At 57.9% G+C, this 228,197-nt stretch carries 210 protein-coding genes, 3 tRNA genes, 4 pseudogenes and 2 riboswitches (1 of these 219 running past the window's edge); of the genes and pseudogenes, 89 read left to right on the top strand and 128 right to left on the bottom strand.

The genetic code is table 11. The features are described 5' to 3' along the window. The 4 genes in view from fliP to fliF are tightly spaced (each overlapping or abutting the next) and all read right to left on the bottom strand, a layout consistent with a single transcriptional unit that may run on beyond the window. Positions 1-477: the 5' portion of a flagellar type III secretion system pore protein FliP gene (fliP, locus tag ACR0LH_RS10930; RefSeq protein WP_480720973.1), read on the bottom strand. It extends 255 nt beyond the left edge of the window; 477 of the gene's 732 nt are visible here — the first part of the coding sequence; it begins with the start codon at positions 475-477; its stop codon lies beyond the left edge, outside the window. Beyond that, positions 477-764 carry a FliM/FliN family flagellar motor switch protein gene (locus tag ACR0LH_RS10925; protein ID WP_480720972.1) on the bottom strand — a complete coding sequence of 96 codons (288 nt, stop codon included), beginning with the start codon at positions 762-764 and terminating at the stop codon, positions 477-479. The genes fliP and ACR0LH_RS10925 overlap by 1 nt, the downstream gene beginning before the upstream one ends. Beyond that, positions 757-1,353, bottom strand: a complete 597-nt coding sequence (locus ACR0LH_RS10920; protein WP_170564072.1) for an ABC transporter ATP-binding protein — start codon at positions 1,351-1,353, stop codon at positions 757-759. The genes ACR0LH_RS10925 and ACR0LH_RS10920 overlap by 8 nt, the downstream gene beginning before the upstream one ends. Then, positions 1,353-2,942 (bottom strand): flagellar basal-body MS-ring/collar protein FliF, encoded by a 1,590-nt coding sequence (gene fliF / locus ACR0LH_RS10915; protein WP_480720970.1) that lies wholly within the window; start codon positions 2,940-2,942, stop codon positions 1,353-1,355. The genes ACR0LH_RS10920 and fliF overlap by 1 nt, the downstream gene beginning before the upstream one ends. A gap of 119 nt (positions 2,943-3,061) precedes the next feature. Between fliF and ACR0LH_RS10910 the strand changes: the two genes are divergently transcribed. From ACR0LH_RS10910 to ACR0LH_RS10890, 5 genes are read left to right on the top strand one after another with little or no spacing between them, the layout of a single operon-like run. Next, entirely contained in the window at positions 3,062-3,559 is a 498-nt protein-coding gene (locus tag ACR0LH_RS10910) for a flagellar basal body-associated FliL family protein (RefSeq protein ID WP_480720969.1), read from the top strand. Between the two features lie 9 nt (positions 3,560-3,568). Further along, positions 3,569-4,033: a hypothetical protein gene (locus ACR0LH_RS10905; protein ID WP_480720968.1), complete on the top strand. Its 465-nt coding sequence runs from the start codon at positions 3,569-3,571 to the stop codon at positions 4,031-4,033. Further along, positions 4,030-4,602, top strand: coding sequence for a MotE family protein (locus ACR0LH_RS10900; protein ID WP_480720967.1), 573 nt, complete (start codon positions 4,030-4,032; stop codon positions 4,600-4,602). Before ACR0LH_RS10905 ends, ACR0LH_RS10900 begins: the two co-directional genes overlap by 4 nt. 46 nt (positions 4,603-4,648) lie before the next feature. Next, complete coding sequence (motA, locus tag ACR0LH_RS10895) at positions 4,649-5,518, top strand: flagellar motor stator protein MotA (protein ID WP_170558335.1); 870 nt, start codon at positions 4,649-4,651, stop codon at positions 5,516-5,518. Beyond that, positions 5,515-7,425, top strand: a complete 1,911-nt coding sequence (locus ACR0LH_RS10890) for a hypothetical protein (protein WP_480720965.1) — start codon at positions 5,515-5,517, stop codon at positions 7,423-7,425. Before motA ends, ACR0LH_RS10890 begins: the two co-directional genes overlap by 4 nt. A 301-nt stretch (positions 7,426-7,726) precedes the next feature. Here ACR0LH_RS10890 and ACR0LH_RS10885 read toward each other — a convergent pair whose 3' ends face one another. From ACR0LH_RS10885 to betB, 3 genes are all read right to left on the bottom strand, one after another. After that, positions 7,727-9,079, bottom strand: a complete 1,353-nt coding sequence (locus ACR0LH_RS10885; protein WP_480720963.1) for an MmgE/PrpD family protein — start codon at positions 9,077-9,079, stop codon at positions 7,727-7,729. Next, on the bottom strand, positions 9,076-11,520 hold the full coding sequence (locus ACR0LH_RS10880; RefSeq protein WP_480720962.1) for a GcvT family protein: 2,445 nt from the start codon (positions 11,518-11,520) through the stop codon (positions 9,076-9,078). Before ACR0LH_RS10880 ends, ACR0LH_RS10885 begins: the two co-directional genes overlap by 4 nt. Before the next feature lie 120 nt (positions 11,521-11,640). Next, a complete protein-coding gene (betB, locus tag ACR0LH_RS10875) occupies positions 11,641-13,095 on the bottom strand; it encodes a betaine-aldehyde dehydrogenase (RefSeq protein WP_480720961.1) in 1,455 nt (484 codons plus the stop codon). 162 nt (positions 13,096-13,257) lie between these two features. Between betB and ACR0LH_RS10870 the strand changes: the two genes are divergently transcribed. Next, positions 13,258-13,587 carry a hypothetical protein gene (locus tag ACR0LH_RS10870; protein WP_170387789.1) on the top strand — a complete coding sequence of 110 codons (330 nt, stop codon included), beginning with the start codon at positions 13,258-13,260 and terminating at the stop codon, positions 13,585-13,587. A gap of 4 nt (positions 13,588-13,591) precedes the next feature. Here the strand turns inward: ACR0LH_RS10870 and ACR0LH_RS10865 are convergent, their stop codons facing one another. Both ACR0LH_RS10865 and trhO read right to left on the bottom strand, forming a co-directional pair. Beyond that, positions 13,592-14,095, bottom strand: coding sequence for a potassium channel family protein (locus ACR0LH_RS10865; RefSeq protein WP_170777355.1), 504 nt, complete (start codon positions 14,093-14,095; stop codon positions 13,592-13,594). Positions 14,096-14,170: 75 nt separating this feature from the next. Continuing rightward, positions 14,171-15,076 carry an oxygen-dependent tRNA uridine(34) hydroxylase TrhO gene (gene trhO, locus ACR0LH_RS10860; protein WP_480720959.1) on the bottom strand — a complete coding sequence of 302 codons (906 nt, stop codon included), beginning with the start codon at positions 15,074-15,076 and terminating at the stop codon, positions 14,171-14,173. A 96-nt stretch (positions 15,077-15,172) separates the two neighbouring features. Between trhO and pncA the strand changes: the two genes are divergently transcribed. Then, complete coding sequence (gene pncA, locus ACR0LH_RS10855) at positions 15,173-15,766, top strand: bifunctional nicotinamidase/pyrazinamidase (protein WP_480720958.1); 594 nt, start codon at positions 15,173-15,175, stop codon at positions 15,764-15,766. On the opposite strand, the gene ACR0LH_RS10850 is transcribed toward pncA, so the two are convergent. Next, positions 15,763-16,296, bottom strand: coding sequence for a hypothetical protein (locus ACR0LH_RS10850; RefSeq protein ID WP_480720957.1), 534 nt, complete (start codon positions 16,294-16,296; stop codon positions 15,763-15,765). The two genes, pncA and ACR0LH_RS10850, sit on opposite strands and share 4 nt — an antisense overlap. A gap of 163 nt (positions 16,297-16,459) precedes the next feature. Between ACR0LH_RS10850 and pncB the strand changes: the two genes are divergently transcribed. Beyond that, positions 16,460-17,752, top strand: coding sequence for a nicotinate phosphoribosyltransferase (gene pncB, locus ACR0LH_RS10845; protein ID WP_170387799.1), 1,293 nt, complete (start codon positions 16,460-16,462; stop codon positions 17,750-17,752). A 3-nt stretch (positions 17,753-17,755) separates the two neighbouring features. Here the strand turns inward: pncB and ACR0LH_RS10840 are convergent, their stop codons facing one another. From ACR0LH_RS10840 to ACR0LH_RS10815, 6 genes are read right to left on the bottom strand one after another with little or no spacing between them, the layout of a single operon-like run. Then, positions 17,756-19,207 (bottom strand): aldehyde dehydrogenase family protein, encoded by a 1,452-nt coding sequence (locus ACR0LH_RS10840; RefSeq protein WP_480720955.1) that lies wholly within the window; start codon positions 19,205-19,207, stop codon positions 17,756-17,758. Between the two features lie 33 nt (positions 19,208-19,240). Continuing rightward, positions 19,241-20,839, bottom strand: coding sequence for an ABC transporter ATP-binding protein (locus ACR0LH_RS10835; RefSeq protein WP_480720953.1), 1,599 nt, complete (start codon positions 20,837-20,839; stop codon positions 19,241-19,243). Then, positions 20,836-21,651 (bottom strand): ABC transporter permease, encoded by an 816-nt coding sequence (locus tag ACR0LH_RS10830; protein ID WP_480720951.1) that lies wholly within the window; start codon positions 21,649-21,651, stop codon positions 20,836-20,838. The genes ACR0LH_RS10835 and ACR0LH_RS10830 overlap by 4 nt, the downstream gene beginning before the upstream one ends. Continuing rightward, positions 21,648-22,595: an ABC transporter permease gene (locus ACR0LH_RS10825; protein WP_480720950.1), complete on the bottom strand. Its 948-nt coding sequence runs from the start codon at positions 22,593-22,595 to the stop codon at positions 21,648-21,650. The genes ACR0LH_RS10830 and ACR0LH_RS10825 overlap by 4 nt, the downstream gene beginning before the upstream one ends. 40 nt (positions 22,596-22,635) lie before the next feature. Continuing rightward, complete coding sequence (locus ACR0LH_RS10820) at positions 22,636-23,706, bottom strand: ligand-gated ion channel (protein ID WP_480720948.1); 1,071 nt, start codon at positions 23,704-23,706, stop codon at positions 22,636-22,638. Between the two features lie 59 nt (positions 23,707-23,765). After that, the gene (locus tag ACR0LH_RS10815) at positions 23,766-25,253 is read right to left on the bottom strand and encodes an ABC transporter substrate-binding protein (RefSeq protein WP_480720946.1); all 1,488 of its coding nucleotides are present in this window, start codon (positions 25,251-25,253) and stop codon (positions 23,766-23,768) included. A gap of 171 nt (positions 25,254-25,424) precedes the next feature. On the opposite strand from ACR0LH_RS10815, the gene panB reads away from it, so the two are divergent. The 3 genes from panB to glpK are packed head-to-tail and all read left to right on the top strand — an operon-like array spanning position 25,425 to position 28,648. After that, positions 25,425-26,264, top strand: coding sequence for a 3-methyl-2-oxobutanoate hydroxymethyltransferase (panB, locus tag ACR0LH_RS10810; protein WP_480720945.1), 840 nt, complete (start codon positions 25,425-25,427; stop codon positions 26,262-26,264). Further along, entirely contained in the window at positions 26,261-27,136 is an 876-nt protein-coding gene (panC, locus tag ACR0LH_RS10805; protein ID WP_480720943.1) for a pantoate--beta-alanine ligase, read from the top strand. Before panB ends, panC begins: the two co-directional genes overlap by 4 nt. Before the next feature lie 33 nt (positions 27,137-27,169). Then, positions 27,170-28,648: a glycerol kinase GlpK gene (gene glpK / locus ACR0LH_RS10800; protein WP_480720942.1), complete on the top strand. Its 1,479-nt coding sequence runs from the start codon at positions 27,170-27,172 to the stop codon at positions 28,646-28,648. Between the two features lie 13 nt (positions 28,649-28,661). Here glpK and smpB read toward each other — a convergent pair whose 3' ends face one another. The 10 genes from smpB to ACR0LH_RS10750 form a co-directional block, all read right to left on the bottom strand. After that, positions 28,662-29,138, bottom strand: coding sequence for an SsrA-binding protein SmpB (gene smpB, locus ACR0LH_RS10795; protein WP_480720940.1), 477 nt, complete (start codon positions 29,136-29,138; stop codon positions 28,662-28,664). Positions 29,139-29,276: 138 nt separating this feature from the next. Further along, positions 29,277-29,819: an isopentenyl-diphosphate Delta-isomerase gene (idi, locus tag ACR0LH_RS10790; protein WP_170387821.1), complete on the bottom strand. Its 543-nt coding sequence runs from the start codon at positions 29,817-29,819 to the stop codon at positions 29,277-29,279. Positions 29,820-30,027: 208 nt separating this feature from the next. After that, entirely contained in the window at positions 30,028-30,441 is a 414-nt protein-coding gene (locus tag ACR0LH_RS10785; protein WP_170483496.1) for a cytochrome c family protein, read from the bottom strand. 99 nt (positions 30,442-30,540) lie between these two features. After that, on the bottom strand, positions 30,541-31,572 hold the full coding sequence (locus tag ACR0LH_RS10780; protein ID WP_480720939.1) for a P1 family peptidase: 1,032 nt from the start codon (positions 31,570-31,572) through the stop codon (positions 30,541-30,543). An 81-nt stretch (positions 31,573-31,653) separates the two neighbouring features. After that, positions 31,654-32,400: an SDR family oxidoreductase gene (locus ACR0LH_RS10775; RefSeq protein ID WP_480720938.1), complete on the bottom strand. Its 747-nt coding sequence runs from the start codon at positions 32,398-32,400 to the stop codon at positions 31,654-31,656. 60 nt (positions 32,401-32,460) lie between these two features. Next, the gene (gene arfB / locus ACR0LH_RS10770) at positions 32,461-32,880 is read right to left on the bottom strand and encodes an alternative ribosome rescue aminoacyl-tRNA hydrolase ArfB (RefSeq protein ID WP_480720936.1); all 420 of its coding nucleotides are present in this window, start codon (positions 32,878-32,880) and stop codon (positions 32,461-32,463) included. Between the two features lie 261 nt (positions 32,881-33,141). Beyond that, complete coding sequence (locus tag ACR0LH_RS10765; protein ID WP_170564134.1) at positions 33,142-33,786, bottom strand: queuosine precursor transporter; 645 nt, start codon at positions 33,784-33,786, stop codon at positions 33,142-33,144. A 91-nt stretch (positions 33,787-33,877) separates the two neighbouring features. Continuing rightward, on the bottom strand, positions 33,878-34,762 hold the full coding sequence (locus ACR0LH_RS10760) for an esterase-like activity of phytase family protein (protein ID WP_480720934.1): 885 nt from the start codon (positions 34,760-34,762) through the stop codon (positions 33,878-33,880). Next, complete coding sequence (gene mepA / locus ACR0LH_RS10755; protein WP_170387836.1) at positions 34,735-35,598, bottom strand: penicillin-insensitive murein endopeptidase; 864 nt, start codon at positions 35,596-35,598, stop codon at positions 34,735-34,737. The genes ACR0LH_RS10760 and mepA overlap by 28 nt, the downstream gene beginning before the upstream one ends. Next, positions 35,595-36,962, bottom strand: a complete 1,368-nt coding sequence (locus tag ACR0LH_RS10750; protein WP_480720933.1) for an MFS transporter — start codon at positions 36,960-36,962, stop codon at positions 35,595-35,597. The genes mepA and ACR0LH_RS10750 overlap by 4 nt, the downstream gene beginning before the upstream one ends. Positions 36,963-37,092: 130 nt before the next feature. Here ACR0LH_RS10750 and ACR0LH_RS10745 point away from each other — a divergent pair, with 130 nt between their 5' ends. The 3 genes from ACR0LH_RS10745 to yaaA all read left to right on the top strand — a co-directional run bounded on the left by ACR0LH_RS10745 (position 37,093) and on the right by yaaA (position 40,301). Then, a complete protein-coding gene (locus ACR0LH_RS10745; protein ID WP_170387840.1) occupies positions 37,093-37,380 on the top strand; it encodes a YggT family protein in 288 nt (95 codons plus the stop codon). A 77-nt stretch (positions 37,381-37,457) separates the two neighbouring features. Further along, positions 37,458-39,497: a DNA helicase RecQ gene (recQ, locus tag ACR0LH_RS10740; protein WP_480720932.1), complete on the top strand. Its 2,040-nt coding sequence runs from the start codon at positions 37,458-37,460 to the stop codon at positions 39,495-39,497. A 33-nt stretch (positions 39,498-39,530) separates the two neighbouring features. Then, positions 39,531-40,301, top strand: coding sequence for a peroxide stress protein YaaA (gene yaaA, locus ACR0LH_RS10735; RefSeq protein ID WP_480720930.1), 771 nt, complete (start codon positions 39,531-39,533; stop codon positions 40,299-40,301). On the opposite strand, the gene ACR0LH_RS10730 is transcribed toward yaaA, so the two are convergent. The 6 genes from ACR0LH_RS10730 to ACR0LH_RS10705 form a co-directional block, all read right to left on the bottom strand. Further along, a complete protein-coding gene (locus tag ACR0LH_RS10730) occupies positions 40,292-40,753 on the bottom strand; it encodes a VOC family protein (protein WP_480720929.1) in 462 nt (153 codons plus the stop codon). The two genes, yaaA and ACR0LH_RS10730, sit on opposite strands and share 10 nt — an antisense overlap. 18 nt (positions 40,754-40,771) lie before the next feature. Continuing rightward, the gene (locus ACR0LH_RS10725; protein WP_480720928.1) at positions 40,772-42,979 is read right to left on the bottom strand and encodes a response regulator; all 2,208 of its coding nucleotides are present in this window, start codon (positions 42,977-42,979) and stop codon (positions 40,772-40,774) included. Positions 42,980-43,077: 98 nt separating this feature from the next. Further along, the gene (locus ACR0LH_RS10720) at positions 43,078-45,120 is read right to left on the bottom strand and encodes a hypothetical protein (protein WP_480720927.1); all 2,043 of its coding nucleotides are present in this window, start codon (positions 45,118-45,120) and stop codon (positions 43,078-43,080) included. After that, on the bottom strand, positions 45,117-47,879 hold the full coding sequence (locus ACR0LH_RS10715; RefSeq protein WP_480720926.1) for a DUF4159 domain-containing protein: 2,763 nt from the start codon (positions 47,877-47,879) through the stop codon (positions 45,117-45,119). The genes ACR0LH_RS10720 and ACR0LH_RS10715 overlap by 4 nt, the downstream gene beginning before the upstream one ends. Next, positions 47,876-48,751 (bottom strand): DUF58 domain-containing protein, encoded by an 876-nt coding sequence (locus tag ACR0LH_RS10710; RefSeq protein WP_170483471.1) that lies wholly within the window; start codon positions 48,749-48,751, stop codon positions 47,876-47,878. The genes ACR0LH_RS10715 and ACR0LH_RS10710 overlap by 4 nt, the downstream gene beginning before the upstream one ends. Beyond that, positions 48,748-49,755 carry an AAA family ATPase gene (locus ACR0LH_RS10705; RefSeq protein ID WP_170387857.1) on the bottom strand — a complete coding sequence of 336 codons (1,008 nt, stop codon included), beginning with the start codon at positions 49,753-49,755 and terminating at the stop codon, positions 48,748-48,750. The genes ACR0LH_RS10710 and ACR0LH_RS10705 overlap by 4 nt, the downstream gene beginning before the upstream one ends. 64 nt (positions 49,756-49,819) lie before the next feature. Between ACR0LH_RS10705 and ACR0LH_RS10700 the strand changes: the two genes are divergently transcribed. Continuing rightward, positions 49,820-50,398: a DUF1285 domain-containing protein gene (locus ACR0LH_RS10700; RefSeq protein ID WP_480720924.1), complete on the top strand. Its 579-nt coding sequence runs from the start codon at positions 49,820-49,822 to the stop codon at positions 50,396-50,398. Here the strand turns inward: ACR0LH_RS10700 and ACR0LH_RS10695 are convergent. Beyond that, a complete protein-coding gene (locus ACR0LH_RS10695; RefSeq protein ID WP_480720923.1) occupies positions 50,395-51,330 on the bottom strand; it encodes a DMT family transporter in 936 nt (311 codons plus the stop codon). The genes ACR0LH_RS10700 and ACR0LH_RS10695 overlap by 4 nt on opposite strands. A gap of 179 nt (positions 51,331-51,509) precedes the next feature. Between ACR0LH_RS10695 and ACR0LH_RS10690 the strand changes: the two genes are divergently transcribed. Then, complete coding sequence (locus ACR0LH_RS10690) at positions 51,510-52,265, top strand: hydroxypyruvate isomerase family protein (RefSeq protein ID WP_480720922.1); 756 nt, start codon at positions 51,510-51,512, stop codon at positions 52,263-52,265. A 62-nt stretch (positions 52,266-52,327) separates the two neighbouring features. Then, positions 52,328-52,558, top strand: a complete 231-nt coding sequence (locus tag ACR0LH_RS10685) for a DUF2798 domain-containing protein (protein WP_170387865.1) — start codon at positions 52,328-52,330, stop codon at positions 52,556-52,558. 51 nt (positions 52,559-52,609) lie between these two features. On the opposite strand, the gene polA is transcribed toward ACR0LH_RS10685, so the two are convergent. From polA to ACR0LH_RS10665, 4 genes are all read right to left on the bottom strand, one after another. Further along, positions 52,610-55,405, bottom strand: coding sequence for a DNA polymerase I (gene polA, locus ACR0LH_RS10680; RefSeq protein ID WP_480720921.1), 2,796 nt, complete (start codon positions 55,403-55,405; stop codon positions 52,610-52,612). Positions 55,406-55,482: 77 nt separating this feature from the next. Further along, positions 55,483-56,166: a YrbL family protein gene (locus tag ACR0LH_RS10675; protein WP_480720920.1), complete on the bottom strand. Its 684-nt coding sequence runs from the start codon at positions 56,164-56,166 to the stop codon at positions 55,483-55,485. Between the two features lie 93 nt (positions 56,167-56,259). Next, entirely contained in the window at positions 56,260-56,430 is a 171-nt protein-coding gene (locus ACR0LH_RS10670; RefSeq protein ID WP_170412992.1) for a zinc-finger domain-containing protein, read from the bottom strand. A gap of 153 nt (positions 56,431-56,583) precedes the next feature. Then, positions 56,584-57,048 carry a DUF1203 domain-containing protein gene (locus ACR0LH_RS10665; RefSeq protein WP_480720919.1) on the bottom strand — a complete coding sequence of 155 codons (465 nt, stop codon included), beginning with the start codon at positions 57,046-57,048 and terminating at the stop codon, positions 56,584-56,586. A 110-nt stretch (positions 57,049-57,158) separates the two neighbouring features. Here ACR0LH_RS10665 and ACR0LH_RS10660 point away from each other — a divergent pair, with 110 nt between their 5' ends. The 3 genes from ACR0LH_RS10660 (at position 57,159) to ACR0LH_RS10650 (ending at position 61,633) form a co-directional block, all read left to right on the top strand. Next, a complete protein-coding gene (locus ACR0LH_RS10660) occupies positions 57,159-60,077 on the top strand; it encodes an error-prone DNA polymerase (protein ID WP_480720918.1) in 2,919 nt (972 codons plus the stop codon). A gap of 47 nt (positions 60,078-60,124) precedes the next feature. Further along, entirely contained in the window at positions 60,125-60,538 is a 414-nt protein-coding gene (locus ACR0LH_RS10655) for a group III truncated hemoglobin (RefSeq protein ID WP_170777324.1), read from the top strand. Positions 60,539-60,694: 156 nt separating this feature from the next. Further along, positions 60,695-61,633: a DMT family transporter gene (locus tag ACR0LH_RS10650; protein WP_170388003.1), complete on the top strand. Its 939-nt coding sequence runs from the start codon at positions 60,695-60,697 to the stop codon at positions 61,631-61,633. A 10-nt stretch (positions 61,634-61,643) separates the two neighbouring features. On the opposite strand, the gene ACR0LH_RS10645 is transcribed toward ACR0LH_RS10650, so the two are convergent. Together ACR0LH_RS10645 and ACR0LH_RS10640 are read right to left on the bottom strand one after the other, a co-directional pair. Beyond that, the gene (locus ACR0LH_RS10645) at positions 61,644-61,823 is read right to left on the bottom strand and encodes an OST-HTH/LOTUS domain-containing protein (protein WP_480720917.1); all 180 of its coding nucleotides are present in this window, start codon (positions 61,821-61,823) and stop codon (positions 61,644-61,646) included. A gap of 94 nt (positions 61,824-61,917) precedes the next feature. After that, positions 61,918-63,030 (bottom strand): S-(hydroxymethyl)glutathione dehydrogenase/class III alcohol dehydrogenase, encoded by a 1,113-nt coding sequence (locus ACR0LH_RS10640; protein ID WP_170412324.1) that lies wholly within the window; start codon positions 63,028-63,030, stop codon positions 61,918-61,920. Between the two features lie 130 nt (positions 63,031-63,160). On the opposite strand from ACR0LH_RS10640, the gene ACR0LH_RS10635 reads away from it, so the two are divergent. Both ACR0LH_RS10635 and ACR0LH_RS10630 read left to right on the top strand, forming a co-directional pair. Continuing rightward, positions 63,161-63,448 (top strand): I78 family peptidase inhibitor, encoded by a 288-nt coding sequence (locus ACR0LH_RS10635; protein WP_480720915.1) that lies wholly within the window; start codon positions 63,161-63,163, stop codon positions 63,446-63,448. 61 nt (positions 63,449-63,509) lie between these two features. After that, positions 63,510-65,162 carry a DUF6504 family protein gene (locus ACR0LH_RS10630; RefSeq protein ID WP_480720914.1) on the top strand — a complete coding sequence of 551 codons (1,653 nt, stop codon included), beginning with the start codon at positions 63,510-63,512 and terminating at the stop codon, positions 65,160-65,162. Between the two features lie 3 nt (positions 65,163-65,165). Here the strand turns inward: ACR0LH_RS10630 and ACR0LH_RS10625 are convergent, their stop codons facing one another. After that, entirely contained in the window at positions 65,166-65,891 is a 726-nt protein-coding gene (locus ACR0LH_RS10625; protein WP_480720913.1) for an SDR family NAD(P)-dependent oxidoreductase, read from the bottom strand. Between the two features lie 191 nt (positions 65,892-66,082). On the opposite strand from ACR0LH_RS10625, the gene ACR0LH_RS10620 reads away from it, so the two are divergent. The 5 genes from ACR0LH_RS10620 to ACR0LH_RS10600 are packed head-to-tail and all read left to right on the top strand — an operon-like array spanning position 66,083 to position 70,289. Then, positions 66,083-67,417, top strand: a complete 1,335-nt coding sequence (locus ACR0LH_RS10620) for an NAD(P)/FAD-dependent oxidoreductase (protein WP_480720911.1) — start codon at positions 66,083-66,085, stop codon at positions 67,415-67,417. Beyond that, complete coding sequence (locus ACR0LH_RS10615) at positions 67,368-67,913, top strand: hypothetical protein (protein WP_480720910.1); 546 nt, start codon at positions 67,368-67,370, stop codon at positions 67,911-67,913. Before ACR0LH_RS10620 ends, ACR0LH_RS10615 begins: the two co-directional genes overlap by 50 nt. Then, entirely contained in the window at positions 67,913-69,136 is a 1,224-nt protein-coding gene (locus ACR0LH_RS10610) for an MFS transporter (RefSeq protein ID WP_480720909.1), read from the top strand. The genes ACR0LH_RS10615 and ACR0LH_RS10610 overlap by 1 nt, the downstream gene beginning before the upstream one ends. Further along, positions 69,133-69,750 (top strand): DUF3833 domain-containing protein, encoded by a 618-nt coding sequence (locus ACR0LH_RS10605; RefSeq protein WP_480720908.1) that lies wholly within the window; start codon positions 69,133-69,135, stop codon positions 69,748-69,750. Before ACR0LH_RS10610 ends, ACR0LH_RS10605 begins: the two co-directional genes overlap by 4 nt. After that, positions 69,747-70,289: a DUF3833 domain-containing protein gene (locus ACR0LH_RS10600; protein WP_480720906.1), complete on the top strand. Its 543-nt coding sequence runs from the start codon at positions 69,747-69,749 to the stop codon at positions 70,287-70,289. Before ACR0LH_RS10605 ends, ACR0LH_RS10600 begins: the two co-directional genes overlap by 4 nt. A gap of 64 nt (positions 70,290-70,353) precedes the next feature. Here ACR0LH_RS10600 and ACR0LH_RS10595 read toward each other — a convergent pair whose 3' ends face one another. From ACR0LH_RS10595 to ACR0LH_RS10545, 11 genes are all read right to left on the bottom strand, one after another. Beyond that, positions 70,354-71,397, bottom strand: coding sequence for a porin (locus tag ACR0LH_RS10595; protein ID WP_480720905.1), 1,044 nt, complete (start codon positions 71,395-71,397; stop codon positions 70,354-70,356). 415 nt (positions 71,398-71,812) lie between these two features. Then, the gene (locus ACR0LH_RS10590) at positions 71,813-72,925 is read right to left on the bottom strand and encodes an energy transducer TonB family protein (protein WP_480720904.1); all 1,113 of its coding nucleotides are present in this window, start codon (positions 72,923-72,925) and stop codon (positions 71,813-71,815) included. Further along, positions 72,922-73,299, bottom strand: a complete 378-nt coding sequence (locus ACR0LH_RS10585) for an ExbD/TolR family protein (protein WP_170387901.1) — start codon at positions 73,297-73,299, stop codon at positions 72,922-72,924. The genes ACR0LH_RS10590 and ACR0LH_RS10585 overlap by 4 nt, the downstream gene beginning before the upstream one ends. After that, positions 73,296-73,622, bottom strand: a complete 327-nt coding sequence (locus ACR0LH_RS10580) for a biopolymer transporter ExbD (protein WP_170551041.1) — start codon at positions 73,620-73,622, stop codon at positions 73,296-73,298. The genes ACR0LH_RS10585 and ACR0LH_RS10580 overlap by 4 nt, the downstream gene beginning before the upstream one ends. 31 nt (positions 73,623-73,653) lie before the next feature. Next, positions 73,654-74,319: a MotA/TolQ/ExbB proton channel family protein gene (locus tag ACR0LH_RS10575; protein WP_170387905.1), complete on the bottom strand. Its 666-nt coding sequence runs from the start codon at positions 74,317-74,319 to the stop codon at positions 73,654-73,656. Next, positions 74,316-74,747 carry a hypothetical protein gene (locus ACR0LH_RS10570; RefSeq protein WP_480720901.1) on the bottom strand — a complete coding sequence of 144 codons (432 nt, stop codon included), beginning with the start codon at positions 74,745-74,747 and terminating at the stop codon, positions 74,316-74,318. The genes ACR0LH_RS10575 and ACR0LH_RS10570 overlap by 4 nt, the downstream gene beginning before the upstream one ends. Before the next feature lie 229 nt (positions 74,748-74,976). Next, on the bottom strand, positions 74,977-77,604 hold the full coding sequence (locus tag ACR0LH_RS10565; RefSeq protein ID WP_480720900.1) for a glycoside hydrolase family 9 protein: 2,628 nt from the start codon (positions 77,602-77,604) through the stop codon (positions 74,977-74,979). Positions 77,605-77,645: 41 nt separating this feature from the next. Further along, the gene (locus ACR0LH_RS10560; RefSeq protein ID WP_480720899.1) at positions 77,646-78,581 is read right to left on the bottom strand and encodes a glycosyltransferase family 2 protein; all 936 of its coding nucleotides are present in this window, start codon (positions 78,579-78,581) and stop codon (positions 77,646-77,648) included. A gap of 2 nt (positions 78,582-78,583) precedes the next feature. Continuing rightward, positions 78,584-79,549, bottom strand: a complete 966-nt coding sequence (locus ACR0LH_RS10555) for a glycosyltransferase family 2 protein (RefSeq protein WP_480720898.1) — start codon at positions 79,547-79,549, stop codon at positions 78,584-78,586. An 85-nt stretch (positions 79,550-79,634) separates the two neighbouring features. Then, complete coding sequence (locus ACR0LH_RS10550; protein WP_480720896.1) at positions 79,635-80,516, bottom strand: sulfotransferase family protein; 882 nt, start codon at positions 80,514-80,516, stop codon at positions 79,635-79,637. 85 nt (positions 80,517-80,601) lie between these two features. Next, positions 80,602-81,399 carry a WecB/TagA/CpsF family glycosyltransferase gene (locus ACR0LH_RS10545; protein WP_170696917.1) on the bottom strand — a complete coding sequence of 266 codons (798 nt, stop codon included), beginning with the start codon at positions 81,397-81,399 and terminating at the stop codon, positions 80,602-80,604. A 259-nt stretch (positions 81,400-81,658) separates the two neighbouring features. Here ACR0LH_RS10545 and ACR0LH_RS10540 point away from each other — a divergent pair, with 259 nt between their 5' ends. Then, positions 81,659-83,884, top strand: a complete 2,226-nt coding sequence (locus ACR0LH_RS10540) for a GumC family protein (protein WP_480720894.1) — start codon at positions 81,659-81,661, stop codon at positions 83,882-83,884. A gap of 49 nt (positions 83,885-83,933) precedes the next feature. On the opposite strand, the gene ACR0LH_RS10535 is transcribed toward ACR0LH_RS10540, so the two are convergent. After that, a complete protein-coding gene (locus ACR0LH_RS10535) occupies positions 83,934-84,332 on the bottom strand; it encodes a GtrA family protein (protein ID WP_480720893.1) in 399 nt (132 codons plus the stop codon). 221 nt (positions 84,333-84,553) lie between these two features. On the opposite strand from ACR0LH_RS10535, the gene ACR0LH_RS10530 reads away from it, so the two are divergent. Next, a complete protein-coding gene (locus ACR0LH_RS10530) occupies positions 84,554-85,540 on the top strand; it encodes a glycosyltransferase family 2 protein (protein ID WP_480720892.1) in 987 nt (328 codons plus the stop codon). Positions 85,541-85,642: 102 nt separating this feature from the next. Here the strand turns inward: ACR0LH_RS10530 and ACR0LH_RS10525 are convergent, their stop codons facing one another. The 4 genes from ACR0LH_RS10525 to ACR0LH_RS10510 form a co-directional block, all read right to left on the bottom strand. Beyond that, positions 85,643-86,950 (bottom strand): polysaccharide biosynthesis/export family protein, encoded by a 1,308-nt coding sequence (locus tag ACR0LH_RS10525; RefSeq protein WP_480720891.1) that lies wholly within the window; start codon positions 86,948-86,950, stop codon positions 85,643-85,645. Between the two features lie 41 nt (positions 86,951-86,991). Then, positions 86,992-87,696, bottom strand: coding sequence for a sugar transferase (locus ACR0LH_RS10520; protein ID WP_170696925.1), 705 nt, complete (start codon positions 87,694-87,696; stop codon positions 86,992-86,994). Positions 87,697-88,070: 374 nt separating this feature from the next. Next, on the bottom strand, positions 88,071-88,283 hold the full coding sequence (locus ACR0LH_RS10515) for a hypothetical protein (protein ID WP_170483397.1): 213 nt from the start codon (positions 88,281-88,283) through the stop codon (positions 88,071-88,073). 310 nt (positions 88,284-88,593) lie between these two features. Beyond that, the gene (locus tag ACR0LH_RS10510; protein WP_480720890.1) at positions 88,594-89,997 is read right to left on the bottom strand and encodes an oligosaccharide flippase family protein; all 1,404 of its coding nucleotides are present in this window, start codon (positions 89,995-89,997) and stop codon (positions 88,594-88,596) included. 382 nt (positions 89,998-90,379) lie between these two features. Here ACR0LH_RS10510 and ACR0LH_RS10505 point away from each other — a divergent pair, with 382 nt between their 5' ends. The 3 genes from ACR0LH_RS10505 to ACR0LH_RS10495 all read left to right on the top strand — a co-directional run bounded on the left by ACR0LH_RS10505 (position 90,380) and on the right by ACR0LH_RS10495 (position 93,713). Further along, a complete protein-coding gene (locus ACR0LH_RS10505; RefSeq protein WP_480720889.1) occupies positions 90,380-91,666 on the top strand; it encodes an O-antigen ligase family protein in 1,287 nt (428 codons plus the stop codon). A 195-nt stretch (positions 91,667-91,861) separates the two neighbouring features. Continuing rightward, positions 91,862-92,776, top strand: coding sequence for a glucose-1-phosphate cytidylyltransferase (rfbF, locus tag ACR0LH_RS10500; RefSeq protein ID WP_480720887.1), 915 nt, complete (start codon positions 91,862-91,864; stop codon positions 92,774-92,776). Next, on the top strand, positions 92,703-93,713 hold the full coding sequence (locus ACR0LH_RS10495; RefSeq protein ID WP_480721166.1) for an NAD-dependent epimerase/dehydratase family protein: 1,011 nt from the start codon (positions 92,703-92,705) through the stop codon (positions 93,711-93,713). The genes rfbF and ACR0LH_RS10495 overlap by 74 nt, the downstream gene beginning before the upstream one ends. A gap of 15 nt (positions 93,714-93,728) precedes the next feature. On the opposite strand, the gene ACR0LH_RS10490 is transcribed toward ACR0LH_RS10495, so the two are convergent. The 3 genes from ACR0LH_RS10490 to rfbC are packed head-to-tail and all read right to left on the bottom strand — an operon-like array spanning position 93,729 to position 96,555. Continuing rightward, the gene (locus ACR0LH_RS10490) at positions 93,729-95,051 is read right to left on the bottom strand and encodes an NAD(P)-binding protein (RefSeq protein ID WP_170387934.1); all 1,323 of its coding nucleotides are present in this window, start codon (positions 95,049-95,051) and stop codon (positions 93,729-93,731) included. A 1-nt stretch (position 95,052) separates the two neighbouring features. Further along, on the bottom strand, positions 95,053-95,988 hold the full coding sequence (locus tag ACR0LH_RS10485; RefSeq protein WP_480720886.1) for an NAD-dependent epimerase/dehydratase family protein: 936 nt from the start codon (positions 95,986-95,988) through the stop codon (positions 95,053-95,055). A 36-nt stretch (positions 95,989-96,024) separates the two neighbouring features. After that, entirely contained in the window at positions 96,025-96,555 is a 531-nt protein-coding gene (gene rfbC / locus ACR0LH_RS10480; RefSeq protein WP_480720885.1) for a dTDP-4-dehydrorhamnose 3,5-epimerase, read from the bottom strand. A 379-nt stretch (positions 96,556-96,934) separates the two neighbouring features. Between rfbC and ACR0LH_RS10475 the strand changes: the two genes are divergently transcribed. Next, on the top strand, positions 96,935-98,041 hold the full coding sequence (locus tag ACR0LH_RS10475; protein ID WP_480720883.1) for a glycosyltransferase family protein: 1,107 nt from the start codon (positions 96,935-96,937) through the stop codon (positions 98,039-98,041). Between the two features lie 358 nt (positions 98,042-98,399). Here the strand turns inward: ACR0LH_RS10475 and ACR0LH_RS10470 are convergent, their stop codons facing one another. The 5 genes from ACR0LH_RS10470 to ACR0LH_RS10450 all read right to left on the bottom strand — a co-directional run bounded on the left by ACR0LH_RS10470 (position 98,400) and on the right by ACR0LH_RS10450 (position 102,465). Then, positions 98,400-99,266, bottom strand: coding sequence for a hypothetical protein (locus ACR0LH_RS10470; protein ID WP_480720882.1), 867 nt, complete (start codon positions 99,264-99,266; stop codon positions 98,400-98,402). 12 nt (positions 99,267-99,278) lie between these two features. Further along, the gene (locus tag ACR0LH_RS10465; RefSeq protein ID WP_480720880.1) at positions 99,279-100,376 is read right to left on the bottom strand and encodes a Gfo/Idh/MocA family protein; all 1,098 of its coding nucleotides are present in this window, start codon (positions 100,374-100,376) and stop codon (positions 99,279-99,281) included. A 748-nt stretch (positions 100,377-101,124) separates the two neighbouring features. Next, complete coding sequence (locus ACR0LH_RS10460; protein WP_480720879.1) at positions 101,125-101,814, bottom strand: sulfotransferase family 2 domain-containing protein; 690 nt, start codon at positions 101,812-101,814, stop codon at positions 101,125-101,127. Beyond that, a complete protein-coding gene (locus ACR0LH_RS10455) occupies positions 101,815-102,168 on the bottom strand; it encodes an Hsp20/alpha crystallin family protein (protein WP_480720877.1) in 354 nt (117 codons plus the stop codon). A gap of 221 nt (positions 102,169-102,389) precedes the next feature. Beyond that, positions 102,390-102,465: transfer RNA gene (locus ACR0LH_RS10450), tRNA-Lys, on the bottom strand. A 211-nt stretch (positions 102,466-102,676) separates the two neighbouring features. Between ACR0LH_RS10450 and dapF the strand changes: the two genes are divergently transcribed. Beyond that, on the top strand, positions 102,677-103,519 hold the full coding sequence (gene dapF, locus ACR0LH_RS10445; protein ID WP_480720876.1) for a diaminopimelate epimerase: 843 nt from the start codon (positions 102,677-102,679) through the stop codon (positions 103,517-103,519). Further along, the gene (gene mtaB, locus ACR0LH_RS10440) at positions 103,516-104,772 is read left to right on the top strand and encodes a tRNA (N(6)-L-threonylcarbamoyladenosine(37)-C(2))-methylthiotransferase MtaB (protein ID WP_480720875.1); all 1,257 of its coding nucleotides are present in this window, start codon (positions 103,516-103,518) and stop codon (positions 104,770-104,772) included. The genes dapF and mtaB overlap by 4 nt, the downstream gene beginning before the upstream one ends. A 140-nt stretch (positions 104,773-104,912) precedes the next feature. On the opposite strand, the gene ACR0LH_RS10435 is transcribed toward mtaB, so the two are convergent. The 3 genes from ACR0LH_RS10435 to petA are packed head-to-tail and all read right to left on the bottom strand — an operon-like array spanning position 104,913 to position 107,643. Then, positions 104,913-105,698, bottom strand: a complete 786-nt coding sequence (locus tag ACR0LH_RS10435; RefSeq protein WP_170696953.1) for a cytochrome c1 — start codon at positions 105,696-105,698, stop codon at positions 104,913-104,915. A gap of 17 nt (positions 105,699-105,715) precedes the next feature. Continuing rightward, positions 105,716-107,047: a cytochrome b gene (gene petB, locus ACR0LH_RS10430; protein WP_170387948.1), complete on the bottom strand. Its 1,332-nt coding sequence runs from the start codon at positions 107,045-107,047 to the stop codon at positions 105,716-105,718. Between the two features lie 11 nt (positions 107,048-107,058). After that, positions 107,059-107,643, bottom strand: coding sequence for a ubiquinol-cytochrome c reductase iron-sulfur subunit (gene petA / locus ACR0LH_RS10425; protein ID WP_170387950.1), 585 nt, complete (start codon positions 107,641-107,643; stop codon positions 107,059-107,061). A gap of 147 nt (positions 107,644-107,790) precedes the next feature. On the opposite strand from petA, the gene ACR0LH_RS10420 reads away from it, so the two are divergent. Both ACR0LH_RS10420 and ACR0LH_RS10415 read left to right on the top strand, forming a co-directional pair. Next, a complete protein-coding gene (locus ACR0LH_RS10420; protein ID WP_480720873.1) occupies positions 107,791-108,075 on the top strand; it encodes a hypothetical protein in 285 nt (94 codons plus the stop codon). Between the two features lie 38 nt (positions 108,076-108,113). Further along, complete coding sequence (locus ACR0LH_RS10415) at positions 108,114-108,557, top strand: c-type cytochrome (RefSeq protein ID WP_480720872.1); 444 nt, start codon at positions 108,114-108,116, stop codon at positions 108,555-108,557. Positions 108,558-108,569: 12 nt separating this feature from the next. Here the strand turns inward: ACR0LH_RS10415 and ACR0LH_RS10410 are convergent, their stop codons facing one another. After that, a complete protein-coding gene (locus ACR0LH_RS10410; protein WP_480720870.1) occupies positions 108,570-109,184 on the bottom strand; it encodes an FMN-binding negative transcriptional regulator in 615 nt (204 codons plus the stop codon). A 55-nt stretch (positions 109,185-109,239) separates the two neighbouring features. Beyond that, positions 109,240-109,390: riboswitch (FMN riboswitch) on the top strand. A gap of 72 nt (positions 109,391-109,462) precedes the next feature. On the opposite strand from ACR0LH_RS10410, the gene ACR0LH_RS10405 reads away from it, so the two are divergent. From ACR0LH_RS10405 to cobO, 5 genes are all read left to right on the top strand, one after another. Then, complete coding sequence (locus ACR0LH_RS10405; RefSeq protein ID WP_480720869.1) at positions 109,463-109,903, top strand: 6,7-dimethyl-8-ribityllumazine synthase; 441 nt, start codon at positions 109,463-109,465, stop codon at positions 109,901-109,903. 142 nt (positions 109,904-110,045) lie between these two features. Further along, on the top strand, positions 110,046-111,146 hold the full coding sequence (gene aroC, locus ACR0LH_RS10400) for a chorismate synthase (protein ID WP_480720867.1): 1,101 nt from the start codon (positions 110,046-110,048) through the stop codon (positions 111,144-111,146). Further along, positions 111,130-111,804, top strand: coding sequence for an HD domain-containing protein (locus ACR0LH_RS10395; RefSeq protein ID WP_480720866.1), 675 nt, complete (start codon positions 111,130-111,132; stop codon positions 111,802-111,804). Before aroC ends, ACR0LH_RS10395 begins: the two co-directional genes overlap by 17 nt. Before the next feature lie 32 nt (positions 111,805-111,836). Next, entirely contained in the window at positions 111,837-112,772 is a 936-nt protein-coding gene (locus ACR0LH_RS10390) for a DMT family transporter (protein WP_170777279.1), read from the top strand. A 57-nt stretch (positions 112,773-112,829) separates the two neighbouring features. Then, complete coding sequence (gene cobO / locus ACR0LH_RS10385; RefSeq protein ID WP_480720865.1) at positions 112,830-113,429, top strand: cob(I)yrinic acid a,c-diamide adenosyltransferase; 600 nt, start codon at positions 112,830-112,832, stop codon at positions 113,427-113,429. A 174-nt stretch (positions 113,430-113,603) separates the two neighbouring features. Here cobO and ACR0LH_RS10380 read toward each other — a convergent pair whose 3' ends face one another. Then, complete coding sequence (locus ACR0LH_RS10380; protein WP_480720863.1) at positions 113,604-114,470, bottom strand: branched-chain amino acid aminotransferase; 867 nt, start codon at positions 114,468-114,470, stop codon at positions 113,604-113,606. A gap of 159 nt (positions 114,471-114,629) precedes the next feature. Here ACR0LH_RS10380 and ACR0LH_RS10375 point away from each other — a divergent pair, with 159 nt between their 5' ends. The 12 genes from ACR0LH_RS10375 to ACR0LH_RS10320 all read left to right on the top strand — a co-directional run bounded on the left by ACR0LH_RS10375 (position 114,630) and on the right by ACR0LH_RS10320 (position 124,481). Then, positions 114,630-115,142 carry a MarR family transcriptional regulator gene (locus ACR0LH_RS10375; RefSeq protein ID WP_170387970.1) on the top strand — a complete coding sequence of 171 codons (513 nt, stop codon included), beginning with the start codon at positions 114,630-114,632 and terminating at the stop codon, positions 115,140-115,142. Beyond that, positions 115,139-115,840: a response regulator gene (locus ACR0LH_RS10370; RefSeq protein WP_170387972.1), complete on the top strand. Its 702-nt coding sequence runs from the start codon at positions 115,139-115,141 to the stop codon at positions 115,838-115,840. The genes ACR0LH_RS10375 and ACR0LH_RS10370 overlap by 4 nt, the downstream gene beginning before the upstream one ends. Positions 115,841-115,909: 69 nt before the next feature. Further along, positions 115,910-116,836: a histone deacetylase family protein gene (locus tag ACR0LH_RS10365; protein WP_480720862.1), complete on the top strand. Its 927-nt coding sequence runs from the start codon at positions 115,910-115,912 to the stop codon at positions 116,834-116,836. Further along, a complete protein-coding gene (locus ACR0LH_RS10360) occupies positions 116,833-117,075 on the top strand; it encodes an exodeoxyribonuclease VII small subunit (protein WP_170387976.1) in 243 nt (80 codons plus the stop codon). Before ACR0LH_RS10365 ends, ACR0LH_RS10360 begins: the two co-directional genes overlap by 4 nt. Continuing rightward, complete coding sequence (locus ACR0LH_RS10355) at positions 117,076-117,942, top strand: polyprenyl synthetase family protein (protein WP_480720860.1); 867 nt, start codon at positions 117,076-117,078, stop codon at positions 117,940-117,942. 16 nt (positions 117,943-117,958) lie between these two features. Beyond that, complete coding sequence (dxs, locus tag ACR0LH_RS10350) at positions 117,959-119,887, top strand: 1-deoxy-D-xylulose-5-phosphate synthase (RefSeq protein WP_480720859.1); 1,929 nt, start codon at positions 117,959-117,961, stop codon at positions 119,885-119,887. A gap of 205 nt (positions 119,888-120,092) precedes the next feature. Continuing rightward, positions 120,093-121,289: a tyrosine-type recombinase/integrase gene (locus ACR0LH_RS10345; RefSeq protein WP_480720858.1), complete on the top strand. Its 1,197-nt coding sequence runs from the start codon at positions 120,093-120,095 to the stop codon at positions 121,287-121,289. Further along, entirely contained in the window at positions 121,286-121,693 is a 408-nt protein-coding gene (locus tag ACR0LH_RS10340; RefSeq protein WP_480720856.1) for a hypothetical protein, read from the top strand. Before ACR0LH_RS10345 ends, ACR0LH_RS10340 begins: the two co-directional genes overlap by 4 nt. Positions 121,694-121,765: 72 nt before the next feature. Beyond that, the gene (locus ACR0LH_RS10335; protein ID WP_480720855.1) at positions 121,766-121,972 is read left to right on the top strand and encodes a helix-turn-helix transcriptional regulator; all 207 of its coding nucleotides are present in this window, start codon (positions 121,766-121,768) and stop codon (positions 121,970-121,972) included. Positions 121,973-121,975: 3 nt separating this feature from the next. After that, positions 121,976-123,616 (top strand): YfjI family protein, encoded by a 1,641-nt coding sequence (locus ACR0LH_RS10330; RefSeq protein ID WP_480720853.1) that lies wholly within the window; start codon positions 121,976-121,978, stop codon positions 123,614-123,616. Next, positions 123,613-123,990, top strand: coding sequence for a hypothetical protein (locus tag ACR0LH_RS10325; protein ID WP_480720851.1), 378 nt, complete (start codon positions 123,613-123,615; stop codon positions 123,988-123,990). Before ACR0LH_RS10330 ends, ACR0LH_RS10325 begins: the two co-directional genes overlap by 4 nt. Continuing rightward, a complete protein-coding gene (locus tag ACR0LH_RS10320; RefSeq protein ID WP_480720849.1) occupies positions 123,978-124,481 on the top strand; it encodes a hypothetical protein in 504 nt (167 codons plus the stop codon). The genes ACR0LH_RS10325 and ACR0LH_RS10320 overlap by 13 nt, the downstream gene beginning before the upstream one ends. Before the next feature lie 277 nt (positions 124,482-124,758). Here the strand turns inward: ACR0LH_RS10320 and ACR0LH_RS10315 are convergent, their stop codons facing one another. Together ACR0LH_RS10315 and ACR0LH_RS10310 are read right to left on the bottom strand one after the other, a co-directional pair. Next, on the bottom strand, positions 124,759-125,529 hold the full coding sequence (locus ACR0LH_RS10315; protein ID WP_480720847.1) for a GNAT family protein: 771 nt from the start codon (positions 125,527-125,529) through the stop codon (positions 124,759-124,761). A gap of 8 nt (positions 125,530-125,537) precedes the next feature. Then, positions 125,538-126,387: pseudogene (locus tag ACR0LH_RS10310) on the bottom strand (IS3 family transposase); the annotation flags it as partial. Between the two features lie 180 nt (positions 126,388-126,567). Between ACR0LH_RS10310 and ACR0LH_RS10305 the strand changes: the two are divergent. Together ACR0LH_RS10305 and ACR0LH_RS10300 are read left to right on the top strand one after the other, a co-directional pair. Continuing rightward, positions 126,568-131,517, top strand: coding sequence for a glycosyltransferase (locus ACR0LH_RS10305; RefSeq protein ID WP_480720846.1), 4,950 nt, complete (start codon positions 126,568-126,570; stop codon positions 131,515-131,517). Positions 131,518-131,588: 71 nt separating this feature from the next. Beyond that, positions 131,589-131,998 (top strand): annotated as a pseudogene (locus ACR0LH_RS10300) (transposase); the annotation flags it as partial. 35 nt (positions 131,999-132,033) lie between these two features. On the opposite strand, the pseudogene ACR0LH_RS10295 reads toward ACR0LH_RS10300, so the two are convergent. Both ACR0LH_RS10295 and ACR0LH_RS10290 read right to left on the bottom strand, forming a co-directional pair. Continuing rightward, positions 132,034-133,159: pseudogene (locus ACR0LH_RS10295) on the bottom strand (IS3 family transposase). Positions 133,160-133,855: 696 nt separating this feature from the next. Beyond that, a tRNA-Thr gene (locus ACR0LH_RS10290) sits at positions 133,856-133,931 on the bottom strand. Positions 133,932-134,099: 168 nt separating this feature from the next. Here ACR0LH_RS10290 and ACR0LH_RS10285 point away from each other — a divergent pair. The 4 genes from ACR0LH_RS10285 to arsB are packed head-to-tail and all read left to right on the top strand — an operon-like array spanning position 134,100 to position 138,218. Next, complete coding sequence (locus tag ACR0LH_RS10285; protein ID WP_480720844.1) at positions 134,100-134,933, top strand: arsenate reductase/protein-tyrosine-phosphatase family protein; 834 nt, start codon at positions 134,100-134,102, stop codon at positions 134,931-134,933. After that, positions 134,930-135,928 carry an ArsJ-associated glyceraldehyde-3-phosphate dehydrogenase gene (locus ACR0LH_RS10280; protein WP_480720843.1) on the top strand — a complete coding sequence of 333 codons (999 nt, stop codon included), beginning with the start codon at positions 134,930-134,932 and terminating at the stop codon, positions 135,926-135,928. The genes ACR0LH_RS10285 and ACR0LH_RS10280 overlap by 4 nt, the downstream gene beginning before the upstream one ends. Further along, positions 135,925-137,190, top strand: a complete 1,266-nt coding sequence (arsJ, locus tag ACR0LH_RS10275; RefSeq protein WP_480720842.1) for an organoarsenical effux MFS transporter ArsJ — start codon at positions 135,925-135,927, stop codon at positions 137,188-137,190. The genes ACR0LH_RS10280 and arsJ overlap by 4 nt, the downstream gene beginning before the upstream one ends. After that, positions 137,187-138,218, top strand: coding sequence for an ACR3 family arsenite efflux transporter (arsB, locus tag ACR0LH_RS10270; protein ID WP_480720841.1), 1,032 nt, complete (start codon positions 137,187-137,189; stop codon positions 138,216-138,218). Before arsJ ends, arsB begins: the two co-directional genes overlap by 4 nt. A 6-nt stretch (positions 138,219-138,224) precedes the next feature. Here arsB and glf read toward each other — a convergent pair whose 3' ends face one another. From glf to ACR0LH_RS10255, 3 genes are read right to left on the bottom strand one after another with little or no spacing between them, the layout of a single operon-like run. Next, positions 138,225-139,382 (bottom strand): UDP-galactopyranose mutase, encoded by a 1,158-nt coding sequence (gene glf, locus ACR0LH_RS10265; RefSeq protein ID WP_480720840.1) that lies wholly within the window; start codon positions 139,380-139,382, stop codon positions 138,225-138,227. Next, the gene (locus tag ACR0LH_RS10260; protein WP_170804417.1) at positions 139,383-140,273 is read right to left on the bottom strand and encodes a hypothetical protein; all 891 of its coding nucleotides are present in this window, start codon (positions 140,271-140,273) and stop codon (positions 139,383-139,385) included. Further along, positions 140,270-141,070, bottom strand: coding sequence for a glycosyltransferase family 25 protein (locus tag ACR0LH_RS10255; protein ID WP_480720838.1), 801 nt, complete (start codon positions 141,068-141,070; stop codon positions 140,270-140,272). The genes ACR0LH_RS10260 and ACR0LH_RS10255 overlap by 4 nt, the downstream gene beginning before the upstream one ends. A 538-nt stretch (positions 141,071-141,608) precedes the next feature. Here ACR0LH_RS10255 and ACR0LH_RS10250 point away from each other — a divergent pair. Beyond that, positions 141,609-143,393: an ABC transporter ATP-binding protein gene (locus tag ACR0LH_RS10250; RefSeq protein WP_480720837.1), complete on the top strand. Its 1,785-nt coding sequence runs from the start codon at positions 141,609-141,611 to the stop codon at positions 143,391-143,393. A gap of 380 nt (positions 143,394-143,773) precedes the next feature. On the opposite strand, the gene ACR0LH_RS10245 is transcribed toward ACR0LH_RS10250, so the two are convergent. Both ACR0LH_RS10245 and ACR0LH_RS10240 read right to left on the bottom strand, forming a co-directional pair. Next, positions 143,774-145,078: an IS630 family transposase gene (locus tag ACR0LH_RS10245; protein ID WP_480720835.1), complete on the bottom strand. Its 1,305-nt coding sequence runs from the start codon at positions 145,076-145,078 to the stop codon at positions 143,774-143,776. 265 nt (positions 145,079-145,343) lie between these two features. After that, a tRNA-Arg gene (locus ACR0LH_RS10240) sits at positions 145,344-145,420 on the bottom strand. Positions 145,421-145,534: 114 nt separating this feature from the next. Between ACR0LH_RS10240 and ACR0LH_RS10235 the strand changes: the two genes are divergently transcribed. Continuing rightward, positions 145,535-146,560 (top strand): LacI family DNA-binding transcriptional regulator, encoded by a 1,026-nt coding sequence (locus ACR0LH_RS10235; protein ID WP_170387201.1) that lies wholly within the window; start codon positions 145,535-145,537, stop codon positions 146,558-146,560. 4 nt (positions 146,561-146,564) lie between these two features. Beyond that, entirely contained in the window at positions 146,565-147,776 is a 1,212-nt protein-coding gene (locus ACR0LH_RS10230; RefSeq protein WP_480720834.1) for a winged helix-turn-helix domain-containing protein, read from the top strand. A 3-nt stretch (positions 147,777-147,779) separates the two neighbouring features. On the opposite strand, the gene ACR0LH_RS10225 is transcribed toward ACR0LH_RS10230, so the two are convergent. Both ACR0LH_RS10225 and hpaR read right to left on the bottom strand, forming a co-directional pair. After that, complete coding sequence (locus tag ACR0LH_RS10225) at positions 147,780-148,478, bottom strand: fumarylacetoacetate hydrolase family protein (RefSeq protein ID WP_480720832.1); 699 nt, start codon at positions 148,476-148,478, stop codon at positions 147,780-147,782. A 488-nt stretch (positions 148,479-148,966) separates the two neighbouring features. Continuing rightward, entirely contained in the window at positions 148,967-149,413 is a 447-nt protein-coding gene (gene hpaR, locus ACR0LH_RS10220; RefSeq protein WP_480720831.1) for a homoprotocatechuate degradation operon regulator HpaR, read from the bottom strand. 207 nt (positions 149,414-149,620) lie between these two features. Between hpaR and ACR0LH_RS10215 the strand changes: the two genes are divergently transcribed. Both ACR0LH_RS10215 and ACR0LH_RS10210 read left to right on the top strand, forming a co-directional pair. Continuing rightward, positions 149,621-151,033 carry a pyridoxal phosphate-dependent decarboxylase family protein gene (locus ACR0LH_RS10215; RefSeq protein WP_480720830.1) on the top strand — a complete coding sequence of 471 codons (1,413 nt, stop codon included), beginning with the start codon at positions 149,621-149,623 and terminating at the stop codon, positions 151,031-151,033. Between the two features lie 10 nt (positions 151,034-151,043). Beyond that, entirely contained in the window at positions 151,044-151,814 is a 771-nt protein-coding gene (locus tag ACR0LH_RS10210; protein WP_480720828.1) for an HpcH/HpaI aldolase family protein, read from the top strand. Between the two features lie 4 nt (positions 151,815-151,818). Here the strand turns inward: ACR0LH_RS10210 and ACR0LH_RS10205 are convergent, their stop codons facing one another. Beyond that, entirely contained in the window at positions 151,819-152,961 is a 1,143-nt protein-coding gene (locus tag ACR0LH_RS10205) for a DUF3095 domain-containing protein (protein WP_480720827.1), read from the bottom strand. Positions 152,962-153,103: 142 nt separating this feature from the next. Here ACR0LH_RS10205 and ACR0LH_RS10200 point away from each other — a divergent pair, with 142 nt between their 5' ends. From ACR0LH_RS10200 to ACR0LH_RS10190, 3 genes are all read left to right on the top strand, one after another. Further along, positions 153,104-154,276: an MFS transporter gene (locus ACR0LH_RS10200; RefSeq protein ID WP_170564356.1), complete on the top strand. Its 1,173-nt coding sequence runs from the start codon at positions 153,104-153,106 to the stop codon at positions 154,274-154,276. A gap of 20 nt (positions 154,277-154,296) precedes the next feature. Beyond that, a complete protein-coding gene (locus ACR0LH_RS10195; RefSeq protein ID WP_480720826.1) occupies positions 154,297-155,331 on the top strand; it encodes a glycosyltransferase family 4 protein in 1,035 nt (344 codons plus the stop codon). Between the two features lie 111 nt (positions 155,332-155,442). Beyond that, complete coding sequence (locus ACR0LH_RS10190; RefSeq protein WP_170387108.1) at positions 155,443-156,465, top strand: aspartate-semialdehyde dehydrogenase; 1,023 nt, start codon at positions 155,443-155,445, stop codon at positions 156,463-156,465. A 90-nt stretch (positions 156,466-156,555) separates the two neighbouring features. On the opposite strand, the gene ACR0LH_RS10185 is transcribed toward ACR0LH_RS10190, so the two are convergent. From ACR0LH_RS10185 to ACR0LH_RS10155, 7 genes are all read right to left on the bottom strand, one after another. Further along, on the bottom strand, positions 156,556-157,602 hold the full coding sequence (locus ACR0LH_RS10185) for an ABC transporter ATP-binding protein (RefSeq protein WP_480720824.1): 1,047 nt from the start codon (positions 157,600-157,602) through the stop codon (positions 156,556-156,558). Then, on the bottom strand, positions 157,602-158,849 hold the full coding sequence (locus ACR0LH_RS10180; RefSeq protein ID WP_480720823.1) for an MGH1-like glycoside hydrolase domain-containing protein: 1,248 nt from the start codon (positions 158,847-158,849) through the stop codon (positions 157,602-157,604). Before ACR0LH_RS10180 ends, ACR0LH_RS10185 begins: the two co-directional genes overlap by 1 nt. Positions 158,850-158,854: 5 nt before the next feature. After that, positions 158,855-160,063 carry a carbohydrate ABC transporter permease gene (locus tag ACR0LH_RS10175; protein ID WP_480720822.1) on the bottom strand — a complete coding sequence of 403 codons (1,209 nt, stop codon included), beginning with the start codon at positions 160,061-160,063 and terminating at the stop codon, positions 158,855-158,857. Continuing rightward, on the bottom strand, positions 160,063-161,295 hold the full coding sequence (locus tag ACR0LH_RS10170) for a carbohydrate ABC transporter permease (RefSeq protein WP_480720820.1): 1,233 nt from the start codon (positions 161,293-161,295) through the stop codon (positions 160,063-160,065). Before ACR0LH_RS10170 ends, ACR0LH_RS10175 begins: the two co-directional genes overlap by 1 nt. 66 nt (positions 161,296-161,361) lie before the next feature. Further along, complete coding sequence (locus ACR0LH_RS10165; RefSeq protein ID WP_480720819.1) at positions 161,362-162,717, bottom strand: ABC transporter substrate-binding protein; 1,356 nt, start codon at positions 162,715-162,717, stop codon at positions 161,362-161,364. Continuing rightward, positions 162,714-163,868, bottom strand: a complete 1,155-nt coding sequence (locus ACR0LH_RS10160; protein ID WP_480720817.1) for a LacI family DNA-binding transcriptional regulator — start codon at positions 163,866-163,868, stop codon at positions 162,714-162,716. Before ACR0LH_RS10160 ends, ACR0LH_RS10165 begins: the two co-directional genes overlap by 4 nt. Before the next feature lie 254 nt (positions 163,869-164,122). Next, positions 164,123-164,596 carry a phosphoribosyl-AMP cyclohydrolase gene (locus tag ACR0LH_RS10155; protein WP_480720816.1) on the bottom strand — a complete coding sequence of 158 codons (474 nt, stop codon included), beginning with the start codon at positions 164,594-164,596 and terminating at the stop codon, positions 164,123-164,125. A gap of 270 nt (positions 164,597-164,866) precedes the next feature. On the opposite strand from ACR0LH_RS10155, the gene ACR0LH_RS10150 reads away from it, so the two are divergent. The 3 genes from ACR0LH_RS10150 to ACR0LH_RS10140 all read left to right on the top strand — a co-directional run bounded on the left by ACR0LH_RS10150 (position 164,867) and on the right by ACR0LH_RS10140 (position 167,431). Then, complete coding sequence (locus ACR0LH_RS10150) at positions 164,867-165,250, top strand: hypothetical protein (RefSeq protein WP_170483250.1); 384 nt, start codon at positions 164,867-164,869, stop codon at positions 165,248-165,250. A gap of 64 nt (positions 165,251-165,314) precedes the next feature. Beyond that, positions 165,315-166,697, top strand: a complete 1,383-nt coding sequence (locus ACR0LH_RS10145) for a leucyl aminopeptidase family protein (RefSeq protein ID WP_480720814.1) — start codon at positions 165,315-165,317, stop codon at positions 166,695-166,697. Beyond that, complete coding sequence (locus tag ACR0LH_RS10140; RefSeq protein ID WP_480720813.1) at positions 166,694-167,431, top strand: C40 family peptidase; 738 nt, start codon at positions 166,694-166,696, stop codon at positions 167,429-167,431. Before ACR0LH_RS10145 ends, ACR0LH_RS10140 begins: the two co-directional genes overlap by 4 nt. Here the strand turns inward: ACR0LH_RS10140 and ACR0LH_RS10135 are convergent. The 10 genes from ACR0LH_RS10135 to ACR0LH_RS10090 form a co-directional block, all read right to left on the bottom strand. Beyond that, positions 167,428-167,778: a DUF2794 domain-containing protein gene (locus ACR0LH_RS10135; RefSeq protein WP_480720812.1), complete on the bottom strand. Its 351-nt coding sequence runs from the start codon at positions 167,776-167,778 to the stop codon at positions 167,428-167,430. The two genes, ACR0LH_RS10140 and ACR0LH_RS10135, sit on opposite strands and share 4 nt — an antisense overlap. A 72-nt stretch (positions 167,779-167,850) precedes the next feature. Beyond that, positions 167,851-169,518, bottom strand: coding sequence for an ABC transporter permease (locus ACR0LH_RS10130; protein WP_480720811.1), 1,668 nt, complete (start codon positions 169,516-169,518; stop codon positions 167,851-167,853). Positions 169,519-169,638: 120 nt separating this feature from the next. Continuing rightward, positions 169,639-170,856, bottom strand: coding sequence for a phenylacetate--CoA ligase family protein (locus tag ACR0LH_RS10125; protein ID WP_480720810.1), 1,218 nt, complete (start codon positions 170,854-170,856; stop codon positions 169,639-169,641). Between the two features lie 19 nt (positions 170,857-170,875). Beyond that, on the bottom strand, positions 170,876-171,709 hold the full coding sequence (locus ACR0LH_RS10120; RefSeq protein ID WP_170387081.1) for an ABC transporter ATP-binding protein: 834 nt from the start codon (positions 171,707-171,709) through the stop codon (positions 170,876-170,878). A gap of 73 nt (positions 171,710-171,782) precedes the next feature. After that, on the bottom strand, positions 171,783-173,063 hold the full coding sequence (locus ACR0LH_RS10115) for an ABC transporter substrate-binding protein (protein WP_170387079.1): 1,281 nt from the start codon (positions 173,061-173,063) through the stop codon (positions 171,783-171,785). Between the two features lie 72 nt (positions 173,064-173,135). Beyond that, on the bottom strand, positions 173,136-174,212 hold the full coding sequence (locus tag ACR0LH_RS10110; protein ID WP_170412535.1) for a branched-chain amino acid ABC transporter permease: 1,077 nt from the start codon (positions 174,210-174,212) through the stop codon (positions 173,136-173,138). A gap of 3 nt (positions 174,213-174,215) precedes the next feature. After that, complete coding sequence (locus ACR0LH_RS10105) at positions 174,216-174,473, bottom strand: hypothetical protein (protein ID WP_170387075.1); 258 nt, start codon at positions 174,471-174,473, stop codon at positions 174,216-174,218. Between the two features lie 2 nt (positions 174,474-174,475). Next, a complete protein-coding gene (locus ACR0LH_RS10100) occupies positions 174,476-175,462 on the bottom strand; it encodes a branched-chain amino acid ABC transporter permease (RefSeq protein WP_480720808.1) in 987 nt (328 codons plus the stop codon). 29 nt (positions 175,463-175,491) lie between these two features. Continuing rightward, positions 175,492-176,310: an ABC transporter ATP-binding protein gene (locus tag ACR0LH_RS10095; protein ID WP_170387071.1), complete on the bottom strand. Its 819-nt coding sequence runs from the start codon at positions 176,308-176,310 to the stop codon at positions 175,492-175,494. A gap of 78 nt (positions 176,311-176,388) precedes the next feature. Further along, the gene (locus ACR0LH_RS10090) at positions 176,389-178,332 is read right to left on the bottom strand and encodes an AMP-binding protein (protein ID WP_480721164.1); all 1,944 of its coding nucleotides are present in this window, start codon (positions 178,330-178,332) and stop codon (positions 176,389-176,391) included. A 332-nt stretch (positions 178,333-178,664) separates the two neighbouring features. Here ACR0LH_RS10090 and ACR0LH_RS10085 point away from each other — a divergent pair, with 332 nt between their 5' ends. Next, positions 178,665-179,117 (top strand): hypothetical protein, encoded by a 453-nt coding sequence (locus ACR0LH_RS10085; protein WP_170777246.1) that lies wholly within the window; start codon positions 178,665-178,667, stop codon positions 179,115-179,117. 85 nt (positions 179,118-179,202) lie between these two features. Here ACR0LH_RS10085 and mutT read toward each other — a convergent pair whose 3' ends face one another. The 3 genes from mutT to ACR0LH_RS10070 are packed head-to-tail and all read right to left on the bottom strand — an operon-like array spanning position 179,203 to position 181,679. After that, positions 179,203-179,601 carry an 8-oxo-dGTP diphosphatase MutT gene (gene mutT / locus ACR0LH_RS10080; RefSeq protein ID WP_480720806.1) on the bottom strand — a complete coding sequence of 133 codons (399 nt, stop codon included), beginning with the start codon at positions 179,599-179,601 and terminating at the stop codon, positions 179,203-179,205. Further along, on the bottom strand, positions 179,598-180,824 hold the full coding sequence (gene argJ / locus ACR0LH_RS10075; RefSeq protein ID WP_480720805.1) for a bifunctional glutamate N-acetyltransferase/amino-acid acetyltransferase ArgJ: 1,227 nt from the start codon (positions 180,822-180,824) through the stop codon (positions 179,598-179,600). The genes mutT and argJ overlap by 4 nt, the downstream gene beginning before the upstream one ends. A gap of 6 nt (positions 180,825-180,830) precedes the next feature. Next, positions 180,831-181,679 (bottom strand): peptidylprolyl isomerase, encoded by an 849-nt coding sequence (locus tag ACR0LH_RS10070; RefSeq protein ID WP_170483227.1) that lies wholly within the window; start codon positions 181,677-181,679, stop codon positions 180,831-180,833. Between the two features lie 176 nt (positions 181,680-181,855). On the opposite strand from ACR0LH_RS10070, the gene secA reads away from it, so the two are divergent. From secA to ACR0LH_RS10055, 3 genes are all read left to right on the top strand, one after another. Beyond that, the gene (secA, locus tag ACR0LH_RS10065) at positions 181,856-184,573 is read left to right on the top strand and encodes a preprotein translocase subunit SecA (protein WP_480720804.1); all 2,718 of its coding nucleotides are present in this window, start codon (positions 181,856-181,858) and stop codon (positions 184,571-184,573) included. Positions 184,574-184,673: 100 nt separating this feature from the next. Then, positions 184,674-185,603, top strand: coding sequence for a hypothetical protein (locus ACR0LH_RS10060; RefSeq protein WP_480720803.1), 930 nt, complete (start codon positions 184,674-184,676; stop codon positions 185,601-185,603). A gap of 26 nt (positions 185,604-185,629) precedes the next feature. Continuing rightward, positions 185,630-187,186, top strand: a complete 1,557-nt coding sequence (locus ACR0LH_RS10055) for a phosphate ABC transporter substrate-binding/OmpA family protein (protein ID WP_480720802.1) — start codon at positions 185,630-185,632, stop codon at positions 187,184-187,186. 3 nt (positions 187,187-187,189) lie between these two features. Here the strand turns inward: ACR0LH_RS10055 and radC are convergent, their stop codons facing one another. From radC to dnaK, 13 genes are all read right to left on the bottom strand, one after another. Then, on the bottom strand, positions 187,190-187,945 hold the full coding sequence (gene radC, locus ACR0LH_RS10050; RefSeq protein WP_170387054.1) for a RadC family protein: 756 nt from the start codon (positions 187,943-187,945) through the stop codon (positions 187,190-187,192). Between the two features lie 36 nt (positions 187,946-187,981). Beyond that, entirely contained in the window at positions 187,982-188,716 is a 735-nt protein-coding gene (locus ACR0LH_RS10045; protein ID WP_480720801.1) for an ABC transporter permease, read from the bottom strand. After that, the gene (locus ACR0LH_RS10040) at positions 188,713-189,438 is read right to left on the bottom strand and encodes an ABC transporter ATP-binding protein (RefSeq protein WP_480720800.1); all 726 of its coding nucleotides are present in this window, start codon (positions 189,436-189,438) and stop codon (positions 188,713-188,715) included. Before ACR0LH_RS10040 ends, ACR0LH_RS10045 begins: the two co-directional genes overlap by 4 nt. After that, complete coding sequence (locus ACR0LH_RS10035; protein WP_480720799.1) at positions 189,435-190,109, bottom strand: TenA family protein; 675 nt, start codon at positions 190,107-190,109, stop codon at positions 189,435-189,437. The genes ACR0LH_RS10040 and ACR0LH_RS10035 overlap by 4 nt, the downstream gene beginning before the upstream one ends. Then, positions 190,106-191,041, bottom strand: coding sequence for an ABC transporter substrate-binding protein (locus ACR0LH_RS10030; RefSeq protein WP_170412570.1), 936 nt, complete (start codon positions 191,039-191,041; stop codon positions 190,106-190,108). Before ACR0LH_RS10030 ends, ACR0LH_RS10035 begins: the two co-directional genes overlap by 4 nt. A gap of 19 nt (positions 191,042-191,060) precedes the next feature. Next, on the bottom strand, positions 191,061-192,023 hold the full coding sequence (locus ACR0LH_RS10025; protein ID WP_480720797.1) for a ThiF family adenylyltransferase: 963 nt from the start codon (positions 192,021-192,023) through the stop codon (positions 191,061-191,063). Beyond that, entirely contained in the window at positions 192,020-192,616 is a 597-nt protein-coding gene (locus ACR0LH_RS10020; protein ID WP_480720796.1) for a thiamine phosphate synthase, read from the bottom strand. The genes ACR0LH_RS10025 and ACR0LH_RS10020 overlap by 4 nt, the downstream gene beginning before the upstream one ends. Beyond that, positions 192,613-193,377, bottom strand: a complete 765-nt coding sequence (locus ACR0LH_RS10015; RefSeq protein ID WP_170564424.1) for a thiazole synthase — start codon at positions 193,375-193,377, stop codon at positions 192,613-192,615. Before ACR0LH_RS10015 ends, ACR0LH_RS10020 begins: the two co-directional genes overlap by 4 nt. A gap of 2 nt (positions 193,378-193,379) precedes the next feature. Next, a complete protein-coding gene (gene thiS, locus ACR0LH_RS10010; protein WP_480720795.1) occupies positions 193,380-193,574 on the bottom strand; it encodes a sulfur carrier protein ThiS in 195 nt (64 codons plus the stop codon). Next, the gene (thiO, locus tag ACR0LH_RS10005; protein ID WP_480720794.1) at positions 193,558-194,535 is read right to left on the bottom strand and encodes a glycine oxidase ThiO; all 978 of its coding nucleotides are present in this window, start codon (positions 194,533-194,535) and stop codon (positions 193,558-193,560) included. The genes thiS and thiO overlap by 17 nt, the downstream gene beginning before the upstream one ends. Further along, complete coding sequence (gene thiD / locus ACR0LH_RS10000) at positions 194,532-195,335, bottom strand: bifunctional hydroxymethylpyrimidine kinase/phosphomethylpyrimidine kinase (protein ID WP_480720793.1); 804 nt, start codon at positions 195,333-195,335, stop codon at positions 194,532-194,534. The genes thiO and thiD overlap by 4 nt, the downstream gene beginning before the upstream one ends. A 47-nt stretch (positions 195,336-195,382) precedes the next feature. After that, positions 195,383-195,489: riboswitch (TPP riboswitch) on the bottom strand. 171 nt (positions 195,490-195,660) lie between these two features. Next, complete coding sequence (gene dnaJ / locus ACR0LH_RS09995; protein WP_170387030.1) at positions 195,661-196,809, bottom strand: molecular chaperone DnaJ; 1,149 nt, start codon at positions 196,807-196,809, stop codon at positions 195,661-195,663. A gap of 74 nt (positions 196,810-196,883) precedes the next feature. Further along, positions 196,884-198,791 (bottom strand): molecular chaperone DnaK, encoded by a 1,908-nt coding sequence (gene dnaK / locus ACR0LH_RS09990; RefSeq protein WP_170483200.1) that lies wholly within the window; start codon positions 198,789-198,791, stop codon positions 196,884-196,886. Between the two features lie 212 nt (positions 198,792-199,003). Between dnaK and ACR0LH_RS09985 the strand changes: the two genes are divergently transcribed. After that, a complete protein-coding gene (locus ACR0LH_RS09985) occupies positions 199,004-199,606 on the top strand; it encodes an alpha-ketoglutarate-dependent dioxygenase AlkB family protein (protein ID WP_480720791.1) in 603 nt (200 codons plus the stop codon). On the opposite strand, the gene ACR0LH_RS09980 is transcribed toward ACR0LH_RS09985, so the two are convergent. Continuing rightward, on the bottom strand, positions 199,603-200,424 hold the full coding sequence (locus tag ACR0LH_RS09980) for an ABC-2 transporter permease (RefSeq protein ID WP_170564445.1): 822 nt from the start codon (positions 200,422-200,424) through the stop codon (positions 199,603-199,605). The two genes, ACR0LH_RS09985 and ACR0LH_RS09980, sit on opposite strands and share 4 nt — an antisense overlap. Before the next feature lie 122 nt (positions 200,425-200,546). Between ACR0LH_RS09980 and cysQ the strand changes: the two genes are divergently transcribed. The 7 genes from cysQ to ACR0LH_RS09945 all read left to right on the top strand — a co-directional run bounded on the left by cysQ (position 200,547) and on the right by ACR0LH_RS09945 (position 208,531). After that, positions 200,547-201,344 (top strand): 3'(2'),5'-bisphosphate nucleotidase CysQ, encoded by a 798-nt coding sequence (gene cysQ / locus ACR0LH_RS09975; RefSeq protein ID WP_480720789.1) that lies wholly within the window; start codon positions 200,547-200,549, stop codon positions 201,342-201,344. Further along, positions 201,344-202,144, top strand: a complete 801-nt coding sequence (locus ACR0LH_RS09970; RefSeq protein WP_480720788.1) for a 3-deoxy-manno-octulosonate cytidylyltransferase — start codon at positions 201,344-201,346, stop codon at positions 202,142-202,144. Before cysQ ends, ACR0LH_RS09970 begins: the two co-directional genes overlap by 1 nt. A gap of 58 nt (positions 202,145-202,202) precedes the next feature. Continuing rightward, complete coding sequence (galE, locus tag ACR0LH_RS09965; RefSeq protein WP_480720787.1) at positions 202,203-203,186, top strand: UDP-glucose 4-epimerase GalE; 984 nt, start codon at positions 202,203-202,205, stop codon at positions 203,184-203,186. 7 nt (positions 203,187-203,193) lie between these two features. After that, entirely contained in the window at positions 203,194-204,228 is a 1,035-nt protein-coding gene (locus ACR0LH_RS09960) for a glycosyltransferase family 2 protein (RefSeq protein WP_480720786.1), read from the top strand. Between the two features lie 167 nt (positions 204,229-204,395). Next, entirely contained in the window at positions 204,396-205,382 is a 987-nt protein-coding gene (locus tag ACR0LH_RS09955) for a glycosyltransferase family 2 protein (protein ID WP_170483189.1), read from the top strand. Further along, positions 205,379-207,079, top strand: a complete 1,701-nt coding sequence (locus ACR0LH_RS09950) for a DUF5927 domain-containing protein (RefSeq protein WP_480720785.1) — start codon at positions 205,379-205,381, stop codon at positions 207,077-207,079. The genes ACR0LH_RS09955 and ACR0LH_RS09950 overlap by 4 nt, the downstream gene beginning before the upstream one ends. A 6-nt stretch (positions 207,080-207,085) precedes the next feature. After that, a complete protein-coding gene (locus tag ACR0LH_RS09945) occupies positions 207,086-208,531 on the top strand; it encodes a nodulation protein NodH (protein WP_480720784.1) in 1,446 nt (481 codons plus the stop codon). On the opposite strand, the gene ACR0LH_RS09940 is transcribed toward ACR0LH_RS09945, so the two are convergent. The 8 genes from ACR0LH_RS09940 to hslO all read right to left on the bottom strand — a co-directional run bounded on the left by ACR0LH_RS09940 (position 208,515) and on the right by hslO (position 217,806). Then, positions 208,515-209,033, bottom strand: a complete 519-nt coding sequence (locus ACR0LH_RS09940) for a L,D-transpeptidase family protein (protein WP_170387012.1) — start codon at positions 209,031-209,033, stop codon at positions 208,515-208,517. The genes ACR0LH_RS09945 and ACR0LH_RS09940 overlap by 17 nt on opposite strands. Before the next feature lie 60 nt (positions 209,034-209,093). Then, entirely contained in the window at positions 209,094-209,879 is a 786-nt protein-coding gene (locus ACR0LH_RS09935) for an ion transporter (protein WP_480720783.1), read from the bottom strand. A 15-nt stretch (positions 209,880-209,894) separates the two neighbouring features. After that, positions 209,895-211,124 carry a class I SAM-dependent RNA methyltransferase gene (locus tag ACR0LH_RS09930; protein WP_480720782.1) on the bottom strand — a complete coding sequence of 410 codons (1,230 nt, stop codon included), beginning with the start codon at positions 211,122-211,124 and terminating at the stop codon, positions 209,895-209,897. 105 nt (positions 211,125-211,229) lie between these two features. Further along, the gene (locus ACR0LH_RS09925) at positions 211,230-213,062 is read right to left on the bottom strand and encodes an ABC transporter ATP-binding protein (RefSeq protein WP_480720781.1); all 1,833 of its coding nucleotides are present in this window, start codon (positions 213,060-213,062) and stop codon (positions 211,230-211,232) included. Continuing rightward, positions 213,059-214,897, bottom strand: a complete 1,839-nt coding sequence (locus tag ACR0LH_RS09920) for an ABC transporter ATP-binding protein (protein WP_480720780.1) — start codon at positions 214,895-214,897, stop codon at positions 213,059-213,061. Before ACR0LH_RS09920 ends, ACR0LH_RS09925 begins: the two co-directional genes overlap by 4 nt. A gap of 191 nt (positions 214,898-215,088) precedes the next feature. Continuing rightward, on the bottom strand, positions 215,089-216,243 hold the full coding sequence (locus tag ACR0LH_RS09915) for a CCA tRNA nucleotidyltransferase (protein ID WP_480720779.1): 1,155 nt from the start codon (positions 216,241-216,243) through the stop codon (positions 215,089-215,091). Then, entirely contained in the window at positions 216,240-216,875 is a 636-nt protein-coding gene (locus ACR0LH_RS09910; protein WP_480720778.1) for a CoA pyrophosphatase, read from the bottom strand. Before ACR0LH_RS09910 ends, ACR0LH_RS09915 begins: the two co-directional genes overlap by 4 nt. Beyond that, on the bottom strand, positions 216,829-217,806 hold the full coding sequence (hslO, locus tag ACR0LH_RS09905) for an Hsp33 family molecular chaperone HslO (protein ID WP_480720777.1): 978 nt from the start codon (positions 217,804-217,806) through the stop codon (positions 216,829-216,831). Before hslO ends, ACR0LH_RS09910 begins: the two co-directional genes overlap by 47 nt. A 76-nt stretch (positions 217,807-217,882) precedes the next feature. Between hslO and ACR0LH_RS09900 the strand changes: the two genes are divergently transcribed. Beyond that, positions 217,883-218,326 carry an NUDIX hydrolase gene (locus ACR0LH_RS09900; RefSeq protein ID WP_170412657.1) on the top strand — a complete coding sequence of 148 codons (444 nt, stop codon included), beginning with the start codon at positions 217,883-217,885 and terminating at the stop codon, positions 218,324-218,326. Here ACR0LH_RS09900 and ACR0LH_RS09895 read toward each other — a convergent pair. Then, positions 218,323-219,618: pseudogene (locus ACR0LH_RS09895) on the bottom strand (PP2C family protein-serine/threonine phosphatase). The gene ACR0LH_RS09900 and the pseudogene ACR0LH_RS09895 overlap by 4 nt on opposite strands. 132 nt (positions 219,619-219,750) lie before the next feature. On the opposite strand from ACR0LH_RS09895, the gene ACR0LH_RS09890 reads away from it, so the two are divergent. Beyond that, the gene (locus tag ACR0LH_RS09890) at positions 219,751-220,080 is read left to right on the top strand and encodes an Hpt domain-containing protein (protein WP_480720775.1); all 330 of its coding nucleotides are present in this window, start codon (positions 219,751-219,753) and stop codon (positions 220,078-220,080) included. On the opposite strand, the gene ilvA is transcribed toward ACR0LH_RS09890, so the two are convergent. After that, positions 220,077-221,303, bottom strand: a complete 1,227-nt coding sequence (gene ilvA, locus ACR0LH_RS09885) for a threonine ammonia-lyase IlvA (protein ID WP_480720773.1) — start codon at positions 221,301-221,303, stop codon at positions 220,077-220,079. The two genes, ACR0LH_RS09890 and ilvA, sit on opposite strands and share 4 nt — an antisense overlap. Positions 221,304-221,362: 59 nt before the next feature. After that, positions 221,363-222,124, bottom strand: a complete 762-nt coding sequence (locus ACR0LH_RS09880; RefSeq protein WP_480720771.1) for a hypothetical protein — start codon at positions 222,122-222,124, stop codon at positions 221,363-221,365. A gap of 142 nt (positions 222,125-222,266) precedes the next feature. On the opposite strand from ACR0LH_RS09880, the gene ACR0LH_RS09875 reads away from it, so the two are divergent. The 4 genes from ACR0LH_RS09875 (at position 222,267) to msrA (ending at position 225,049) form a co-directional block, all read left to right on the top strand. Beyond that, a complete protein-coding gene (locus ACR0LH_RS09875) occupies positions 222,267-223,493 on the top strand; it encodes an argininosuccinate synthase (RefSeq protein WP_170386970.1) in 1,227 nt (408 codons plus the stop codon). After that, positions 223,490-223,930 carry a DUF1810 domain-containing protein gene (locus ACR0LH_RS09870; protein WP_480720770.1) on the top strand — a complete coding sequence of 147 codons (441 nt, stop codon included), beginning with the start codon at positions 223,490-223,492 and terminating at the stop codon, positions 223,928-223,930. The genes ACR0LH_RS09875 and ACR0LH_RS09870 overlap by 4 nt, the downstream gene beginning before the upstream one ends. Before the next feature lie 77 nt (positions 223,931-224,007). Further along, positions 224,008-224,289, top strand: coding sequence for an SCP2 sterol-binding domain-containing protein (locus ACR0LH_RS09865; protein ID WP_170412675.1), 282 nt, complete (start codon positions 224,008-224,010; stop codon positions 224,287-224,289). A gap of 88 nt (positions 224,290-224,377) precedes the next feature. Continuing rightward, on the top strand, positions 224,378-225,049 hold the full coding sequence (gene msrA, locus ACR0LH_RS09860; protein WP_480720768.1) for a peptide-methionine (S)-S-oxide reductase MsrA: 672 nt from the start codon (positions 224,378-224,380) through the stop codon (positions 225,047-225,049). Here the strand turns inward: msrA and ACR0LH_RS09855 are convergent. Both ACR0LH_RS09855 and ACR0LH_RS09850 read right to left on the bottom strand, forming a co-directional pair. Continuing rightward, a complete protein-coding gene (locus tag ACR0LH_RS09855; RefSeq protein WP_480720767.1) occupies positions 225,046-225,915 on the bottom strand; it encodes a ribokinase in 870 nt (289 codons plus the stop codon). The two genes, msrA and ACR0LH_RS09855, sit on opposite strands and share 4 nt — an antisense overlap. 3 nt (positions 225,916-225,918) lie before the next feature. Next, positions 225,919-228,174 (bottom strand): NADP-dependent malic enzyme, encoded by a 2,256-nt coding sequence (locus ACR0LH_RS09850; RefSeq protein WP_170564498.1) that lies wholly within the window; start codon positions 228,172-228,174, stop codon positions 225,919-225,921. Between the last annotated feature and the right edge of the window lie 23 nt (positions 228,175-228,197).

Here is a 228,197-nt window from a genome sequence, read left to right as displayed (position 1 = left end):
CAACACAGCGGTTTCGCCTTCGGGCCGCAAGGCTGCCATCGCGTGAAACGTATCCGGGTCCAGGCGCGCAGCCATAAAAACGCGAAACGGCTGAATGGCTCTTTCCAGCGCCAAATCCACTTCCAGAGTCTCCTCGACCATGGGCCGGATACCGATCGTCCATGCCTCGGTAAAGACCGGCTCCATGATGAAGTAAGTGAGAAACAAAGCTAGGCTGACGATCAGCATGTTAGGAGGCGATTGCTGAAGCCCGATGCCTTGCCGCAGGATCGCCAAAACAGTGATCAGGAATGGAAAGCACGTGATCATGATCGCCAGTCCCGGCGCAAGGCTCAGCACTGTGACCAACAGGATCAACTGAATGGTCCGTGCTGAAATCGAACCGCCTTCCCCCAGCGAAAGCGATACCTCCTGCGCCGCGGCCAGCGACGGGCACAACATTACCGTTAAAGCGATCAGCCCGGGCAACCAACGCATCAGCCGATTCCGTTTTGCAAATCCGCGATTTCAGTCAACCGCACGGCAAGTTGCCCTGCTTGATCGCCCTCCATTTCTTCAAGCAGACCCCGTGCCACAAGTTGATCCCCGACATAGAGGTCAACCGGATCCTCGATACGTTTGTCCAGGGTCAGCACGGCATTCTCGCCCATGCTCAACAGATCGCGGATCAGCGGTAGCGCGCGCCCGACCGAGACGGTGACCTCGATAGGGACATTTTCAAACGGGTTCGTTTTTTCGGGTCGCTGGGTCTGGGTATCACTCATTGGTCAATGCCTTTTTTGCCTCGAATACATAGGCGTCGAACGCCCCGGAAATGGCGGCAAGCAGATCGGTGCAATCCACCTCGCGCCTGTGCACTCCGACCTGCAACCTTGCCTGCCCTGCCTCCAGCGACGGGTCTTCAACGACTTGGGTGGACGGGGACAGCTCTGCCGGAACCATCTCGTCAACTTCCGCCACGCAGCCAACGGGCACAAATATCTGCATAGGCTGGCCAATGTGATCGCGCGCCATTTCGGTTAGTTGTTCAGTCAGTCGCGTTGCAAAACCTCGATCCAACGTTTCAGGCAGAACTACCTCAACAAGACTGTGGAACATGGGCTTCAGCGACATGGTCATCCTCGCCAAGGCTTCCTGGTAGGTGAACGACATATCTCCGAGCGCTTTGGCCAGGTCCGCCGAGACCTCTCCCTTGTCCTGTGCCTGCGCCTGTACCGCGTCTTCCCAACCGGCGCTGTAGCCTTGCTCGAATGCTGCAAGCCGCTGTTCCTCAAGCGCGTCTTCATCCAGAAGGAGCACTTTGGCTGTGCCGGCCTGTAGTGTAAAATCCTCAAGAAGGTGGGCAATCGACATCAGACGCGTTCCTCGCCTTCTTCGAGCCAACTACGCAGGATTTCTACGGTTTCCTCCTGCTTGTCGCCGATCATTGCGCGCAACCGTTCGACAGGATCAGCGCTCTGCTGCGTTGCAGGTACGGGAAGTTCTTCCTGTGCAGACTGTCCCGGAAGCGACGTGAAACGACCGGCTTCGTCCGTGGCAATCTCTCCGGTCAGAACGGTCTGGGGGTCAGAGGGCGCAGCCGCAGGCAACAAGGGTGGCGCCGCCTGAGGTTTTGTCAGGATCGGACGGATCACGAACAGCCCGAGAACCAAAGAGACAATGGCCAACACCGCCATCTGGATCAGCGACATCGCGTCAAAATGCATGTTCTGCCAGATCGAAGTCGACGCAAGCGTTCCCTGTGGTTCAACCGACGGCAGATCCATGGATTTCAACGTGATCACATCTCCACGTTCTGCGTCAAAACCGACCGCCGAAGCCACCAGTTCTTTCAGAGCTTCCATCTCAACCTCGGGCATCGGGACAAAGGTTTCGACACCGGCAGCGTCCGTTTCCCGCGACCCGTTCACCAGCACGGCCACCGTCAGTCGCCTGATCGCGCCCGGTGCATTGTGCACCTCAAACTCGGTCTCTGATACTTCGTAGTTCACACGTTCGCGCGTCTGGGTGGCGTTCGAGTTTGATTCGTCGCCCCCCGCTCCGTCCCCATCCGGCAGGTTCGATGCCACAGTGACATCGGCGGATTGGTTGCGCGCACTGTCCGAACGCTCTTCGACATCCGTGCTGATGGCAACACGACCATTGGGATCAAAACGCCGTTCGCGGATGGATTCCGTCTTGGTGACAGTATCCACGCTGACCTCTACCACGGCATTTCCGGCCCCGACCCGCGCTTCGACCAAACGTAGAACACGCTCTCGCATTTGACGCGACTTGTCGTCAGCCGTATCGGATGCAACCGCGTTCTCCTGCGCGCTGATCACTGATCCATTGGAATCGACAACTGTCACATTCTCGGGCGCAAGGCCGCTGACAGCCGACGAAACCAGAAACCGGATCGCCTTGGCCTGATCCGAGGTGATGTCCGCACCAGACGATACCAAATAGATCGACGCCGTCGGAGCAATGCTGCGCTGAAACGGGTTCGTCGATCCATTCGCAATATGCACCCGTGCCTGGCTGATATGAGGGCTGCCAACAATCGTCCGGGCGAGCTCGCCTTCTTTCGCGCGCCAATAGGCGGCATCGAACATCTGCGACGTGGTGCCGAAACCGCTGAGTGAATCCAGCAACTCATACCCTTGGTTTCCGTTCGCAGGCAGTCCCTCACTGGCAAGAGTCATGCGCAGCTCATCCCGTTGCGACCCCGGGACGTAAATTGAACCGCCGCGAATCTCGTAAGCCACTCCGCGCTGATCCAGCGAGCGGACAATGTCACCCGCAGCACCACTTTCCAGCCCTGCATATAGCAGAGTCATCGACGGCGCGGCGACCAGCCGCGACATCGCAAGCACCCCCAGAAACACCAGCACAACCGCACCGGCAACGATGATTTGTTTACGCCTGTCCAAACTAGCCCAGACAGTTCCGATCTGCTGCACGCTCACCTCCGACTCGCCGACATTCTGCCCGGCGCATCCCTTGTTTGGACGATTGCCCTTAACAATCGGTTAGTCCCTGCCGGGTTATGACAATTGCAGAACGGATGAATGAGGACGTCATGACCGACGCGACCGCAGAACAGGCAGAAGCCCCTAAGAAAACGGGGAAAAAGGGAATGATCATCGGGCTGATTCTGGCGGTGATTGGCGCAGCAGGCGGGTATTTTCTGACCACCTCAGGCGCGCTACCGATTAGGAGCGAAACCAGCGCGCAAAATGCCAAGGATAAAAGGGATGACACGCCTGAAAAGGCATTGCCCGACGTCGGATTCGTCGATCTTCCAACAGTGATTGTATCGGTGAGTACAGGTGATTCCCGCCACCTGAAATTTCACGCTCAGCTTGAGGTGAACTCCGAATATCTGGGCGACGTCGAAAAAGTGAAGCCGCGAATCATGGACGTCCTGAACGGATACCTGCGCGCGGTCGAAATCTCTGACCTCGAAGATTCGCTCGCGCTGATGCGCATCCGCGGGCACCTGCTGCGGCGCATCGGCATTGTCGTTGGAGAAGATCGCGTACGCGATGTTCTCGTGATGGAATTTGTACTGAACTAGGAGGCAAAGTTGGAATTGATCGCGGATATCTTGCTGGTTGCCGGAGCGTTGGGCGCGGGCCTCTATTGTTTCGTCCTGTCCCGGCGCCTCAAACGCTTTACTGACCTCGAAAAGGGCGTTGGCGGTGCGGTGGCTGTTTTATCGTCACAAGCAGACGAGCTGAAACAATCCCTGAATGCGGCACGCGAGGCGTCCGATCAATCGGGGGTCGCTCTGAAAGACCTGACAAATAGGGCAGAATCGGTCGCGCAACGATTGGAACTGATGATGGCGTCAATGCATGACGTCATACCCGAAGAAGAAGCCCCGGACGAGCCGGCCAGAGCCGAGGAATCCGCGCCGCCGGATGAAGTCATTCAGGAAGAATCCGAACCGAAGCAGGCAGTAAAGCCGGAAAGCGCCCAATCGGCCAAGCGGCCCGCCGGGTTGATGTTCATGAGGCATGGACGCAAGTCTGATGAGGCCGCAGCATGACGGGAAAGCCCACAAAGCGACCTAAAAGCGGTGTTCTTGCGGTGATCTCTTTGTTGATGATCGGTTCCGCTGTGATCCGCGTGGGTCTGGAAGCTGGTCCTGCGCTTGCCAAAAGCTCTGATTCTCTCACGTTAGAGCCTGAAATAGCGCAAAGCGACAAACCCGGTGCTCAGGAATTATTGACCCAGTTGCTACGCCGCGAAGAAGCATTGGCAATTCGCGAAGCCGCCGTGCTGGACAAGGAAAAAGCCCTGCAAATTGCGGATCAGGCAATCGAAGGCCGATTGGCTGCACTGCAAGAGGCCGAAGAGAGTTTGCGCGAGACGTTGGCCTATGCTGAGAAAGCGGCCGAGACCGACCTGACGCGCCTTACGGACGTCTATCAAAACATGAAGCCAAAAGACGCAGCGGCCCTGTTCGAGACGATGGATCCAGGGTTCGCGGCGGGTTTCCTATCTCGCATGCCGCCTGACGCCGCCGCTGGCGTGCTGGCCGGGCTCAGCCCCGAATCTGCTTACACAATCAGCGTCATCATGGCCAGTCGAAACGCAACCGCGCCTCAGGAATGACTGACGACGTCTATCAACCCCGCTTTTGCCTCTCTGGAGATCGCACATGATCGGATTAATCGGAATTGTCGTCATTTTTGCCATGGTTTTCGGCGGCTATCTGGCTGCGGGCGGCAAAATGGCCATCATTCTCAAATCACTCCCGTTTGAAATGATGATGATCGGGGGTGCGGCTGTCGGTGCTTTTCTGATCAGCAACGACATGAGCGCGGTCAAACACACCGCCAAAGACATTGGCAAAGTCTTCAAGGGCCCCAAATGGAAGCCCGAAGACTATCGTGATCTGCTGTGCCTCTTGTTTTCACTTATCCGCGTTGCCAAGGCCAACCCGGTCGAACTGGAACAGCATATCGAAGACCCCAAGGCGTCGTCACTGTTCTCGGCCTATCCAAAGATTCAATCGGACAAAGAAGCGGTCGACCTGATCTGCGACACGATGCGCTCAGCCTCAATGAACTACGACGACCCGCATCAGGTTGAGGAGGTGCTGGAGAAACGGATGGAGGCCAATTTCCATCACGCCATGCACTCAAGCCACGCGCTGCAGACGGTCGCAGATGGACTTCCGGCCCTGGGTATCGTGGCCGCTGTTCTAGGGGTGATCAAGACGATGGGATCCATTGACCAGCCCCCCGAGGTTCTGGGCAAACTGATTGGCGGAGCGTTGGTCGGAACGTTTCTTGGCGTCTTCCTGGCCTATGGGCTGGTCGGGCCATTTGCCGGAAAACTGAAGGCTGTGGTCGAAGAAGACAACCACTTCTACCAGTTGATCAAAGAGGTGCTGGTTGCAAACCTGCATAACCACAATCCGGCTATGTGCATCGAAGTCGGGCGTCAGAACACTCCAACACATAACCGCCCGGGATTTTCCGAACTTGAAGACGCGCTGAAAGAGCTGAAACAGGCTGCGGCATGAAAAAGTTGGGATTTCTTGTTGCTGGCTTTTTGGCGATCGCAAACTTGGCGACTGCGCGACCTGTGACCGTTAGAACCGGCGAGCACGACGGCTACACGCGGCTGGTCGTTCAAGTTCCAGCTGGTACTGACTGGACACTGGCGCAAACTAGGAACGGCGCGCGATTGAGCGTGGCGCTGGAAGACGTGACCTTTGATACGGGCTCTGTTTTTCAGCGCCTCACGCAAAACCGGCTGGCGGCCATATCGCAGAAAAGCCCCGGTGAGGCTTTGGAGATGCAGTTTGGCTGCGACTGTGTCGCGTCATCCTTTCTGTACAAAGACACGATGATCGTCGTCGATATCACCGCGGCTAAAATTCAACCGGCGATCAGCTCCGATATTCCTCCGCCCCTGCTGCCCAAGGCTGTACCAGCCCCAAATCCCCTGGACAGCACGCAGCCTTTGAAGGCGCTGTCATTACCCGTTGTGAACTTGAACGCACGGCTCCTTGAAAGTCTGCTTTCCACGCGGCTGCTGCAAGGCGCTGACCGGGATCTCGTAGACCTTGAACTCGCTCCGGTCGGTCCAAGGGCATCGATTGCCAAAGACGTACAGCAACCGGCGTTTGATCTGAACGCGAATATCAACGTGACCTCGATTGCGGACGAACTGAACGATCAGTTCGGCGCGCGTTTGATGCCCATTGAACGGCATCCAGCGTGTTTTACCAGTGCTGACCTTGGTTTCGGCAAATGGTCTGAGGCAGATCCGTTTCCGTTGCAGTTGGCCGAACTCCGCACCAAATTGTTTCAAGAGTTTGATCACCTCGATGCAGATTCGGCCCTAAAACTTGCAAAACTGTACGCGTTTCACGGGTTTGGCGCAGAATCGCTTCGGATGCTGGAGCTTTTGGGCAAGGTATCATCGCCCGAGACGACACGGATCGCCGCGATTGCGCAATATTTGGATCGCGGTGAAGTGTCTGAGGCCAACCCGTTTGCAGGCATGCAATTTTGCGACAGTGACGCGGCATTGTGGTCTGTGCTCACCGAAGGCGTCTTGGTCGAGGATGCAGCGCTCAACGACATCGAGCAGTCCTTTGCACGTTTGCCCCGCCACTTGCGACGTCACCTTGGCCCCGAACTGTCAGAGATTTTCGTGAAGGGCAAGGAACTGGAAGCCGCCCGGCGGGTAATGCGCGGTGTTGGCCGCGTCCAAACCAATCCCAGTGCAAGCGCATCGAACGCCAATGCCAAAATCGCGGCTTCTGACGGTGATGGACCGTTGGCAGAAACGCTGCTGACCGATGCTATTTCTGCACCCGGATCCACGTTGGAGGCTCCGGTCGCTCTGGTTCGCCTTGTCGACAAACGGTGGACGGACCGCGGTTCGGTTTCCGCCAAGGAGGTGGCTCTTGCCGCCTCATTCGCGGCCGAGTTGCGCGAGTCTCCACTTCAGCCAGTGCTTCAACGCACGCATGCTGTTGCCCTTGGGTTAAGCCAAGAATTTGATCAGGCTCTGGATTTTCTAGAGGAGATTCCGAAAGGGCCCGAACACGACGCGGGGCTAAACCAGATCACGCAGGTTCTGACGGAACGCGCCGACGATACAACTTTTTTACGGCGCGTTTTGACGATGTCAGCGGAACATAGAATTGCTCTGACGACCAGCACGGCCATAGCAGTGGCAGATCGATTGGTATCGCTTGGTTTTGCGCGCCCGGCGCATGTTTTGGCCAGCCGATCTCAAGACAAGGCTCGCGCTGCAGATCGGGCACGTTTGCGCGCGCATTCCGCCCTGCTGTCCCGCCGCCCGCATCAGGCTTTGCTAGAGTTGGCCGACGACTCGTCAGAGAAAGCAACGCAAATCAAGCTGCAGGCACTCCAGTCCGTCAATGACTACGCGACGGCCGGAAGTCTTTCCTAGGCGTTTGGCAACTACGACGAAGCCAACCGCTTCTTTTGGCTGGCCGATCTGCCCGATGAAGTCGACGCGGTGCAAGGTCCACGATTTGGCCGGATAAGCCAAACAACCCAAAATCTGTCAAGGCAACCTAATCGCGTGCCCGGCAAACCATTGGCTGACGCCAGAACCCTGCTGCAAGACAGCGCAGACACCCGGCAACAAATCGCGGAACTATTGGCAGCGGTTGTCAGATAGAACTCGCAGTTTTGCAGAATTCAGCCGTGTTAGAGACAAAAACTCAGTGTTTGAGCCTGCGTTTCGCCTATTGCTCGATGGGATCAAAAAGCCATTGCGCAAGGTCGGAATACCGGCTTTCTGGGTCGTTCCAGCCCAAGATGGCATCTCGAATCGCGTCCGCACGGGCGCGCCCGAGGACCGGCTCGGTGAACTCCGTGTACTTGCCGATCACCTCATCACGGTGGAAGGGTGCTTCGGGGCCGCCGCGCGCATGGATGTCACCAGATTCGAGTACTCGACCATCTGTGGTTTCGATCCTGACATCCGCCCATCTACCATTTGGAAAGCGCGCGGAATGACGTTCAGCACTGGATACTTGGATACGCCGCATGAAGTCGGCCACGTCAAGATCGGAAAAACCAGCCCCCGAAATATGTTCGACCCCGATCCGCCCGTAAATCGCCTGAACCGCAACGGCGAAGGGAAGGGAATACTGCGCCTGAGACGTCGTCTCCGGCATTCCAGCGTATAGGCACGCTGCTTCGTCAAAGCTGTTGATCTGTATTGACTGAATCTGATCGTGTGTCAGGCTGTTCGACGTCATGACCGCGCGAACCGCGTCAATCGCCGCATGTGCCCACCGGCAGATCGGGTAGGGTTTTACATATTGATGTTCGACCTGCCAGAACCTCCCCAGATCGGCCCAATGAGACGCCGCAGACTGAGCTTCGATCGTAATGGCCGGAGCGCCGGTAAATCCCTTTTCGGCAAGAACCGCAGCGGACAGGCCAACCAGCGCACCCCAGCCAGAGCCATCGTGTAGCATCGTCGGGTTCGCAATTTCCCGCATCATCTGACTGCGCGGGCCGTGATATTCGGCGATCCCCATCGCCTGTCGCAATTGTTCCGGCGTATGCCCTCGCAGGCGCGAGGCCATTGCCGCCACACCCAGCGCATTCCACGCACCCGATGTGTGATAGTCGCTGACCGACGCGTGCAACGACAACCCGGCGCGCCCGGCAACCTCGTACCCGGTGATCACGGCGGCCAGCGCCTCGGGCCCGGTCAGGTCGGGGCAATGCTCGGCCAAGGCAACTAGCGCAGGCAAGACGACAACACCGATATGCCCCTTGGTCGGGTTGTACCCGTCATGCCCGTCCAGATTGTCGGTCTGAGTCGCCATCGCATAGGCCGCCCCTGCCATGCTGACCCGTCGACCATCGAACATCAAGCGCGCGCTGTACGCTTCCTGCGTGCTGGCATACAGCAAAGACGCCGTTTCACGGGCGATCACCCCAGCCTCCATCGGACCAGAGGCGATCAGGATACCCATCGTGTCCAGCATCATCAGAGCGGCTGCGTCCATCGCGCTTTGCGGCATCTGATCCGCTGTCCGGCGTAGCGCAAAATCCGCGACTTGGTCGAACGTCCCTGTCATTTTACCGGGTCCATCACCGGTTGCTTCACATCCCGAAGGCGCTGACCAGACGGGTCAAAAGGCGGCTCGGACAAAAGCGTGGCTTTGTGCGGTTTTCCAAGGATGAAAATAGTCACCGTATCTCCGGGTTGGGCAACCTTGGGGTCGGCATAACCAATCGCCAGAGACTTCCCGACGCTGTAGCCATATGCGCCAGAGGTCACTCGCCCAACCGGTGTTCCATCCGGGGTGAATATCGGCTCACCGCCGGATGCATCGGCATTGGTTGCGTCCACTTCAAACATCGACAAAACCTCACGCGGGGCATTGTCTTTGACGGCCAGATACGCGTCCTTGTGCAAGAAATCCTCGTCCAGCTTGATCAGCCCGGCCAACCCAACTTCTTGCGGCCAATATTCCTGAGAATACTCCCGCCCCCAGGAACCATATCCCTTTTCAATCCGCAATGACCCCAACGCGCGACCGCCAACCGGACCCCCACCCAAGTCATGCGCGGCTTCCAAAAGCGCTGTATAGAGCCTGATCTGGTCTTCCTCGGCGCAATGAAGCTCCCACCCCAAGTCACCCGTAAAGCTGACGCGGATGGCCAGGCAGGGCACACCTGCAACCTCGATCCGTCGGGACCGCATAAAGCGGAACCCCTCGTTTGACAGGTCCGCATTCGTGAGGCGCTGCAACACGTGGCGCGAATTTGGCCCTGCCACGTTGAACCCTGCGATACGGTCTGTGGCGACGTCGAGCGTCGTACCTTCGGGCAACTCGACCATGTTGAAGAACCGCTGGTGATAGCGTTCGGCCATGCCCGAACCGATCATCATGTACTCATCCTCGGCGGTTTTGGTGATGGTGAAATCGCCCGCAACGCCCCCGCGGACCGAGATCAGAGGGGTCAGACAGGACCGCCCGATCTCGGTCGGCACGCGGTTGGCGACCAGACGATCCAGCCAATCATAAGCGCCGGGTCCCTTGATGACATAGTTGGCGAAGTTTGAGATGTCGATCACGCCCACATTGTCGCGCAGCATCCGCACCTCGCGGCCTACGGGTTCCCACCAGTTCTGGCGTGTAAACCCGTTGGTATCGGTCACTCCGGGTTGGTCGGCAAACCACAGCGGATGTTCCCACCCGCAGTTCAGGCCAAAGACGCAGCCCATATTTTTCTGCATCTCGTAAGCGGGGCGCACACGGGCGGGACGACCTGCGCTGCGTTCTTCGTTCGGGAAATGGATGGCGAAGCGGTGCGTATAGGCGTCTTGGACCCGCGCCTTGGTGAATTTCTTGTCGGCCCAGTCGCCAAATCGCGCCAGGTCCCACGCGAACATGTCGTATTTCGGCTCACCTTCGATCATCCATTGCGCCGACAGCAGGCCAAGACCACCAGATTGCGAGAATCCGGGGATGATCCCGGTGCAGCAGAAATAGTTCTGCAACTCGGGCACCGGCCCCCAGATCGCGTTGGAGTCGGGCGACCAGATCATCGGGCCGTTGATCACCCGTTTCACACCTGCGGTCGCGGCAACTGGCACACGTTCGGTGGCTCGAATGACGTTTTCCATGATTCGGTCCAGATCGTCGGGAAACAGATCATGGGCGAAATCCAGCGGTGTGCCGCTTTCGGCCCAGAACTTCATGTCTTTCTCATAGGCACCGATCAGCAGCCCGTTGCCTTCCTGCCGGAAATAATACTCACCATCCCGGTCGGCGATGGACGGCAGGCGACGGCCTAAGGCTGCGACCTCATCAATGGCTTCGGTGACGAAATACTGATGTTCGGTCGGTTGCAGAGGCAGCTCAATCCCGGCCAGCGCCGCAACTTCACGCCCCCAGAGACCGCCTGCATTGACCACCCAATGCGTGTGGATGTCCCCTTTCTCAGTTCGCACGATCCACGACCCATCCGGCTGCTGTTCAGTCCCTATTACGGGGCAAAACCGCTCAATCGTGGCCCCCATCGCGCGGGCACCGGCGGCGTAGGCATGCGTCACGCCCGAAGGATCGACATTGCCGCCATCGGGTTCAAACATGATGCAGCGAATGTCGTCGAACTGCGCCAGCGGGTGCAGTTCCATCGCCTGTTCGCGACTGATCTCATGGAAATTCAGACCGTAGAACTTCGCCTTGGCCTCTTGCAGACGCAGTTGGTGTTCGCGGTCCTCAGTCTGCGCCAGATAGAGCGATCCCGACTGGAAAACACCACAGCCCTGCCCGGTTTCCTTCTCCAGCTCTTTATACAGGTTCATCGTATAATGCTGGATACGGGTGATGTTGTTGTTGTCGTGCAGCCCGTGGATATTGGCCGCCGCGTGCCATGTAGACCCGCTGGTCAGTTCATCGCGTTCCAGCAGGACAACATCGGTCCAGCCGAGCTTGGCCAGATGATACAGGATCGAGCATCCGACCAGCCCCCCTCCGATCACAACGGCCTGAGCGTGGGTTTTCATGGGCTGACCTCCTGCTTGCGAACTTGGCGCTTGCAGGAAAGTCAGCCACAGGTCAGGGGCGGCTTATGCTCTGTTCCCGACGCGAAATGTCGAAAACAGAGTGTGAATGGCCGGTTTTGATCAGTAGGGCGCCTCGACATCGTTCATCGAGACATAGACGGTCTTCATCTCGCTGAAATGGTTGATCGCCAGTTTCGAGTTCTCGCGCCCGACGCCCGACATCTTGGAACCGCCGAACGGAGCTTCGACCGGGGCCAGGTTGTAGGTGTTGATATAGCAGGTACCCGCCGCGAAACCCGCCACGATACGATGGGCGCGGGTCAGGTCGTTGGTAAAGACGCCAGCGGCCAGGCCGAACTCGGTATCATTGGCGCGGGCCAAGACTTCTTCTTCGGAGTCGAAATCCAGAACGGACATGACGGGGCCAAAGATTTCCTCACGCGCGATGGTCATGTCGTCAGTGACATCGGCAAAAACGGTGGGCTGCATGTAAAAGCCGTCGCCCTCGATCCGCTCGCCGCCATAGACAAGACGCGCGCCCTCGGCTTTGCCTTTTTCGATATAGCCCAGCGCGATGTTCATCTGGTTTTCGCTAACCATAGGGCCGAAATTTACGCTCTCATCCAGCGGGTCGCCAATTTTCGCGGTGGCCAGACGTTCGGACAGGCGAGTGAGGAATTGTTCCTTGATGCCTTTCTGTACAAAGACGCGCGTGCCGTTGGAACAGACCTGTCCCGAGGAATAGAAGTTCCCCAAAATCGCGCCCGAAACGGCATTTTCGATATCGGCATCGTCAAACACGATCATGGGGGACTTGCCGCCCAGTTCCATCGTCACGTGTTTCATGTCCGCTGCGGCGGCGGCATAGACCTTGCGACCGGTGGGCACCGATCCGGTCAACGAGACCTTAGCCACGCGCGGGTCCGTCACCAGCGACGCGCCGACATCTCCGTACCCTTGCACGACGTTGTAGATGCCTTTTGGGGCACCGGCCTCGATCAGAATCTCGGCCACTTTCAATGCGGACAAAGGCGTGGTTTCCGACGGTTTGAATACCATCGCATTGCCGCAAGCTAAGGCAGGCGCGCCTTTCCAGCAGGCGATCTGGGTGGGATAGTTCCACGCGCCGATGCCAACACAGACGCCCAGCGCCTCGCGGATGGTATACACGAAGTCACCACCGCCCAGCGGGATATGCTCACCGGTCAGCGATCCGGCCAACCCGCCGAAATATTCCAGCGCATCGGCCCCGCTGGTGGCGTCGGCGACCAGCGTTTCCTGCAGAGGTTTTCCTGTGTCGTGCGTTTCAAGGAGGGACAGCGCGCGATTGCGTTCGCGCATGATGTCAGCGGCACGGCGTAGAACCCGGCCCCGCTCGGCTCCCGATAGCGCAGCCCATTCGTTTTGAGCCATTTTTGCACTGTTTAGAGCCTGTTCAACAACCTCTGGCGTGGCGGAATGCAGCCGGGCGATAATCTCTCCGGTTGCGGGAAAGATAACGTCGATGGGGGCACCATTGGTGTCTTCGACGTATTCACCATTGATAAAATGGCTCGCCTTAGGCTGGAATTTCATGACCGGGTCCTTTTCAGAAGTCTTTCCACCGGCTTTAACTTTTGTTGATTGATCAGTCAATAAACGTGAATACGGCAAACTCTCGCCGATGTGAATCGCTGTCCTCTTGAATAGAAAAGTTAATGTTCCATTTATGTTCTACATAGTCAGAGGAACATTCCGATGTCTTACGCCACGCAAAATACTGCTCTGAACGGCCCATCGAACGACTATCACCTGCTGCCTGTCACCGATCGGCAAATGCGCTATGCGCGCGCGATCGCTCAACAAACAGCATTGGAAATCCCCGTCGAAGCGCAACGGGATCGCCGGGCCATGTCGCAGTGGATTTCAGCACACAAACCGCATGATCCATCGCCCTTTGCCAATTATCCAACCGGCAAGCAGGTGGCCTATGCCGAGCGTATTGCCCGCGGCAAACGCAGGCAAATCCCGCAAGAGTGTTTTCGGGACAAGCATGCGATGTCGCTATGGATCGACCACAACAAATAGCGGATCAGTTGTCGCTGTGTGAACGGGCGTAAATCCCAACCGCTGCGGCCACAAACAGGCCCAACAGGATATAGCCGGTGATAGCCTCGGCCACGGCCAAACCGCGACACATTCCGGCAGGGTGCAAATCCCCGAACCCAACCGTCGTGAAGGTCACATAGGAGAAATACAAAACGTCAGTTGGGCCGCGCGCGCCTACGACGCACAGGTCGTAATAGCCGAACGATCCATAGACAGCCGCGAAAAGAAAGGGGACGACTTGAATAAAGGAGATCCCCATCAACAGCAGTTGCCGACGGGGTGATTTGACCTGAGTCATGTAGTACCAGGTCTGCGACACAAGCCAGATCGTCAGCAGCACGGTAGTAGCTGTGCCGATCTTGTCGCCTGCCGTGGTCTCGCTCAGCCGCGACAGCCCGTACCACGCGATGAAACTGGCGACCACCAATCCCAAGGCGGCGACCAAGGTTGATTTCCACTCTTCCAGAGTAGTCGGGTCGCGGTGCATGAAACCTCCGTCAATATGTGACACGGTCAATCATCGGGTCAGACGCGCATACCCGCAACCTGAAAAATCAGAGGTTTAGGTCGTACCCAGATGCTCGTGCCCGCGTTGACGCGCCAGACCGATCTGTTTCTGCCGCTCGCGAAAGCGCATCTTGTCAGCCTCGGACGTTTCATTGATGCACCGGTGGCAGGACACGCCATGCTCGTATTCCGGGCGCTTCATATCTTCGGGCAGGATGGGACGTCGGCAACCGTGACACAGATTATGTGGCCCCTCGACCAGCCCGTGTCCGACGGACACGCGGTTGTCGAACACGAAACACTCGCCTTGCCACGTGCTGTCTTCAGCGGGCATTTCCTCAAGATAACGCAGAATACCACCTTTCAGGTGATAGACATCCTCAACCCCCTGCCCCAGCAGGAAGTTGGTCGATTTCTCGCAGCGGATGCCGCCGGTGCAGAACATAGCGACGCGCTTGTTGTGGAAGCGGTCCTTGTTTTCCTCCCACCATGCCGGGAATTCGCGGAAACTGGCGGTTTCAGGGTCTATTGCGCCTTCAAACGTACCAATCGCAACCTCGTAATCGTTGCGCGTGTCGATCACCACCACATCGTCCGAGCGGATCAGGTCATTCCAATCCTCAGGCTCGACATAGTTGCCAACGCGGGCGCGCGGATCGACATCCGGCTGGCCCATGGTCACGATCTCTTTCTTCAGGCGCACCTTCATCTTGCCAAAGGGCGGATGATCGGCGGTGGCCTCTTTCCACTCAAGATCCGCGCATCCCGGCAACGCCTTGATATGCGCCAGCACCGCGTCGATTCCGGCGCGGGGGCCAGCGATGGTGCCATTGATCCCCTCTCGCGCCAGCAGCAGAGTGCCTTTGACAGCTTGCGCGCGGCAAAGCTCGAGCAATGGCTCGCGCAGGGCAGCGTGATCCGGGAATCGGGTGAAGTGATAGAGGGCAGCGATGGTATACATGCGCGCGGTCTAAACCTGCATTCAAAGAGTCGCAAGGGACCGGATTGACGCCCCCCTACTTGCCGCCTACCGATAGGACAACGCAAGGAGGCCGCAATGACCCACGCCCTGATCGTAATCGACGTCCAGAACGACTTTTGCCCCGGCGGTGCGCTGGCCGTGCCCGGCGGAGATCAGATCATCGCCCCCATCAACGCGATGATGGGTGATTTCGACGCGGTGATCCTGACACAGGACTGGCATCCGGCGGGACATTCGTCTTTTGCCAGCTCTCATACGGGTAAAAACCCCTTTGACGTGACCGAGATGACCTATGGCCCACAAGTGTTGTGGCCAGATCACTGCGTTCAAGGCACCGAAGGCGCCGCGTTTCATCCCGATCTACGCACCGATGGCGACTTGATCATCCGCAAGGGGTTTCGCAGCGCGATCGACAGCTACTCGGCCTTTTTCGAGAATGACCAGACCACACCAACGGGTCTTGACGGCTATCTGAATTCACGAGGGTTCACGAAACTGACGATGGTTGGATTGGCCACGGATTTCTGCGTCCATTTCTCGGCGGTCGACGCGGCTCGGCTTGGATATGACGTGCAAGTGCGCATGGACGCGTGCCGGGCGATTGATCTTGATGGATCACTGGGTGCAGCCGAAACCGCGATGCGCGACGCAGGCGTTACACTGATCTAGGGCGCTGACCCCGATTCAGCCAGGTACTTGAGGATTACGAAGATAACCACTGCCAACCCCAGCGCCAGCCCGATCCGGGCCGGAACCGTGCGACGTTCGGGCTTTTCCATAGAGCCACTGCGCGGCTTGGGCGTCCAGTCCGCGACTTGCCGACGCTGACCATTGCGCGGCCGCGCTGCTTTGACATCCTTTAGAAACTGCTTGAAATCGAACTCACCACAATATTCGCCTTTCACTCCCATCTCTCGGACATTGGCGAACAGGGCACGCAGAATTCTTTCGCGTTCGGCTTCGTCGCGAGGGCGATACAAACCGCTGGACAACTCGCTTCCGGTTGCGTCTAGGCCAAAGCCTGCATCCTGAAATATCTTGCGAATTTTAGGAGAGGTGGCGCGCAATGCATCAGCCGTTTTCACGTTGCGAAACATCGCACGCAAAACCGGTTTTTTCACAAAACCGTCACGGCCGGATTCTGCCCCCCCATCCCCCGGGTCGACTACAACGATGTCAAAATCGTACTCGAGAACCATTCACTATTTAAACCTCGTCTTCCCTTCCCACTTCTCACTAACAAGCGAAAAGATTTCACAATATGCTCGCTTTGTGACCTGACATTGTCATTGTCCCCAAACCAGCGACTCTTGCCATTCAACGCACCGATTGATCTAACAACGGAAATCGCAGGAGTTCCCCATGGTCGATATTGCGGCGCGCGTGTACAATCATAAATGGCAGATTGACCCGATTGTCCGGTCTTTAATCGACACAGATTTCTACAAACTGCTGATGTGCCAGTCAGTGTTTCGAAATAAGCCCCAAACGGATGTGGTGTTTTCGCTGATCAACCGGTCGAATCACATCCCCCTCGCCCAGCTTATCGACGAAGGCGAACTGCGGGAACAGTTGGATCACATCCGTTCGCTGAGCCTCAGCCGAGGCGAAAGCACATGGCTGCGCGGCAATATGTTCTACGGCAAACGGCAAATGTTCCGCTCGGATTTCATGGAGTGGTTCGAGAACCTGCGCCTGCCGCCCTACCATCTGGAACGCAAGGGTGACCAATACGAGCTGACCTTTGAAGGGAAGTGGCACGAGGTCATGCTGTGGGAAATCCCCGCATTGGCCGTTCTGATGGAGCTGCGGTCGCGCGCCGTGCTGAACGACATGCGCCGGTTCGAGCTTCAGGTGCTCTATGCCCGTGCGATGACCCGCGTTTGGGAGAAAATCGAACAACTTCGCGGGATTGAAGGATTAGGCATCGCCGATTTCGGAACGCGTCGCAGGCATTCCTTTCTGTGGCAGGACTGGTGCGTCCAGGCCATGATCGAAGGGCTGGGGCCTGCGTTCAGCGGCACGTCGAACTGCCTGATTGCCATGCGGCGCGAGGTTGAAGCCATCGGCACCAACGCGCACGAGCTGCCGATGGTTTACTCGGCGCTGGCTGATACCGATGAGGCACTGGCGCAGGCGCCGTATGATGTCCTCAGCGACTGGCATGACGAACATGACGGTAATCTTCGCATCATCCTGCCTGACACTTATGGCACACAGGGTTTTCTGGATCGCGCCCCTGATTGGCTGGCCGGTTGGACAGGTATCCGCGTGGACAGTGGCGATCCGGCCACCGGCGCGGAAACTGCAATCCAATGGTGGAAATCACGCGGCGAGGATCCAATGGAAAAGCGGGTGATCTTTTCTGACGGGCTGGACGTAGACAAGATCCGCGAGCTGCACGGCCAGTTTGCAGGACGCACCAAGGTGTCGTTTGGTTGGGGCACGCTCTTGACCAATGATTTCCGCGGACTGGTGCCCGATGACGCGCTGGCCCCGTTTTCACTGGTGTGTAAAGCTGTTTCAGCCAATGGCCGCCCAACGGTCAAACTGTCGGACAACCCGGAAAAAGCCATGGGTCCGGCTGAGGAAATCGACCGCTACAAACGCGTGTTCGGAGTGGGCGCGCAAGAGTCGATCGAGGTGATCGTTTAAGCTCTAACCATGGTAACTTGCCACTGTTTTGAGTTGTGAGAACCCAAACAGCGCCTCAAATCCCTTTTCGCGGCCATGCCCGGATTTTCCCACCCCGCCAAAGGGCAGTTCCACGCCACCACCGGCCCCATAATTGTTGACGAAAACCTGACCCGAGCGCAGACGTTTCGCCAATCGCATCTGGCGTGCACCGTCGCGGGTCCAGATGCTGGCCACTAGGCCATAGTCGGTTCCGTTGGCAATCCGCACGGCGTCTTCCTCGGACTCAAAGGGGATCAAGACCTGCACGGGGCCGAATATCTCGTCCCGGGCCAACGCATGATCAGGCGGAACGTCAGCAAACAGAGTAGGGCAGACATAAGCTCCATCAATCGGTGCGTGTTCAACAATGCGACCCTGCGCGGAGATTTTCAGGTCCGCGCCCTTGGCCAGAAACCCTTCGACGATGTCCTTTTGACGGGCTGAAATCAGGGGGCCGACGCGCAAATCCTCATTCGCTGGCCCAACGGTCAGATCGGCATAGGCGTCGGCCATGCGGGATTTGACCTGCTCATACACCCCACGCTGCACCAGAATCCGGGACGAGGCCGAACATGTTTGACCCGCGTTCTGAATTCCTGCGTTCACCAGAAACGGCAGGGCGGCGTCCAGATCAGCATCGTCAAACACCAGTTGCGGGGACTTCCCGCCCAGTTCCAGCGTCACTGGCACCACATTGCGGCCTGCCGCCTGTTGCACCAACGCACCTGTGGCGACCGACCCGGTAAACGAGATATGATGCACGCCCGGATGACCGGACAATGCAGCGCCAGCCTCGGCACCCAATCCGGGCACCACGTTCAACGCACCTGCTGGCAACCCGGCCTCTTGCGCCAGATGTGCGAAGGCAAGCGCGGTCAGACAGGCTTCTTCGGCAGGTTTCAGAACACACGCATTGCCCATCGCCAGCGCCGCCCCGACCGAGCGGCCAATGATCTGCATGGGGTAATTCCACGGCACGATGTGACCCGTCACCCCATGCGGCTCGCGCAAAGTATAGACGGTATAGCCTTCCAGATAAGGGATCGTCTCGCCCATGACCTTGTCGGCGGCACCGCCGTAAAACTCGCAATACCGCGCCAGCGCCACGGCATCGGCGCGGGCCTGTGTCAGCGGCTTGCCAACATCCATCGCCTCCAAAGCTGCCAAATCTTCGACTCGTTCCAGAACCAACTGACCCAGACGCGTCAGGATGCGGCCCCGCTCCAGCGCTGTTTTACGGCCCCAGTCGCCGTCCAGGGCCGAGTGCGCAGCCTGAACCGCCGCGTCGATATCTGCGGCCTCACCGCAAGCGATGCGGCAAATCTCAGTCCCGTCGGAAGGGTTGACCAAAGGCAGCGTGGACCCCGAGGCAGGATCGACCCATGCGCCACCGATCAGGCAATGGGTTGGGTTGAACCAGAGAGGATTGGGCATTTCGATCTCCTATTGCGGCTCTAACATGGGGGATTAAGCCACCTGGCTGCCAATATCTGGCAGGATGGGCGCGGCGTTGATCAGGGTTCGGGTATAGGGATGCTGCGGATCGGAAAAGACCTGCTCGGTCTCACCCTGCTCAACAATTTTACCGGCCTGCATCACCATAACGCGGTCGGTTATCGTTCTGACAACGCTAAGATCGTGGCTGATGAACAAATAGGTCAGGTCATACGCCGCGCAGAGCTCGACCAGAAGGTCGAGGATTTGCGCGCGTACGGACACGTCGAGCGCCGAAACCGCCTCGTCAAACAGGATCAACTCGGGCCGGATGATCAAGGCGCGGGCAATGGCAATGCGCTGCCGCTGACCGCCGGAAAATTCGTGGATGTACTTATCGGCATCTTTGGGGCTGAGGCCCACGGCACTTAGCATTTCGGCGATCAAGTCCTGACGCTCGGTCCCTTTGGGGGGAGTGTCCAATACGTGAAACGGCTCTGTGATCAACCGCGCGACCCGGTGACCGGGGTTGAAACTGCCGTAAGGGTCCTGGAACACCACCTGCATCTTTCGCCGAACGGCTGGGTTGGGCTTGTGGCCCGCAAAAACAGGTTCCCCGTCCAGTCGGATTTCCCCGGCCTGAACCTCCTCTAACCCCAAAATCGCCCGTGTTAGGGTCGATTTTCCGCAACCAGACTCGCCGACCAACCCCAAACGCTCGCCACTATTGAGGGTGAAACTGACCTGATCGACGGCGCGGTGATGACCGGGTGCATCGAACAAGCCTTTCCGGGGAAGGCGGTAGTCGCGGACGACCTGCGTAACCTCCAGCAACGGGCGCGGGCTTATCGTGTCGGGCAAGGAAACCTTGTGGCCAGACGCCTCGAACAGCATGCGCGTGTAAGGGTGCTGCATGTTGCGCAACAGGTTTTCCGTGGCCCCTTCTTCAACAACTTCGCCGTGACGCATAACGACGATCTTGTCGGCCAGATCCGCCACAACCGCCAGATCATGAGTGATCATCAGCAGACCCATGCCATACTCGCTGACCAACCCCCTGAGCAGATCGAGGATTTGCGCCTGCGTGGTGACATCCAACGCTGTCGTGGGCTCATCCGCGATCAGCAGCGTTGGGCGCAGTGCAATGGCCATGGCGATCACGACACGCTGGCGCTGTCCGCCCGACAACTCGTGCGGATAGCGGATCAGGGGGAACCGATCAGGCGGCAGGCCCACACGGGTCAGAACCTCCTCGGCGCGTTCGCGGGCTTGCGGGCGGGGCATCGCCTTGTGAATCAGGATTGTCTCCATCACCTGATCCCCGATGGTCTTGACCGGGTTCAACGCGGTCATCGGCTCTTGAAACACCATTCCGATTGAGGCACCGCGCAGGGCGCACATTTCCACCTCGGGGCGGGTCAGCAGGTCAAGAGCGTCCAGCCGGATCGCGCCCTGCGTTTGCGCCCCGTTTGGCAGCAGGTTCATGACGGACAGGGCCGTCATGGACTTGCCCGAGCCGCTTTCACCCGTGACGGCCACGATCTGACCCGGGTCGACGGACAGACTGACCTGTTTCAGGATTTCAACCCCGTGGATCGACAGGGACAGGTTCTTGATGTCCAGCAAGCTCATGCGCGCGCCACCCTTATCCGGGGATCCAGCCAATCACGCAGGCCATCCCCCAACAGGTTCAGGCCCAGCACGGTGACGATAATCGCAAACCCCGGAATCAGAGCCAAATGCGGGGCAAAACTGACCATTGTCTGTGCGTCGGCCAGCATCCGACCCCAACTGGGCGTTGGCGGTTGCGCCCCCAGACCGACATAAGACAGGCCCGCCTCGGCCAGAATCCCAAGCGAGAACTGAATGGTTCCCTGCACGATCAGCAAATTGGCGACATTGGGCAGGATGTGTTCGGCTGATATCCGGGCAGCGCCCTTGCCCGACACGCGCGCGGCGAGGATGAATTCGCGCTCCCACAGGGACAGCGCCGCGCCGCGAGTGATGCGGGCGAAGACGGGGATGTTGAAAATGCCAATCGCTATGATCGCGTTGACCGCTCCGGCTCCGAACACGGCGGTGATCAGGATCGCGATGACCAATGAGGGAAACGCAAATACCAAATCGTTGCCGCGCATGATTAGCTCATCCAGCCACGATCCTTTGCGCGCTGCTGCCGCCAGTCCCAGCGGCACACCTAGTGCCATGCCGATACCCACCGCGACCAAGGCCACTGCAATGGACGTTCGGGCTCCGACCATGATCATGGAAAACATGTCACGGCCAAAATGATCCGTTCCGAACCAGTGCTGCGCATTTGGCGGTTGCAGCTTGTCTGGGATGCTCAGCGCCGCATAGTCGTAAGGTGTCCAGATAAACGAGACCAACGCCGCCAGAACAACCAGCGACGACAAAGCCGCGCCAAGGATCAGGTTGCGGCTCATGTCCGGCTCCTCAGGCGGGGATCGACGGCGGCATAGGCCAGATCGACCAGAAAATTCACGGTGATGACTGCAAACACCAGCAGCATGACCACCGATTCCACCACGATCAGGTCCCGGGCAGAGATCGCCTGAAACACCAGCCGCCCGAGGCCCGGAAGGTAAAACACCTGTTCGATAATGATCGAACCGGCCAGAAGGAAAGAAAATTGCAGCCCGATTATCGTCAGCACCGGAATCAGCGCGTTGCGCACGCCATGCCTCCACAAGGCTTGCCTGCGCGATAACCCCTTGGCGCGCGCCGTCCGCATGAAATCCTCGCCCAGAATATCCAGCAGCGATGACCGCATCACCCGCGCCAGAATCGCCGCTTGCGGTAGGGCCAGCGCGATGGCGGGCAGGGTCAGGGAATGCAGGCCAATCCAGAACCCGGTGTCCCACCCTGCGAACCCTCCGGCGTTAAACCAGCGCAGGTTGATGGCGAAGATCAGCACCAGCATCATCGCGAACCAGAAATTGGGGACCGCGATGCCCAGTTGCGTCGCGCCCATCACGGTCAAATCCCCTGGCTTGCCCCGGCGCTCGGCGGCATAGATACCAGCGGGAAAGGCGATCAGGGTCGAAAGGGTCAGCGCGTATAACGCCAAGGGCAGCGACACCCACAACCGATCTGCGATCATCTGTGAAACCGGTGTGCGATATGTGTAGGAGGTTCCGAAATCCCCCACCAGCATCCCGCTAACCCAGCTAAAGTAACGCTGAAGCTTCGAGCCATCCAACCCGAGTTCTACACGCAGCGCGGCCAGCGTGTCCTCTTGCGCGTTGACGCCCAGCATAAAGGACGCGGGATCGCCGGGGGCAACCTCGATCACCGCAAAAATGACCACCGAGGCCACAGCCAGGCTGATCATCAGGGACATCAGACGTTTCAAAGCATAACGGAGCATTGAAGCCACGTTAGGGTCACATATGGCGCGGGTCCAGCACCTAAGGTATCAGAAGATAGGCAAAAACCGCGTAACCGACGATGGCCGCATAGCCCAGCGGGTAAATCCACTTGATCGCATAATTGTCCAGTTTGCGCGCACCGTTTTCCCGACCTGATACTTTCAGCTTTCGCAGAGCCACGTTGAACACGATCAAAGCCCCGGTCATCAGGAACATGCACTGCAGAACGAAATCCAGAAAAGTCAGGTATCCCAGCTTGGGCAGATCGGCCGAGATTGCCCAGTTAAAGGCCACAAACACCAAAAGGTTGCCTCCGGCGATTTCGATCCGCCTGCGGTATTCGTCCAGAAAGAACAGCGCCCAGCCGACCGTGATCAGCACCAGCATCGGCAGGAAAACACGGATCACATAATAGGTCAGGTGACGGTTGCCTTCAAAAACCAGCGCAATTTGATCACTTTCATGCCCTGACAGTCCCGGAACCGTCGATACTTCGACACGAGCATTTCCAAGAACCCACTCTTCCTCGCCCAGCATGTCGCCCAGGCCCGAGTGGTCCTCAAGTGGATAGTAGGACACGTAGTCCGAGGGAAAGATCGAGACGACTTCAAAGAAGAAATCCTGCGTGTCGAACGGGTATTTGCGAAAATCGAAATGCGGAGCCTGCAACGTCAGATTGGACTTCTCGACATAGACCACCCGACCGTCATACCGCAGCGAGGCGGCGGACTCGTGTATCCACTTGTTGGATTGCTGGTTGTGAATGACAAAGGCGGGCAGCACGGCCCCGATATTTGCCGCATGGTCGGCAAGGGCAGGTGGACTAAAAACCCTGATATCACGACCCAATGCCTGTTGATCAAAGGCCAGTGCGGGGTCGGTCCATTCCACCCGCAACACAACAACCGCACCGTAATTCTCGGCCTTCTGATCGACGCTGGTGATCTGGTCGATCCAGATGCCGATGCCAACCTGCAGAGGGTTTTCCGGCGTGCCCGCCAGCGCATCCAATCGCCCCCCAAGCGCGTTTTGCGCCTGAACCTGACCGACAGACGAAATGGTCAGAAACGCGGTCGCGACAAATAAGCAGAATATGCGAAATACCGTCATAGCAAGGCTTTTTCGGCAATTGCAGTTTACCGGGGCCGCCTATTGCGGCCCCGAAGCGATTACTCGGACCAACTGATCGCGGTCAGGTCAATGGCGGCCGTTGGCGCGTTTTCCCACAGACCCTGAACCCCGGCTTTGGCGACGCCGAGTTTGGCAAGCTGGAAAAGGTATCCGTTGACATAGTCATTTGAGATCAGGCGCTGAGCTTCACCCAACAGCTTTTTACGCGCATCCGGATCAGTGGTGCCGTTCAGAGTCTCCATCAATGTCTGGAAATCGACGCTGTCATACTGGAAATAGTAGTCAGGCCGCGCGTAGATACCGATGTCCATCGGCTCGGTATGGCTGACAATCGTCAGGCCAAAATCCTTACCCTTGAACACGGATTCCAGCCATTGCGCCCATTCCACGTTGATGATTTCCGCCTGTATTCCAACTTCGGCCAGTTGTGCGGCGATGATCTCTCCGCCACGGCGCGCGTAGGAAGGGGGCGGCAGGTGCAAAGTGGTTTCAAACCCGTCTGCATACCCAGCCTCAGCCAACAACTGTGCCGCCATCTTCGGGTCGTATGCCGAGTTGCCCGTCAGATCGACATAGGCCGGGTTGTGCGGAGCAAAATGAGTTCCAATCGGCGTTCCGTAGCCAAACATGGCTCCGTCGATAATGGCCTGCCGGTCAATCGCATGAGCCATTGCCTGCCGCACCAAAATGTCATCGAAGGGTGGCTGCTTGTTGTTGGTCGAAAGGATGGTCTCGCCTTCGGTTGATCCAACGAGCACCTGAAACCGCGGATCAGCCTCGAACTGAGGCAGATTTTCAGGCGCGGGGAAGTTGTCAAACACATCCACATCTTCAGCCATCATCGCAGCAAAGGCGGCGGTGGGGTCCGAAATGAATTTGAATGTGGCAGTCTCAAGCGCTGGTTGTTCGCCCCAATAATCCGGGTTGCGGTTCAGCGTGATGCTGTCGCCCTGAACCCATTCGCCAAAGGTAAATGCGCCAGTTCCGACAGGGTTGGTCTTGATATTATCGATACTCTCGGGGGCCACGATCACCGCGTCACCCCAAGCCAGATTGAACAGAAAGTTCCCGTTCGGAGCCGACAGCGTGACCTTAACGGTCAGGGGGTCCACGACCTCGACGCTTTCGATGCCGGCAAACAGGGCTTTTTGCGCGTTGGCGCTGTCTTCGGCGGTGGCGCGATCAAGGGTGAACTTGACGTCTTCGGCATCCATCGCCGTGCCATCATGGAACGTAACCCCGTCATGCAGCTTGAAGGTGTAAACCGTGCCGTCCTCAGAAATCTCCCAGCTTTCGGCCAGGCCGGGCACGACCGAGCCATCCCCCATGAACCGCGTCAGACCTTCAAATATATTCGTGTACACAACCGAATCGATAGCCTGCGCCGCGGCGCTGGTCGGGTCCAGATGCGGTGGTTCCAGTTGCATGGCGATGGTTATGTCGGACTTGGCCAAACCCTGCGTCGCGAACAGGCTGACGCCCACCGCTAGGGCCGAGGCGAAGGACCGAAACATCTGCTTTGTCATAGAAATAACTCCCCACTGAATATCTGCGGCCCCGTATTTTTCCGGGCCTTTCCAAGACCAATGTCACTTTAAACCTTAGGTCAATCAAGGGATTGTTGGCGCAACCGGGGTTTCTTAGCCCGTGTCCGATCTGCTATGCCGCGCTGCAACATGAATCCCGGAGGAGCGATCATGAGCGCCACCGCCCGCAAAAAGGCACCAAACGCAGAGGATATCCGCGCCCGAAAAGGGGGCGAACCTCTGGTCAGCCTGACCGCCTATACCACGCCGATGGCACGGCTGATGGATGACCATTGCGACTTTGTTCTGGTGGGCGACAGCGTCGGTATGGTGCTGCATGGTCTGGAATCGACCCTTGGGGTGACGATGGAGATGATGATCCTGCATGGTCAGGCCGTCTCGCGCGGTTTGAACAACGCGATGATGGTCATTGATATGCCGTTCGCCAGCTACGAGCATTCGCCAAACGAGGCTTTCCGCAACGCTGCCCGCCTGATGGCTGAAACGGGCGCAGGCGCGGTCAAGTTGGAAGGCGGCGTCGAGATGGCGGAAACCATCCGCTTTCTGGTCAAACGCGGCATCCCGGTGATGGCGCATATCGGCCTGACGCCGCAATCCATCAACACGCTGGGCGGCTACAAGGTGCAAGGCCGGGATGACCAGGCCGAAGCGGTGCTGGCCGATGCCCGCGCCGTTGCCGAAGCGGGCGCGTTTTCCGTTGTGCTTGAAAAAGTTCCACAACGGCTGGCCGACCGGATTACGGCTGAAATCGCAATCCCCACGATCGGCATCGGTGCCTCTGCCGGGTGCGACGGTCAGATTCTGGTGGTGGATGACATGGTCGGCTTTTTCACCGCCTTCAAACCAAAATTCGTCAAACGCTATGCCGAGCTTGGCCCGTTGGCGGAATCGGCCATCGCTGAATACGCCGCCGACGTCCGTGCGCGGGCTTTTCCGGCCGAAGAACACGTGTTCTCAGATCAGGCTCCGGCCAAAGGACAAACTAAATGACTGCCCCAATACTGCGCCGCCTGACGGATCTGCGCGCGTTGACAACTCAATGGCACAATGATGGTGAAACGATCGGCGTCGTACCCACGATGGGCGCGCTGCATCAGGGGCATCTGTCGCTGGTCGCGGCGGCCAAAGCGGGCTCGGACCGGGTGATCGTGACAATTTTCGTGAACCCCAAACAATTCAACAACCCCGAGGATCTGGCCAAGTATCCGCGCACCGAAAACGAGGACGCGCAGAAACTTGTCCCTTACGGCGTCGACGCGATCTACGTGCCCGAGCCCGAGGAAATCTATCCGCAGGGATTCGCCACCACCGTTTCCGTCGCAGGCCTGACCAATGTGATGGAAGGCGAGTTCCGTCCCGGCCATTTCGATGGCGTGGCCACCGTGGTCGCCAAACTGTTTCTGCAAACGCAGGCGGATCGCGCGTATTTCGGGGAAAAAGACTATCAACAACTGATGGTCGTGCGCCGCATGGCACGTGATCTGGACATTCCGGTCGACGTGATCGGCTGCCCCACGGTTCGCGAGCCCTCGGGGCTGGCGATGTCGTCGCGCAATCTGCGTCTATCGCCGCAAGGGTTGGACATTGCCGCCAACAAACACCGGATCATGCGCGCGCTTGCTAAGGAATTGGCCGATGGTGCGCAATTTGACACTTTGGGCGCTCGGGCCGAAACCGAACTGCTGGCCGCCGGGTTTACGCAGGTCGAATATATTCAGCTACGCTGCGCCGATACGCTTGAGCCGCTGACCCATGCATCACGCCCGGCGCGCCTGTTTGCAGCAGCCTGGGCGGACGGTGTTCGGTTGATCGACAATATTCCTGTCCGATCGCTCTGGTACGTTCGTAACCGTTTGCGCTAAAGTCCCGCAAAACGAAACGGGAGGGACGCAGGCGTGACCTTTATTCTTGCCATTGATCAGGGCACTACATCATCGCGGGCCATTTTGTTCGACGCGGATATGCAACGCGTGGACACCGCTCAGCATGAGTTCACGCAGCATTTTCCGCAGGAAGGTTGGGTCGAGCATGACCCCGAGGAGATCTGGGACAGCGTTCTTCGGGTCTGCCGCGAAGTGATGGACAGTGCCGGTGTGACGCCGGATCAGATCGCAGGTATCGGGATCACCAATCAGCGCGAAACCACCGTCGTCTGGGACCGTGCCACGGGCAAGCCGATCCACAATGCCATCGTCTGGCAGGACCGCCGCACCGCCGAGATTTGCGCCCGTTACAAACAAGCTGGATGCGAAGACGATATCACCGTCCAGACCGGTCTGCTGCTGGACCCGTATTTCTCGGGAACCAAGGTCAAATGGTTGCTGGATACCGTGCCGGGTGCGCGGGACAAGGCCGAAGCAGGAGAGCTGATGTTCGGCACCATCGACTGTTTCCTGATCTGGCGCCTGACCGAAGGCCGCAGCCATGCCACCGACGCCACCAACGCCGCCCGAACCCTGCTGTTTGACATACACAGGGGCGAATGGAGCGCCGAGATTTGTGATCTGCTGGATGTTCCGATGAATATGCTGCCCGAGGTGCACGACTGCGCCTCGGACTTTGGAACAACAACCCTGTTGGGCGGCGAGATTCCCATTCTGGGCGTTGCAGGTGATCAGCAGGCCGCGACGATCGGGCAGGCGTGTTTCAAACCGGGCATGATGAAATCCACCTATGGCACCGGGTGCTTTGCGCTTTTGAACACCGGGTCACAGCCGGTGGAATCCAAGAACCGCTTGCTGACAACCATCGCGTACCAGTTGAACGGTCAACGTACCTACGCTCTGGAAGGGTCAATCTTTGTTGCTGGTGCCGCCGTGCAGTGGCTGCGCGACGCGTTGCAGATCATCGAGTCTGCGGCCGAAAGCGGTGAGCTTGCGCTGCAGGCGGACCCAAACCAGAACGTCGTGCTGGTGCCTGCGTTCACGGGGCTGGGTGCACCCTACTGGAAACCGGATTGCCGGGGGGCTGTTTTTGGTCTGACGCGCAACTCTGGTCGCGCCGAGTTTGCACGCGCCACACTTGAAAGCATCGCCTACCAAACGCGCGACCTATGGCACGCCATGCAAGGGGATTGGGGCCAAGACACCAAAGTCACACTGCGCGTAGACGGCGGGGCCAGCGCATCGGACTGGGCCATGCAGGGTCTGGCTGACTATCTTGGCGCAGCAGTCGACCGCCCTGTCATGCAGGAAACGACAGCGCTGGGCGCTGCGTGGCTGGCCGGAATGCGTGCGGGTATTTACCCAAAACAGCATGAATTCTCGGAAACTTGGGAGCTAGACCGCAGATTTGAACCCGAATTGTCCGAGGAAGAAAGGGATGCCGCTTACGTCCGCTGGCAGCGCGCAGTTTCCGCAGCAATGGCATTCTAAGGCAGCAGAAGGGTCAACTGTGATCCTTCAGCAGCCGCTGCTTTTGACGTGACCAGTCGCGCTTGGCCTGCGTTTCGCGCTTGTCGTGGGTCTTTTTGCCCTTGGCGATACCGATCTTAATTTTCGCGCGGCCCTTGTGATTGAAATACAGAACCAGAGGCACCAGCGTCATACCCTTGCGCTGGGTCGCGTTCCACAGGTTCGACAGCTCTTTGCGCGACACCAACAGCTTGCGACGGCGGCGTTCCTCGTGCTTGAAGACCTTGGCCTGCTCGTAAGGCGCGATGTAGCTGTTGATCAACCATAACTCTCCGTCGTCGACCGACGCGTAGCTTTCGGCGATGTTCGATCCGCCAACACGAAGCGATTTGACCTCGGACCCCTCCAGTACGATGCCGCACTCGATATCTTCCTCGATCGCGTAATCGAAGCGCGCACGCCGGTTTTCGGCGATCACTTTGTAATTCGGGTCTGTCTTCTGCTTGGCCATGACGCGTTGATTTAGGCGGCTTGGCCGGACCTTGCAAGCCCAGAGCGGCTTGTGATCGTTCTGGATAGTAAGACGTCGCCTCTGCCTATCGCCTTTTCCGAAAACTCGACCAAGACGAAACGCGAACCCAAAAAGCGCTCAGGACTTGGCCGAGATGATCAGATCGGGGCCAAATATGGTGTCAGCGTGGTTGTGAAGATATATCTTCAGCCACGGCGTGAACCGGGCCGGATGGCGCTGAACCTCTGCCAGAAGATCGTGATAGTCGATCCATCGCGTGTCCATCACTTCGTCTGGATTGGGCTCTACTTTCAACGGGCCGCGGACATGGGCCAGAAAAATATCGACCACCTCGTGTTCGATCATGTTGTTGCCGACATCCGCGTGATATTCCAGCCGGTGCCGGTACTCGGGGTATAGCCCGGTGATCCCCAGTTCTTCACGCAGACGACGAACAGCACATTCCGAGGGCGTCTCACCCCAGTCGGGATGGGTGCAACATGTGTTGGCCCAAAGGCCGGGTGTGTGGTACTTGCCCATCGCCCGACGCTGCAGCAGAATTTCTGTCCCTCGGACGACAAAGACAGATACCGCCTTGTGCCGCAGTCCTTTTTCATGCGCCTCGAGTTTGTCCACAGGGGTCAACTCGCCATCAACCCAGGCCGGGATCATGATTCCCATTTGGTGTCTCCTGCTGCCGATCCCTCTGAACGGCCGGGTTTCATATTCTGGCCGTGACCGGACCGACTTGGCTTTGCGGCTCCATGCGCGGGGCGCATGTTGAACCGCGCAAAACCAAGGTGGCGCTGATCCATCTGGTTATCAACCGCACGAAAGGCCGCAGGTGCTGCGGCCTTTTGGTTTCTTACAGGTTGCCCGGTTTCAGACGTTATTCACCCGAAACGCTGACGATATAGGCGTAAACGTCCTCGGCGCCCGACTTCAATCTGAACGTCATCTTGGACTTTGCAGACGTTTCATCCAAATAGGATTTCAGGAATGCCTTGGGGTCCTGCGCGTACTCGACAAAGGTCGTTTCGTCCCAGACCAGACCCTTTTCACCTGCGGCGACAAGGCTGTCACCGTATTTGAACCCGTCGACAGTGCCCGCTGTGCGGCCCGCGATACCATAAAGGTTCGGACCGGTTTTGCCGCCTTTGACAATCACTTCTCCTGCAGGGTCGGCGATCAGGTGGCATGACTTGCACTTGTTAAACGCCTTTTTGCCTGCTTCTGCGTCGCCTTCAGCATAAGCGGGGATGGCCAGCAGACCCATAATTGCGGTGGCGAGGATGCGATTCATTGCTTTGCTCCGATACAAATTGGCTGTTCCGAATGGAACCCTGCACAGGCACAGAGTCAACGCGCAGATTGCCGCGTACGAAGGTCGGATTCGCTTGCGTCACGAGGTGGAATCGTCCTGGCCATTGTGCTCGGACCAGCACGGCAAAAGGTCTCCTGGCGCGGGCGTCGCCAGATAGACGGCGCGGGCGATTGCGCGCGCCAGGCAGATCGAAGCTGCATGACCTATCATGCCCAACTCGGAAGGATCATGGCCAATCTCGCGCGATCCAGTACTAACCCCAAATACCAAGTCGCCGTCCCCTGGCGTATGCGCCGGAACGATGGCCCGTGAGATACCGTCATGCGCGGCTACGGCCATACGCTGACATTGCGTCTTGGACAGGGCGGCATCCGTCGCCACGATCGCAATCGTCGTGTTCGCGTCTTCTGGCGAGGCCGGATGCATAGCTTGCGCCTTGCGGCTGAGAACCGCCCGCCCCAACCCCGAGGAGCTGTCAGGGCCGCACCCGCCGAATTCATCCTCGATTTCAAAGGGGGCAGCCCAGAAATGCCGCTCGCCCGGAGTGGTGACACTGCCCAAGGGGTTCGCAGCGACCAAGGCACCCACGGTCACACCGCTGCCCAACACAAGCGAGGCTGATCCCAATCCACCTTTATGCATCGCTGCCAGCGCCCCGGTTCCTGCACCGACACTTCCCAGTTTGAACTGCTCTGCGGCGACTTGAAATGCGCGTTGTCCCAATCCTCGGTACGGATTTTCAGCCCATGTTTTTTCGCCGCCGTTCAGCAGGTCAAACAGGATTGCGCCGGGTACAATGGGGACCACCGCGCGACCCACCTGGAACCCGCGCCCTTGCGCGTGCAGCATGTCCGAAACGCCGGAACAAGCGTCCAGACCAAAGGCCGAGCCACCAGACAGAACAATCGCATCCACCCTGTCCACGGATTTGTCCGCAGCCAGCAGATCAGTCTCGCGCGTGCCCGGTGCGCCGCCCATGACATGAACTGACGCTGTAAACGGGGACTCGGCGGTTAAGACGGTCGCGCCGGATTTCAAGGTATGGTCCTGCGCGTTGCCGACCAAAAGGCCGGGGACATCGGTGATTAGGTTCTTTGGTCCAGGGGTCATGTGTTTCTTTGACGTTCAGGCCAGTAAGCGCGCAAGCGCGCTGCCTCCGGCGGGGATATTTTTAGCCAGATGAAGTGCGGATCAGATACAGCGGCCACCGTCGACTTCCAAAGCAGTACCGGTGATCATGCTGGCCTCGTCCGAGCACAGGAAACACGCTGCGTTTGCCATGTCTTCCGGTGTGGAAAACCGGCCCAGCGGTATCGTTGACAGAAACTTGGCGCGCATTTCGGGCGTGTCCTCGCCCATGAAGGATTTCAGCAGGGGCGTTTCCCCCGCGACGGGGCAGATCGCGTTGACACGCACGCCTGAGGGCGCAAGTTCCACAGCCATCGTTTTCGTTGCAGTGATCATCCAGCCCTTGGACGCATTATACCAGTTCAGGTTCGGGCGTGGTGATAATCCGGCGGTCGAGGCTACGTTCAATATGGCGCCTTGCTGTCGCGTCTTCATTTGCGGAACAAAGGCGCGAGCGGTCAGGTAGACTGACTTCATATTCACGCGGTAGACCCTGTCAAAGTCGTCCTCTGCCACGTCCTCGAGCGGGGTCGGCAGATGCGTAACGCCCGCATTGTTCACCAAGATGTCCAGATGCCCGAATGTATCTGCCACAGTGTCCGCCATTGCCTTAACGGACGCGCCATCAGACACATCGACCTGTTGCGCGCTGGCCTGCGCCCCGAGTGACGCAGCCATGTCATGGGCCGCTTCGCCGTTGATATCAGCCATCATCACGCGCGCGCCTTCGGACAGGAACTTTTGGACGATACCTGCCCCAAACCCCGAGGCACCACCGGTCACGATAGCGGTTTTTCCTTCTAGCCTCATAACCTTGCCTCCCAGTCGTCTTTACGCGCCAGAGTAGCAAGGCACCGCGAACTTTCCAGATTAATCTTCCGACACCCGACCCCGCAGCGCCTTAACGTCAGAGCGTGCCTTTTTCGCTGCCAGTCGCCGTTTCACCGAACCGTAAGTGGGTTTTGTCGCGATCCGCCGTTTCGGTTTCACAAGCGCGCGCGCGATCAGTTCTGCCAACCGAGCACGGGCAATCTCTCGATTGCGGGCCTGCGATCGAGTTTCCTCGCATTGGATGATGATTGCGCCATCCTTGGTCCACCGACGCCCGGCCAGCCGTTTCAGTCGGTTTTTGACTGGATCAGGCAAAGAGGGCGAGCGCGCCGCCTCGAACCGCAGTTCAACCGCAGTTGAAACCTTGTTCACGTTTTGCCCGCCGGGACCGGAGGAGCGGACAAAGCTCTCGGTCATTTCCCAGTCTTGCAGGACTATTTCGTCGGTAATACGCAACATGGGGCGGACCTTAACGGGCGGACACGAAAACAGAAAGGGCCGCCCCGATGGGACGGCCCTACGAAAGTTCAGGAGGTGGGTCGGTTAGATCAATCGACCAGCCGGAGCGAGCGCTCCGCCAAGGGCTGCCTTAACAGGCGATCCCCCCGGTTGTTCCGACACCTCTCTCCAATCTCTTTCTCGACACTGGATCACCTCCTTATCTATCTGTTGCGGTTGATAAGGATGGTGACACAAGATGCGCCATTCTCAAAGCACTTTTTACGCGGGCTGCGCGGACAACCGCGCAACGATCACTTTGAACGGGATCAGTGCGATCAGCGCCAGCGACAGTTTCACCAGCCAATCAGCAAAGGCCAGCGTGACCCACAGCGGCGCCATCGGCCCCGACAGCATGAAGGGCACCGGTTCCCACGCCCAGTTGATCGCGGCATCGGCATTTGCGCCGAAGACGGTGACCGAGGCTGAGAAGGCCAGGGTGAAGAAGATCGCTGTATCCAGCGCAGATCCGACCAACGTCGAGACCAGCGGTGCGCGCCACCAGCGGCCACCGCGCAGCGAATTGAACACGGTGACGTCGGTCAGCTGCGCGATCAGGAAGGCTGTGCCCGAGGCCACGGCGATGCGCAGCGGCACGGCGGCATAGGTGAAGCCGTCGCCTTGCAGCATGATCTGGCTGCCGATCAACGAACAGATGATGCCGGTGACAAACCCTGCGAATACGACCTTGCGGGCCGGACCCACGCCATAGACGCGGTTCATGATGTCAGTGACCAGAAAGGCCAGAGGATAGGTGAAAGCACCCCAGGTCAACAGACCGTCCAGGATGAGGAACTGGACCAGGATGTTCGAGGCCACAACAATGGTGGCCATGGCAAGAATGCCGGGTAGATAGCTGCGTTGCATTTTCAGATGCCCGTTTTGACAAGGTAGCGGCGACTTGGCCAAGGGACCGTCCCAAGGCAAGCCGCGCTTCTAGACGCTTGATCGGTGGCTGTCAATCAGGCAGCAGGTATTCCACCAGTTCGGTACCCTGCAGCGCGAGGAAGTTGTCATCTGACACCATAGTGGCGCGCAGGCGGTCTTGCTCGTCGCGCCAGATCGACAAACCTTCGAGGTTGTCATGCTTGCCCGCGCCAGTCGTGAACAATATCTCTTCTCTGGTTGGCATGTCAGCTTCAATCTGCCACCGGCGCAGGCGTGAGCGGAACCCTGTCAAAAACACCGAGCGCTCCAGAACGTATAGACGCCCGTCAGGGCCGAAATCGGCGGAAACAGGCAGGAACTTTCCCCTTTGCGGCAAAACAAATGGCGTCGACCAACCCTGCCCGTCCCAGCGATAGACCGGTATGTCCCCGTCCTCGGTCCGGCTTTTTTCAGTCAGTGTATACAGCCGCCCCTGACCGTCGATCGCCAGTCCCTCGAACGCGCCGTTAAGACTCAGCTGATCCCACGCTTCTGGGCGGGGCAGCACATGCGCCTTTGATCCGGGGGCCGAATAATGAGCGACGCGATGCACGCCTTCAAAAGAGATGTAAAAGCTGCCGTCGGCGATTGTCGCCAGCCCTTCGGAATCTCCGGCGATGCCGGACATTCGCTGGCCGGTGCTGGACAGAACTGGCCAATGTCCCGTGATCTCAACACCTGCGATACCATCGCCCTTGCGCTCGATTTCGGCGTGCACAAGCCGCGCCCTGTCACTCAGCGCGATCAGATGCCGACCATTATCCGAGAGGTGCAGAGCGGAAAATCCACCGAACCACTCATCCGGATGGTGCCAGACATAGGTCCCATGTTCCGAGGCCGATTTGACTTCGACTGCCCAGATGGGTCCCGCCAGAAACAGCGCGGCTATCAGTTGGATTGTAAAACGGTGGTACATTGTTGGGGCAGGTCCGCCATACGATATTCTCTACGCTTTTTGGGTGCAGGTGCATTTGGGTCGGGAGGCGGCGGGTTCAGGATGTTGTTCACCCACTGCTGCGCTTCGGCGCATCCGTCACCCTTGGGCGGTGGGTCCTGATTGACGCACCCTCTGGATCCGCGTGGGCAGGCGAGCCGCACGTGGAAATGGTAGTGATGTCCCCACCAGGGCCGGATCTTGCGCAGGTAGGCCCTGTTGCCTTTTTCCTCTTTGCACATCTGCACCTTCGCACCGGGAAAGACGAATATTCGGGCAACCCGTTTATCCTTGGCCGCTTCACGCAGAACGGCGTGATGCTGCTTGGTCCAGTTGCCGTTGACGAACGCCCCGTTCGCGCGGCGCAGGGAAATGGACGAGATATTCTCACGCGCCTTTCGGCTGAGCCGCATGTCATTGCCCGGAAGCATCCAGATATCGATATCCAGACCCAGTTGATGCGACCGGTGCCCAGATGTCATCGGCCCGCCCCGAGGCTGGCTGATATCCCCGATATAGAGACCATTCCACCCCGGTTGCTTGGCCGCAAACCGACTGAGGTCTTGCACATAGTCAATCGCCACCGGGTGCCCCCAGTTGCGGTTGCGCGACAGGCGCATGGCCTGCCATGTCGGGCCTGTTTCGGGCAACTGCACCGACCCGGCAGCGCATCCGCGCGAATAACTGCCGAAAGCGGCGGGTTTTTGTTGTGAACTTTGCTTTTGAGCTCCGAATAATTGCTTGGCCAGGGGTTGCGCCCCTGCGGAGCCTGCCAGTGTGATTAAGGCCAAAATCGCCAAAAAACGCTGTAATATCATCTGCTCTGATCCCCTTCCGGTTTCACCCAGCGCATCAGTATTAGACCCAGAATAAACAACAGAATGATCGGTGACACCCCCAGACGCGCGCTGCCGGTCACGGTTGTGGCAATCCCGATCAATAGAGGTGCGGCAAAGGCCGTAGCGCGACCCGACAAGCCATAGAGACCAAAGCTTTCCACCGGGGTTTTGGGATCGGTGTGACGCACCATCATTGACCGGCTGGCCGACTGCAAAATGCCACCCATACCGCCAATCAGGATGCCGCAGGCAAAGAACACAAGATCCGGCAGCCCCGATCCTTCGGGCAAAGCGATGCCGAAAACCTGTGTCCGGTCCATGGAAACGATCGTGACGCAAACCAGGATCAGAACCCAGATACTGAAGAGAATGACCGGTTTAGGGCCGTTTTTCTTGTCCAGCTTCCCGCCTACCCACGAAAAGGCGGCGGCGGCCAGAACGCTGACGATCCCAAAGACGCCGATCTTGATGAGGTCCCATTCCAGCACCAGCCGGGCATAGACACCGCCAAAACTGTACAACCCATTCAGCGCATCGCGGTAGAACATGGATGATCCCAGATAGCTGGCAAGACTAAGCCGGTGCCGCAGGTTGGAAATCGAATGTGCCAGCAGGCCCAGCGCGTCGCTGACCGAGCCGCGTTTCTTAGCAGATGAATCGTCTCGCACCCACAGGAAATACGGCACCATAAACAGGATAAACCATCCCGCAGTGAACGGACCGACGAACCGGGTGCCCTGCTGCTGCGCTGCATCCAACCCAAAAGCGGGGTCCAGTCCGATCAGCGTTTTGCCGTTGGCCTGCTCGACAAACAGCAGCAGCATGATCGCCAACGAGATCAGCCCTCCGAAATAACCGAAGGCAAAGCCCGAGCCGGAAATCTCACCCACTTCCTTGTCATCGCCCAGATCGGGCAACTGCGAGTTTATAAAGATCAGCGCATATTCCGCGCCGACAAATCCAAGACCAAAGGCCGACAGCATCAGCCACATGTTTGATCCATCCGGCAGCGTGTACCACAGCGCCGCAGACCCCACGACATACATGACGGAAAACCCGAAGATCCACGGGATGCGCCGCCCTGACACATCTGCCATCGCGCCCAAAAGCGGCGCACCAAAGGCGATGATCAGCCCGGTGATGGTCAGGCAGTTCGCCCAGACCGTCTGCGCCCGTGCAGCCGCAGCTTGTGAGTCCAGTTCGGTTCCTGCGAAATACCCCGCAGCAACCCCGGCGAAATAGGGGCCAAAGACGAAAGTGACCAGAAGGCTGTGATATGGCTGCGTCGCCCAGTCGAAAAACCACCAGCCCCAGATGCGCTTGCGCTTGGAAATCTCTGCCATGACTGCCCCTGTTCTTGTTATTTTTCATAAGACGGGGCTTTGGACGGTTTCGCAAGCGTTCTGTTGGCGCAGACTTGCTCTTTGGAGCGTGGGCGCTTACGTCTCGTCTGACGCAAATACCGGAGGCCCCATGCTGTCACTGATCCAAATCCTGCTGCTGATCCTGGACATTGTCTGGTTCATCATTCTGGCCCATGTGATCATGAGCTGGCTGATCAACTTTCAGGTTCTCAACCTGCACCAGCAGTTGGTGGCGCAAATCTGGTTTGGCCTGAACCGGATACTTGAACCCATCTACGGCCCGATCCGCCGGGTTCTGCCGAATATGGGCGGTCTGGACCTGACGCCTCTGGTCGTTCTGGTCGGCGTCTATGCGCTGCGGATCATCCTGATCAACAATATGGTCTATTTCGTCTGACCTCTTGTTCACCGAATCTTAGTATGTGATTGTCCTGCCCTAAGAGCAGACAAACCTAAAAACAGGGCAATCCCCACATGTTCGACGCCGCGCCCCTGCTGCGAGATGTCTTTGGATTCGACGACTTCCGACCGGGTCAGGAGGAGATCGTCGATGCCGTGACTGTGGGCGAAAACGTGCTGGCCATCATGCCCACGGGCGGCGGAAAATCCCTGTGCTTTCAGTTACCTGCCCTGTTGCGCGATGGCGTGACGGTGGTGATTTCCCCTCTGATCGCCCTGATGCGCGATCAAGTGCGCGGGTTGCAGGAAGCGGGCGTCGAAGCAGGCGCTCTAACATCCGGCAACACTCCTGAAGAAACCGACGCGGTGTGGGAGGCGCTCGAGGCCGGGCGGCTCAAGCTGCTCTATATGGCACCCGAACGTCTGGCCGCCGGGTCCGCGTTGGGGATGCTACGGCGGATCAATGTCAGCCTGATCGCCGTGGACGAGGCGCATTGCGTCAGCCAATGGGGTCACGATTTCCGCCCGGATTACCTGCGGATCGGAGAGCTGCGGCGCGCACTCAACGTGCCCTTGGCCGCCTTCACTGCCACGGCGGATGCGGAAACGCAGGATGAGATTGTCGAGAAACTGTTCGACGGCACCGCGCCCCGCAAATTCCTGCGCGGGTTTGACCGACCCAACATCCATCTGGCCTTTGCCGCCAAGGACGGGCCACGCAAACAAATCCTCGATTTCGCCGCCGCGCGCAAAGGGCAATCTGGCATCGTCTATTGCGGCACCCGCAACAAGACCGAAGTGCTGGCCCAAGCCCTACGCGCCGAGGGGCATGTCGCCTGCCACTATCACGGCGGCATGGACCCCGAGGACCGCCGCATCGTCGAAACCCGCTTTGCGCGCGAGGACGGGCTGATCGTCGTCGCCACCGTTGCTTTTGGCATGGGGATCGACAAGCCCGATATCCGCTGGGTCGCCCACGCTGACCTGCCCAAATCCATCGAGGCTTATTATCAGGAAATCGGCCGCGCTGGGCGTGATGGCGGCCCGGCCGAGACACTGACCCTGTTCGGCCCCGACGACATCCGCCTGCGCCGCTCGCAAATCGACGAAGGGCTGGCCCCGGCTGAGCGTCGCATGGCCGACCATGCCCGTCTGAACGCTCTGCTTGGATTGGCCGAGGCGCTGGCCTGCCGCCGCCAGACCCTGCTAGGCTATTTCGGCGAACAGGCTGAACCCTGCGGCAAATGCGATCTGTGCGACACCCCGCCCGAAGTGTTCGACGGCACGACGCCGGTCCGCATGGCCCTGTCCGCCATCCTGCGCACCGAAGAATGGTTCGGGTCGGGCCATCTGATCGACATCCTGCTGGCCAATGAAACCGACAAGGTCCGCGCGCGACGCCATGATGCTCTGTCCACATGGGGCATCGGCAAGGGCTGGTCCCGCCCGCAATGGCAGGCGATTTTCCGGCAGATGATGGGGCACGATCTGGTGCGCCCCGACCCTGACCGCCACGGCGCGCTGCGGATGACCGAGGCCGCCAAGCCCATCCTGAAAGGCGAGGCGCAGATCAACTTGCGCAAGGACACGATCCGCAAAGCCACCCGCCGCCCCGCCGTCAAAGCGATAGTGGCCGAAGAAGACGCGCCGTTGCTGTCGGCGCTCAAGGCCAAGCGTCGTGCACTGGCGGAATCGCAACGGGTGCCTGCCTATGTCATTTTCCCTGACCGCACCCTGATCGAGATGGCCGAAACCCGCCCCATGACTCTGGACGACATGGCCCGGATCGGCGGAGTGGGGGCGAAAAAACTGGAACGCTATGGCGATACGTTCCTAGAGGTCATCACCGGAGAGGTTGAGGCGGTACATCCTGCCCGCCGCAAACTGGCGGGCCGCGAACAGGGTGACATCTACGATCAACTGCTGGCCGTGCAGAGCGATCTTGCACGAGGGCCCGAAGGGATCGACAAGCCGCTGACCTGTTCGGCCGCGCAACTGGCCAAGGTCGCGCAACTGCGCCCCGGAGATCAGCGCGGTTTGGAACAGGTGCTGGGGGATCGTCGTCACGAAAGGTTTGGGGCCGCTTTTCTGGACGTGCTGGAACAGGCGGGCTAGGTACGCACTATAAGGCAAGGAGTTAGGGCGGATATGCTGGTAGTGATTTCCCCGGCCAAACGGCTGGACTGGGCCGAGCGCGATGTGACCGCGACTCAACCCGATTTTCAGGACGACGCGATCCGGCTGTCGAAAACCGCACGCAATCTGACGCTTGGCGATCTGAAAAAGCTGATGGACCTGAGCGACGATCTGGCCCGCCTGAACCGCGACCGGTATCGCGCCTTTTCCGATGCGCCGGAGGGTGACCAGACCCGCCCCGCTGCGCTGGCCTTTGCCGGTGACACCTATCAGGGGCTTGAGGCTGCATCCCTGGATGCCGATGAAATGGCCTGGGCGCAGGACCACCTGCGTATCCTGTCGGGCTTATACGGCGTGCTGCGCCCTCTGGATGCCATTCAAGCCTATCGGCTTGAGATGGGCAGCAAGCTGAAAACCCGGCGCGGCAAGAACCTGTATGAATACTGGCGCGATCACCTCAGCAAGGCGCTGAACGCGCAAGGCGCGCAGATCGGGTCGGACGTGCTGGTGAATTGCGCCAGTCAGGAATATTTCGGCGCGGTCGATCCCAAAGCGCTGAAACTACGGGTGGTCACGCCTGTTTTCATGGAGGACAAAGCCGGCACACCCAAGATCGTCAGCTTTTTCGCCAAGAAAGCACGTGGCGCGATGGCGCGATACATCATCCAGCACCGCCTGACCGATCCGGCGGGGCTGTTGGGTTTCGACTCCGGCGGCTATGAATACCGGCCTGATCTGTCGACCGAGGACAAACCCGTTTTCGTGCGCCCTTATCAGGCCTGACTCAGCATTGACCGGTCGTAAGCGACCAGTTCAACCGTGTTTCCCTCGGGGTCTTCGGTGAAAATGCCGCGCCAGCCAATCCAGCCGAATTGCTCGACCCGGTAGGGCTGTCCAATGTGTTCATACCAACGCAGGACAGCGTCCTGTTCTTCAAAGGGCAGCGACAGGGCGATGTGATGCAAAGCCGACGCGCCGCCGGTCACCGGGGATTGATCACCTGTGGGATGCAGGCCGGGACGTGGCGCGGCTGTATGGTGGAACAGGGCAAGCACCTGAGTATGCCCGCCGAAACCCTGCGCGATGTCAAAGAAAACGATCGCACTGTCATGGTCGCCGCTGAGTCGCCGCAAGCCGATCACTGTTTCGTAAAACTCGACCATCGCCGGCATATCGGCGCATCGAATGGCAATCTCGCCCAGCGCGCGAGGCTGAAAACCGCGTTCATCTGACATGCGCTCAGCCTAATTCGGTTAGGGCTGTCCGGCAACGACTGCCTGAGTGCCCTCGGGTTGATGCCCCAGGATAGTCTGATGGATTTTCTGTTTTTGCAGAGGTTTGGTCAGGTAGTGGTCCAAACCTGCCGACAATATCCCCTGATCATCCCCTGACATCGCATGCGCGGTCAGCGCGACAATCGGAACATGGCGGCCCGTCTCAATCTCGCGCCGCCGGATTTCACCGGTGGCCTGCTTACCGTCCATTTTCGGCATTGAGATATCCATGAAGATCAGATCCGGATCGAATTCACGATGGGCTTCAACGGCTTCAAGCCCGTTTCCAGCAAACCGCAGGTCGATGTTCAGATCCTTGACCATTTTTTCCAGAATCAGTTGATTTGTCCGGTTATCTTCAGCGGCCAGAACGCGCATCACACGCCCCTGCGAGGCCGCCTGAGACTGTTCGACCACATCGGTTTTCGGGATCACCTGTGAAACGATACTTGGCCGTGGTTTTTGGGCCAAGGCGGTCAGACTGGAATACAGCTCGGCCCGGGGAATAGGTTTTTGCAAAACCCCTTCGATCAAGTGGCGGGCCGGGTTTGCGTGGATGACGGCTGGGTTGGCCGACATCACCACAACCGGAAGATCATTCCAGCCGCGATCCTTCAGGGTGGTTGCCAATTCCAGCCCATCCATGTCCGGCAGGTCGTGGTCGCACAAAAGGAGGTCCACGGTATCGTCAACTGCGGTCAATGCTTCTCCGCCAGAAGAACACACGGTGACGCGCGATCCCAATCGGCCGAGCTGTTTCGACAGAATGGCCCGGTTCACCGCTAAATCCTCGACCACCATCACATGGTGCAGCCCCCCGCCCAGATCCGGAGGGGCAGGCTGCACACCTTCAACCGTCGGCATCGGCACGCGGAACCCGAAACACGAACCACGCCCCGGTTCGCTTTCGACCCAGATCGTGCCGCCCATCAGGGTGATGAGGCGTTTCGTGATAGCCAGACCCAGCCCGGTCCCCTCGAACTGGCGGTTCCGTTCATCTTCGACCTGATTGAACTCACCAAATATGTGGTCGATCTTGTCCTTTTCGATCCCGATTCCGGTGTCTTCGATGGCCACGTGGATATCGCAGGTCTTGGTATCAGAGTTGGGCACCCCTGTGACACGGATCAGCACATGGCCGTTGGCGGTGAACTTCACCGCATTGCCCACCAGATTTGTCAGAACCTGACGAACACGCCCCGGATCGCCCACAAATAGCGTTGGAAGAAACAGGTCGTAATCCACCAGCAGCGTCAGACCCTTGTCGCGGACACTTGGCTGTAACAACATCGCAACCTCAAGAATACAACGCTCAAAGTCGAATTGTTCAGGGTGCAGGATCAGCTTGTCCGCCTCGATCTTCGAGTAATCCAGAACGTCGTTGATGATGACCAGCAACGCCTCGCCCGAATTGCGGATCGAATTGAGATAGAGCCTTTGTTCCTCGTCCAATGGGGTTTCGGTCAGCAGGTCGGTCATCCCGACAATGCCGTTCATCGGAGTGCGTATCTCATGGCTCATATTGGCCAGAAATGCGGATTTGGCGCGGTTGGCTGCTTCGGCGCGTTCGCGGGCGGCCGTCAACTCGGCCTCGTGCCGGACCGAGGCCGAGATGTTCAGAGCCAGACTTACAACATCGCCACCATTGCCCCGCTGGTCGATCAGCTTGAAATAGTGTCCGTTCCAAAGGCGGATAACTTCCGCATTCGGGTTCGGTTGCGCCCATCTTTCAAGCATCCTCTCAATCCAGTCCGATGCCCCCTCGGACCCGAGATCAATCAACCCCTCAGCCGTCAGAATCTCAAGTATCCGTGGATATGCGATGCCCGGCGCAATTTCGTCGATCCCGTCAAACAAGCTAAGGTAGGCCGTATTCGCCCCGATCAGGCAGTTATCCCCGTCAAAAAAGGCGAACCCGTCCTGAAACGTCTGAATCGAATGCCAAAAGCGCCGTTCGGCCACTTCGATCTTGGCATTGGCAAGCGTCAGGTCGGATTTGACCTTTTCGTTCTCACCCCGAACCGTTTCAACCTCGGCCTGCGTTTCGCCGATGCGCTTGGTCAACGCCATCGCATGCAGGCCCAGCTTACGGTTGGCAGCAGACAATTCAGCCTGCTTCATTTCCAAAAGACGCTCTGCCGCCAGACGTGCGCGTCGTTCCTGTGCCAGTTTTGCTGCAAGACTCATCTTTGGTGATCCCGAACTATCCCGAGATCAACATCCAGTCAGAGCATGAAGAAGTGTTTAAGCGATCCCTGGGCAGTTCGGATCACAGGTTTGGGCCGTCAGCGACGCCCCTCGCGCAACCAACCGCCCAGCAGGAAGCCGCCTGCAAGAACCAGCACCAACCACGGCGGCAGCAGACCGGCCTGCGTCACGTCCCGGGTTTCGTAGGCGTCGCGCGGTGTCAGACCAATCCAACCACGCCCGGATGCCGGTCGTCCGGCCCGCACGTTGCGAATGGCGGGCAGACCATCCTCTAGCGTGATCGCCCCACCGCGCAACTCGGCCAGCAGCGGATCCAGAATGTCCGAGGTTGCGATGGTGCGCTCAAACTCTTTCGGAGCGGCCGGACCCAACCCAATGACGGCGGACAACTCGCCTTCCTGCAAACGGTAAAGTCCGATTTCTGGCCCGAAATACTGTGCCTCAAACCGACCGGGGGAAATCATGTCCAGCTTGATGTCCAGCGTTTCCCCATTCGGGCGGGTGACCGTAACCGGCCCGATCTTATCCTCTAGGGTCTGCCGAATGATGCGCATGATCTGGCCGTTGGCTTCGGCCCACAGCGCTTCTTCCTCAAGCTCGGGTTCCTTCATCATCCAATGCGCCAGTCTGCGCAACAGTTCAAGCTGCGGCCCGCCCCCCTCGAACCCGCGACTCCAGAGCCACGCGTGATCCGAGGCCAGCATCGCCACGCGGCCTTCGCCAACACGATCAAGGACCAGCAGCGGCCGGTCATCAATCCCGGTCATCAGCAACTCGCCCGAGCGGTGCTTTACGTCGATCTGGCGCAGCCACGCGCCCCATTGTTCGGAATCCCCAAGGTCGGTCGTAACCGGATGGCGATGCCCCAGATCGGTCACCATCGGGACAAAGCGTTCCTCAATCACCCGCGCGGTTGGCTGCGCAGGCAGGATCGGGGCCAGAGGGGAACGAAAGATACTGTCCGCGCTGGCAAAGTCAGGCCCAGCCGCGATCAGAACGGCACCACCTTCGTTGATATAGTTGTTGACGTTGTCCAGATAGATCGCCGGCAGAATGCCCCGCCGCTTGTAACGGTCAAAGATGATCAGATCGAAATCGTTGATCTTTTCCAGAAACAGCTCTCGAGTCGGGAACGCGATCAGCGACAACTCGTCCACCGGAACGCCGTCCTGTTTCTCGGGCGGCCGCAAGATCGTGAAATGCACCAAATCGACCGAGCTGTCGGATTTTAGCAGGTTGCGCCATGTCCGCCCGCCGGGATGGGGCTCGCCCGATACCAGCAGCACGCGCAAACGATCTCGAACACCGTTCATCTGGATCAGCGCCGTGTTGTTCCGATCTGTCAGTTCGCCTTCGGCTTCGGGCACCGTGAACTGAATCACATTGCGCCCACCATGAGGAAGGCTGACGGGCAATTCCACGTCGACGCCAATGGGGATCGAGAATTGCTGAGGCTCGGCCCCGTCGACCGAGATTTCAAGCGGGGCGCTGGTCGCGCCAGCAGGGGCTGCGCCGCTATCCTCAACGCGCAAGGTCAGGGTGACCGGCTCGCCGATAATGGCAAAGGCCGGGGCATTGCGCACAATCAGGCGGCGGTCCCAGTCGGTGGCGCGCCCGGTTTGCAGCAGATGCATCGGTGCTGGCGGGTCCGGTGCCTGATCTGCATCGTGCACAATCCCGTCCGAGACCACGAGAATTCCTGCAATCCGCGCACGCGGCTCCTCGGCCAAGGCCTCGTTCAGCGCGGCCATGACCTGCGTACCTTCGTCGCCGTCACCATCACCGACTTTGATCCGGCGCAGCTCGGTATTGTCACGCGACTCGATCTCGGCGGCCAGTTCCTCGGCGGCCAGCGCGGTCTGCTCGGCCCGGTCCGAGAGGGTCTGACTGGCGCTTTCATCCTCGATCATCAGCACGATGTCCGTCAGGGGCGCGCGATCCTCGATCTGGTAGACCGGACCAGCCAGCGCCCCAATCACGACAAGGGCCGCCAATCCGCGCAAGGCCCACCCGGACAGCCCCCGGCACAGGGCCAGAACCACCCCGGCAAGGGCAATCGCGGCAACGGTGGCCAAAACGGGCCACGGGATCAGGGGATCAAAGATAACGGTTCCTGTCATTGTCCCAACCTGTCCAGCAAGGCAGGCACGTGCACCTGATCGGATTTATAATTCCCAGTCAGAACGTGCATGACCAGATTGACACCAAAACGGTTGGCCAGCTCTCGCTGACGCTCACCTGCATAACCGCGTCCAACGGGCAACAACGCCTGACCGTTGCGGTCAACGGCCCATGCTCCGGCCCAGTCGTTACCACCGATCACCACCGGCGTCACGTTGTCGTTGAGGTTGCGGAACGGCATCCCCTCGATCTGTTCGGCATCCAACGGCGCGGCCTCAACCCAAACCTCGGTTCCGGCGTAGCGCCCCGGAAAATCCTGAAGCAGATAGAAAGCGCGCGTCAGTACATGGTCACGCGGAACAGGCTCTAACGAAGGGATGTTCAAAGGCGCGGCCAACTGCTGCAACTTGCGCCCATTGGGGCTGGAGGCCCCAAATCGCGCCACATCCGAATCCCGCGTATCAAACAGGATCATCCCGCCCGAGCGGAGGTAAGCATTCAGCTTGGCATATGCCTCGTCGGACGGTTGCGGTTGCTGAGGGGTAATGGGCCAGTAGAGCAACGGGAAAAAGGCCAGCTCATCCCGCTCCAGATCAACGCCGATCGGCTCGGCCGGTTCGACAGATGTGCGATAGAACAGGGTTTGCGCAAGACCCCGCATGCCGGCACCCGCAATGTCATCGACCTGCGCGTCACCCGTCAGGACATGCGCCAGCACCAGTTCCTTGGTGGCGTTCAGGGCAAAATCGGTGTCCGATGGCGTCTGCGCATCTGCTTGAGGCACAAACAACAAAACTCCGACCGCCGTGGCCGCAGCCTTGGCCAATCCCAACCGTCCTGACAGCGCCAGAGACGCAATGACATCCACGGTCAGCAACAGCAGCGCAAGGCTTAGCAAGATACCCCCGATGGGCGTTTCGGTACTGACCTCCTGCCCCTTGATGGGCACATCCGACGGCCAGACAGCGGGGCTGAGTACCGTGTCGCTGGTCAGGACATTCAGCGCCAGCTTTTGCTTGCCGCTTTCGTACAGCCCCGGACGCAGATCCGGGCCAATTGCACCGGACACAAGATCGACACCATCGACGCCCGACAGATTGCCGGCATCGGACAAAGTGCCAAACCCATCCATCACCTGAATTGGCTCCCACGTGGTGCCTTGCAACTGGGACTCCTGCCGTGACTTGGCGGCCGAGGCGACGGCCAGCCGATCCAGCATTTCGACAAACAGACCAGACAGGGGAAGGCTGGACCATTCTGCGTCAGCCGTCACGTGGAACAGCACAACCTGACCCAGCCCAAGCGCCTTGCGGGTCACCAGTGGCGTTCCGTCCGACAGCGATGCAATCACGCGATCCGCCAGATTAGGGTCTGGTTGCGCCATGACCTGCGTGGTGACAGATACATCTCCGGGCACTTTCAGGCCGTAAAAGGGAGAGCTTTCAGGGAACGGCGCCAGCCCCTTGGCCTCACCCCAGCTCATCGCGCCGCCGACGGATCGGCCACCGCTGCGCAGGCGGACAGGTAACAGGATATCTTCCTCGTCACGGCCCAGATCGCTGGCGGCCATGCGCGGCCCCGCAAACCGCAGCAACAAGCCGCCTTCTTCGACCCATTCGACCAGCGCCGATTGTTCGCCCCCTGACAGTTTGGCAACATCAGCCAGAACGATCACATCCGGGTTGGCTGGCAGCACATCCAGCAAACCGCCATCAACAAAATCCGCAGTCGGGATCAAAACCTGCGTCAGATAATGCAGCGGCGACAGCAGCTCCAACCCTTCGCGATTCAGCGTTCCGGCGATCAAGGCAACTTCGCGCCGCCGCAGGCTGTCATCGGTCAGCGTCACGGCCCCGGCAGACCGCTGACCCTGAATTTCAAACCGCGTGATCCGGGCGCGCAGCTCTGACGGCAGGGCCAGTTCTATCTGGGCCTGGGTTTCGTCCCCTGCAAATTCCACCTCGGCGGATTGCAACACCCGCATCGCCCCGGCCGGATCGCGGCCCTGCGCCAGAACCGTGATGCGCTCAGCCAGGCCAGCCTCGGCCCGTTGCGCAGTCAACTGAATGACACCGTCCTGATAGCCAGCCGGCAATAACCCAACAACGGACGAGGGCGACTGATACACGGTCACACCCCCGCGCGCCTGCAAAGCCGTAAGCATCGTTTCACTGCCCTCAAAGGCCAGACGATCACTGAACCAGTGCGTTTCAAACCCACCATCCACCTGATCCAGCGCGGCCAAAGCCTGTTCAATCTGTTCCGCCGTGGGCTGCCACGGCATCGGAACCAACCCCGGCAATCGACCGCTCCACGCCTCGGCAGCCTGGAATACAGGGACTTCGGGATCTGTCAGGTTTAGGATCGCGACCGTGCGCCCGGCGCGCCCGGCCTCAGTCAGTTGCGCGTCGATCTGATCCAGCGTTGAAGACCAGCGGGTTGCGCCCGCCCAGCTTCCGTCAAGCACCAACATAAGCGGCCCTGATCCGGCTTGCTCTCGCGATGGGTTCAGAACTGGGCCGGCCAACCCGATGATAATCGCCGCCGCCGCCAGCATGCGCAACAGCAGCAACCACCACGGGGTGCGGTCCGAAACGCTTTCTTCATCCTTCAGCCCAAGCAGTAGCGTGACCGCCGGAAACAACCTGCGGATCGGCGCTGGGGGCACGGCGCGCAGGATCAACCACAGGATGGGCAGGGTCAAAAGACCCAGCAACACCCACGGTGCGGTAAATCCAATACCCGCCAGAACCGTCATGCCGTTCCCCCGTCCAGCGCACGATAGAGCCACAACAGAGCCGCTTGCGCGCTGTCACCCGTGTGGTGCAGACCAAGTTGCCATCCGGTCGCCCGGCACAGTTGCGTCAGCGCGTCCTTGCGACTGGCGAGCCGCTCAAGATAGCGGTCCCGCAGCTCTCCGGCCTTGAGGGTTTCGTGTCGCGCTGTGCCGCCAACGCTTTCAAATATGGTCCGCCCACGATAGGGAAAGCTCTCCTCGGTCGGGTCCAGAACCTGCAACAGAACACCGCGCACGCCCCGGTCGGCGGCTTTGGTCAAGGCCAGTTCGACCTCATCCATTGGCCCGAGGAAATCGGAAATGAAGACGGCGCGTGCGTGTGGGATCATGGCCCTGTGTTCGGGCGGGGCGTAATCGGCCTCGGCATCTTCGGACCATGCCTGCGCCAGCCGCACGATCTGCGCGTTGCCGCGCCGGGGCGGAAGGGTTGTTCCGGTCAGACCAACGCGTTCCCCGCCGCGCACCAGCAGGATCGCCGTTGACAGACCAAGCAGGCGCGCCCGGTCCGCTTTGGTGTGCAGGGATTTGTCGGACGCAAACCGCATCGACGCGCCCTGATCGACCCAGAGCATCACCGATTGCGCGATCTGCCATTCGCGTTCGCGCACAAATTGCTGATCCCCCCGCGCAGATCGCCGGTGGTCGATCATCCGACGGCTGTCACCGATCTGGGCCGGACGGTATTGCCAGAAATCATCACCCAGACCCGAGCGTCTGCGCCCATGATCGCCCAACAGAACGGTTCCCGCCAGATGTTCGGCGCGCGCCAACAGGGGCGGTAGCCGGGACGCCTCGGCCTCGGATCTTTCGCGAAGGGTCAGCGCGGCATTCACGCCGCGGCCTCGGCACGGATCAGGCCGGCAGCGGTGGATTCGATCAGGTCTGCAAGGCTGTCACCCCGCGCACGCGCCGCAAAGTTCAACGCCATCCGGTGGCTGAGGACAGGGCGGGCCATATCCAGCACATCCTCGGCATTCGGGGCCAGCCGCCCTTGCAGCATCGCTCGTGCCCGCACCGTCATCATCAGCGCCTGCGCCGCTCGCGGACCCGGTCCCCATGCGACGGTTTCGGCAACACGCTCGGACACGCCAGCCTCGTCCGGGCGGAAGGCGCGGACCAGATCGAGGATCAGCTCAACGACCGAGTCGCCCACCGGCATCCGACGCAGCAGCACCTGAGCGGCCAGCAGCTCCTCTTTGGTGAAAATCTCATGCGCGTCGTCTTCCTCGACGCCCGTGGTGGCCAACAGAATGTCACGCTCGGTCTGGCGATCCGGGTATTCCACGTCGATCTGCACAAGAAAGCGGTCCAACTGCGCCTCGGGCAGCGGATAGGTGCCCTCTTGCTCGATCGGGTTCTGCGTCGCCAGCACGTGAAACGGCGTTCCAAGCGAACGATCTTCACCAGCGACCGTCACCGTGCGTTCCTGCATCGCCTGCAACAGCGCCGATTGGGTCCGGGGGCTGGCGCGGTTGATCTCATCGGCCATCAGCAACTGGCAAAAGATCGGCCCGGAAATGAACCGGAAATGACGGCTGCCGTCTTCGGCGGTGTCCAGAACCTCGGACCCCAGAATATCGGCAGGCATCAGGTCCGGCGTGAACTGGATGCGATTCCCGTGCAGGCCCATCACGGTCGACAGCGTCTCAACCAATCTTGTCTTGCCCAGACCGGGCAACCCGATTAGCAGCGCATGCCCACCGCACAGCAGCGCGGTCAGCGTCAGGTCCACGACCCGTTCCTGTCCGATAAAGCGGCGGGTGATCGAGGACTTGGCCTCTTGCAGTTTCGATTCCAGCGCTTCGATCTCGGACACGAGGTCGGCAGGTTCGGTCATGACTTTCCCTTCCGTGGACTAATATGGTTGAAGTGTATCGCGCGAAAAGGAAATGGCAAAAGTAATGAGCGGACAAAAACCTGTGACACCTTCCCCTGATGGCATTGCGGCATCAGTCAAAGCCGCCAAAACCAAGGGCTTACCCCCTGTTCACCTGTGGAATCCTCCGTTTTGTGGCGATCTGGACATCCATATCGCCAAAGATGGCTCTTGGTCTTATCTAGGGTCACCGATCAACCGGTTCGAGCTTGTGAAGCTTTTTTCCTCAATTCTTAAGAAAGAAGAGGGGAAATATTACCTCGTCACCCCAGTCGAGAAGGTGGGAATCACCGTCGAGGACGCGCCCTTTGTGGCGGTCGATTTCGATGTTGCGGGCAGAGGCGCGGCGCAGGTGCTGACTTTCACGACCCATGTGGGCGATACCGCTGTTGCAGGGCCGGATCACCCGATCCGCATTGTCATCGACCCTGAAACGGAAGAACCCGCGCCCTACATATTGGTGCGCGCCAACCTCGAAGCGCGGATCGACCGCAAAAGCTTCTACCGGCTGGTCGACATTGCCGAACACAATGGCGAATGGTTTGGCGTTTGGTCAGATGGGCAGTTTTTCCCCCTGATCCGGTCCGAGGACTTGCCGGATTAAACCCGGCGCGCCACCCGACGGTCTTGCGCCAGCACTACGGCCACAGCCACGATCCCCGCGCCCAGCGCGCGGGTCCAGTTCCACTCGTCCCCCAGCACAAGCATGATCAACATCACGTAAAACGGCGCAATGTTGATGTGGAAAGACGCCAACGCCACGCCGAGTTTCCCGACCGAGGCGATAAAGAACACCTGACTCAGCCCCATCGAGATCAGCGCATAGATCACCAGCATCCCCGCCTGTTGAATGTCGACCGAAGCCGTTGGGATGACGTCCAACCCCAACTGCCCTGCCGCGAAGAACAGGATGACAGCCACGACCAGCCCGCCCACGAATGTAATGGTGCTGCGCCCGGTCTGGCTGAGTTCTGGAAAGTCCCGCGCGGTTGCCATGCTTGCCCAGCAAAACAGCCCCGTCGACACAATGGCACACCCCGCGCCCAACCCCAGTTGCGCAGGAGCCACCGCGCTGGTCGCGATCAACCCTCCGACGATCGACACGACGACTCCGATGGCAAAATTCCAACGCAAGCGTCGCGCGCCCGTCGCCAGCTCAAGCAGAGTCGCAAACAAGGGCGCGCACGAGGCGATGATGGCAACGGTCACCGGGTCGGTCAGCTTCTGCGCCAGAATGATCAGGAACATCCCCGCCCCCAGCGTTCCTCCGACCAGCATCGCATGTCCCCAGCGGGCGCGCAGCACCCGAGATGGCCCGTCAAACAGCACCCAGATCGGCACCATCACCAATACCGCAATCGCAAGTCGCGCCACCAAAAGCGCAACCGGAGGCCAGCTTTGCAACAGCACCTCGGCCGCCGGAAAACCAGCCGCCCATGTCAGCATGCTGGCCACGGCCAAGCCATTGCCGGGCAAGGCAGAACTGCGCTCGGCAGACACAGAAAGAGTGTTCCCGCGCACGGGGTCAGGGCTCATTGCCATGGTGTCAGACCTTCTGTTGGAACGGCGACCGAAAATGATTCGCCGCATTGTCCCGAATGTCTCTGAATTGCATCGGGCGATCTGGCCGATTTTCGACAATCTGTCGTTTTCAGTCCCTTTCCCTGAAATCACCCGACGGCTAAGGTCCGGTCACCAAATATCCGGACCTGCCAATGCCTAAATTTGCCGCAAATATCTCACTGCTTTTCGCAGAACTTCCCTACCTCGACCGGTTTCAGGCGGCGGCTGAGGCCGGATTTCCAGCCGTTGAGATTCTGTTTCCCTATGATCTGGCCGCCAAGGAAACCCGGCGGGCCTTGCTGTCCAGTGGGTTGGACCTTGTCCTGATCAATGCGCCGCCACCGAATTACACGGGCGGACAGCCGGGCTATGCGGCGGTCCCCGGCGGCGAGGCGCGGTTTCAATCGGATATTCGTCGCGTGATGCGTTACGCCGATGTTCTGAAACCAGGGCTGATCCACATCATGTCCGGCTATTCCACAGGGCCGGACGCGCTAGACTGTTTCGTGGAGAACCTGAAATGGGCTGCCGATTTCGCACCTCAGCAACAGTTCACGATTGAACCACTCAACCCGGTGTCACAACCAGACTATTTCCTGAACGACTATGATCTGGCAGCGGATGTTCTGAATCGCGTGGACCGTCCGAATATCGGCCTGCAATTCGACAGCTTTCACGCCCACATGATCCACGGCGACGCGCTGGGCGTTTGGACACGGTTCCACGCAAATGTGGTCCACGCTCAGATCGGGGCCGCACCGGACCGGTCCGAACCCGGGCACGGACCGACAGATTTTCCCACCCTGTTCAACGCTATCGACGATGCAGGCTACAAAGGATGGGTCAGCGCCGAGTACCTGCCTTCGACACCGAAAACGGCTGACAGTCTGGGCTGGATGCGCGCCTAGCACTGGAATTTTTGCGAAAAATCCCTCAGATGAATGGCGTGGAGTCCTTTAGGAATTGACCAATGATCCCTAACCGCTATGCCCGCGCTCTGTTCAGCCTGATCATGTCGGGGCTGATGTCTTGCATCGTGACGGGTATTGCGACGGTTAAGGCCATCGGATTTGGACCCAGCACGATGGGCGACTGGATGGCATCGTGGGCCTTTTGCTGGCCAATCGCATTCTCGGTCATTCTGATTCTCGGGCCTGCCGTGCAACGGTTGGTCAATCGCCTGGTCAGGCCGCAGGACTGACGTGCTGCGAAGAGGGTCCATCGGACCTGATGAGAAGCGCCCCGCCGAACCTCAGTGCGCCTCGGCCCAGTTCGCCCCCTGCCCGGCATCAACGCTCAGCTTGACGTCCAACTTCACCGCCGGGTCCGATGCGCCTTCCATCACGTCGCGCGCGACACCGATCACCTGTTCCACCGCATCTTCAGCCACTTCAAACAGCAATTCGTCGTGCACCTGCAACAGCATTTTTGCAGGCAGCCCGTTAATGGCATCCGGCATCCGCACCATCGCGCGCCGGATCACATCCGCCGCCGTTCCCTGAATCGGCGCGTTGATCGCCGCCCGGCGCGAGAAGCCTGCGTGCGGCCCCTTGGCGTTAATCTCAGGCGTGTGGATTTTGCGACCAAACAACGTCTGCACATACCCATGCTCTTTGGCAAAGGCGACCGTGTCGTCCATATAGGCTCTGATACCCGGGAATCGCTCGAAATATCGGTCGATAAAGCCCTGCGCCTCGGCCCGCGGAATACGCAGGTTGCGGGCCAGACCAAAGCCCGAAATCCCGTAAATCACACCAAAGTTGATCGCTTTGGCCTGACGGCGGATATCCGGCGTCATCTCGTCCAGAGGCACGTCAAACATCTCGGACGCGGTCATGGCGTGAATGTCCAACCCATCCGCGAACGCCTGTTTCAGCGCCGGAATATCAGCGATATGGGCCAAAATCCGCAGCTCGATCTGGCTATAGTCGAGGCTGACCATCACGTTGCCCGGCTCGGCGATAAACGCCTCACGAATACGGCGGCCTTCTTCGGTGCGCACCGGAATGTTTTGCAGGTTCGGATCGGTCGAGGCCAGACGGCCCGTGTTTGCCCCCGTGATCGAGTACGAGGTATGCACCCTTCCCGTATCTGGATTGATATGGGTCTGCAGCGCATCCGTATAAGTCGATTTCAGCTTGGAAAGCTGCCGCCAATCCAGCACCCGGCGCGGCAACTCATGCTCGGTAGCCAAGTCTTCCAGAATATCGGCCCCGGTCGAGTACTTCCCGGTTTTGCCTTTCTTTCCGCCCTCAAGCCCCATCTTGTCGAACAGAATCTCACCCAACTGTGCGGGCGAGCCGACATTAAAGGTCTCACCGGCCAGTTCGTGAATTTCAGCCTCTAACCCGGCCATTTTCTGCGCAAAGGTGTTGGACATACGGCTGAGGACATCACGGTCAACCTTGATGCCGTGCATCTCCATTTCTTTGAGAACCGGCACCAGAGGGCGTTCCAGCGTCTCATACACCGTTGTCACCTGCACCTGATGCAGTTGCGGCTTGAACAGTTTCCACAGGCGCAGCGTGATATCCGCATCCTCGGCGGCATAGGCGGTGGCCTCATCTATCGGCACCTTGTCGAAAGTGATGGCCGATTTGCCCGAGCCCAGCAGCGGCTTGATCGGGATCGGCGTGTGGCTCAGATAGCGCTCGGACAGGGTATCCATCCCGTGCCCATGTTCGCCACCATGCATGGCGTAGGACATCAGCATCGTGTCGTCGATCGGCGCCACGTTCACACCGTAACGTGCAAAAATCTTGGCATCATATTTCATGTTCTGACCGATTTTCAGGATCGACGGGTCCTCAAGCATCGGTTTCAACAGGGTTAGAGCCTCATCCAGCGGCATCTGCCCTTCGGCCAGCGCATCTGACCCGAACAGATCATCTGCTGCCCCGTCCCGGTGCGTCAGTGGGATGTAACAGGCCGAACCCGCCTCAACACACAACGAAATACCCACCAGATCGGCGATCATCTCGTTCAGACCGGTAGTTTCAGTATCAACGGCCACCCATCCGGTTTCATAGGCGCGGTCGATCCACACCTGCAAAGCCGCCGCATCCCGCACACAGTCGTATTTTGAGGCATCGAACGGAACCGCCTCGGCCTCTGACGTGACCTTGGGCGTGGTGGCTTCCGGGATCACAGGAGAGTCAACGCCGAGCTTATCGGCAATCCGCTTCGTGAGGGTGCGGAACTCCATCTCGGCCAGAAAGCCCATCAGCGCGTCCGGCTCGGGGTCTTTCACCTCAAGATCGTCCAGCGTGAAATCCAGAGGCGTGTTTTCGTCCAACTGCACCAGCTTCTTCGACAGCTCGATCTGGTCGCGCTTTTCGATCAGGGTCTGGCGGCGTTTGGGCTGCTTGATCTCTTCCGCGCGGTCCAACAGGGTTTCCAGATCGCCGTATTCATTGATCAGCAAGGCGGCGGTCTTGACCCCAATGCCCGGAGCGCCCGGCACGTTGTCCACGGAATCCCCGGCCAGCGCCTGCACATCGACCACCCGTTCCGGTCCAACGCCAAATTTCTCGAACACGCCATCGCGGTCGATGCGTTTGTTCTTCATCGCGTCCAGCATTTCCACGCCGTCGCCCACCAACTGCATCAAATCCTTGTCGGAGCTGACGATGGTCACCCGCCCGCCTGCCTCACGCGCCTGCACCGCAAGCGTCGCGATGATGTCATCGGCCTCGTAGCCTTCCAGCTCTTTACAGGCGATGTTGAAGGCGCGCGTCGCCTCGCGGGTCAGAGGCATCTGAGGGCGCAGATCCTCGGGCATCGCCTCGCGGTTGGCTTTGTAAAGGTCATAGAGGTCATTGCGGAACGTGTGCGAGCCTTTGTCAAAGATCACCGCCACATGCGTCGGCGCATCAGGGCCATCATTCCCTTCGACATATTTCTGCAGCATGTTGCAGAACCCCGAGACCGCCCCGATCGGCAGCCCGTCAGATTTGCGCGTCAACGGAGGCAGCGCGTGATAAGCCCTGAAAATAAAGGCCGATCCGTCGATCAGATGAAGGTGACACCCTTTTCCGAAACTGCTCATGCGCGCTCTCCCTGTCGGTCAGATGTGGTTCTGCCACAGGGACGCGTAGGAGGCCAGTCAAGAACGTGGGTTGACGATCAAACCGATCGCGCGGGGCCTTGGACTTCGCTGAACGTTCGGGCTGCCTTGTCCCAATGCAATCCGGTCTGCGTGGCGATCAACTGCATCTGCTTGTTCAGGGACCGATCGTTCAACCGGCGGCTCAGGCTACGCAAGGGTACAAGATTGCGCTCGCCATAGCCGTCGATCAGGACAAACATCGGCACATCGTCGCGCAGACCGTAAACCACGTTCTGCGCATGGATATCCCGGCCCACAATCTGATAATCAAACAGCTTGTGCACAAAGCTGTTCAGCTTGGCCAGCGTCTCGGGGTCAAGCGGGCCTTGCGCGCACAGCGCCTTGAGGTCATGCGCCAACGCACCATCTGCGCCATCCATCCGCTCAACCACAACCCCCGGCCCGACATCTGTCTGCACCACACCAAATGATCGCGCCAAAGGCAGCCGGGCGACATCAAGCCCGCTTTTCAACGCGGCTTTCATCTCGCACTCCAACTCTTTCAGCGCGTTGCGATAGGTTGAATCCGGCAACAAACGCCGCACCAGTCGCTTGGAAAACGACCGATTTCGCCGTGTGCGCGGCCGCGTGACCTTAACCAGCAAGTCAGGATGATCGGGGCAGGCGTAAACATTCCGGTGCCCACCCGTGGCCACAAGGTCATGATCCGTCAGGTGCAACAGGCGCACTGAAAAAGGCATTTGGGATCCGTTTCAAAAACACAAAATCTAGAGGGCTTGGTACACCAAATCCTGCCGAGCGTCAGCCTCTGTAACAGTTTTGCGTCAGAAACGTTAATCCTTGCCTTTCAGGACATATTTGCAGTCGCAATAGGGGCATTCGACCCAGCCGGTATCTTCGGGGATTTGCAGCCAGACACGCGGATGGCCCAACGCACCTTCGCCGCCATCACAGGCAACTCGGGTGGATTCCACGATTTTGGTTTCCGGCGCTTCGATGGTCACGGCTGGCGATCCTTCTTCGGTTGTCGGCCTCGCGGGGCATATATCACTGCGTTTATGAGCGATGCGCAAACCGGGGGCAAGTGCCGCATGCGCGATGCGGCAATCAGGATCATCGCTGGTTGGCAAAGGCATGTAGCTGCGCCCTCAAACAGGTTAAATGCGGTCGATCCGCGCCTGGTAGCAGTTGTTTCGCGCAGACCTAACGTGAATATAGGCAACATCTGACCGGACGAATATCCCTTCAACCGCTGTCGCGATGCCCTGCGCCGGGGCAATCCCCCCGGTGCCATAGACAATCCGGTCGTCCCCCCCATACCCCTTGATCAGATAATCGGGCGCAGTGGTTAGGGTTTCGGGCATTACGTCACCTTCGTACCGGTCACACGGGCTGCTGCACAAAAAGATCGGGCCGGTTTCTGCGTAAGAATGTGTCTCTAAAAAGGGGCGATATGCCAGTATCAACATGCCTTCGCCCTCCGGGATGTTCTGCAAACAGTGCCGGCAGGGATTGCCTGCACCGGTTGAAATGGCCCGTTCGGGGGCTGTGCCGTAGGCGTCCGGCCCACCGGCTTGGAGGGCGCGCACCTCGTCGGTGGGCAGTGCAGTGATCTTGAACATGTCAGATCTCCCTTTTTGCCCAACCTGCCCAGCGTCGCAAAGCCAAGCGACCCGTTTCCTGCGCAAAGGACTCGAAAAAGAACAAAAGGTGAATATAATATGGAATCGCCATGTATGCCGAGCTGTCGATCACGTCGAATTTCACCTTCCTCACCGGAGCGTCCCACCCCGAGGAATACATGGAGCGTGCCGTCACCCTGGGCCTGCCCGCCATCGCGATTGCCGACGACAACTCGGTCGCCGGGATCGTCCGCGCCCACACCCAAGCGCGCGAGATCGCCCGAAAGGTGCGCGAACGGCTAGAGTGGGAGGCGCAGAACACCTCTGTCGGCCCGCCCTGCCCCGATCACATCCCCAAACCGCCTTCATACCCAATCCACGCGGTCCCCCGCCTGATCCCTGCCGCGCGGCTGATCTTTACAGACGCACCCACCGTCATCGCCCTGCCGCTGAACCGGCAGGGCTGGGCCAACCTGTGCCGCATCCTGTCCGCAGGTCGCCTGCGGGCCGAGAAAGGTGACTGCATCCTGCATCTGTCCGACCTGATGGAGTTTTCCGACAGTCTCCACCTGCTGCTCTGGCCACATGCGACCCGGTCACAGGGCGGCGCGGACGCGTGGCGGACACAGGCGCAGCAGTTGACGCGCCGCTTTGCCGGGCGGATGCATCTGCTGATGCATCCCAGGTATGACGGTGCGGATAGCACTCATTTTCCCTTATTAGAGACTGAATCAAAGCAACTCGGCATCCCCACCCTCGCCAGTGCCGCGCCGATGATGCACCACGGCACCCGCCGCAAGCTGGCCGATGTCCTGACAGCCATCCGCCTCCGTCGCAAGGTCGATGATCTGGGCCGCAATGCGCTGACCAATGGTGAACAGCGCCTGCGGTCCGAGGCCGAAATGCTACGTATCTTCACGGGTCATGAGGGCGCTGTCACCCGCGCCCATGCGCTCAGCGAGCAGCTCACCTTTTCACTCGATGAGCTGCGCTATGAATACCCCAGCGAGGGCAGCGAACAGGAAACCCCGACCGAACGCCTTTACCGACTGGCGCATGAAGGGCTGAAATGGCGCTATCCGGCAGGCGCGTCGGAGAAAGCGCACAAAATGCTGGCGCATGAGCTGACCCTGATCGGCAAGCTGAAATATGAACCCTATTTCCTGACCGTCCGCGATATCGTCCATTTCGCCCGCTCGCGCGGCATCCTGTGTCAGGGGCGCGGTTCAGCGGCCAATTCGGTGGTCTGCTTCTGCCTCGGCATCACCGAGGTCAGCCCCGAGATGGGCACGATGGTTTTTGAGCGTTTCGTCTCTGAGGCACGGGACGAGCCCCCCGACATAGACGTCGACTTTGAACATGAACGCCGCGAGGAGGTGATCCAGCACATTTATGACCGCTATGGCCGCGAACGCGCGGGGCTCTGCGCCACGGTCGTGCACTATCGCGGCAAGCGCGCCATCCGTGAGGTCGGCCGCGCGATGGGCCTGACCGAGGATACGATCTCGGCACTGTCCTCGCAGCTCTGGGGGTTCTTCTCGGCCAAAGGGATCGAGGCCGAACGGATGCGCGAAATCGGCCTCGACCCCGAGGATCGACGGCTGAAACAGACTCTAATGCTGGTCTATGAGATCGACGGCTTTCCCCGTCACCTCTCGCAGCATGTGGGCGGCTTCATCATCACCGAAGGACGCTTGGACGAGCTTGTCCCCATCGAAAACGCCACGATGGAGGACCGCACGGTCATCTGCTGGGACAAGGACGACATCGACAGCTTGGGTATTCTGAAGGTCGATGTGCTCAGCCTTGGGATGCTCACCTGTATCCGCAAGGCGTTTGACCTGATCACACAGCACCACCAGACGGGCTATACCCTCGCCACCCTGCCGCCCGAGGATCCGACGGTCTATGACATGCTGTGCAAGGCGGACAGTGTCGGCGTGTTTCAGGTGGAATCACGCGCCCAGATGAACTTCCTGCCCCGGATGCGGCCCCGTAACTTCTATGATCTGGTGATAGAGGTCGCCATCATCCGCCCCGGCCCCATTCAAGGCGACATGGTTCACCCTTACATCCGCCGCCGGAACGGAGAGGAGGAGGTCAGCTTCCCCTCGGACGCGCTGGGCGAGGTGCTGGGCAAAACGCTGGGCGTGCCGCTGTTTCAGGAACAGGCGATGCAGATCGCCATCGTGGGTGCGGGGTTCACCCCGGAACAGGCCGACCGGCTGCGGCGATCGCTGGCGACGTTCAAAAAGCACGGCAATGTCAGCGAATTCCGCGCGCTGTTCCTGCGCGGGATGAAACGCAACGGCTATGACGACGACTTTGCCGAGCGCTGTTTTTCCCAGATCGAGGGCTTCGGCTCCTACGGCTTCCCCGAAAGCCACGCGGCCAGCTTTGCGCTGCTGGTCTATGCCTCGGCCTGGATCAAATGCCACCATCCGGGCATCTTTGCCTGCGCGCTGCTGAACTCACAACCGATGGGGTTCTATGCCCCGGCGCAAATCGTGCGCGATGCGCGTGAACATGGCGTGCAGGTGCGCCCGGTCTGCATCAATGCCAGTTTCTGGGACAATGTGATGGAACCCGACGGTCATGGCGGGCTGGCCCTGCGGCTGGGGTTCCGCCAGATCAAGGGCCTGAGCGAAGAGGATGCCAGTTGGCTGACCGCCGCGCGCGGCAATGGCTACCATCAGGTCGATGACGTCTGGCGACGCGCCGGGCTTGGCCCTGCGGTGATCGAAAGGCTGGCCGAGGCCGATGCCTTCGCCGCCTGCGATCTGACCCGGCGCGAGGCGTTGTGGCAGGCCAAGGCGATTGCCACCGCGAAACCCCTGCCGCTGTTCTCGCAGGATCTGGAGGGCGAGGCGCTGGATGAACCCGAAGCCTATCTGCCGCAGATGTCTTTGGGCGAGCAGGTGGTCGAGGATTACGTGGCCACCCGCCTCAGCCTCAAGGCGCATCCGGTGGCCCTGATCCGGCATCTGCTGACGCCCGAGCCGCGCGACAAAACCACGCCTGTTGCCTAAACGCACAGCCGGGTATCCCCGAAACAGAGCCGATACCCGAGACACAGATGACCCGACCCACCCTGCCGCCGCGCTTCCCTGCGACACCGGACCAGATCAATGCACAGGTCCGCGCCTTCTATGCCCGCGTGCGCGAGGATGCGGTGCTGGGACCGGTCTTCAACAAACACGTCCACGACTGGCCCGCGCATGAGGACAAGATCGCCGCCTTCTGGCGCAACGCCATCCTGTATGAGCGCAGCTATGACGGTAATCCGCAGCGGGTTCATGTTGAACGTCCAGACGTTCAGCCCGAGATGTTCGCCCATTGGCTCGACCTGTTCGAGGAGGTCGCTGCCCATACCCTACCGCCTGAAACCGCCACCCCGTGGGTCGCGCTGGCGCGCAGAATCGGCGTGGGGATGAAGGCCGGGGTGCAATCCGCGCGCCAGCCAAAGGACGCGCCGCCGATCCTGCGATGACCACAGATCATGGCGGCTTTGCCATGTTAGCGATAAAATAAGGGCTATGCGCCTCGCCAAATTGGGTTTAATCAACACAAAAGACAGCCCGGGGAATTCGTCCGCGCTGTAAAGGCAGATCGCCGCCACACCGACCCAGTGACCGAGACCACAGCAATGAGCACTCAGAACACCACCCTCCGGGGACTTGGCTATGCGTTTCTTGGCTTTGCGGTTTTTGCCAGCCATGACGCGTTGATCAAGGTGCTGGGTGGCACCTACTCGGTGATGCAAATCATCTTTTTCGCCACGCTTTTCTCGTTCGTGCCAATGGCGGTGACAATCCTGACCGACCGGACCACCGGGAATTTCCTGCCGCACCACCCGTGGCTGGTGCTGTTGCGGTCCGGCCTGATGGTTACGGCAATGTCCTGCGCGTTCTACGCCTTTTCAGTCCTGCCACTGGCCGAGGTGTACTCGCTGCTGTTTTCCTTCCCGCTGATCGTGACAGTCCTGTCGATCCCCATTTTGGGAGAGGTCGTGCGCGCCCAGCGCTGGGCCGCCGTCGGCGTTGGTCTGATCGGCGTGCTGATCGTTTTGCGCCCCGGGGCGACAGACATCACGCTTGGCCATCTTGCCGCCCTGACCGCTGCGTTTTGCAGCGCGTTTGCGTCTGTTCTGGTGCGCAAGATCGGGAATGAGGAACGCTCGGCCGTATTGATCCTCTACCCGATGCTGCTGGCCATCGTGGTGATGAGTCTGGCCCAACCCGCCGTCTACCTGCCGCCCTCGCTGTTGCATCTGGCGATGATGGCGCTTGTTGGGGTGTTCTCGGTGATCGCCCAGCACCTGATCATTCTGGCCTACCGCGCCGCGCCCGCCGGGGTCGTCGCGCCCAGCCAGTACAGCCAGATCATCTGGGCCACACTGTTCGGCATGATCTTTTTCGGCGAACGACCCGACGGCTGGGTCGCGGTCGGGGCCAGCATCATCATCGCCTCCGGCGTCTTTGTCGTCTGGCGCGAGAGCCGGGCGAATACCTCATCGGTCAACACTCCGGTTCTGCGGGTACGCTCGCCTCGGTCGGATACGGGAGCGTCGCGACCGGGGAAATAAATCTCTCTCTTCAAACTTCCCCACATCTGATCTTAAGATCGCCGTTTGCACCGCTCTTTTCAAAACGGTCGATGGCCCGCACCAAATCGCTCAATCTTTTGTAGCCATATATTTGTGCGTCAAAGTCTGGATAGATATTGCCCTGCTGACTGCCGACGACAGCAAGGCGGTCAGTATTCCGTGTTGTCAATTCAATCCCTCAACCTGAAACAGTATTCTAGAGGATGAATGTATGAACAAAAAGGGCGAGCAAAAGCCCGCCCCTTGAATTAATTTTGGCTAATTCAGTAGACTACGACCGACCGGATGCTCTCACCCTTATGCATCAGGTCGAACCCGTGGTTGATGTCGTCCAAACCCATGGTGTGCGTGATCATCGGGTCGATCTCGATCTTGCCGTCCATGTACCAGTCGACGATCTTGGGCACGTCGGTCCGGCCCCGCGCGCCACCGAAGGCCGTGCCGCGCCACGAGCGGCCGGTGACCAGCTGGAACGGACGGGTCGAGATTTCGGCCCCCGCAGGTGCCACGCCGATGATGATTGATTCACCCCAGCCCTTATGCGCCGATTCCAGTGCGGTGCGCATCACGCCCACATTGCCGGTGGCGTCAAAGGTGTAGTCACCGCCACCCTTGGTCAGATTAACCAGGTAGGGCACCAGATCGCCCTCGACCTCGGCCGGGTTCACGAAATCGGTCATGCCGAATTTGGTCGCCATCTCGACCTTGGCGGGGTTCAGATCGACGCCGACGATCTGATCAGCCCCGGCCAGACGCAAGCCCTGGATCACGTTCAGGCCAATACCGCCCAGACCAAACACGATGGCGCGGCTGCCGATTTCCACCTTGGCGGTGTTGATGACGGCTCCGATACCGGTGGTCACGCCGCAGCCGATATAGCAGATCTTGTCGAAAGGCGCGTCCGGGCGCACCTTGGCCAGCGCGATCTCGGGCAGAACCGTGTGGTTGGCGAAGGTCGAGCAGCCCATGTAGTGCAGGATCGGATCGCCATCCAAGGTCGAAAAGCGCGACGTGCCGTCGGGCATCAGACCCTTGCCTTGCGTTTCGCGGATCGCCTGACACAGGTTGGTCTTGGGGTGCAGACAGTATTCACACTCGCGACATTCAGGGGTGTAGAGCGGGATCACATGGTCGCCCGGCTTGAGGCTAGTCACACCCGGACCGACCTCAACCACGACTCCGGCACCTTCATGGCCCAGAATGGCGGGAAACAAACCCTCTGGGTCGGCACCCGACAGGGTGAATTCATCCGTGTGGCAAATACCGGTGGCTTTGATCTCAACCAGAACCTCACCCGCTTTTGGGCCTTCAAGGTTCACTTCCATCACTTCCAAAGGTTTGCCCGCCTGAACGGCGACGGCGGCGCGGGTACGCATTGTACTTATCTCCGTGTCTGATTTGCCCCGACCCTGCGTTAATTGCAGGGTATTTTCAACTATGCTTTCGTGACAGATTGGCTAATTGTTTGATATTGCAGTAACGACGTTGTCAGTAGGAGAAACGCCAATGCATCGATTTTTTCCCGCGCTGGTCCTGTTGGCAGCCTGTGCTGAGACACCCGCGACCGAAGATGCCGCGACCCAGCCCGAAGCCGCGCCCGTTGATCTGGCCTTTTGTCAGGGCGAGGCATTTGCCGATTCCGTCGGCCAACCGGTCTCGACCATTCAGGCGCAGTTGCCGGAACGGTCACGTGTTCTTGGCCCCGATGATATCGCCACGCAGGATTACCGCATTGACCGTTTGAACGTGTACATAAATGGCACAGGGATCGTTCAACGCCTGACCTGCGGGTAGGCGTGGACTCGGGGCGTGATTCTCGGATAAGAACAAAATGGGAACATTTTGATGTCTGCCGATGCCCAAACGCCGAATACTCTCACTCTGGTTCCCCCGCCTGGGGGCTGAACGGCTGGTCCGCGCTGCGCGGGGGCTGCAGGATGGGCCTTTGGCTGTGGTGGCTGAACAGTCGAACATGCAGGTTGTCACCTCGCTGAATGATCAGGCGCAGGCCGCCGGGTTGCGCGTGGGCCAACCGGTGCGTGATGCCCATGCCATGTGCGCCGCCCTGATCACCCGCCCCCGAAACGCCCCGGCCGAGGCTGCCTTTCTGACCGCGCTGCGCCGTTGGGTGGGCAAGTTCAGCCCGTGGGTGGCCGAGGAAACACCGGATGGGCTGATCGTTGACCTGTCAGGCTGCGCGCATCTGTTCGGCGGGGAAGAGGCGTTGCTGAACGTGATCGAAACCGACTGCGCCGATATGGGTCTAAGCGTACAGATGGGCATCGCCGACACGCTGGGTGCGGCCTGGGCGCTGGCGCGATACGCGGGGCAAGAGGCCACATCCGACCGCAATGGCGACGCCATCAGCCAAGAGGCCCGCGCCACCCGCGCCCGCGCCACCAAGCGGCGGCACTGGACCAAGGGCGGGGCCGCACCGCAGGTGATGGCATTGGGCGGGGGCGCACGCATTGCGGCACCGGGGCAATCTTATGGCGCGCTCAGCCCTCTGCCCATCGCGGCGCTGCGGCTTGAAGATCAGGTGGTGGCACAGCTGAACCGCCTAGGCCTGCGTCGGATCGGAGATTTGCTGGGCCAACCACGCGCGTCATTGGCGCGGCGGTTCGGGCGGGGGTTGGTGTTGCGGCTGGATCAGGCGATGGGCAGCGCGCCCGAGCCGGTCTCACCCGCCCGCCCGCCACATCACTTTGCGGTGCGGATGACCCTGCCCAACCCGATTGGCCTGACCGAAGATGTGATGGCCGCGATCGACCGGGTTCTGCCGACGCTCTGCACCAAGCTGGAGGAGAAAGCGCGCGGGGTACGAACATTGCGGCTTGAGGCGCATCGCGCGGATCAGGCAGCCGAGGTTATCGAGGTCGGTCTGGCGCGTCCGACTTATGACAAACACCGCATTCGCCCTTTGTTAGAGATGAAGATTGACAAGATCGACGCGGGCTATGGCATCGACATGTTGCGGCTTGAGGCGGTGCAGACCGAACCGATCCACACCCGCACCATGACGGGCCATGCCGAGGCACGCCGCGCCGTGCGCGAGCGGCTGGACGGCAACACCGCTGTCGAGGACCTGATCGGCAAACTGGGCGCGCGGGTCGGGCTGGAGGCGATCACGCGGCGACACCCTGCGGCCTCACACATCCCCGAGAAGACCGCGCAGATACTGGCCGCCGCATGGTCGGAACCGGCGCGCGACTGGCCTGCGCCGCCACGCCCGCGCCCCTTGCAGATGTGGCAGCCCGAACCGGTGATGGCCCCGGACACTCCGGACGTGCCCAGCGCCTTTCGTTGGCGTGGGCGCGACTGGCAGTTGGCGCAGGCGACCGGCCCGGAACGGATCGCACCCGAATGGTGGCTGGACGATCCCAACTGGCGCAGCGGCGTGCGCGATTACTGGGTGGTGGTGACCGAACAAGGGGAACGGCTCTGGCTGTTCTACGGACATGGCGGCACCATGTCAGCGGGTTGGTTTTGCCACGGTCAATTTTGTTAGAGTCTATTTTCCGCGATAAACAAGAATATCCGGCAGATAGTCGATCAACCGGATCACCCAGGAAAACGGAGCCGGGAAATCGGTGCGGAACCGACGCCGCGACATTGCCTTGACCACGCGCGCGGCCGCATCCTCGGGCGTCATCAGCATCGGCATCTTGAAACTGTTCTTCTCGGTCAGGCGGGTTTTGATGAAACCCGGGTTGACGATGCGCACCGTGACGCCGGTTCCAGCCAGATCGTGTCGCATGGTTTCCGCCAAGGAAATCAAGGCCGCCTTGCTTGCCCCATACCCGATAGCGGCCGGCAGGCCATGATACCCCGCCAGGGACCCGATCAGGGTGATCTCACCGCGACCGGCTTGAACAAGTCCCGGAACTGTTTCCCCCAACACGCGAACGGCACCCAGATAGTTGACATCGCTCATGGCCAAGGCCGCTTCGGTGTTCCAGTCAGCACTGCGCATCGGATCATAGGCGCCCGCATTATAGACCAGCCCATCGACAGGCCCGGCCTTGGCAACTGCGCCACGGACAGAGTCTAAATCGGTTACATCCATCGGAATGGACCGGGCATTGGGAAGCGCTGCGCAGATTTCGTCCAAACGGTCCGCATTGCGCGCAGACAGGATCAGATGCGCCCCCTGACAGCCAAGCGCGTCGGCCAGAGCACGCCCCAAGCCTTCGCTTGCGCCGATAATCCAATAGGTTTTTCCATCAAAGCTGCTCATGCGCCGACCGTTTCGTTCCGTGTGATGCTTTTACGGCCACGCCAAGGCAATGGATCACGCGCCGGGGCCGGAAATGGGCCTCAACGCCTAAAGATTTTGCAGTGCTCATCACTGAATTTCTCATAACCCGATTGATCCACCCCGGCCCAGTCTGCGTATCTTATTGTAAAATGTCACATAACGAGGCTTGAATGTTCGATGAATCCCGGGGCGTCCGGAAAAAAATCGCAGTAATTGGCGCAGGAATCTCAGGTCTCTCCGCAGCTTACTACCTTTCAGAAAACAACGACGTGACCGTCTTTGAGGCCGAGCCCAGACTGGGCGGCCACGCCAGAACGGTGATGGCGGGAAAGAATGGCGATCAGCCGGTGGATACCGGTTTCATCGTTTTCAACTATGTGACCTACCCCTATCTGACCAAACTGTTCGATGAGCTGAATGTTCCCGTCATCAAGTCGGAAATGAGTTTTGGCGCGACAATCGACAATGGCCGCATCGAGTATGGCCTGAACAATCTGCGCACGTTGACGGCTCAGAAACGCAATCTGGCGCGTCCGGCCTATTACAAGATGATCGCGGACATCCTGCGGTTCGGCAAAGAGGCCCCCATCGCCGCGCAGGACGATGACACCACTATTGGTGAGCTGGTCGACCAACTGCGTCTGGGTCACTGGTTCCGCCATAATTACCTGATGCCGATGTGCGGTGCGATCTGGTCGACCCCGGTCGAGTTCGTGGATCAATTCCCGGCGCGGTCTCTGGTGCAGTTTTTCCGCAACCACGCGCTTTTGGCCAGCGGACGCGCCAAACAGCACCAGTGGTACACGGTCAAAGGCGGCAGTATCGAATATGTCCGCCGCATAGACGCGGCATTGCGCGGGCGCGGCTGCGACATCCGCCTGGCCGCACCCGTCGATCACGTGCAGCGCGACGATACCGGTGTTACTGTTCACAGCCAGGGCCAGATCGACCAGTTTGACGAGATCATTCTGGCCACCCATTCCGATCAATCGCTGGCCATCCTTGACGACAGCGCGACACCCGCCGAAAGGGACGCTTTGGGCGCAATCCGGTATCAGCCGAACACCGCGATTCTGCATTGCGACCCGGGCCAGATGCCCCGGCGACGCGCGTGCTGGTCCAGCTGGACCTATCGCTCGCAGGCTGGAAACGTAGGCGTAACCTATTGGATGAACCGCCTTCAGAACATTCCCGACAGCGACCTACTGTTCGTGTCGCTGAACGCGGGTTCAGAAATTCCTGCGGATAAAATCTATGACCAGGTCGAGTTCGCTCATCCGGTGTTCGACAAAGCAGCCCTGAAAGCCCAAGGGCAAATCCGCGAGATGCAGGGACAGAACCGAACCTGGTTTGCCGGTGCTTACAACCGGCACGGTTTTCACGAAGACGGGATCGCCAGTGCGATGCATGTCGTCGGGCTTTTGAACGGCGCCCCGCAAACCCTCGGAGCTGAAAATGGCATTCTCGCAAAAGATTCGGCCATCCCTGTCTCAGCGGATCTGTGATACGTCACGCGCTGTACTGGTCTGCCTTGTCGTGCTGATACCGGGCGGGCTGGCGGCCTCGCCGATCTCGCAAACCCTATCCAGCCCGCAGCAGATCGGCAGCGCGACCTTCCGGTTTCTGGGCATACCAGTTTACGACGCCCAGCTTTTCACCCCGAACGGCGCGGCGTTCAGTTGGGACGCCGATTTTGGCCTGAAGCTGACATATCGGAAGACGCTAAAGCAAAAGGCTCTGGTCGAGTCCACGTTGGAGGAGATGGCGCGGCAGGGAAACCCCGCGCCGTCGCAAAGCGCGCTTCAACAGTGTTATAAGGCGGTCGGCAAGGGCGATAACTATATCGCCATATCCGAAGGCCCCAACAAGGTCGGGTTCTGGCGCAACGGCCAAAAAACCTGCACCCTGTCCTATCCCGGCGCAAAACGCGCCTTCATGTCCATTTTCCTTGGCGCAGACACACGAAGCGCCAGCTTTACCCGCCAGTTGAAGGGTCAGTGATGCTTTACCCGCGCGTCAGTCTCTATGCGCTGATGCTCGCTGCGGCGGGTATTCCGCTGTACATTCACCTGCCGCGTTTTGCTGCCGTCAATCTGGGCATTGGGCTGGGGGTCATCGGAACCGTGCTTTTGGTGATCCGTCTGGTGGACCTGATACAGGATCCTCTGATCGGCTGGGCCATAGATCGCTGGCCGCGGGCGCAGGCGCTGTTTGCGACACTGGCCGCACTTGGCCTCGCTGTTGGGTTTCCATTGCTGTTTTCCCTGCCCGATGGGGCAAAACTGTCTGTGTTAGTGTCTGTTTTGATACTTCTCTTTTCCGCCTACAGCCTCGGGACCATCCTTCTATACGGCCGCAGCGCAACGCTGGCGAAACGCGCGGATGCCAAAGACCTGATGACCCTTGCGGCCTATCGCGAAGGCGGGCAACTGGCCGGAGTCGTTCTTGCCGCAAGCGCACCCGCCCTGTTTGTGGCCTTTGGCGCAAATGCGCAGGGCTACCCTGCTTTCGGTCTGTTTCTGGGTGTTCTGGCAATCGTCACGCTGGTTGTGACCTTTCCCATCTGGCAGCGCACCCCGATCACCGGTCAGGGATTGTCGCTTACCGGGCTAGGACAGTCCGGAGCACTGCGTCTGCTGGCGCTGGCACTGATCAACAGCTTGCCCGTTGCGATAACCTCGACTTTGTTTCTGTTTTTTGTGGAAGACCGTCTGCAACTGCCCGGCAAGGCCGGTCCACTGCTGATCCTGTTTTTCCTCAGCGCCGGGGCAAGCGTTCCGCTTTGGGCACGTCTCAGCAATCGAATTGGCCCGAAACAGACTCTGATGATCGCGATGCCACTGGCGATTGCGGGGTTTATCGGCGCGGCCTCGTTATCCGCCGGAAACCTGACAGGATTTGCCCTGATCTGCCTTGCCTCAGGCGCGGCGTTGGGCGCGGACATGGTCGTGCTGCCCGCAATGTTTTCGGTCGCCCTAACCCGTGCTGGTCTGAACGCGTCCGCTGCGTTTGGCATTTGGTCTTTCGCTGGCAAGCTGGGCCTTGCGCTCGCGGCCTTCTTCACTCTGCCGTTGCTGGAACGCAGCGGCTTCACACCAGGACAAACCAATTCGGCGGCGGCGCTGCAGACGCTCAACCTCGCCTATGCCGTTCTGCCCTGCATCCTGAAACTCGGCGCGTTCGGAATGGTCCTGACGCTGCCAACTGAGGTATCAGCCAAATGACTCTCGTTGCCGCCCTTCTACTCGCCATCCTCGCCTTTCTCATCGCCAGAGGCCGCTTTCTGAGCTTTCGCGCGCAGTCGCCTGCGGACTATGCCGGGACTGGACCCACGTTCAAAATGAAAGAGGCTCTCAACGGGGAAATCCTGTCCGAAGGGTTGATCTATGGGCCCAACGGCAAGATGTCGAACAGCTTTGTCGCCCGCATGGTCGGGGAATGGGACGGAAACACTGGAACGCTGTCCGAATACTTCACCTACTCCAATGGCAAGGAAATGGCCCGCAAATGGTATCTGACACTGGGCACCGGGAACACCTTTACCGCAACAGCGGATGATATCGTGGGCGAGGGGAAAGGCACGATTTCGGGCGCGACCGTCAAACTGACCTATCGCATCATGCTGCCAGAAGACGCCGGAGGACATACGCTGGATGTAACGGACTGGATGTACCTGACCGAAAACGGGGTGATCATGAACAGATCCGAGATGCGAAAATTCGGCATCAAGGTCGCTGAACTGGTCGCAACGATGCGCCCCGCACCCGAGGCAAAGGCCGCCCATCTGAACGGCGCGAATGGGTATGACAGCGCGTCAGAAGCGAGGGCGGTTCAATGACCCGGCGGCGCTTTCTGATCTCGGCGATTGCGATTGTCGGAGTGACCGTTCTAGCATCCTGCTCGGCCAAACCCCGCGTGCCCAAAACCTTCTTGTCTGATCGCCAGTTGAACCTTGAGGAGTTTTTTGAAGGCAAGACCCTTGCATATGGCCAGTTTCAGGACGTTCTGGGCAACGTCCCCCGCCGGTTCACTGTCGATATCCAAGGCACATGGGACGGTGAAACCCTGACGCTGGTTGAGGATTTCGTCTATGACGATGGGGCCACGGAACAGCGAATCTGGACGCTGACCAAAACGGGTGAAGACACCTGGACCGGCACCGCACCCGGCGTTCTTGGAACCGCCAGCGGAGTAGAGCGTGGAGACACGTTCAACTGGAAATACAAGATCGACCTGCCCGTCAAGGACGGCACGATGCGGGTCAATTTCGATGACTGGATGTGGCTGCTGTCGGACGATCGCCTGCTGAACCGCGCCTATGTCTCTCGGTACGGCGTCCGACTGGGCGAGGTCATTCTCTTTTTTGAAAAGAAGTAGAAGGTTGAAACAAGAAAGGGCGGGTCCGAAGACCCGCCCTTGAACCTTGATGGTTCAGGTCAACTTAGAAGTTGAACTGAGCACCGAAGTCTGCACGGATACGGCCATCGTCGTCGCCGTCTTTGATTTCGCCGACTGCGCCGCGCAGCGATGCACCGCCGCCCAGGTCGTAGATGGCGCCAACACCGATGTTGCGGGTGTCGTCGTCAGCCGAACCGTCGCCGTAAACCAGCTGCAGGGTGGTCGCTGCGCCCAGGTCGTAAGCAACCGAGAAGCCGTATGCGGTGCCGTTTTCTGCGTCGTCGATGACGTCATCGTCTGCAACGAACAGGGTGCCGTAGAAGTCGCCCAGTTCAGCGCCCAGCGTGAAGACGGTCAGGCTTTGGTCTTCGCCGTCAACCAGATCGGTCTGACCGTAAGCCAGCGATGCGGTGATGTTGTTGAAGACGTAGCTTGCGAAGATGTCCCAGCGGTCTGCGTCTTGCGGTTGACCCGCCAGAGCCAGGGTGCGCTGGTCATACGAAGCACCGAACGACAGGTCGCCAACTGCGTACTGGAAGAATACGCCGTTTGCGCCCGAACCGGTCGAGCTGTACTCGAGGAACGAGTAGTTAACGCCCGAGTACTGACCCAGGAACTGTTCCAGGCCCGGCTCGGTACCGAAGTAGTCACCCAGGTTGTCGAACGAACCCGAGACGTTGCCGGCGTCAACACGCAGGCCGCTGTAGATGACCGAGAAACGTGCGCCGTTCAGACCGGCTTCGTTCTGCTCACCATTGCCCGCGTCGTCGTCAGCTTGCAGACGAACACGACCCTGGAATTCAACGCCGCTGTCGGTTTCGACGTTTGCGTCGATGTTCAGACGGAAACGCGAGACCAGGATGGTGCTGTCGGTGTCGACTTCTGTGGCTACTGCGTCAGGGTCAGCTACACCGCCGGCTCCGCGGACGATGTCGCCGCTTGCGGTGGTGGTGAAGTTCGCAACTGTACCAGTGCGATCTTCTTCATAGCCAAGACCGAAACGGCCGTAACCGCTGAACCGGATTTCCGCTGCAGCAACGCTTGCGGTTGCAAGCAGCGCAGTCGATGCAAAGAGAACTTTTTTCATGGTTAATCCATAAGTTTTTTGAGAGGAGTATAGCCGCGCTAGAGCGGCTGCCCGCGTATTCGTTCAAATTCGCCATGCGCACAATGGACGCGCACAAATTCTTTCCCTCGGCGTCGGATTCCGTTGCAACCTTGCACATACCCATAGTCCACACCGCGGAAACCTAAGCGCATGTTTATATAGGGTTTTTCCTGCATCCACGCGATTGTTACAAAAAGTTGACTAAAAAAATATGATACCCCCTCTTTAAATCACTTTGGGACTACCAGTGTTACGCCAAATCGGAGTTTGTGATCACAAGCGTATAAGGCGAAGAACATCGTTAAAAACAAGATTCGTAGCGTCGTGCAGCCAGAGCGACGGTTCGACTGTCGCAGCGGGTAAGACGCGTTACGACGCAAGAGTCAGAGCATAGTCAGTTACTCGTATAGAAAAACGACAACTTGCGGCTCGCACCACCTGGCGGAGGTGGAAATGGAGACGCCGCGCGCACCTGAGCCTTGGCCGCCCGGTCAACCTCGGGCGATCCTGAACTGTCCACCACGTCGACCCAGGCCAAGGTGCCATCTGGATTAATCTCGAAAAAGACCTGCGCAAATCCACGAGCTGACACGAACACGACCGGTGCCCTGTTGAGATGCACCAGAACCCGCCCCGCATAGTTGGTGGTGTTCGAGTTTCCAGGGCCGCGGCCACCTGAACGTGTTCCGGTATTTCCCGAAGTGAAAGCGTCAATCCCCCTCCGCTGATAGGTCGTCAAAGGTGACTCGATCTCTTGCGACGGGAACCGAAGGTTGCTGAAGTCCCGCGCCGCGTTCGGAACCCCTTGCCTTTGTGTGGCAGCGCTGCGTTCGGGGCGCTGTGGTCGTATCGAAGATGTCACGGCCAGCTCCGAGGCTTCGTCTGCCGTTTCCGGGCTTGATGCAACTGGCACGTCCGGTTCTTCGGTCTCGGCTTCTAGCGGAACAGCCGGAACAGGAGCCACTTCTGGCGCTGGTAAAGCCGCGAGTTGCTGCGAGGGTTCGACCGGCTGGGTTTCATCCGGACCGGCTGCGGAGTCAGGCTCACCTTGTGGCGTTTCAACCACCTCCTGCGGCGCAACCGGCGGTGTTTCGTCGATGTCCTCGCTGGCGGTCTTGTCACCATCGGACGTGCTCTCGGTTTCGGCAACGTCAGGCTCGACCGGTTCGGTCGCCACGGGGTTCACCACCTCTGCAGAGCCCAGATCAGGCGAGGGTGTAACTTGCGGGTCCTCCGACGCCACGAGCGCTTCGCTGACGGGGACTTCCGGCGGGTCCGGGGGTTCTTCGGCCACCGGCTCGGGGGCTTCATTCGGTTCTGGTTCAACCGGCTCAATGCTGTCTTGGGCCAGCTCCTTGAACGAATTCCCCAGCTCGACCTTGTCGTCCGGACTTTCACCTGCCGGTTGCTCGGCCAGTCTTGGCGCGGTCAATGTCAAACCCGTCACGTGCAGAAGCAGAGACACAAGTATGGCAACAGCCGCTATGACGACCGATCGCCGGATCATTCCAGCGCCTTTTCAGTAACGACATACACGGACGTTGCACCCAGCCTGCGCAAATCCCCCGTCACCTCGACCAGACGCGGACCAGAGGCCGCCCGGTCGGGCACAATGCGCACCGCGCCGGGTTCGCGACCGTCCATATAGCTTTGAAGGTCGATGTCCTTGCCGCGAAAGGTGATCCGACCGTCCCTGTGAAGAACAAGGGCGTCCGGCGGCTCTCGCCCCTGAAGGTCCGATGTGTCCACGAGATTCAGGTCGGGATCAAGCGGCGACGCCACGGTTCCCGCGATCAGAAAGAAGATCAGCATCAGAAATATGACGTTGATCATGGCAATGGTAGAGTCGCGCTTGCGGCGAGGGCGTTTGAAACGGATCATTCCAGCACCAGAACACTAAGCCCATCGCGTCCGCGCAGCCGGACCAGCAGGTCAACCAATCGCTGCGCCGTTGTGTCAGGGTCAAGGCTGACAAGGACTTGGCCTGTTTCCACCTGATCGCCCAGCTCATTCAATGTTATCGGCGCGCCGTTCAAGTCCAGCCGTTCGGCACCGAGCTGCACGAAATGCCGTTCGGCCTGTGCCTCGGAAGCGGCTCCGCCGCCTGTCGCATTGCTCAGCTCGATCTCGCCATATTTGGAGAATGTCGAGGATAGCATGAAAAACAACAGCAGCAGAAAGATCACGTCGATGAGCGGAGTCATCGACAATGGCCTGCGGACAAAGGGTGCCCGGTTACGCATGTTCAGCCGCGGCTAGCGCGGCTTTGGTCTCGGCCGGGTTGGACATACCCTGACCCGGCACCAGCACCGTGCGCAACGCCTTGTCCGCGAAAACCCGTTCCCGGGCCGTGCGGCTTTCAAACCATGAAAGAACCATCGACGTGGGCATCGCAACCGCAAGTCCGACCGCCGTTGTCACCAGCGCGACCCAGATGCCCCCGGCCAGCAAGGATGGATCAACCGATGACCCCGCAGACTGAAGGCTCTGGAAGGCTTCGATCATCCCAAGCACCGTTCCGAAAAGCCCCAGCAGGGGCGCAAGCTGCGCCACCGTGTCCAGCAGTCGGAACCCGCGCTCAAGCCCGGCAAGGGCAAGCCCCGCCTCTGCATCCAGTCGTTGATCAAGACCGGGCGTGGCAGGTGCGTCCATAGCGGCCCCGACCAAGGGGGCAAGGTAGCTGCGGCTTTCGGCCAATCGCGCCCGAGCACCCTGCGTGTCGCCGTTGTCCCATGCAGCCAGCGCCTCAGACAGAACACGGTGGCGACCGACACCCGAAGCCGCAAACTGCCATAGTTTGTAAAGGGTAACCGCAAGCGTCACCACGGACATTGCGATGAGAATTCCAACGACCGGCCCGCCAAGAGCCAGTATATCACGTAGGGCGATCAGCGGGCTCATCCAAGCAACTCCACATCTGTCCGGCTATTCAACTTTAGCGCATCATCGCAAAGCTGACTGTCTGTCCCGGCAACAACACAGGTGTTTGCCCCATTGATCAACGCTTGGCCCAGCCCATCACAGGTCAGACCCGGCAAATCAAACTGGCGCACACGGGGCCGGTCAACCGGCAGGTCACGGAAATTGAACAGCGACAAGCGGACCACACTGCCGGACGCATCGAAAATCACCGTTTCAAAACTGACCGAGTCGATTGCCTCTCCGGTCTTGTTGTCGACCAGAAAGGTAAGCCGGCAGGCACCCTCGACATCCTGAACGGTATTCAGCTCCATCAAAAGGCCGGACTGCGCCGCCCCTTCGGATTGCGCCTGCGCTATCATCGGAAAAGAAACGGTTATCGCGGCAAGAACCACACGGCGAAACGTCATTTACGCGCTCCCAGTTGTGCAACACAGGCATGGACGACCGGCGCGCATCGCCGACGCTTTAACCGTCATATCCAAGACGAACAGAGCGCGAAAGGGCAACCGACGCCATTGTGATTAAAGGCACAAGACAGATGTTTCACAAACCACAGCGCAGGGACCGTGCGCAGGGGTCCAAGGCTGGATGGAGTAGCACGAATGAAACCGGTCTAGCGTCACACTTGCCCAAGATTTACTGAGACGGCTCTGGGGCTTGATAATTGACCATTGCGCAGGCAATCAGCCATTCCATCACGTTGGCCTTGATGTCATGCTCTGACGCCTTTGCGATCGTTCGGCTTTCAAATATCTGAGCGTATATCGGCCAGGCCAGTTGGTCAGCCGGATAGATCGACCCTTCTGTCTTGTGGCGCTCCCATTCATACAATGTGCCGCCTGTCACTCCAAAGCTGATTAGGCCAGGAATAGGCGGTTTTCCCCTTCCGTCGAGATACAGCGGGTCGGCATAATCCCTATGCCCCAACCCCTGAACGAAACTCACATTGGAAGGATTGCAGCCTAGTCCGAACCACATGCCTTCGATCACGGCGTCCCGCATTTCAGCCGGAATCTCACCATTGGCTGCGTAGTACAGCGCGTAGTGCGCAGCCCTCCAGTTAGAGCCCGGCCCGAAACGAAGCCATCCAAGGCCCCACGGGTATGTGGCCGTACTGTGCAGCCCATAATCACGACCCATGCGTTCCGAGTTCTTGATGCGATTTACTGTCCACCATTTGATCGCATTGACGATATCGGGCTTGGTGGGCCTGCCTTCCTTGGCGGCCTGCAGATATTCGAAATAGGAAAACTGAAGGACTTCCCGTTTTATATACTCAATCGGCTCGTCCGACATCGGGGCAAAGGGATTGTAGTCCTCAAATACCTTCTGGGCGGCCGCGTCTCCGCTGGCGCGAAAGACACCTGCCGCAGCAGCGACGCGCGCCCGTGAAACGACGCTGACCCATCTTTCGCGCTCTGGGTCGGGCTCTTGTTGCGCGGTCGTATCCTGAGTCTCTGACGCCTCCTGCACAGGTTTGGAAAGCGCGCCGTAGGGATCCTTGGACAGAAATTCCTGTTCTGCCCAATTCCATGCGCGCAGAGATTCCTGTATGAGCTCATCGCCAAGCGCGTTGTCGCCGCACACCTGCTTGATCACAAGCCCAAGCTTTGCCGCACTGCGTGCAAACAGATATCCAGCCCAATCTTCCGGCCCGTAGCAGTAGGTAATCTGAACGGGGTTCCACGAAACAGAGCCGAAAATCCCAGATTTTGAGTACTCAACACCGCCGCTGACTCCGCCGTCTTCGCGCTGTGTTCTGCGCCAAAGCGAAATACCCCAAAGCGCCTCGTGAATGAGATCAGGCAGGACCGTTTCTCCGTCACCCCGATCCGTGTCATTCTTACGCGCCTTGACGCTGTCGTCGGCAAAGGACCTACCGCTTTCGGGGATGTTCAGATCCAGAGAACGCGCATACTCGAACGTCTCGATGATATGAGCCATGTGATAGATGACTTCCGTATGCTGAATACGGCGATCCCAGTCTCCGGCGTCGTGCCAGCCGCCCCAGGCGTTGGGATTAAGGTGCTCGGACCAAGCTGCTGTTGACCCCTGCGCACCGCTGTTCCCGTGTGGTTGTTCACGCAGCGCCTTGTCTGAACTGGCCTCGCCGTACCCGTCGGTCTTATTTCCAATCAGCACATCCGTCTGCCACACCAATAAACCGTCTTCGGGGTGGCCGTTGCGAGGGCGCGTTCTGCCTTCTCCGTATGGTTCGGCAATTTCACAGCCTGACCGCTGATGAAAATACCATCGTGCCACCAGCCTAAGCGCCTCGGCATACGGAGTGGCCGAAATCTTGAAAGGGAATGAGACTCCCAGCTCATTCACTTGCAAACGGTATTCGCCTTCACCATCCAGATCCGAAAAGTCAGCCTCGTAAATATCACAACCGTTGAAGTTGTCTTCGCCCCGATGCGGCTCGGTCGCTGGCTTTGCCAATTCAAGCGTTCCCGTGCGCACAACCGTGCCATCTTGCTCGTTTATGACGCTCCACCCGGTTTGGTTTGAAAGGATTGCATCGGTATTGCCGCTGTTGCCATCCTTGTCATGCCCCCACCACTCTCCGACATATCCCTTTTTGGGTCCGGTCAGCGGGTATCCGGCGTGGCAGACATGTACGGCTTCGCTGAAGGCCGTTTTCGACTTTTGGCTTTCGATTTTTGAAACGGATGGGCCTTCCACCGAGATGGTAGCGCCGTCCGGCACCGGTCGGTCCAGAATAAATGTCAGGATGTGCCGCTTGGTGCTGTCCCAACGGCCCACATCCAGAGCCACAGTGCGAATTGGAACGGATTTGCGATAGACCACCAGGACATTGGCTGCTGCGCCGTCGACAAGAACCGTCCATTTCGAGGGCTGGTCCGCCAATGATCGCTTCTGGTGCGGTTCGGGTCCGGTGCGAAAGCCAGACAGTCTGCTGCCCTGCACCTCGGTCGGCCAGGCCATGAACAACTGGGGCTGCGTCACGTTCGCGTCGCCCGAGAAATACCCCTTCTGCCCATTGAGCCGGCCGACAGAGCCGAACGAGTCGTAAGGATCAGGAGCCCATTCCCGCGTATCACCCGGTTTCACCTCGACACTCTGCGGGTGATCAAAAAGCGTGTCTACCAAGGTGACCTGGACGATGTCACCCCCAACAAAGCTGATCGCGGGTTCAACCGAAATACCCGGATTCAGGACTGAGGCCAACGCACTGGCGAAGGGCGCGGCAAGTGCCAGCGCGGTGCCCTGAAGCAAAATGGCACGTCTAGAAAACGTCATCTGCCGCATCCTCCTCTCGGCTCAAACTCTGTGACCCTAACTTATTTTCCTGTTCGCTCCAAACTCTGCAAAAAGCGCCAGATCAAACGGGGGCGCAAAAGGCTGTCAGGGTACAGAACGGCCCCGCACGCGCCTTCAAAAAGGGCGGTCGACTTGCGCCCGTATTGATATTGATTGCGGACACCCGACCAGAACACGTCGATCTGTCTGGCACGCAAAAGGGACCCGAGTCGCGGCCCAAACCTTTCCTTCATTGACGGGTTCACTGCCACTTTCTCGATACACGGCGCTCGATGTGCAAAGACCGGGCCGCGCGCGCGGAAATTCGCGCCGCTGGCAACTTGCCGATAGTTCAACAGCGCCGGTCCCGGAACTACGGTGAAAACACCCAGAAGGGCGACGCGGCACCAGAACTCCCAATCTTCGCCATTGACAAGGGCTTCATCAAACCCGCCGCTTTGCCGCGCGATGTCCGTCCTAAGAGCCAACGCTCCTCCGTTGACCACAAAGTTCTTTCTCAGCAACGCGGCCAGTTGATCCTGCGCGGGAACAAGCTGACGGTTATCCGCCCCCCGCATGGGTTGCCCATTCACGTCTATCCTCTGCACACCTGCCACCGCCCCGACCGCGTCGGTTGTCGTCAGTGACGAATGGAATTCGTCCAGCGCCCGCTGATGCAACAGATCGTCGGCGTCCAAGAAAAGCACGAAACGACCTTTGGCAAGCTCTAGCCCCATGTTCCGAGCCGCACTGACGCCTTTGGCCGGACCTGCCACCGCATGAAACCTGCTATCCTGGCTCGCAAAATTGTCAGCGATCTGGCGCGTCCCATCCGTTGACCCATCGTCGATGCAGATGACCTCGAATGCGTCAAAGGTCTGGTCGCGCACGCTCTGCAGCGTTTCTTCGAGAAATCGTTCCATGTTGCGCGCGGGAACAATGACCGAGAATACTGGGTCCGAGGATGCCCGAGCCACTCTCATCCCTCCTCTACCCGATCGACCTTGACGGCCGTGCTGCTGTATTCAGCGAAGTTGAAATGCAACAGACCTGCGACCATGCCAGCCCCCCTCAGAATTTCGAGCCAACCCCGATACCATCTGGCCCGAGAACCGAAGCCAAGGCAGAGACACATGATCCCGCCCCACCCAAGGGCCGCAACACTTTTCGCGGCGCGCAGCGCAACGCCCTGCCGCCTGATCAACGCAATTCGGCTTAGCGTATTACCCATGCGGAACCACCTTCGACCCAGCCAACGCAAGGTCGTCCGGTTTTCGGGCACGTCATCCCAGACCAGCGCACCCGCAGCCGCCCTGATTGTTCCGCCACCGGCGCGCAGTCTCGTAAAAAATTCCTCGTCTTCACCACCGGTAATGTTGAAACGCGGGTCGAACCTGAATCCCCGCTCACGAATGACAGAGGCATCAACCATCGAATTGTTTGTTGCCGCAGACACCAGCCTAGCCCCCTGATCATAGGGACCCATGCGAAACAGATTCAACGCCTCGATCCAATCCGGTGGCTTTTGCCGGTATCGCGGTTCAACCGGGCCTTGGACGGCCACGGTGTCTGGCAACCCCATCGTATCCAGCATCTGAATCAGCCAGCCCTCAGACGCTTGTTCGTCATCGTCGAGAAAGGCGATGAAGTCCGCATCCATCGGGGCTTCGCTTAACGTTCTGTTTCGCGCTGATACAATTCCACGCTCGTATTCAAAGACATAAACAACCGGCCAACGGCTGAGCTGCTGAATATCACCCAGCATGCCGCTTGCGGGCGTTTCTGGGGCGTTGTCGGCGATCACAAGTGTCACCTGAACATTGCGACCCTGCATGTCCTGCCCGTTCAGGCTTTCAATGAGGGATTGCAAACCCTGCGGCCGCAGAAAAGTGGCGACACAAATGGCGACATGCGGCGCAGCGTTGTCCCAACGGCCAGAGGTCATCGCTGCCGCACCTCGCTGATCTCGCGGCTGGGGCCATTGGGGCCGACGCTGTCAGAGTTTTGAGCCGCCAATGATCCCTGCATCACTATCCCTTTTGCTCGGCACTGGCCGGCCGCGTGTCGCTCCAAGTGGACCAGGGCAGGCTTTGGCGGCCGGTCAGTTCCGCCACATACTCCATGTCGGGCCTGAACTGGTTCGCAAGCATCTCACGTGTCTCTGAGGTTGGCGGCGGGACCATGATCTTCAGATGCTGCTTGTTCATCGACAGCACCTGCTTCAACCCCGGAAGGGCTTTGAGTTTTTTCACCCCACCTTCCATGCCCAGAGATCGCATAACATCGCCTCCGAAACGCAACGACTTTTGAAGAGTCTGGTTCTTGTAGGTGACGTTTTCGTGAAACCTTTCTGAAATCGCATCCGAGCCGGATCCGGGCGAAATACCAAGATGCTTGCAAATTTGGTCATACGACTCGTCTGGATTTGCGGCGACTTCTTCCGAGAACAAAACCAGCAACGCATCCCGATCAAAGTAGGTCAGCCAGTTCTTCAGGTTTGCCTTGTACTGACTTTGCTGCACATAGGCGGGGTTGCGCGCCAAACCTGCTTCAACCGACGTTGACGGCGCAATGTGGCCCTTGCGAATTTCATGCAGGTGATTGGAAAAAACCCGCCCGATCGGATCCCGGAGGATGCAGATCAGCTTGAGGTCCTTGTTATAGTCGCGGGCGCGGCGGGGCGCGTCAGAGCTGAAGAAATAGGTGGGCGAGCACTCTCCGCATAAATTGCCAGCAGGGGAATTCGCGAAACAGCTTTCATACCACGTGTAGCCGCGATCATAGTTCGCCGTGAAGAAGTTCAGTTCCTTGGCTTCGTTCGTCGTTACGGACTCGTGCTCTGAAAGAACATGGTGCAGCCAAGTCGTTGCTGCCTTCTGCGCACCAATTCCTATGAAGTCCACCTTCGCCACACAAAATCCCCTATGAACAAATCAACCTACAAACACCGCTGGCAAACGACGGGATATTCTGCTTGGCCAGCCCTTGCGCACCTCATCACCGCTGGGTGCGTTTGAACACATCTTTCTTCAGGACAATGCCCAGCGCGCGTGGGAACCTGTTAAAATGCCTCTTGCGAATATGCCCGGGACCGGTCGCGGTGCGATGCAGCCATTCTAACCCAATTTTCTGCATCCACACAGGCGCGCGCGCGTAATCTCCGACGACATAGTGAAAACAGCCGCCGCAGGTCACAACCCAGGCACAATGCGTCAATCGGGGCGCGATACGGGTGGAAAAAAGCTGTTCCTTCGGTTTGCCCAGCCCAACCCAGAGGATGTCAGCCTTGCTTGCATTGATGTCATCAATGACCGATTCGACTTCGGATTCATCAAAGTAACCGTTTCGCCGTCCCGCGATTTTCAGACCGGGATGAAGTTCGGTCAGCTTTTCGGCACAGGCGCGATTGATCTCTTCGGTGCTGCCCAGAAGATAAAATCCCACGTCATTCTCGGCAGCCGCGGCCGCAGCGGAATGGATGAAGTCGGTCGTTGCCGTGCGCTCTGGTATTGCGTGCGACCCACGATTTAACTTGGAGGCCCAGACCACGATCTGTCCGTCGGCGTGAACGATGTCGGCCGAATCTATGACCTCGGCGAATTGCGCATCTTCGTCATAAAGCGATATGCCGTATGCGTTGGCATCGAACACCGTCAACGCCCGCTGGTTGCGGCCACTTCTGCGCCCTTCGACATCGTCCAGCATGGCAGAGGTCAGCTCAGCGTCGCTGACCAGCGCGACCGGCATTCCTGCCACAATTGTATGCGACAAACGCTTGTCGATAATCTGATTCATCTCACAACCAACTCGTCAAAATAACAAATACGCGCACAGGTTATCAGTATTGCCGATTCTCGCGAATACCTTCTCACCGCATTGCCAAGTTTATCGGTGCACATGGGACCAAACCGGCAATTGGGCCTAATATCCTATCTTTTAGTCGCTAAACGTGGTTTTCTAGGCCCATTGTTGACGCCAAATGTTGTTTTCACTGTTGATGTAGGGCCACTCGCCGTATGTTTGGACCTATCCATACCGCACGTTGTTATTAGTTATGACTGATCAGTATCGCAGAGGATTGGACGTGGAACTCTCGGGGGTGGGCCTAGCTGCGGCAGGTGACCCAGAGCTTAGAACGCTGTCCAACATAGCATGGGCCATCAGACGTTCGCTGCCTTGGGTCGTGGCACTTGGGTTTATCGGCGCGGTCATAGCTTATGTTCTGACTTACACCTTGGACACCAAATATACGTCCAGTGCGAAAGTCATGATGGAGACGCGCGTTCAGACCGAAACGCAGTTCACTCCGCATGTTTCAGGCCTGCCGCTGTCGCTGACTTCATTGGAAAGTGAATTGGAACTGCTGCGTTCTACGGATCTGATCGAAAGCGTTGTCGACCGGATGCAGCTACAATCGGACCCGGAATTTTCCGGAGAAGGCACAGGCGTCAACCTGTCTCCGATCACGTTGGCGCGCCAGATCAAGGATAGTTTGGTCAGCGCCTTGAGCGGAGGCGAACAGACTGAAACCGAGCTGGGCTCTGAAGAAGAACTGCTCCGCGAAACGACAATCGAGAACCTGTCGCAAGCCACCCGCATCGAACAGGTGGGTGAAATTTCGGCGGTTTACCAGATCCGCGTTACGTCCAAGTCACCACAAAAGGCCGCCGACATCGCCAATAACCTGGCGGGTGAATACCTGTCGAACCTGACCGCGATGAAACGCAATGATCTCGGCCAATCTCAAAGTTGGCTAACCACCCGGATCGGGCAATTGCGCGAAGATCTGAACAAGTTGAGTTCCGACCTCGAAACCCACTCTATCGAAACGCCTTATTCCCCGGATGAATACGCGACCATCAAGGCGCAGCGGATTAAATCCGAAAGGCGAGCGGCGCTTGCTGAAAAGGAACTGGCCCGGATTCGGGAACAGGCGAATACAATCCAAACCCTTCGGGCGCAGGGCAAGTCGCAGGACGCGATTGAGTTTGCGACCCAGATCGGGATGTTGCCGCCGGACATCAGCGAAGCGGCCGGCTCGGAAGAGGCGCTGCAGCGCCTGAGCGCGGCGCAGGACATCGCCGAAAAGCGGGTAGAGCAGTTGGAGAACCAGCTGAACGATCTGACGCGAAGCATTGAAGTTTTCAAAGAGCAACAGGCCGAACAGGTCCAGCACGATTCTGTCACCAAACGGATTGAAAACGAAATTCTGGTTACAGAAGCGATTTATCGTGACTTTGTATCCCAGCTTGGACGCCGGGCGGAACAAGGCGATTATCTGGACGCCGGGGCGCATCTTATCGAGCGGGCGCGCGTATCTGTCGATCCGTCAGAGCCAAAGCGGTCGCAGACATCCATCGCCGTTATGTTCGCGATTATTTTCCTTGGTCTGGTCTGGACCGTACTCCGCGAAATCTTTCAGAAGCGGCTTAGAACCACGCACGAATTTGAAAGTGCAACCGGGGTAAAGCTGTCGGCCATCCTTCCTGAAATCAAACATGTCCCGCAGTTTGAAGCCTTCTTCACCAGCGAAGGCAGGCTGGACCCAGAATTCATGCGCTACGGAAAGAAACTGCTGGCCAGCAGCGATGTCGGGCTGCGGTCGTTGCGGCAACAGAATGAACCTTCATTTTCGCAGGCTGTCGAGTTTTTTTCAAAGAGCCTGGATGGTAAGCCCAACCAGAACTTGCCGAACAATGGATGTGTGATCTTCTCCGGGGCATCCGCATTGCCGGACGAAGGTAAAACGTCTTCTCTGTTGCTGATCGGGTCTGTCTGCGCCAAGACCAAATTCAGGACCTTGATCATTGATTGCGATACCGTCTCGTCTGCGTACCAGGACTTGTCGCAGCTTTCAGTTGACGAGCTTAAATACTGCACGTCGAACCCTGCGTCTTTCATGGATCACATCGTTGCAACCCCCCAGGACGGGCTTGATATCCTGCCGCTTGCGGGCAGTCAGGATACGGGTACGCAGGTCGCTCTGGTGGAAGAATTCCTGCGGTCTCCGGGATTCATCAATCTCTTGATTGCCTTGTCGGATGTGTACGAAGTCATCCTTCTGGATACTCCGCCCCTTTTGGCAGCCGTGGAATCTGCGTATCTGTCCCAGCTTTCTCAGCGTGTCATTCTGTTCACCCGGTGGAACAAAACGCACAGAAATGCCGTCTACCAGGCAATTCGAGAGCTGGACAACGCTGACGTGCGACCATCAGCTTTGGTGGCGACGCGGGTCGATATGAAGCAAGCCAAACGGTATGGCGACCCAAATCTTGGTTAACGAAATGCGGTTTGCTTGATCGGTTAGCCCCGAACGCCAAGGCGCGCTTTTATTTTGCGGCTTTTTTTGCCCCCAAGATACGGCGCGAAAATAGAAAGTTGATGATCATCCCGGCAAGGGTCGACGGCACCAAGGCCAGAACCGGATAGGCACCAGCTATTTCGTTAAGCCGGATCAACACGACAAATACCGCGTAATTGACCGCAAGACCGAAACTCATGGCCAGAACGTAGCTTGCGAACTCTTTCAAAGTGGGGCGGCTTGCCGTTGTGAACGTGTATGTCCGGTTCAGGTACCAAGTTGTCGTTACCGCTCCTAAGAACGAAAAGATACGCCCTATCTCGGGCGGCAGGTTCAACAGTTCGGTTGTAATCAACAACAACCCAGCGTCCACGAGGAAAGCGACCCCGCCGACAATCATGAATTTCAAGAACTCTGAGGAAGGCATTTTCCGAATTCCGCCCCCGCAACTGATGTTAGCTTCCGCACGTGATCCCGTTTCGCATGTGCCCCACAAAGCAAAGCTGGAGGATCGCAGCAAATTGGTCTCATCAAGGGTTAGAGCTTTGACCCTTATGTCAATTTTTCTTTTGGCATATGTGATTATCTGGTATCCCAAAACATATTCTGTCAATCCATGAATTTTCGATTTTTTGGAGGAAGGATACTGTGTTTAAAGAGGAAGTGACGTCAAATCTGCAGGGAGGCATCCCGGATCATGTTGCTTCTGATGACGCGTATCGGATTGCAGTCATTCTGCCCTGCTACAACGAAGAAGCCGCAATCGAACTCACCGTTTCCGAGTTCAAGACCGCGCTGCCGAATGCAGACGTCTACGTGTTCGACAATAACTCGTCAGATGCCACAATCAAAGTCGCGCAAAAGGCAGGCGCGACCGTCCGCTCCGAACTCAACCGGGGCAAGGGCAATGTGGTCCGGCGCATGTTTGCGGATGTCGAGGCCGACGTTTACGTCATGGCGGACGGCGACGCCACATATGACGCCAGCAATGTCGGTGACCTGATCGCGCTTTTGCGAAACAACAATCTGGATATGGTGAATGGCGCGCGAAAACACTCGGACGACGCCGCGTACCGCCCCGGTCACAAGTTCGGAAACCGTTTGCTGACGTTTATGGTCAAGCTGTTTTTCGGCAGGAATCTGGACGATATGTTGTCGGGGTATCGGGTTTTCAGCCGACGGTTTGTCAAAAGCTTTCCCAGTATGTCCAGCGGTTTTGAAATCGAAACGGAACTGACTGTCCACGCCCTTCAGATGCGGCTTCCGATTGATGAGGTTCAGGTCAAGTATCGGGCGCGGCCCGAAAACTCGGTCTCGAAACTGTCCACCTATGGGGACGGGCTGAGAATCCTGAAAATGATTGGGTTTCTTGTGAAAGAAGAAAAACCAATGCTGTTCTTCTGCTCGTTGGCAGGGCTGGTTTTCATACCCTCCGGCCTGGTGTTTCTTTCGGTGTTCCTGGAGTTTCTTGAAACCGCGGAAGTCGACCGCTTTCCGTCGCTATTCGCGGCCCTGACAGGTTTCCTGGTTTCGTTTATGTGCGTTGCCTGCGCTCTTATCTTGGACACAGTATCGCGCGGCAGGCGAGAGGCGCGCCGCCTGAGTTACCTTCAACTAAGCGCGCCCAAGCCCTAGATGTTCGGCGGCGGGTCTTCCCACACCCAAAACCGCGCTCGTCACCACAGCCCATACTTTGCCTGTCATCAGACAGGGTTCCACAGAATGATCAGGTTGGGTTTACTCGGTTAACGGAGCCTCGGGCGCCATTTCCTCCACCGAAATTTCCAAGCTGTCGCCGGGAAGTAACCGGGTCAGCTTGTCCGCCGGAAATAACTTCAGTTCCCCGTCAACAAGGCGGTAAATCTCGACCGTGTAGTCGATGTCCGTGATCAGGCTGTCTACACCGATCTCGCTGGATGCTCCGGCCAGATATTTGGCGATCGTGTCCATTTGCAAACTGGCATCTCGAATGGCCAGGTTCGCGACCCGCCGTTCTTGCAAAAGCCGCAGCGACCGTTCCTGTTCGTATTGCTCGCGATCACGCCTCAACCTGGTCAGAACCAGACTGGTTGTTGCAAGGTCTTCTTCCACGTCCAGCAGCCGCGTTGCGGACAGAACGGTCGTGCGGCGTGTATCCGCGATACGAGACCCCGGAGCCAACCCACGGTCAACAAGGCTTATCACCCTTGCCTCTTCTTCCTCATCGGCGGCGAGTGCCTTGGCCAGCTCGAATTTCTGTTTCTGCAGAATCGAAATCCGCTGCCCAGCCTGTTGTTGAGCTTCTTCAAAGAAGTGCCGCTCACCGGTTTCGTTGGCAAGGTTTATGGTGCGAATCTTGACTTGTTCGGTAATCAAGTCCTCCAGGACTTTCTCTGACACTGACACGTGATCAATAAGCGGCTGTGGATGCGACATGTCATCCAAGAGTTCCGAGGTGGTGCGCCACTTCTGAACCAGGGCTTCCGCATGATCCAGCGCAGCCTGACCATAGGCCGTCTGCCACCGCATCAACTGGATGGGATCAATGCTGACATCATCCGTCAAAAGCTGGCTTCTGACACCACCTGCCAGTGCAACGGCTTCGCGCGCGGTGACGCCGGGACGGTAATCTACCTGACCAGTACGCGCGACGTCGCCACCGATGATGATTGGCCTATACCCGTTTCGGGAAATCTCGACTTCATCACCATCCAACTGAATGATGAAAATCTGCCCGTCACCGTTGTATTGCTTTACAATCTTCCCTGCAGCGTCCAGTCGGACACGCTGCTCCAACTCTTCCAGGGATATACCTTGCGCTTTGAACTGCCCCAGCCATTGCAGGTTCACAAAACCATCCACGTCTATCAGCGATTCAAAAGACAGGGCAGACAAGCCAGTAAAAGTCACCTGAACCGTGTCACCGGGCTCAAGATCAAAATCCGCCAGAGCGGCCCCAGCGTTAAACAGGAATAAACCAAATACCGCGCCACGACCCAGAAACCGAAATTGATCTCCAACCCAGTCTGACGCTTTTCCTAACAAATCACTCTGTACCAATTTCATAACGGTCACCACGTTTCCTACTGGCAACACTTCCCGCACATTCAGTATCCGGTTGCGTTGCAGACCGCCCCTACGGTGCGGAACAGTATTTTCAGATCAAACCAGAACCCGATTTTCCGGGCATAGTCGCTGTCAAAAACTGCGCGATGCGAAAACTCTACATCGTTGCGGTCCGACACCTGCCACAGACCGGTGATGCCCGGCTTCATCAGGCCATATTCCCGGCCCGGATAAAGAACTTGCTGTTCGGGCAACATTGGCCGTGGACCAACAAGGCTCATGTCGCCGACAAGCACATTCCAAAGTTGCGGCAGCTCGTCCAAAGAGGTCATCCGAATGAAACGACCGAATTTTGTGACGCGCGGATCATGCTCAAGCTTTTGATGCTTGTGCCATTCTGCCGCAGCCGCCGGACACTCTTTGAGATGCTTTTCCAACATAAGATCCGCATTCGGCACCATCGAACGGAACTTGAGAAAATCAAATTCCTTCCCGCCGATTCCAATGCGTCTTTGACGATAGATGGCAGGACCGCCATCCAGTTTAACAAATATCGCGATGCCCAGAATAAGCGGCAAAACGAATGGAGCGCCGACAAGGATGAGAAAAATATCCAGCAGACGTTTGCCTTTGACGGCGTAGAAACTTTTTAAATTGTAGAACTCGACAACTTCAGAAATAGAGCCTTGATTTGGTTTGCAAATTTCAGAATCTTCTATCCGAATAGAACTCCGAACATGGTTCATAATAACCCCCAGGACAACACAACAACTACACGGCGCGCGCATTCAAAAGACACAACGCAAAACGCCTCGCTGCGCGCTTGGCCCTTAAGCTAGGCTGCCGCGGCAACGTATTAATATTATTTGCTCGATATTGGGGTCTACGCACCAAGTGCGAATTCCCACCCACGTATTCCCCGACTCAGCTATAACGCTTTCCGGGATATTTGCCCCGCGATATGATCGCACTTATACCTAAAGGAAACAACTTATTTGTTGGGGATTTGCGCTTGTCTTGGGCATTTGCCCATTTACCGGGCAGCCGTCAAACCGGCCTAAAACACGAGGTCGATCCAACGCCCCGTTTCTGGCTTTCTAACTGAGTTTCGCCTGTTCTCTCACTGCCCGATTTTCGAGGGCAGTTTTCTGAACACTTTCAAGCGCATCTTGCGGCTGAACGCGAATTGCAGCACAGCAACCAAAAGCGGTGTCAGGCATCCGATGATGAGACTGCCAAACACAAGTGTCCCGGTGCTTGCGCCGGAAAGATAAAACGCGACGAAGCACAACAAAGCGACCAGCGGTCCTGAGAGTAGGTATACTATTACCATCTAGTACGTTGCTCTTTTTCGGTCTTTCTCATTTTCTTCTGCACCTGCCCTTGTTGACCTCATGCTCTCGTGTTTTCGGGCGGCTTGGTTTGATTATAGATCAACCCGCCTGATTGGCCATGAAGTGACACAAAATCTTGAGGTCAGTGACAATCTAACATCATATTCAGCCAACCACGAGGCGTCTCACAGACTGAGCCAAGAAACGCATTGGAACTGGGCAAGAATACGCCAATTCATGGCAATAACATTGGCATCACCCATGTTAACGGATTGTTAACAAAGCATTATTTTTGAGATGCGGATTTGGCTAGGAAACGCGGAATCTTGCTCTTTCCCAAACCGTCACAGCGGCAGTCTGGCGAATGGCAACCAGAACCGCAAACATGACCAATGTGCCCAGCAGGAGCAATGCGAATTGAGTCGTCAGTTCAGAGGACGATTCAGCCAACAGGCCGAACGGCACAAATACCAGCGCGGCAACCAAGGCTTTGGTCAATTCCTGAACCGGCACTTTAAGTGGATCAACCTTGCGTCCAACATGGTAGTAGACGAGGAAACTGACGAACGCGCTGAACAAAAAGGCGTAGGACGCGCCGGGTGCACCGAACAGGTAGATCACGCCTAATGACAGCAAGGCGTGCACGATCAGCGTACCGAACGTGATTACCAATTGCAGCCCGGTCTTTTTTGACCTCATGAACGAATAGCTGAAATAGGCGCCTTGCAGCCCGGTGACAAAGGCCGCGATTGCCAACACACGCAGGTAACCAGCGGTTTCCACAGCAAAGCCCTGATCAAAAAGCAAGTTCGCGAACACGTCGGCCGCACTGATCAAGGCAGCAACAATCGGTATCGAAATCAGCATCAGAAATGAAAAATACCGCTCCAGAACTCTGTCGGACTGAGCGATACCCTTAACTTCATGTGCCTCGAACACAGACGGTGCGACCACGTTTGAAAGCGTGCTCATCGTCAGCACCAAAGACCTCATCGCCAGGGCTTGCGCGGCAGCGAAATAGCCTGCGGCCTCAATCCCGACGAGAACCGCAAGCAGGGATTGCGTGGACATCTCGCGGAAAACCGAAGCAGAGCCGACAACGGCAAGCGGAAAGCCGAAAAACAGATAGGTCTTTGCTTCGGTGCGTTTCGGAAAGTAAATGCCGGATCGCTTGACGGTTATTACCAACGCGTAAACCCCGGTAAGAGCGGCACCCAGCGACATGCCGATCACGGCACTCTCGTAGCCGCCACCGTTCATGATGAAAGCAACCGCCAGAGACACGCCCAGAGCGTGCCTCAGCAACGTAACAGCGGCAAATCTCGGCCCTTCTTCATATTGTCGCAGGCACACCGCACCAATTTCGTGAACCGCGTGACCGAGGCAGAAAACGGCTGCGAACAAAAAGCTGTTTGCCCGGTCAATGGGCAGGACCAGGTAAGCCAGACCGACAATCGCCGAAAGAAAAAGCGCGACAAGTATGGCAGAGCCAAGAACTGTTCCGATTGTCCGGCCTTCAAACTCTTTGGCGTGGTGAAACCGGCCCACCGAAATAACCAGCCAGAAAAACGTGAAGGAAAACAGAAGCATCCCCACCAGCAGGGTCAGTGTGTACCGACCGAACTCGGCCGGGCCCAACACGCGCGTCATGACCACGAGAATCGCGATCGCCATGAATGCGGACACCATCCTGGGGACAAAGTACCAAGTCATGAAAGACCGCTTAGCATGATCAGTGGCAGTGCACTCATTAAACAACCCAATGGCCAGATGCCGACATCGACTCAAACAAAATAAACTCACCACTGCCCAAAACGCCCAGCCGCGCCGAATTGACCAGGGTGTTTGCCGTTCTGGGGAAATGCGTCGCGACAAACCTTGGCAGAAGCCGCGTTCGTTAAATCATATTCACTGCTGATTGTCGATTTTCCGATTGCGTCGGTCGGGTTGGGTTTCGACCCAAAGTCCGCGCGGCAATTCGCGACGAGATAGACAGGTCCACGTCAGATTTGTAAGTTTTGCTATATAGAGATCATTCTGATCTGCTGAATCGCGTTTTTCTGAGTTTTGTTTTGCTGGGTGTGTTTACTGTGGAATGACGATTTCCCATCGAAATATCCCTTATCAGCAGACCGTGGGAACCTCGTTCCATCACGTTGTCCTGGCGGTTTGCATGGTGTTTCTGATCATTGTCGGGACAGATATCCTTGGCGTTATCCTGTACGGCAACACCATCGCCAACAAGATCGAGATCCTGACCACCGTTCCAATACTGGCCACTACGATGCTGTATTACCGGCACCTCCTCAGAGGCGCTTTTGCCTCGCCGGAAATCGCGATCATGATCATTCTGGTTGTCCTGTCGACGTTCTGGAGCAACTACCCATTGCTGACGATGGAGCGTGCCGTTCCCCTTGTCGTAACGACACTCTTTGGTCTCGCTCTGGGCAGCATGATGTCCCTGCGCGGCTTGCTTTTGTTTCTTGCGACCTATTTCGCGATCTCCATGTTTTTGTCGCTCGCCGCCGTTATTGCGCTGCCGCAGGCCAGGGGTCTGGATACTTGGGAAGGATTCTGGACCGGTATCTTTCTGCACAAAAACGAGTTGGGCGCGAACTCTTTGCTGGCCACTCTGACATGCTGGTTCGCAGCCCAAAAAACAAAAGGAAAACTGCGCACTTTCTTCCAACTGACAATTGTTGTCGCAGTCGTTCTTTTGATCGCATCCGATTCCAGAACCTCACATATAATCGGCGCTTTCCTTCTTTCCGGTTTTTTCATCAGCAAGATCGCACCGCGTTTGGAATACCTTTGGGCATTGGCGTTCCTTCTTTTTTCGGCTTTTGTGATTGGCTTTTCCGCTTTGATCCTCGCCTCGGACATTGCCGATCCGCTTTTTGCGTTGATCGGACGACAGCCGACCTTGTCCAACAGAATTCCTCTGTGGGAAATTGCGTGGCCCTATCTCATGGATCGATTTTGGCTCGGATACGGGTATGCAGCATACTGGCACAGCGAGGCGCCATATATGCGAGTGTACGAAAGCCAGGCCAAACTGGGATTTTCGCCTCACTACTCTCATAACGGGATGCTTCAGACCTGGTTCCATATCGGGTTTGTCGGAGTGGCTTTGCTGTTCCTGGCATTGATCCGGTTTTTTGGGTCCATATTCTACTGCATGCGCCACTTGAAAGACCGGGATGATCTGGTTCTTCTGTTCGTCCTGGGCCTGAGCTTCATCTTCTTGAACATCACAGAAAGCTCTGTCCTAAGCCGATTGAACGGCCAGTGGATTATACCGGTTATGTATATGACCAAGGCGAATCTCATCGCCAAAGCCTTGCGTGCTAGCAGCCGCTTGCGGGTGAGAGAAGCTGCATGAACATTAAACTGCTTGTCATACCACGAGAACAGAAATCAAAGAGTCGTTATTTTACTCACTGTTTCTCAAACCGGAACAATTTCCATTGTCGCTCGGGCCTTCAATGATTGACAGCAACCCGTTCTGTGTTGTGGACTTTATCCATTCGTACTTTTGAATCTTTTACCAGTTCTTGTATCCGTTGGGGAGGCACCATTGAAAACAGCCATTTTTGCAGGTGGTAAGGGGTCTCGTCTGATCGAGGAAACCCGCGTTCGCCCCAAGCCACTGGTCGAGATCGCCAACCGGCCGATCCTGTGGCACATCATGCAGCATTACTCGACATATGGGCATCATGAATTCGTGCTGGCCCTTGGCTACATGGGCGACCTGATCAAACGCTATGTTTCCGATCTCTGCCAATACGACGGGAATCTTAGGATCGACTTCGCCAAGCGCGAGCTGTTTGGCGAACCCGACTATCACAACAGTGTTCTTGACGCGCAGATGCCGCCTTGGACCGTCGATCTGATCGACACCGGGACGGAAACCATGACCGGCGGGCGGCTGGCCCGTCTGCAACCGTATCTGGGCGACGACACGTTTATGCTGACATACGGGGACGGTGTTTCAAACGTCGATCTGGACGCGCTTGTTGCCTTTCACAAATCGCATGGAAAGCTGGCCACGATCACGATGGTGCGCCCGCTGACCACGTTCGGGCATCTGCAGGTGCGCGATGACGGATTGGTGGAAGGATTCGTCGAAAAACCCGAAACTGCAGCCGACTGGATCAATGGCGGGTTCTTTGTGCTTGAGCCCGAGGTTTTCGACGCCGTCGCCAGCGTGAATGGCGATGAGATCATGTGGGAAGAAGGCCCCCTGCCCAAGCTGATGGAGTTGGGTGAGTTGATGGCCTACCGCCATCCTGGTTTCTGGTATTGTATGGACCATCTGGCGGACAAACGCCGGCTTGAGGAGATGTGGAAAAATGGCAACCGACCGTGGGCAACATGGGAGCATTCAAAAGGTCCTGTTAACGGGTCATCTCGGCTACGTGGGGACGGTCACCGCCCCGGTATTGGCCGAGGCGGGAATCCAGGTGACTGGGTGCGATATAAATCTCTTTGACCGGGCTGATTTCGCGCCGGGCGGTGCTGTTCCCACGATCCCGAACCTGGGCAAGGACATTCGCGACCTGACGGTTGACGACCTCAAAGGCTTTGATGCGGTGGTGCATCTGGCGGCGCTGTCGAATGATCCGTTGGGACAGCTTCGCCCCGGTCTGACGCAGCAGATCAACCACGAAGGCACAATTCATGTGGCGAAACAGGCCAAGGCCGCTGGTGTGCGGAGGTTTGTTTTCGCGTCATCCTGCTCGAACTATGGTCGGGCCGGAGAGGATTTTGTCGATGAAGATGGCCAGCTTAACCCACAGACGGATTACGGCGTGTCCAAAGTTCTGGCCGAGCGGGATTTGAAACCGCTGGCAGATGACAGCTTCACCCCCACTTTCCTGCGCTTTGCCACCGCCTATGGTGCAAGTCCCCGAATGCGGTTCGACATCGTGCTGAACAACCTGATCGCACATGCCTATACCTCGGGTCGCATCCTGATGATGTCGGATGGCACGCCGTGGCGTCCGATCATCCACGTCGAAGACATGGCCCGCGCTTTCCTCGCCACGCTCCAGGCCGACCCCGCCGAGATTTCGGGTGAGGCGTTCAACGTCTGCCGAACCGAGAACAACTATCAGATCCGCGATCTGGCCGAAATCGTGGCCGACACGGTTCCGGGTGCGAAAATCGACTATGCGGCCGATGCCGGACCTGACAATCGATCATACCGGGTCAGCTCGGCCAAGATCGAAAAATCTATCCCGGGCTTTCAACCCAAGTGGGACGCGGTCCGGGGGGCGCAGCAATTATATGATGCGGTCAAAGCCTGCGACCTGCAGGTCGAGGATTTTGAAGGTCGCAAATACAAACGACTGGCCCAGTTGGAGGCCCTATTGCAGGAAAACCAACTGGATCAGGATTTTCGCAGAACCGTGCCGATCGCTTCGTGAGCGGCACGCGCCGCGTTAGACGGCCTGAAGCTCTTGAATGACGTTGCGGGCGCCGCGCTCACCGGATTTGAACGCCTCGTCCGTCCACTGATAGCCCCATTCTCCGAACCGTCCGACATAGGTTATGCCAACCTCGTCCAGCCACTTGTGAACGATGGGCAGCGCTTCTTCGCGATCAAGATCGAAGATGATGTTGGCGTGGGTGATCAGACGAGCATCCGTGTGCAGAATCTTTTCGTCCTCGGCGATCAGGCCAATCTTGACGAGGTCATCGATCACCGGCTGGATCAGTTCTTCGGGCGCAACGTCCAGCGGCCTGTATTTATGTGAATAGTAGCATTCCGCCTGAATAGAGCCGCATCCCGGCGGGCAGGTCTGGGTCGACATCTTGTGCGGGAAGCTCAACCGGGTAAAGACGATGTCCTCGTCATAGATATATGTCCAGGTTGCAGGCGTGAAATCATCGCGCGCCAGCCCGATATTCACAGTCACACAGGTGGTACAGGCCAGCTTTGCCGCCGCATCCAGAACATGCTGGGGCGCACCTTTGACCATGGGGATCAGGTCCGGCAGCGGGATGGATGAAATCAACTTGCCATATTGTTCGGTCACGCCGTTTTCAAAACGGACAGTTTTTGCAACGGGATCAATGGCAACAACCTTGTGATCCAGATGCAGGTCGGTCTTTTTCATGAACGGCTTAAGATAGGAAATGAACCCACCTTCGGTCGGGTAGCGGAAGTCGGTGATATAGTGCACGTCCGGCGTTTCCGCGAAAACCGCGCCGCGGATCACCTCTTCCATCGAAGGGCGGTACAAACGCGGCCCCATCCAGACCGTGCTCATCTGGTCGGCATCGACGGTATGGTATTTCTTGCCATAAACAGCCGGGAAATGGGTGGCAAACGTCTCACCAAAGACCGAAATCAGCCATTCCAGATAATTGGCGGGTTTTTCCACCACGTCCTGCTTGGAGGCTTCGATAAAGTCCAAAATACACTGGGTTTTCAGCTCATCCGGCAGGTTGTGCAGATTCGCCTGAGCCGGGTGCTTGACCCATGCGCCGTGGTAATAATTGTTCACGTAAGCCTGCAGTTTCTCAAACTTGCCACCGACATTGTTTGAAAACAGTTCTTGAATGCGCGGGTCTTTCGAGAACGAGATATGCGGACCGTCGTCAAAGATGAAACCGCTGTCATGGGCGAAGGTCGCGGTATGACCACCGGGGAACGGGTTCTTGTCATACATTCTGCTCGAGACGCCCTGAGCATGCAGATGATGTGCCGCGCCAAGTCCGGCCATGCCGGAACCAAGGATAACTATGTTCTCGTTACTCATATCAGGTTTCTTTCACAATTTCGCGGCGCCACCATGCGATGGTATCCGCAACTCCGGTTTCCAAATTATACTTCGGGGACCAGCCCAGTTCACGACTCAGGCGCGTGTTGTCGGCCTCGACCAAAGGCGGATCACCCGCCCGCGCTTCACGTGCACCCAACCGAACCAAGTCTTCGGCACCGATCTGTCGGGCGATCTCGGTTATCAGGTCGGCCAGCGGGATCGCGGTGCCGCTGCCGATATTCAGCGGGCCTTGCAGATCGCTGCCCAGCAGATCAACCAGTGCGCGGGCAACATCGTCAACATGCAGGAAGTCCCGTTTCTGACGGCCATGCGTGCACAGGGCTTCGCGCCCTTCCAGCAGCGAAACGATCACATCCGCCGCAAGCCGCTTTGGGCTTTCGCCCGGCCCGTACAGGAAGAACGGCCGCGCCCATGCTCCAGATAGCCCCAGCGCAGCACACATCCGGTCAAACGCAACCGAAAGGGCAGCCTTGGCCGCTCCGTATTCCGTTGCCGGATTCAGCGGAGTCACACCTTCGCGCAGTTTGACGGGCGCGCTCCAGTCATACTCCATGCACGAGCCGCAAAACACGACGCGCTGTCCCCCGGCCTCGGCGAACGAGAACAGCAAATCAATCGAATGCTGTATCCAGCGGAAGTTTTCCAGCGACTGCTGGTTGCCCGGCCCCATATACCACGCCAAAGCCAGCAAATGGCTGGGCTGCTGGCGCTGCAACAAGTCCCCGACTGCAGCGGAATCCGCCATGTCGATCTTTACCCACTCCACATCACCGTCCATTGGCGGGGGCGGATCGGTTCGATAGGTCGCGATAACCCTGTACGCTGCGTCAGCAAGGTTTCGCACACAGGCCCGACCGATAAAGCCAGAGGCGCCAGTGACCAGCACTTTTGAATTTTGGGCCTTCAAATTCATCTGGGTTCGAGCTCCGGTCACAGAATCTGTGGGCTGTTACGTTTCAAGCAAAGGCCAGGACGCATCCTTTTCGGAAACAATCGTGGCGGAAATGGGCCATTGTATCCCAAGCGCGGGATCATCGTATCGAATCCCCCCCTCCACTCCGGGTGTGTAGAATTCACTAGCGGAATAGAACGCCTGCGCACCGTCCGTCAGTGCAAGATAGCCATGCGCAAACATCTCTGGCACGTACAGAGCGCGACGGTTCTGCGCGGACAGCTCAATTCCGAAATACTGGCGATAGGTCGGGCTGTCCGGTCTCAGGTCAACAATCACGTCGTAAATCGCACCCGAGATACAGCGCATGAACTTGGCCTCAGCCGCAGGCGCTTGCTGGTAATGCAACCCACGGATCGTTCCCTTTTTCTCATTGAATGAAAGGTTTACCTGCGCAATCGTCGGTTTGAGGCCATGCCGCTCGAATTCTTCAGCGCAAAAGGCGCGGGCAAAAAAGCCGCGATCGTCCGAGATTTCCTGAAGATCAATTACGAACGCGCCCTGCAAAGGCGTTTCAGTAAAAATCATAAACCATCCGCCTGTTCCAACGGCCACCAAGTATCCATCGGCCCGCATCCTGAAACCAGGCAAGGGTCCCAAGTAAAACTGACCCTTGAAATAAGCCCGTACAGCGAACCGGACGCAAAAAATCTAATCAGACAACGCATATTATTTCCATAGTTTTTGAACGGGGCAGCCGATATCGTTCCGGCAACGCTCAAATCCCGGTCACTGGCTTTGATCATTCGATCAAGGGGAACGTTTTGAGGAAAAATTCTTTGAATAGGCGATCATCTGATTGTGAAATAGATTCGATCTGGAATTCTTTAAAAGGAATACGCGTTTGACTAGCCCAACCCAGCCCGCAGAAACGCCCAGAGAAGTCTTGATTTTTTCCCAGCGGAGCTTGAACGACAACGTTTCACGTTGTTCCGGGTTTGAGTTTGAAGACGTCATTGCCGAAATCGAGAATGCCAAGGTACTGGCCCCAAAACACGTCAGGGAACGCCGCTTTCCGATTAACCCCAAGAGATGGCTGTCCAAACGCACCGATCTTTTCAGGTACTGGCCGTCCGGCGTACAAAAAACCAATCTGGATCGCGACTACGATGTGTTTTTCTGCGATGCCCAGAAACCAGAGGAGCTTTTGGCGCTTGATGCCGTGCCAAATTGGCGGGAGCGATGCCGCCTTGCCGTCTGCGTTCTCGAGGAAGTCTGGACGAAAGAGCTGGACCTCCACGCACCGCTCATCACGTCACTGGCGCAGTTTGACCTGATATGCTGCGCGTTTGCCGAAACCTGCGATGAGCTTCAGCGCAGGACGGGCAAGCCGGTCATTCACTTGCCGGGCGCGGCGGACATGGTTCGATTTGTTCCCGAATCTTTGACCGCCGACAGACCAGTGGACGTCTACTATATGGGGCGCAGACGCCCTGAACTGCATGACAGATTGCTGCAAAGGATCAAGGAACGCGCTGGTTTCTACCTGTATGACTCCGCGACCAAGCCTCCGATCACGGCTCAACATGCCGTGCATCGGGATTTGCTGGCGAACTTGGTTCAGCACGCCAAGCTGTTCATGGTGGATATCGCCAAGATTGGGCACGCGGATCAGGTCAAAGGAAATATCGCGTGGGGACCGCGCCACGTCGAGGGCATCGCAGGCGGTGCCGCGCAGGTTGGGTACGCGCCCGAAACGGACGACTATGTTCAATATTTCGACTGGCCGGAATCGGTGGTTCGATTGCCAGAGGACCCGGACGCCGCCGTTGAGAAGATCGTAGCCCTACTTGACGACAGCGCCGAACTGGATCGAATGCGCAGGGTCAACTTGGCTGGCGCTTTGCGCAAACACGACTGGCTGCTCCGGTGGGCTCAAATTCTGAGCCATCTGCAACTCCCCGAGACTCAGGCGATGGTCAATCGGCGTCAGCGTCTTGCCGAAATCGAAGCTGGTTTGCTGGCCGGTGCAGGGGCAAAACCCGATTTGGCAAAAGTTGCTACCGCGACCTGACACACAGGCCACCGCCCTCGAGAATTATCTGCGATAAGGTGGGTAATCGCGGGGCGGCAAGTTGCACTCTACAACCCCCTCTGACCAGCTAAGAATAAACCGGTACGCGCTCAAAACCATAACATGCCGCCCACATGAAGATGATGACATTGTGGCAAAACTGTGTCCACGATTCTTGCGGAAACGGATTGTTGCCAATTTGGAAACGCTTATTTTTCAGAGTCCTACTTTAAAAACGTGGTACCATCCAAACGGTCGATTCGCAGAATGAATCCATTCGTGAATTACTGTTGCCATTCAGAAAACAGTTAGCGTCACCAAGGGGCTTGAACACGCAGCACGGGTGAAAGGTGTTCGCCTATTCACCGGTCATATACTTGTCTACCAATGCCTTTGTCCCTCGGATATTGCCTGCGCTGGAGGCTCCGAACACGATTGATTCAACGCCTGGAAGTTCTGAAATCCAGTGGATTGCTTCATCGGCCGGGATCGCTCCTGACGCGTAAACCGACATGGCAACGGCACGCACGCGGCCGGATTTCAGCGCATCCAGATAGGCATCAAACCCTCCGGACATCCGAAAACCGATCTTGTTGATATTGGAACAGATTATCGGGCGCTCGATACCCTGCCCCTCAAGAACGTCCAGAAGCATAGGCATATTCATCGTGATATAGGCGGGTTCCGCGCCGTATTTCTCTTGTATGTGATCGTGGAAGATGCGGAACGCCCGGTGGAATCCCATGCCCATCAACAAATCGGCAAAAACATTCTGAATAAAGATGACCGGGGTTTTCGTGCCCGCGAACATCTTCATTTCCATGTCGATCATCACCTTCGCGATGCCGTCCACTTCTTTCGAGGCCAATGCCTTTGTCCCTGCAAGCGCAGTCGTCAACAGCCCGTCATTGGGGATAAAACTTCTGACGGCCCCCAACATTCCATGCTCGGTCACGGCATTCGCGTATTTATGCGCGTAGGGCATACACGGGTAAAACTGAAAGTCGCCATAGCGTTCTGGATTCGCGCGCACACGATCCGCCACGTTTGCAATACGATCATGCGTCGTGCACATGAACGTGCGGATCCCTTCGTCATAGGCTACATCCAGAACGTCCATGATTGCGTCCGTCCGCTGAAAGCGCATGGCCTGCGCCCGAGCCTTTTCTTCGGACATGTGGTTGATACCGAAGAACTGATTATCGCCGAAAAGCAACTTGTCCACGTCTTGCACTCCTTAACGACGAAACCATCCGCGCCGTTTCGCGGGTGCGGGCTGTGTGGCTGTTGGGGCTTCACCCGTGGGTGTGCCGGTATCGGCATTGGCAAGAATCATCGACATGGTCTTGTCCGTCTCGGTGGCAGACGCAAAATCATTCTCAACCGGAGCTGACTTGCCTTGGGCCACCGCAGTGATGAAATCATCAAGCTGGGCCGAATACTCCTCGCCACGCAGATAGAACCACGCGTCTTCTGTCAGTTCCGTTGTGTATTTGACATTCCAGCCTTCGGTATAGCCCGGCAGAGCGGGATCGGCACCGCGCAGATAAACCTGGCACTCCTGCCGGTCTGCAAACAGGCGCCCTTTGGTTCCGATCATCGTAATCTTGGTAGACATTTTGCGATGACTCTCGTCAGACCAGTTGACCGAAAGCTGCGCCGTCGGACCATTGTCCCAGCGCAAAGTCGACATCACCTGATCATCCGTGCCTTCCGAGAAAATCTGGGTCAGCACTGATCCCGATACCTGCGACGGAGCGCCGAAATACCAGTTCAACAGATTCAAGGGATGGGCCGCGTAGTCGTACAAGCATCCACCGCCCTCGGCCTTGTCCGTACGCCAGGTCGTGCGCTTGGGGCGCAGAACCACGGGGCCATATGCCTCGGCCTGAACGTGCGTGATGGTGCCCAGCGCTCCTGAGTCCAGGATCTTTTTCACCTCTTGGAAAGCGCCAACATATCGATAGTGATAGCCGACTTGGTTCACGACGCCTTTTTCCTTGGCGACCCGCGCAAGGCGCTCACCGTCCTGCCAGTCCAGGCAAAACGGCTTTTCGCAAAAGACATGCAAGCCTCTATCCAGGGCAGACGTCACCATAGGGGCATGCAGACGGGACGGCGTCGCGATCACGACCGCATCCAAGTCCTGAGTGGCGAGCATCTCGGCGTAGTCACTGTGAATGGTCACGTCGGTGTTCTTGGTCAGCACATCACGAATGAACCGAGCACCATCACAAGCCACCGTATTGGCCAACGGATGCATATTGACCATCGCGAAATGCGACAATCCCATCTTCCCGAGGCCGACCACGGCAATGTTGATTTTGTCCGTCATCTTCCGGCGCACCCCAAACTCGTTAAGAAAAACACAGCATGTTACCGCGAGGGTAGCACAAACGCAGAGAATTACAGTGTTTTACACTACTAAACGAGTTTCAAAGTGTCATGCAGAGTTGTTTTCAGCCCCACGCCTCTCGGGGTGCCTATTTCTACTACACAAGTCTGCTGTTCGCAGACCATGCAGGACCGGCTGCCAATCGAAGTCGTGAATTTTCAGGCTCTGCTAACCTGTACGGTACGTCGCCCCTCAAAATCGGCCAGCGCACAAGCCCAGAGCGGCCTTTGCCACTTTGTCCTCTGCCAATCCAGTTGTCGCGGAAACGACGACCTAAATTTAGAAACAATACAAAGATATTTTCTCACTATGTATCTATTTCAGAAACGCGAGAGAGCAGAATCACCCGCAGATGGCGACTGAAAATCTACCACCAGTTTCTCGCACGGTAATTTGTTAAACGTCGCGAAACGTGCCGAGCGCGCAGAAATCGGTTTCGTCACTCGTGCCCTCGTTAGTTGTGAAACGTCTTAGCTCCGTGGGAGAATTCGTACAATTCCTGGGGTTATCTAATGCTCAAAAAGTCCCAAATCTTCTCATCGAGATTTCGAGGCGGCGCTCATGGCTGCCAAATCAATCATCGCCACGGGCTTGGTTTGCAACGCGGTTACGCGGCTAGACGGTATTTTTTGCAACAAAGTGAAGCTGCTTCAGCGTTCGTATAGGTCATTCTTTGCCAATATGCAGACTAGGGCAGAAGATATGTCGGCTCATAGCCAAAATGTTCGATTTCACGATGGAACACACGTCTGATGATATCACTTGCCTCATTGCTAAAATCTTTGCCGTAGAACTTGGTCAGGTCGCTGGTTCTTCCGGGTCGCTGCTCCGACTTCATACGGGTATTTCCAGTATCGAAAAACGGAATCCTATTGGCTGCGGCAAGTTCAAAGAGTTGCTCGCGCAGTTGAGAATATTCCAGCACGATGTCGACTGCGATTTGCCCATTTGCCGAGTAAAGGCCAAAGTCACTGAAGTGTCCCAAACGCGGGCCAGTCACAAAATTGAAAAACTGTTCCTCAACGGTTTTACCGGGAAATGTACCGCGCCGTTTCGTGAGCCAAAAAAAAGCTGACACGGCTTTGTCCCATGGGTTTCGTTCAACGCAAAATCTGAAATACCCTTGCGTGTCATCAGAGAAGTATGTGTCGATAGTCGAAACAGGTAAGTGTGGATTTCGCGGACGGACATCTTCTATGCGCGTTCGTAACTGCCGTACAAAAGAACGCGCCAAGCGGTTCGCCCGCTTGTCATGCTCTTTTAACGGAGACAACCAGTCATTCCGCCCTAAAAGCGGTGCCAGAGCAACTTCGATTGAAGTACCTGCGGTTTTCCTAGTTTTGATGAAACAGAAACGAAACGAATGAGATACTATCATTTAGGCCCGTTTAAATTCGCCCCTTTGTTTCGACATAAATGACAGAATACGCTCTCTTTGAACAGCTCTTCTAGACGGTGATGTACACCATCTTTCATAGGTGCGCTTTTTTTTCGCACCGTCGGCATCTTCGGTCGATCGGAAGGTTCCTTCAAAGCCTCGCTCCTTCCCGTTCAAGTACCAGGTACCGCCCTTTTTTCCGCTTTCGGTTTCTATTTCGCAGTGCACGATCAGGTATCCATTGTTGACCGAATACCAGACGTCTTCCTCAAACACGCCCGGCAACTCGACGGTAATGTGATAGGCTTTTTCATCAGTTGACGCAGCACTGGCCGATTTCAACCAATCTGTCACTCTGCACCCAAAGTTGCGCAGCGAGTCTTACCGAGGATCGAGTAGCGAGGGCCAGCGGCTATACTCAGAATGTATCTCGACCAGAACCTTCAGCGTTATAGCGATCCATTAGGCGCACATCAGTCTATGCTGCAGCGCTTCAGTATTGATTCCAGCAGCCCGCAAATCGCGTAGTACGGCCTACTTGATCTTAGTTAAACATGTTCTTTCATGTAAAAAAGTGGTGAGCCGTGCAGGATTCGAACCTGCGACCCACTGATTAAAAGTCAGTTGCTCTACCAACTGAGCTAACGGCCCACTCTTTTGTTTGGATCTTTTCGATCCGTGGCGCTCTCTAAGGCATTTCCCCAACCGGGTTCAAGACCTTTTTTGCACCTCGTTTCGCCAGCAATTTCTTGCGTTTCGGCGTCCCGATAGGCGGCCTACTTAGGCAGGTGGCGCGGGGCGGTCAACCCCTTTTTTGAGGAATCTGAACCGCAGGGTGGATTCCCGTCCTGCGCAGCGTTATATGCCCGCCATGCAACAGAATCTGCACACCGGATTGCCCTTCATGAAAATGCACGGGCTGGGCAATGACTTTGTCATTGTGGACGCACGCACGCATTCCGCCGAAATTTCCCCCTCACTGGCAAAAGGAATCGGCCACCGTCAGTTTGGTGTCGGGTTTGATCAATTGGCCGTCATCGAAAACGGCGAATCGGACGCGCATCTGGTGTTCTACAATGCGGATGGGTCGACCTCGGCGGCTTGCGGCAATGCCACGCGCTGCATTGCGCGGTTTCTGATGCAGGAAACCGGAAAATCCGCCCTGACCCTGACAACCGAGCGTGGGACGCTCTATGCGCAAGATGCCGGCGACGGCCTGACGTCGGTCAATATGGGACATCCTCAAACCGATTGGCGCGACATACCATTGGCCGAGGATGTCGACACGCTGGAACTGCCAATCGAAGGCGGGCCAACGGCCACGGGCATGGGCAATCCGCACTGCACATTCTTTGTCGAGGACGCCGAAGCCATCCCTCTGACCGAATTCGGCGCGCGCTACGAATATCACCCGCTCTACCCCGAACGCACCAATGTGCAGGTGGCACAGGTGATCGGTACAGATCGCATCCGTATGCGAGTTTGGGAGCGGGGCGTGGGCATCACTCTGGCCTCAGGCTCGTCGTCCTGCGCCACGGCGGTGGCCGCCGTACGGCGCGGCCTGACGGGGCGCAAAGTTCAGATTGAACTCGATGGCGGTACGATCTGGATCGACTGGCGCGACGATGGCGTCTGGATGACCGGTCCGACCTGCCACGTATTCTCGGGCACCCTGACGCCCGAGTTCCTAAGGACGCTTGGATGAGCGCGCCCAAATTCACCACCTTGGGCTGTCGCCTGAACGCCTATGAGACCGAGGCGATGAAGGAACTGTCGCAGCAGGCAGGGCTAAGCAATGCCGTCGTGGTGAATACCTGCGCCGTAACCGCCGAGGCCGTTCGCAAGGCCCGTCAGGAAATCCGCAAGCTGCGCCGGGAAAACCCCGATGCGCGGTTGATCGTGACCGGCTGCGCCGCTCAGACCGAACCCGAAACCTTCGCCCGGATGGACGAGGTCGACGCGGTCATCGGCAACACCGAGAAAATGCAGCCCGACACCTGGAAAGGCATGGCCGCCGACTTCATCGGCCAGACCGAAGCGGTGCAGGTCGATGACATCATGTCCGTGACCGAAACCGCTGGACATCTGATCGACGGCTTCGGCACCCGGTCGCGCGCCTATGTGCAGGTTCAGAACGGCTGCGATCACCGCTGCACGTTCTGCATCATTCCCTACGGCCGCGGCAACTCGCGCAGCGTCCCTGCGGGCGTGGTGGTGGACCAGATCAAGCGGCTAGTGGACCGGGGCTACAATGAGGTGGTGCTGACCGGCGTAGACCTCACCTCATGGGGCGCCGACCTGCCAGCACAGCCCAAGCTGGGCGATCTGGTGATGCGTATCCTGAAACTGGTGCCAGACCTACCGCGCCTGCGGATCAGCTCGATTGACTCGATCGAGGTGGACGAGAACCTGATGCAGGCCATCGCGACCGAGCCACGCCTGATGCCGCACCTGCACCTGTCGTTGCAACATGGCGACGACCTGATCCTGAAACGCATGAAACGCCGCCACCTGCGCGACGACGCCATCCGTTTCACCGAAGAGGCCCGCAAGCTGCGCCCCGACATGACCTTTGGGGCAGACATTATCGCAGGTTTCCCCACCGAATCTGACGCCCATTTTGAAAACTCGCTGAAACTGGTCACGGATTGCGACTTGACCTGGCTGCACGTCTTTCCTTACTCCAAACGCGAAGGCACTCCCGCAGCCCGCATTCCGCAACAAATCAACGGCAACATCATCAAAGCCCGCGCCGCCCGCCTACGCGCCGCCGGAGACGTTCAGGTCGCCAAACATTTGGCTGCCCAATTGGGCAAATCCCATCACATCCTGATGGAAAACCCAACCATGGGCCGCACGGAACAGTTCACCGAAGTCACCTTCACCACCCCCCAACCCGAAGGCCAGATCGTCACCGCCACGATCACGGATCACACCGACAGCCAACTCAAAGCCTGATCCGCGCTTCATCTGGCCAAAAATATCCCGGGGATGAATTGGCCGCAGGCCAAGAAGGGGCTGGCCCCTTCACCGCGCCCTCAACAAAAACCCCCGCTACCGGATGGCGCGGGGGTTCAAATTTTTAGCTGTCGAAAACCTTAGACGGTCTTCTTACCTTTCACACCGGCCCACAAGCGCTTGTTGACCAGATACAGAAGCACCGACAGAACTGACAGGAACAACACGCCGACAAAGCCGGAATATTTGCGCTCCATCATTTTCGGCTCAGCCGTCCACATCAGGAAGGCAGCAATATCTTCCGACATGGCTTCAACCGTGGCCGGGTGACCATCGGCAAACTCCACCTGATCCTCGGCAAGCGGCGGTGCCATCGAGATCCATCCACCCGGGAAGGCTTTGTTCTCATAAAGGACTGTACCAGCCTCTTCCTTTTCCTCACCGGTATAACCATCCAGCAAAGAGGCGATGTATTCCGCACCGCCCATGCCTTTGAACAGCTGGTTGATGCCCAGACCATAAGGGCCGTGGAACCCGGCGCGTGCCTTTGCCATCAGGCTCAGGTCAGGCGCGCCAACACCGTTGTTCTCCGGGAAGTGGTCGGTCGGGATCGCCGGGCGAAAATCATCCAGCTCAGGATCGAACACTTCAAAGTTGGACGCAGAATACGCGATCACTTCGTCTTCCGAATATCCCAGCGCTTCGAGATCACGCAGAGGTACATATTTCAGACCGTGGCAAGCCGCGCAGACCTCGGTGTAGATCTGAAGACCGCGCTGCAGCTGGTTCTTGTCCCAGGTGCCGAACGGACCTTCAAACGAGAAGTGGAAATCCTCGATATGCTGCTCGCCGCCGCCTGCCGCGTATGACGCAGCAGGGGTAAGAGCCAAAGCAAACGCGGCACCGATTGCAAGTTTCTTGAACATGTTTCCGGTCCCTCTTCTTACTCGGCCGGCGTGGCGTCGGCGTCAGCCTTGCCATAATGCGCGTTGAAGTCTTCTTCGATCGTCTCCGGCTGGGCATCGGGTTTTTCAATGACACCCAGGATCGGCAGGATCACGAAGAAATAGGCGAACCAGTAGGCGGACGCGATCAGCGAGAAGGTCGCATAGGGCTCCTCGGCGGGCATCGCACCCAGCCACATCAGGGCAAAGAAGTCGATGATCAGCAGGTAGAACCACCATTTGAACATCGGACGGTATTTGCCCGAACGCACGGTCGACGTGTCCAGCCACGGGGCCAGCGCCATCGCCAGGATCGCACCGAACATCGCCAGAACACCAAAGAACTTGGCGTCGATGATGCCACCAGTGATGAAGCTGGCGAATTGCACGACCCAGACCTCGCCGGTGAAGGCACGCAGGATCGCGTAGAACGGCAGGAAGTACCATTCAGGCACGATGTGAGCAGGCGTGACCAGCGGGTTGGCCTCGATATAGTTGTCGGGGTGGCCCAGATAGTTCGGCATAAAGCCTACAACCGCCCAGAACACGACCAGAATGACAGCCAGCGCGAACAAGTCCTTGATCACGAAGTACGGCCAGAACGGAAGCGTATCTTTCTCGGCCTCGGCTTTTGACCCGCGGCGCACTTCAACACCCGTGGGGTTGTTGTTGCCAGTGGTGTGGAAAGCCCAGATATGCACGATCACCAGCGCCGCAATCACGAACGGCAGCAGGTAGTGCAGCGAGAAGAAGCGGTTCAGCGTGGCGTTATCCACGGCGGGTCCGCCCAGCAGCCAGGTCTGGATTGCATCACCCACAAACGGGATCGCACCAAACAGACCGGTGATCACGGTCGCGCCCCAGAAGGACATCTGACCCCAAGGCAGAACATAGCCCATGAACGCGGTGCCCATCATCATCAGGTAGATCAGCATCCCGATGATCCACGTGATCTCACGCGGGGCTTTGTACGAGCCGTAGAACAGGCCACGGAAGATGTGGATGTAAACCGCAACAAAGAACAGCGACGCGCCGTTCATGTGCAGATAACGCAGCATATAGCCGCCATTCACGTTGCGCATGATGTGTTCAATGCTGGCAAAGGCCAGATCAACATGCGGGGTATAGTGCATCACCAGAACGATACCGGTGACGATTTGCAGCGCCAGGCAGAACGCCAAGACGATGCCCCAGATCCACCACCAGTTCAGGTTCTTGGGGGTGGGGATCATGATGGTGTCGTAAATCAGGCCGACGATGGGCAGGCGGCTGTTCAGCCACTTCTCGCCGTTTGTCTTCGGCTCGTAATGATCGTGGGGAATTCCGGACATCTGGGTCTCCCTTAGCCGAGTTTGATGGTGCTGTTGTCTGTCCATTCCGCAGGCGGAACAGGCAGGTTTTCAGGCGCGGGACCCTTGCGGATACGACCGGCAAGGTCATAGTGTGAGCCGTGGCAGGGGCAGAACCAGCCGCCAAAGTCACCGGCATCGCCCAGAGGCACACAACCCAGGTGCGTACACACGCCCATCTGAACCAGCCACGCGCCGGGTGCCTCACCTTCGGGCGACGGCATCACGCGGTTTTCGTCGGTCGCGGGTGCATCTGCTGCAATATTAAAGTTGCGCGCCAGCGGATCAGGCAGGGCGCCAACGCCTTCTGCGTCCTGTTCCTTGGCTTCCTGAATCTCGGCACCGGTGCGGTGACGGATGAATACGGGTTTACCCAGCCACTTCACCGTTAGCTGCGTACCCGGCTCAACTCCGCTTACATCCACGCGGATCGAGGACAGCGCCTGAACGTCTGCCGAGGGGTTCATTTGGTTGATCAGGGGCCATACGGCTGCACCCGTCGCAACGACACCTGCGCCGCCAGCGACGTAGTAGAGGAAATCTCTGCGGGTGCCTTCGTGGTCTTCTGCGTGGGACACGAGGTTTTCTCCGATTCCGGCGCCCGCGGTTGCGGGCAAACATGCATCAGCACCGCATCAAAGCGGCGTCTCATCGCGGCTATCTATCCGGGAGAAATCGGTTCGTCCAGCGGTCATAGGCGCGCACTACGCCGCATCTGGGCATTCATGTCACAACGTAACGACAATTTTTCAAGATATAGGCTGGTTTTGCAGACAAATTCCGATGTTCCCTACAGCGTGATTCGTACCCCGCAACACCACGCGACCGACCGCGCCGCCAGAGCCCGGTGCATCGGGCAATCTGGTACTGCCGGTTTTCCTCCCAGAAATGGCTATCAATCGCTCTACCTTTACGTGCTGTTGGAGCCTTTAAATATTGAATTTAAAATAGATATTTTCCACACCCTGAAAACTGAAAATTTCGATTGCACTTTAAACGGGAATGGGTGAAAGGCCGCAAAAGATACTCGCTTAGCAGGACGTTTCCCATGTCAAAGCACTTGGCCCCCCTCGTGATCTTCGCACTGACCGTTTCTTCCCAAGCCACCGCCAGCGGTGACCCGGAAAAAGGCGAAAAGCTATATAACCGCTGCTCATCCTGTCATGCGATCATCAAAGACGGTGAAGTTCTGGTCAAAGGCGGTATTACCGGGCCGAATCTTTACGGCGTCGTTGGCCGGGTCGCTGGGTCCGAACCCGACTACCTGAACGGAAGCGAGCGTTTGCCAATCGGGATGTTCACCGACGACATGATCCGGGCAGGTCAGGAAGGGCTGGTCTGGACGCAAGAAAACATCACCGCCTATTCCGAGAACCCCATTGAATTCATTCAGGACTATCTGAACGACGACTCCGCACGACCGAACATGAGTGTCAAACTGAAAAAAGGCGCCGAGGATATAGCCGCATATCTCGCCACCTTCACCCATTGAATTGGGCTGCCTTCAAGTTTCCCGCATGAGGGCAGCCAATTCCCGGACCTCGATGCCAAAGCCGTCAGCTTCCATATGTTCGGCGGCGGCGGCGCGCGCGCTATCCGGCTTGTTCTGGTTCAGCTTCCAGGTGCCCTGAATATCATCAACCCGCATCCGGCAGGGCACGATCATGCGCTTCATCCGTTCCAGAGCGTCGGGCGTCATCTTCGCAGGACTCCAGGGCGGTTTGGGCAGCAAGCGGCCTTCGTAAAATGCGGATTGCCGGTCAAGCAGGTCGCCCAGTTCGGCCTGCGGTCTCAACTCCAACTGGCCCGACAGATGAACGGCCACATAGTTCCAAGTCGGCACCTGATCGTCGATCCCATACCAGTCCGGCGACACATAGCCATCCGGCCCTGACACAGCGATCCGGGCAGCACAGGGTGTATTCAGCACACGGACAATCGGATTCGACCGCACCAGGTGCAGTTCGGCCACCGATCCGTCCTCGCTCAGCAGAAAAGGAACGTGGCTCATCATAGGGGCGGATTCCGCTGAAATCGCCAAAACCCCAAAGGCGCGGTCTCGCGCAAAGGCAATGTGGCGGGCGCGGTCCTCAGCGCGAAAAGCGGGATTTGGGTGCATGACATGTCTCCTAACGGAACGCCTTGCAGATTCGCTTGGTCCTTGGCAAGGTCTGCCTCGTTCTCAGGGCGGGGCGAAATTCCCCACCGGCGGTATGCGGGCCATGACCCGTAAGCCCGCGAGCGGTCCCGGACCATCCGGGATGACAAGCAGATCTGGTGAGAGACCAGAGCCGACGGTTACAGTCCGGATGAAAGAGAACGTGCAGTGCGCCGGCCTTGCCGCGCGCCTGCCCGTGATCGCCTTGGGTGACGTGTCTGTTGCGAAAGGAGATCATAATGACACACACCCGCTATGCTTTTGTCAAAGCCAACTGGCATTCCGATATTGTCGATCAGGCGTTGGAAGGATTTCAGCAGCTTATCCCCGCCGATCAGATTGACGTTTTCGACGTGCCCGGCGCGTTCGAGATGCCATTGCTGGCCCGCGATCTGGCCCAAACCGGCAAATATGCCGCGGTTGCCTGTGCCGCTTTCGTGGTGGATGGCGGCATCTACCGGCACGATTTCGTGGCCCAAGCCGTGGTTGACGGCCTGATGCGCGCCGGAATGGACACGGGCGTTCCCGTCCTGTCCGTCTCGCTGACACCCCACCAATATCAGGAAACCGACCACCACAACGCCATCTACCGCGTGCATTTCGTGGAAAAGGGCCGCGAAGCCGCGCAAGCCGCGCTCAAAATCACCGAAACCCGCGCCGCACTCCTGGAGCCGGCCTGACCCTTCTTCTGTTCAAAAATACTTCGGGGGAATCGCGGCTTGCCGCGATGGGGGCAGCGCCCCCTCCCCACCCCTCAGACGCAAATCCGCTTGAGGCCCAAGGCTCTCCCCGCTAATCACAACCCTCAAAGGAGCACGCCCCATGTCGATGAACAGCTTTGGACACCTCTTCCGCGTCACCACTTGGGGTGAAAGCCACGGCCCCGCCTTGGGCGCCACGGTGGATGGTTGCCCTCCGGGTGTCACCATCGACGAGGCTATGATCCAGCACTGGCTGGACAAGCGCAAACCGGGTCAGAACAAATTCACCACCCAGCGGCGCGAGCCCGATCAGGTGAAAATCCTGTCAGGCGTATTCGAGGGCCAGACCACAGGGACCCCCGTGCAGCTTATGATCGAGAACACCGATCAACGCTCCAAGGACTACGGCGATATCATGGACAAGTTCCGTCCGGGTCACGCCGATATCACCTATTGGCAGAAATATGGCATCCGCGATTATCGCGGCGGCGGGCGCAGTTCCGCACGTGAAACCGCGTCGCGCGTTGCTGCCGGAGGTCTCGCACGCGAGGCGATCAAACAAATCGCCCCCAATGTGCAGATCACCGGCTATATGACTCAGATCGGCCCTCACAAGATCGACCGCGCCAAGTTTGACTGGTCGCAGATCGAACAAAACCCGTTTTGGACACCTGACGCGCAGGCCGCTGATGACTGGGCCGCCTATCTGGACGACCTGCGCAAGTCCGGCAACTCGGTCGGTGCCGTGGTCGAGGTCGTGGCCCGCGGCGTCCCCGCCGGGATTGGTGCTCCGGTTTATGCCAAGTTAGACACTGATCTGGCCGCCGCGATGATGTCGATCAACGCCGTAAAAGGCGTTGAGATTGGCGAGGGCATGGCCGCCGCCGAACTGACCGGCGAGGCCAACGCTGATGAGATATTCATGGGTCAGAACGGCCCGCAATACAGTTCCAACCACGCGGGCGGTATTCTGGGCGGCATCTCGACCGGGCAGGACATCGTGGTGCGGTTTGCCGTCAAACCGACCTCGTCGATCCTGACCACGCGCAAAACGATCACCAAATCGGGTGAAGAGACCGAGATCATCACCAAGGGCCGCCACGACCCCTGCGTCGGCATCCGCGCGGTGCCGGTGGGTGAGGCAATGATGGCCTGCGTGATCCTTGACCATCTTCTGCTGCATCGCGGTCAGATCGGAGAAAACCGTGGAAGCATCGGCTGATCTACGCAGCCGATTGCGCAGCGTTGTTGCGCAACGGATGGAGACAGACCCGGCGCACGATCTGGCGCATCTGGATCGCGTCTGGGTGAATGCCAGGGCAATCGCAAGCGACACGACCGACCTGCGGGTGCTTTTGGCCGCAAGTTACCTGCATGACCTTGTCAATTTGCCAAAAAACGACCCGGACCGTCACTTGGCCTCTCGCCTGTCAGCCAAGGAATCAGAGTCTATTCTAGAGGGTTTGGGCTATTCCCAGCGCGAAATCCAAGCAACGCAACACGCCATCGCCGCACATAGTTTTTCAGCCGGAATCCCCCCAGAAACACTCGAAGCAAAGAGTCTGCGCGATGCTGACAGGTTGGACGCGTTGGGCGCGATCGGCATAGCGCGCACATTCTCGGTGTCCGGTGCGCTTGGCCGGGTTCTCTATGATCCCGCTGACCCGTTTGCGGAGAACCGGCCATTGGACGATCTGGAGTTTTCGATTGACCATTGGAAAGTGAAACTTCTGGCTTTGTCTCAGGACATGCTGACAGACGGCGGCAAGGCTCTTGCCAAGGAAAGAACGCACCGAATGATCGGGTTTCTGGAAGACTTCGCCGAGGAAATCGGTAGTTCACTGCCCGAAGACTGGTTAAAACTCAGCCCTTCGCGTTGATATTTGCGCCTCAAAAGCGCAGGGTCGCGCCAATGGCGAAACCCCTCACATCACATAGGCCAATGTTGGCCGTGGCGCTGAAACTTAGCGCCCTTTTTTTGTTCATGGTGATGCAAGCGCTGGTCAAAGCTCTGTCCGATGACTTTCCTCCGGGTGAAATGGTGTTCTTTCGCTCGCTCTTTGCCGTGCCTGTCATCATCGGCTGGCTGGCCTGGCGCGGGGAGCTTTCGCAGGGCTTAGTGGTCAAAAAGCCAATGGGCCATTTTTGGCGCGGAGTGTTGGGTACCAGCGCCATGGGCCTGACTTTTACCGGCCTCAGCCTGCTGCCTTTGCCAGAAGTCACGGCCATTGGCTACGCCACGCCGATCTTCACCCTGATTCTGGCGGCGATCATGCTGGGGGAACGCATTCGCATGATCCGCATTGGTGCGGTGGCTATTGGGCTGTTGGGCGTTTTGATCATGATCTGGCCACGTCTGGGCGGCAACAACATGGATACGGCCGCGACAATCGGTGCGCTGTGCGTGCTGGCCGCAACGATGGCGCGGGCCTTTGTGCAAATCCACATCCGACAACTGGTTCAGGTCGATCACCCCGCTGCGGTTGTTTTCTACTTTTCGATCACGGCGACGCTGCTCTCGGCGTTGACCGCCCTTTGGGGATGGGCAATGCCAACCTTGGAACAGACCCTAATACTGGTCGTTATGGGTTTGATCGGGGGTGTCGCACAAATTCTGGTGACATCTTCATATCGGTTCGGACAAGCCTCGATGCTCGCACCCTATGACTACACCACCATGTTGTTCGCCATTGTCATCGGATATGTCTGGTTCGACGAATTGCCGACACTGGTCATGTTGGGTGGGGCCGCTTTGGTCATCGCCGGAAATGTGCTGGTCATTCTGCGCGAGCGGCAACTGGGATTGGACCGAGGCAAGGCGCGTCAGGCAACGGACCCCAAAGCCTGATCTTTACCTTTTGAGAACTTCACCTAGTTTGGGTCCAAAATCAAAAAGGTTCCCAAGATGAGCGACGCAAAAGACCACAAGGAAAAGATGCAAAAGGTGCAGGCCCAGCACCGCAAAAAAGTATCCGAGGCCGTCGATCCCGAACGCGGGTTGGTGCTGATCAACACCGGCAAGGGCAAAGGCAAGTCGTCGGCGGCGTTGGGCGTGGTCATCCGCGCTCTGGGTTGGGGTCAGAAGGTTGCCGTGGTCCAGTTCATCAAGGGCAAGTGGAAAACCGGCGAGAGACGCTTCTTCGAGGAGCGGGATCTGGTGACCTGGCACACGATGGGAGAAGGCTTCACCTGGGACACCCAGGATCGCGAGCGCGACATCGCCGCCGCCAATGCCGCCTTTGACAAGGCGCGGGCGCTGATGGCCAGCGGCGACTACGATCTTGTGGTTCTGGACGAAATCAACATCGCCCTGCGCTATGAATACCTTTCGGTCGAGCAGGTGATTGATGGGCTGAACGGTCGGTCAGACAAAACCAGCGTGTTTCTAACAGGCCGGGACGCGCCGCAGGCGCTACGCGACTATGCCGATTTGGTGACGGAAATGACCGAGGAGAAACACCCGTTTCAAGCCGGAATCAAAGCTCAGCGCGGTGTGGATTTCTGAGGTTTAGACTCTATTTTACGCCCTGACCACCGGCCCGAGCCTATCATTCGGATCGGCTGGCGTTCTGCTACCGGGCAGTTGGCGGGCCGCCGGATTCTATCGCCAAGGCCTCCTCGTCCTAGCCATAGAAAAACCCCCGCAAAATGCGGGGGTTCTTCAATAGTCCAACTTTGATCAAGCGCGAACAAGCGCCTCATAGTCCTGCGCGATCTCGCGCGTGATATCGCCAACCTCAAAGGTGTAGTCGCCGATCTGACCCACCGGGGTAACCTCGGCTGCCGTGCCTGTCAGCCAGCATTGCTCAAAATCAGCCATTTCTTCAGGCATGATGTGGCGTTCGTGAACGGTGATGCCTTTGTCTTTCAGCATCTGGATCACGGTCTGACGCGTAATGCCGTTCAGGAAGCAATCGGCCAGCGGCGTGTGGACCTCGCCATCTTTGACAAAGAACACGTTGGCACCGGTCGCTTCGGCGACATAACCCCGGTAGTCCATGAACAAAGCATCCGAACAGCCCTTGGACTCGGCCTTATGCTTGGAGATGGTGCAGATCATGTACAGACCCGCAGCCTTGGCGTGAACCGGGATGGTTTCGGGGCTGGGGCGTTTCCATTCCGCAATGTCCAGCTTGGCGCCCTGCATCTTGGCGTCGCCGTAATAAGCGCCCCACGGCCAAACGGCGACAGCCATGCGCACCGGGTTCTTGGCCGATGCCACGCCCATGTCATCGCCCGACCCGCGCCAAACAAGCGCCCGGATATAGGCGTCCTGCAATCCGCTGGCCTTCAACGCCTCTTGCTTGGCGGCTTCGATCTGATCCACCGAATAGGGCATCGGGATGTCCAGCGCCTCGGCCGAAGCGATCAGACGCTCGGAATGCTCACGGCTTTTGAAAATCTTGCCGTTATAGGCACGCTCGCCCTCGAATACAGACGAAGCATAGTGCATTGCGTGCGTCAGAATGTGCACCTTGGCGTCGCGCCATGGCACCAGCTCACCATCCAACCAGATGACACCGTCACGATCGTCATACCCCGCCATGCGCAACCTCCTGATCCGGGCTTGATTTATGATTATTGCGCCAATTAAGTCCGAACCGGACATAATGTTGCGCAAAAACTGCGATTCGATACCCGCCCACTCTTGGAATGTCAATAACGCTGACATAAACTCGGTACCAAGTAACCAATGAGGCCAAATATGTCCGACACCCGTCCCGCCCAGGTCTTTGGCGGTGAAAGCCTGTTGTTTCTGACAGATGAGCAACTGCGGCAGGGTATCGAAGCGATGTTCTTCGCTTATCGCGGTTTCACGGCGGACCCGGACCGCATCCTGTCTGAACTGGCCTATGGCCGGGCGCACCATAGGGCAATCCACTTTATCAACCGAGCGCCGGGAACAACCGTGAACAACTTGCTGGCGATTCTGGGTGTCACCAAACAGTCCTTGAACCGCGTTCTACGCACCCTGATAGACGATGGTCTGGTGGAAAGTCGCGTTGGCACCGTGGACAAACGCGAAAGACACCTATTTCTGACAGACAAGGGAGAAGAGTTGGAGGCCATACTGTCCGAAGCCCAGCGCGTGCGGATGCGTGCCGCCTATAAGGACGCCGGCCCCGAGGCCGTCTCGGGTTTTCGCAAAGTGCTTGAAGCGATGATGGATGCTGATATGCGTCATGCCTATAAGAAACTGCGGGATACCACCTCATGAGCGACATGGACGCCCATCTGCTGATAGTTGACGACGACGAGCGCATCCGTGATCTGCTCAAGAAGTTTCTGATGCGGAACGGTTTTCTTGTCACCGCCGCGCGGGACGCAGCCCATGCCCGACGTGTATTGTCAGGTCTGGATTTCGACCTGATCGTTCTGGATGTCATGATGCCCGGCGAAGACGGTGTCAGCCTGACCAAGGCGCTGCGCGAGACACATGCAACCCCGATCCTGCTGCTGACGGCGCGCGGTGAAACCGAACACCGCATTGCGGGGCTTGAGGCCGGGGCCGACGATTATCTGGCCAAGCCGTTCGAGCCGAAGGAACTGTTGTTGCGCATCAACGCTATTCTGCGGCGGATGCCCGAAACACCTGCACAGGAAGCGGCAAGCAAGATTCTGATCCTTGGGCCGATCCGGTACGATGTGGAACGGGGCGAGATGTGGCAGGGCGAAGAACCCGTGCGTCTGACCGCAACCGAAAGCCAGTTGATGAAGATTTTCTCGGCCCAGCCCGGAGAACCCATCAGCCGCGCCAAACTGGTCGAGGATCTGGGCCGCGACAAAGGGCAGGCACAGGAACGCGCGGTGGATGTCCAGATCACCCGGCTGCGGCGCAAGATCGAACAGGACCCCAAGCAACCCCGTTATCTGCAGACGGTCCGCGGGGCGGGATATATGTTGGCCCCGGATTGATTATGCCGCTGCGCGGCGATTTTATGCCTTCGGCGAGGATATTTTTAGCCAGATGAAGATCGGATCCTGATGAAGACTGCTCTGTTGACTCACGCGGATTGCCTTGAGCATGTGACCCCGGACGGACACCCCGAACGGGTCGCGCGGCTTGAGCATATTCTTCATGCGCTGGAATCGCTGGATCTGGACCGAAGAACGGCTCCGCTTGCTGCGGATGATGATCTGCTGCGCATTCACCCCGAAAGCCATATTCGGAATATTCGCAGCAGTCGCCCGACGGAAGGGTACCGGCAGATTGACGGCGATACATTCATGTCGCCGGGATCGGTGGATGCAGCGTATCGCGCTGCGGGCGCTGTGGTTCGGGCGGTCGACCTGGTCTTGAGTGGTGACGCTCCGAATGCATTTTGCGCGATCCGTCCGCCGGGGCACCACGCCGAATCCGAGACGGCGATGGGGTTTTGTCTGTTCGGCAATGCGGCGCTGGCTGCCAAGCATGCGCTGGATCACCACGGGTTGAAACGCGTGGCCGTGGTGGATTTTGACGTACATCACGGAAACGGCACGCAGGATTTGTTGTGGGACGAGACCCGTGCCCTGGTCATAACCAGCCAGCAGATTCCGTTGTGGCCCGGCACGGGACGCCCGGATGAAACCGGCACCCACGATACGATCCTGAATATTCCGCTGCCGCCCCGATCCGGTGGGGCAGAGATGCGTACGGCTTATGAATCCCAAGCCTTCCCGCGGCTGCGTGCGTTCAAGCCCGAATTGATCATCATCTCGGCGGGTTTCGATGCGCATCAGGACGATCCGCTGGCGGAGCTTAACTGGTCGACCGGCGATTTCGCGTGGATCACGGCTGAGCTGTGCAAGATTGCCGGTGAAGTATGTGACGGTCGTATCGTCTCGACTCTGGAAGGCGGGTATGATCTGAACGCACTGGCCGAGGCCACACGCGCCCATGTGGAAGAATTGATGAAGGCAGCCCGATGACCGATACTCCTGTAGATCAGATGACATTTGAACAAGCGATGAAAGAGCTTGAGGCCGTCGTCGGCCAGCTTGAGCGTGGGGATGTGGCACTGGATCAGTCCATTGCCCTGTATGAACGCGGAGCGGCCTTGAAGAAGCGCTGCGAAGACGAGTTGAAGCGGGCCGAAGAAAAGGTGGCCGCGATCACGCTGGACGCGGATGGTCAGCCAACCGGGACGTCTCCTGTCGAAGGTCTGTAAATGTTTCAGGACATTCTGGCACGGGATGCCGCGCGGATTCAGAAGCAGTTCGATCTGGTTCTGGGCGCGTTGGATGATCTGGATGTGACCCGTGCGATGGCCTATGCCACCGAAGGCGGCAAGAGGCTGCGCGGGTTTCTGGTTCTGGAAAGCGCAAGGCTGCACGGTGTGGACCCGGCGCAGGCCATTTGGCCCGCAACGGGGATTGAGGCGCTGCACGCCTATTCGCTGGTTCACGATGATCTGCCATGCATGGATGACGATGACCTGCGCCGGGGCCGTCCGACGGTCCATGTGAAATGGGATCAGGGAACGGCGGTTTTGGCCGGGGATGCGTTGCAGACCCTCGCGTTTGAGATGTGCACCCGGCCCGAGGTCGGATCGGCCGAGATACGTGCGGAACTGGCGCTAACACTGGCCAAAGCAAGCGGTGCGCAAGGCATGGTGCTGGGTCAGGCGCTGGATATTGCTGCGGAAACCGCAAAATCGCCTTTGTCACTGGACCAGATTACGCGGCTTCAGGCTGGCAAGACCGGTGCATTGATCGAATGGTCAGCCTGCGCCGGTGCGCGTTTGGCTGGCGAGGATCCCGACCCCCTGCGCCGATACGCGCGGGATCTTGGGCTTGCTTTTCAGATCGCTGACGACATCTTGGATATTGAAGGGGACGCGGCGATCGCCGGAAAACGTCTTCAAAAGGATGCAGACGCAGGCAAGGCAACCTTTGTGTCGCTGCTGGGTCTGGACACCGCCAAGAGCCGGGCGGCCGAGCTGGTGGATCGGGCCTGCGACGCGCTTGAAGGTTATGGGGCACCTGCGGAAACCTTGAAGGACGCCGCGCGCTTCGTTATTGCCCGGGACAGCTAAGCCAGGAACGCGCCAAATGTCAGATCGCCCGAACACGCCCCTGCTGGACCTTGTGAGCCGCCCTGCGGATCTCAAGCAGTTCTCGGATGCGCAACTCTGTCAGGTTGCGGATGAGCTGCGGGCGGAAACGATCTCGGCCGTGTCGGTCACGGGCGGGCATCTGGGCGCAGGGCTGGGCGTGGTGGAGCTGACCACGGCGCTACATGCCGTGTTTGATACGCCGCGCGACAAGATCATCTGGGATGTCGGGCATCAGTGCTATCCCCACAAAATTCTGACCGAACGGCGCGACCGCATCCGTACCTTGCGCATGAAAGACGGGTTGAGCGGTTTCACCAAGCGCAGCGAAAGCCCGTATGACCCGTTTGGCGCGGCGCATAGCTCGACCTCGATCAGTGCCGCGCTTGGTTTTTCGGTTGCGCGCGATCTGGGCGGCGTCACGCCCGAAGGATTGGGCGACGCGATTGCCGTGATCGGTGACGGTTCAATGTCGGCGGGCATGGCGTTCGAGGCGATGAACAACGCAGGCCACCTCAAGAAACGCCTGATCGTGATCCTGAACGACAATGAGATGAGCATCGCCCCACCAGTTGGCGCGCTGTCCAGTTACCTGTCGCGGATTTATACCGAGGCTCCGTTTCACGATCTGAAAGCCGCTGCAAAAGGTGCTGTTTCTCTGCTGCCAGAGCCTTTCCGAGAGGGCGCGAAACGGGCCAAGGAAATGCTCAAGGGTATGGCGGTCGGCGGCACCTTGTTCGAGGAGCTGGGGTTTTCCTATATCGGCCCGCTTGACGGTCACGATATGGACCAGTTGCTGCCGGTTCTGCGCACGGTCAAGGCGCGGGCGACCGGTCCGATCTTGATCCATGTGCTGACCAAGAAGGGCAAGGGATATGCCCCTGCGGAACAGGCGCGCGACAAGGGCCATGCAACGGCCAAGTTTGATGTCGTGACGGGCAAGCAGAAGAAAGCGCCGTCAAACGCGCCCTCCTATACCTCGGTCTTTGGCAATACGCTGGTGGATGAGGCCGCGCGGGACGACAAGATCGTTGCCGTAACCGCCGCGATGCCGGATGGAACCGGCCTGAACCTGTTTGCCGAGCGCTACCCCTCGCGCTGCTTTGACGTTGCGATTGCAGAACAGCATGGCGTGACTTTCGCTGCGGCCCTAGCCGCAGGCGGGATGAAGCCGTTCTGCGCGATGTATTCGACCTTTTTGCAGCGCGGCTACGACCAGGTTGTGCACGACGTAGCCATCCAGCGCCTGCCGGTGCGGTTCGCGATTGACCGCGCGGGCCTTGTGGGTGCGGACGGAGCGACCCATGCGGGGTCGTTCGACATTGCCTACCTCGCCAATCTTCCCGGCATGACAGTCATGGCCGCCGCGGATGAGGCCGAACTGGTGCACATGGTTGCCACGGCAGCGGCCCATGATGACGGGCCAATCGCTTTCCGCTATCCGCGCGGTGAAGGGGTCGGGGTGGACCTGCCCGAACGCGGCGAGGTTCTGGAAATCGGCAAGGGGCGCGTGATCCAGAAAGGTGCGCGTGTGGCGCTGCTGTCCTTCGGCACCCGTTTGGCCGAAGTGCAAAAAGCGGCCGAGGCTCTGTCGGCCCGCGGGATCACGCCAACAATCGCGGACGCCCGGTTCGCCAAGCCGTTGGACCGCGACCTGATCCTGGACCTTGCGGCCAATCACGAGGCGCTGATAACCATCGAAGAGGGTGCGATTGGCGGTTTTGGCTCTCATGTGGCGCAATTGCTGGCGGACGAAGGCGTGTTCGATCACGGCTTGAAATATCGGTCGATGGTTCTGCCCGATATCTTCATTGATCAGGCAAGCCCAGCGGACATGTATGCCGTGGCGGGAATGAACGCGGAACAGATCGAAGCCAAGGTTCTTTCAGTGCTGGGCGTCGCGTCAATTGGTGAAAAGCGCGCCTGATCACGCAGCGTTCACTTGAATGTACTGAAGAAACTGGTGCCTCAAGAGGGCACATTTTCTTTATATCAGAGCACAACATATAGTATCAGCGGATTGCGTAAAAACATGTAAAACAATGCATTAGATATATTTCCTGATTGCATCCAGTCTCAATCAATGCCATCCAAGCGCAATATATATTGGGGGATAGATTGGGGGAAAGGATTTGCGCTCTGTTAACAAGTTAACGAATTTAAGTCTGAAACACCTGCCTGCTGGAAAACATGAGGATGGCGCGGGGTTGCGGTTGGTAAAGCAACCGGCGGGATCGGGTCAATGGGTGTTTCGCTTCACGGTACATGGACGCCGCCGTGAGATGGGGCTGGGGCCGTGGCCTGATATATCCCTGAAAGTTGCGCGTGAGATGGCGTCCGAGGCACGTCAGATGGCGCGACGGGGCGTTGACCCCATCGCCCAGCGTGAGGCCGAGAAGCGCGAAGCCGAACGCAATCTGCATCTTCTGGCAGATGTAGCGCGGGATGCATATCAAGCGCGTCAGGCGGAACTGAAGGGCGAAGGCAAGGCGGGCAGATGGTTCTCACCACTGGAAATTCATGTACTGCCGAAGCTGGGCAAACTGCCGGTGTCGCAGGTGGATCAGATTGCGGTGCGAGATGCGCTGGCCCCGATCTGGCACGAAAAGGCTGAAACCGCACGGAAAGCTGCGAACCGTCTCAACATCGTTCTGAAACATGCCGCCGCACTGGGCCTGACCGTTGATCTGCAAGCGGTAGACAAAGCGCGGCAGCTTCTGGGAAAGCAACGCCACGAAGCCAAGAGGATCGAGGCAGTGGCATGGCAGGAGGTGCCCGCCTTCTATGCAACACTTGGGGATGGTGTGAGCGAACTTGCCCTGCGCCTTCTGATCCTGACCGGCGTCAGGTCTGCCGCAATCCGCTTTGCGACCCCTGAGCAATTCGACCTCGATGCCGGTATCTGGACCATACCTGCGGTGAATATGAAGGGCCGCAAGGGCGCGACTGATGATTTCCGTGTGCCCCTTACCGATGAGGCCGTGAAGGTTGTGAGCGAAGCCCTGCGCCACGGTGGCGAGGTGTTGCTTCCAGGGTTTCGCGGCAAACCGATCAGCGACATGGCCATGAGCAAGTTTATGAAAGACCGAGGCATGACTGCGCGCCCGCATGGGTTCCGGTCATCACTCAGGACATGGGCCGAGGAAACCGGCCAGCCATTCGAAGTAGCAGAAACTGCGCTGGGCCATGTGATCGGCAACACTGTAGAGCGTGCTTATCAGCGTTCCGACCTGATCGAACGTCGCCGCCCGTTCATGGCCGCTTGGGCGGACCATGTCACCGGCAAAGGTGGAGCAGATGTTGTGCCCCTGAGTGGGTTGCGAAGATGAGCGAAGATCAGACACCGGAATGGTGGGTAGAGGTGGTCGACGTGCAAATTCGCTCGAAGGCTGATGCCAAGCGGATAATCAAACTGTGCCGCGAAGGCGAAAAGCAGGAGACTTGGAAGTCGCAATGGTCAACTTACCGCACATCAGAGGGACGCATACGTCTAACCGATTACGAACGCGCTTTGGATACACTGATGGGTGTGGCCAAGCCTGACCCGGGGCGAAAAGGCTTTCATGACTGGAACGAAATTGACCGACTGATTGATGAAGCCGCCGAAAATATGGGGTCGCGTGTAATTCGCGCAGAAGTCCGTCGCCGCGTCGCTGCGCAATATCCAATCAGCGAAACTTCAAGCGCGCTGCGGAAGCGCGTGTCAGATCGCATGAGATTAACCGGCCGATAATTCAAGCGGCCAGACAGGCTGGTGCGGCCTGAGACAATGTAGCCCCATGATTTCAGCTTTCATGAGGTGACAATGACTGACCAATATTTGACCGATGCCGAAGTGGCAAAGCTTCTGGGCTTGTCCAAAGCAACAATCTGGCGGCATGCAAAGGCCGGATTGCTGCCAAAGCCCGTAAAGTTGGGCCATGCTTCGCGATGGCCTGAGAGTGACATTCAGGCCGTCATGGATCGCCTCAAAGCCGATCGCGATGGCGCAGGCACCGGGGAGGCGGCTTGACCCATGACCTGCAAATACGACGCCCCGCGCGCTGGGCATAGCGCGGCGGGGCATGAAACATCCGGTCAGGACGATTGGCTTGACCATAGCTTTCAATTCGACTTTGCGCAAAGCGACCAATGCAACATGGCCGATCTGGATGCGCGTATCGGGCCGATTGATAACTATGAACATCTTACCGCGCCTATATTAGCGGCCAGCGAGTTATCCGAAGGCCCGCAACCCCTGATACGTAAAGCCGCTGACGCAACACCCTATCCGGTTGATGCACTGGGACCGTTAAGAGGCGCTACAGAAGCCATTGCAACGGTAACAGAGGCACCGGCTGCCATGTGCGCAGCAAGCGTTCTGGCGGCGTCTGCGCTGGCCGTGCAAGGGCTGCGTGATGTGGAATCATTGGGAGGGCCGCGCCCGGTCTCGCTGTTTCTGCTGACCGTAGCCGAAAGCGGGGAACGCAAAAGCACTGCTGACAAGCTGGCAATGCAAGGTGTGCGCAATTTCGAGGGCAACTTGCGCCCGAGCTATGACGAAGCATTGGTAAACCATCACCGGGAACATGCAATCTGGGAAAAGCGCAAGGCGGCGATCCTTCGCGGTGCCGACGAAAATCCGGCCGCAACCCGTGCCGACTTGCACGACCTTGGCCCCGAACCTGAGCCGCCCCTGCGCCCATCAATCGTGACCGGATCGGCAACGGTAGAGGGGATCGTGAAACATCTGCCTGATTTGCGCGCCTCACTGGGGATCATGACCGATGAAGGCGGCTTGATGCTGGGCGGTCACGGCATGAAGTCTGAAAACAGATTGAACACCCTCGCCACCTTCACGGCCATGTGGGACGGATCGACACTAGACCGATGGCGGGCGGGTGATGGCATTGCCAGCCATGTTGGACGTCGGTTTTCATCGCACCTGATGATCCAGCCCAGCGCGGCAGAGGAATTCCTGGGCGATCCACTGGCAAACGGTCAGGGGCTTCTTGCAAGGTTTCTGACCAGCCGTCCCGTCAGTCAAATTGGGCACCGCCTGAGACTGACGCAGGACGCCGATGCAATGGCAGAGGTGGACCGCTTCGCGAACCGGATCGAAGAGCTTATGTCGCGCCCTATGGCGCTGGCTGAGGGGCACAGGAATGAGCTGGCCCCGCCGGTGCTGACACTGGCGGAAGATGCAAGGGCGGTGCTGACTGAATTCTCCCGCCAAATGGAACGGGCCCAAGCGCAGGGTGAAGTGTTTGAAGATGTGCGCGCTTTTGCCAGCAAAACGGCGGAACATGCCGCGCGGCTGGCGGCGGTGATGGCGCTTTTTGCCGACCCTGAAGCCGCGATCGTGACCGGCGAAACAATGGCAGATGCTGTGGCGCTGGCGCGTTTTTATGCCGATGAAGCTACACGTCTGCAAAACGCCTCAGTTATCCCGGCGCATGTACAGGACGCCGAGCGAATGCGGAAATGGCTTCTCGGATCGTGGAGTGAGGATTTTATATCGCCACCGGTCGCAATCCGACTTGGCCCATTCAAACTGACGGAGCGGGCCAAAAAGGCGCTGAAGCTACTGGAAGCCCACGGTTGGCTTGTCCAGGCAAATGGCGCGACTGTGGACGGCAAGCAACGCCGCGAGGCATGGCGGGTTTTGAGATCATGAAGCGGTTTGAGTTTGACCCCAATGAGACCCTTCGGCGTGTCCGGGCCGAGAATGCGGGCCGTAAACGTAAAAGCGCAGGTGAGGCACCACCCCTTCCGTTTCATCCGTTTTCTCCGTTTCCAGTAGAGACAGAGGGAGCGGAAACCGGAAGAAACGGAAAAAACGGAACACCTGCGGATCAGTCTGAAAATATCACCGATGCTGTGGAGCAATTCGAAGAGCGCGCTGCGATCCGCGAATATGACGGAGGCCAGAACCGATCCGAAGCCGATGCGGCAGCATTGATCGAAGCCGTCCGCGCCGCCGGTATCGAAGTGACCTATCGGCGGACTACCATAGCCGCCAGACGTGAGGTAAAGACATGGGAAAGGTAGCCGGAACGGCAAAGCGTGGGATCGAGATCAATCGCACCGGGAAAAACGAGATGAGCGTCAAGGTGCCCGATCCTCAGGTGCTACTTGATCTTTTTGGCACCTGCAATAAAACGCTCGCCAAAATGCTTCTGGTGCAGTCCCTTGGGGCTTGCGGTGGCAAAGATGATACGCCTACCGATCAGGCTCGCGACTTTATGTTGGCGATGATCTGGGACATGGCCCCGCGTGATGCGGTAGAGCGGATGCTGGCAGTGCAGATGGCCGCGACGCATGCTAGTCTCATGAGCATATCCAACAAGCTGAACAGTGTGGACAGTCTGCACCAGCACGAAATCTACGAGAGATCATTCAACCGGCTTGCCCGGACCTTCACGGCTCAGGCTGAAGCCCTGCGAAAGCATCGCAACGGTGGGCAGTCAAAAGTGATCGTGGAACATGTGATTGTTAATGAAGGCGGTCAGGCGATTGTGGGTCAAGTGCGAAAAAGCTGACATTCAGGCAAAGCACAGCGAAATTCGGATTCGAGCCCAATGGAGATATAGGTGACCGACGCAGCATTTGTCGCCAAGGGCAGAGAGCGGTCATTCGCTACGCACGCAAGTGGATCGCTTGCCTTTTTGGCCAGCGTTAGCCCAAAAAACCTGGAGGAAAGCACAAAGCGTTGATTGGTTTTCTGTTTTCGGTTGATGCGTTGCAAAATTCGGCATGGATTTAGGCTGCGGAAGGCCCCCGGAAGCAAGTCACAAACCTGCGGTAGCCAATTTGTCATCAGCGCCCAGTAATGTAAGCGTTGGTAGGGATACACCACGAGCGTTTGTACTCTGCACTCATGCGGCCGCGGCAGTATCGAAACGCAATTTTTTTGTCATAGGCATCTGCTTCGTGTTTGGAAATATTTTGAAACGCCATGACGTTGCCAGCTGCATGGCTATAAAACTCCGGATCGACAGGCGTATTTATTGCATTAACGAACAGCGCATCCTTTGTCTGGACACGGAATAGCAGAGTAAGAGCGATAGGTTTATCGTTCATAAGCAACACATCGCCCGTTAGTAATTCCTGCCATCGCGCCAACGTTTCATTCAACAGAGGATCGCCTAAAGGCGCCTTCCCACGGCGTAACAAGAACAGACGGCGATATTCAGCCGCGAGCTCCTTAACGGTCAAATCTGTGACAGGTATGAAACGCCCACCTGACTCCAGAATATTCCGCGTTTCCCGTACTCTCTTTTTTTTGAACTTGGTGGATACTCTTTGATCGCCGAAATATATCCCTTTTGCCATGCCTAATTCGAACCTTCGATCAATGACGGCGTTGGTGGCCTTTTGTGCCGTAAGCTCAGATATGAAAAGACCCTTTCCAGGAATTTCGACGCGCACATCTCGACCCAGCGGCAAAACCACTTCTGACTGTCCGATGTCCAGGATATGTCGCTTGCCCAATAGTTTTAAGGCCCTACCGTTTGACATAACAAACTTGCTTGAAAGCGGCACAGCTCCGACGATTTCATCATCGCGAAAATAGCCGAAATACGACATTGGCAAGCCGCAACGAACTCGGGGCCATTGTCGCTGCGCACAAATGCCGGCGGCCCTCTCAGGATGAAGAGATCGGTGAGAGCGTCGATCACGTCAGTCGAGTTTAGCTTCCGCTTCACTGTGATTGACAGGCATTCCCGGCTGAACTCATCGAGGATGTTCAAGGTACGGAACGCCTTGCCGTCGTCAGTGCGGCAATGCACGAAGTCGTAGCTCCAGACATGGTTGCGGTGCCAGGCCTCAGGCGGATGCATGATCCGTCGTTCAGCCAGAGACGGCTCTTCTTTGGTTGCTTGCGTGGCACCTTCAGCCCCTCCCGCTTCCATAGCCGCTCAACACGGCCGACGCTGACCTGCCAGCCCGCATCTCTCAGCAGAACGGCGACGCGGCGGTAACCGTAGCTGCCGTATTGCCGGGCCAGTTCAACCATGTCCGCGACAAGCCGGTCTTCGTTTTCCCGGCCTCGGGGAGAGTACCTTTGCGTCGATCGATGCTGCCCCAGCACCCGGCAGATCCTGCGTTCTGAAACCTTCATCCTACTTCGGATCAGGTCGATGCAGGCACGCCGGCGGGCGGGGCTTAGAAGTTTCCCCGGGCTGCTTCCTTAAGGATTAGCTTGTCCAGGGTCAGATCCGACACGGCTTTCCGAAGCCGTTCATTCTCTTTCTGGAGCCGTTTGAGTTCCTTAAGTTGGTCGGTTCCCATACCGCCGTACTGCTTGCGCCATCGGTAATAGGTCTGATCGGTAATGCGCACTTCGCGGATCGCATCCGCGCGCTGCATACCCTGGCCGACAAGCACATCAACCTGCCGTAACTTCTGAACTATCTCCTCGGGCTTGTGCCGCTTGCTTGCCATTCTCTGTCCTCCGTTCACTATACATAACGGTGGACCTAGTCAGATGAGGCATTCCAGTGTTTCAGACGCAAATATTTGCATTTTTTGATCGCTTATACATCCTGAAAGCATTGCAAAGGCTTCCTGCTAACTGCACTCTTTCAGCCGAAAACACTCGCTTTGGAAAGACCGGAAGACAGAATGAAGAATCCCGACGTCGATAATTCAGAATTATCAAGCAAGACACTGTTCCTGCATATTGGTTTGCCGAAAACTGGTACGACTGCAATTCAAAGCCACCTTGCGGAGAATGCAGAATGGTTGAGTGCTAATGGCGTGTTCTATCCTAATCCTTTATGCAGCGTCGGCCATCACACCGAAGCCCTTCTCATTCTTCGTCGACGTCACCCCGATGCGGTATTTAACTGGCATCGCCAATGCACTGAAGCGGCAGACGATTTCGTTGGCGATGCAAAGACACTAGCGACGAAAATAGTCCAGGCGTCCGTAGATGATCGCGGCGTGGGTAAAGATATCGTGCTTAGCTCAGAGGGGATTTTTGAAAGCTTCAAGTCTGAAGAGGATATACAGCTGTTTCGTGACCTTTTTCCTGACCACCGTATAAAGGTCGTTCTTTACCTTCGGCGAATTGACAAAATGGTAGTGTCGGCGTTGCTGGAGCATACCAAGGTGATCGAACCTATAAGTGAAGATGCAAAGCGGCGAGTGTGCGAATTTCGAGTTTCTGAGCAATTGCGGCTTCTCAATTCTTTAGCCTGTTGGGAAAAAGTGCTGGGTCAGGGAACTATCATAATCCGACCCTTCGAATCCGAACAATTGAAAGAAGGTGATGCCGTAATAGACTTTTTAAACGTTGTCGCGCCGAACGCGAGCCTATTGGATGTCAAAGCGCCGTCAGCGAATACGTCAATATCTGTTGAGGCGACCTACTTTTTGGCTGCAGCCGTTTCATTCCCTGCGTGGCAACGATCGCGGCTGGAATCGCTTGTGGGTGCTGCAGTGCTAGACTCCAAGAAGTCGCATACATACAGGACAAAAAAATATTCTTTGTTCTCGCCGCGCGAGAGTTCAGAGCTCCTAGATAGGCTTGAAAAAACCTACAAGCGAATTGCACGAGAATACTTGCTAAGGTCAGACGAACAGCTGTTCCTTGCGTCCAAACCAGATCCAGAACAGGAATGGGCACCATTTGAAGATTTGACTGTCGATGTCGCGATGCCGATCTGTGAGCAAGTATTTTCCTACTGTGAAGACCGTATAGACAAACACTTTCCTCCTTCCTCAAAGGACATGGTCGCTAATTCGGGATCGCCAATTAGGCGAAGAAAGAAAACAGCCCATCATCTATCAAAACTTGAGATATTCGAACGCTTCTTTCCTAAGGTTTCAATAATAACGGTAGTTTACAATAATGCGTCATCCATAGAGAGATGTATTGAGTCGGTTCTAAATCAGACCTATCCAAACATAGAGTATATTGTCATTGATGGCGGATCTGACGACGGAACGCTCGATGTAATTCGACAGTGGTCGGATGGTATCGATACGTTGGTATCAGAGCCAGACGCTGGAATATTTGACGCTATGAATAAAGGCTTGGCTTTCGCAACCGGTGAAATCATAGCGTTCCTAAATTCAGACGATTACTACCTGCGCGACGCAGTCTACCTGTCGGTTCGTAATTTGCTCAAAAGCGGAGCAGACTTGTCTTACGCGGGAATGCATTTTGCGAATGAAGCGAACCATGTTGTGCTCGCTGATGAATGTCGCGCTTGGAACCCGTCTCTGCTCATTCAGGGCATTCCGGGCGGTCATGAAACAATTTTTGCTCGCCGAAAATGCTATGATTCCGTGGGGAATTTTGATTTAAGCTTTAGCCTTGCGGCGGACTATCATTGGGTAACGCGCGTCTATAGGGCAGGGCTCATCGCAGCGCCGTTGACCAGAGCGATTTTGGTCATGGCGACTGGAGGTGCGTCATTTAACAAGCAGAGGGAAGTTTTTGAGAATTTCCGAATTCTTCGCGAAGTGTTCGGCGACATAGACGACACATTTGCAAATAATCTGTATGAATTGAAGTACTACAATTCATGGAAAGGTCCCAAGTTACCGGATCAAGAGATGTTATCTCTGCTTCCTGTAGCTAAGTCCTATTCTGATCAACTTTTTGAAGCTTTGTGGTTAACGATCGAGCAGCGAAAAGCCCCGCTTATTGGGAAGACTCAATCAGATGATGCCTGTCCAGCGGGTAAGCTCAAAATCGCGATTGCGCTTACTTACTTGAATGGGGTCGCAGGTGGTGCTGAGCGTATTGCAATTGAAACTGCTAATGAGTTGTACAGCCGCGGGCATGCAGTAACGGTCGTTTCATGCTTCGACAGAGCTGGGGAGCCGTATTACCATCTGGATCCGCAAATTCCCCATATAAACATCGGTGTTTCGCCGTATAGGGATCAATATGAGCGCGCGGCGCCTAAATTTGATTTGGAATTCAAAGACATAGATGGTCGGGTATTTGAGGGTCTTGAGTATACGCCCACAGAGGAAGATTTCAACAAGTGGAAGCAATCGGGGCACTTGTGGCGATGTAGAGTGTACAAAGGATTTTTTGGTGAGAACCAATTTGACGTTGTTATCTCGCACATGCCTTCGACATTCCCTTACGTCCTGCTCGGCCGGAAAAATGATGACAGCACTCTACACATAGCTGCTTTGCATAGTGCGCCGAGCTATAAGTTTTTTTCGCAGTTTTATCCCGCCGATGGGCCCATAGATCGCTACATGAGACTGGTGTCGCTTGAACAGGCGGATAAGGTTAGTGTAATCTTCGACGAATTTGTTCCGCAAATGCCCGAAGATTTCCGCAGCAAGTGTTTTGTGCTGCCTAATTTTACCACTTATTCAGAAAAATCGCATCGGGTAGACGCACAACCAGGTAAAGTCATTCTGTCCGTCGGACGACTAACGCGTGAGAAAGGTTTTGAGTACCTTATTCGTGCATACGCGCATTTGCGGGGGCAGTTTCCAGATTGGACACTTCAGATTTATGGGGACGGTCCGCTTGAAGAGGAGCTCCGAGAGTTGTGCTTAAGTCTAAATCTTCCTGAGGATAAGATCCTACGTGGAACGCGCAGCAATATTGAAGAAGTTTATCGATCTGCGCGCATTTTTGCGATTCCCTCGGTTTTTGAGGGATTTGGTCTCGCGGTTGTTGAGGCCATGGCTCACGGTTTGCCCGTCGTCGGCTTCGACGACTGTGAAGGTGTCAAGTATCTCGTGAAGAACAACGTAAATGGATTTCTAGTAGAGCGTAGTGAAGATGCAATGGCTTCCGCCATAGCACGACTTGTGCAAGATCGTGAACTTTGCAGGGAGCTGGGGGAAAGTGGACGATCCTCCGCCTCAGAATTTAACCGTGACCATAGCGTAGACATACTCGAAAGAGAATTAGGCCACGTTAAAAGAACGATTAATACTGAACATCAACGCTCCGTAAATCCCACACGAGCGGCTAGACCTTTGAAGGTAGGTATGTTCAGCACCTACCTGACAGGCGGAGCGGGAATTGCATGCTTGCGACTGCATAAAGGTCTCAAAAGCCGTGGCCACGAGAGCCGTACATTCAGCTATCAGCCCAACGTAACAGGAGATCATTTCCAACTTCAAACACTGCCTGCGGAAAGTGTTCTTTTTGACGCCCTGTCTCCAATCGTCAGTGAAAACAACCGGCATAAAGGAAGTACCCGTTTTTCGGCGAGCTATCCGAGTTTGTTGCCTGAGCAGTTAGAGTTTGCAGATTCATTCGATGTTATCAACGTTCATTGGGTGGCGGAAATGCTATCGGCTGAAGCAGTGAGTTTCCTCGCTAATTTGGGAAAGCCACTGGTTTGGACGCTACACGATATGCTGCCTTTCACTGGTGGGTGCCATTATTCAAACGGTTGTGAAGGATACAAAGAAAGCTGCACAGACTGTCCGCAACTTATCTCCCATTTTGATGATTACCCAGCTCAAGTCTTAAAGTCCAAGCTAACCTGCTGGACAGATGACATTGTTGTAGTCTCTCCGAGCCGCTGGTTGGCCGAGTGTGCTCGTAACAGTAAAGTGTTTCGCAATAATAGGATCGAAGTAATTCCAAATAGTGTCGACACCAACGTTTTCCGTCCCATGGGAAAAACAGCGTCGAGGAGGCGGTTAGGTTTACCGTGCGACTGCAGCATTTTGCTGTTTACGAGCTATGACAATAATGAAAGGCGAAAAGGATTTATTGAACTTTTGGAAATGACAAAACACCTCAATGAGGTAGGGCAAGAGTTCCATATTCTCACTTTTGGACATGAGGCATCTGAATTGCGCGAGATTGGCCTGCCATACACTTGCTTAGGGTATTCCGACGATATTGAGCAGTTGGTCGCCGGATACTGTGCTGCAGATGTTACCATACTGCCAACTTTGGAGGACAATCTGCCCAATACTATTTTGGAGTCTGTCGCTTGTGGAACTCCTGTTGTCGCCTTTGATTCTGGGGGGGTCGGCGATGCCGTGATTAACGACGTGACGGGTTTCATTGTAGAGCGGGGAGATACTAAGGCGCTTGCAAAAATGGTAGTTACAGCTCTTGGCGTGGATTTTAGAGATCGGTGTCGCAGGTTTGCATTGGAGCACTTCTCGCTTGATGTCCAGGCAATGCGGTACGAGCGTCTTTTTGAAGAATTACTGTCGAAGGAACCAAGAAAGCGTAGGAAACGTAAGACAGAGGCGCTTCCAGAAATTTCTGCCAGGCACTCCGCATTTTTGAAGACTGCTCTTCAGAACTCGACCGAGCGATATAGGGGTTTGAACAGACGAGCAAATGAATCAATTTCTTGGCGTGGCGGCAGAATAGAAAAATTGGAGAAGGATGTCGCACGGCTCAGGGAGCGTTATGATGACCTGTCGAAACGTGCGCATGCTTCGATATCTTGGCGCGGTGGCAGAATAGAAGAACTTGAGAAGGAAGTAGAACTTTTACACTCTAAAGAAAACGACTCGCATGTTTTAGCGCGTAAAGTTTCAAAATTTCCGTTCAGACTGTACTTCATGAACAGAAAAAAGTATCGCAAAATAATAAAACGTCTGCGGCTATGGTGATATGGTAATCCCTCCGAAATTTAGGGGTCTGTGGAAGTAGAATTTTCTCGAAGATGAAAGAGGAGATTCTGGTGAAGAAATCAAAGTACAGCGACGCACAGATCATGAGCATTCTGAAGCAGGCTGAGAATGACGTGCCGGTCGCTGATCTGTGCCGCGAGCATGGTATGAGCAGCGCGAGCTTCTACAAGTGGCGATCTAAGTACGGCGGCATGGACGCCAGCCTGATGGCGCGGATGAAAGAACTCGACGAAGAGAACAAGCGGCTCAATAAGATGTATGCGGAGAAGAGCATGCAAAACGACCTGCTAAAGGAAGCGCTTGGAAAAAAGTGGTGAGGCCGTCTCAAAGACGCGAGATGGCCGAATGGGCGGTGCGCTACCGGTCCGCCAGTATCGCGCTGGCTTGCCGTGCGTTTTCAATCAGCGAGACCTGCTATCGGTATCAGCCAAAGCTCAGCAATGAGAACGACTTGATCGCCGTGAGCAGCCTGATTTGACTGGTCCGACTTGATTGTTAGTGCATGACTGGCCTCGGGTCCATCTGGACGATGGTTTCAGGAGCCGGTGGCCGATAGCCGAGAGCGCTGTGGGGCCGCTTAGTGTTGTAGTGTTTCCGCCAGCCTTCGATGATAATCTGAGCCTCCCTCAGCGAGTAGAAGATCTCTCGGTTCAGAAGTTCATCGCGGAACCTGGCATTGAAGCTCTCCACATAGCCGTTCTCCCAAGGGCTGCCCGGTTCGATGAAGGCCGTCCTGGCTCCCACGGCTTCGATCCATGCCCGGACGTCTTTGGCAACGAACTCGGGGCCATTGTCGCTGCGCACAAATGCCGGCGGCCCTCTCAGGATGAAGAGATCGGTGAGAGCGTCGATCACGTCAGTCGAGTTTAGCTTCCGCTTCACTGTGATTGACAGGCATTCCCGGCTGAACTCATCGAGGATGTTCAAGGTACGGAACGCCTTGCCGTCGTCAGTGCGGCAATGCACGAAGTCGTAGCTCCAGACATGGTTGCGGTGCCAGGCCTCAGGCGGATGCATGATCCGTCGTTCAGCCAGAGACGGCTCTTCTTTGGTTGCTTGCGTGGCACCTTCAGCCCCTCCCGCTTCCATAGCCGCTCAACACGGCCGACGCTGACCTGCCAGCCCGCATCTCTCAGCAGAACGGCGACGCGGCGGTAACCGTAGCTGCCGTATTGCCGGGCCAGTTCAACCATGTCCGCGACAAGCCGGTCTTCGTTTTCCCGGCCTCGGGGAGAGTACCTTTGCGTCGATCGATGCTGCCCCAGCACCCGGCAGATCCTGCGTTCTGAAACCTTCATCCTACTTCGGATCAGGTCGATGCAGGCACGCCGGCGGGCGGGGCTTAGAAGTTTCCCCGGGCTGCTTCCTTAAGGATTAGCTTGTCCAGGGTCAGATCCGACACGGCTTTCCGAAGCCGTTCATTCTCTTTCTGGAGCCGTTTGAGTTCCTTAAGTTGGTCGGTTCCCATACCGCCGTACTGCTTGCGCCATCGGTAATAGGTCTGATCGGTAATGCGCACTTCGCGGATCGCATCCGCGCGCTGCATACCCTGGCCGACAAGCACATCAACCTGCCGTAACTTCTGAACTATCTCCTCGGGCTTGTGCCGCTTGCTTGCCATTCTCTGTCCTCCGTTCACTATACATAACGGTGGACCTAGTCAGATGAGGCATTCCAACTTACCTCGCCGCATCAACTATTCCAACTTATAGCCACGACAGGCTATGAACCAGACAGAGTGATGCGACGCAGGCGCGAATGGCCAGTACAAAGAAGTTGCATCGCACTAGCGAGCCAGGCTGAAAACGGCCGCTTTGTGAAGGAGCCGGTAGTCACATGAAACGAAACCGAGATCAAGTTTTTCCGCACAGCGGAAGTTGTTCAGCGATCTTGCCAATGGCCGCTTTTGGGCGCGACAAAACCATTGTCTGATATTTTGCGCTGACTTGCCGTTTGCACTAGGAGGGGGCAATGCCGAAACCTGACACCAACCCCATGTGCCTAGTGGCACTAATGAACGCGACACCCAGATGCACAGCTACATCTAAGCGCACCGGAGAAAGGTGCAAAGGCCCTGCGGTGCGCGGCTGGAATGTCTGCCGGTTTCACGGAGCCGGGGGTGGTGCGCCTGAAGGTGAGGGAAACGGTGCGTTTCGCCACGGCGCCCGAACATTGGAAACTCAAGCGGTCCGTAAGTTGGCTATGATGATGCGCCGCACCCTGCCATAGCCGCGAAACCTTTGGGGGATAAATTGGGGGATAGATGCGCATAAATTATACCTAAGCATCTGATTTTCAATATTTATCTTTGTGATATTGGTGCCTCAAGAGGGACTCGAACCCCCGACCTTGTCCTTACGAAGGACCTGCTCTACCAGCTGAGCTATTGAGGCAAGCGAAGGATCGTTTAAACGGTCCCGAAGTGGCGTGCAAGCCTTCATCCGCTGGATTTGGCCCATCGAACCGGCTTGCGCTATGCTCTCGTTCTTCGGTTGTGAATTTTTTGTAACGATAAAGATTAGACGTTGCCGACTCATCACTATTTCTATATTTCATGAAATATGATAGAACAGATAACCAACCAACTTGCCATTCTGGGCCACCCTCAACGCATTTCGGTGTTTCGCATGTTAATGCGACGATTTCCTGACTCGGTCCCGGCAGGTGAGTTGGCGGCGGAGTTGGGGATCAAGCCCAGCACCTTGTCGAACTACCTGAACGCGCTTCAGCGGTCGGGTCTGGTAACGCAGGACCGGTCGGGCACCTCTCTGCTCTATTCGATTGAAATGAAGAACGTGCAGCACATGCTGGATTTCCTGCTGAACGACTGCTGCCGTGGACGACCTGATATCTGCATGCCCTCACCGCATGAGCCTGAGAAAATGACGGATCGGAAATTCAACGTTCTGTTTCTATGTGTGGGGAATTCTGCCCGCTCGATCTTTGCTGAATCCCTTCTGCGGACATTGGGCGGGGATCGGTTCAACGTCTATTCCGCGGGCACGCAACCTACATCAGAACTCAACCCTTTCGCCGTTCAGGTACTCAGCGACAAGGGACACGATACGTCGAACCTGCGATCAAAGCACCTGTCCGAGTTTGCCGCAGAGGACGCGCCCGATATGGATTTCGTCTTTACGGTCTGCAATCAGGCGGCCAACGAAGAATGCCCGGCCTGGGAAGGCCAGCCCATCAGCGGCCACTGGGGTATGATCGACCCGGTCAAGGCGACCGGCACGGATGCCGAGAAAAGCCTCGCCTTCCAGAACGCCTATGGCGCACTGAAACGGCGGATCGAGGCCTTCACCTCTCTGCCGGTCGAAAGTCTGGATCGGATCGCATTGCAAACTGCTGTCGATGACATCGGCAGAACCCCCGTTGAGGAAACGAAATGACCACATACGCGGTAAACGGCCTTGGCCGGATGGGAAAACTGGCCCTGAAGCCCCTGCTGGAAAAGGGTGCCAAGATCGCTTGGATCAACGACGGGGTCGGTGACCCCGAGATGCACGCGCATCTGCTGGAGTTCGACACGGTGCATGGCCGCTGGGATGCTGAGTTCGCACATGATGCGGACAGTGTAACCATCAATGGCACGCGCCTGCCGTTTATTGGCACCAAGGATTTGAACGACCTGCCGCTGGACGGCGTCGATGTGGTGATCGACTGCACCGGTGTTTTCAAGACCGAGGCAAAACTGGCCCCCTATTTCGCGGCCGGTGTGAAGAAGGTTGTCGTCTCGGCCCCGGTCAAGGACGGCCCCACGGCCAATATCGTGATGGGCGTGAATGAGGGCACCTATGACCCTGCCGCGCATCACATCGTGACGGCGGCGTCCTGCACCACGAACTGTCTGGCCCCTGTGGTCAAGGTCATCCATGAAAATCTGGGCATCCGCCATGGCTCGATGACCACGATCCACGATGTAACCAACACGCAAACTATCGTGGACCGCCCCGCCAAGGATCTGCGGCGCGCACGCTCGGCGCTGAACTCTCTGATCCCAACCACCACCGGGTCGGCCACGGCGATCACGCTGATCTATCCCGAACTGAAAGGCCGTTTGAACGGCCATGCGGTGCGGGTGCCGTTGCTGAACGCCTCGCTGACGGATTGCGTCTTTGAGGTCGAGCGTGAAACCACCGCCGAAGAAGTTAACGCCTTCTTCAAAGCTGCTGCCGAGGGCGAACTGAAGGGTATTCTGGGCTATGAAACGCGGCCGCTGGTCTCAACCGACTATACCAATGACGAACGGTCTTCGATTATCGACGCGCCCTCGACCATGGTGGTGAACGGAACGCAGGTGAAAATCTACGCGTGGTATGACAACGAGATGGGCTATGCGCATCGTCTGGTTGATGTGGCGCTGATGGTCGGGGCCGCGCTGTGACCGACCGGCCCGAAGGACTGTCGGCCTATATTGCGGTCACGGCGGCCTATTGGGCTTTCATGCTGACCGACGGAGCCTTGCGGATGCTGGTGCTGTTGCACTTTCATACGATGGGGTTCTCGCCAGTGCAGCTGGCGTATTTGTTCGTCCTGTACGAAATTGCCGGGATGGTCACAAACCTGGCCGCCGGTTGGATCGCGGCTCGGTTTGGCCTGACCTCGACGCTGTATGCAGGGCTTGCGCTACAGGTCGGGGCGCTGCTGGTGCTGACGCAACTAGACCCTAACTGGGCGATTCCAGTCAAAGTCGTCTTTGTGATGATCGTGCAGGGCGCCAGCGGAGTGGCCAAGGATCTGGCCAAAATGTCGTCCAAGTCTGCCGTGAAGCTGTTGGCCCCATCAACGGGCGGAGGGCTGTTTCGCTGGGTCGCCCTTCTGACCGGGTCGAAAAACGCAGTCAAAGGGTTGGGCTTTCTGCTGGGGGCCGGTCTGCTGGCAACGGTGGGCTTCATGTGGGCAACACTGGCGATGGCCATTGTTCTGGCAATCATCCTGGTTGCGGTCTTTGTGTTGATGCCACCCGGCCTGCCGCAAGGACGCAAGGGTGCCAAGTTCTCCGAGGTCTTTTCCAAATCCGCAAACGTGAACTGGCTATCCGCAGCGCGTGTCTTTCTGTTTGGCGCGCGGGATGTGTGGTTCGTGGTTGGTATCCCGATCTATTTCTACGCGGTCCTGTCCGACGGGACCGAAGAAGGAAACCGCGCGGCCTTCTTTATGATCGGGACCTTCATGGCCGTCTGGGTCATCCTCTACGGAGCGGTTCAGGCCAGCGCACCGAAAATCCTGAACGCGTCCAAACGGACCGAGGGCGACCTGATCCGGGCGGCCCGTAATTGGGCTTTGGCCCTGTTCTGCGTCCCGGCTGCGTTGACGGTCGCCGTCCTGATGTCTTCGGGACCAGAACCTTGGCTGACTGTGACGTTGGTTCTTGGATTGCTGGTGTTCGGGGCGATATTCGCGGTCAATTCCTCGCTGCATTCCTACCTGATCCTTGCCTTCACCAAGTCCGAGCGGGTCACGATGGATGTCGGCTTTTATTACATGGCAAACGCGACGGGCCGTTTGCTGGGCACTGTCCTGTCCGGCCTGACCTATCAGATCGGCGGCCTTCCACTGGTGCTGGGAACTGCTGCTATTATGGTCGCGCTTGCGGCACTGACCTCTGGCAAGCTCAGCGATCAGACGAACGAGGCGTACTCATGAGCATTTTTGAACGTTACCTGACCGTATGGGTCGCCCTTGCCATGATCGCAGGCGTGCTGATCGGCCTGGCAGCCCCCGATCTGGTGGCATTGATCGCATCGGCCGAGTTCGCCAGCGTCAATCTTGTGGTGGCCGTGCTGATCTGGGCCATGGTCTATCCGATGATGGTCAGCGTCGATTTCGGCGCGGTCGCAGGGGTCGCCCGTCAGCCCAAGGGTCTTATCGTCACGCTAGTGGTCAACTGGCTGATCAAGCCGTTCACAATGGCTTTGCTGGCCGTTTTGTTCTTTGACTACGTGTTTGCGCCGTGGATTAAACCGGAAGACGCCGCGCAATACTCGGCTGGCCTGATCCTGTTGGGCGCGGCCCCCTGTACGGCGATGGTGTTTGTCTGGTCTCAACTGACCAAGGGGGATGCGACCTATACACTGGTGCAAGTGTCGGTGAACGACCTGATCATGGTCGTGGCCTTTGCCCCGATCGTCGCGTTCCTGCTGGGGGTCACTGACATCTCGGTCCCGTGGCAGACCTTGGTTCTGGCAACAGTTCTCTACGTGGTGCTGCCCCTGATTGCCGGTCTGCTCACACGGCGCAAACTGGGATCGCAGGACGCCATTGACGCATTCTCGGCGCGGGTAAAGCCGTGGTCCGTGCTGGGCCTGATCACCACGGTGGTCATCCTGTTCGGCCTGCAAGGGCAGACCATTCTAGCCAAGCCGCTGGTGATTGTGCTGATCGCCGTGCCCATTTTGATCCAAAGCTACGGCATTTTTGCACTGGCCTATGGCGCGGCCTATGCGCTGAAAGTGCCCCATCGCATCGCTGCACCCTGCGCCATGATCGGCACGTCCAACTTCTTTGAGCTGGCCGTGGCCGTCGCCATCAGCCTGTTCGGGCTGAACTCGGGCGCTGCCTTGGCAACCGTTGTGGGGGTTCTGGTCGAAGTGCCGGTTATGCTGTCACTCGTGGCTTTTGCAAACCGCACGCGCAGCCGGTTCCCTGATCCGGCAATCACGCAAAAGGCATGACCCCGCTTAGAGCACCGAAACAAAAAACGGTTTGAGGTCGTCACCCCGTTCCAGCGAGGCAAGAACAGCCGCCGCCGTATCCAGAGACTCGCGGATCGTGACGTCCATATCCAGATAGCGATAGGTTCCCAAACGGCCAACAAAGGTCACGTTCGCAGTCTTGTTGGCCAGCTCGACATATTCGCCAAGCAGCGCTTTTTCCTTCACCTGCCGGATCGGATAATAGGGAATATCGCCCGGCTCGGCGGCACGTGAATACTCGCGATAGCAGACCGACCCGTCATGTGTCTCCCACGGGGCAAAGTGCTTGTGTTCGGTGATGCGCGTATAGGGGACGTCTTCTTCGCCGTAATTCATGACGGCACAGCCCTGATAGTCGCCGTCATAGGTAAAGCGTTCAAAATCCAGCGTCCGATATCCCAGACGCCCAAGCTCATAGTCGAAATAGCCGTCCAGCGGCCCCGAGTAGAAGACGTGGTCAAACCCCTCGGCCATGCTGCGGTCAAAGGTCGTATTCAGTTTGACGGTGATCGAGGGGTGATCAAGGATACCCGCGATCATGTCGGTATAGCCGTTTTCGGGCATCCCCTGAAATCGATGGAAAAAGTAATTGTCGTCGTAGTTGAACCGCACCGGCAGACGTTTGAGGATCGACGCAGGCAGTTCGGACGGGTGACACCCCCACTGCTTGATCGTGTATCCTTTGAAGAACGCCTCGTAGAGGTCACGCCCGACGAACCGCATGGCCTGCTCCTCAAAGCTCTGCGGATCGGTGATCGAGGTGTCAGCCTGTTCTTCGGTGATAAAGCTATGCGCTTCATCCGGGCGCATCGTCTTGCCAAAGAACTGGTTGATTGTGTGCAGGTTGACCGGCAGCGAAAAGACCTGCCCCCGCGAGGTTGTCTTGACCCGGTTCTTGTAGGGCAGGAAATTCGCGTACCGGTTGACGTAGGTCCAGACCTCTTCGTCATCGGTATGAAAGATATGGGGGCCATAGACATGGATCATGACACCCGTGTCGGCGTCGCGCTGGGTATGGCAGTTGCCGCCGATATGGTCGCGGCTATCAACTATCGTGATCTGATGACCTTCTTCTGCCAGTGCACGACCAATTACGGCACCGGACAAACCGGCACCAACCATAAGAAATCGACCCGCTTCCATTCAAACACCTTCTTGTCTTGGTGATATCGTCGTCATGTCCAAAGGCTTGATCAACTGCCGCCGCGCAATTTTCAGAATGCCCGCGCGCGCTTCTCCAGCATCGCGAAAGCTGGACATCATCGAAAGCCAGCCACGACACATACGCCACCCCAGTTGAATCCTGCCCGAAACAGGCTGCCCACCTTGCAATATTCCGGCAAAGATCACGGGAACGGTGCGCCGGGACAGATCGAACATCTCTTTCAGGACGGCTTCTTCTTCTTCGGAACTGAGGTTGCCCGTCTCGGCCATTGCCACCTTTAGGTTCTTGCCGACCGGTCGCGTGTGGTGCATCGCGATCTCGTCCAGAATGGCTGTTCGGAATGCTCCGGCTTCGGCCCAGCGGCACCAGATATAATCCAGCCCGAAACCGCTCATGGTGTTTTGGAACAGCGGCAACGCCTTTTTCAGAATGTCCCTATGCATGCACGGGGCCATGATCTCGATATAGTTCGTATAACGCAGCACGAAGCCGGGGCATTGGCTGAACACAAAGTGCGAAAAGTAGCTGTTCGGGCTAAGAGACGGCTGCGCGATGCGCAAACCGTAGAACCGCATCGCTTCGAACAGAGCGTTCACATCCTGTGCGCTGATGTCCAGATCGTCATCAGGCAGCCAATAGTATTCATATTGATCCAGATCCCGGTCCGAGAGAGTTTTATACAACCCGTCCCATTTTCCGCCTTTGACCAATACTGCGTCCACGCCCGGCTCTGGTACGAATTCTGCATATGCTTCGTCTGAAAAATAGCTGATCAAAAGATCGTAGTTGCGATCATTGTGAGGGATTTCCAGCCACCGACTATGCAGCGACTTGCTGCCTGCCCGGACAACCACAAGGCTTTTGTTCATACGTGGTTCCGAATTTGGCTATCGGTCCGCAACAGGGGGCCAAGACCGTCAATCATGTCCGGGTTCAGCGGGTGGCTCAGTCGACCGTGGGTGAATTTCGCCTGATACACGAGATTGCGGACAAATCGTTCAAGCCGCGAGCCCGGTTTGGCTTTTCTCCGATGGGATTCAATGTTGCTGTCTTGCGAATTCCGCTCGGCCACCATCTGCCTGCCCAAGGTCAGAATGGGCACTTTATGCTCCCAATAGAATTTCAGGTCGATATCAACAGGGCGGGCAATCGGCGCATCTACCTGCAGCAACCGAGCCGCGGCCCGGCGGCCAAGAATATAACCGGTGGTTCTGGGTGGCAGGATATCCGACAAGACAAGGTTCTGATCGGCGAACTCTTTGATGACCTGAACATTTTTGCCCGGTACGCCATCCAGTTTGATCATCACATCTTCAAAACACTCGGGACATTCTGAAAGCGCGCTCAGGAACGATCTGGGATCCCGAATAAACGTTGCATCATCTTCCAGGACAAGACCGACACAGTCATCGGATGCTGCGATGTGCTGCCAGATTTGTCGATGTCCCAGAGTGCAGGCAACTTCGTTGCGGCTAAGGGGACGCTTGAACTTGGCGCGGTTCATCTCGGCATCATAGATGCGCTTCAGTTCAGACCCGCCCAACTGGTCGCCAGATATGGCATCAGAAAATTTATGCTGCACGCCCAGACGTGCAAGCTCTGCTTCGCAGAAACGTCGCCGCTCTACATCTTTTGGCAGGCTGAGGATAACGGCCGTGATCGACACTATCTTGATACCAATTGAAATTACCGCGTCGCTAATACTAACATTTAAGCAGCAGAAACGCGAAAGAACGAGTGTTTTTTTTGAAAGACGTACCAAAAGCCCACAGCGGCAAAAAACCGCGCAATTTCAAACCCCAATCCGGCACCTGAACACGTTCACCGCGTGGGCCTCGGCGTCGGAGCAAGTCGCGCTGCTGGTAACACACTGTAAAATCAGGAAAAGCGCTTGGCCTGCTGCACGCCCCGGCACTGCGAACTCAAAAAAATAGCTATATTTTTCAGCCCCTTATCTGGGCGCGCGATTCACATAAGTCACAGGCACGCGGGCCGGAGCGACGAAAAGCCGCTGCAGGCCGCCCGTGAGGATTATCTATGTTTTCGTCAGCCCTTGCCCAATACGGTACGGATACCTATCTGGCACGGGCGCTCGTCATGCTGTCGAAACGGACCGTAAGGTCATTTCGTTTCATCTGCACTTTAGAGAAGAACGGTTATAGGTTATCTGAGCGAGCGCACAGTTTCACGATCTGGAGAACGCAATGATAAAGCGCGCCTGGGACAATTGGCGGTCGGGCTATATGGGCCGCCTCATCAGCGAGAGCTTCTTTGCCCAGGGCGGGCTGTACGCCGTGGCGATTGTTGCGATGATCGCGGTTGCGGCAACCACTGCAGGGTCCGCCTACATGATGGAATACATCGTGGACGCCATGACCAGCCCAGAAATGCGCGGTTGGGCCCATCTGATTGCTCTGGGCGTCATCGCCCTGTTTCTTGTGAAGGCTCTGGCGTCATATGTTCAGGCGGTGTTTCTGGCCCGTGCCGGAAACCGGATCGTGGCAGCGCAGCAGGAAAAAGTTTATCGCAAACTGCTTAGGCACGGAGTCTCGTTCTTTTCGGACAACGATTCGTCGAACCTGCTGATGCGAACGACCAACGGGGCGCAGTCCGCCAGGAAACTGATCGACGTTCTTGTGACCGGCTTTGTGCGCGACGCGCTGACATTGGTGGGCCTTGTCATCGTAATGGTGTACCAACAGCCGGTTCTGTCCGTCATGTTCTTTGTCGTTGGTCCCATTGCTCTGGTCGGGGTGCGGTACCTGTTGAAAAGCGTCCGTTCGATCATGCAGGCCGAATTCAAGTCCCTGGCAGAGATCATTCGCGTTCTGCAGGAAACCTCGGCCGGCATCAAAGTGATCAAGGTTTTTTCTCTGGAAGACCGGATGATCAATCGAATGGACACGGCGATCCGCTCCGTCGAGAAGCGGGCCAACGATATTGCGCGGCTTCAATCCATCGCCAGTCCCCTGATGGAGTTTCTCGCAGGTTTGGCCGTCGCCGGCGTCCTGATCGTCAGCACAACCGGAATCGCAGGCAGCGAACAGCCGACGGCCGGTCAGTTGATGTCGTTTATTACCGCGCTGCTTATGGCTTATGAACCGGCAAAGCGGCTGTCTAAGATGCGCGTTCAGATCGAAACAGCTATGGTCGGCGTTGGTCTGCTGTTTGGGCTTCTGGACCAGGAAGACTCGATGCTGGAAAGCCCGGACGCCCATGACCTCGGCGACGGACCGGGTGAGGTTGTACTGCGCAACGTCACCTTTGGGTATCAAGGTTCGGTGCCTGTGATCGAAGACATGAGCCTGACATTCCAGGCCCGCAAAACAACCGCGCTTGTGGGTCAGTCCGGCGGGGGCAAATCGACGATTTTCGGTTTGATCATGCGCTTTTTTGACCCGGACGAAGGCAGTGTCGAAATCGACGGGAAGGACGTACGGCACGCCAGTTACTCATCGCTGAGGCGCAAGATTTCCTATGTTGGTCAGGATACATTCCTGTTTTCTACTTCGGTCATGGAAAACCTGCGTTGTTCAGCGCCGGATGCAACCGATGAAGAAGTGATCGCTGCCGCGAAAGCTGCACACGCACACGACTTTATCACCGAGCTTTCCAACGGTTATGACACCCCCGTTGGTGAAAACGGCACGTTCCTGTCGGGCGGTCAAAAACAGAGAATCGCCATCGCCCGCGCGATTTTGCGTAAAGCAGAGATTCTACTGCTGGACGAAGCAACCAGCGCGCTGGACGCAAAATCCGAATCTCTGGTTAAAGAAGCGCTGGATGCGCTGACAAAAGATGTCACGGTTGTTGTGATCGCACACAGGTTGTCCACGATACTTGAGGCCGACACGATCATGGTCGTTCAGGACGGCGCAGTGGTCGAACAGGGCAATCTGGAAGAACTGATGCAAAAGAACGGCAACTTCCGCAGCCTGTTTGAAGAACAATTCAAAAACCCCGAGACGAAAGCGGAAGTCGCAGAGTAATACGGCCCAGCAGCGCAGAAGCAGGTTGATATTCGGGCGGATGAGCCTGCCACCCGGACTTTTCGGGCATAAAAGGGCTGATTTGCAGGTTCCGGCTGGCGACCCCGGCAGGATTCGAACCTGCAACCTGCCCCTTAGGAGAGGAACATGTTGCCTGTTTTTTGTATTTAATTTCATGTAGTTAAAAGGAATCTTTGGATTTTTGTGTCAAATTTGTGCCACGAATTTCGCTGTTTTTTGAACTTAACTCCGCTTGGCCACTCGATAGTTCTCAGTTTGTTCTCTTAGTCTAATACATAGTCACGTTCATTGGCTCAAATCTCAAAATGCCAATTCTTATTGCATTGCACGAAAAAGGCGGCTGGTACTTCAGTAGCGAGTCAACGGATCGATCCCAAGCCGGAAAACCTGGGGTCTTTGCAGTTGTGAGAAACACTGAAGTACGATGGCACTTGTTCTTCGCCCCAAATTTTGTTCCCAGCCTTCTTTGGGTTTGATTGGAAGAAGGCGTTCCTCTCCGAAATGTACCTGTCGATCGCTGACTTAGCTTCCTCAACCGATTGGTAATTGCTGTTGTGTATTACGGACTGAGAAAGTCCGCTGAACACCGACTCAATAACGTTGAGGAACTGCGCTCGCGCCGGTAACGGCCGCAATTTGATCATCGGTGACTGGTAGGTATTTCGGTATTCACGTTTGTTGACGCGTTTCACTTCAGCAAGGAATTTTTTCGAAGAATGCCATGAGGCGGCATCCCATGAGAGATAGAGCCTTCGACAGTCAAAATACTCGTGAAGAAGTACGTGCAGCAGCTTAATCATTTCTTCTGTATCCTTCTTCTTAGAGTAAAAATGGGTTATTTGATTGCTGCTCAACTCCAACGCAGCAGTCACAATCAAGAAACCTTTCGAGTCCTGGTATTGAGGCACGGTAGGTTTTGTACCGCGTTTGACCAAACGCCGGCCACCTCGTTCGCGAACAGAAACTGGGCCGTATTCGTCAATCGAGAAGAAGCGGTCCATGGGACCAAGCCGCCTCAATGTGCGGGTGATCTTAATTAACTTCTCGCGGTAGTTTGGGTCGTTGCTTGTGAGTACTTCTCGAGTTTTACATCGGGAGTAGCCTTCCTCTCGGAATATTTGCCCCATTGCATTTTTGTTTATTAGCGTACCCTTGGCTTTTAGAACGCTGTGCAAAAGATCGATTGTCCAAGTGGTTCTGTTGATGCCGTAAGCACTTGGGGGTTCGTGAAGCGTTTCAAAAAGTTGATCTCTTAGTTTTTTGTCGTCGTATTTTCGGGGCTTCTTACGAGGTTCAAACAGACCCTTGTGATCGCCGTTCGAAAACCGGCGAACGAACCTCCTTACAGCCCATCTTGAATAACCTATGAACTCGGCAATTAGTCCCTCATTCACCCCTAGTAGGCTAAAAGTGAGCACTAGCGCTCGGTTCCTGTAGTACCGGGACCTGTTGGCCAGTCCGGGCGCAATGCTCTTAAGAAAAATTTTGCGACGATGCTTCGGCACGTGCTCAACAAGTTGATCCGGTGTGTAGTGCCCCTGCGAAATATGAGCCATCAGAAGTATTACGGACCTTTCTTTTTCGCGCATTTCCGAGTTTTCCCGGGCGAGTGACATCACTCGGTCAAGCAACTTAGAGAAGTCCGAAGAAGGAAAGTTGTCCATTGATCTTACTCCTAAAGCAGCTCCTCCAACACTAATCTATCGCCCGAAAGTGGTCGCATTTAGTCAACGAAAAGCACCTTAAATCTGTCGGACAGTTTTGCGGCGGTGTAAATTAATTAACTATATTTTGGGGTGAAGCAAATAATACCCCAAATTTTGTGTCAAATTTGTGCCACTTTCTTCCAAAAGTCGCCGAAAATCAGCATTACGAGAAGGAAGCCAAAACTAAAAATTTACAGGATTTTCCAATTAGTATAGATAGTTATGGTGACCCCGGTAGGATTCGAACCTACAACCTGCCCCTTAGGAGGGGGCTGCTCTATCCAGTTGAGCCACGGGGCCGTGCAAGGCTCTCTCTACCTGTGTTTTTTCTGGTTGTCATGACCTTTGCGCAACAGTTGTAAAATACGTTCTGTTCACGCTACCATTCCTCAAAACAACAACGCAGGTGCCCCAGTGACGACAGATACAAAACGCCCGCTTACCCTTCGCGATGTCTCTGAGGCGTCCGGCGTATCCGAGATGACGGTTAGCCGAGTTCTGCGGAACCGCGGCGATGTGTCCGACGCCACCCGGACCCGCGTTCTGGCCGCCGCGAAAGAGCTGGGTTACGTCCCGAACAAAATCGCAGGCGCGCTGGCGTCAAGCCGGGTCAATCTGGTGGCGGTTATCATCCCGTCACTGTCCAACATGGTCTTTCCCGAAGTTATGACCGGCATCAATCAGGTCTTGGAAGATACCGAGTTGCAACCCGTGGTCGGCGTCACCGATTACCTGCCGGAAAAAGAAGAAAAAGTTCTGTACGAGATGCTCTCGTGGCGGCCCTCTGGTGTGATCATCGCTGGGCTGGAACACACGGACGCGGCCCGCGCCATGCTGGATTCGGCCGGGATACCAGTGGTCGAGATCATGGACACCGACGGCAAACCGGTGGATGCGATGGTCGGGATCTCGCACCGTCGGGCCGGGCGTGAGATGGCTCAGGCGATCCTCAAGGCGGGCTATGAACATATCGGGTTCATGGGCACGAAGATGCCGCTGGACCACCGTGCTCGTAAACGGTTTGAGGGCTTTACCGAGGTGCTGGGCAAGAACGGCGTCGAAATCGAAGATCGCGAGTTCTACTCTGGTGGCTCGGCTCTGGCCAAGGGGCGCGAGATGACGCAGGCCATGCTGGAACGCTCACCCGAACTGGATTTTCTGTATTATTCCAACGATATGATTGGCGCGGGTGGCCTGCTTTACCTGCTGGATCAGGGCATCGACGTGCCCGGCCAGATCGGTCTGGCGGGGTTCAATAATGTCGAGCTTTTGCAAGGTCTGCCGCGCAAGCTGGCCACGATGGATGCGTGCCGGCTGGAGATCGGGCGCAAAGCGGCCGAGATCATCGCTGCGCAGCTTGCCGACCCCAATGCAGAGGTCGACACCCGCGTGACCCTGACCCCCAAGATCAGCTATGGCGACACGTTGAAACGACGCTGACCTGATGGCGCTTCGTCAACTGGACAACCGAACAGCGCGGGCCGTTTTCATGGATCGGCACGCGCTTCTTGAACCGCCGACAGGCAGCGCCAAGGGAACAGCCCTGCTGGACCTGATCCAGAGGTTGGGTTTTGTGCAACTGGACAGCATCAACACCGTGGCCCGCGCCCACGACATGATCCTGTTTTCACGCAGACCCAGCTATCGCTCGAAGAATCTGAAGCATCTGTACGAACGCGACCGGGCATTGTTTGAACACTGGACTCATGACGCTGCCGTTATCCCAATGGAGTATTACCGGCATTGGCATCTCAGGTTCCAACGTGACGCGGATTTGTTGAAATCCCGGTGGAAGAACTGGCGCCGTGATGGGTTCGAGCAGCGATTTGAAGCCGTCTTGCAGCATATCCGCGACCACGGGCCAGTGTCCTCGTCAGACGTAGGCAAAGACGAAAAGAAAGGATCGGGCGGCTGGTGGGATTGGCACCCATCCAAGACCGCGCTGGAGTTCCTCTGGCGGTCCGGGGCATTGACCGTGATTGGACGGCAGGGATTTCAGAAACGCTATGACCTGACAGAACGTGTGATCGACGACCACCTTTGCCCCGGGGCGCTGCAGATCGACCCGGAGGAAACCGTTGACTGGCTGTGCAATGCGGCGATGGACCGGCTGGGGTTTGCAACCTCGGGCGAGCTGGCCGCGTTTTGGGATACGGTAAGCACCACCGAAGCGCGGGAATGGTGCAAACAGGCTCTAACAAAAGGGGAACTGGAAGAAATCGAAATCACCTGTGCCGATGGCCGGACGCGCAAGGTGCTGTCTCGGCCCGGCTCGGAAGACGTAGGCCAGTTGAGCAAACCGCCGGGCCGCATCCGAGTGCTTAGTCCGTTTGACCCCATGCTTCGCGATCGTAACCGGGCCGAAAAGCTGTTTGGGTTTCACTACAGGATCGAGGTGTTCGTACCCGCCCCAAAACGAACCTATGGCTATTACGTGTTTCCGCTGTTGGAAGGTGACCGAATGATCGGCCGCATCGACATGAAGGCCCACCGCGACGACGATGCACTGCGGGTCAGTGCAGTGTGGCCGGAACGCTCGGTTCGCTGGTCTGCGGCACGGACAGGACGGTTGGAATCAGAACTAGACCGGGTCCGCAGGTTCGCCGATCTCAACCGCGTCGAGTTTTCGGACAACTGGCTAAAAGACCCTGTTTAGGGTCTATTCCGCCGCAGAAAGGGTCAAGCTTATCGGTTGCAAACCGTCAATCACGCCCTCCAGCCTGTCACCGGGTTGAACCGGCCCAACGCCCGCCGGGGTACCCGTCATAATCAGATCGCCGGGGCGCAGATGGTAATAGCCTGAAAGATGACTGACGATTTCGTCGATCTTCCAGATCAATTCGTGCAGCGTTGCGTCCTGTCGCACATCGCCATTCACGCTTAGAAAGATACGCTTGTCGTCATCTGGCGACCAGTCCGTGGCACGCGTCAGGGGGCCAAAGACTGCCCCGTTCTCAAGGTCTTTGCCCAGATCCCAGGGGCGTTGCTTGTTTCGTTCTCGTATCTGCAGGTCACGGCGGGTCATGTCCAATGCGCACCCGTAGGCATATACGGCATCTGCGGCCTCAGCTTGGGACGCACGAAAAACGGGGGTGCCGATTGCTACGGCCAGCTCCATTTCGTGATGAAAGTTATCTGTCCCCGGTGGAAAGGGCACTGTGGCCCCGGACAAAACTGCATTGGCGGCGGATTTCGTGAAATAGAACGGCGCTTCGCGATCAACCTCATGGCCCATCTCGGCCGCATGCGCCGCGTAGTTGCGCCCGACGCAGAAAATTCGCCCCACCGGATAAAGGGTCGAGAGACCCTCAATCGGAATTGCGATCGACTTGGGCAACAAGAACAAACTATCCGGCATCATCGCCCCTTTTTCGGTTGAGAGACCTGCATCTTAGGCGACAAACCCGCCAGAGCAAGGCATGTCAGCGACCAATCCCCCCTTCCCGCGCAGAGGCTGCATTCGGCAGCGCGGTTTATGTCACGCCGGCCCCTTGGAATCCTGTCACATCGGGCTAGATGGGGCATGTAACGCGGTTCTAATATCAAAAAAACATGAATTCCGCCTGTGGCAGCCGACTGTCCACAGGCAAGGACGACCGTGACCCGAACAGGCCGCGTCACGCGACCTGACCCGGGCGCATAAGTTTCGGAGAACCATGGCCAGCGTTCCTTCCCCTTAGGGATTCTGTGCCGAGCGTCATCCATATTTTCAGGTTGGCCGGATCTTCGGAGCGTGAGCCGTTCGCAGGGGAATACCCGGCGCTTCGGCCACGGGCCAGACACGCAGTCCAGTCTTCGTCTGGCCAACCCCGCCAGAGGGTGCCCCCCTATGCCTCTGGCGGGGTCTTAATCCGTATCCTCAGTTTTAAAGTCGTGCAGATCAGTGAGAAGATCCAGCAATGCCTCGTGCCGCTCTGGTCCCAATTGGGCTTTGATTTCCTCTGCAAGCTGCAGCGTCACATCGATGTTGTCCTTAATGATCGTTGCGCCCCGGTCCGTGATTTCCACAATCTGGCGGCGTTTGTCACCCGGATGGGTATGGCGGCGGATCAACCCCTTGGTTTCCAGCTTTTGAAGGATTCGCGTAAGGCTTGGCAACAGCAGGCATGCACGTTCCGCAATATGTGTCGGCTCTTGCGAGCCTTCCTCTTTGAGCACGCGCAGAACCCGCCATTGTTGCTCGGTGACGCCTGCGTCCGACAGCATTTTGCGAACGGGTCCCATCACGCGCTCCCGCGCACGCAGCAAAGCAATAGGTAAAGAGCGGGATGTCAGGGGCAAATCGCTGGTCATGAGGAATCTTGGACGAATTCACATCGGACTGCAACCGGCCCCTGAATCGGGGAATTCACCGTATTAGAGCCTATTTCGTCAGTCATGCGCCGTCGCGCGGATTGAAGACACTCTGAATACGATTGACCTTTGGCATCGAATGACCATCACTTGGACTGCAGCTATCACAGCCAGGTTCTAGGTAAGGCTGAACGGGTGGAGATTGGTATGAAATGGGATGAGTTTTCGGACTGGGGTAAGAAAGTCTCGGAGTGGACTCAGGATTATCACCTGACCGTTGGCGATAAACCTGTCCGGGCCCAAACCCAACCGGGCGACATTCTGAACGCACTGCCAAAACACCCGCCAGAACACGCGCAGGCGATGGAGGACATCTTTTCGGACTTTGAGCAAATCGTGATGCCCGGAATCACGCATTGGCAGCATCCTCGGTTCTTTGCCTATTTCAACTCGAATGCATCTGCGCCGTCTGTCCTGGCCGAGTTTTTGGCCAGCGCGATCGCGCCTCAATGCATGCTGTGGCAGACCTCGCCTGCCGCGACCGAGATGGAAACACGTATGATGGATTGGCTGCGGCACGCTCTGGACCTGCCAGATGGGTTCGCCGGGGTTATTCAGGATTCGGCCTCCTCGGCGACGTTGGCGGCCGTTCTGACGCTGCGGGAAAAAGCGTTGAAATGGCAGGGCAACCAGCAGGGGCTGTTCGGGCAAAAGCCTCTACGGGTATATTGTTCCGCCGAAGTTCATACGTCGGTGGATCGCGCCATCTGGGTTGCCGGGATCGGACAGGACAATCTGGTCCGCATCCCAATCAAGGGCGACTGGCGCGGCATGGACCCGGCGGCATTGGAAGCGGCGATTTTGTCTGACTTAGACTCTGGTTTGCAGCCAGCCGGAGTTATTCTGTGCGTCGGCGGAACAAGCACAGGCGCGGCTGATCCGATCGACGAATGTCTAAAGATCGCCCGGAAATACGGTCTCTATTCCCACGTAGACGCGGCCTGGGCGGGATCGGCCATGATCTGCCCTGAATATCGCCACTACTGGCCGGGAATCGAACAGGCCGACAGCATCGTGTTCAACCCGCACAAATGGCTTGGGGTTCAGTTCGACTGCTGTGCGCATTTCCTGAAAAACCCCGATGATCTAGTTCAGACGCTGGCGATCAGCCCGGAATTCCTCAAGACCCACGGCAAGGACGGGATAATCAACTACTCGGAATGGTCCGTCCCTTTGGGCCGCAGGTTCCGGGCGCTCAAGTTATGGTTCGTGATGCGGGCCTATGGGCTGGAGGGGTTGCGAAAGCGGCTGCGAAACCATGTGAAATGGTCCGTTGATCTCCATCACCGATTGGCAGCCGAACCGGATTTTGAAATTGTCACACAGCCGATGTGGTCGCTCTGGACGTTTCGATATGCCCCTGATGCGCAGGCCGACCTGGACGAGCTGAACCTGCGGCTGGTCAACGCCATCAACGATGATGGCCGCATCTACCTGACCCAAACCCGCGTCGATGGTAAGCTCGCGATCCGCTTTCAGGCCGGTCAGTTTGAAACCACAGAGGATGAGGTCCGCATGACATTTGACGTTATAACTGAAATCGCCCGCTCTTTGACTTGAAGGTTTCGACATGCCCACGCCCACAAATACCTTTAAACAGGCTCTGAAAAACGGCGATTGCCTGATCGGTTGCTGGAGCAGCTTTGCCGAGGCCGTCACGGCCGAGATCATGGGCACCGCCGGATTCGACTGGCTGGTGATTGATGGAGAGCATGCGCCAAACGACATCCGATCCATTCGCGATCAGCTAATGGCGTTGTCGTCCAGCCCCACCCATCCTGTTGTCCGGGTGCCCGTAGGTGACACCGCTTTGATCAAGATGGTGTTGGACGCCGGGGCGCCGACGATACTGGTTCCGATGGTTGAAAGCGCACAACAGGCGCGGGAATTGGTGCGCGCGTGCCGCTACCCGCCTCAAGGTGTGCGGGGCGTCGGGGCCATGGCGTCGCGTGCGACGATGTACGGAACGGCCACCGACTATATTCAAACCGCAGACGCCCAGATATGCCTGCTGGTTCAGGTGGAAAATCGCGCGGGGATAAAGGCTCTGGACGAAATTCTGGAGGTCGAGGGCATCGACGGCGTGTTTATCGGGCCTGCGGATCTGTCCACCGACATGGGTTTTCAGGGCGACAGTACCGCACCCGAAGTCCGCACCGTGATCGCCGATGCCATGACGCGGATCAAGGCTGCGGGCAAGGCTCCGGGCATTCTGGGAACAACGGATGAGGCCAATCAAGCCTATCTGGATATGGGTGCGCAGTTTCTGGCGGTTGGCATTGATGTCATGTTGCTGGCTCAGGCCGCGCGTGCACTGGCTGCGCAGTGGAAAGGGAAATAGCGCCTCAGCCTTGCATGGCGGCTGCCGCCTGCGCGTAGCCTCCGGATGCGCCGTCCACAAAGTGAACGTGATCGTCGCGCGTGGCCGAGGGAACAAAGCAGGTCATCATCGCCTCATCCTGCGCATGCAGGCCATAGCGGATCTTTCCCTGTCCACGGGCCTGTTCAAGCATTATCCGGATTTGCGACAGGGTCGCCTCGTCGCAATCCAGCGTCATCTTCAACCCGTCGTCGAATTTTCGGTAATCCGCGTTGCGGCTGACCATCTGCTTGTAGTGCTCGGGCTGGAAGTTGCCCATGGGCCGCCCAGCCTTGAACAAAAGGTAAATCAGCAGGTTCTGCACCAGCAAGCCCAGTTTCTGCACTGTGACATTGCGGCCCCGTCGGGACACATGCGCGTCGATATCCAAACCCGGCGGAGGCCAGTTTATCGGCGGGCCATTCACTGGCACAGGATGGCCAGCCCTCTCCAACCCTTCTGACGCGGCCAGTACGGACTGCGCCAAGTCCGCAAAATCGCTCTCGGTCGCGTGCGGGGTCGGCTCGATCACCAGTGATACGATCCGACCATGAGCCGCCTTGATATTCGACCAGCGACAGGACAGGCCAGTCAGATCCGGTTGAGCGCCGGGTTCCGCAACAGACGCGGCAAACGCACCCGCTTTCATCTGAGACTCGGCCCAGGCCAACCCGCCGCCCGAGAACATGGCATAATCGACGCCGTCAGAGGGTGCATAACGGGCGACACGCAGATCCCGGTCCGCCGCACGGATTTCAGCAACAGGCGTCAACGCGGCGCGCAAGGATATCCCAAACTCCTCCTCCGCCCAGCGCCGCAAGGCGGCCAGCGTGGATTGCGCGTCATCGGCGGCGCTTGCGGGGACGGCAAAACCCGCACCGTCTCCGCCGAACACGTAAGGGAAGTCGTTGCCCTTCATGGCGTTGATCATGGCAGAGATGACCGCAGCACCGACCATATTCACCGTTTTATAGCGGCCTTTGGCAATTTCGCCCGTTGAATCAACAATATCCGCCACCCCGACGACCCAATCGTCAGGAAGCGCTGAAAACTGCACGGGATCGGCAAGCCGGGCAAAGTCGCGCAGCAAAGGAAGACTGTCATAAAACGCGGCCTGAGCGTCTTTCATAATCGCCTCAATCAGAAATTAACGCTTAGTGTAGTGCGATCGCGGTTGCTGTCCCGTGAAATCGTCACGACACACGTGCTTGTGTGCAGCGGTTGGACGTGCCAATCAGGTCCGGTCAGCCGTTGGGGAAGAGGGGCGATACATGAAGGCAGGTCTGGTGGTGTTGTGTCTGGGCTATGTGCTCAGCCAGTTTTTTCGTGCTTTCCTTGCCGTTCTCACCGTCGATCTTGGCCGCGACATTGGCGCAACGCCCGAGGATCTGGCCTTTGCATCGGGTCTTTGGTTTCTGGTCTTTGCGGCCATGCAACTGCCCGTGGGCTGGGCATTGGATCGGGTCGGTCCCCGCCTGACGGCTGCGGTTTTGCTGCTGGTCGGCGGAGCAGGTGGCGCGGGCCTTTTTGCCGTGGCCACCACACCGTTTCACATTACCCTTGCGATGGGGCTGATCGGCGTTGGGTGTTCTCCGGTCCTGATGGCCTCTTATTACATCTTCGCGCGTGAGTTTCCGCCTGCCAAGTTCGCGACCCTTGCGGCTTTGATGATGGGAGTCGGGTCGGTCGGAAATCTGGTGGCCTCATACCCGACAGCGCTTGCCGTGGAATTGATGGGGTGGCGCAATACCCTTTGGACGCTGGCCGTGGTTTCGGCAATTGTGGCGCTGGGTATTCTTTCAACGGTGCGCGATCCCCAGCGGATCGAAACTGAACAAAAAGGGTCTGTGCTAGACCTGCTCCGGGAACCGGCGCTTTGGACCATACTGCCCTTGATGCTGGTGGCCTATGCGCCTTCGGCAGCGCTGCGCGGTCTCTGGGCGGGCCCATACCTGCAAGAGGTGTTCGGACTGACGACGTCGCAGATCGGTCAGGCGACTTTGTTCATGGGGGCCGCGATGATCGCAGGTATCTTCGTCTATGGACCATTGGACCGCGTGTTGGGCACCCGGAAATGGGTCATTTTCGGCGGCAATGTCCTGAGCAGCCTGGCGCTGACGGCGATGTGTTTCTGGATAGAAGCATCCGTCTGGCTTTCCGTGGCTTTGCTGGCCCTGATCGGCTTTCTTGGCGCGGCCTTCCCGGTCATCATGGCGCATGGGCGCGCTTTTATCGCTCCGCATCTTGTGGGGCGCGGGGTTGCATTGCTCAATCTATTCGGCATCGGGGGCGTTGGGCTGGCACAGTTTGCGTCGGGGCGGATCCACGCAGCGACGGTGGACATGGGCGCAAGCGCACCTTACACAGCAATATTCGGTTTTTTTGCCATAGCCGTCGCGCTTGGCTGCGTGATTTACCTGTTCAGCCGCGATAGCCTGGACTGAGACCCTTCGGGAGAGCCCCTTTGACAGACCCGCGCGTCATCGCCCCCAATCTCAAACGCAGGCTGTCGGGCGTGACAGCGACGATTGCGCGACTGGTGCCGCTGCAGGTGCAATGGATCGACATTGCCGCCACCGGTCCGGGCCTGCCCGCGGACATCCCACACATCCCGCTGGGCCGCCTGCCCTTTCTGTCGCGCAAAACCCTGCGTGTCTGGCACGCGCGCCGCAATACCGAGATGCTGTTGGGTCTGTTCCTGCGCAACATTCTGCGCCTGCGGTTGAAGCTGCTGTTCACCAGCGCCTCGCAACGCGCCCATACCGGCTACACCAAGTGGTTGATCGACAAGATGGATGCGGTGGTCGCCACGTCTCGCAAGACTGCCGGGTATCTGGACCGGGACGCGCAGGTGATCATGCATGGCATCAACCTGCAGGATTTCACCCCGCCCGAGAATAAGGCGGCGGTTCGCGCCCGTCTGGGTCTGCCGGATGGTCTTTTGCTGGGCTGCTATGGCCGCATCCGTCATCAGAAAGGCACTGACGCTTTTGTCGATGCGATGATCGACCTGTGTGGCCGGTTCGATGACGCCCACGGCATCGTCATGGGCCGCGCGACCGAGAAACACACCGCTTTTCTGGCCGAGCTGAAAGACAAGGTCGCTGCTGCGGGCCTGTCTGACCGCATCCTGTTCATGCCCGAAGTCACCGTGGACCAAATCGCTGAATGGTATCAGGTGTTGGACCTCTTTGTCGCTCCGCAGCGGTGGGAAGGGTTCGGCCTCACCCCACTAGAGGCGATGGCCTGTGGCGTTCCTGTTGTCGCGACTGACGTCGGAGCGTTCTCGGAAATTGTCACCGACCCCACGCTGGGCCGTATCATCCCGCCGGACGATATCCCCGCCATGGTTGAAGCCAGCGCCGAAATGCTGAAGAACCGCGATTCCCTCACCCAATCCGGCCTCGCCGCCCGCGCCCATGTCGAACAGAATTTCGATATCAACGGCGAGGCAAAGACCCTTGTCGCCCTCTACGAACGGCTTCTGACCGAAAACTGAGGCGATGCGCCGCGTCAAATCGGTGTCTTTGCGCGAAATATGCCCCGAAAACTCTTTTTTCTTTACTGCAACGCGGCTATGAACGCGCGTCCTTAACTTTGGAGACATGAAATGGGCTATCGCGTCGTTGTCGCCGGCGCCACGGGTAACGTGGGCCGCGAAATGCTGAACATCCTGGCGGAACGCCAGTTCCCCGTCGATGAACTTGCTGTTCTGGCAAGCCGTCGTTCGCTGGGCACCGAGGTAAGCTTTGGCGACAAGACACTGACCACCCAGGACATCGACACCTTCGATTTCACCGGCTGGGACATGGCGCTATTCGCCATCGGCTCGGACGCTACCAAGGTCTATGCGCCCAAAGCGGCTGAGGCTGGCTGCGTGGTGATCGATAACTCGTCGCTGTATCGCTACGATCCGGACATCCCGCTGATCGTTCCGGAATGTAACCCGCAGGCGATCCACGACTACAAGAACAAGAACATCATCGCCAACCCCAACTGCTCGACCGCGCAGATGGTTGTCGCGCTGAAGCCGCTGCATGACCGCGCCAAGATCAAGCGCGTTGTCGTCTCGACCTACCAGTCGGTTTCCGGCGCAGGTAAAGAGGGGATGGACGAACTGTGGGATCAGACCAAAGCTGTCTACAACCCCACAACGGACGTGCCGCCGAACAAGTTCCAGAAGCAGATCGCCTTCAACGTCATCCCGCAGATCGACGTCTTCATGGAAGACGGTTCGACCAAGGAAGAGTGGAAGATGGTTGTCGAAACCAAGAAGATCGTCGATCCGTCGATCAAGGTCACCGCAACCTGTGTCCGCGTGCCGGTTTTCGTTGGCCATTCCGAGGCCGTGAATATCGAGTTCGAGGAATTCCTGGACGAAGACGAGGCCCGCGACATCCTGCGCGAGGCTCCGGGCATCATGGTGATCGACAAGCGCGAGGCCGGTGGCTACGTCTCGCCCATCGAATGCGCGGGCGATTTCGCCACATTCATCAGCCGCATCCGTCAGGATTCAACCGTGGAAAACGGCCTGAACCTGTGGTGCGTCAGCGACAACCTACGCAAAGGTGCCGCCCTGAACGCCGTGCAGATCGCCGAACTGTTGGGCCGAGAGGTTCTGAAAAAGGGCTGAGGCAATCAAAAAGCTACGCCTTGAAAACCCCGCTGTTTTCGCAGCGGGGTTTTTTGTCGCCCGATTGAGCTTTGGCGTGAAACGATCGGCTCACAAAGCCTGACCCTCTGCATCGAAGAACTGCAATTTCTCGGGCGCAAAGTGCAGACCGATCTGCGCCCCAGCCTTGATTTCGGTATCTCCACCAAGCCGGACGGTGACTTTTTCTTCGGCGCCACAATCGACGATGATGAACATGTCAGCGCCAAGGTATTCGACAACCTCGACCACGCCGTCACTATGGCCCGCGCCCGGTTCGACTACGCTGATATGTTCGGGGCGGATGCCCAGCCGTGTCGCCTTTCCCGTCCGATCAAAAGGACCGCTGCCGCCGTTTTCCAGACGGAACTGATCCCCGGCCACGGTACAGGGCAGGACGTTCATTTTCGGGCTTCCGATAAACTGCGCCACAAACAGGTTGGCCGGGCGTTCATACAGCTCGCGCGGGGTGCCGACCTGCGCGATTTTGCCGAACTCCAGCACTACGATACGGTCGGCCAGTGTCATCGCCTCGACCTGATCGTGGGTCACGTAGATCATGGTCCGGTTCAGGCTTTGATGCAGCTTGGCAATCTCGTACCGCATTTCGACCCGAAGGGCGGCATCGAGATTGGACAAGGGTTCGTCAAACAGGAACGCGGTCGGGTCGCGCACGATGGACCGACCGATGGCCACACGCTGACGCTGTCCGCCGGAAAGATCCTTGGGGCGGCGCTCCAAATAAGGCTCTAACTTGAGCACTTCGGCCGCTTTTCCAACACGCTCGGTGATATCGGCCTTGGACACACCCGCCACTTTCAGCGAGAACCCCATATTCTCGGCCACCGTCAGATGGGGATACAGCGCGTAGGACTGAAACACCATCGTCAGCCCGCGTTTCGAGGGCGGGTGGTCGGTCACGTCCGCCCCATTGATCAGAAGCCCCCCGCGCGAGATGTCCTCGAGCCCGCCGATCATGCGCAGCAGGGTGGACTTGCCACACCCCGAGGGGCCGACAAAGACGACAAACTCACCTTCCTGGATCTGCAGGTCGATCCCTTTGATCACCTGCACCTCGCCGAACCATTTCTCGACGCTTTTGAGTTCGATGCTGCCCATCAGTTCCTCCCTGCCCAGTGCAGCCAAACGGCAGCGGTCCATGTGAATGAATTGCCACCCGCGGGCCCACCGGTAAGCGGATCGAAATACTCGGCAAAGCCATGTCCAGCGATCAGGCGCGCGGTTTTCAGGCGCAGGGCTTCGGCCTCGACCCCGTGGCCCATTTCAACCAGTCCAAAACCGGTCAGCATGTTCATGAACGCCCATGTCGGACCACGCCAGTATCGGCGTTCGTCGAATTTGGGCATGTGCGGGTCATAGCTGGGAATGGGATGCGGCACGGTGGTCAGAACAGTCTTGACGCGTTCCAACATCCGGGCTGAGTCAATTCCCGCATACCAGCACAAATAGCTCGCGTTAGAGACACTTTCTGCCCATTCGCCGGTATGCGCATCACGTGCGTCAAACGCGCCCAGCGCCTCGTTCCAAAGGGACCGCGCGCCAGCCTCAAGCCGCTGGATATCGGCGCTGAGACCCTCGACCTCAAGCCCAAGGTCTTTACCTACGGCCAGCAAATCGCGGGCGGCACGCAGGGTGGTAAAGCTCATAGTCGGGTCGGCCACGCGGAACGGGTTCAGCTCCAGCAGCTTGGCCTGATCCCAGCCAGCCTCACGGCCGATATTCACCAGTTTGATGTAGCGGTCATAGTCGTATTTCGTCGGGCGGTCGGCGCTGTTGACATGGCTTGTGTCACGACGCTGATACTCACCTACGTCCGAGGCATCAATCGCCGCCATCGTATTGTCCCAGTCCGGGGCATTGTCGCGCCCGGCCTCCCACGGGTGGGTGGTGCAGACCGCGCCGTGATCGTCCAGCCGCCACGCCATGATCCAGCGATGCCAGGCCAGCATCTTGGGGAACAGCGCGCGCATCCGTTCTTTTCCAGACACCGGATCCATATCCAAAACGCGACGGGCCATCGTTGCCGCTAACGGAGGCTGAATGATCCCCGAAGACGGGATCGGCCCCGTTCCGCCCCACACGTCCGGCCCCGGAAAATAGCCCGGATCGGGCTTGTGGAACAGGATATGCGGAACCATGCCATCCGCCCACTGACCCGAGAACAGCGTCTCAAGCTCGACCCAGGCGCGGTTGATGTCGAACTCGGCAAAACCCAGCGCGGCAACCGCGCTGTCCCAGTTCCATTGGTAGGGATACAAGCCACTGGTGGGGATTGTGTAGCCGCCCCTGTCATTGGCAATCAGGATGTTGCGGGCCGATTCACTCGGCGTGATATAGTAGTTCATGTCAGTCATCCTTTGACCGAGCCTGCCGTCAGACCCTTGGTCATAAAACGTTCAAGCCCCAGAAACAGGGCCATGATCGGAACGGTGGCAATCACCGCCCCGGCCATCAGGTGTTGGCGGGGAATTTCCGAGGAGTTCAGCATCATGACCCCTCGGGTCAGGGTGAATTTCGACGGGTCGTCCAGCAGCATGAAAGCCAACAGGAATTCATTCCAGGCGATCATGAAGACATAGAGCGACACCGACGCCAGCGCGGGCAGGCTAAGCGGCAGGGTGATCTTCCAGATCACCGCCAGACGCGACAGGCCATCCATCAGACCGGCCTCCTCTACCTCGGTCGGCAACCCGCGGAAGTAACCTTGCAGCATATAAAGCGCGACGGGGATCGTGGTGACCGGGTAGATCATCACAATACCAAGGATCGAGTTGCGCAGACCCGTCAGCGAGAAGGCGATATAGATCGGCAGCGCCAAAACGATCATCGGCACCATGTAAATCAGCAGGATCGAACGCGAGAACGCCTTTTGCCCCTTGAACCGGAACCGCGCCACCGCATAGGCGCCGGGAACGCTGAACAGCAGGGTGATGAACACCGTCAGGACCGACACATAGAACGAGGTCCACAGGTAAGTGCCGAAATTGAAGTCTCGGAACAGCTCGGTATAGCTGCGGAACAGCGCCCAGCCCTGCGACAGGTCGACCGAGAAATCCAGCGGGTTCTGCAACAGCGCCTGTTGCGACTTCAGGCTGGTCATCACCATGACATAGAAAGGAATGACGACGATAGCGGTGAAGAAGATATAACCAAACCCGGTGCAGAACCGGATCACCGCATCCTCGAACTCATGCCGGGTAAGGTCGCCAAATGGCGTATCCCGCAGGATTGCGGCCAGCGACAGGTGCGTGACGATGGCCATGGCAAGAACCGTGACCAGCACCGCCTGCAAAGACGTGTCCGAACCGATCAGGACAGGCCCGAACCCGGTCAGGGCGGACAGGCCCAACAAAGCCGAGATCCCCAACCGCGCCGGTGCGCGCTGTGCCGGGAACTGGACATAGACCATCCCGGCGACCGCGCCCCAAATCAGGCAGAGCAAGACCTGCGGACGAAACGCCGCCCCGGTCGAGAAGGACATTGTGATGGCAACCGTTGTGGCAATCACCACCAGCCAGAGCGCGCCCAGAACCGGGCCGGTAAAATAGCCTTTGCGCATCACAGGCCCTCCTCTCGGCTGATGAAGCGGAAGAAGACAAAGCTGAAGGCGATCAGGCACATCAGGATCACCACGGCTACCGCTGAGCCTGCCCCGATATTGGAGATCGCAAAGGCCTGTTCATAGACATTCACGGTCAGGGTGCGTGTACCCGCATTGCCGCCTGTCAGCAGGAAGATGTCGTCGAACTTGTTAAACGTCCAGATAAAGCGCAGCAGGAACAGCACTGACAGGATGCCCAGCAGTTGCGGGATACTCAGCAGCCAGAATTTCTGGAAAGGCGACGCCCCGTCCATATCCGCCGCCTCATACATGCTGGAATCGATGGATTGCATCCGCGCCAGGATGAACAGGAAGGACAGCGGGAAATACCGCCATATCTCGAACACAGTGACCATGATCAGCGCAAGGGGACGTTCACCGAAGAAATTGATCGGCTCGCTGCTCAACCCCATCTGCACCAACAGCGCATTGGCCGAGCCTGAGAACGGATCGAACAGTGTAACCCACGTAAAGGCCACCGCGATCACCGGGGCCACGTAGGGGAACAGGTAAAGCCCCCGGATGATCCCCTGGCCTTTGAAACTTTTGTTCAGCAACAGGGCCGCGAAAAGGCCCATCACCAAGGCTCCGATGGTGCCGAAAACCGTGTAGAACAGCGTGACCCAGAGAACGCCCCAGAACTCATCCCCGTCGAAAACACGGGCGAAGTTCTCCAGGCTGAACTCGAAATTGGTCAAAACACTTGGGCCGCTGCCGGTCACGTCGGGTTCAGACCCTTCGATCAGGTCTTCAAAGGCGTCAGGGTCTCCGTCCACGGTGACGGGAATACGGATTCGTTCGCGCTGACCACCTTCCAACGCACCGAAGTCACAGAACAAGTCCTGCCCATCCAGCACACAGGGGGCCGAGACTTCGCCCGCCGTTACGCCATCAGGCAGCACATCTGTCACGGTCACGCCTTCAATGGCGATCTCTTGGCTTGAATTGCGCACGCGGTATTCGATCCGCAGATCATCCCCTGATCCGCGCAGGCTTTCACGCACAACGGGCGCGGGCGGACGCAGGTCAGACAGGGTGAACGGCTTGAAACTGATCCAGAAGATCGCCAGCAAAGGCAGGATCACCACAAGCGATACACTGATCACGGTCGGGGAAAGCAACGCCCAGGCCAGACGCGCCTCGCGTTTGGCAAGCGCCCCGGTTCCGGTCGGTGGGGTAGCCGAAGACATGGGTGGACCTCAGAGGGTTAGGTGCAGCGGCGCGCACGCCGCTGCAGATGCCGGTCAAGCAGGGGTCTATTGAACCTTGGCGAGCTCTTCGTTCATCGCAGCCACGGCAGCGGCGGCGTCGATTTCATCGTCGATATACTGACGCACGATCCGGTTGATGGCCTGAGAGTTTATCATCTTGGACGCCAGCGAAAGCTGCCCTTCGGCCACGCCCCAACGCTGCGCCACGTCCAGACCGCCGACGATCTCGTCGATCATCGCCTGATCATACAGCTCACCCAGCGGGGCTTTGCGATCGACGCCGACAGGCAATTCCGCCCACGCTTCGGCAAAGGCCGTTGGGTTGTCCGCAGTACCACGACGCACCGGGAACTTGCCCTCGGGCGCGATGGCCAGCGTTTGGGTATAGCCGTCATCCATGGCGAATTTCACGAACTCCATCGCCGCGTCGGTGTCGGCATCATTGGTGATCCCGAAATACCGCACGTCCCCCCATGCCGCGCCATCCGGGTTGGACGGGCCTGAGAAGTTGGTGACAATCCCTGTTTTCGACGCCAGATCACGCGAGGTCGGATCATCGTTGATGGTCGGCGGCGCGCTGTCGCGCAGACCGGCCAGCTCGTCCAGAATGAAGGGCGACCAGATGATCATCGCGGCCTTGCCATCGAAGTACAGCTCGCGCGATTGCTTCCAGAACAGCTCACCCGGAGGTGAGGCTTTGGAAATCGCCTTGTAGAAATCCAGAACTTCGATGGTCTTGGCCTCGTCCAGAGGCTGGAACCCATCCGGTCCAACGGGCGAGACACCGTTGGCGAGGAATACATGCTCCAACACCTGGCTCATGAAGTTCTCGTCAACCTTTGTGGCCGAGACAAAGCCGTACATTTCCGGCGGGTTATGCAACTTGTCCAACGCGGCCAGAACATTGGCATAGGAACTTGGGGCTTCCAGACCGGCCTCGTCGAACAGGTCCTTGCGGTAGACGACCATCTGGGTCCAGCCATCAACAGGGACCGAGGCGGTTTCGCCATTGAAAGCCGCCATTGCCAGCGCGCCGGGGGCGAATGTGTCCGCGCCCAATTCCTCGATCACTTCGGTTGCGGCTTCGGTATCCAGAATGCCCGCCTCGGCCCAGGGCAGAGCGTATTGCAGCGTGTGATAGACGACGTCCGGCAGATCACCGGCAGCAAAGGCTGCGGTTGCTCGGGTGCCCAGATCGCTTTCGGTGACAGGGATCACTTCGACCGTCGTTCCGGTTTCAGCTTTGAACTGGTCGGCCATCTCTTGCTGCTTGGCCAGACGTTCGGGCTGTTCCTCGGTGGTCCAAAAACGGATCGTATCCGCCTGTGCCGACAGCGCGCCAAGCATCACTGCCAGCGAGGTGCCCAGCATCAGGTGGGACATCTTGGGTGTAAGTTTCATGATCGGTCTCCCCGGTTATGATTTTTGTCAGTCTGTATTATTCGCGCCAATTCCTGTGGCGTTCGTGTTGGCGGCCCATCCGACCCACCCTCGACCAGAGTGGCTTCGGTCAGTTCGCGTAAACCTGCGGGGTCGTCGCCCCGGACTTGCCGGATCAGCATCGTCGCCAAACGCTGTCCGGCCATGTGTGAATCCACCGCAAAACTGGTCAGAGCCGGGCGCGCGTATCGGGATTCGGGAATGCCGTCATAGCCGATGACGGACACGTCACGCCCGATCTCAAGCCCCAAGTCCTGCGCGACCGGATAAAAGCCCAAAGCCGCCAGATCCGTGGCAAAGACAATCGCCGTCGGAGGCTGTTCGACCTGCATCAGAGCCTTTGCCTGCGCTGCACCCTCATCCCGCGTTCTGGCACCGTCGCGGATCAACTCGGGGTCCAAGGGCAATCCAGCTTCGTGCAGACCTTCGGCATATCCGTCACGGCGCAGGTGGCTGTAGTTGAACTTGAGGTCGCTGCCGACATAGCCGATGCGCGTATGCCCAAACCCGGCCAACCGCAAAACCGCTTTGCGCATCGCCGTTTCGCCCGCAATGTCGAACCACGAGGTTTCCTCCCACGTGTTCGGTTGCCCGTAACCGGTGCGACCGTAAAGGATATGCGGAACTTCAAGGCTGCGCAGAAGACCGATCCGGGCGTCCTTGACCGCGGTGCGGGGCAGAATGAAACCATCCGCTTTGCGTTCCTCGAACAATCTGCTGAGGACGGTCAGCGTGTCCCGTTCCGAAGTTGCAGTTGAAATCGTCATGGTCCAGTCAAGGTGGCTGGCGGCCTCGCACGCGCCGGCCAGAAAATCCTGCAGGAATGGGTTATGGCGATCAGGTTCGTCGCTGTTCAACACCATCGCAATCGCGCGGACCTGACCGGTGCGAATGGCCTGCGCATGACTCAGGGGCCGATAGCCCAGCTTGCGCGCAGCCGTTTCCACCCTGGCGCGGGTGACGGCCGAAATATCCGAATACCCGTTCAGCGCGCGCGACACCGTGCTTTTCGACAAGCCCAGATGCGCGGCCAGTTCGTCCAGCTTGACGCGTCCAGAGACCGAGAGGCGGTTAGCGACGTCGCGCGACCGATATGAAAGATTCGCTGTCATTCTTCACATTTGTTCGCACCGAAACCGGTTTCGGCAACGAAAAAGTTAAAAAAAGTGCAGAATGACCAAAATTTAAGTTTTCTAAAGAAGGTGCGGACTGCCAAAACCAAAGGTCAAAACGGGCTAGCCCACCCCGAAACAAAAAACGACGCGGAAATATATCCACGCCGTCTTTGTTTTTCGTGCGCCTTGGAAATCCGGCGGCGATACGTGCTTTTGCCGTCAGGCGCTTGGCTGCATGGCCATTGTTGGCATCAAGGCTGGTAGGGCAACGACGAGTGATGCAGCACGATCTTCAGCGTACCGTCAGCGTCTTTCTTGTAACCAAAGCTCTTGTCCACTTGCGTGACGTTGCCGTCCTTGTCCGTCAGAATGACAGCACCCATCCACATACCAACGCCCCCTTCGACGAAAATGGCGGATGTGACGCTTTCCATCGCGCGCCAGCCTCTAATTCCGAACCCGCCGTCTAGTGGATACTCGGCATCATGCCCGACGAAATAGGCCAACGCGCCTTTTTGAGTTGGGCGAAACGTCTGATCCCCGGACGCCATTGTCGGTTTGAAAAGAACCGGTCCCAGAGAATAGCCATAGGCCGCATTCAGCACACCCTCGGCAACCGTGCGCGCTGCGTCTATGCCGCCGTCTTCATAAGCCTTAGAGATTGCAATCAGCCCTTCACCCCAGGCTTCGCGCGCGGCGGTCAACTCATCAGTGGTAATTGGCATCTTCTTGTCCCCTCCGCCTGAATTCGGGCCGTAAATGGCAGCTAGCGAATATCAAAGCAAGTATTACCACGCCGGCGAGGGTCCCAGATCCCCAAGCGGCGCACCATGTTGATCGGGCACTTCGCCGCGTCCGTTGGCACGGTGAGATCAGCGGCCCGCCTGAATTCTAGCTAAATTCGAGACATTATCCCCCTTGGTCGCAAGGTTTTGCAAAGGAATTCAACGCCACATTCCGATTGTACCGTGGGGGTATAGTGAATTGGGGAATATGTGGTGGAAAAGATTATCACGCTTGAACACAAAGAAACCGTCCGACTGGACCCGGATCGCCTGAACGGGTTGTACCGGCAGCTTGGGGAAAAGAACGCATTGGACGTGTTGTGCCGCACGGTCGAAGAGTTGGCCGTTCGCCTGTCGAATTGCGAACGGTTCTGGCGGCAGCGCGATTGGGCCGGGTTGCGTAAATGTTCGCGGTCTTTGGTGGCAATCGCAGAACAGATCGGCATGACAGCTTTGGCCCGCGTCGCAGGCGACGTGGCCCGGAACGTGGATGCCGGCGACGCTGTCGCCACTGGCGCCACCCTGTCGCGCCTGATCCGTGTGGGTGAAAAATCCCTGACCGTTATCTGGGATCAGCAGGACCTTTCGGTCTGACGGGGGCTTGCGGATAGAGTGTGGGCGACTAGGCTGGGCGCAAATCGAACCAGCCGAGTTACCCATGACCCTGACTTTTGCCTCGCCCTCTGACCGTTCTGTCCCGCTCCACGTGATCGCCCAACCCGATCTGGAGGATTGGGTGAAAATTCAGTCTGACGCGGTGCAGAACTGGGTCTCGAACAACGGTTTTACCGGGGCGATGGGCCAAACCTTGTTGGTTCCGGGAACCGGTGAGGCTCCGCTTTGCGCGCTGGCGGGGTATGGCAAACCCGCTGGCCGCGCCCGCAAGCGTTTTCCACTGGCGGCCGCGGCCGAGGCGCTGCCGGAAGGCACCTATCACATCGCATCGGGCGTTCCAAAGGATGCGCTGGAAACCGAATGCCTTGGCTGGCTGATGACCGGGTACGCGTTTGACCGCTATGCCAGCCAGTCACCCGCCAAAGCCCGGCTGGTTGCACCCGATGGCGTTGATGCTGCGCGTCTTGAGATTTTGGCAAAGGCCGAAGCCCTGATCCGGGATCTGGTCAACACACCCGCGTCGGACATGGGACCGGAACAGTTGCAGGCCGCCGCCGAGAACCTTGCGTTGGAATTCGACACGTCTTGCTCGGTCATAACTGGCGATGCGCTGCTGGATCAGAACTTTCCGATGATCCACACGGTTGGCCGCGCCGCAGCGCAAGAGCCGCGACTGATCGAGATGAACTGGGGCACGGCGGGGCCAAAGCTGACCTTGGTCGGAAAAGGTGTGTGCTTTGACACGGGCGGCCTGAACCTGAAACCCGGCGCGTCGATGGGGTTGATGAAGAAAGACATGGGCGGTGCCGCCAATGTTCTGGGTCTGGCCCGGATGATCATGGCGCTGAAGCTACCGCTGCAACTGCGCGTTCTGATCCCGGCTGTCGAGAATTCGGTGGCCGGAAACGCCTTCCGGCCCGGCGACATCCTGACCTCGCGCAAAGGTCTGACGGTCGAGATCAACAATACCGATGCCGAAGGGCGGCTGGTGCTAGCCGACGCACTGGCGCTGGCAGACGAAGGGAAACCGGACCTCGTGATCTCGATGGCGACGCTGACCGGGGCTGCGCGCGTGGCGGTTGGAACCGATCTTGCGCCCTATTTCACTGACAGCGACGACGCGGCAGACGCGCTGACCCGCGCCGCGCGCAAGGCCGCTGATCCGGTCTGGCGCATGCCATTCCATGACCCTTATGAGGGACTGATCGAACCGGGCATCGCCGATCTGGACAACGCCCCTGCGGGTGGATTTGGCGGCTCTATCACCGCCGCACTGTTCCTGCGTCGCTTCGTTGGCGACAGCCGCTACATGCATTTCGACATCTTCTCATGGCAGCGCAGCAACGAGCCCGGCCGCAGCAAGGGCGGGTTTGGCCAGGGGCCGCGCGCCTTGTTGACGGCGTTGCCCGAGATGCTGGGCCTATGACACGCCAACGCATCATCCAGCCGGTCACAGACCTGTTGCGCGAACCAGATGGTCCACGCGATCGGCAGTTGCTTTTCGGTGACACTGTCGAAGTCTCGGATCACGCAAACGGCTGGAGCCGGGTCACCGCGGAAAAAGACGGCTACGCGGGCTGGGTCCGGTCGGAACAGCTTGGCCCAGAGCTGAGCGCAACGCATTGGATCACCGCACCAGCCACCCACGCCTATGTGCAGCCAGACATGAAAAGCCACGACCGGACGTCCCTGAGTTTTGGCAGCAGGATTGTGGCCACGTCCGAGGTGAATGGTTTTCTGGAAACCGAGCTTGGGTTCATCCCGTCCGTTCACGCCAAACATATTGGTGTAACGCTAACCGATCCTGTTGCAGTGGCCGAACTTTTTCTGGGCACGCCCTATCTTTGGGGTGGAAACAGCCGGTTCGGGCTGGATTGCTCAGGTCTTGTACAAGCCGGGCTGCTGGCCTGCGGACAGCCCTGCCCCGGCGACAGTGGTGATCAGGAACGCGAAATTGGTCATCTGCTGCCCCAAGGCACCCCCCCTCAGCGCGGCGATTTGCTGTTCTGGAAGGGGCATGTGGCATGGGTCTATGCCGAGGACATGTTGCTGCACGCCAATGCCTTCCACATGGACGTGACATTTGAACCTTTAGAGCAGGCGATTACGCGGATTATGGATCAGGGTGACGGGCCAGTGACGGCCCACAAACGGCTCTAACCAAGGTCAACCGAGCGGATCAGCTTACGCTCGAGCACCCGCAGCACCGTGCGCAGGTCGTGGCCGCGTTTCAGGATACGGCCATCCATACCCACGACCGAGTACATCCCTTGCTTTTGCCGAAGGCGGGGATGTTTTTCGACCCGGTAGATGGGATGTTCCGCAGTTCGGCGAAAGATCGAGAACACGGCCATATCTCGCAGGTTGGAAATACCGTAATCGCGCCATTCTCCGGCGGCGACCATCCGGCCATAGACGGACAGGATATGGGACATCTCATGCCGGTTAAACGCGACGGGCATCTGGGCCGAGTTTGCAGAGAACCGGCTGGGAGGCTGCGTGTTCATACCCCAAGCCTTGCCGGAAATTGCGTGTAAATCAAGCCCACCTACTAAGGCGTGTGGTATTTTTGGACCGCCCTAGCGCCTCTGGCCGACCTGCCGACAGATCAGGATGACCGGTAGCAATCCCGCCGCCAGAATGACCAGAGAGGGGACTGCGGCCCCTTCAAGACGTTCGTCCGAAGCCAGCCGGTACGCCTGAACTGCCAACGTGTCAAAGTTGAACGGCCGCATGATTAGCGTCGCAGGCAGCTCTTTCATCACGTCCACGAACACGATCAGAAGGGCGGTCAGCAACGAAGGTGTCAGAATAGGCAAATGCACCCGGCGCAGAGTGCCCAGCGGTGTCTGACCCAAAGACCGCGAAGCCGCGTCCATATTCGCATGCACCGTGCTCTGCCCGCCTTCATATGCGCTGAGGGCAGCAGCCAGAAAGCGCACCATATAGGCTGCGACCAGCAACCAGATGGACCCGGTGACCAGCAGCCCGGTCGAGACGTCGAATGTCTGCCGCATCCACGCATCCAACGCATTGTCGAAACTGGCAAATGGCACCATCAGGCCAACGGCGATCACGCCGCCCGGAACCGCATAACCCAGCCGCGCCATATAGCTGGTGCCAGACGAAACCCGCCCCGGTCGCAATCGCTGAAAAAACCCAACGCAGATTGCCGCGCAAACGGTCACAACAGCCGCCACACCTGCCAAAGTCAAAGAGTTCTGGATGAAACCCATATAACGCCGCGACAGAAGATTCTGCTCGGATTCCAGCCCCATCTGAACAAGGATAAACACGGGCAGCAAAAACCCAAACAGGACAGGGATGGCGCAAAGGGTAACGGCGGCGGCTGATTGCCAGCCCTTCAATTGCGCTGAGGGCAACGATGCGTGGCTTTTCCCTGCCTGGTAGTATTTCGCCCTGCCGCGCTGCATACGCTCGGCTACGGCCATCACCAGCGCAAAACCCAGCAGACACAGGGCAAGTTGGGCTGCGGCGGCTCTGTCTCCGATCGAAAACCAGCTTGTGTAAATACCTGTGGCAAAAGTCTGAACACCAAAATAGGCGACAGTGCCAAAATCGGCGATGGTTTCCATAATCGCCAGCAGAACACCTCCGGCGATTGCGGGGCGCGCCATTGGCAGCGACACGTGCCAAAAGGCCAGCCAAGGGCTTTTGCCCAACGCGCGAGCCGCCAGAAATGCCGTGGCGCTTTGCTGAAGAAAGGCGGCACGGGCCAGCAGATAGACATAAGGGTACAGAACGAGGATCAGCATTACAGCAGCCCCCTCGGTCGAGCGGATCTCGGGGAACCAATAATCGCGGGGACCCCAGCCGGTTATATCCCGCAATGTGGCCTGCACGATACCGGGATGGTCCAGAATAAACGTGTAGGCATAGGCCAGAACGTAGGCAGGAAAGGCCAGCGGCAGAACCAGGGCGATCTCAAGAAACCGCACCCCCGGAAAGCGCGTCATCGTCACCAGCCAGGCCGCGCCCACTCCGATCGAGAAGGTTCCGGCAGCCACCAGAACGACAAGGATCACGGTGGTCAGCGCATAACGCGGAAGAACCGTGTTCATTAGGTGAGAGATCGTTTCGGTCCCACCCGTTGCCGAGGCCAGAACAACGGCCACCATTGGTAGAAGACAGGCAGCCGCAACAAGGCAGGCCATCGTACCAACCAGCCGAGTGCCAAACGCGCCGCGATTGCGCGCTCCGTGTTCTGAAAGTTCGATTTCGGCCATGTTCCCGGCTTGTACCTGGCTAGAGCGCAGAGTTGATCTTTAATCGACCAAAACGCTAAGAAACACCAGTAGGCCGGAGGACAAATCTGCGACACATACTGCCGCAGACCTGCTGGTTTATCATTCGTAGACGCGCTGATCCTCGATCACCAACCCGTCTCTGGGCAGTGAGCCGGGGGCCACGACCTCGATCGCGCCCTTCAACTTCAGCACTTCGACAACGGATTTGGCATAGACCATATCGTCCCCACCCGTGCTTTCGATCTGAACGGTCATCGTATCCATCTCGCCCTGTCGGGCGGCAATGACCCGCGCCTTCACGATCTCGGCGTGTTTGTCGACCAGCGCGGCAACCTGCTCGGGGCGCACGAACATGCCCTTGATCTTGGTTGTCTGATCGGCGCGACCCATCCAGCCCTTGATCCGCGCGTTTGTACGACCACAAGGTGACGTGCCCGGCATGATGGCCGACAGGTCACCGGTGGCAAACCGGATCAGCGGGTAATCAGGATTAAGAGAGGTCACCACAACCTCACCCACGTCTCCAGCCGCCACCGGTGTTCCGGTGCCCGGAGTGACAATCTCGACGATGACATGCTCGTCTATGATCATCCCCTCCATCGCGGGGCTTTCATATGCAATATTACCTAGATCAGCAGTAGCGTAACATTGCAAACAAACAATGCCCCGATCTGCATAATCCTGACGTAGAGACGGAAACAGCGCACCCCCGCCCACGACCGCTTTCGAGAAGTTGAGCGCAACGCCCATCTCGTCGGCCTTGTCGAGGATCACTTTCAAATAGTCCGGTGTGCCCGCATAGGCCGTACAGCCCACGTCGCGCGCGGCAGTTACCTGTAATTCCGTCTGGCCGGTTCCGGCGGGCAGAACAGCCGCGCCAACCGCCCGTGCGCCGCTTTCAAAGATCATGCCCGCAGGCGTCAGGTGATAGCCGAAACAGTTTTGCACGATGTCGCCACGGCCAACCCCGGCCGCATGTACAAAACGGCCCATGCGCCACCAGTCATGATCTGCGCTGCCCGGCTCGTAAATCGGACCCGGGGACTGGAAAACATGGTGGAAATGCCGCGCCGGTTTGACGGTGAACCCTCCAAACGGAGGGCGCGCCGCCTGCGCCTGCGCCAGATCGGATTTCCGCAGAACAGGTAGCTTTACCAGATCTTCAGCCGTCATCACACCGCCAGTATCCGCGTCGCTCAGGTGCGCTGCAAAACCGGGGGCAGACAATGCCCGTTCAATCTGTAGACGCAGAGCCTGACCCTGTTCGTCGGCGCGCTTGTCTGCTGATCGGGTCTCGAGTGCGTCGAAGTAAGTCATCTCCAGATCCTCCATCCGCTTACAACCACCTCTTGCGGCGGCGGTATGAGCGTACATCCCGGAAACTTTTTCGGCCTTCATCGGACATGCCCAGATAAAACTCTTTCACGTCCGGGTTTTCGCGCAACTCGGCGGCCGGGCCGTCCATTACGACACGGCCGGATTCCAGGATATAGCCGTAATGCGCAAACCTCAGGGCCACGTTTGTATTCTGTTCGGCCAGCAGGAAGGACACGCCCTCTTTTTCGTTCAAATCCTTGACGATGCCGAAAATCTCTTCGACCAACTGCGGGGCCAGACCCATCGAAGGTTCGTCCAGCAGGATCGTTTCCGGCCGCGACATCAGTGCCCGGCCCATGGCAACCATCTGTTGCTCACCGCCCGAGGTATAGCCCGCCTGCGACCGGCGACGTTCAGCCAGACGCGGAAAATAGGTGTAGACCAGATCAAGGTCCTTCTGGATCGCAGCCTTGCCGTCCTTGCGAGTGTAAGCTCCGGTCAGAAGGTTTTCCTCGACCGTGAGGTGTTCAAAACAGTGGCGGCCCTCCATCACCTGGATCACGCCTTTTTCAACCAGATCGGCCGGGTCGCTTTCATGCACGCTTGACCCGCGATACTTGATCGATCCTTTGGTGACTTCGCCCCGTTCCGAGTGGAGCAGGTTCGACACCGCCTTGAGCGTCGTCGTCTTGCCCGCGCCATTACCGCCGAGCAGAGCAGTAATACCGCCTTTGGGAACGGTCAGGCTGACACCTTTCAGGACGAGGATCACATGGTTGTAGATCACCTCGATATTGTTGACCTCAAGCAGGGTTTCCGCCTGCACGTCAGTGGTTTGAGCCGCATCCAGCATCAGCGCGTGTCCTCGTGCGAGTGTTGGGGTCGGGACGGCGGTCTGCCGCCGCCCCGGGTTTCAGTGCATCGGATCAGCAGCGCGATTCGATGTTGTTTTCGGACGCATAGGCGCTCGAGTCTTCGTCGATCAGCGGGCCGATCACGTCACCATCGGTTGCCTTGAACTCGGAAATCAGGCTCCAGGTTTTGTTGGCCGCATCCCACTGGGTCACACCAACCAGAGCGTCACCACCGTGGTTCTCACACGAGACCGAGAATGCCGGACCAAAACCAGGCAGACCCAATTCGGTCATCTTGGCTTCGGTGATTTCCAGCGCTTCCATACCGTCGCGCATCATCGCAGCGGTGATGTCGGCAGTCCCGTGGATTTCCTGCGCTTTCTTGGCAGCTTCGGCCGCCAGCATCGCCGCATAAAGACCACGGTTGTACAGAACCGTACCAACCTGATCGCCAGCACCGGCAGCTTTGCCCGCGTCGACAACATGTGTCTTCAGATCGTCAAAGACAGGGAAGTCCGTGCCCACGTTGTGGAAGGTCAGCGCCTTATAGCCGTTTGCGGCCTCACCCGCTGGCAGCACGTCGTTTTCCGAACCGGACCACCAGATGCCGATGAAGTTTTCCATCGGGAAGCGGATGTTGGCAGCTTCCTGAACGGCCACCTGGTTCATGACACCCCAGCCCCACATCAGGACATAGTCAGGACGGTCGCGGCGGATTTGCAGCCACTGCGATTTCTGTTCCTGACCCGGGTGGTCAACAGGCAGGGCAACCAGTTCAAAGCCATGCTTGGCCGAAAGCTCCTCCAGCGTGCGGATCGGCTCTTTGCCGTAGGCCGAGTTGTGGTAGACCAGCGCAATTTTCTTGCCGTTCAGGTCTCCGCCATTCTCTTCCAGCAGGTAGTTCACCGCACCCGAGGCACCATCCCAGTAGTTCGCAGGATAGTTGAACGTGTGGCTGAACACATCGCCGTTCTTGGCAGACGTACGGCCATAGCCCATCGAGTGAATCGGGATGTTATCCACGGTCGCCTTGGGGATCAGCTGATAAGTGATACCGGTCGACAGCGGCTGATAAACCAGAGCGCCTTCGCCCTTGGTCGACTCGTAGCATTCCACACCTTTTTCGGTGTTATATCCGGTTTCGCATTCGATCACTTTCGCCGGAACGCCACCGATCCCGCCATCACGCTCGTTCAGCAGGGTAAAGTAATCCGCATAGCCATCCGCGAACGGAATGCCACCCGCCGCATAAGGCCCGGTCCGGTAGCTGAGTGACGGGAACACGAGGTCGGCCATAACCGGTCCTGCCGCCATTACGGCGCCCAGCGCCACGGTTGCCAGTTTCAATTTCATCGGGTGTCTCCTCCCTTGGTTGGTCCGATGTTGGGCTCGGGCTTTGCACCCGTTATCTGATTGGGCCTGCCCCTAGTGCGGGAACGGCCAGAGTCTGAGTTTCTCTTTGGCGACGCGCCATAGCTGCGCCAGCCCATGTGGTTCGAGGATCAGGAACATGATGATCAGCCCTCCGACGATCACCAGCTGCAAATGCGCCACGATATCCGTGGGCCAGCCCAGCATGTCGGCACCGACCACTTTCAGGACCACCGGCAGCAGCACAAGGAACGCCGCCCCCGCAAAAGATCCGAAGATAGAGCCCAGTCCGCCGATAATGATCATGAACAGAACCAGGAACGACTTGTTGATGCCGAACACCTCGCCGACCTCAACCGCGCCGAGGTAGACCGCGAAGAACAGCGCCCCCGAGATGCCCACAAAGAACGAGCTGACGGCAAAGGCGGTCAGTTTCGCCTTGAGCGGGTTCACCCCGATGATCTCGGCCGCGATATCCATGTCGCGGATCGCCATCCACGTGCGCCCGGTGGTGCCACGTGTCAGGTTGCGTGCGATCAGGGCGCAGACGGTCAGGAAGATCAGGCAGAACAGATACGTCGCCCATGCCGGAGCATTCGGCCCAGTGATAATGATCCCGAACACATCGCGTTCCGGTGCGTTGATCTGACCCGAAGCCGAGTAGTTGTAGAACCACGGCACACGGTTGAACAGCCACACAAGGAAGAACTGCGCGGCCAGTGTCGCCACCGCCAGATAGAACCCCTTGATCCTCAGCGACGGAAGACCGAACAGAACGCCGACAATGGCCGTGATCCCGCCAGCGAGAATGACGTGGATGAACATGCTGACATCGGGGAAGGCCGTCATCAGCTTGTAGCAGGCATAAGCCCCCACCGCCATAAAGCCGCCCGTACCAAGGCTGACCTGTCCGCAATATCCCACCAGGATGTTCAGGCCGATTGCCGCGATCGCGTAGATCAGGAACGGCAGCAAAAGAGCGTTGGCCCAATAATCGTTGATGATGAACGGAATGATCCCAAACGCCACCGCCAGAACCACGTAGTACCGATACCGGTCGAACTTGATCGGGAAAGTCTGGCTGTCATCCACATAGGAAACTTTGAAGTCTCCGGCCTCACGATAGAACATGTGTCACTTTCCCCATTGTTCCTGCGCCCGGTTCCGGGCTGCCGCGTCCAGTTGGTTGGACCCTTTTGCATATCCGCTCGCCTCAGACGCGCGCACCAGTTTCATGTAGGCCATGATGCCCGTGACCAGCCCGGCAAAGGCAAGGATCGCCGCGACGACAAGTTGGCTCGCCGTCAGATCGTCCGAGGTGACGGCGATATAGCCAAAGGCCCAGAACCCCGCCCATGCAATCACATTGATGATGGCGATCACCTTCTGCATCGCTACACCCTCTCGATGATCTTCTCACCGAACAGACCCTGCGGCCGGAACACGAGGAAGATCAGCGCCAGAACATAGGCGAACCAGTTCTCGGTCGCGCCACCGACCATCGGGCCGACTGCGAATTCAAACAGCTTTTCACCCACACCGATGATCAGCCCGCCAACGATCGCTCCGGGGATCGAGGTGAACCCGCCCAGCATAAGAACCGGCAGCGCTTTGAGCGCGATCAGCGACAGCGAGAACTGAACGCCGGACTTGGTGCCCCACATGATCCCGGCGACCAGCGCGACAAACCCCGCGACCGACCAGACCATGATCCAGATGAAGTTCAGCGAAATACCCACCGACAGCGCGGCCTGATGGTCATCCGCCACCGCGCGCATGGCCCGGCCCTGCTTGGTGTACTGGCTGAACACCACCAGCGCAGCCACCAGCAGCGCCGCGATCACGGTCGCCACGATGTCGAGGTTGTCGATGAAGAAGCCATAGCCAAAGATGTTGAACGTGGTCTCGTCGATCCACAGGTTGATGCCCTGCGGCAGACCCACATCCAGCGTCTTGATCTCGGACCCCCACATCAGGTCGGCCACGCCTTCAAGGAAATAGGCCAGACCAATGGTCGCCATGAACAGGATGATCGGCTCTTGGCCAACCAGATGGCGCATGACGAACCGCTGCACCGCCCAGGCCAGAAACACCATTACCGCCATCGTCAGAAGGATCGCCAGCAGCGCCGGGACATTCCAACCGAAGTAATGGATATGCGTCCCGAAGATCGCGTTGATCAGGTGCGAGAACGGCACTTGCCCATTCATGATCCCGACAAGGGTCATGGCCGCGAACAGGGCCATAACACCCTGAGCATAGTTGAAAATCCCCGAAGCCTTGTAGATCAGCACAAAGCCCAGCGCGACCAGCGCATAAAGAACCCCTGCCATCAGGCCATTCAGGATGACCTCCATCGCGAAAATCAGCTGATCAGGCATGTGCGCCCCCTCTCATGTCTGTCAGTTGGTCAGTCATGGCTCACCCCCAGATAGGCGTCGATGACTTCCTGGTTGTTGCGCACCTCATCCGGTGTGCCGTCCCCGATCTTCTTACCGTAATCCATCACGACCACCCGGTCGCTCAGATCCATCACCACACCCATGTCGTGTTCGATCAGGGCGATCGTCGTGCCGAACTCGTCATTCACATCCAGAATAAAGCGGCTCATATCCTCTTTTTCCTCGACATTCATGCCCGCCATCGGTTCGTCCAACAGCAACAGCTTGGGTTCGGCCGCCAGCGCGCGTGCCAGTTCCACGCGTTTCTTCAAGCCGTAAGGCAGGCGCGACACCGGTGTTTTCCGAATGTGCTGGATTTCGAGAAAGTCGATGATCTTCTCGACAGCCTCGCGGTTTTCGGTTTCTTCCGCCTCGGCCTTCCCTTTCCACAGCGCCTGCTGGAAAATGTTGGTCTTCATGTAGCCCAACCGCCCGGTCATGACGTTATCCAGAACGCTCATGCCTTCAAACAGCGCGATATTCTGGAAGGTCCGCGCGATCCCCTGCTGCGCCACCTCAAAAGGCCGCATCGCCGGGCGTTTGGCACCGTGAAACCAGACCTCGCCCTCCTGCGGGACATAAAACCCCGAGATCACGTTCAGCATCGAGGATTTCCCCGCACCGTTCGGGCCGATAATGGCGCGAATCTCGCCTTCGCGGATATCGAACGAGATATCCTTGATCGCGACCACACCGCCGAAACGCAGCGTGATGTTTTTCATCTCCATCACCACGCCGCCGATCTTGCGGCCGTCCTCGGTGACATATCCTTCGGAATTATCCAGCATCAGTCACTCCCTGACTTGCGCAAATACGGGACGGAGGGCGGGGCGACGACCGCAGGTCGAGCGGCGCTCGAACGGCCCTCATTCCGCCGCCACCTTGTGCTGTGTCGACGGCACAACCGCCGCATCAACGATATCCAGCGTTGCGCTGATCGAGCCCTTGCGCCCATCCTCATAGGTCACTTCGGTCGTGGTCGAGACACTGGGCGAGCCGTCATAAAGTGCGGTGATGATGTCGTTGAACTTTTCCTCAACAAACCCACGGCGCACCTTACGAGTCCGGGTCATTTCGCCGTCATCGGCATCCAGTTCCTTGTGCAGAACCACAAAGCGATGCACCTGACAGCCCGACAGCATCTCGTCTGCGGCGATCGACTTGTTCACCTCTTCCACATGGGCCTTGATCGTCTCTAACACACGCGGATGACCGGCCAGTTCCTGATAAGACGCATAGGCCACGTTGTTGCGCTCGGCCCAGTTGCCCACCGCTGTCAGGTCAATATTGATAAAGGCTACGCAGCGATCCTTGCCATTGCCGAACAGCACGACCTCAAGGATGTCGGGATAGAATTTCAGCTTGTTCTCGACATATTTCGGCGCGAACATCGACCCGTCGGCCATCTTGCCCACATCCTTGGCGCGGTCGATGATCCGCAGATGGCCGCTGCTTTCCTCGATAAACCCGGCATCCCCTGTGGCCACCCAGCCCTCGGCGTCCTTGGTCGAGGCAGTCGAGTCCGGGTTGTTGTAATACTCAACAAACACCCCGGGCGAGCGGTAGTGGATCTCGCCCTTGTCGTCGATCTTCAACTCGACCGCAGGCGCAGGCACGCCCACCGTGTCGGCGCGGACCTCACCATCGGGCTGGATGGTGATATAGACGGTCGCTTCGGTCTGGCCGTAAAGCTGTTTCAGGTTGATCCCCAACGAGCGATAAAAGTCGAAAATCTCGGGCCCAATGGCCTCACCCGCCGTATAGCCCACGCGGAACCGGCCATAGCCCAGCGTATCCTTGAGCGGACCGTAGACCAGCATATTGCCCAGCGCGTATTTCATCCGGTCGGCAAACCCTACCGGTTTGCCATCCAACAATAGGCCGCCGACTTTCTTGGCGTGGTCCATAAAGTGGTGGAACATGCGCTGCTTCAGCTTGCCTGCGTCCTCCATCCGGATCATCACATTGGTTAGCTGAGTCTCGAACACGCGCGGCGGCGCAAAGAAATAGGTCGGACCGATCTCGCGCAGGTCGGTCATCATCGTGTCTGCACTTTCGGGGCAGTTCACGCAGAACCCGCACCAATAGGCCTGAGCGATCGAGAAGATGAAATCGCCCACCCACGCCATCGGCAGATAGGACAGGATGTCTTCATTCCGGGTCAGGTGATCAAAATCCGAGGAATTCTTGGCACTCTCGATCACGTTGCGGTTCGACAGCACAACGCCTTTCGGCTTGCCCGTGGTGCCCGACGTATAGAGCATCACGCAGGTGTCATCATACGAAATTTCGGAAATCCGCTTGTCCAGCTCGGCGTCAAAACGAGCGTGTCCCGCGCCACCTTCGGCCATGATGTCCTCAAGCGCGTTCATCTGGCTGTGGTCGTATTTCCGCATCCCGCGCTTGTCGGTATAGAGGATATGTTTGACCTGATGCAGGTTTTCCTGAATCTCGATGACCTTGTCGACCTGCTCCTGATCGCCGCAGACGACATATTTCGCGCCGCAATGTTCCAGAACATAGGCCATCTCTTCGGCGACCGAGTCCTGATAGAGCGGAACCGGAACCGCGCCCACCATCTGGGCTGCGACCATCGACCAGTAATGCGCCGGACGGTTGCGCCCGATTACGGCAATATGGTCGCCCTTTTCCACGCCGATTTCCAGGAACCCCAGCGCCAGCTTGCGGATTTCAACTGAGGCCTCGACCCAGGTCCAGCACTGCCAGATTCCGAATTCTTTTTCCCGGTAGGCCGGGGAATCCCCGAACTGCGTCGCATTGCGGTGTAGCAGCGCCGGAAGGGACTTCATCCCATCGGCGCCCGACTGCGTCTGAGCCAATCTCTTTCTCCTCCCAATCCGACCCCTCCCCGGGCCGGAAACGGCAAACCCGGACCTCAGCCCGAACGCCAGCGCTCCGATAAGGAACTCGGGCAAGATCAGCGGCAAGTTTTGCCTGATGTTTTCTCAATTCTTACGAATTGTAACAGGGGATGAGGAAAGCACTCGGACATTTGTCTACCCTTGCTGCGTCCAAGCTGAAGAATGTGTCATGAATTTCAAAAATATGTCGAATTTCCGGACCAATTCCCGCTTAACCAACTGAATAAATTGAGTCATTGGAAAATTTAGAGGGTATTTTTATGAAAAGGGTTGTTCTTTCGAGTATCTTGTTGGCCGCTGCTGCGGGTTGCGCTCCTGAGCCTGTTCAGATGGCTGCGCCATTTCATTTCAACGGAAACTACTACATGGCCGGAGACAATGCCTGTGCGCGCGTGACACAAGTCGCCAAAGGCAGGGTCATGTGCACGAACACGGCTGGTCAAAATACCGGATACCGGGATGCGATGACCGACCAGCAGTTGCAGATGTACAGGCACAATCAATTAATGGCACAGCAGAGACGAGCTCAGGCCGCGGCGGAACAGGCCGCTCTTATCCAGCAGATGCAACAAGCGTCGAATTCCATTCAGATGTCGACACCACGTTACACGCCGATGCCCGCCCCTGTCGTGGCGCCAATCAGCATGCCCGGCAGCAATACAATTTCTTGCATCAGTGTGTCAGACGGCTTTTACACCAACTGCCGCTACTAAAATCACGTAGGCAAGAACCTGCACCGCTGCATACAAAGCGTCTATCCGTGCGAGCCCACTATTTTAGTGATCCTGTGTTGGGAACCTACAACCAATCCCGCAGTATCGGAATCAAAGGCACGTCCGCCGCAGGCATCGGGTAATTCCGCAGGTCATTCGCGCGCACCCATTTCAGGGCCTGGCCTTCCTTGGACTGCGGTATCCCCTCCCACTTGCGGCAGGCAAACAGCGGCATGAGCAGGTGGAAATCGTCATAGCTGTGGCTGGCAAAGGTCAGCGGTGCAAGGCACGAGGCCCAGGTGTCGATGCCCAGCTCCTCATGCAGTTCGCGGATCAGGGCGACCTCGGGGGTTTCGCCGAGTTCGATTTTGCCGCCCGGAAACTCCCACAGGCCAGCCATGGATTTTCCCTCGGGGCGTTGGGCCAGCAGGACGCGGCCCTCGACGTCGATCAGGGCGACGGCCGACACCAAAACGGTCTTCATGAACGATAATCCGCGTTGATTTCGATATAGCCATGGGTCAGGTCGCAGGTCCAAACGGTCGATGCGCCCTCGCCCAGCCCCAGATCGACGGTGATCACCAGATCCTGACCTTTCATATATGCGGCGGCGTCTTCCTCGCGGTAATCGGGGCTGACCCAGCCTTTCTCGGCCACCAGAATATCTCCGAAAGAAATGCTCAGCAGGTCGCGGTCGGCGGCGGCACCGGATTTGCCGATGGCCATGACCACTCGGCCCCAGTTCGGGTCTTCACCCGCAATCGCCGTTTTCACCAGCGGCGAGTTGGCAATCGCCAGCCCATGCACCTTGGCATCCGCGTCCGAGGCCGCGCCGGTCACGCGGATTTCCACGAATTTCGTGGCCCCTTCCCCGTCGCGCACCACCTGCTGTGCAAGGTCCAGCATCACTGTCTCAAGCGCCTGCGCGAAAGCCGCGTTGCCGGTTGCATCCACGCCCGAAGCGCCAGTCGCGCACAACAACAGGGTGTCCGAGGTCGAGGTATCGCTGTCCACGGTGATACAGTTGAAGGTACGATCCGTCTGCGCACCCAGCATCGCTTGCAGCGCCGATTGGTCGACCTGCGCGTCGGTGAAGATGTAAACCAGCATCGTCGCCATATCCGGCGCGATCATGCCCGACCCCTTGGCAATCCCCGCAATAGAGACTGTTTTCCCGTCAATCTCGACCTGTGCCGAGGCTCCTTTCGGGAAGGTATCGGTGGTCATGATCGCCCGCGCCGCGTCTTCAATCGCATGGCGGCTGAGGCCCGATTTCAACACCTCAAGCTGGGCCGTGATCTTATCATGAGGCAGCGGTTCACCGATCACGCCAGTCGACGAGGTGAACACCCGTTCCACCGCCACGCCAGTGGCTTTGGAAACGGCCTGCGTCACCTCGGCAACAGAGGTCTGACCGTAATGTCCGGTGAAAGCATTGGCGTTGCCCGAATTCACAAGGATCGCCGCCGGGCCATCGCTGGCCCCGCCGATCTTGTCCTGACAGTCCAACACGGGTGCCGCGCGTGTGGCCGAGCGTGTGAACACCCCAGCCACAGACGTGCCGGGGTCCAACACCGCCAGCATCACATCGGTCCGACCCTGATAGCGCACGCCCGCCTCGACGGTCGCAAATCGCACGCCGTCAATCGCTGGCAATTCAGGAAACGCCGCCGGAGCCAGCGGCGAAACTTTGGTGATCGTCGCCACGGTCGTTTACTCCTGAATCAGCTCGATCTGGCGAACAACGTCGGGGCTTACCCCTTCCAGTTCGGGCCGCTCGATCTGAGCCGCCTGTGTCAATTCTTCGATGCGGGCCTGAATCGCCTCGTTTTGAATCGTCTGGGCTAATTCATCGCGAATGTCGTCCAGTTCAGGGGCTTCGGACTTGCGTTTGTCATTCAATGTCACGACATGCCAGCCGAACTGGGTTTGTACGGGGTCGGAAACCTGGCCTTTTTCCAATGCAAGAACGGCGGCCTCAAACTCGGGCACCATCTGGCCTTTGCCGAACCACCCCAGTGAACCACCATTGGGTCCGGACGGACCTGTCGATTTCTCTATGGCCAGTTCAGCGAAATCCGCGCCGTCGTCCAACAGTGTCTTGATCTCTTTCGCTTCGTCTTCCGTCGCCACAAGGATGTGGCTGGCGTCGAACTCATCCTCGCCCTCGAACTCAGCGAATTGCGCGTCATAAGCAGATTGGATGGCCTCGTCGGTGACGGCATCTTCGACCAGCGCGTTGACGGTTTGAACTGCCAGCAACGAGCGGGTCTCATTCGCCAGCGCAAGGGCATTCAATGCCGTCAGCGCCTCCTGCTGCTGTCCAAGAAGTTGCTGCTGGATCAGTTGTTCGATGACGAAATCATACAAAACGTCGTCTTCGATCTGTTGATAGTTAGGCGGCAGGGTCGCAACCGTAGCGATGACGTGACCCAAAGTGATCTCGTCCCCGTTTACGCGGGCCACAACCGTGCTGGCATCAGGCTTGGTTTCGGCGGCCAGCGGCAGGGCCAAAACGGCAGCAAGCGCCAGAGATGGCAGAAAAGTGAAGCCTTTGGGCATGGAATCATCCTATTTCTTTGCCGCGACAGGGCGCAGCGTTGACACTCAGGAACCTGCCGCTTACATCGCTTTGAAGCCTTGGACAGGGCCGCCTTTCACCCCCCGTATCTATGGGTTGCGCGCAAGGTGGGCAAGCCTGTCGCAACCAAGACAAGAACAGATCCGCTGGAGTGAACATGCTGGGACTCGGAACGCTCGCCAAAAAGGTGTTCGGAACACCGAACGACCGCAAGATCAAGGCGACCCGCCCGTTGATCGAACAGATCAATGCGTTGGAACCCGAGTTCGAGAAATTGTCCGATGAGGGTCTGATCGAAAAGACCGCCGAGCTGCGCAAACGCGCGCTGGACGGCGAAAGCCTGGATGCCCTGCTGCCCGAAGCCTTTGCCAACGTCCGCGAAGGGGCCAAGCGCGCGCTGGGTCTGCGCGCCTTTGACGTGCAGCTCATGGGTGGTGCCTTCCTGCATCAGGGCAATATCTCGGAAATGAAAACAGGTGAGGGCAAGACGCTTGTCGCCACCTTCCCCGCCTATCTGAACGCGCTGACCGGCAAGGGCGTGCATGTTGTCACGGTGAACGAATACCTGGCCAAGCGCGACTCGGAATGGATGGGCAAGGTGTTTGGCGCTGTTGGCATGACCACCGGTGTCATCTGGTCGGGCCAGCCCGACGCCGAGAAGAAGGCTGCCTATGCCTGTGACGTGACCTACGCCACCAATAACGAACTAGGCTTCGATTATCTGCGCGACAACATGAAGGCCGATCTGGCCGAGATTTATCAGGTCTACCACAACTTTGCGATCGTGGACGAGGTTGACTCGATCCTGATTGACGAGGCGCGGACGCCGCTGATCATCTCGGGCCCTTCGCAGGACCGGTCCGAGCTTTATACCGCGATTGATGCGTTGATCCCGTCCTTGCAGGACGACCATTTCTCGCTGGACGAGAAATCCCGCAGCGTGACCTTTACGGATGAGGGCAACGAGTTCCTCGAACAACAACTGATCGCCGGCGGGCTGATCCCTGAAGGCCATTCGCTGTACGATCCTGAAAGCACCACGGTTGTTCACCATGTCAATCAGGGTCTGCGCGCGCATAAACTGTTTACGCGCGACAAGGATTACATCGTGCGTGATGGCAACGTGGTTCTGATCGACGAATTCACCGGCCGTATGATGCCGGGCCGCCGCCTGTCGGAAGGTCTGCATCAGGCCATCGAAGCCAAGGAAGGCGTACCAATCCAGCCGGAAAACGTGACGCTGGCCAGCGTGACGTTCCAGAACTATTTCCGTCTGTATGACAAGCTGGGCGGCATGACCGGCACCGCACTGACAGAGGCCGAAGAATTTCAGGAAATTTACGGTCTGGGCGTGGTCGAAGTTCCGACCAACAAGCCGATCGCTCGTGCGGATGAAGACGATCAGGTCTATCGCACCGCCGGTGAGAAATACGGCGCGATGATCCAGGAAACGAAGGAAGCGCAGGAACGCGGGCAACCTGTCCTGCTGGGCACGACCTCGATCGAAAAGTCCGAACTTCTGAGCCAGATGCTGACCAAGGAAGGTGTCGAGCACAATGTTCTGAACGCGCGCCAGCACGAGCAAGAGGCGCAGATCGTTGCCGATGCAGGCCGTTTCGGAGCCGTCACCATCGCCACCAACATGGCGGGCCGTGGCACCGACATTCAGCTGGGCGGCAATGTCGAGATGAAGGTTCTGCAGGCACTGGCTGAAAACCCCGAGGCCGATCCCGCCGAGCTGCGCACCGCCGAGGAATCCCGCCACGCGGAAGAGAAAGAAAAGGTGCTGGCCGCCGGTGGTCTGTACGTCATGGCGTCCGAACGCCACGAAAGCCGCCGCATCGATAACCAGTTGCGCGGCCGTTCCGGTCGACAGGGTGATCCGGGCCGCACCGTGTTTTACCTGAGCCTTGAGGATGACCTGATGCGCATCTTCGGCTCGGAACGTCTGGACAAGGTCCTGCACACACTAGGCATGAAGGAAGGCGAGGCGATCATCCACCCGTGGGTGAACAAATCGCTCGAACGCGCGCAGTCCAAGGTCGAGGGGCGCAACTTCGACATGCGCAAGAACGTCCTGAAATTCGATGACGTGATGAACGACCAGCGTAAGGTGGTCTTTAGCCAGCGGCGCGAGATCATGTCCTCGGATGATCTGTCCGAAATCGTGTCGGATATGCGCGAGCAGGTGATTGACGACCTGATCGACGAATACATGCCACCGAAATCCTACGCCGATCAGTGGGACGCTGACGGCCTTCACGAAGCGGTCAAGGACAAGCTGACCATCGACGCCCCCGTACAGGACTGGGCAGCCGAGGAAGGCGTGGACGACGAACAGGTGCGCGAACGCCTGATCAACGCCTCGGACGAGATGATGGCGCAGAAGGCCGCAGCCTTTGGCCCTGAAAACATGCGCAACATCGAAAAGCAGGTTTTGCTGAACACGATCGACAGCAAGTGGCGCGAGCATCTCTTGACGCTCGAGCATCTGCGCTCGGTCGTGGGGTTCCGCGGTTACGCCCAGCGCGATCCGCTGAACGAATACAAGAACGAAAGCTTCCAGTTGTTTGAAAGCATGCTGGACAGCCTGCGTGAAACCGTGACCCAGCAATTGTCGCGCGTCCGCCCGCTGACCGAGGAAGAACAGCGCGAGATGTTGGCGCAAATGCAGGCACAGCAGGCACAGGCACAACAAGCCGTCGATCAGGCGGTGGATGAAGCCGAAGCCGTGGCCGAGGCCGAAGCCTCGGGCGATGCGCGTCCCGGCTTTGTCGAGGATGACCCAAGCACCTGGGGCAACCCGTCGCGCAATGACAGATGCCCCTGCGGATCGGGGAAAAAGTTCAAGCATTGCCACGGCCGCCTGACCTGACGCCGACGTAATTCAGACACAATGAGTCCGTTTCGCGGCCACATATTGGCCGTGATTCGCGGACAATATCCGACTCGCTCCTTCAACTGGGGAGGGTGTCTTGTTTATTATTAAGAACTACGTAACCACCGGAGGCACGGTCGCCTGTGCCCTTGCGATCGGTTACCTGATGCAGAATGGAACGCCTGTGCAACCGAACGGTGCGCAGACGGCGGCCAATGCAACATCAATAACTGACCATGCTTCGATCATCGTCGGGCTGGAGGATATTGTTCTGACCTCCTCGTCTTCAGCCCCGGATGCGACCGATTCCAGTCAACCCCAGCAACGCGCCCTGCAACCCAGCCGGTCAGCCCCCTCAGAACCGGCGAATTGCGGCCTCAGCGCGCGCGCAAGGGCTGTGCCCGGCGCATCTGCCGTGCTGACGATCAAGGCACCCTGCCATGCGAATGAGCCAGTCGATGTGCTGCACAGCGGCTTGACGGTTACGCAGATGACCGATGAAAACGGCGCGATGGAACTGACGATTCCAGCGCTGTCGGAATACGCGATCTTTTTGATCTCGGTCGATGACCAGAACGGGACAGTCGCCACGACTCATATTCCCGACCTGACCGAATATAACCGGATTGCTCTGCAATGGGCCGGTGACACAGACCTGCAAATCCACGCTCTTGAATTTGGTGCCAGCTATGGCGGCAAAGGCCATGTCTTCTCGGATCCAAACGCGCAAGGCGCAGGCAGCGTCGTAACGCTCGGGTCGACCGGTTTCGACGACGCACAGAACGTCGAGGTGTATTCGTTTCCTTACGGTCAGACTGACCGGACCGGCTCTATCGCCCTGACCGTCGAAGCCGAGGTGACAGACGCAAACTGTGACCGGAATCTAAGCGTTCAGTCTTTTGAACTGCGCGCCGATCAACGTCTTCGGTCGCGGGAACTGACACTCAACCTTCCGAATTGTACGCAGGCGGGTGAGTTTCTGGTGTTGAATAATCTGATCGAAGACCTGACAATCGCGGCCAACTAAAATCAGGCAGCAGGCTCGGGCAACTTATGATTTTCTTTCGTGCGGCGGCGGCTGCACTCGTTTCGTTGGCACTGACGTCAGGCGCGTCAGCCCAAGACATCACGCTCACCTCTCATGACGGCAAAGTCGAAGTTGTCGGCAACTTGCTTGGATTCGATGGTGAATTCTACAGGGTGGGCACCAAGTTCGGACATCTGACCGTTGATGGGTCAGGCGTGACCTGCGAGGGTCCTGCCTGCCCGAACCTGACCGATTTCGTGGCCGAGGTTCGGTTTTCGGGCTCGTCTGTCATGGCCGAAAAAGTTCTGCCCGCCCTTATCATGGGATTTGCAAGGCAAGAGGGGCTTTCGGCCGTACCGCAGGATTTGAATTCGGGAAGCTTGACGTACACGTTTCACAAACCCGAGCGGAACGCGCCGCTAGGCCGGTTCTTTTTAAGCCCGCACAACACGGGTCAGGGCTTCTCCGATCTGACCAACAACGAAACTGACATCGTCATGGCCCTGCGCGAAGTGCGCCCAGCGGAACAGAAGGCCGCAGATGACGCAGGCTTAGGGGACCTGATTGGCGCACGTCGGTCACGTGTTGTCGCACTGAATGCGTTGGTACCGATTGTTGCGACTGAAAATCCTGTTCGGCAAATTTCACCTTCTGATCTGGCACGGGTGTTTGCTGCTCAGATCACCAACTGGTCCGAGCTTGGCGGCCCAGACGCGCCGATTTCGTTGCACTTGCCGGATGCCGGGTCGGGCCTGGCCCAATTCGTCGAGGATCAGCTGCTTGCACCTTCCCAAGCGGTCTTGTCCGACGAGATCACTCGGCACGGTCGCAGTGCAGAACTGGTACGCAAAGTCGCGAGTGACCCTTTCGCGATCGGCATTGCAAGTCAGGCCGAACTGGACTCAGTCCGCGCACTGCCGCTGACCGGAGGCTGCGGTCATGCGCTTTCAGCCACGCGGCAAACCATCAAGACCGAGGATTATCCGCTGACCTCGCCCATGTTCCTGTATCTGCCCAACCGCCGCCTGCCCCGGATCGCAAGGCAGTTTCTGGCCTATACTCAAAGCGATGCGGCGCAGTTGCAGATTCGAAACTCTGGCTTTGTTGATCAGGCGCCCGAAACGATGCGGATCGGGCTACAGGGGGACCGTCTGGCAAATGCCGTGGCGTCTGGCGGCCCCGAGGTTGGGCTGGACGAATTGCAGCGCATGATCGAAACCTTGCGTCCCCTGTCACGGTTGTCGCTGTCCTTTCGGTTCGAGGCGGGATCGTCCCGACCCGATGCGCAGTCACGATCCAATATACGGCAACTGGCGCAACAGATTGAATCCGGAGCATTTGATGCGCGCAAGCTGACATTTGTCGGGTTCAGCGACGGTGACGGCCCCGCCGCAGGCAATGCGCGTATCGCCCTGCTGCGCGCGAAAACGGTTCGCAATGCAGTGCTGGCAGCCGTCGAGACCACGGTGCCAGACAGCGTCGAATTGAATGTGGATGCATTTGGCGAGGCGATGCCAATGGCCTGCGACGACACGAATTGGGGCCGCAAAGTCAATCGCAGGGTCGAGGTTTGGGTCGACTAAAAGCTACAGATAGCCTTCGGATCGAAAACTCAGCTCATTCGATTTTCCGATGATCAGGTGATCGTGCAGCGTCAGCCCCAAAGCTGTGCACGCATCCTGAATTCGGTTTGTCATGTCTATATCCGATTGCGATGGCGTCGGATCACCCGAGGGATGGTTGTGCACAAGGATCAGCGCCGAGGCGTTTAGCTCAAGCGCGCGTTTGGCGACCTCACGCGGGTAGACTGGTACGTGGTCCACCGTGCCCTTGGCTTGTTCCTCATCCGCGATCAGCACGTTCTTGCGATCCAGGAAGAAGACCCGAAACTGTTCAGTCTCGCGGTGCGCCATCGTTGTGTGGCAATAGTCCAGCAACGCATCCCAACCCGATATCACGTGCCGCTGCATCACCCGCGCCCGTGCCATCCTGTGGGCGCAGGCTTCGAGTATCTTGAGGTCCGTGATCACCGTATCGCCCACGCCCTTGATCTGCCGCAACCGTTCCTCGGGCGCGGTCAGCACGCGGTTGAAGTCACCGAATGTGTCCATCAGGGCGCGCGCCAATGGCTTCACATCCTGCCGGGGGATCGAGCGAAAAAGAACCAGTTCCAGCAATTCGTAATCTGGCATGGCAGCCGATCCGCCCGCCATGAACCGCTCGCGCAGCCGTTTGCGGTGGTCCTTGATATAGGACGGCAACTTCCCCTGTGGCAAAGGCTGCACCGGGGCTTCATCAGTTTCAAACAACGAGGGGGCTTCGGCGAAGGCGTCCTGAGTCATACCTCAGAGACTGGCTTAGAATCAGTTTCTGAAAGGTTAACGTGCCTCACCCGCCATGCGTGCGGTGGCCCGTCGGACGATCAGGTGCAGCAGGATGGAAAACACACCCAGCGTCAGCATTGCGGCAAACATCAGATCAGTCTTGGCGCGCCCATTGGCCAACAGCATCAAATAGCCCAGCCCTTGCGATGACCCGACCCATTCGCCAATCACGGCCCCGATCGGAGCATAAACGGCCGCCAGCCGCATCCCCGAGGCCAGCGAGGGCAGCGCGGCGGGAATACGAATGTGCCACAATACGGCGCGGGGGCTGGCCTGCATGGTGCGCGCAAGATCCAGATACCCTTGGGGCGTCCGCATCAGTCCATCAAAGAAGGATGACGTGATCGGGAAGTAGATGATCAACACGGCCATGGCGACCTTGGACCACAACCCGTATCCCAGCCAGAGCGTCAGCAAAGGTGCCAACGCGAAAACCGGCAAAGCCTGCGTAAAGACCAGCATCGGCTGCACCAACACCCGGGCCGCACGTGAATTGGCCAGTTGCAGGGCGGTCAGAACGCCCAGAACCGTCCCGAAGGCCAGACCGATCACAACCTCGACCGCCGTGATCCACGTGTGCTCCGCGATGATCCAGCGGTTCTGCCACCAAGTTTCGGCCACCAGCGCCGGGCCGGGCAGGATGAACTTCGGCAACCCGGTCAGGCTGACGATCGCCTGCCATATAGCCAGCGCGAACAGTGTTGCTGCAAGGGCCGAGAGGATCTTCATGCCGCCTCTCTCAGCAGTCGCAACAAGGCACCCTGCGTTTCCAGCGTTTCCAGATCATCCACGTGGCGCGGCGCAGGCGCGGCTGGCGGTTCGCATGAGGTCAGCCCCTGCGGTGTCATCACCACAATGGATTGACCCAGCCGCGCGGCTTCGCCCGGATCATGGGTCACCAATAGAACGGTCCTGCCCTTCAGCGCATCAGCAGCAAGGTCCTGCATATCGGCTCGTGTCCGCGCATCGAGGGCCGAGAACGGCTCGTCCAGCAGAACGATGGGCCGATCCTCCATCAAGGTACGCGCCAGCGCGACCCGCTGGCGCTGCCCGCCAGACAGTTCTGACGGTTTCTTGGCCATGTGATCCTGAAGGCGCATCCGTTCGATCAAACGGTCCCTGCGTTCGATATCGGGGGTCTCACCGCGCAGCCGAGCGCCCAGTGACACGTTCTGCGCAACCGTCGCCCACGGCAACAGCAGATCGTCCTGCGCCATATACGCGACGCGGTCCGCCACGGTCTGACCATCGCTTGCGGTAATCTGACCGTCGAAATCCGCGCCCGTTTCCAGCCCTGCGATCAGACGCAAAACCGTTGTTTTTCCAACACCCGATCCCCCCAGCAAACAGGTCCACTGCCCCGACCCAAGGGTCAGGCTAAGCGGGGCGAACAGCGGCGCTCCGTCAATGGTGGCCCTGCCGCTTATGGTCAGATCGGGTGCAGGGGTCATGGTGTCAGGCCCATTTGCCAGAAATTGACCTCTAGCTCTGTGGCGGTTCGGAAGGTCTGGCACAGCCTGCCCCACCGGGGTGAGGTTTCAAAATCCGGCCCAAGTCGTCGTGTTAGAGCCTGATCCAGCAATGATCCCACTGCTATGCACGCCTCTTGATAGTCGGGACCTGCATAGGTGTTGATCCAATCACGATAGGTCTCGGACGTGGCTTCGGACGCCAGGCGCGCTCCGATCTCGCCATAGCCCATCACGCAAGGCGCAAGGGCCGCCAGCAGGTCCAGCAGATCGCCGCTAAAGCCCGCCTCGAGCACGAACCGCGTATAGGCCAGGTTTTCGGCGCGTTCGGGGGTGGCGAACAGTTCCTCGCCCGAGATGCCTTCGGCCTCGCAGATACCGATATGCAGTTGCATTTCCTCGACCACCAGTGCGTTCACAGTGCCGACGGCGGTCAGCATCTCGGAATGGGTTTCCGATTTCACCACCGCCAGCGCCCAGGCACGGGAAAAGTGGATCAGAAACACATAGTCCTGACGCAGATAGTGCAGGAACGCCTCACGCGGCAGGCTTCCGTCCTTCAGCCCTTCGACAAAAGCGTGGCGGGTATAGTCCCGCCACGGCCCTTGCGCCGCGTCGCGCATCAGCGCGAAGGCTTTGCCGTACTCGCTCATTGCGCGGTCACGTCGATGGTGATGTCGCTCACCGGGTTGATGCTGTCGATCATGCCGCTGTCCTTGAGGAATTCCTCGAACCGGGCGTAACGGCCGGCGTCAAAACCCGCCGGACGCAGCGCGAAACGGGGCAGAGTGTCGACCCATGCGCGTGCATTCAGCTCATCCTGCAGCTCGGACGAAGTGGCGGCGAAAATCTCCCAGCTTTTTTCGGGGTTGTTGACGATGAACTGGGTGGCTTTCTCGGTCGCCGCCAGAAAACGCGCGATCATGTCGGTGTCCATCTTGTCGGGATTGGCGACGTAGATCAGCTCATCATAGGGCGGAACGCCTTCTTCTTCGATATAGAAACAGCGGCCTGCGACGCCTTCGATATCCATCTGGTTCAGCTCAAAGTTACGGAACGCACCGATCACAGCATCGACCTGACCGGTCATCAGCGATGGCGACAGCGAGAAGTTCACGTTGATCAGCTCGATATCGTCCAGTGCCACGCCATGCGCGTTCAGCATCGCCGTCAGGATTGCTTCTTCCACGCCTGCGACCGAGAATCCGACCTTCTTGCCCTTGAGGTCAGCAAGCGATTTGATCGGGCCGTCCTCAAGCACCAGCAGGCAGTTCAGCGGGGTCGCAACCAGAGTGCCCACACGCTTGAGCGGCAGCCCCTCGTGGATCTGCAGATGCAGTTGCGGCTGATAAGACACGGCCAGATCCGCCTGACCCGCAGCAACCAGACGCGGAGGCGCAGACGGATCCGCAGGCGGAACGATCTCGACCTCAAGCCCCTCATCCGCGAAGTAGCCATTTTCCTGAGCGACGATGATGGGACCGTGATCAGGGTTGATGAACCAGTCCAGCAGCACGGTCATCTTGTCCTCTGCCCATGCGGGCGCGGCGGCCAGCAGAGCGATGGCTGTGATCAGCTTTTTCATGTCTCGCGTTTCCTTCTTTTCACGAGGTTGCGGCCGCGACGAGGACAATCTCGCCGGACCAATCCGGTTGTATTTCTTCGCCAGCGCGCCACGCACGCAAACCTGTGGCGCAGCACAAAGCCAGTGTTTGGCCCTTGTTAGGCTCTGATTTGAGGGCGGCAAGCGGCAGACGCTGCGCATTCGGATGCACGGGCTTCGGTGCTTCGTCTTCGCTGCGCAGTTCTATGATCAAATCGTCCCCGGTTAGTTCACCTGCGGAGACAAATCTGAAGTGCCGCTCGGGTTCCGGCGCATTGTCGAAACGAAACGTGGTGCTGCGCAGTGTTCGTGCGTCGAACTGAACCATCTGGCCCAAGGGCGAGGGGTCCAGCCCCAAAATCAGGTTCAGTGTCATCTGCGCCTGCATCGCGCCGATCAATCCGACAACTGGACCCAAAACGCCCGCAGTTGCACAGCTTGCCCCACTGTCTGGCGCATCCGGGAACACCGCGCGCAGCGACGGGGCATCACCGCAGAACCCACCAACGTAACCCGATAGACCCAGAACCGATGCGGTGATCAGTGGTTTTCCTGCGCTAAAACACGCGTCGGACAGGATATAGCTGGCGGCATAACTGTCAGCACAATCCAGAACCACATCCGCCTGCGTCACCAAGTAGGCGGCATTTTCACTTGTTAGAGCCTGTTTTTCCGCAGATACGTTGATTTCGCCATTCAACGCGCGACACCGCTCGGCGGCGACGATGGCTTTGGGCCGCCCACAATCCGCCTCGGTAAACAGCGTCTGGCGGTGCAGGTTTGACAGGGCAACCGTATCGCCATCGACAATCGTGATCTGCCCGATACCGGCCCCGGCAAGCAGGGGAAGAACCGGTGCCGCCAAACCTCCGGCACCAATCACCAGAACCCGCGCATCGGACAAGCGCGCCTGACCTTCGGCCCCGACTTCGGGCAACAGGGTTTGGCGCGCGTACCGGCTCATCGCGTGACCTCGATCCATTGGCGCACACGGGCTTCGGGGTCGTCATTCAGGGTGATGTCGGTCACGGCCGAAACAATATCCGCACCCGCCTGCAACACACCCTCGGCGCGTTCAACGCTCATCCCGCCTATACCGACAAGGGGAATGTCGCCCACCCGTGCTTTCCACTCTGTCACGCGCGGCAAACCCTGCTGTTCCCATTTCATTTTCTTGAGGATGGTCGGATAGACCGGGCCAAGCGCCACATAGTCCGGGTTCATTGCCAGAACACGTTCAAGCTCATCATCGTCGTGGGTGGACACACCCAGTTTGAGTCCTGCCTTCCGGATGGCTTTCAGATCGGCGTCGTCCAAATCCTCTTGACCCAGATGAATCCAGTCACACCCCGCATCAATGGCGGCCTGCCAGTAGTCGTTCACCACCAGCACCGTGCCGTGTGCGCGGCAGAGGTCACGTGACGCGGAGATCTGCTCCCGAACCACCTCGTCAGGCTGATCCTTGATCCGCAGTTGAACCAGCTTCACTCCCAGCGGCAACATGCGCCGCAGCCAATCGGAATGATCGAAAATTGGATAGAACCGGTCCAGCGTCATGACAGGAACGCCTTTCCGATTACCGGGGTCGAGGGTTCGGCCATATCGCGGGCCTCGATCGGATCGGCCTCATGCGCCAATTGCCCCGCCTCAATCGCCAACATCATCGCCCGCGCCATCGCTGCCGGATCACCTGCCCGCGCCACCGCTGTGTTCAAAAGAACGGCGTCATAGCCCAGCTCCATCGCGTGTGCCGCGTGACTTGGCAGGCCGATCCCCGCATCAATGACCAACGGCACATCGGCAAATTCAGCCCGCATTGCGCGCAGAGCGTATTCGTTGTTCAGCCCGCGCCCCGACCCAATCGGAGCGCCCCAGGGCATCAGCACCTCGCATCCAGCCCCCAACAGGCGTTCCGCCACTATCAGATCGTCGGTGGTGTACGGGAAAACCTGAAACCCATCCTCGGTCAGAATGCGAGCGGCCTCGACCAACTGAAACACGTCCGGCTGCAGGCTGTCGGTATGACCGATCAGTTCAAGTTTAATCCACCGGGTATCAAACACCTCGCGTGCCATATGCGCAGTAGTCACGGCCTCTTTGACTGTATGACAGCCAGCGGTGTTGGGCAGGACCAATACACCAAGATCGCGGATCATTTGCCAAAACGTCTGCCCGGCACCAGACTCACGCCGCAAGGACACGGTGGCGACCCCGGCCCGGCTTTCCCGAAATGCCGTCTCAAGTATCGCCGGACTGGGATACTGCGCCGTCCCCAGCATCAGTGGATTCGGCAGCTTGGTGCCATAGAACGTCTTCATCTTCAGCCCCCCTGCATCGGCGCAACAATTTCGACCCTGTCGCCGTCGGTTAGTTTATGGGCGACGCGCAGGGACGAAGGCACGAATTCTTCGTTTACAGCCGTCGCAACGCGGCCGGTAAATCCACATTCCAACAACACGTCCGACAAGGTTTCGGCACGCACCTCGCGCGGCTCACCGTTAAGCACGATCTTCATCGACCATCTCCGAATGTTTGTTTTCAAGCGCCAGATCAGCCACACCCTGTGCAAGCGCCGGAGCCAACAGGTAGCCATGACGATACAGGCCATTGGCATAGATCGTATGCCCCAGACGCCGGATACGCGGCAGGTTGTCCGGGAAAGCCGGGCGCAGATCGACACCGATTTCCAGTACCTCGGCTTCTCCGAAGGCGGGGTTCAGCGCGTATGCAGCGCTCAGCAGTTCCAACATGGATCGCGCGGTGATGCGGCTGCTGTCTTCGGATTCGATCATTGTTGCGCCCAGCATGTAGACGCCATCGCCGCGTGGCACGATGTAAAGCGGCATCCGCGGATGCAACAGGCGCACGGGGCGAGACAGGGAAACATCAGGACACCGGATCACCAGCATCTCACCCTTGACGCCGCGAAGGTCATGCAATGTCTCGCGCGCATGCAGCCCCCGGCAATCAATGGCGTTCTTCAATCCGGCCGGGGCCAGTTTCTGATGAAATACGACCCCCTCCGCCTGCAACTGCCGATACAGATCCAGCAACGCCCGGCGCGGATCCAAATGCGCCTCATCCGAGAAGAAAAGGCCCCTAGAAAAACCGGCCAAGTCAGGCTCTAATTCCTGGATTTCTGCCTGATTTACATCCTTGAACCCATGCGTCCGGCGCGAAAACCGGCGCAGATCAGGCAGGTCTCTTGAATTGGCAACAACCAGAGTACCGCGCCGATGGACCTGAGTGCGCGACCCCCACCACTCTAACGCGCCTTGCCCCAGACGCAGCACTGGTTCCTCGGCATTTTCATACTCGCACCACGGAGCCAACATTCCGCCAGCCCACCAGGAACACCCATGCGCACCCGGAGGTCCACCGGGATCAAAAACCTGCACCTTAGCGCCGCGTGACACAAGCTCGCTGGCGACGGTCAAACCGGCAACACCGGCCCCTATGACCGACCAGAGCGTCACGCCGTCCACACCCGATGAAAGTGATGGACCGGCCCGTGGCCCTGCCCGACATTCAACTCATCCGCCTTGGCGATGGCCCCCTGAAGATAGTCATGCGCCTGTGCAACCGCATCGGACAGCGCCAGACCCTTTGCCAACCCCGCTGCAATCGACGACGACAACGTGCATCCGGTGCCATGCGTGTTGCGCGTATCCACACGGGGGGCCGTGTATTCACCTAAGACACCCGAAGCGTCCAGCAAGATATCGTGGCAAATATCCCCTGCGCCATGCCCGCCTTTCATCAATACTGCCTTTGCCCCCAATGCGCACAGGCGACGCCCCTGATCCGCCATCTCTACAGGCGACGTGGCCGCTACGCTGTCCAACAGACACGCAGCCTCCGGCAGATTTGGCGTCAACACCGAAGCTCGGGGTAAGAGCACATCCCGCAAGGTCTGAACCGCGTCCTCTGCCAACAGGGAGTCGCCCGACTTGGCAACCATCACAGGGTCTAGGACGATTGGACCTTCAAAATCTGCGATACTGTCGGCCACGGTGCGGATAATCTCGGGCGTCGCCAACATTCCGATCTTGATGGAACCAACGTCCAAATCAGTCAGAACCGCATCGATCTGCGCTGCGATAACGTCCAACGGTATTCCATGCACGGCAGTCACCGCGCGGGTGTTTTGCGCCGTCACCGCCGTGACAACACTCGCGCCAAACACGCCAAGAGCCGACATCGCTTTCAGGTCGGCCTGAATTCCAGCCCCTCCGCCGCTGTCCGATCCTGCAATTGTCAATGCAATAGGCGCCATATGATTGCTCCGGTTCAATTGGGGCAACGGTGGCGTCGAAAACGTCTGTAAAGTGTACGACCGTTCCCTCCGCCGGAATTGCCCGGATCAGGTTCGATGGGTTGACGCGTTCGCACCTCTCAGCCCTGTGGACAGGGCACCCCAACGGTTGGCGCGGACCATCTCAGGGAGGTCCGCAAGAATCAAGTATTTTTTGCGAGGCTCTGCCTCGCGCTCCGGGATATTTGGGGCCAGATGAAGTACGGATCCCCTGCTTCATCTGGCTGAAAATATCCCGGGGGAGTCTCCCGAAGGGAGGCGGGGGCAGAGCCCCCAAACCGAAGGTTCAGCCTTTCATCCCGTCCCAGAAGGATTTAACAGACGAAAAAAAGCTTTTTGATTCCGGGTGGTTATCTTCGCCCAGGTCATCAAACTCACGCAGCAGCTCTTTCTGGCGGCTGGTCAGGTTTACAGGTGTTTCAACGGCCAGTTCAATGAACATGTCACCAACCCCACCGCCGCGCAGGGCAGGCATACCCTTGCTGCGTAGGCGCATTTGGCGGCCTGACTGACTGCCAGCCGGAATCTGCACGCGACCGCGGCCACCGTCGATTGTCGGCACTTCGATAGAACCACCCAGCGCTGCCTTGGCCATACTGACCGGCACCCGACAATAGAGGTTTACACTGTCGCGCTCAAACAGCTTGTGATCTGACACTTCGACGAAGATGTAGAGATCACCCGGAGGCCCCCCGCGCATCCCGGCCTCACCCTCACCCGCAAGGCGGATACGGGTACCGGTTTCAACGCCGGCTGGGATGTTCACGGATAGGGCACGCTCTTTTTCTACGCGGCCAGCGCCCTGACAGGACTTGCAGGGGTTCTTGATGATCTGTCCCAAGCCCGAACAAGTCGGACACGTGCGTTCGACGGTGAAGAAACCCTGTTGCGCCCGCACTTTTCCCATGCCCGAGCAGGTCGGGCACATCGTTGGCTCCACGCCACCTTCGGCACCCGAGCCATCACAGGCTGAGCAGGCAACAGCAGCGGGGACGTTGATAGTTTTCTGAAGTCCCGAAAACGCCTCTTCCAGCGACACGCGCAGGTTGTAGCGAAGGTCTGATCCGCGTGCTGCACGACGGCCTCCACCAGCACCGCCACGCTGACCGCCCATGAAATCGCCGAACAGGTCGTCAAATACGTCAGAGAATGCGCTGGAGAAGTCGCCCTGGCCAAACCCGCCACCGGGACGACCGCCACCCATGCCGTTCTCAAACGCGGCGTGACCAAAGCGGTCATACGCGGCCTTTTTCTCGGCATCGCGCAGTACGTCATAGGCTTCGTTCGCTTCTTTGAACTGCGCCTCGGCATCCGGGTTGTCCTTGTTGCGGTCGGGATGCAATTCCTTGGCTTTCTTGCGAAAGCCTTTCTTGATCTCGTCCGCCGATGCGCCCTTTGATACGCCGAGCACATCATAGTAGTCGCGTTTTGACATCAGTATTTCCTTCTGCCTCAACGTAATCGGGCCGGCCCGACAACCGGACCGGCCCGAATTGGCCCGGTTGCCCGTTAGTTACGCTTGTCGTCGTCCAGATCTTCAAACTCGGCATCGACGATGTCATCGTCGCCCGGAGCTGCGTCTGCGGCTGCAGGCTCATCTTCGGCCTCGTCCGACTGCGCCTTGTAGATCGCCTCGCCCAGCTTCATAGCCGCTTCGGTGACGTTCTGGATGCCCGACTTGATCTTGTCAGCATTTTCGGTTTCCAGCTCGTCCTTCAGTGCTGCGATCGCCAGCTCGATGGCTTCGATGGTGGTCGGGTCGACCTTGTCGGCGTGTTCCTCCATCGACTTTTCGGTCGAGTGGATGAGGCTTTCCGCCTGGTTCTTGGCGTCCACCAGCTCGCGACGTTCCTTGTCGGCCTCGGCGTTTTCCTCGGCGTCTTTGACCATCTTTTCGATATCCGCGTCGGACAGACCGCCCGAAGCCTGGATCGTGATCTTCTGCTCTTTGCCGGTGCCTTTGTCCTTGGCCGAAACCGAGACAATACCGTTGGCATCGATGTCAAACGTCACCTCGATCTGAGGCATGCCACGCGGTGCAGGCGGGATGTCTTCGAGGTTGAACTGACCCAGAATCTTGTTGTCCGCAGCCATTTCACGCTCACCCTGGAACACGCGGATGGTCACGGCGTTCTGGTTATCCTCGGCAGTTGAGAAAACCTGAGACTTCTTGGTCGGGATCGTCGTGTTGCGGTCGATCAGACGGGTGAACACGCCACCCAGCGTCTCGATCCCCAGCGACAGCGGGGTCACGTCCAGCAGAACCACGTCTTTGACGTCGCCCTGCAGAACACCGGCCTGAATTGCGGCGCCCATGGCAACCACTTCGTCCGGGTTCACACCTTTGTGCGGCTCTTTACCGAAGAACTTGGTGACCTCTTCGATGACTTTCGGCATCCGAGTCATACCACCGACCAGAACAACCTCGTCCACGTCAGCAGCGGACAGACCGGCGTCTTTCAGAGCGGCCGCGCAAGGCTTCATCGACTTCTTGATCAGGTCGCCGACCAACGATTCCAGCTTGGCACGGGTCAGTTTCATGACCATGTGCAGCGGCTGACCGTTTGCGCCCATCGAGATGAACGGCTGGTTGATCTCGGTCTGCGAGGTCGAGCTGAGCTCGATCTTGGCTTTTTCAGCGGCTTCCTTCAGACGCTGCAGAGCCATCTTGTCGCTGGACAGATCGACGCCGTGTTCCTTTTTGAACTCATCCGCCAGGTAGTTGACGATGCGCATGTCAAAGTCTTCACCACCCAGGAAGGTGTCGCCATTGGTCGATTTGACCTCGAACAGGCCGTCGTCGATTTCCAGAATGGTCACGTCGAAGGTACCGCCGCCAAGGTCATAAACCGCGATGGTTTGCGTTTCTTCCTTGTCCAGACCATAGGCCAGCGCAGCCGCTGTGGGTTCGTTGATGATCCGCAGCACTTCCAGACCGGCGATTTTACCGGCGTCTTTGGTGGCCTGACGCTGTGCGTCGTTGAAATAGGCTGGAACGGTAATAACCGCCTGCGTGACTTCCTCACCCAGATAGCTTTCAGCTGTTTCCTTCATCTTTCCCAAAGTGAAGGCCGAGATCTGGCTTGGGGAGTACTTTTCACCGCGGGCTTCAACCCACGCGTCACCGTTGCCGCCATTGACGATGGCATACGGCACCATTTTCTTGTCTTTTTCGACTTCTGCATCATCCACGCGACGACCGATCAGACGTTTGACGCCAAAGATCGTGTTGTCGGGGTTGGTGACCGCCTGACGTTTGGCAGGCTGACCGACCAGTCGCTCGTCTTCGGTGAACGCGACGATCGAGGGCGTGGTCCGCGCCCCTTCTGCGTTTTCGATGACCTTCGGCTGCGAGCCGTCCATGATGGCCACGCACGAGTTGGTGGTTCCGAGGTCAATCCCGATTACTTTACTCATATGTTCAATCCCTTTCTCTTCAAGGCGATGTCCGAGGTCCGGACCCGTTATGGCACCCGGCCCCGATCTGATTTGCGCAACAGCCCTACACCATTACGCGTCCCGGCGTATATAAGGGCGGGACCAAAAGCCTGCAAGCGGTGTAAATCGCAGGTTTTCGGGATTCTGTGGCCTTTTTTCGCAAGGTTTTGGCAAGGATTGAGGATTCTTCGATGGCGCGGCTTATTTTGCGCGATTTCGACATCAGAAAAGCCTATTTGGACAGCACTGCGCAAACGCGGCTGATCGAGGTACTGCGTCCGATTCTGAAATCTGCACCTTTGTTCCGGCCCGTTACGCCCTCGGGCAAGGAAATGTCGGTTCGCATGACTTCGGCCGGCGCGCTGGGTTGGGTGACAGATCGCGCGGGCTACAGGTATCAGGCGCAGCATCCCAAAGGGGGTGGCTGGCCAGCAATTCCAGAACCCATTCTCGATATCTGGCGCGATCTGGCCAGCGCCGAACGGGACCCGGATTGCTGTCTGATCAACTACTACGGCGAAGGGGCCAGAATGGGTTTGCATCAGGACAAGGACGAGGCGGATTTTTCATGGCCAGTCCTGTCGATTTCTCTTGGGGACGACGCGCTGTTCCGCATCGGCAACAGCACCCGAGGCGGCAAGACCGAGTCGATCTGGCTGAACTCGGGCGATGTCGTGATCATGGGGGGACCGGCCCGCCTGACCTATCACGGCGTAGATCGCATCCGGTTCGGGTCATCCAAGCTATTGCCCAAGGGTGGGCGGATCAACCTGACCTTGCGCATCGCCAGTTAACGGCGTGCGCCCCAGCTCTGCGAGATTTGCTTGCGGGTGTAGAAAATTCCCAGCAGACCAATCATCAAAAGCGCCAACCCCACCCACAGCGGGTATTCCCAGTTGGTGTTGCGCGGAAAGTAGTTGCGGAAAACAAAGCCGCGACATTGGTCGATGATGTGAAACAACGGGTTCCACGCGAACATTGTCAGCATGAACCCGCCCAGCGCGTTCGCGACGAACATCTTCCCCGAGAAGATCATGTTCAGCCTGCGGTAAATCGTGTTCAGAATAGTTGATGTTGTTGGCAGCCAAGGTTTCATCGCCATGAAAACCACGCCAACCGCGCATCCGGTAAACCACGCCAGAACAAGCATGTAGAACGCGCCGCCGGGGTCTTGAATTTCCAGCGGAGCGACTAAGACCATATACCCAAACAGGATCACGAAAATCGAGACGAGCTGCGTATAAAGGGTTCCAAAGGCCGAGGCCAAAAGAACCACCATCATATTCATCGGAGAATGCAGCATCATCGGATTATTGCCCGTCCCCACTCCGGCCACGGAACTGACGGATTTGATGTGCGTCATGAACAAGAAAACGCCAGACAGCAGGAACAGGATGAATTCACCCCGGATTTTGGCGACCCGTGTCCCCATCAAACTCAGCAGCAGATAGAAAACCGTTACCAGCGCCAAAATCTGGACGATGTTCATGACGATCGCGATCACGGCGTTGGAATGGCGCGACCGTATGTTTCGCACAACAGCGTGAAACACTAGTTCAGCCGTCGTGAACGCGCCCCCCAAAAGCGTCTGATTTCGCTTAAAATAAAACACCCGCGCGCTCTTTCCCGCTTAATCGCCTGCAAACTGACACGAAATTCTTGCCGATCCGTAACCGGCACATCATAAGGCCGTCAGCATATTCGATCAACAAATCACAGGAACGGAGCATTTTTGTGACCTACGACGCCCTTATCCCCGTCATCCGCCGTTTGGCTTTGGAAGCTGGTGACAAGATCATGCAGATCTACAATTCGGATGATTTCGACGTGAAGGTCAAATCCGACTCCAGCCCCGTGACCGAAGCGGATGAGGCCGCAGATGCCCTGATCTCGGCCGGTTTGCGCGACGCTTTCCCCGATATTCTGCTGGTGACCGAAGAACAGGCGGCCTCGCATTCGGAAAAAGGTGACACGTTCCTGATCGTCGATCCGCTGGACGGGACCAAGGAATTCATCAACCGCCGCGGTGATTTCACCGTGAACATCGCGCTGGTTGAAAACGGCACGCCGACCCGAGGTGTGGTGTATGCCCCGGCCAAAGGACGCATGTTCTACACGCAGCCCGACGGACAATCGGTCGAGGAAACCGGCGCGCTGGACAGGGAAAATATCGGCGAGACAACTCCGATTTCAGTCTCTAAACCAGACAATTCCGCACTTTTGATCGTAGCCTCGAAATCCCACCGGGATCAGGCGACCGAGGATTACATCAATAAGTATCAGGTGCAGGACAGCAAAAGCGCGGGCTCATCGCTCAAGTTCTGTCTGGTGGCTACGGGCGAGGCCGATCTCTATCCCCGCGTCGGCCGCACGATGGAGTGGGACACAGCCGCAGGCCATGCCGTTCTGACGGGTGCCGGCGGCAATGTGGTTCGCTTTGATGACCATACACCCCTGCCCTATGGCAAGGATGGCTATGCAAACCCGTTCTTCATCGCCTACGCTCCGGGTGTTGACCTGAAGGAGGCTTAATGTCCGTTCTGATCGCCATTCCCGCCCGCTATGCCTCGACCCGTTATCCGGGCAAACCTCTGGTTCCGCTGACCGGCGCAAGTGGCAAGTCCATGACGCTGGTTGAAAGGTCCTGGCGCGCGGCCTGTTCCGTATCCGGAGTGGACAAGGTGGTTGTCGCCACCGATGACGACCGTATCCGCGAAGCGGCGGAAGGGTTCGGGGCCGAAGTTGTCATGACCTCGGACTCCTGCGGCAATGGCACCGAGCGCTGCGCCGAAACTCACGCCAATCTGGGTATGGGCTATGATATCGTGGTCAATCTTCAAGGCGACGCGCCGCTAACCCCGCATTGGTTCGTCGAAGACCTGATCGCAGGGCTGCGCGCCGCACCGGATGCCGGTGTCGCCACGCCGGTGCTGCGCTGTGATGGCGATGCGCTGAACAGCCTGCTGAACGATCGCAAGCACGGGCGCGTCGGCGGCACAACGGCTGTCTTCGCCGCAGATCACAGCGCCATGTATTTCTCGAAAGAGGTCGTTCCTTACACCGCTCAGACCTATGCGGAGGCAGACCAGACCCCGGTGTTCCACCACGTCGGCGTTTACGCCTATCGCCCCGATGCGCTGGCCGCTTACCCCACATGGCCCGTTGGCCCGCTAGAGCAGCTGGAGGGGCTGGAGCAACTGCGCTTCATGGAAAACGGCCGCAAGGTTCTTTGCGTTGAGGTTGAGGCCAAGGGCCGCCAGTTCTGGGAACTGAACAACCCGCAGGACGTGCCGAAACTGGAGCAAATGATGGCCGCCATGGGGCTGGACTGATCGCGTACCTATTGAATTTAACAGCCCTCTTGGGCGGCAAGACAAACTGGAATTTTGAATGACTAATATCCTTGTGACCGGCGGTGCCGGCTACATCGGGTCGCATGCCTGCAAAGCGTTGTCGCAAGCCGGATACACGCCTGTGACCTTTGACAACCTGATTACAGGTTGGCAGAACGCTGTGAAATTCGGCCCCTTTGAACAGGGCGATCTATTGGACCGCGCCCGGCTGGACGAGGTTTTTGCCAAATATCAGCCCGCCGCCGTGATGCATTTCGCTGCCCTCAGTCAGGTGGGTGAGGCGATGTCGGAGCCGGGTAAATACTGGACCAACAATGTCACCGGATCGCTGTCTCTGATCGAGGCCGCCGTTGCCGCCGGATGCCTGAACTTTGTGTTCTCGTCGACCTGCGCCACCTATGGCGAACACGACAATGTCGTGCTGGACGAAAACACGCCGCAGGAACCGCTCAACGCATATGGCGCTTCCAAACGGGCGATCGAGGACATTCTGCGCGACTTTCAGGCGGCGCACGGTCTGAACCACGTGATTTTCCGGTATTTCAACGTGGCTGGCGCTGACCCAGACGGTGAAGTGGGCGAATTCCACCGCCCTGAAACGCATCTGGTGCCCTTGATGCTGGACGCGATCGACGGCAAGCGCGACGGCCTGACCGTGTTCGGCACCGATTATGACACGCCGGACGGAACCTGCATCCGCGACTACGTGCATGTCTGCGATCTGGTTGATGCGCATGTTCTGGGTCTGAACTGGCTGGAGCAGGGCAAGGGCAGCCGTGTGTTCAACCTTGGGACAGGCAGCGGTTTTTCTGTGATGGAAGTTATCGGCCATTCCAAGTCCGTCACCAATCGCGACGTGCCTTATTCCATCGGACCGCGCCGGGCCGGAGACTGTACCAAGCTGGTGTCAGGATCGGTGCGCGCCGGTGAGGAACTTGGTTGGACGCCCAAAAGATCCACGTTAGAGACGATGATCTCGGACGCGTGGCGCTGGCACCAAAACGGTCACTACGAGAAATGAGCCCCCTGTGACCGGTACCGAGGAAACTCTGCCGCCCCTGTCATGGGTGCAGAAGTACCGGTTACGCCTGAAACGGCGGCGACTGTTATGGAGATCGTTTCGCAGCCGCCGTCAGTTGACTCCGCTATTGAATCGAACCCGCGTGATCAAGCCGGGCGACATTCTGGCCTTTACCACCCTTCGGAACGAGATCACCCGCCTGCCCTGGTTCCTGCGGCACTACCGGGCCTTGGGTGTGGATCAGTTCTTGATCGTGGATAACGGCAGCGATGACGGGTCGGTCGCGTTTCTTCACGACCAGCCGGACGTGTCGTTATGGCAGACGCATGGCAGCTATCGCGATGCACGGTACGGGCTGGACTGGCTGACCTGGTTGCAGATGCGGCATGGGCACGGGCACTGGACGCTGATGGTGGATGCGGATGAGCTGTTGATCTACCCACGGCACGATACGCGATCACTGCGCGATCTGACGTCCCTTTTGGACCAACAAGGCCGCGACGCTTTTGGCGCGCTGATGCTGGACCTTTATCCCAAGGACCCGCTTGGGGTTCAGGACTACGACCCCGACACTGACCCAACCGCAGTTTTGAACTGGTTCGACACCGATCCCTACCGCGCTAAACGACAGTCTCCTATGGGAAATCTATGGGTTCAGGGCGGTGCGCGCGAGCGCATGTTCTTTGCCGACACCCCTCAGCGGTCCCCGACGTTGAACAAGCTCCCTCTGGTTCGGTGGTCCCGGCGATACGCTTATGTAAACTCGTGCCATTCGGCTTTGCCGCGTAAACTGAACGCGGCCTATGACGGTCCGGGCGATAGCAGGCCGTCGGGCGTATTGCTGCACACCAAGTTTCTACCCGAGGTAATCGAGAAATCGAAGATCGAGAAATCCCGGCAGCAGCATTTCCACAACCCTGACCAGTTCGCGGACTATTATGACGGGATAATTAATCGCCCCTTAATGTGGACACCCCAATCAGAGCGCTACACGGGCTGGAGGCAGCTTCAGCAACTCGGGCTGATGGGCAGTATTGATTGAAAATTCGGCATCTTCGGCTAACGGCTTGTAAATGCGTTGCCTCGATAGATGAAAAAATGGCATAACCCGATAACGACCCGGCACCACTCTGGCTGATCCAGGCCCCGGGTATGCTCGCGTAAATTAAGAGGTAGGGCAGTCACGTGGGCCTGTTGGATTCTTACCGAATGAGATTGCGGCGCAAGCGCCGTATTTTGCGTTCTCTGCGCAAACGTCGTGACCTTTCAGCAGTTTCCAATAAAACCAGAACCATAAAACAGCGCGATGTCCTGTTGATGAGCGTGGTGCGAAACGAAAAAATTCGCCTGCCGTTCTTTTTGGATTATTACCGCCGTCTGGGTGTTAATCACTTTCTCTTTGTGGACAATGACAGTGATGACGGCACACGCGAATTTCTGGCCGATCAACCGGATGTTTCTGTCTGGCGGGCAGATGCAAGCTATAAGCGGGCCACATTCGGTATCGATTGGTCGAACTACCTGCTGCGCAAATACGCGCATGGTCACTGGGTTCTGACAGTCGACCCGGATGAGTTCTTCATTTACCCGTTCTGCGACACACGCCCCGTGCGGGCGCTGACCGACTGGCTGGACGGATGCGCAGTGCGCAGTTTTGGCACGATGCTGATCGACATGTACCCACGCGGCCCGGTTGAAGCCGAACCCTATCACGAAGGTCAGGATCCGTTTGAAATCGCCCGCTGGTTCGACTCGGGCAACTACATGATCACCAAGAACCCCGACTACGGGAATTTGTGGATTCAGGGCGGCCCTCGGGCGCGGGTGTTTTTCCGGGATAACCCGTCCAAAGCACCGGCGCTGAATAAGATACCCTTGGTAAAATGGGACCGGCGCTACGTCTATGTCAGCTCGACCCATTCGCTTTTGCCGCGGGGTTTGAACCAGGTGTACGACGAATGGGGCGGCGAAAAGACCAGCGGTGCTTTGCTGCATGCCAAGCTGATTGACACATTGGGCACCAAGGCCCGCGAGGAAATGGAGCGGGGTCAGCACTACCGAAGATCCGGCGAATACCGCGCTTATGCCCAAGGGCTGGACGATCAGCCCGTATTCTGGTGCGACTGGTCCGAGAAATACATCAACTGGCGTCAGCTTGAAATCCTGGGCCTGATGTCAAAAGGAAACTGGGCATGAGCAGTCTTGGCGTTGTCATGCTGGTCCATACCGCTCTGCACCGGGTCGAGCAGGTCGCTCGTCATTGGGCCGCTGCTGGTTGTCCGGTTGTTATCCACGTGGACAAGAAAGTTTCGGACAGCGCCTATTCTGATCTTGTCTTCTCGTGTGCCGACAACTCCATGATCCGGTTCTCGGATCGGTACACATGCGATTGGGGAAGGTGGAGCATCGTTGAGGCCACTCAAGCCGCCTCAGAACTGATGCTCGACGCGTTTCCCGATGTACACCACGTGTATTTGTCCTCGGGTGCCTGCTTGCCGCTGCGCCCGGTTTCCGAACTGGTGGACTACTTGGTACAGCGCCCCCGCGTCGATTTCATCGAAAGTGCCACCACTGCCGACGTGAGCTGGACGATTGGTGGCTTGGATCAGGAAAGATTCACGCTCAGATTTCCGTTTTCGTGGCGCAGACACCGCAAACTGTTCGACAGCTACGTGAAACTGCAGCGTGCCCTGAGAATGCGCCGCCGTATCCCAAAGGGGCTGGTGCCGCATATGGGCAGCCAATGGTGGTGTCTGACCCGTCAGACTCTGTCCGCTATTTTGCAAGATCCCAAGCGCAAGGTTTATGACAGCTATTTCCGTCGCGTCTGGATACCTGATGAAAGCTATTTTCAGACGCTGGCTCGACTCTACTCGACCCATATCGAAAGCCGGTCACTCACCCTGTCCAAGTTCGACTATCAAGGGCGGCCGCATATCTTCTACGACGATCACCTGCAGCTTTTGCGCAGGTCTGACTGTTTTGTTGCCCGCAAGGTTTGGCGCGACGCGGATCGGCTGTATCAGTCCTTTCTCACGGATCAAACTGGCGCAATGAAACCGGCAGAACCCAATCCGGGGAAAATCGACCGCGTATTCTCGAAGGCGGTCGAGCGCCGGACACGTGGGCGGGATGGCCTGTATATGCAAAGCCGCTTTCCCCGCCACGGAAGCGAAAATGGCCTGACCTGTTTTCCCTATTCCGTGTTTCAGGGCTTTGCCGAGTTGTTCGAGGATTTTGAGCCATGGCTGTCAGAAACGACTGGTGCGCGCGTGCACGGCCACCTTTTCGCGCCCAACCGGGCAGAGTTCTCGGGCGGTGAAACCATCACCAACGGTGCACTAAGCGATTGCGCCACGCTGCGGGACTATAACCCTACGGCCTTCCTATCGAACCTGATCTGGAACACACGCGGAGAACGGCAGTGTTTGCAGTTCGGGCCGCGCGACACCCAGGCAATCAATTGGTTTCTGGCGCGTGACAAGAATGCCCAAATCTCGGTCATTACCGGCGCATGGGCGATACCGCTGTTCCGATCAAACCTGAACTTCTCGGATATCCGCAACGAAGCCGCCCGGTTGCAGCAGATCGAAACCAAACAGCTTGAAGTTCTGAACTCGGTCTGGACCAAGGCCCGCCTTCGGACCTGGTCGCTGGCGGATTTCATCGAAACGCCGATGGAGCCGCTGCAAGAAGTGATCGGAGCGATCGGGATTCAGCATCAAAGCCACCTGACAACGGCCCCAACCATGGTTGACCTTTCGGGTTTTGGTCAATTTCTGCAGAACCTCAAGAACCAGGGGATGCATCCCTATCTCATGGGTGATTTCCCCACGGACGATGTGTTTGGAAAACAGGTCAGGCCATACCGAAAACCTTACTTGGTGCAATAGTCCGAGATGCGTTCAAAATTCGACTATTTCGTCATTCTCGCAGCCATGCGCACCGGCTCGAACCTGCTCGAGGCCAATCTGAATGCCTTGGATGGGGTCACCAGCCACGGTGAGGCTTTCAACCCGCATTTCATAGGTCGGCTTAAGACCGAGGAGTTGCTTGGTATTTCACTGGAGGATCGGGATAAAAATCCGGTCGATCTGCTGGACGCCATCCGAGAAGCGCCGGGCAAGCTGAACGGATTTCGCTTTTTCGACGGTCACGATCCGCGCGTGTTAGAGCCTGTTTTGAGCGATCCACGCTGCGCCAAGATCATCCTGACCCGAAACCCCCTAGACAGTTTCGTATCACTGCAGATCGCGCGGGAAACGAAGCAGTGGCAGTTGAAAAACGTCAAGCGCCGGCGCGAAGCGCGCGTTGAATTCGACGTGGCCGCATTCGAGAGCTACCTGGATCAGCAGCAGGACTTTCAGTTGATGCTTTTGCATCACCTTCAGGCGACTGGCCAAACCCCTTTCTACATCGCATATGACGACTTGCTCCGCCTGGACACATTAAATGGTCTGGCGGCATGGCTGGGTATTGATAGCCGTTTATCGGCCCTTGATGACTCGCTGAAACCACAAAATCCTGAACCGCCCTTGTCCAAGGTGACAAACCCGGACCGGATGGAGCAGGAACTGCCCGCGATCGACAGGTTCAATCTGCATCGGACCCCCAATTTTGAACCCCGACGTGGTCCGGCAGTCGCCAACTACGTGGCCGCTGCTAAAACACCATTGATGTATCTGCCCGTGCGTGGCGGGGTAAAGACGCAGGTTTCACAATGGCTGGCCGATCTGGACGGGGTGGGCACAGACGCCCTGATCACCAATCAGAACCGAAAGCGGGCGCGGAACTGGATGATTTCCCATCCGGGCCACCGGAAATTCACAGTGCTGCGGCATCCGCTAGCCCGTGCCCATTCGGCCTTTTGCTCCTATATCCTGAGCACCGAACCGGGTGCTTATCTGAAAATCCGAAACATGTTGCGCAATCGGTTCAAGGTTCCCATTCCCGGGCAACTGCGTAAAGACAACTACCCTCTCGACCAGCACGTCGAAGCGTTTTCCGCCTTCTTGCAGTTTCTACGCCAGAACCTTGCAGGGCAGACACCCGTTCGTGTTGACGGAGTTTGGTGCAGTCAGGCGCAGGTTTTGGAAGGAATGGCGTCCTTTGCCCTGCCCGATATGATCCTGAGGGAAGACGAACTGGCAGCGGCCCTTCCAGAACTGGCCCGGACATTTGGGCACGAAACCCCGCCGGTGCCAGCCGCAGCCGAACCTGACGGTCCATACACGCTGGGTGATATCTACGACGAAACGCTCGAGACGCTGGCGGCACAGGCCTACCAGCGCGACTATATGCAGTTCGGCTTTGACGCGTGGAAACCCGTTAAGGGCGCAGAGTGATCAGCGTTCCGCGATTTACCATCGCGTAGATTTCTTCGATCTCGTCATTCTTGACCGCAATGCATCCAGCAGTCCAATCCGGCGTCTTTTTCGCGCGTTTGCGTTCAGATCGCTTGTTGGGCTGGCCATGAATAAAGATATCGCCGCCCGGATCAACACCCGCTGCCTTCGCCTGCGCAACGTCTTCTGAGTTCGGGTAAGAAATCCCCAGCGACAGATGATAGCTGCTGTTCGGATTGCGACGGTCAATCAGGTACGTGCCCTCAGGCGTGCGGCCGTCCCCGCGTTTGGTCTTGGTTCCTGCGGGCGCAAAACCCAGATCAACCTTATATTCCTTGAGAACGTGTTCGTGATGCAGAAGATACATCTTCCGCGCACTTTTGTTGATGACCAAAGAAGTCACCTCAGGTCCATCATATGTCAGAAATCTGGGGCTTGCCGAGGCACAGGCCGATAGGCCCAGCGTTGCCATAGCACCCAATCCAAATGCTCGACGATCCATGTTTCACTGCCTGCTGCTCTGTTTTTTTCAGGATTATGCCAGAAATCCGGAAAACTGAAATCACTTTTTGATGTTCGATTGCTCAATTAAGCGACGTTCGATGGATTCAAGACGCTCCAGCACCTCATCACGATAGGCGTCGGTCTTCACCTCATCCTCGGCATGGTGGGCGTCTTGCATCGAGTTCACGATCAAACCCACCAGCAAGTTCACGACGGCAAAGGTCGTGACCATGATGAAAGGTACAAAGAACACCCACGCATAGGGATACACCTGCATGACCGGGCGCACGATGCCCATCGACCAGCTTTCCAGCGTCATGATCTGGAACAGCGTATAGGCCGACAGGCCAAGATCACCGAACCAGTCCGGGAAAGACTGCGAGAACAGCTTGGTCGAAATCACCGCGCCGATATAGAACAGGATCGCCATCAGAAGGAACACACTGGCCATACCCGGCAGGGCTGAAATGAACCCTTCGACCACCCGGCGCAAACGGGGCGCAACCGAAATCACGCGCAACACCCTGAGAATACGCAACGCCCGCAAAACCGACAGGCTGCCTGCACTGGGCACTAGGGCGATGCCAACGATCAGGAAATCAAAGTTGTTCCACCCGTTCTTGAAAAAGTTCCGCCCCGTTGCGATCAGTTTCATCAAGATTTCGGCAACAAAAATGGCCAGACACAACTGGTCCAATGTCACAATCACCGGACCCGCCATCTCCATCAGAGTCGGAGATGTCTCCATCCCTAGCAAGACCGCATTGAACAGGATGACTCCGGTGATGAAATGCCCAAAAGTCGGGGCGTCGATGATGGTCTGCAGGCGTTGGGTGATCCCCATTCGGGTGCTCTCCTGTCAGGGTTTTGAGTTCAGAGTAAAGCGCGCGGCAAGTTCGACATGTGACGACCACCGAAATTGGTCAACCACTTGTACCCATTCAAGAGTGTAACCCGCGTTAACCAGCGTTTTTGCATCACGGGCGAATGTAACTGGGTTGCAAGAGACATAGGCAATCACCGGGCGTTTTGCCTGCGCCAGCTCGGACACCTGCGCCTCGGCCCCCGCACGCGGCGGGTCCAGCACGATCGCGTCAAAATGCCTGAGTTCATCCGGCATCAAGGGGCGGCGGAACAGGTCGCGCGCCTCGGTCGTCACTCGCTTTAGCCCTTTGGCCTTGCGCCACCCCTGATCCAACGCGGCGGTCATGTCGGCCTCGCCTTCAACGGCGTGAACTTCGGCGGTCTGCGCCAGTGGAAGTGAAAAGGTACCGCTGCCCGCGAACAGGTCAACAACGCGCTTTGCGCCCTCAGTTGCCTTCAAAACGGCCTGTAATAGAGCCTGTTCTCCATCCTTGGTGGCCTGCAGAAACGCACCCGGAGGAGGCACGACTTCGGCCGCCCCAAAGCGTTGAACCGGCTGCTGCCGAGTGGCGATTACCTCACCCTCCCAACTCAGCCGCGCAAGCCCGTGGTGTTCGGTTGCCTGTGCCAGAGCCAGCTCAAGCGGGCCGTCCAGCGGCTTGCCACCCTTGACCGCCACGTCCAGACCACCCTCTGACAGAGTCAGGGTCACGGCCAGAACCCCCTTTCGGCTGCCGCCCAGCAAGGCCAGTGCTTCGGCCACCGGGATCGCGGCGATCAGATCAGGATGCAGCAAGTGACAATCCGGAATCTCGGTAATCGTATCGGATGCACGGCCATGGAACCCGGCCAAAGTGCCCTTTTTCGTCCGCCGCACGGCAACGGTTGCCCGACGCCGGGTCCGTTCGGGCGAGGTATGGATGGGGCGCATGTCCGCTTCGATCCCCTGCGCATCAAGCGCCTTGCGCACAATTTCGACCTTCCAGTCGGCGACAAACGCGTCTGATGCATGCTGCAGTTGGCATCCACCACAAGACTTGTAATGGCGACACGGCGCCTTGACCCTTTGATCCGAGGGGGTTTCGACCCGGATCTCGGTCAAAAGCTGCCCGACAGTGGTGCCGCTGACCACTTCGCCCGGCAAGGTGCGCGGCGCAAAAACTGGCCCTTCGGCAATGCCATCACCCTGATGGCCAAGGCGCGTTATGGTGAATGTCTGAGTCATGGAGCGCCTGATACCGGGGCTTTGCCCGCAACAAAACCCCTTAGACACCACCAAGGTCGGCTTGAACAAAAATACGCCGTTGGTGCCGGCTTTTTCAGCCAACCGCTATTCCGCGGCCTCAGCTTGAATGAAACCGCCCGACTGACGATGCCAGAAGCGCGCGTAAAGACCGCCCTGCTCTAGCAGATCGTCATGAGTGCCGGATTCCACAATGCGCCCGTGATCCAGAACGATAATCCGGTCCATCTCACGCAGAGTCGACAGCCGGTGTGCAATCGCCAGGACGGTCTTGCCCCGCATCACACGGTGCAGGGCGGCTTGGATCGAGGCTTCAACCTCGGAATCCAGCGCAGATGTCGCCTCATCCAATACAAGGATCGGCGCGTCCTTCAGTATCGCACGCGCCAAGGCGATCCGCTGCCGCTGGCCCCCGCTGAGTTTTACACCACGCTCACCCAGATGGGCATCATACCCGGTGCGACCATGGGCGTCCTGCAGGCCAAGGATGAACTCATGTGCCTCGGCCTTCCTTGCAGCGGCGATCATCTCGTCTTCTGTGGCGTCAGGACGGCCGTACAGGATGTTTTCACGCGCGGATCGATTGAACATCGCGGTTTCCTGCGTGACCATACCGATATGCCTGCGCAGGCTGTCCTGTGTCACTTGGCCAACGTCCTGGCCGTCGATACGAATTGCGCCCTTTTCCCCGTCATAGAGCCGCAACAGCAGCGAAACTAAGGTCGACTTTCCCGCCCCCGATGCGCCGACGATGCCCAGTTTCTCAGCCGGATAAACGGTCATGTTCACATCGCTTACGCCACCAACATCGCGCCCATAAGCAAAGCTGACATGGTCAAACTCGATCCGACCATCCGGCACCTGCAGATCAGACGCGCCTGTCGCGTCCTCGACCCGGTCCCGTTTGGCGAGTGTCTTCATTCCGTTCTCAACTTCACCGACATTCGCGTAGAGGCCCATCAGTGTGAAGCTGACCCAGCCTGTCATCTGGGCGATACGGATCGAAACCGCACCCGCCGCAACAATATCGCCCGCCGTCGCGCTTCCCGCCTGCCACAACCATAGCGTCACACCCATCAGCAGAACTGGCAGCACCCCGGCCAGCGTCATCAGAATAAACCTGAAACTTGCAGACAGGCTGCCGAACTCAAGCGACCTCTCCCGCAGATCAACCATCGCATTCCGGGCGGCCTGATCTTCATAGGCTGAATGCGCGAACAACTTCACGGTTTTGATATTTGTGATCGTGTCGACCACCTGTCCCGACACCATTGCCCGCGCCCCGGCCCGCGCTGCCGAGCGTTTTCGGATGCGCGGCAGATACCAGCGGATCAACAGGAAATAAACGGCAAGCCAAGCCGTGAAGGGCAGCATAACAAGCGGATGAATAGACCCTAACAAAAGGAATGAGCCCACAAGCGAGGCAAGCGCAAAGACGATCGCGCTGATGGTTTCGGACACGACCGACGCCATCGCATTCGAGGTTTGCATCTGTTTCTGCGCGATCCGCCCCGCGAAGTCCTCGTCGAAATAGGTGACAGACTGCCCCAGTGTCCAGCGGTTCAGCTTGGCCAAAACCAGCGGCGTGATATTGGGCATCACGATGTAATTGTTCGACAGTGAGGAAAGTCCGAACAAGGCCGGGCGCAGCAGCATGAAAAAGGCAACTGCGCCAAGGATCATCCACATATTGCTGGCGGTCAGAAAGTTCTCGGGCCCGCCCGAGGTTGCAACGTCAACCACCAATCCCAGAATCCAAGCGGTTCCGGCCTCCATCGCGCCTGCGGTTGCGGAAAAGAAGGCCGCGACAAACAGCATCGGCCACGCGCCGGACAAGCACCAGCGAATGAACGCCCCCAGCGTTTGCGGCGGGGGCGTTTTGATGTTTTTGAACGGGTTTATGAGGTCAGCTATCCTCATTCCGCAGCCTCCGGGTTCAGGAAGCCGCCAGATTGCCGCGCCCAGAACTGAGCGTAAAGCCCGCCTTGGGACAGCAGCTCGGCATGGCCGCCCTGCTCTACAATGCGACCACCGTCCATGACCAGAATGCGATCCATCTGGGCAATGGTGCTTAGCCGGTGGGCAATGGCGATCACGGTTTTTCCTTGCATCATGCCGTAAAGAGTTTCCTGTATCGACGCTTCGACCTCGGAATCTAGGGCGGATGTCGCCTCATCCAACAGTAGGATCGGCGCATCCTTCAGGATCACGCGTGCCAAGGTCACCCGCTGGCGTTGCCCGCCGGACAGTTTCACGCCCCGCTCACCCACATGCGCGTCATATCCGGTGCGCCCTTGTGGGTCTTGCAGATCGAGGATGAACTCATGCGCTTCGGCCTGTTTCGCAGCGGCGATCATCTGCGCCTCGGACGCGTCGGGACGACCGTACAGGATGTTGTCGCGGACCGAACGATGCAACAAGGCACTGTCCTGCTGCACCATACCGATATGGCTGCGCAAACTGTCCTGCGTGACCTGAGCAATGTTCTGATCGTCGATCAGGATCGCGCCCTGCTCGACGTCGTAAAACCGCAAAAGCAGCTTTACTAGGGTCGATTTTCCGGCACCTGACCTGCCGATCAAACCGATCTTTTCACCCGGCTGAATGGTCAGATTGATGTGATCCAGACCACCGGTCTTGCGCCCATAGTGGTGCGACAAATCGCGGATGTCGATCTGTCCGTTGCTCAGGTGCAGAGGCTTGGCATCGGGGACGTCCAGCAAGTCGATGGGTTGGGCAATCGTCTCCATCCCCTCGGCCACGACACCAAGCTGACGGAAGAAGCTGGTCAGCGCCCACATGATCCAGCCAGTCATCGCATTCAGCCGCAAAGTCAAAGCCGTTGCCGCCGCGACCACTCCGACGGAGGCGCTGCCTTGCATCCACAGGGCAATCGCCCATCCGACAACGCCGACGATCAGCAGACCATTCAGAGCAACCAGAACAGCGTCCATGATGGTGAAGATCCGCATCTCGATCTGGAACGTGCGGCGCGTTTCCTCGATGGCTTCGCGGGCATAGTCCAGTTCCTGCGCGTCATGCGCAAACATCTTGACCGAATGAATGTTGGTGTAGCTGTCCACCACCCGGCCCGTCACGGCAGACCGCGCATCGGACGCCGCCTGCGACGCGGGCCCCACCCGCGCAACCGTCCAGCGCACCAGCAGGCCGTACAGAACGAACCAGACCAGCAGTGGCAGCAAAAGGCGCGGATCAGCCGCCATAAGCAGCACCGCAGCCCCGATCAGATAGGCCAGCGAGAAAGAGATCGCGTCGAATACCTGAAACACCGCCTCGCCTGCTGCCGGGGGCGTCTGCATGATCCGGTTGGCGATACGGCCCGCAAAGTCATTCTCGAACCAACCCACCGACTGACGCAGAACGTGTTTATGCGCACGCCAACGGATAAGAGTGCCAAAGTTCGGCAGGATCGTGTTGTTCAACAGAAGAACGTCCACGACATGCAACAGGGGCCGCAGCAAAAGAACAAAGACAGCCACCAGGATCAGCTCGGTCCCGTGCACCTGCCAAACCTCGGCGGGCGGACCGGACAACAGGTCGACCACGCGGCCCATATAATAGATCAGCCCGACCTCTACCGCCGCAACGATGACCGAGATCAGCCCGGCCCAGAAGAACACCCGATAGAACGGCTTGGAGTATTCCAGCATAAAGGGCCACAACCGCGTGGGCGGTGTGTCAGATTCCTTGTAGGTGATAAAAGGGTCAACGAGGTTTTCAAAATAGCGAAACATGGAGAGTGCTCCGATTGAGCAGAAAATAGGTCATGCGAAGAAAGATGGCGCCAGAACACCACCCTTACGGGTCAATGTGTCCCGGCTTTAGCCGAACCAGATCCCGTAATACACTCGCATCCCTCCATTTATGTGACAGGCGAACGTAAGCACAAAGACCGCAACTTGTCATCCCTTTTTGAGACTTGGGTCTAGCTGGCCAGCAAATCGTCGCGGGTCAGGGCAAAACCCGAGGCAATCCAGCGGGCCTCAAGCTCGGCCAGTTTCCGGCCCAGCGCGGGACCGGTGAATTCGGGGATCAGGTCTGAGGCGCTGATTGGAAAATCAGCCTTGGCCCCTGCGTGAAGGTCGGTGCGCATTTCATCGGACCAGGGCTGTTCCAGAAAGGCGCAGCGCAGCAGCACTTCGTGCAAACCGCTTTCTTCTCCATAACGGAACCCGAGCTCTGCGATTGACGCAGTGCCGCTTGCCTCGTCCCGCATCCGGCTAAGGCGCTGAAGCTGCGCCTTACTCAGGCGCAAGGTCTTTGCAATTTCGGGCGTTGCAATCGCGGCGAGACGTCGGATCGGCTCTGGCGCGGTGCCGGCCTGCTGCTCTAACATGATCAGTGGCGCAAGAGCACGGTCATCCGCCCCCGGCAAAAGCTGCGCCAGAACACCGACGCTGCGCATGGCCGCAACAGACGGTGCAGGATCGGGGGCGCCCAGCAATTTCAAAAGCTCGGCCCCAACGCGTTCGCGGGACAAATCGGTCAAGCCGTCCAAATTGGACGCAATCGCCGCCAGAGCGTCCGGGTCAAACCCAGCCTCTGTATCACCGTACCAAGCGTGAAACCGAAAATAGCGCAAAGACCGCAAGTAATCTTCGCGGATGCGGTGTTCGGCGGTTCCGATGAAACGCACCCGCCGCGCCAGCAAGTCCGGCAAACCGTTCAGCGGGTCCAAAACCGTCCCGTCAGGCTGCGCATAAAGCGCGTTCATGGTGAAATCCCGCCGCGCAGCGTCTTCTTGGATATTGTCGGAAAACACCACCACCGCGCGGCGGCCATCGGTTTCGATGTCACGGCGGAAGGTGGTGATCTCATGCGGGATGCCGTCACAGACTACCGTGATGGTGCCATGGTCAATCCCGGTTGGGATCGCTTTCAGCCCCGCATTCTGCGCCAGTTTGACAACCTGCTGTGGGCGGGCGTCGGTTGCGATGTCGATATCGGACACGGGTGCGCCCAAAAGCGCGTTTCGGACACAGCCGCCAACAAACAACGCCTGCGCTCCGCCACTCGTCAAAGCCGCACAGACCTTTTGCGTCGCCGGATCAGACACCCAGCTTTCCTTGATTTGCGTCATTCGCTCACCCGCGCGGCCAAACCTCGCAACATGCGGGCCGTCGCGCCCCAGATATAGTAGGGACCGAACGGCACCGTGAAATAATACCGTTTCTGGCCCCGCCAGCGGCGGGATTCAACGATATAATTTGCAGGATCAAGGACATGCGCAAGCGGGACCGAGAACACCTCATCCACTTCGCCCGGTTCCGGTACTGGCTGGAACCTGTCCCGTAGAATGGCGATTACCGGAGTGACCGTGAAAGATGTCACCGTCTCATGGGTCGGCAAATGACCCAGAATGTCCGGCAGGTCCGGGGGCAAACCGATCTCCTCCTGCGCTTCTCGCAGGGCGGTGGCGGTGACATCAGCGTCACCCTCATCTTGCTTGCCGCCCGGAAAGGCGATCTGACCCGGATGATGCTTAAGCGCCGACGAACGCTTGGTCAGGATTACGTGCGGGGTGTTTCCGACAACGGAAACCGGAACCAGCACTCCGGCCGGGCGCAGCTTGCGACCTGCGGGCAGTACAGTGTCGGGGTTCAGGTCAAAATCGCTTGACCCGTGGCCGGGGCGACTCAGCGCCGCCCGCAGCAAGTCTGTCGGATCAGGCCCGGTCAGCATCAAAACCAACGGTGCTGGGATCCAACACATAATGTGCGCCGCAGAACTGGCAGTCGGCCGTAACTTCGCCTTCGGGCGTCGTCATCTTCTCGATGTCCTTCGCCGAATAGATCGACAAGCTCTGCCGCACGCGATCCTCGGAACAGGTACACCCGAACTGAACCGACTGCGCGTCATAGACGCGGGGCTGTTCCTCGTGGAACAAACGCACCAGCAAGTCGGTCGGCGCAATTGACGGGCCGATCAGCTCCAGATCCTCGACCGTATCCAGCAGGATATTGACGCGGCCCCAGTTTTCACCCTCTTCGCCGTCGACCAGATCGCTTGCCGTCAGGATGTCGCCGGTGCCTTCAGCCTTTGCCGCAAAAGGCGAGGCTTTGGGCATATGCTGCAACATGATCCCGCCCGCGCGCCAGTGTTCGCCAACGCCGGGTTCGGTCGATTTCCCAAAGCTCAGCGAAAAGCGGGTCGGCAACTGCTCGGACTGGGCGAAATAGGCTTCGGCACAGGCGCTGAGCGACCCACCGGCCAACGGAGTGATCCCCTGATAGGGATGCGTGCCCTCGCCCTGGTCGATCATGATCGCAAAATACCCTTCGCCCACCTGATCAAACGGGCTGGCATCGGTCAGCCTGTCCCGGTCAAAGCTGGCATAGGCCCGGATGCGCGCTGGTTCACCTTCCTCAGAGGGCGCATAATAATCGGTGGCAATCATGCGGACGGCGCCCTTGGACTGAACCTGAAGGGACAGCTTCCAGCGCAATGAAACCGTCTGACCGATCAACGCAGTCAACAGCGCCATCTCAGCGACCAGGGCTTCGACCTTTTCGGGATAGTCGTGTTGTTTCAGGATGCCATCCAGCACCCCGTCCAGACGGGCCACGCGGCCACGCATGTCCGATACATCGAGTTGAAAGGGCAGAACGGTATCGTCCCACGCGATTTTGGTTCCAAGAGACATGGGGTTTCCTTACACGCCACAGGTTGGCATACCGCCACCATATAGGTCGAACAAATCGGGTTGTAAGGGGCCATACATGATCAGACGGTTTGGTGAAACCCCACAAGCGGGGCGGAAATACACACGGCGCGTTGGCGTCTACGCATTGCTTCCCCGCGGTCGGCACCTTTTATTGACCTGCCAAATGGAACCCGGACCCGATCTGCAACTGCCCGGTGGCGGCATTGATCCCGGCGAGTCGCCCGTCACGGCCCTGCACCGAGAGGTTTTCGAGGAAACCGGTTGGCTGGTCGCAGACCCGCGCCGTATCGGTGCGTTTCGCCGGTTCACCTATATGCCAGAATATGACCTGTGGGCAGAAAAAGTCTGTCTGATCTACCGCGCGCGTCCCGTTCGCAATGTCAGTGCGCCGACCGAGCCTTTTCACGAGGCACTTTGGATGGACACATCCGACGCAGTTCAGATGTTGGGGAATGCGGGGGACCGCCATTTTGCCGGCCTGCACCTGCAAGCACTTTAGGGGCCGCCGTATTCAAAGTAGACGGCCGAGACATCGTCATCCATACCCGGTCCCGGCTTCATCGCCCGAGTCAGCCGCGTGAACATGGTATCCAGAAACTCGGACCCATCACAGAGCGCGGCACATTCGGTCGCCATCTTGCGCAAACCTTCTTCTTCAAGAAGGCTTCCATCCGCCATGCTGCATTCAGTAAAGCCGTCCGAGTACAACAGCAGCTTTTCGCCGGGCTTCAAGTAGGTTTCGATCCGCTGAAATGTCGCGTCCGGCAGCAACCCGATCGGTAGCCCACCTTCGCCAAGGAATTCGGTACTGCCGTCCTCTCGCAACAAAAGGGGATGAGGGTGCCCGGCCTGAACCATTTTCAGATGACCGTTGCGTAAGTCGACAATGGCATAGACCATTGTAAAATACTCCTCGATCCCTGCATCCGCCATCAATCTTGAATTCAACATCTCTGCCACTTGCTCGGGTGGTAAAAGCGCATAGAATTTGTCGAACCGCTTTTCCATAGCCACGTTTTGCTCGAAATGCTTGCTGGACAGGTACCCCCCAAGGCGTGCCGTCATCATGGCCGAAGTGATGCCGTGGCCCGACACGTCAATGCTGTAGAACCCAAGCCTGTTCACACCCGGCGAGAACATTCCCACGAGGTCGCCGCCAATATGTCCACAGGGCTTCAAAAGAACGCTGACACGCGACTTTCCTACATCTCGCGTCAGCTCTGGCACCAGAGATTCCTGAATCTTGCGGGCCTGAATCAAATCTTTGTCGATCGCGTCATGCGCCAGTTTCAGGTCTTCCAGCGCGGATTCGATCAGGCGATTTTTCTCGGACAATTCGCGCTGCATATCCAGAATTCACGCACCCGCCGAAATCCGAGCGCGCAGTTCGTCCGCCTCAAGCGGTTTGATCAAAAAGTCATCTGCCCCGGCGTCCAGTCCCCGCGCCACCTCCTGCTTTTCGCTTTTGGAGGTCAGAAGGATGAAATAGCTGTATTGCTCGCGATTCAGCGCTCGGAATGCCCGACAGAATTCCAGGCCGCTCATCCCCGGCATGACCCAATCGCTTAGAACCAGGTCCGGTGGTTCGTTTGCACAGATTTCCAACGCCGCATCGCCGTTGTCCGCCTCGAGAACCTGAAACCCCCATTTCTTGAGCGAAGCCACGAGGATACGACGCTGCAGCCGGCTGTCATCCACGACAAGCACTTTTTGGATGACTCCAAAATCCAGTTCAGACCTGGTTTCTGCTTGACTGACCTCTGCCACCCGAATCCTCTGTTCCGTAGCCATCTCCCGCGCAAGAAGACCCTAAGCGTGGGCTGTTTAACATCAGGTGAAGGTCGATCTTCGCATCGCTTAACCTGCCCTTTACCGGCAAAGCGCTAGCAAATTCACATCGCGATTTTTGTTGAGAATGCGGACATGATCAACTGGTCCAGGGTCATTCAGTTGCGGAACGAGGTCGGCAACGCAGAGTTTGATGAGGTCGTTCAAATCTTTCTGGACGAAGTTCAAGAGGCGATCGAGCGCTTGGAACAGGACAAGGCGCGGCGCGATCTGGAACAAAACCTGCATTTCCTCAAGGGCAGCGCCCTGAGCCTTGGGTTTGATCACTTCTCGCGGCTATGCCAGGACGGTGAGCGGTCGGCGGCCTCTGGCCACGCTGTCGATGTTAACCTGCCGGCAATTCTGGCAGCGTTTGAAGAGTCGCGCACATGTTTCCTGTCGGAAAAGACGCAAAAACTGGCTTAGATGACAAACTGCGCCAGCGTCTCGTCGTCCGTGATGTCGGTATAGGTGAAACCCGCTTCGTCCAGATGCGCGAACAGGCGCGCAAAGTTCTCGGGCTTCCGGGTTTCGATTCCGATGAGGACTGAACCGAAATTGCGCGCCGATTTCTTCATATACTCAAACCGGGCAATATCGTCATCGGGGCCAAGGATATTCAGAAATTCCTTCAACGCTCCGGGGCGCTGCGGCAAACGCAGAATAAAGTACTTTTTCACGCCCGAGTAGCGCTGCGCCCGCTCTTTCACTTCGGGCAGGCGCTCAAAGTCGAAATTCCCGCCCGAGGTGACGCAAACCACGGTCTTGCCGCGAATGAAGCTTTGCACATCGGCAACCGCCTCGACCGCAAGGGCACCGGCAGGCTCCAGAACAATGCCTTCGACATTCAGCATTTCAATCATCGTGGTGCAGATGCGATCTTCGGACAGGACCAGCACATCCGAAAGGTGGCGCGACTTGAGCAATTCAAACGGCTTGGCACCAATCCGGCCAACCGCGGCACCATCGACGAAGTTGTCTACGTGATCCAGCGAAACGGGGTGACCCGCTGCCATCGCCGCATGCAGGCACGCCCCACCCTTGGGTTCCACAAACAGGCAATGTGTTCGGTCCCCAAACCACGTCGCCACACCTGATGACATTCCCCCGCCCCCAACCGGCAGGATGACGTGAGCCGGTACGCGGCCCAGCTGCGCTTCGATCTCAACAGCAAGGGACGCCTGCCCCTCGATCACGTCCTCATCGTCGAAGGGCGATAGGAAATAACCGCCCTGCTGCGCACACCACTGCTGCGCCGCCGCCAGAGTGTCGTCGAAATAGTCCCCGGACAGATGAACCTCGATATTGTCACCGCCGAAGATGCGGGTTTTCTGAATTTTCTGCTGCGGCGTCGTCACCGGCATGAAGATCACACCGCGCACGTTCAGATGTTTGCACATGAACGCCACGCCCTGCGCGTGATTGCCCGCGCTGGCACAGACGAACAGGTCCCGCCCTTGCTGCTTGCGCATGGCATTGAAAGCGCCGCGGATCTTGTAGGATCGTACCGGGCTGAGGTCTTCTCGCTTGAGCCAGATATCAGCCCCATAGCGGTCGGACAGGTGAGCATTGCGTTGCAAAGGAGTCGGCGGAAAAACCGATCGCATTTCCTGTTCGGCGGCGCGGGCACGGGTCATGAAATCACTCATGACGGTTTCAGTGCCGCATCACCGCCGAAAGCGCAAGGAATACATATGTGTACGAGCCGTTAAGCCAGTTCACGCTTTTCGATGAAGACGCCAAACATCGTGGTCAGAATACTGACGTTGATCAGAGGCAATACCAAAGTTCCGAAGAACAGGGTCAGCAAGATACCCAGCAACGGAATAAACGCGAGCGCGGTGAACAAAAGCTGCACCAGAAACTGAAACAGAAAGTTCACGATCAGAAGAACGACAATCGCTCCGGTCGTGCCTTCGGTGCTTTTCCAGACGTCACCAATGGTTGTCTGATGGCCGATCGCGGCCGCTGGCAGAATAATGGAGAGGCGATAGAAACAAACGACCAGAAAAATGGCGTAGACCGCAATGACCGCGAAGGCCAACGCTCCGCTTCCCAGGGCCGCGACGACCAAACTCAGCGGCAAAAAGGCGATGGCCATAAAGATGCCAAGCATCAGCACGCGCCCCAGATACGCAAGAATTCTGTCGAACCTGAAGGTTGGGAAGATCCCGCGCGGGTATTCTTCCAACAGGATAAAGCGGTGCCAGGACACGGCAATCCAGAACATCGTAACAACCGTCACGGCAACCAGCCCGATGGCAAAGACGACAAACGAGCCGTAGGACGTACCCGGAGGCAACTGACCCGATTCCGGGTCGAATTGATCCAACGGAACGTCCAGAACCAGAAACAGTGCAACAATAACCGCCGTAGCCACGAGCGCAGGCCCGAAAGTGATCTGCAATACCTGCTTGAGATTTCCAAAGACCATCCGCACCGAATGCGTAAAAATCTGCCAACCCAACATTGTCAAAACTGCCCTTTCAACCAATCCTTGTACAATACAAGAATGTTTCACCTCAAATCGCTGCCTGCGTCAACGCTGATAACTTGCCCCCGCTTTCAAAACCCGTTAGGGGCCAATCGTTCTACGCATAAAGGGAAGTCAGATGTCCGCGCCCAAGAAAGTTGTTCTGGCCTATTCCGGTGGCCTTGATACCTCGATCATTCTGAAATGGTTGCAGACCGAGTATGGCTGTGAAGTTGTGACCTTCACCGCCGATCTGGGTCAGGGTGAGGAGCTGGAACCGGCACGACAAAAGGCCGAGATGCTGGGGATCAAACCCGAGAATATCTATATCGAAGACATCCGCGAGGAATTCGTCCGCGATTTCGTCTTCCCCATGTTCCGCGCCAATGCTCAATACGAAGGGCTGTACCTGCTGGGCACTTCCATCGCGCGTCCGCTGATCTCGAAACGTCTGGTTGAGATTGCCGCCGAAACCGGTGCCGATGCTGTGGCGCATGGCGCAACCGGCAAAGGTAACGATCAGGTTCGGTTTGAACTGGCGGCTTACGCCCTGAACCCAGACATCAAGGTGATCGCGCCGTGGCGTGAATGGGACCTGACCAGCCGCACCCGTCTGATCGAATGGGCCGAGGCGCATCAGATACCGATTGCCAAGGACAAGCGCGGCGAGGCTCCGTTCTCGGTCGATGCGAACCTGCTGCACACCTCGTCCGAGGGCAAGGTTCTGGAAGATCCCGCAGACATGGCGCCTGACTACGTCTACCAGCGCACCGTCCACCCCGAAGACGCGCCGAACGAGCCTGAATTCATCGAAATCGGCTTTGAAAAAGGCGACGCGGTCAGCATCAATGGCGAAGCGATGAGCCCTGCCACCATCCTGACCAAGCTGAACGAATATGGCGGCAAGCACGGCATTGGCCGTCTCGACCTGGTCGAAGGCCGGTTCGTGGGCATGAAATCGCGCGGAATCTACGAAACGCCCGGCGGCACCGTCCTGCTGGAAGCGCACCGTGGCATCGAATCCATCACCATGGACCGTGGCGCGATGCATCTGAAAGACCAGCTGATGCCGCAATATGCGGAACTGATCTATAACGGCTTCTGGTACTCGCCCGAACGCGAAATGTTGCAGGCGGCAATCGACAAGAGCCAGGAACATGTCACCGGCACCGTGCGGGTGAAGCTGTATAAAGGTCTGGCCTCGACCGTGGGCCGCTGGTCGGATCACTCGCTCTACTCTGAAGAACATGTGACCTTTGAGGATGACGCGGGCGCGTATGACCAGACAGATGCAGCAGGCTTTATCCAGTTGAACGCCCTGCGTCTGAAATTGCTGGCAGCCCGAGACAAGCGTTTGTCCAAGTGATCGAGGACGACGGCATCGGTGATGAGCTTGATCTGTTCATCGAAGCGCAGGACACGGTCTGGTCCGACGTCCTGCGCGAGCTGAAGCAGGGGCAGAAAACCAGCCATTGGATGTGGTTCGTCTTTCCGCAACTGGCCGAGCTTGGCCGATCCGATATGGCGCAGCTATATGGAATTGAAGATCTGGACGAGGCAACCGCCTATCTGGATCATACAGAGCTGCGCCAACGCCTGACGGAAACAGCGCGGTTGATGCTGCTGCACAAGGGGCGCGACGCTTCGGAAATTCTGGGCGGGATTGATGCCAAGAAACTGCGGTCGTGCATGACTCTGTTCTCGTCTGTACCCGACGCACCACAGGAATTTAATGCCGTTCTTGACGCATTCTATGACGGCCAGCGCTGCGAACGTACCGTCCAGCTTTTGCAACGCTCGTAGCCTCGGGTTCCCGTTGCGTCATCCTTGCTTGGTTAACCTGTTTAGCTTTACGCACAGGTCAACCAAGGAGAAATACCATGATGCAATCTATTGCAGACGACATTCAGAAAAACCTGGTTGGCAAGAGCTTTGAGGGTTCGTTGAAATTCGATTGTGGCGATGACGGCGTGATCGTGCTGTCCGACAATCAGGCCACCACCCAGGATCAGGACACCGACTGCACTATCCGCATCTCGCAGAAGAACCTGACCAAGCTGCTGACCGGCAAACTGAACCCTATGACGGGCGTGGCTTTGGGCAAGCTCAAGATTTCGGGAAATATGGGCGTTGCGATGAAACTGGGGCAGTTGCTGGGATAAACTCCTCTCACCAGCGCGTGACAAACGATGTCAGGTGATTGCGCAGGGCGAAAAGACAGGGCAGCCTGATCTTGGAAGGAGACCTGCCATGACCCGCATCGCTTATCTCGACTACGTCAAACCGACGCTTCTGTTTGTCTTGATCGCAATTGCTGCACTGTTGCGCGCAACCCCGGCACCCGCCGCTGGAACTGAAACCCTAACAGTGGCTGGCGGGTGTTTTTGGTGCGTCGAATCCGACTTTGAATCCGTGAAGGGCGTGACAGGGGCAGTTTCCGGATATACCGGCGGCACCACTGCAAGCCCGACCTACGATCAAGTCACAAAAGGTGGTACAGGTCACTACGAGGCCGTTCAGATCACCTTTGACCCATCGGTCGTTTCCCGTGAAACGCTGTTGAACCTCTTCTTCCGCTCGGTCGATCCTACCGATGCAGGCGGTCAGTTCTGCGATCGGGGCGACAGCTACAGAACCGCGATTTTCGTCTCTAACGCAGGCGAAAAAGCATCTGCTGAGCAGGCCAAAGCCGATGCACAACATGCGCTGGGGCAGGCTGTAGTTACTCCGATCCTGCAGGCGGGCGCGTTTTACCCAGCCGAGGCGTATCATCAGGATTACTACAAGGGGTCCAAGCTGGTTCTCACGCGGTTTGGCCCCAAACGTCAGCACAGCGCATACAAGGCATACCGCAAAGCCTGCGGTCGGGACGCCCGAGTGAAACAGCTTTGGGGAAGCGACGCGCCGTTTGCCGGATCCTAGTCGAACTGCGCGTCCCGGACCTCTTTCAAATCCGGGATGACATCGGCTGTACCGTGCCGCGTGACCATCAGGGCCGCGGCACGATTTGCTTGTGAAATCGCCTGCGCCATCGGCATCCCACGATCCATCCCGGCCAGAACATAGCCGGTGAACGTGTCCCCCGCGCCGGTCGTATCCACAGCCTGAACTTTGTGGGCCGGGAAATCCGACGTCGCGGCGCGATGATAGTATCGCGCACCTTTCGAGCCCAGAGTGACGATCACATGCTCGACCTTCAAATCCGTGACCGATTGGCCAGTGGCCTGAAGCAGTTGTTCGGCCTCAACCTCGTTCAGGATCAGGAAATCCAGATAGGGCAGCACGGCCTGCACCGCCTTGGCCTGAAACGGTGCTGCGGCATAGCAGACGGTCAAACCCATCTCGCGCCCCATCTTCGCGGCCTCAACCTGCAGGTTGGTTTCGTTCTGCATCACCAGCAAGTCACCCTGCGAGGCTGAAGACAGCGCCTGCCCCAACTGATAGGTTGATATTGCGTGGTTCGCCCCCTGAAACAGGATAATGTTGTTCTCACCCTTGGAATCCACGGCGATGATGGCGTGGCCTGTCGGCACATCGACCAGAGCGATACGGCGCGTATCCACGCCATATTCCGTCAAACGATCCAGCGCCCAGCGCCCGTCCGACCCCACGGCCCCGATATGGGCCACCTGCGCGCCAGCTCGGGCCGCGGCCACGGACATGTTCGCCCCTTTGCCGCCCAGAAAGCGATCCAAACGGTTGGCCGAGAGCGTCTCCCCCGGCCCGGGAAGGTGCGGCACGTCGTAAATCATGTCCGCGTTGATCGAGCCGAGGTTCCAGATCGTCATGGCTTATCCAATGTCACAAGACGCCAAAATAGCCATGTTCAGGATGTCATTCGCCGTCGAAACGGTCGAACAAATCTGGATCGGCTTATCGACACCCGACAGGATCGGGCCGATGACTGTCGCACCGCCCATTTCCTGCATCAGCTTGGTCGAGATCGACGCCGAGTGGCGCGCAGGTACGATCAGGATATTCGCAGGCCCCGTCAGACGCTGGAACGGATAGCTGGCCTGCTGATCGACATTCAGGGCAACATCCACGGTCATCTCGCCCTCATATTCAAAATCAACGCCGCGCTGATCCAGAACCGCAGGTGCGCGGTGCATTTTTTCAGCCCGTTCCGACACCGGATAGCCAAAGGTCGAAAAGCTGACGAAGGCCACGCGCGGATCAAGCCCCATGTGGCGTGCAACGGCAGCCGAGCGTTCGGCGATAGTGGCCAGATCATTCTCATCGGGCCATTCATGGACCAGCGTATCGCCGATCAGTACGATCCGCCCCTTGTGCAACAACGCCGTCACGCCAGCCGCACCATGTGCTGCGTCCGCATCGAACACGTGATTGATCCGGTCCAGAACATGCGCCGATTTGCGCGTGGCCCCGGTCACAAGACCATCGCCATGCCCATGCGCCAGCATCAGCGAGGAAAACACGTGACGGTCCCGCGCCGCAAGGCGGTGAATGTCCTTGCGGTCGAAACCCTTACGCTGAAGCCGCTCGTACAGGAAGTTCGAGTAGGTATCGAGATGCGCAGTGTTGGCGGCGTTGACCACCTCAAGCTCGCGCACGGCATCGCCCAGACCGGCCTCTTCCAGCTTGGCCTTCACGTCATCGGGGCGCCCCACAACCAGCGCCTTGCCAAAGCCCGAGCGTTGATAGGTGACAGCGGCACGCAACACACGGGGATCGTCGCCCTCGGCAAAGATCATCCGGCTTTGGGCCTGACGCGCACGGGCGTTCAGACCACGCAGGATGCTGGCGGTCGGGTCCATGCGGGATTTTAGGCTCAGCTCGTATGCATCCATGTCGATGATCGGACGGCGCGCGGCACCGGTATCCATCCCGGCCTTGGCAACGGCAGGCGGAATACGGTGGATCAGACGCGGATCGAACGGGGTGGGGATGATATAGTCGCGACCAAAGGTCAGCGACTTGCCATACGCCATCGCGACCTCATCCGGCACATCTTCGCGCGCCAGACGTGCCAACGCGTGGGCACAGGCGATTTTCATCTCATCATTGATCGCCCGTGCGTGGATATCCAACGCACCGCGGAACAGGTAGGGGAAGCCCAGCACGTTGTTCACTTGGTTCGGATAATCACTGCGGCCCGTGGCGACAATGGCATCTACACGAACTTCGTGTGCTTCTTCCGGGGTAATCTCGGGGTCGGGGTTGGCCATGGCGAAAATCACCGGGTTGTCAGCCATCGACTTAACCATCTCTTGGGTAACGGCCCCCTTGACCGACACGCCCAGAAAGACATCCGCGCCCTTCATGGCGTCTTCCAGAGTGCGCAGATCAGTGGTGATGGCGTGGGCCGATTTCCACTGGTTCATCCCCTCGGTCCGGCCCTGATAGATCACTCCCTTAGTGTCGCACACGATGCAATTGTCGTGCTGCGCGCCCATCGCCTTGAGCAATTCGATACAGGCGATCCCCGCAGCACCCGCACCATTGAGAACGATCTTCACGTCCTCGATCTTCTTGCCCGAGATATGCAGCGCATTGATCAGACCCGCCGCGCAGATTACCGCCGTGCCGTGCTGGTCGTCATGGAAGACGGGGATGTCCATCTCTTCCTTCAGGCGCTGTTCGATGATGAAACATTCGGGCGCCTTGATGTCTTCCAGATTGATGCCGCCAAAGGTCGGCCCCATCAGTCGCACGGCGCGACAAAACTCATCCGGGTCTTCGGTGTCCAACTCGATATCGATCGAATTTATGTCGGCGAAGCGCTTGAACAGGACGGACTTTCCTTCCATCACAGGCTTCGAGCCCAGCGCGCCCAGATTGCCAAGCCCCAAAACAGCCGTCCCGTTCGAGATCACGGCGACCAGATTGCCCTTGTTGGTATAGTCATAGGCGGTCTCGGGCGCTTCGGCGATGGCTTCGCAAGGAACGGCCACACCAGGGCTGTAGGCCAGCGACAGATCGCGCTGCGTGGTCATGGGAACGGTGGCCTGCACCTCCCACTTGCCGGGGGTGGGGTCCAGATGAAAGGCCAGTGCCTCTTCTTTGGTGATTTTCGTTTTGGGCATCTTGTCGGTCGTTTCCATGAATT

Source organism: Ruegeria sp. CL6 (assembly GCF_056536465.1).
Note: the sequence above shows the minus strand (reverse complement) of the source record. Positions and strands in the feature narration are given on the sequence as shown.

Excerpts from the sequence above, each read along its gene's own strand:
- ACR0LH_RS10625 (WP_480720913.1), bottom strand. The coding sequence starts at position 65,891 with ATGAGCAGCTTTGATGGAAAAACCTATTGGATTATCGGCGCAAGCGAA.
- glf (WP_480720840.1), bottom strand. The coding sequence starts at position 139,382 with ATGGAAGCGGGTCGATTTCTTATGGTTGGTGCCGGTTTGTCCGGTGCC.
- ACR0LH_RS10125 (WP_480720810.1), bottom strand. The coding sequence starts at position 170,856 with ATGACTTACTTCGACGCACTCGAGACCCGATCAGCAGACAAGCGCGCC.
- ACR0LH_RS09970 (WP_480720788.1), top strand. The coding sequence starts at position 201,344 with ATGTCCGTTCTGATCGCCATTCCCGCCCGCTATGCCTCGACCCGTTAT.
- ACR0LH_RS10410 (WP_480720870.1), bottom strand. The coding sequence starts at position 109,184 with ATGCACCCAAATCCCGCTTTTCGCGCTGAGGACCGCGCCCGCCACATT.
- ACR0LH_RS10175 (WP_480720822.1), bottom strand. The coding sequence starts at position 160,063 with ATGCGCAAAGGCTATTTTACCGGCCCGGTTCTGGGCGCGCTCTGGCTG.
- ACR0LH_RS10590 (WP_480720904.1), bottom strand. The coding sequence starts at position 72,925 with ATGATCCGGCGATCGGTCGTCATAGCGGCTGTTGCCATACTTGTGTCT.
- ACR0LH_RS10750 (WP_480720933.1), bottom strand. The coding sequence starts at position 36,962 with ATGGCAGAGATTTCCAAGCGCAAGCGCATCTGGGGCTGGTGGTTTTTC.
- polA (WP_480720921.1), bottom strand. The coding sequence starts at position 55,405 with ATGAGCAGTTTCGGAAAAGGGTGTCACCTTCATCTGATCGACGGATCG.
- ACR0LH_RS09935 (WP_480720783.1), bottom strand. The coding sequence starts at position 209,879 with ATGGGGATCACCCAACGCCTGCAGACCATCATCGACGCCCCGACTTTT.
- ACR0LH_RS10520 (WP_170696925.1), bottom strand. The coding sequence starts at position 87,696 with ATGAACCATGTTCGGAGTTCTATTCGGATAGAAGATTCTGAAATTTGC.
- pncA (WP_480720958.1), top strand. The coding sequence starts at position 15,173 with ATGACCCACGCCCTGATCGTAATCGACGTCCAGAACGACTTTTGCCCC.
- ACR0LH_RS10380 (WP_480720863.1), bottom strand. The coding sequence starts at position 114,470 with ATGGCGGGGTATGACGATCGTGACGGTGTCATCTGGTTGGATGGTGAG.
- ACR0LH_RS10315 (WP_480720847.1), bottom strand. The coding sequence starts at position 125,529 with ATGTCGTATTTCGGCTATTTTCGCGATGATGAAATCGTCGGAGCTGTG.
- mtaB (WP_480720875.1), top strand. The coding sequence starts at position 103,516 with ATGAGCGCGCCCAAATTCACCACCTTGGGCTGTCGCCTGAACGCCTAT.
- ACR0LH_RS10745 (WP_170387840.1), top strand. The coding sequence starts at position 37,093 with ATGCTGTCACTGATCCAAATCCTGCTGCTGATCCTGGACATTGTCTGG.
- ACR0LH_RS10535 (WP_480720893.1), bottom strand. The coding sequence starts at position 84,332 with ATGCCTTCCTCAGAGTTCTTGAAATTCATGATTGTCGGCGGGGTCGCT.
- ACR0LH_RS10730 (WP_480720929.1), bottom strand. The coding sequence starts at position 40,753 with ATGTCAGATGAACGCGGTTTTCAGCCTCGCGCGCTGGGCGAGATTGCC.
- ACR0LH_RS09880 (WP_480720771.1), bottom strand. The coding sequence starts at position 222,124 with ATGTTGGGTTGGCAGATTTTTACGCATTCGGTGCGGATGGTCTTTGGA.
- smpB (WP_480720940.1), bottom strand. The coding sequence starts at position 29,138 with ATGGCCAAGCAGAAGACAGACCCGAATTACAAAGTGATCGCCGAAAAC.
- ACR0LH_RS10045 (WP_480720801.1), bottom strand. The coding sequence starts at position 188,716 with ATGAAGATCCTCTCGGCCCTTGCAGCAACACTGTTCGCGCTGGCTATA.
- ACR0LH_RS10370 (WP_170387972.1), top strand. The coding sequence starts at position 115,139 with ATGAGCGACATGGACGCCCATCTGCTGATAGTTGACGACGACGAGCGC.
- ACR0LH_RS10910 (WP_480720969.1), top strand. The coding sequence starts at position 3,062 with ATGACCGACGCGACCGCAGAACAGGCAGAAGCCCCTAAGAAAACGGGG.
- ACR0LH_RS09915 (WP_480720779.1), bottom strand. The coding sequence starts at position 216,243 with ATGACGCAAATCAAGGAAAGCTGGGTGTCTGATCCGGCGACGCAAAAG.
- ACR0LH_RS10155 (WP_480720816.1), bottom strand. The coding sequence starts at position 164,596 with ATGCCAATTACCACTGATGAGTTGACCGCCGCGCGCGAAGCCTGGGGT.
- ACR0LH_RS10720 (WP_480720927.1), bottom strand. The coding sequence starts at position 45,120 with ATGACAGGAACCGTTATCTTTGATCCCCTGATCCCGTGGCCCGTTTTG.
- ACR0LH_RS10100 (WP_480720808.1), bottom strand. The coding sequence starts at position 175,462 with ATGCCTGATCAGCTGATTTTCGCGATGGAGGTCATCCTGAATGGCCTG.
- ACR0LH_RS09920 (WP_480720780.1), bottom strand. The coding sequence starts at position 214,897 with ATGTTTCGCTATTTTGAAAACCTCGTTGACCCTTTTATCACCTACAAG.
- ACR0LH_RS09945 (WP_480720784.1), top strand. The coding sequence starts at position 207,086 with ATGCGTTCAAAATTCGACTATTTCGTCATTCTCGCAGCCATGCGCACC.
- ACR0LH_RS10585 (WP_170387901.1), bottom strand. The coding sequence starts at position 73,299 with ATGATCCGTTTCAAACGCCCTCGCCGCAAGCGCGACTCTACCATTGCC.
- ACR0LH_RS10375 (WP_170387970.1), top strand. The coding sequence starts at position 114,630 with ATGTCCGACACCCGTCCCGCCCAGGTCTTTGGCGGTGAAAGCCTGTTG.
- ACR0LH_RS10185 (WP_480720824.1), bottom strand. The coding sequence starts at position 157,602 with ATGGGCAGCATCGAACTCAAAAGCGTCGAGAAATGGTTCGGCGAGGTG.
- ACR0LH_RS10820 (WP_480720948.1), bottom strand. The coding sequence starts at position 23,706 with ATGACGGTATTTCGCATATTCTGCTTATTTGTCGCGACCGCGTTTCTG.
- ACR0LH_RS10575 (WP_170387905.1), bottom strand. The coding sequence starts at position 74,319 with ATGAGCCCGCTGATCGCCCTACGTGATATACTGGCTCTTGGCGGGCCG.
- yaaA (WP_480720930.1), top strand. The coding sequence starts at position 39,531 with ATGCTGGTAGTGATTTCCCCGGCCAAACGGCTGGACTGGGCCGAGCGC.
- ACR0LH_RS10130 (WP_480720811.1), bottom strand. The coding sequence starts at position 169,518 with ATGGCCGAAATCGAACTTTCAGAACACGGAGCGCGCAATCGCGGCGCG.
- ACR0LH_RS10165 (WP_480720819.1), bottom strand. The coding sequence starts at position 162,717 with ATGAAACTTACACCCAAGATGTCCCACCTGATGCTGGGCACCTCGCTG.
- ACR0LH_RS10700 (WP_480720924.1), top strand. The coding sequence starts at position 49,820 with ATGAGCGGACAAAAACCTGTGACACCTTCCCCTGATGGCATTGCGGCA.
- msrA (WP_480720768.1), top strand. The coding sequence starts at position 224,378 with ATGACCCGCATCGCTTATCTCGACTACGTCAAACCGACGCTTCTGTTT.
- ACR0LH_RS10090 (WP_480721164.1), bottom strand. The coding sequence starts at position 178,332 with ATGAAGTCCCTTCCGGCGCTGCTACACCGCAATGCGACGCAGTTCGGG.
- mepA (WP_170387836.1), bottom strand. The coding sequence starts at position 35,598 with ATGATATTACAGCGTTTTTTGGCGATTTTGGCCTTAATCACACTGGCA.
- ACR0LH_RS10760 (WP_480720934.1), bottom strand. The coding sequence starts at position 34,762 with ATGTACCACCGTTTTACAATCCAACTGATAGCCGCGCTGTTTCTGGCG.
- ACR0LH_RS10390 (WP_170777279.1), top strand. The coding sequence starts at position 111,837 with ATGGCGAAACCCCTCACATCACATAGGCCAATGTTGGCCGTGGCGCTG.
- ACR0LH_RS10070 (WP_170483227.1), bottom strand. The coding sequence starts at position 181,679 with ATGCCCAAAGGCTTCACTTTTCTGCCATCTCTGGCGCTTGCTGCCGTT.
- ACR0LH_RS10840 (WP_480720955.1), bottom strand. The coding sequence starts at position 19,207 with ATGCCCAATCCTCTCTGGTTCAACCCAACCCATTGCCTGATCGGTGGC.
- ACR0LH_RS10210 (WP_480720828.1), top strand. The coding sequence starts at position 151,044 with ATGCCCACGCCCACAAATACCTTTAAACAGGCTCTGAAAAACGGCGAT.
- ACR0LH_RS10695 (WP_480720923.1), bottom strand. The coding sequence starts at position 51,330 with ATGAGCCCTGACCCCGTGCGCGGGAACACTCTTTCTGTGTCTGCCGAG.
- ACR0LH_RS10105 (WP_170387075.1), bottom strand. The coding sequence starts at position 174,473 with ATGCAGAAGGTGATCGCCATCATCAATGTGATTGCATGGGCGGGGTTC.
- ACR0LH_RS10260 (WP_170804417.1), bottom strand. The coding sequence starts at position 140,273 with ATGAACAAAAGCCTTGTGGTTGTCCGGGCAGGCAGCAAGTCGCTGCAT.
- ACR0LH_RS10325 (WP_480720851.1), top strand. The coding sequence starts at position 123,613 with ATGAAGCGGTTTGAGTTTGACCCCAATGAGACCCTTCGGCGTGTCCGG.
- ACR0LH_RS10485 (WP_480720886.1), bottom strand. The coding sequence starts at position 95,988 with ATGAATTTGAAGGCCCAAAATTCAAAAGTGCTGGTCACTGGCGCCTCT.
- ACR0LH_RS10320 (WP_480720849.1), top strand. The coding sequence starts at position 123,978 with ATGGGAAAGGTAGCCGGAACGGCAAAGCGTGGGATCGAGATCAATCGC.
- ACR0LH_RS10200 (WP_170564356.1), top strand. The coding sequence starts at position 153,104 with ATGAAGGCAGGTCTGGTGGTGTTGTGTCTGGGCTATGTGCTCAGCCAG.
- ACR0LH_RS10040 (WP_480720800.1), bottom strand. The coding sequence starts at position 189,438 with ATGACCCCTGCACCCGATCTGACCATAAGCGGCAGGGCCACCATTGAC.
- ACR0LH_RS10280 (WP_480720843.1), top strand. The coding sequence starts at position 134,930 with ATGACCACATACGCGGTAAACGGCCTTGGCCGGATGGGAAAACTGGCC.
- arfB (WP_480720936.1), bottom strand. The coding sequence starts at position 32,880 with ATGTTGCGTATTACCGACGAAATAGTCCTGCAAGACTGGGAAATGACC.
- ACR0LH_RS10870 (WP_170387789.1), top strand. The coding sequence starts at position 13,258 with ATGTCTTACGCCACGCAAAATACTGCTCTGAACGGCCCATCGAACGAC.
- ACR0LH_RS10675 (WP_480720920.1), bottom strand. The coding sequence starts at position 56,166 with ATGCCTTTTTCAGTGCGCCTGTTGCACCTGACGGATCATGACCTTGTG.
- ACR0LH_RS10555 (WP_480720898.1), bottom strand. The coding sequence starts at position 79,549 with ATGACCTCTGGCCGTTGGGACAACGCTGCGCCGCATGTCGCCATTTGT.
- ACR0LH_RS10020 (WP_480720796.1), bottom strand. The coding sequence starts at position 192,616 with ATGACGCTGGACCGGTTCTATCCAATTTTCGATCATTCCGATTGGCTG.
- dxs (WP_480720859.1), top strand. The coding sequence starts at position 117,959 with ATGTCAGATCGCCCGAACACGCCCCTGCTGGACCTTGTGAGCCGCCCT.
- ACR0LH_RS09900 (WP_170412657.1), top strand. The coding sequence starts at position 217,883 with ATGATCAGACGGTTTGGTGAAACCCCACAAGCGGGGCGGAAATACACA.
- ACR0LH_RS10660 (WP_480720918.1), top strand. The coding sequence starts at position 57,159 with ATGTATGCCGAGCTGTCGATCACGTCGAATTTCACCTTCCTCACCGGA.
- ACR0LH_RS10355 (WP_480720860.1), top strand. The coding sequence starts at position 117,076 with ATGTTTCAGGACATTCTGGCACGGGATGCCGCGCGGATTCAGAAGCAG.
- dapF (WP_480720876.1), top strand. The coding sequence starts at position 102,677 with ATGCCCGCCATGCAACAGAATCTGCACACCGGATTGCCCTTCATGAAA.
- ACR0LH_RS10135 (WP_480720812.1), bottom strand. The coding sequence starts at position 167,778 with ATGAACACGCAGCCTCCCAGCCGGTTCTCTGCAAACTCGGCCCAGATG.
- aroC (WP_480720867.1), top strand. The coding sequence starts at position 110,046 with ATGTCGATGAACAGCTTTGGACACCTCTTCCGCGTCACCACTTGGGGT.
- ilvA (WP_480720773.1), bottom strand. The coding sequence starts at position 221,303 with ATGAGTGATTTCATGACCCGTGCCCGCGCCGCCGAACAGGAAATGCGA.
- ACR0LH_RS10600 (WP_480720906.1), top strand. The coding sequence starts at position 69,747 with ATGACCCGGCGGCGCTTTCTGATCTCGGCGATTGCGATTGTCGGAGTG.
- ACR0LH_RS10605 (WP_480720908.1), top strand. The coding sequence starts at position 69,133 with ATGACTCTCGTTGCCGCCCTTCTACTCGCCATCCTCGCCTTTCTCATC.
- ACR0LH_RS10360 (WP_170387976.1), top strand. The coding sequence starts at position 116,833 with ATGACCGATACTCCTGTAGATCAGATGACATTTGAACAAGCGATGAAA.
- ACR0LH_RS10785 (WP_170483496.1), bottom strand. The coding sequence starts at position 30,441 with ATGAATCGCATCCTCGCCACCGCAATTATGGGTCTGCTGGCCATCCCC.
- ACR0LH_RS10885 (WP_480720963.1), bottom strand. The coding sequence starts at position 9,079 with ATGACAGGGACGTTCGACCAAGTCGCGGATTTTGCGCTACGCCGGACA.
- hpaR (WP_480720831.1), bottom strand. The coding sequence starts at position 149,413 with ATGACCAGCGATTTGCCCCTGACATCCCGCTCTTTACCTATTGCTTTG.
- ACR0LH_RS09875 (WP_170386970.1), top strand. The coding sequence starts at position 222,267 with ATGTCCGCGCCCAAGAAAGTTGTTCTGGCCTATTCCGGTGGCCTTGAT.
- radC (WP_170387054.1), bottom strand. The coding sequence starts at position 187,945 with ATGACTCAGGACGCCTTCGCCGAAGCCCCCTCGTTGTTTGAAACTGAT.
- ACR0LH_RS10115 (WP_170387079.1), bottom strand. The coding sequence starts at position 173,063 with ATGAAATTGAAACTGGCAACCGTGGCGCTGGGCGCCGTAATGGCGGCA.
- ACR0LH_RS10835 (WP_480720953.1), bottom strand. The coding sequence starts at position 20,839 with ATGAGCTTGCTGGACATCAAGAACCTGTCCCTGTCGATCCACGGGGTT.
- ACR0LH_RS10335 (WP_480720855.1), top strand. The coding sequence starts at position 121,766 with ATGACTGACCAATATTTGACCGATGCCGAAGTGGCAAAGCTTCTGGGC.
- ACR0LH_RS09850 (WP_170564498.1), bottom strand. The coding sequence starts at position 228,174 with ATGCCCAAAACGAAAATCACCAAAGAAGAGGCACTGGCCTTTCATCTG.
- ACR0LH_RS10815 (WP_480720946.1), bottom strand. The coding sequence starts at position 25,253 with ATGACAAAGCAGATGTTTCGGTCCTTCGCCTCGGCCCTAGCGGTGGGC.
- ACR0LH_RS10655 (WP_170777324.1), top strand. The coding sequence starts at position 60,125 with ATGACCCGACCCACCCTGCCGCCGCGCTTCCCTGCGACACCGGACCAG.
- idi (WP_170387821.1), bottom strand. The coding sequence starts at position 29,819 with ATGGGAATCATGATCCCGGCCTGGGTTGATGGCGAGTTGACCCCTGTG.
- thiS (WP_480720795.1), bottom strand. The coding sequence starts at position 193,574 with ATGAAGATCGTGCTTAACGGTGAGCCGCGCGAGGTGCGTGCCGAAACC.
- ACR0LH_RS10230 (WP_480720834.1), top strand. The coding sequence starts at position 146,565 with ATGGCGCTTCGTCAACTGGACAACCGAACAGCGCGGGCCGTTTTCATG.
- ACR0LH_RS10640 (WP_170412324.1), bottom strand. The coding sequence starts at position 63,030 with ATGCGTACCCGCGCCGCCGTCGCCGTTCAGGCGGGCAAACCTTTGGAA.
- ACR0LH_RS10405 (WP_480720869.1), top strand. The coding sequence starts at position 109,463 with ATGACACACACCCGCTATGCTTTTGTCAAAGCCAACTGGCATTCCGAT.
- ACR0LH_RS10145 (WP_480720814.1), top strand. The coding sequence starts at position 165,315 with ATGACCCTGACTTTTGCCTCGCCCTCTGACCGTTCTGTCCCGCTCCAC.
- motA (WP_170558335.1), top strand. The coding sequence starts at position 4,649 with ATGATCGGATTAATCGGAATTGTCGTCATTTTTGCCATGGTTTTCGGC.
- ACR0LH_RS10190 (WP_170387108.1), top strand. The coding sequence starts at position 155,443 with ATGGGCTATCGCGTCGTTGTCGCCGGCGCCACGGGTAACGTGGGCCGC.
- ACR0LH_RS10635 (WP_480720915.1), top strand. The coding sequence starts at position 63,161 with ATGCATCGATTTTTTCCCGCGCTGGTCCTGTTGGCAGCCTGTGCTGAG.
- ACR0LH_RS10420 (WP_480720873.1), top strand. The coding sequence starts at position 107,791 with ATGTCACAACGTAACGACAATTTTTCAAGATATAGGCTGGTTTTGCAG.
- pncB (WP_170387799.1), top strand. The coding sequence starts at position 16,460 with ATGGTCGATATTGCGGCGCGCGTGTACAATCATAAATGGCAGATTGAC.
- dnaK (WP_170483200.1), bottom strand. The coding sequence starts at position 198,791 with ATGAGTAAAGTAATCGGGATTGACCTCGGAACCACCAACTCGTGCGTG.
- ACR0LH_RS10865 (WP_170777355.1), bottom strand. The coding sequence starts at position 14,095 with ATGCACCGCGACCCGACTACTCTGGAAGAGTGGAAATCAACCTTGGTC.
- ACR0LH_RS10630 (WP_480720914.1), top strand. The coding sequence starts at position 63,510 with ATGCCCAAACGCCGAATACTCTCACTCTGGTTCCCCCGCCTGGGGGCT.
- ACR0LH_RS10215 (WP_480720830.1), top strand. The coding sequence starts at position 149,621 with ATGAAATGGGATGAGTTTTCGGACTGGGGTAAGAAAGTCTCGGAGTGG.
- ACR0LH_RS09940 (WP_170387012.1), bottom strand. The coding sequence starts at position 209,033 with ATGGATCGTCGAGCATTTGGATTGGGTGCTATGGCAACGCTGGGCCTA.
- rfbC (WP_480720885.1), bottom strand. The coding sequence starts at position 96,555 with ATGATTTTTACTGAAACGCCTTTGCAGGGCGCGTTCGTAATTGATCTT.
- ACR0LH_RS10615 (WP_480720910.1), top strand. The coding sequence starts at position 67,368 with ATGGCATTCTCGCAAAAGATTCGGCCATCCCTGTCTCAGCGGATCTGT.
- ACR0LH_RS10725 (WP_480720928.1), bottom strand. The coding sequence starts at position 42,979 with ATGAGTCTTGCAGCAAAACTGGCACAGGAACGACGCGCACGTCTGGCG.
- ACR0LH_RS10015 (WP_170564424.1), bottom strand. The coding sequence starts at position 193,377 with ATGAAGACGTTCTATGGCACCAAGCTGCCGAATCCACTGATGCTGGGG.
- ACR0LH_RS09865 (WP_170412675.1), top strand. The coding sequence starts at position 224,008 with ATGATGCAATCTATTGCAGACGACATTCAGAAAAACCTGGTTGGCAAG.
- ACR0LH_RS10825 (WP_480720950.1), bottom strand. The coding sequence starts at position 22,595 with ATGCTCCGTTATGCTTTGAAACGTCTGATGTCCCTGATGATCAGCCTG.
- ACR0LH_RS09950 (WP_480720785.1), top strand. The coding sequence starts at position 205,379 with ATGAGCAGTCTTGGCGTTGTCATGCTGGTCCATACCGCTCTGCACCGG.
- ACR0LH_RS10330 (WP_480720853.1), top strand. The coding sequence starts at position 121,976 with ATGACCTGCAAATACGACGCCCCGCGCGCTGGGCATAGCGCGGCGGGG.
- ACR0LH_RS10525 (WP_480720891.1), bottom strand. The coding sequence starts at position 86,950 with ATGAAATTGGTACAGAGTGATTTGTTAGGAAAAGCGTCAGACTGGGTT.
- ACR0LH_RS10900 (WP_480720967.1), top strand. The coding sequence starts at position 4,030 with ATGACGGGAAAGCCCACAAAGCGACCTAAAAGCGGTGTTCTTGCGGTG.
- ACR0LH_RS10925 (WP_480720972.1), bottom strand. The coding sequence starts at position 764 with ATGAGTGATACCCAGACCCAGCGACCCGAAAAAACGAACCCGTTTGAA.
- ACR0LH_RS10880 (WP_480720962.1), bottom strand. The coding sequence starts at position 11,520 with ATGAAAACCCACGCTCAGGCCGTTGTGATCGGAGGGGGGCTGGTCGGA.
- ACR0LH_RS10545 (WP_170696917.1), bottom strand. The coding sequence starts at position 81,399 with ATGAATCAGATTATCGACAAGCGTTTGTCGCATACAATTGTGGCAGGA.
- ACR0LH_RS09955 (WP_170483189.1), top strand. The coding sequence starts at position 204,396 with ATGAGATTGCGGCGCAAGCGCCGTATTTTGCGTTCTCTGCGCAAACGT.
- ACR0LH_RS10435 (WP_170696953.1), bottom strand. The coding sequence starts at position 105,698 with ATGTTCAAGAAACTTGCAATCGGTGCCGCGTTTGCTTTGGCTCTTACC.
- ACR0LH_RS10415 (WP_480720872.1), top strand. The coding sequence starts at position 108,114 with ATGTCAAAGCACTTGGCCCCCCTCGTGATCTTCGCACTGACCGTTTCT.
- ACR0LH_RS10250 (WP_480720837.1), top strand. The coding sequence starts at position 141,609 with ATGATAAAGCGCGCCTGGGACAATTGGCGGTCGGGCTATATGGGCCGC.
- arsB (WP_480720841.1), top strand. The coding sequence starts at position 137,187 with ATGAGCATTTTTGAACGTTACCTGACCGTATGGGTCGCCCTTGCCATG.
- betB (WP_480720961.1), bottom strand. The coding sequence starts at position 13,095 with ATGAAATTCCAGCCTAAGGCGAGCCATTTTATCAATGGTGAATACGTC.
- ACR0LH_RS10225 (WP_480720832.1), bottom strand. The coding sequence starts at position 148,478 with ATGCCGGATAGTTTGTTCTTGTTGCCCAAGTCGATCGCAATTCCGATT.
- ACR0LH_RS10465 (WP_480720880.1), bottom strand. The coding sequence starts at position 100,376 with ATGACGGACAAAATCAACATTGCCGTGGTCGGCCTCGGGAAGATGGGA.
- petB (WP_170387948.1), bottom strand. The coding sequence starts at position 107,047 with ATGTCCGGAATTCCCCACGATCATTACGAGCCGAAGACAAACGGCGAG.
- ACR0LH_RS10565 (WP_480720900.1), bottom strand. The coding sequence starts at position 77,604 with ATGACGTTTTCTAGACGTGCCATTTTGCTTCAGGGCACCGCGCTGGCA.
- ACR0LH_RS10180 (WP_480720823.1), bottom strand. The coding sequence starts at position 158,849 with ATGAACTACTATATCACGCCGAGTGAATCGGCCCGCAACATCCTGATT.
- ACR0LH_RS10510 (WP_480720890.1), bottom strand. The coding sequence starts at position 89,997 with ATGACTTGGTACTTTGTCCCCAGGATGGTGTCCGCATTCATGGCGATC.
- ACR0LH_RS10650 (WP_170388003.1), top strand. The coding sequence starts at position 60,695 with ATGAGCACTCAGAACACCACCCTCCGGGGACTTGGCTATGCGTTTCTT.
- ACR0LH_RS10890 (WP_480720965.1), top strand. The coding sequence starts at position 5,515 with ATGAAAAAGTTGGGATTTCTTGTTGCTGGCTTTTTGGCGATCGCAAAC.
- ACR0LH_RS10665 (WP_480720919.1), bottom strand. The coding sequence starts at position 57,048 with ATGTTCAAGATCACTGCACTGCCCACCGACGAGGTGCGCGCCCTCCAA.
- ACR0LH_RS10690 (WP_480720922.1), top strand. The coding sequence starts at position 51,510 with ATGCCTAAATTTGCCGCAAATATCTCACTGCTTTTCGCAGAACTTCCC.
- ACR0LH_RS10540 (WP_480720894.1), top strand. The coding sequence starts at position 81,659 with ATGACTGATCAGTATCGCAGAGGATTGGACGTGGAACTCTCGGGGGTG.
- ACR0LH_RS10505 (WP_480720889.1), top strand. The coding sequence starts at position 90,380 with ATGACGATTTCCCATCGAAATATCCCTTATCAGCAGACCGTGGGAACC.
- ACR0LH_RS09910 (WP_480720778.1), bottom strand. The coding sequence starts at position 216,875 with ATGTGTTGGATCCCAGCACCGTTGGTTTTGATGCTGACCGGGCCTGAT.
- ACR0LH_RS10205 (WP_480720827.1), bottom strand. The coding sequence starts at position 152,961 with ATGAAAGACGCTCAGGCCGCGTTTTATGACAGTCTTCCTTTGCTGCGC.
- ACR0LH_RS10765 (WP_170564134.1), bottom strand. The coding sequence starts at position 33,786 with ATGCAACGCAGCTATCTACCCGGCATTCTTGCCATGGCCACCATTGTT.
- ACR0LH_RS10170 (WP_480720820.1), bottom strand. The coding sequence starts at position 161,295 with ATGTCTTCGGCTACCCCACCGACCGGAACCGGGGCGCTTGCCAAACGC.
- ACR0LH_RS10515 (WP_170483397.1), bottom strand. The coding sequence starts at position 88,283 with ATGGTAATAGTATACCTACTCTCAGGACCGCTGGTCGCTTTGTTGTGC.
- ACR0LH_RS10685 (WP_170387865.1), top strand. The coding sequence starts at position 52,328 with ATGATCCCTAACCGCTATGCCCGCGCTCTGTTCAGCCTGATCATGTCG.
- trhO (WP_480720959.1), bottom strand. The coding sequence starts at position 15,076 with ATGTATACCATCGCTGCCCTCTATCACTTCACCCGATTCCCGGATCAC.
- ACR0LH_RS10140 (WP_480720813.1), top strand. The coding sequence starts at position 166,694 with ATGACACGCCAACGCATCATCCAGCCGGTCACAGACCTGTTGCGCGAA.
- ACR0LH_RS10580 (WP_170551041.1), bottom strand. The coding sequence starts at position 73,622 with ATGACTCCGCTCATCGACGTGATCTTTCTGCTGCTGTTGTTTTTCATG.
- ACR0LH_RS10160 (WP_480720817.1), bottom strand. The coding sequence starts at position 163,868 with ATGACAGCGAATCTTTCATATCGGTCGCGCGACGTCGCTAACCGCCTC.
- ACR0LH_RS09925 (WP_480720781.1), bottom strand. The coding sequence starts at position 213,062 with ATGAGGATAGCTGACCTCATAAACCCGTTCAAAAACATCAAAACGCCC.
- ACR0LH_RS10245 (WP_480720835.1), bottom strand. The coding sequence starts at position 145,078 with ATGGACAACTTTCCTTCTTCGGACTTCTCTAAGTTGCTTGACCGAGTG.
- ACR0LH_RS10780 (WP_480720939.1), bottom strand. The coding sequence starts at position 31,572 with ATGACCCCTGGACCAAAGAACCTAATCACCGATGTCCCCGGCCTTTTG.
- panC (WP_480720943.1), top strand. The coding sequence starts at position 26,261 with ATGACTGCCCCAATACTGCGCCGCCTGACGGATCTGCGCGCGTTGACA.
- ACR0LH_RS10620 (WP_480720911.1), top strand. The coding sequence starts at position 66,083 with ATGTTCGATGAATCCCGGGGCGTCCGGAAAAAAATCGCAGTAATTGGC.
- ACR0LH_RS10110 (WP_170412535.1), bottom strand. The coding sequence starts at position 174,212 with ATGTTCTATCGTGAGGCCGGAGACTTCAAAGTTTCCTATGTGGATGAC.
- ACR0LH_RS10490 (WP_170387934.1), bottom strand. The coding sequence starts at position 95,051 with ATGAGTAACGAGAACATAGTTATCCTTGGTTCCGGCATGGCCGGACTT.
- ACR0LH_RS10095 (WP_170387071.1), bottom strand. The coding sequence starts at position 176,310 with ATGCTGGATAATTCCGAAGGATATGTCACCGAGGACGGCCGCAAGATC.
- ACR0LH_RS10305 (WP_480720846.1), top strand. The coding sequence starts at position 126,568 with ATGAAGAATCCCGACGTCGATAATTCAGAATTATCAAGCAAGACACTG.
- recQ (WP_480720932.1), top strand. The coding sequence starts at position 37,458 with ATGTTCGACGCCGCGCCCCTGCTGCGAGATGTCTTTGGATTCGACGAC.
- ACR0LH_RS10570 (WP_480720901.1), bottom strand. The coding sequence starts at position 74,747 with ATGACGTTTCGCCGTGTGGTTCTTGCCGCGATAACCGTTTCTTTTCCG.
- ACR0LH_RS10830 (WP_480720951.1), bottom strand. The coding sequence starts at position 21,651 with ATGAGCCGCAACCTGATCCTTGGCGCGGCTTTGTCGTCGCTGGTTGTT.
- ACR0LH_RS10920 (WP_170564072.1), bottom strand. The coding sequence starts at position 1,353 with ATGTCGATTGCCCACCTTCTTGAGGATTTTACACTACAGGCCGGCACA.
- dnaJ (WP_170387030.1), bottom strand. The coding sequence starts at position 196,809 with ATGTCAAAACGCGACTACTATGATGTGCTCGGCGTATCAAAGGGCGCA.
- ACR0LH_RS10365 (WP_480720862.1), top strand. The coding sequence starts at position 115,910 with ATGAAGACTGCTCTGTTGACTCACGCGGATTGCCTTGAGCATGTGACC.
- ACR0LH_RS10120 (WP_170387081.1), bottom strand. The coding sequence starts at position 171,709 with ATGCTGGATGCGGCTCAAACCACTGACGTGCAGGCGGAAACCCTGCTT.
- ACR0LH_RS10085 (WP_170777246.1), top strand. The coding sequence starts at position 178,665 with ATGAAAAGGGTTGTTCTTTCGAGTATCTTGTTGGCCGCTGCTGCGGGT.
- ACR0LH_RS10775 (WP_480720938.1), bottom strand. The coding sequence starts at position 32,400 with ATGAGGCTAGAAGGAAAAACCGCTATCGTGACCGGTGGTGCCTCGGGG.
- ACR0LH_RS09890 (WP_480720775.1), top strand. The coding sequence starts at position 219,751 with ATGATCAACTGGTCCAGGGTCATTCAGTTGCGGAACGAGGTCGGCAAC.
- ACR0LH_RS10055 (WP_480720802.1), top strand. The coding sequence starts at position 185,630 with ATGATTTTCTTTCGTGCGGCGGCGGCTGCACTCGTTTCGTTGGCACTG.
- ACR0LH_RS10030 (WP_170412570.1), bottom strand. The coding sequence starts at position 191,041 with ATGAAAAAGCTGATCACAGCCATCGCTCTGCTGGCCGCCGCGCCCGCA.
- ACR0LH_RS10715 (WP_480720926.1), bottom strand. The coding sequence starts at position 47,879 with ATGACGGTTCTGGCGGGTATTGGATTTACCGCACCGTGGGTGTTGCTG.
- hslO (WP_480720777.1), bottom strand. The coding sequence starts at position 217,806 with ATGTCTCTTGGAACCAAAATCGCGTGGGACGATACCGTTCTGCCCTTT.
- panB (WP_480720945.1), top strand. The coding sequence starts at position 25,425 with ATGAGCGCCACCGCCCGCAAAAAGGCACCAAACGCAGAGGATATCCGC.
- ACR0LH_RS10610 (WP_480720909.1), top strand. The coding sequence starts at position 67,913 with ATGCTTTACCCGCGCGTCAGTCTCTATGCGCTGATGCTCGCTGCGGCG.
- ACR0LH_RS09855 (WP_480720767.1), bottom strand. The coding sequence starts at position 225,915 with ATGACGATCTGGAACCTCGGCTCGATCAACGCGGACATGATTTACGAC.
- secA (WP_480720804.1), top strand. The coding sequence starts at position 181,856 with ATGCTGGGACTCGGAACGCTCGCCAAAAAGGTGTTCGGAACACCGAAC.
- ACR0LH_RS10285 (WP_480720844.1), top strand. The coding sequence starts at position 134,100 with ATGATAGAACAGATAACCAACCAACTTGCCATTCTGGGCCACCCTCAA.
- ACR0LH_RS10460 (WP_480720879.1), bottom strand. The coding sequence starts at position 101,814 with ATGATAGTATCTCATTCGTTTCGTTTCTGTTTCATCAAAACTAGGAAA.
- ACR0LH_RS09985 (WP_480720791.1), top strand. The coding sequence starts at position 199,004 with ATGGCGCGGCTTATTTTGCGCGATTTCGACATCAGAAAAGCCTATTTG.
- mutT (WP_480720806.1), bottom strand. The coding sequence starts at position 179,601 with ATGAAGACCGTTTTGGTGTCGGCCGTCGCCCTGATCGACGTCGAGGGC.
- ACR0LH_RS10595 (WP_480720905.1), bottom strand. The coding sequence starts at position 71,397 with ATGAAAAAAGTTCTCTTTGCATCGACTGCGCTGCTTGCAACCGCAAGC.
- thiD (WP_480720793.1), bottom strand. The coding sequence starts at position 195,335 with ATGGCGCCTATTGCATTGACAATTGCAGGATCGGACAGCGGCGGAGGG.
- ACR0LH_RS10035 (WP_480720799.1), bottom strand. The coding sequence starts at position 190,109 with ATGAGCGAGTACGGCAAAGCCTTCGCGCTGATGCGCGACGCGGCGCAA.
- ACR0LH_RS10025 (WP_480720797.1), bottom strand. The coding sequence starts at position 192,023 with ATGAGCCGGTACGCGCGCCAAACCCTGTTGCCCGAAGTCGGGGCCGAA.
- ACR0LH_RS10850 (WP_480720957.1), bottom strand. The coding sequence starts at position 16,296 with ATGGTTCTCGAGTACGATTTTGACATCGTTGTAGTCGACCCGGGGGAT.
- ACR0LH_RS09930 (WP_480720782.1), bottom strand. The coding sequence starts at position 211,124 with ATGACTCAGACATTCACCATAACGCGCCTTGGCCATCAGGGTGATGGC.
- cobO (WP_480720865.1), top strand. The coding sequence starts at position 112,830 with ATGAGCGACGCAAAAGACCACAAGGAAAAGATGCAAAAGGTGCAGGCC.
- galE (WP_480720787.1), top strand. The coding sequence starts at position 202,203 with ATGACTAATATCCTTGTGACCGGCGGTGCCGGCTACATCGGGTCGCAT.
- ACR0LH_RS10340 (WP_480720856.1), top strand. The coding sequence starts at position 121,286 with ATGAGCGAAGATCAGACACCGGAATGGTGGGTAGAGGTGGTCGACGTG.
- ACR0LH_RS10705 (WP_170387857.1), bottom strand. The coding sequence starts at position 49,755 with ATGACCGAACCTGCCGACCTCGTGTCCGAGATCGAAGCGCTGGAATCG.